The 230,686-nt window shown below is 58.8% G+C and carries 155 protein-coding genes (2 of these 155 cut by a window edge); 73 read left to right on the top strand and 82 right to left on the bottom strand.

What is annotated here, in order from left to right; all coding sequences use genetic code 11:
• From QQL64_RS05115 to QQL64_RS05100, 4 genes are all read left to right on the top strand, one after another.
• Nucleotides 1-278, top strand: partial view of a glutathione S-transferase family protein gene (locus QQL64_RS05115; RefSeq protein WP_284396546.1) — the end only. It extends 394 nt beyond the left edge of the window; 278 of the gene's 672 nt are visible here — the last part of the coding sequence; the start codon falls outside the window, past its left edge; it ends in the stop codon at nt 276-278.
• Between the two features lie 577 nt (nt 279-855).
• A complete protein-coding gene (locus QQL64_RS05110; protein ID WP_284396545.1) occupies nt 856-2,379 on the top strand; it encodes a DUF4331 domain-containing protein in 1,524 nt (507 codons plus the stop codon).
• Between the two features lie 9 nt (nt 2,380-2,388).
• On the top strand, nt 2,389-3,690 hold the full coding sequence (locus QQL64_RS05105) for a tetratricopeptide repeat protein (RefSeq protein ID WP_284396544.1): 1,302 nt from the start codon (nt 2,389-2,391) through the stop codon (nt 3,688-3,690).
• A complete protein-coding gene (locus QQL64_RS05100; RefSeq protein ID WP_284396543.1) occupies nt 3,687-4,946 on the top strand; it encodes a HupE/UreJ family protein in 1,260 nt (419 codons plus the stop codon). The genes QQL64_RS05105 and QQL64_RS05100 overlap by 4 nt, the downstream gene beginning before the upstream one ends.
• Before the next feature lie 496 nt (nt 4,947-5,442).
• On the opposite strand, the gene QQL64_RS05095 is transcribed toward QQL64_RS05100, so the two are convergent.
• The 4 genes from QQL64_RS05095 to QQL64_RS05080 form a co-directional block, all read right to left on the bottom strand.
• Entirely contained in the window at nt 5,443-6,246 is an 804-nt protein-coding gene (locus QQL64_RS05095; protein ID WP_284396541.1) for an anti-sigma factor, read from the bottom strand.
• Nucleotides 6,243-6,803, bottom strand: coding sequence for a sigma-70 family RNA polymerase sigma factor (locus QQL64_RS05090; protein WP_284396540.1), 561 nt, complete (start codon nt 6,801-6,803; stop codon nt 6,243-6,245). Before QQL64_RS05090 ends, QQL64_RS05095 begins: the two co-directional genes overlap by 4 nt.
• A 256-nt stretch (nt 6,804-7,059) precedes the next feature.
• Entirely contained in the window at nt 7,060-7,626 is a 567-nt protein-coding gene (locus QQL64_RS05085) for a fasciclin domain-containing protein (RefSeq protein ID WP_404601097.1), read from the bottom strand.
• A 579-nt stretch (nt 7,627-8,205) separates the two neighbouring features.
• Nucleotides 8,206-8,529: a helix-turn-helix domain-containing protein gene (locus QQL64_RS05080; RefSeq protein ID WP_345782628.1), complete on the bottom strand. Its 324-nt coding sequence runs from the start codon at nt 8,527-8,529 to the stop codon at nt 8,206-8,208.
• Between the two features lie 149 nt (nt 8,530-8,678).
• Here QQL64_RS05080 and QQL64_RS05075 point away from each other — a divergent pair, with 149 nt between their 5' ends.
• Both QQL64_RS05075 and QQL64_RS05070 read left to right on the top strand, forming a co-directional pair.
• Nucleotides 8,679-9,473: a hypothetical protein gene (locus QQL64_RS05075; RefSeq protein ID WP_284396539.1), complete on the top strand. Its 795-nt coding sequence runs from the start codon at nt 8,679-8,681 to the stop codon at nt 9,471-9,473.
• Between the two features lie 31 nt (nt 9,474-9,504).
• Nucleotides 9,505-10,275 (top strand): SseB family protein, encoded by a 771-nt coding sequence (locus QQL64_RS05070; protein WP_284396537.1) that lies wholly within the window; start codon nt 9,505-9,507, stop codon nt 10,273-10,275.
• An 80-nt stretch (nt 10,276-10,355) separates the two neighbouring features.
• On the opposite strand, the gene QQL64_RS05065 is transcribed toward QQL64_RS05070, so the two are convergent.
• From QQL64_RS05065 to QQL64_RS05040, 6 genes are all read right to left on the bottom strand, one after another.
• Entirely contained in the window at nt 10,356-13,289 is a 2,934-nt protein-coding gene (locus QQL64_RS05065) for a Tn3 family transposase (protein ID WP_284396535.1), read from the bottom strand.
• A 157-nt stretch (nt 13,290-13,446) separates the two neighbouring features.
• Nucleotides 13,447-14,952, bottom strand: a complete 1,506-nt coding sequence (locus QQL64_RS05060) for a penicillin acylase family protein (RefSeq protein WP_404601081.1) — start codon at nt 14,950-14,952, stop codon at nt 13,447-13,449.
• Between the two features lie 235 nt (nt 14,953-15,187).
• Nucleotides 15,188-16,789: an MFS transporter gene (locus tag QQL64_RS05055; RefSeq protein WP_284396533.1), complete on the bottom strand. Its 1,602-nt coding sequence runs from the start codon at nt 16,787-16,789 to the stop codon at nt 15,188-15,190.
• A 154-nt stretch (nt 16,790-16,943) separates the two neighbouring features.
• Nucleotides 16,944-17,471 (bottom strand): SLOG cluster 4 domain-containing protein, encoded by a 528-nt coding sequence (locus tag QQL64_RS05050; protein WP_284396531.1) that lies wholly within the window; start codon nt 17,469-17,471, stop codon nt 16,944-16,946.
• Between the two features lie 124 nt (nt 17,472-17,595).
• Nucleotides 17,596-18,054, bottom strand: coding sequence for a GNAT family N-acetyltransferase (locus QQL64_RS05045; protein ID WP_284396529.1), 459 nt, complete (start codon nt 18,052-18,054; stop codon nt 17,596-17,598).
• An 81-nt stretch (nt 18,055-18,135) separates the two neighbouring features.
• The gene (locus QQL64_RS05040) at nt 18,136-18,588 is read right to left on the bottom strand and encodes a VOC family protein (RefSeq protein ID WP_345782627.1); all 453 of its coding nucleotides are present in this window, start codon (nt 18,586-18,588) and stop codon (nt 18,136-18,138) included.
• A 260-nt stretch (nt 18,589-18,848) separates the two neighbouring features.
• On the opposite strand from QQL64_RS05040, the gene QQL64_RS05035 reads away from it, so the two are divergent.
• Both QQL64_RS05035 and QQL64_RS05030 read left to right on the top strand, forming a co-directional pair.
• The gene (locus tag QQL64_RS05035) at nt 18,849-19,745 is read left to right on the top strand and encodes a LytR/AlgR family response regulator transcription factor (protein ID WP_284396527.1); all 897 of its coding nucleotides are present in this window, start codon (nt 18,849-18,851) and stop codon (nt 19,743-19,745) included.
• A gap of 148 nt (nt 19,746-19,893) precedes the next feature.
• On the top strand, nt 19,894-22,131 hold the full coding sequence (locus QQL64_RS05030; RefSeq protein WP_284396523.1) for a CocE/NonD family hydrolase: 2,238 nt from the start codon (nt 19,894-19,896) through the stop codon (nt 22,129-22,131).
• Nucleotides 22,132-22,225: 94 nt separating this feature from the next.
• On the opposite strand, the gene QQL64_RS05025 is transcribed toward QQL64_RS05030, so the two are convergent.
• From QQL64_RS05025 to QQL64_RS05015, 3 genes are all read right to left on the bottom strand, one after another.
• A complete protein-coding gene (locus tag QQL64_RS05025) occupies nt 22,226-22,897 on the bottom strand; it encodes a hypothetical protein (protein WP_284396521.1) in 672 nt (223 codons plus the stop codon).
• 296 nt (nt 22,898-23,193) lie between these two features.
• The gene (locus QQL64_RS05020) at nt 23,194-23,724 is read right to left on the bottom strand and encodes a hypothetical protein (protein ID WP_284396519.1); all 531 of its coding nucleotides are present in this window, start codon (nt 23,722-23,724) and stop codon (nt 23,194-23,196) included.
• Nucleotides 23,725-23,899: 175 nt separating this feature from the next.
• Nucleotides 23,900-25,120: a GGDEF domain-containing protein gene (locus QQL64_RS05015; RefSeq protein WP_284396518.1), complete on the bottom strand. Its 1,221-nt coding sequence runs from the start codon at nt 25,118-25,120 to the stop codon at nt 23,900-23,902.
• On the opposite strand from QQL64_RS05015, the gene QQL64_RS05010 reads away from it, so the two are divergent.
• Both QQL64_RS05010 and QQL64_RS05005 read left to right on the top strand, forming a co-directional pair.
• Complete coding sequence (locus QQL64_RS05010) at nt 25,114-25,695, top strand: TetR/AcrR family transcriptional regulator (protein WP_284396516.1); 582 nt, start codon at nt 25,114-25,116, stop codon at nt 25,693-25,695. The two genes, QQL64_RS05015 and QQL64_RS05010, sit on opposite strands and share 7 nt — an antisense overlap.
• A 102-nt stretch (nt 25,696-25,797) precedes the next feature.
• A complete protein-coding gene (locus QQL64_RS05005) occupies nt 25,798-26,502 on the top strand; it encodes an SDR family oxidoreductase (RefSeq protein ID WP_284396513.1) in 705 nt (234 codons plus the stop codon).
• A 55-nt stretch (nt 26,503-26,557) separates the two neighbouring features.
• On the opposite strand, the gene QQL64_RS05000 is transcribed toward QQL64_RS05005, so the two are convergent.
• Both QQL64_RS05000 and QQL64_RS04995 read right to left on the bottom strand, forming a co-directional pair.
• Nucleotides 26,558-29,581: a sensor histidine kinase gene (locus tag QQL64_RS05000; protein WP_284396511.1), complete on the bottom strand. Its 3,024-nt coding sequence runs from the start codon at nt 29,579-29,581 to the stop codon at nt 26,558-26,560.
• A gap of 18 nt (nt 29,582-29,599) precedes the next feature.
• The gene (locus tag QQL64_RS04995) at nt 29,600-31,171 is read right to left on the bottom strand and encodes a phospholipase D-like domain-containing protein (protein ID WP_284396509.1); all 1,572 of its coding nucleotides are present in this window, start codon (nt 31,169-31,171) and stop codon (nt 29,600-29,602) included.
• Between the two features lie 411 nt (nt 31,172-31,582).
• Here QQL64_RS04995 and QQL64_RS04990 point away from each other — a divergent pair, with 411 nt between their 5' ends.
• Nucleotides 31,583-31,981 carry a hypothetical protein gene (locus tag QQL64_RS04990; protein ID WP_284396507.1) on the top strand — a complete coding sequence of 133 codons (399 nt, stop codon included), beginning with the start codon at nt 31,583-31,585 and terminating at the stop codon, nt 31,979-31,981.
• Between the two features lie 202 nt (nt 31,982-32,183).
• Here QQL64_RS04990 and QQL64_RS04985 read toward each other — a convergent pair whose 3' ends face one another.
• Both QQL64_RS04985 and QQL64_RS04980 read right to left on the bottom strand, forming a co-directional pair.
• A complete protein-coding gene (locus QQL64_RS04985; protein ID WP_284396505.1) occupies nt 32,184-32,630 on the bottom strand; it encodes an SRPBCC family protein in 447 nt (148 codons plus the stop codon).
• Between the two features lie 236 nt (nt 32,631-32,866).
• A complete protein-coding gene (locus QQL64_RS04980) occupies nt 32,867-41,107 on the bottom strand; it encodes a beta-1,3-glucanase family protein (RefSeq protein ID WP_284396504.1) in 8,241 nt (2,746 codons plus the stop codon).
• 772 nt (nt 41,108-41,879) lie between these two features.
• Between QQL64_RS04980 and QQL64_RS04975 the strand changes: the two genes are divergently transcribed.
• Nucleotides 41,880-43,928, top strand: a complete 2,049-nt coding sequence (locus QQL64_RS04975; RefSeq protein WP_284396503.1) for an eCIS core domain-containing protein — start codon at nt 41,880-41,882, stop codon at nt 43,926-43,928.
• A gap of 86 nt (nt 43,929-44,014) precedes the next feature.
• Here QQL64_RS04975 and QQL64_RS04970 read toward each other — a convergent pair whose 3' ends face one another.
• The 9 genes from QQL64_RS04970 to QQL64_RS04930 form a co-directional block, all read right to left on the bottom strand.
• The gene (locus tag QQL64_RS04970; RefSeq protein WP_284396502.1) at nt 44,015-45,241 is read right to left on the bottom strand and encodes a CaiB/BaiF CoA transferase family protein; all 1,227 of its coding nucleotides are present in this window, start codon (nt 45,239-45,241) and stop codon (nt 44,015-44,017) included.
• 37 nt (nt 45,242-45,278) lie between these two features.
• Nucleotides 45,279-46,112 carry an enoyl-CoA hydratase-related protein gene (locus tag QQL64_RS04965; RefSeq protein WP_284396501.1) on the bottom strand — a complete coding sequence of 278 codons (834 nt, stop codon included), beginning with the start codon at nt 46,110-46,112 and terminating at the stop codon, nt 45,279-45,281.
• Nucleotides 46,109-46,900 carry an enoyl-CoA hydratase-related protein gene (locus tag QQL64_RS04960; RefSeq protein WP_284396499.1) on the bottom strand — a complete coding sequence of 264 codons (792 nt, stop codon included), beginning with the start codon at nt 46,898-46,900 and terminating at the stop codon, nt 46,109-46,111. Before QQL64_RS04960 ends, QQL64_RS04965 begins: the two co-directional genes overlap by 4 nt.
• 42 nt (nt 46,901-46,942) lie before the next feature.
• Nucleotides 46,943-48,163, bottom strand: coding sequence for an acyl-CoA dehydrogenase family protein (locus QQL64_RS04955; protein ID WP_284396498.1), 1,221 nt, complete (start codon nt 48,161-48,163; stop codon nt 46,943-46,945).
• A 77-nt stretch (nt 48,164-48,240) separates the two neighbouring features.
• Nucleotides 48,241-49,218 (bottom strand): 3-hydroxyacyl-CoA dehydrogenase NAD-binding domain-containing protein, encoded by a 978-nt coding sequence (locus QQL64_RS04950; protein WP_284396495.1) that lies wholly within the window; start codon nt 49,216-49,218, stop codon nt 48,241-48,243.
• 1 nt (nt 49,219) lies between these two features.
• Nucleotides 49,220-50,149 carry a DUF5050 domain-containing protein gene (locus tag QQL64_RS04945; protein ID WP_284396493.1) on the bottom strand — a complete coding sequence of 310 codons (930 nt, stop codon included), beginning with the start codon at nt 50,147-50,149 and terminating at the stop codon, nt 49,220-49,222.
• A gap of 160 nt (nt 50,150-50,309) precedes the next feature.
• The gene (locus QQL64_RS04940) at nt 50,310-51,026 is read right to left on the bottom strand and encodes a YoaK family protein (RefSeq protein ID WP_284396491.1); all 717 of its coding nucleotides are present in this window, start codon (nt 51,024-51,026) and stop codon (nt 50,310-50,312) included.
• Nucleotides 51,027-51,098: 72 nt separating this feature from the next.
• The gene (locus QQL64_RS04935) at nt 51,099-51,476 is read right to left on the bottom strand and encodes a tautomerase family protein (protein WP_284396490.1); all 378 of its coding nucleotides are present in this window, start codon (nt 51,474-51,476) and stop codon (nt 51,099-51,101) included.
• 23 nt (nt 51,477-51,499) lie between these two features.
• A complete protein-coding gene (locus tag QQL64_RS04930; RefSeq protein WP_284396488.1) occupies nt 51,500-52,753 on the bottom strand; it encodes an MFS transporter in 1,254 nt (417 codons plus the stop codon).
• A 267-nt stretch (nt 52,754-53,020) separates the two neighbouring features.
• Here QQL64_RS04930 and QQL64_RS04925 point away from each other — a divergent pair, with 267 nt between their 5' ends.
• Nucleotides 53,021-56,080, top strand: a complete 3,060-nt coding sequence (locus QQL64_RS04925) for a sensor histidine kinase (RefSeq protein ID WP_284396486.1) — start codon at nt 53,021-53,023, stop codon at nt 56,078-56,080.
• A 33-nt stretch (nt 56,081-56,113) separates the two neighbouring features.
• On the opposite strand, the gene cyoD is transcribed toward QQL64_RS04925, so the two are convergent.
• The 4 genes from cyoD to cyoA are packed head-to-tail and all read right to left on the bottom strand — an operon-like array spanning nt 56,114 to nt 60,022.
• On the bottom strand, nt 56,114-56,503 hold the full coding sequence (cyoD, locus tag QQL64_RS04920; protein WP_284396484.1) for a cytochrome o ubiquinol oxidase subunit IV: 390 nt from the start codon (nt 56,501-56,503) through the stop codon (nt 56,114-56,116).
• Complete coding sequence (cyoC, locus tag QQL64_RS04915; protein WP_284396482.1) at nt 56,500-57,117, bottom strand: cytochrome o ubiquinol oxidase subunit III; 618 nt, start codon at nt 57,115-57,117, stop codon at nt 56,500-56,502. Before cyoC ends, cyoD begins: the two co-directional genes overlap by 4 nt.
• A 24-nt stretch (nt 57,118-57,141) precedes the next feature.
• The gene (cyoB, locus tag QQL64_RS04910) at nt 57,142-59,103 is read right to left on the bottom strand and encodes a cytochrome o ubiquinol oxidase subunit I (RefSeq protein WP_284396481.1); all 1,962 of its coding nucleotides are present in this window, start codon (nt 59,101-59,103) and stop codon (nt 57,142-57,144) included.
• A gap of 1 nt (nt 59,104) precedes the next feature.
• A complete protein-coding gene (gene cyoA, locus QQL64_RS04905) occupies nt 59,105-60,022 on the bottom strand; it encodes a ubiquinol oxidase subunit II (RefSeq protein WP_284396479.1) in 918 nt (305 codons plus the stop codon).
• A 372-nt stretch (nt 60,023-60,394) separates the two neighbouring features.
• Between cyoA and poxB the strand changes: the two genes are divergently transcribed.
• Entirely contained in the window at nt 60,395-62,113 is a 1,719-nt protein-coding gene (gene poxB / locus QQL64_RS04900) for a ubiquinone-dependent pyruvate dehydrogenase (RefSeq protein WP_284396477.1), read from the top strand.
• Nucleotides 62,114-62,169: 56 nt separating this feature from the next.
• On the opposite strand, the gene QQL64_RS04895 is transcribed toward poxB, so the two are convergent.
• The 4 genes from QQL64_RS04895 to QQL64_RS04880 all read right to left on the bottom strand — a co-directional run bounded on the left by QQL64_RS04895 (nt 62,170) and on the right by QQL64_RS04880 (nt 64,161).
• The gene (locus tag QQL64_RS04895; RefSeq protein ID WP_284396475.1) at nt 62,170-62,604 is read right to left on the bottom strand and encodes a hypothetical protein; all 435 of its coding nucleotides are present in this window, start codon (nt 62,602-62,604) and stop codon (nt 62,170-62,172) included.
• A gap of 11 nt (nt 62,605-62,615) precedes the next feature.
• Nucleotides 62,616-63,419, bottom strand: a complete 804-nt coding sequence (locus QQL64_RS04890) for an acetoacetate decarboxylase family protein (protein ID WP_284396473.1) — start codon at nt 63,417-63,419, stop codon at nt 62,616-62,618.
• A 177-nt stretch (nt 63,420-63,596) separates the two neighbouring features.
• Nucleotides 63,597-63,881 (bottom strand): hypothetical protein, encoded by a 285-nt coding sequence (locus QQL64_RS04885; protein WP_284396471.1) that lies wholly within the window; start codon nt 63,879-63,881, stop codon nt 63,597-63,599.
• A gap of 16 nt (nt 63,882-63,897) precedes the next feature.
• Nucleotides 63,898-64,161 (bottom strand): hypothetical protein, encoded by a 264-nt coding sequence (locus QQL64_RS04880; RefSeq protein ID WP_284396469.1) that lies wholly within the window; start codon nt 64,159-64,161, stop codon nt 63,898-63,900.
• 310 nt (nt 64,162-64,471) lie between these two features.
• On the opposite strand from QQL64_RS04880, the gene QQL64_RS04875 reads away from it, so the two are divergent.
• The 9 genes from QQL64_RS04875 to QQL64_RS04835 all read left to right on the top strand — a co-directional run bounded on the left by QQL64_RS04875 (nt 64,472) and on the right by QQL64_RS04835 (nt 77,965).
• Nucleotides 64,472-65,083 (top strand): response regulator transcription factor, encoded by a 612-nt coding sequence (locus tag QQL64_RS04875; protein ID WP_284399643.1) that lies wholly within the window; start codon nt 64,472-64,474, stop codon nt 65,081-65,083.
• 639 nt (nt 65,084-65,722) lie between these two features.
• Entirely contained in the window at nt 65,723-67,099 is a 1,377-nt protein-coding gene (locus QQL64_RS04870) for a LuxR C-terminal-related transcriptional regulator (protein ID WP_284396467.1), read from the top strand.
• Between the two features lie 26 nt (nt 67,100-67,125).
• Complete coding sequence (locus tag QQL64_RS04865; protein WP_284396465.1) at nt 67,126-70,179, top strand: ATP-binding protein; 3,054 nt, start codon at nt 67,126-67,128, stop codon at nt 70,177-70,179.
• A gap of 499 nt (nt 70,180-70,678) precedes the next feature.
• Nucleotides 70,679-71,497 (top strand): helix-turn-helix domain-containing protein, encoded by an 819-nt coding sequence (locus tag QQL64_RS04860; RefSeq protein ID WP_284396461.1) that lies wholly within the window; start codon nt 70,679-70,681, stop codon nt 71,495-71,497.
• Nucleotides 71,498-71,541: 44 nt separating this feature from the next.
• Nucleotides 71,542-71,829 carry a YtcA family lipoprotein gene (locus QQL64_RS04855; protein ID WP_284396459.1) on the top strand — a complete coding sequence of 96 codons (288 nt, stop codon included), beginning with the start codon at nt 71,542-71,544 and terminating at the stop codon, nt 71,827-71,829.
• Nucleotides 71,830-71,844: 15 nt separating this feature from the next.
• The gene (locus tag QQL64_RS04850; protein WP_284396457.1) at nt 71,845-72,870 is read left to right on the top strand and encodes an HlyD family efflux transporter periplasmic adaptor subunit; all 1,026 of its coding nucleotides are present in this window, start codon (nt 71,845-71,847) and stop codon (nt 72,868-72,870) included.
• Nucleotides 72,854-74,782, top strand: coding sequence for an FUSC family protein (locus QQL64_RS04845; RefSeq protein ID WP_284396456.1), 1,929 nt, complete (start codon nt 72,854-72,856; stop codon nt 74,780-74,782). The genes QQL64_RS04850 and QQL64_RS04845 overlap by 17 nt, the downstream gene beginning before the upstream one ends.
• Complete coding sequence (locus QQL64_RS04840) at nt 74,763-76,202, top strand: TolC family protein (protein ID WP_284396454.1); 1,440 nt, start codon at nt 74,763-74,765, stop codon at nt 76,200-76,202. The genes QQL64_RS04845 and QQL64_RS04840 overlap by 20 nt, the downstream gene beginning before the upstream one ends.
• A 53-nt stretch (nt 76,203-76,255) precedes the next feature.
• Nucleotides 76,256-77,965: a thiamine pyrophosphate-dependent enzyme gene (locus QQL64_RS04835; RefSeq protein WP_284396450.1), complete on the top strand. Its 1,710-nt coding sequence runs from the start codon at nt 76,256-76,258 to the stop codon at nt 77,963-77,965.
• A 122-nt stretch (nt 77,966-78,087) separates the two neighbouring features.
• Here QQL64_RS04835 and QQL64_RS04830 read toward each other — a convergent pair whose 3' ends face one another.
• The 15 genes from QQL64_RS04830 to QQL64_RS04760 all read right to left on the bottom strand — a co-directional run bounded on the left by QQL64_RS04830 (nt 78,088) and on the right by QQL64_RS04760 (nt 105,381).
• Nucleotides 78,088-79,425 (bottom strand): substrate-binding domain-containing protein, encoded by a 1,338-nt coding sequence (locus tag QQL64_RS04830; protein ID WP_284396448.1) that lies wholly within the window; start codon nt 79,423-79,425, stop codon nt 78,088-78,090.
• 410 nt (nt 79,426-79,835) lie between these two features.
• Nucleotides 79,836-80,255, bottom strand: a complete 420-nt coding sequence (locus QQL64_RS04825) for a hypothetical protein (protein WP_284396446.1) — start codon at nt 80,253-80,255, stop codon at nt 79,836-79,838.
• Nucleotides 80,256-80,416: 161 nt separating this feature from the next.
• Nucleotides 80,417-92,869, bottom strand: coding sequence for a filamentous haemagglutinin family protein (locus QQL64_RS04820; protein ID WP_284396444.1), 12,453 nt, complete (start codon nt 92,867-92,869; stop codon nt 80,417-80,419).
• Nucleotides 92,870-93,119: 250 nt separating this feature from the next.
• Nucleotides 93,120-93,503: a hypothetical protein gene (locus QQL64_RS04815; RefSeq protein WP_284396442.1), complete on the bottom strand. Its 384-nt coding sequence runs from the start codon at nt 93,501-93,503 to the stop codon at nt 93,120-93,122.
• A 16-nt stretch (nt 93,504-93,519) separates the two neighbouring features.
• Nucleotides 93,520-94,131 carry an OmpH/Skp family outer membrane protein gene (locus QQL64_RS04810; RefSeq protein ID WP_284396440.1) on the bottom strand — a complete coding sequence of 204 codons (612 nt, stop codon included), beginning with the start codon at nt 94,129-94,131 and terminating at the stop codon, nt 93,520-93,522.
• Between the two features lie 127 nt (nt 94,132-94,258).
• Entirely contained in the window at nt 94,259-94,885 is a 627-nt protein-coding gene (locus QQL64_RS04805) for a hypothetical protein (protein WP_284396436.1), read from the bottom strand.
• 11 nt (nt 94,886-94,896) lie between these two features.
• Nucleotides 94,897-96,615: a putative porin gene (locus QQL64_RS04800; protein ID WP_284396433.1), complete on the bottom strand. Its 1,719-nt coding sequence runs from the start codon at nt 96,613-96,615 to the stop codon at nt 94,897-94,899.
• 106 nt (nt 96,616-96,721) lie between these two features.
• The gene (locus QQL64_RS04795; RefSeq protein WP_284396431.1) at nt 96,722-97,399 is read right to left on the bottom strand and encodes an energy transducer TonB family protein; all 678 of its coding nucleotides are present in this window, start codon (nt 97,397-97,399) and stop codon (nt 96,722-96,724) included.
• A gap of 17 nt (nt 97,400-97,416) precedes the next feature.
• Complete coding sequence (locus tag QQL64_RS04790) at nt 97,417-97,821, bottom strand: ExbD/TolR family protein (RefSeq protein ID WP_284396430.1); 405 nt, start codon at nt 97,819-97,821, stop codon at nt 97,417-97,419.
• Entirely contained in the window at nt 97,808-99,658 is a 1,851-nt protein-coding gene (locus tag QQL64_RS04785; protein ID WP_284396428.1) for a DUF2341 domain-containing protein, read from the bottom strand. The genes QQL64_RS04790 and QQL64_RS04785 overlap by 14 nt, the downstream gene beginning before the upstream one ends.
• Before the next feature lie 41 nt (nt 99,659-99,699).
• Nucleotides 99,700-101,310, bottom strand: a complete 1,611-nt coding sequence (locus QQL64_RS04780) for a ShlB/FhaC/HecB family hemolysin secretion/activation protein (protein WP_284396424.1) — start codon at nt 101,308-101,310, stop codon at nt 99,700-99,702.
• 566 nt (nt 101,311-101,876) lie between these two features.
• On the bottom strand, nt 101,877-102,875 hold the full coding sequence (locus QQL64_RS04775; protein WP_284396421.1) for a FecR family protein: 999 nt from the start codon (nt 102,873-102,875) through the stop codon (nt 101,877-101,879).
• Nucleotides 102,876-102,879: 4 nt separating this feature from the next.
• Complete coding sequence (locus tag QQL64_RS04770; RefSeq protein ID WP_284396418.1) at nt 102,880-103,425, bottom strand: RNA polymerase sigma factor; 546 nt, start codon at nt 103,423-103,425, stop codon at nt 102,880-102,882.
• 12 nt (nt 103,426-103,437) lie between these two features.
• A complete protein-coding gene (locus QQL64_RS04765; RefSeq protein ID WP_284396415.1) occupies nt 103,438-104,091 on the bottom strand; it encodes an STN domain-containing protein in 654 nt (217 codons plus the stop codon).
• Nucleotides 104,092-104,580: 489 nt separating this feature from the next.
• Nucleotides 104,581-105,381: a hypothetical protein gene (locus QQL64_RS04760; protein WP_284396414.1), complete on the bottom strand. Its 801-nt coding sequence runs from the start codon at nt 105,379-105,381 to the stop codon at nt 104,581-104,583.
• Nucleotides 105,382-105,967: 586 nt separating this feature from the next.
• Here QQL64_RS04760 and QQL64_RS04755 point away from each other — a divergent pair.
• From QQL64_RS04755 to QQL64_RS04740, 4 genes are all read left to right on the top strand, one after another.
• The gene (locus QQL64_RS04755) at nt 105,968-107,101 is read left to right on the top strand and encodes an efflux RND transporter periplasmic adaptor subunit (RefSeq protein ID WP_284396412.1); all 1,134 of its coding nucleotides are present in this window, start codon (nt 105,968-105,970) and stop codon (nt 107,099-107,101) included.
• A 12-nt stretch (nt 107,102-107,113) separates the two neighbouring features.
• Nucleotides 107,114-110,212 (top strand): efflux RND transporter permease subunit, encoded by a 3,099-nt coding sequence (locus tag QQL64_RS04750; protein ID WP_284396410.1) that lies wholly within the window; start codon nt 107,114-107,116, stop codon nt 110,210-110,212.
• Between the two features lie 203 nt (nt 110,213-110,415).
• Nucleotides 110,416-111,981, top strand: a complete 1,566-nt coding sequence (locus tag QQL64_RS04745) for a carbohydrate-binding protein (protein WP_284396409.1) — start codon at nt 110,416-110,418, stop codon at nt 111,979-111,981.
• A 112-nt stretch (nt 111,982-112,093) separates the two neighbouring features.
• Nucleotides 112,094-113,920, top strand: coding sequence for an alpha-L-fucosidase (locus QQL64_RS04740; RefSeq protein ID WP_284396406.1), 1,827 nt, complete (start codon nt 112,094-112,096; stop codon nt 113,918-113,920).
• Between the two features lie 14 nt (nt 113,921-113,934).
• On the opposite strand, the gene QQL64_RS04735 is transcribed toward QQL64_RS04740, so the two are convergent.
• Nucleotides 113,935-115,488 carry a GH39 family glycosyl hydrolase gene (locus tag QQL64_RS04735; protein WP_284396403.1) on the bottom strand — a complete coding sequence of 518 codons (1,554 nt, stop codon included), beginning with the start codon at nt 115,486-115,488 and terminating at the stop codon, nt 113,935-113,937.
• Nucleotides 115,489-115,743: 255 nt separating this feature from the next.
• Here QQL64_RS04735 and QQL64_RS04730 point away from each other — a divergent pair, with 255 nt between their 5' ends.
• Nucleotides 115,744-116,538, top strand: a complete 795-nt coding sequence (locus QQL64_RS04730; protein WP_284396402.1) for an SDR family NAD(P)-dependent oxidoreductase — start codon at nt 115,744-115,746, stop codon at nt 116,536-116,538.
• Nucleotides 116,539-116,556: 18 nt separating this feature from the next.
• Here QQL64_RS04730 and QQL64_RS04725 read toward each other — a convergent pair whose 3' ends face one another.
• The 7 genes from QQL64_RS04725 to QQL64_RS04695 form a co-directional block, all read right to left on the bottom strand.
• Nucleotides 116,557-117,900 carry a hypothetical protein gene (locus tag QQL64_RS04725; protein ID WP_284396400.1) on the bottom strand — a complete coding sequence of 448 codons (1,344 nt, stop codon included), beginning with the start codon at nt 117,898-117,900 and terminating at the stop codon, nt 116,557-116,559.
• A gap of 56 nt (nt 117,901-117,956) precedes the next feature.
• Nucleotides 117,957-120,194 carry a glycoside hydrolase family 20 protein gene (locus QQL64_RS04720; protein ID WP_284396398.1) on the bottom strand — a complete coding sequence of 746 codons (2,238 nt, stop codon included), beginning with the start codon at nt 120,192-120,194 and terminating at the stop codon, nt 117,957-117,959.
• Between the two features lie 84 nt (nt 120,195-120,278).
• Entirely contained in the window at nt 120,279-123,296 is a 3,018-nt protein-coding gene (locus QQL64_RS04715) for a TonB-dependent receptor domain-containing protein (protein ID WP_284396396.1), read from the bottom strand.
• A 140-nt stretch (nt 123,297-123,436) separates the two neighbouring features.
• On the bottom strand, nt 123,437-125,104 hold the full coding sequence (locus tag QQL64_RS04710; protein WP_284396392.1) for an alpha-L-fucosidase: 1,668 nt from the start codon (nt 125,102-125,104) through the stop codon (nt 123,437-123,439).
• A complete protein-coding gene (locus QQL64_RS04705; protein ID WP_284396390.1) occupies nt 125,101-126,198 on the bottom strand; it encodes a glucokinase in 1,098 nt (365 codons plus the stop codon). Before QQL64_RS04705 ends, QQL64_RS04710 begins: the two co-directional genes overlap by 4 nt.
• 327 nt (nt 126,199-126,525) lie before the next feature.
• A complete protein-coding gene (locus QQL64_RS04700; RefSeq protein WP_404601098.1) occupies nt 126,526-129,114 on the bottom strand; it encodes a glycoside hydrolase family 3 protein in 2,589 nt (862 codons plus the stop codon).
• A 29-nt stretch (nt 129,115-129,143) separates the two neighbouring features.
• Entirely contained in the window at nt 129,144-130,193 is a 1,050-nt protein-coding gene (locus QQL64_RS04695) for a glycosyl hydrolase family 18 protein (RefSeq protein ID WP_284396388.1), read from the bottom strand.
• Between the two features lie 395 nt (nt 130,194-130,588).
• On the opposite strand from QQL64_RS04695, the gene QQL64_RS04690 reads away from it, so the two are divergent.
• Genes QQL64_RS04690 through QQL64_RS04665 form a run of 6 tightly spaced genes read left to right on the top strand, consistent with a single transcriptional unit; the run spans nt 130,589 to nt 136,617 of the window.
• Nucleotides 130,589-131,617, top strand: a complete 1,029-nt coding sequence (locus QQL64_RS04690) for an aldo/keto reductase (RefSeq protein ID WP_284396386.1) — start codon at nt 130,589-130,591, stop codon at nt 131,615-131,617.
• Nucleotides 131,614-132,477, top strand: coding sequence for an amidohydrolase family protein (locus tag QQL64_RS04685; RefSeq protein ID WP_284396384.1), 864 nt, complete (start codon nt 131,614-131,616; stop codon nt 132,475-132,477). The genes QQL64_RS04690 and QQL64_RS04685 overlap by 4 nt, the downstream gene beginning before the upstream one ends.
• Before the next feature lie 60 nt (nt 132,478-132,537).
• Nucleotides 132,538-133,284 carry an SDR family oxidoreductase gene (locus QQL64_RS04680; RefSeq protein WP_284396381.1) on the top strand — a complete coding sequence of 249 codons (747 nt, stop codon included), beginning with the start codon at nt 132,538-132,540 and terminating at the stop codon, nt 133,282-133,284.
• Nucleotides 133,285-133,301: 17 nt separating this feature from the next.
• Nucleotides 133,302-134,165: a fumarylacetoacetate hydrolase family protein gene (locus QQL64_RS04675; RefSeq protein ID WP_284396379.1), complete on the top strand. Its 864-nt coding sequence runs from the start codon at nt 133,302-133,304 to the stop codon at nt 134,163-134,165.
• On the top strand, nt 134,162-135,481 hold the full coding sequence (locus QQL64_RS04670; RefSeq protein ID WP_284396376.1) for an enolase C-terminal domain-like protein: 1,320 nt from the start codon (nt 134,162-134,164) through the stop codon (nt 135,479-135,481). Before QQL64_RS04675 ends, QQL64_RS04670 begins: the two co-directional genes overlap by 4 nt.
• On the top strand, nt 135,478-136,617 hold the full coding sequence (locus QQL64_RS04665; protein WP_284396374.1) for an alpha-hydroxy acid oxidase: 1,140 nt from the start codon (nt 135,478-135,480) through the stop codon (nt 136,615-136,617). Before QQL64_RS04670 ends, QQL64_RS04665 begins: the two co-directional genes overlap by 4 nt.
• 11 nt (nt 136,618-136,628) lie before the next feature.
• Here the strand turns inward: QQL64_RS04665 and QQL64_RS04660 are convergent, their stop codons facing one another.
• Nucleotides 136,629-136,973 carry an L-rhamnose mutarotase gene (locus QQL64_RS04660; protein ID WP_284396372.1) on the bottom strand — a complete coding sequence of 115 codons (345 nt, stop codon included), beginning with the start codon at nt 136,971-136,973 and terminating at the stop codon, nt 136,629-136,631.
• Nucleotides 136,973-138,253 (bottom strand): L-fucose:H+ symporter permease, encoded by a 1,281-nt coding sequence (gene fucP, locus QQL64_RS04655; protein ID WP_284399642.1) that lies wholly within the window; start codon nt 138,251-138,253, stop codon nt 136,973-136,975. Before fucP ends, QQL64_RS04660 begins: the two co-directional genes overlap by 1 nt.
• Before the next feature lie 236 nt (nt 138,254-138,489).
• Between fucP and QQL64_RS04650 the strand changes: the two genes are divergently transcribed.
• The 3 genes from QQL64_RS04650 to QQL64_RS04640 all read left to right on the top strand — a co-directional run bounded on the left by QQL64_RS04650 (nt 138,490) and on the right by QQL64_RS04640 (nt 141,210).
• On the top strand, nt 138,490-139,269 hold the full coding sequence (locus QQL64_RS04650) for an IclR family transcriptional regulator (RefSeq protein WP_284396369.1): 780 nt from the start codon (nt 138,490-138,492) through the stop codon (nt 139,267-139,269).
• A gap of 62 nt (nt 139,270-139,331) precedes the next feature.
• A complete protein-coding gene (locus tag QQL64_RS04645; RefSeq protein WP_284396367.1) occupies nt 139,332-140,687 on the top strand; it encodes an alpha-L-fucosidase in 1,356 nt (451 codons plus the stop codon).
• Between the two features lie 88 nt (nt 140,688-140,775).
• Nucleotides 140,776-141,210: a DUF2501 domain-containing protein gene (locus QQL64_RS04640; RefSeq protein WP_284396364.1), complete on the top strand. Its 435-nt coding sequence runs from the start codon at nt 140,776-140,778 to the stop codon at nt 141,208-141,210.
• A gap of 182 nt (nt 141,211-141,392) precedes the next feature.
• Here QQL64_RS04640 and fghA read toward each other — a convergent pair whose 3' ends face one another.
• Nucleotides 141,393-142,226, bottom strand: coding sequence for an S-formylglutathione hydrolase (gene fghA / locus QQL64_RS04635; protein WP_284396362.1), 834 nt, complete (start codon nt 142,224-142,226; stop codon nt 141,393-141,395).
• Nucleotides 142,227-142,243: 17 nt separating this feature from the next.
• The gene (locus QQL64_RS04630) at nt 142,244-143,353 is read right to left on the bottom strand and encodes an S-(hydroxymethyl)glutathione dehydrogenase/class III alcohol dehydrogenase (protein ID WP_284396360.1); all 1,110 of its coding nucleotides are present in this window, start codon (nt 143,351-143,353) and stop codon (nt 142,244-142,246) included.
• Between the two features lie 147 nt (nt 143,354-143,500).
• Between QQL64_RS04630 and QQL64_RS04625 the strand changes: the two genes are divergently transcribed.
• The 3 genes from QQL64_RS04625 to QQL64_RS04615 all read left to right on the top strand — a co-directional run bounded on the left by QQL64_RS04625 (nt 143,501) and on the right by QQL64_RS04615 (nt 146,433).
• Entirely contained in the window at nt 143,501-144,088 is a 588-nt protein-coding gene (locus QQL64_RS04625; protein WP_284396358.1) for a hypothetical protein, read from the top strand.
• Between the two features lie 66 nt (nt 144,089-144,154).
• Nucleotides 144,155-145,501: a hypothetical protein gene (locus tag QQL64_RS04620; RefSeq protein WP_284396357.1), complete on the top strand. Its 1,347-nt coding sequence runs from the start codon at nt 144,155-144,157 to the stop codon at nt 145,499-145,501.
• Nucleotides 145,502-145,587: 86 nt separating this feature from the next.
• A complete protein-coding gene (locus tag QQL64_RS04615; protein WP_284396354.1) occupies nt 145,588-146,433 on the top strand; it encodes a CPBP family glutamic-type intramembrane protease in 846 nt (281 codons plus the stop codon).
• Here the strand turns inward: QQL64_RS04615 and QQL64_RS04610 are convergent.
• On the bottom strand, nt 146,430-147,551 hold the full coding sequence (locus QQL64_RS04610; RefSeq protein WP_284396350.1) for a calcium:cation antiporter: 1,122 nt from the start codon (nt 147,549-147,551) through the stop codon (nt 146,430-146,432). The two genes, QQL64_RS04615 and QQL64_RS04610, sit on opposite strands and share 4 nt — an antisense overlap.
• Before the next feature lie 237 nt (nt 147,552-147,788).
• Here QQL64_RS04610 and QQL64_RS04605 point away from each other — a divergent pair, with 237 nt between their 5' ends.
• From QQL64_RS04605 to QQL64_RS04575, 7 genes are all read left to right on the top strand, one after another.
• On the top strand, nt 147,789-148,811 hold the full coding sequence (locus QQL64_RS04605) for a glycoside hydrolase family 16 protein (RefSeq protein WP_284396348.1): 1,023 nt from the start codon (nt 147,789-147,791) through the stop codon (nt 148,809-148,811).
• Between the two features lie 68 nt (nt 148,812-148,879).
• On the top strand, nt 148,880-150,004 hold the full coding sequence (locus QQL64_RS04600) for an aromatic ring-hydroxylating oxygenase subunit alpha (protein WP_284396345.1): 1,125 nt from the start codon (nt 148,880-148,882) through the stop codon (nt 150,002-150,004).
• The gene (locus QQL64_RS04595) at nt 150,001-151,302 is read left to right on the top strand and encodes an amino acid permease (protein WP_284396342.1); all 1,302 of its coding nucleotides are present in this window, start codon (nt 150,001-150,003) and stop codon (nt 151,300-151,302) included. The genes QQL64_RS04600 and QQL64_RS04595 overlap by 4 nt, the downstream gene beginning before the upstream one ends.
• Before the next feature lie 375 nt (nt 151,303-151,677).
• Nucleotides 151,678-154,083 (top strand): TonB-dependent receptor domain-containing protein, encoded by a 2,406-nt coding sequence (locus QQL64_RS04590; RefSeq protein ID WP_284396338.1) that lies wholly within the window; start codon nt 151,678-151,680, stop codon nt 154,081-154,083.
• 248 nt (nt 154,084-154,331) lie between these two features.
• On the top strand, nt 154,332-154,751 hold the full coding sequence (locus QQL64_RS04585; RefSeq protein ID WP_284396335.1) for an RcnB family protein: 420 nt from the start codon (nt 154,332-154,334) through the stop codon (nt 154,749-154,751).
• A 674-nt stretch (nt 154,752-155,425) separates the two neighbouring features.
• On the top strand, nt 155,426-156,007 hold the full coding sequence (locus tag QQL64_RS04580) for an acetate uptake transporter (protein WP_284396333.1): 582 nt from the start codon (nt 155,426-155,428) through the stop codon (nt 156,005-156,007).
• A 45-nt stretch (nt 156,008-156,052) separates the two neighbouring features.
• Nucleotides 156,053-157,474, top strand: a complete 1,422-nt coding sequence (locus QQL64_RS04575) for a porin family protein (RefSeq protein ID WP_284396330.1) — start codon at nt 156,053-156,055, stop codon at nt 157,472-157,474.
• A gap of 39 nt (nt 157,475-157,513) precedes the next feature.
• Here QQL64_RS04575 and QQL64_RS04570 read toward each other — a convergent pair whose 3' ends face one another.
• The 6 genes from QQL64_RS04570 to QQL64_RS04545 form a co-directional block, all read right to left on the bottom strand.
• On the bottom strand, nt 157,514-159,037 hold the full coding sequence (locus QQL64_RS04570) for an efflux transporter outer membrane subunit (RefSeq protein ID WP_345782626.1): 1,524 nt from the start codon (nt 159,035-159,037) through the stop codon (nt 157,514-157,516).
• Entirely contained in the window at nt 159,009-160,031 is a 1,023-nt protein-coding gene (locus tag QQL64_RS04565; RefSeq protein ID WP_284396328.1) for an HlyD family secretion protein, read from the bottom strand. Before QQL64_RS04565 ends, QQL64_RS04570 begins: the two co-directional genes overlap by 29 nt.
• A 25-nt stretch (nt 160,032-160,056) precedes the next feature.
• Nucleotides 160,057-160,254: a DUF1656 domain-containing protein gene (locus QQL64_RS04560; protein WP_284396326.1), complete on the bottom strand. Its 198-nt coding sequence runs from the start codon at nt 160,252-160,254 to the stop codon at nt 160,057-160,059.
• Nucleotides 160,244-162,370: an FUSC family protein gene (locus QQL64_RS04555; protein ID WP_284396324.1), complete on the bottom strand. Its 2,127-nt coding sequence runs from the start codon at nt 162,368-162,370 to the stop codon at nt 160,244-160,246. The genes QQL64_RS04560 and QQL64_RS04555 overlap by 11 nt, the downstream gene beginning before the upstream one ends.
• A 13-nt stretch (nt 162,371-162,383) precedes the next feature.
• Nucleotides 162,384-162,875, bottom strand: coding sequence for a MarR family winged helix-turn-helix transcriptional regulator (locus QQL64_RS04550; RefSeq protein ID WP_284396323.1), 492 nt, complete (start codon nt 162,873-162,875; stop codon nt 162,384-162,386).
• A 135-nt stretch (nt 162,876-163,010) separates the two neighbouring features.
• Nucleotides 163,011-164,009, bottom strand: a complete 999-nt coding sequence (locus QQL64_RS04545) for an LLM class flavin-dependent oxidoreductase (RefSeq protein WP_284396321.1) — start codon at nt 164,007-164,009, stop codon at nt 163,011-163,013.
• 151 nt (nt 164,010-164,160) lie between these two features.
• On the opposite strand from QQL64_RS04545, the gene QQL64_RS04540 reads away from it, so the two are divergent.
• Entirely contained in the window at nt 164,161-164,541 is a 381-nt protein-coding gene (locus tag QQL64_RS04540; protein WP_284396320.1) for a hypothetical protein, read from the top strand.
• A gap of 27 nt (nt 164,542-164,568) precedes the next feature.
• Here the strand turns inward: QQL64_RS04540 and QQL64_RS04535 are convergent, their stop codons facing one another.
• The 4 genes from QQL64_RS04535 to QQL64_RS04520 all read right to left on the bottom strand — a co-directional run bounded on the left by QQL64_RS04535 (nt 164,569) and on the right by QQL64_RS04520 (nt 176,839).
• Nucleotides 164,569-165,591, bottom strand: coding sequence for a cupin-like domain-containing protein (locus QQL64_RS04535; RefSeq protein ID WP_284396319.1), 1,023 nt, complete (start codon nt 165,589-165,591; stop codon nt 164,569-164,571).
• A 178-nt stretch (nt 165,592-165,769) separates the two neighbouring features.
• Entirely contained in the window at nt 165,770-167,416 is a 1,647-nt protein-coding gene (gene pgm, locus QQL64_RS04530) for a phosphoglucomutase (alpha-D-glucose-1,6-bisphosphate-dependent) (protein WP_284396318.1), read from the bottom strand.
• A 106-nt stretch (nt 167,417-167,522) separates the two neighbouring features.
• On the bottom strand, nt 167,523-168,221 hold the full coding sequence (locus QQL64_RS04525) for an HAD family hydrolase (RefSeq protein ID WP_284396316.1): 699 nt from the start codon (nt 168,219-168,221) through the stop codon (nt 167,523-167,525).
• Nucleotides 168,218-176,839, bottom strand: a complete 8,622-nt coding sequence (locus tag QQL64_RS04520; RefSeq protein WP_284396313.1) for a glycoside hydrolase family 94 protein — start codon at nt 176,837-176,839, stop codon at nt 168,218-168,220. The genes QQL64_RS04525 and QQL64_RS04520 overlap by 4 nt, the downstream gene beginning before the upstream one ends.
• Nucleotides 176,840-177,305: 466 nt before the next feature.
• Between QQL64_RS04520 and QQL64_RS04515 the strand changes: the two genes are divergently transcribed.
• From QQL64_RS04515 to QQL64_RS04410, 22 genes are all read left to right on the top strand, one after another.
• Nucleotides 177,306-177,584 (top strand): hypothetical protein, encoded by a 279-nt coding sequence (locus QQL64_RS04515; protein ID WP_284396310.1) that lies wholly within the window; start codon nt 177,306-177,308, stop codon nt 177,582-177,584.
• A gap of 93 nt (nt 177,585-177,677) precedes the next feature.
• Nucleotides 177,678-179,939 (top strand): phage tail sheath C-terminal domain-containing protein, encoded by a 2,262-nt coding sequence (locus QQL64_RS04510; protein ID WP_284396308.1) that lies wholly within the window; start codon nt 177,678-177,680, stop codon nt 179,937-179,939.
• 45 nt (nt 179,940-179,984) lie between these two features.
• The gene (locus QQL64_RS04505; RefSeq protein ID WP_284396307.1) at nt 179,985-180,512 is read left to right on the top strand and encodes a phage tail protein; all 528 of its coding nucleotides are present in this window, start codon (nt 179,985-179,987) and stop codon (nt 180,510-180,512) included.
• A gap of 49 nt (nt 180,513-180,561) precedes the next feature.
• Nucleotides 180,562-181,284, top strand: coding sequence for a T4 family baseplate hub assembly chaperone (locus tag QQL64_RS04500; RefSeq protein ID WP_284396305.1), 723 nt, complete (start codon nt 180,562-180,564; stop codon nt 181,282-181,284).
• Nucleotides 181,281-181,946, top strand: coding sequence for a hypothetical protein (locus QQL64_RS04495; RefSeq protein ID WP_284396304.1), 666 nt, complete (start codon nt 181,281-181,283; stop codon nt 181,944-181,946). Before QQL64_RS04500 ends, QQL64_RS04495 begins: the two co-directional genes overlap by 4 nt.
• Entirely contained in the window at nt 181,943-183,199 is a 1,257-nt protein-coding gene (locus tag QQL64_RS04490) for a Pvc16 family protein (RefSeq protein WP_284396303.1), read from the top strand. Before QQL64_RS04495 ends, QQL64_RS04490 begins: the two co-directional genes overlap by 4 nt.
• Nucleotides 183,196-185,121: an ATP-binding protein gene (locus QQL64_RS04485; protein WP_284396301.1), complete on the top strand. Its 1,926-nt coding sequence runs from the start codon at nt 183,196-183,198 to the stop codon at nt 185,119-185,121. The genes QQL64_RS04490 and QQL64_RS04485 overlap by 4 nt, the downstream gene beginning before the upstream one ends.
• Nucleotides 185,118-185,468, top strand: coding sequence for a hypothetical protein (locus QQL64_RS04480; RefSeq protein ID WP_284396298.1), 351 nt, complete (start codon nt 185,118-185,120; stop codon nt 185,466-185,468). The genes QQL64_RS04485 and QQL64_RS04480 overlap by 4 nt, the downstream gene beginning before the upstream one ends.
• Complete coding sequence (locus tag QQL64_RS04475) at nt 185,461-186,063, top strand: hypothetical protein (RefSeq protein WP_284396296.1); 603 nt, start codon at nt 185,461-185,463, stop codon at nt 186,061-186,063. The genes QQL64_RS04480 and QQL64_RS04475 overlap by 8 nt, the downstream gene beginning before the upstream one ends.
• 10 nt (nt 186,064-186,073) lie before the next feature.
• Nucleotides 186,074-186,439 carry a LysM peptidoglycan-binding domain-containing protein gene (locus tag QQL64_RS04470; RefSeq protein WP_284396295.1) on the top strand — a complete coding sequence of 122 codons (366 nt, stop codon included), beginning with the start codon at nt 186,074-186,076 and terminating at the stop codon, nt 186,437-186,439.
• Entirely contained in the window at nt 186,432-187,568 is a 1,137-nt protein-coding gene (locus QQL64_RS04465; RefSeq protein ID WP_284396293.1) for a hypothetical protein, read from the top strand. Before QQL64_RS04470 ends, QQL64_RS04465 begins: the two co-directional genes overlap by 8 nt.
• A gap of 26 nt (nt 187,569-187,594) precedes the next feature.
• Entirely contained in the window at nt 187,595-188,113 is a 519-nt protein-coding gene (locus QQL64_RS04460; protein WP_284396291.1) for a phage baseplate assembly protein V, read from the top strand.
• Nucleotides 188,113-188,430: a hypothetical protein gene (locus QQL64_RS04455; protein WP_284396289.1), complete on the top strand. Its 318-nt coding sequence runs from the start codon at nt 188,113-188,115 to the stop codon at nt 188,428-188,430. The genes QQL64_RS04460 and QQL64_RS04455 overlap by 1 nt, the downstream gene beginning before the upstream one ends.
• Before the next feature lie 7 nt (nt 188,431-188,437).
• Nucleotides 188,438-188,815: a GPW/gp25 family protein gene (locus QQL64_RS04450; RefSeq protein ID WP_284396286.1), complete on the top strand. Its 378-nt coding sequence runs from the start codon at nt 188,438-188,440 to the stop codon at nt 188,813-188,815.
• A complete protein-coding gene (locus QQL64_RS04445) occupies nt 188,812-191,271 on the top strand; it encodes a baseplate J/gp47 family protein (RefSeq protein ID WP_284396283.1) in 2,460 nt (819 codons plus the stop codon). The genes QQL64_RS04450 and QQL64_RS04445 overlap by 4 nt, the downstream gene beginning before the upstream one ends.
• Nucleotides 191,268-194,057, top strand: coding sequence for a putative baseplate assembly protein (locus tag QQL64_RS04440; RefSeq protein ID WP_284396281.1), 2,790 nt, complete (start codon nt 191,268-191,270; stop codon nt 194,055-194,057). The genes QQL64_RS04445 and QQL64_RS04440 overlap by 4 nt, the downstream gene beginning before the upstream one ends.
• Nucleotides 194,054-196,348, top strand: coding sequence for a hypothetical protein (locus tag QQL64_RS04435; protein ID WP_284396278.1), 2,295 nt, complete (start codon nt 194,054-194,056; stop codon nt 196,346-196,348). Before QQL64_RS04440 ends, QQL64_RS04435 begins: the two co-directional genes overlap by 4 nt.
• A 48-nt stretch (nt 196,349-196,396) precedes the next feature.
• Nucleotides 196,397-198,973, top strand: a complete 2,577-nt coding sequence (locus QQL64_RS04430) for a DUF6519 domain-containing protein (RefSeq protein WP_284396276.1) — start codon at nt 196,397-196,399, stop codon at nt 198,971-198,973.
• Between the two features lie 10 nt (nt 198,974-198,983).
• Nucleotides 198,984-199,892: a DUF6734 family protein gene (locus QQL64_RS04425; RefSeq protein WP_284396274.1), complete on the top strand. Its 909-nt coding sequence runs from the start codon at nt 198,984-198,986 to the stop codon at nt 199,890-199,892.
• Between the two features lie 70 nt (nt 199,893-199,962).
• Nucleotides 199,963-201,393 (top strand): eCIS core domain-containing protein, encoded by a 1,431-nt coding sequence (locus QQL64_RS04420; RefSeq protein WP_284396271.1) that lies wholly within the window; start codon nt 199,963-199,965, stop codon nt 201,391-201,393.
• 26 nt (nt 201,394-201,419) lie between these two features.
• The gene (locus tag QQL64_RS04415) at nt 201,420-205,271 is read left to right on the top strand and encodes a hypothetical protein (protein WP_284396269.1); all 3,852 of its coding nucleotides are present in this window, start codon (nt 201,420-201,422) and stop codon (nt 205,269-205,271) included.
• Nucleotides 205,271-205,774 (top strand): hypothetical protein, encoded by a 504-nt coding sequence (locus QQL64_RS04410; protein WP_284396265.1) that lies wholly within the window; start codon nt 205,271-205,273, stop codon nt 205,772-205,774. The genes QQL64_RS04415 and QQL64_RS04410 overlap by 1 nt, the downstream gene beginning before the upstream one ends.
• A gap of 49 nt (nt 205,775-205,823) precedes the next feature.
• Here QQL64_RS04410 and QQL64_RS04405 read toward each other — a convergent pair whose 3' ends face one another.
• The gene (locus tag QQL64_RS04405; RefSeq protein ID WP_284396263.1) at nt 205,824-207,146 is read right to left on the bottom strand and encodes a sigma-54 dependent transcriptional regulator; all 1,323 of its coding nucleotides are present in this window, start codon (nt 207,144-207,146) and stop codon (nt 205,824-205,826) included.
• Between the two features lie 558 nt (nt 207,147-207,704).
• On the opposite strand from QQL64_RS04405, the gene QQL64_RS04400 reads away from it, so the two are divergent.
• Nucleotides 207,705-208,502 carry an ABC transporter substrate-binding protein gene (locus QQL64_RS04400; RefSeq protein WP_284396260.1) on the top strand — a complete coding sequence of 266 codons (798 nt, stop codon included), beginning with the start codon at nt 207,705-207,707 and terminating at the stop codon, nt 208,500-208,502.
• 57 nt (nt 208,503-208,559) lie between these two features.
• On the opposite strand, the gene QQL64_RS04395 is transcribed toward QQL64_RS04400, so the two are convergent.
• The 6 genes from QQL64_RS04395 to QQL64_RS04370 all read right to left on the bottom strand — a co-directional run bounded on the left by QQL64_RS04395 (nt 208,560) and on the right by QQL64_RS04370 (nt 225,732).
• Nucleotides 208,560-210,032: a ShlB/FhaC/HecB family hemolysin secretion/activation protein gene (locus QQL64_RS04395; protein ID WP_284396257.1), complete on the bottom strand. Its 1,473-nt coding sequence runs from the start codon at nt 210,030-210,032 to the stop codon at nt 208,560-208,562.
• A gap of 295 nt (nt 210,033-210,327) precedes the next feature.
• Nucleotides 210,328-220,389 carry a YDG domain-containing protein gene (locus tag QQL64_RS04390; RefSeq protein ID WP_284396254.1) on the bottom strand — a complete coding sequence of 3,354 codons (10,062 nt, stop codon included), beginning with the start codon at nt 220,387-220,389 and terminating at the stop codon, nt 210,328-210,330.
• Between the two features lie 602 nt (nt 220,390-220,991).
• Nucleotides 220,992-221,984 carry a DedA family protein/thiosulfate sulfurtransferase GlpE gene (locus tag QQL64_RS04385; protein ID WP_284396249.1) on the bottom strand — a complete coding sequence of 331 codons (993 nt, stop codon included), beginning with the start codon at nt 221,982-221,984 and terminating at the stop codon, nt 220,992-220,994.
• A 159-nt stretch (nt 221,985-222,143) separates the two neighbouring features.
• Nucleotides 222,144-222,851 carry an aquaporin Z gene (aqpZ, locus tag QQL64_RS04380; RefSeq protein WP_284396246.1) on the bottom strand — a complete coding sequence of 236 codons (708 nt, stop codon included), beginning with the start codon at nt 222,849-222,851 and terminating at the stop codon, nt 222,144-222,146.
• A gap of 285 nt (nt 222,852-223,136) precedes the next feature.
• Nucleotides 223,137-224,525, bottom strand: a complete 1,389-nt coding sequence (locus QQL64_RS04375) for an HdeD family acid-resistance protein (protein ID WP_284396245.1) — start codon at nt 224,523-224,525, stop codon at nt 223,137-223,139.
• A 34-nt stretch (nt 224,526-224,559) separates the two neighbouring features.
• Nucleotides 224,560-225,732 carry an MFS transporter gene (locus tag QQL64_RS04370; RefSeq protein ID WP_284396243.1) on the bottom strand — a complete coding sequence of 391 codons (1,173 nt, stop codon included), beginning with the start codon at nt 225,730-225,732 and terminating at the stop codon, nt 224,560-224,562.
• Between the two features lie 128 nt (nt 225,733-225,860).
• On the opposite strand from QQL64_RS04370, the gene QQL64_RS04365 reads away from it, so the two are divergent.
• Nucleotides 225,861-226,538 carry a class I SAM-dependent methyltransferase gene (locus QQL64_RS04365; protein WP_284396241.1) on the top strand — a complete coding sequence of 226 codons (678 nt, stop codon included), beginning with the start codon at nt 225,861-225,863 and terminating at the stop codon, nt 226,536-226,538.
• Between the two features lie 115 nt (nt 226,539-226,653).
• On the opposite strand, the gene QQL64_RS04360 is transcribed toward QQL64_RS04365, so the two are convergent.
• Complete coding sequence (locus tag QQL64_RS04360) at nt 226,654-227,025, bottom strand: HU family DNA-binding protein (protein WP_284396238.1); 372 nt, start codon at nt 227,023-227,025, stop codon at nt 226,654-226,656.
• A 377-nt stretch (nt 227,026-227,402) separates the two neighbouring features.
• Here QQL64_RS04360 and QQL64_RS04355 point away from each other — a divergent pair, with 377 nt between their 5' ends.
• Nucleotides 227,403-228,401, top strand: coding sequence for an MBL fold metallo-hydrolase (locus QQL64_RS04355; RefSeq protein WP_284396235.1), 999 nt, complete (start codon nt 227,403-227,405; stop codon nt 228,399-228,401).
• Nucleotides 228,402-228,464: 63 nt separating this feature from the next.
• Here QQL64_RS04355 and QQL64_RS04350 read toward each other — a convergent pair whose 3' ends face one another.
• Together QQL64_RS04350 and QQL64_RS04345 are read right to left on the bottom strand one after the other, a co-directional pair.
• Complete coding sequence (locus QQL64_RS04350; RefSeq protein ID WP_345782625.1) at nt 228,465-229,157, bottom strand: c-type cytochrome; 693 nt, start codon at nt 229,155-229,157, stop codon at nt 228,465-228,467.
• Nucleotides 229,158-229,163: 6 nt separating this feature from the next.
• A protein-coding gene (locus QQL64_RS04345) for a hybrid sensor histidine kinase/response regulator (protein WP_284396232.1) crosses the window boundary here: on the bottom strand, nt 229,164-230,686 show its 3' end. It continues 1,936 nt past the right edge of the window; 1,523 of the gene's 3,459 nt are visible here — the last part of the coding sequence; the start codon falls outside the window, past its right edge — the gene reads right to left on this strand; its stop codon occupies nt 229,164-229,166.

Here is a 230,686-nt window from a genome sequence, read left to right as displayed (position 1 = left end):
GCAAGATCTCCGCAAAACTCCAATCAAGCTTCATCGACCCTCAGCTTCAACTGCATCTGTCTTACATGGATAAAGCGCTTGCCACCACCGGATGGTTTGTCGGCGACGCTTTCAGTGCTGCAGACATTCAGATGAGCTTCCCTCTGGAGGCTGCTTTGGCACGCGGCGGTGTGGGCGAACTATTTCCTCACGTGGCCACTTTCATCACGCGCATCCAACAGCGACCCGCTTATCAGCGTGCGCTGGAACGCGGCGGTCCCTACGATCTCTTACGTTAAAGTGTTATGGCGTGAGAACAACTATTCAACACGCTTCGGCTTGATCGTTGAACGTTTTATAGCCTTGAGTGGCGCCCCATCCGATGGATGATGTTGGCGTTGCACGCGAATTGGCTGAACCCATGTGTCATGAACAAACATCATCCTGCTGTCGGCATGCAAGATGCTAATCGCTAGCGATATTTCGATAAGCGGCTGGGGCTTATCTTCAAGCGTCGCAGGATTTCAACTCACTTAAGAAAGACGTAAGAGCAAGCGTAATTTTTACGTTAAAGGCACGCGACAATCACGTGCTTACATGACATTTGCTGCGTGGTGCATCCGCATCGCCCTGACACTCGTATCTCTTTGTATCTTGCAAGGAAGCGAGGCTGGTCAGGGGCGATGGTGAAGAAGCGTACTCGTCATGCGCGTGAGAGCGTCCCGATAGGTGCGCTTGCGTAGGCAACCACCTTATTTCACGTCGAAAGTCGAACTCGGGAGCGGGATCCGTACGACGGAGCCGTGCGAAGTCACTTTGCGTCAAGCCCGAAGGACTTCAGCGGAAATTGATCACTTACGCGTGACGAGATGACCTATGAAACTCAAACCACTTTTTCTGGCTCTTACCCTAGTGCCGGTGTTAGCGATCGCCTCGAGCCATCGTGAAGCACCCTTCATTAGCACGATGCCCCAAGTCGACGGAAGCGACTTCTACATGTTCATGAGTTACGAGACCGGACGTCAGGGATACGTCACCTTCCTCGCCAACTACAACCCCTTACAAACCCCCGGTGGCGGCCCCAATTTTTACGCACTTGACCCGAATGCGTACTACGACATTCATATCGACAACGCGGGACATGCTCGATCAGATCTAACCTTCCGGTTCCGCTTCACAAATACCTACAAAAATCTTGCGGTTCCGACCGGGGCTAACGGCCAACCAATTGCGGTGCCGTTACTCAACATCGGTGGAATTTCCAGCACTAATCAAAATGCACTCAATCGCATTGAAACGTATACGGTCGAGCTCATTGATGGCAATCCCGAAACCGCGAGAGGCCGGCCACTCGTTAGCAGCATGGGCGGTTCCCCCGTTTTCACCAAACCGGTCGACAACATCGGCTTCAAGTCGATCAACGACTATGCCAACTACGCTAATAACTACGTGTATGACGTGGTCATTCCTGGATGCTCGGGACATGGACGGGTATTCGCCGGACAACGCAAGGATGGTTTTGTCGCCGATTTGGGTGAAATCTTCGACTTGGTCAACCTCAATCCATTGGGATCGCGCGAATCCACTCACAATGCGCTGACGGATAAGAACGTCGATACCCTCGCACTCGAAATACCGGCGGCCTGTCTACGAGATAGCCAAGGGAGTCCCGTCATCGGCGCCTGGACGACAGCCAGCATCCCGCGGCATCGCGAGATTGATCCCGACCACGATGACTCATTGGCCAACGCGTCTAACGAGTGGTCGAAAGACTATGTGCAGGTGTCACGACTGGGGCAACCTTTGGTCAACGAGCTGGTGATCGGCTTGCCCGACAAGGATAAGTTCAACGGTAGTCACCCGCACAACGACGCTCAGTTCCTGAAATATGTTACGAATCCCACGCTACCCGTGCTGGTTAACGCGCTGTTTGGCGCGGCGGTTCCACATACTCCGCGTTACGACCTGATCACGGTATTCCTGACCGGTGTACCCGGCCTCAATCAGCCTGCGCATGTCACGCCTTCAGAAGAACTACGCCTGAATACAAGCACCCCGCCGACCCCGCCGGCCAAGCAAAACGATCTGGGCGTGCTTGGCGGTGATTTGGCCGGATTCCCCAACGGTCGCCGTCCTTACGATGATGTGGTCGATATCGCGCTGCGTGTGGAGGAAGGTGCTTTATGCGGTCCTTCGATCGGGGTGTGTGGTGATGAGACCAAGGACCCCAATAGCGGGGCTCCGTTTACCGACGGCGCGCGCTCACCGGGACCCACCGTCGCCACCGAAAAGCTGATGGGAGACGAATACCCGGCCGACACTTACCTCCCTCAATTTCCTTACCTGATGACGCCGCTTCCGGGTTCGCCTAACGGCGTAAATGGCGTGGCCGCCAACTGAGTTCTGGCCATGAACCGTCTTCGCATCTCCCGCATGAGCCTCGAACACGGAGACGGTTCTGGCGCCGTGCACCACTCGTATACCGGTTATGGTGCACGGCGTTTTTTCTCTTGTGGGATCGCACTTCTATTGAGCTGCGCCGTCTATGCAAATCACACGACGCCCTACCTGCCGGTCAATACGACCGTTGTACTTCAGCTCGTACCACCCACTACCGATCCCCGCGTCCGCCAATTCAATCAGTTGCGTGCGGATCTGCAGCGACACCCGAACGACGTCACGAAGGCCGTCGCGCTTGCGCAGGCCTATATCGATTACGGACGGTCAACAGGCGATGCCCGATTTTTAGGTCGCGCCATGGCGGTTATCACACCGTACATGCAACAACCCACCCCGCCCATTTCGGTGCTGCTGGTACACGCTACGATCCAGCAAAGCCGACATGCCTTTCAGGCATCACGCAACGAGCTAACGCAGATCCTCAAGCGCGATCCCAACAATGCCCAGGCGTGGCTAACGCTGGCCACGGTAGCGATGGTCCAAGGCGAGGATGCGATAGCAAACGACGCCTGTGTTCATCTCGCCAATGCCAGCAGCGATTTCATGGGGATCCTGTGCACCGCTGCGCTGCGCACACTTACCGGACACACCGTTCAAGCCTACGCGCTGCTCTCTTTCGTAGAGGATCCCGGCCCCAAGGCGCCGCCAGTGATTAGGGCCTGGGTGGAAGGGCTCATGGCCGACATGGCTGCACGCATGGGCAAACCAGATATCGCCGACGCGCATTTCAAGCAGGCCTTGCAATGGACACCCGGCGATAACTTCCTGCTGGCCGACTACGGCGAGTTCCTGCTGGACCAGGGGCGTGCGCAGGATGCGATCGCTCTGGTCGGTGACGATACGCAGTCGGACACGTCCTTTCTGATACGGGTAACGGCGGAACATGCATTGGGGACACCGCAGGCTGAAGAGGACATTACGGAAATGAACGCACGTTTCCAATCCATGGACCAACGCGGCGATGAAGTTTTTATGCGCGAGCGATCCAGTTACACCTTGCATGTATTGCACCATCCAAAAGCGGCGCTCGATCTAGCGAAACAAAATTGGCAAGTGCAGCGATCTCCGAAAGACGTACGGGTTTATCTCGAAGCCGCGTTGGCCAACCATGACCGAGCCGCTGCCACACCGGTGCTCGACTTCGTCGCCCGCACGCACCTGGACGATGTCACGATCAATCCGTTGGTTGCACAGCTGCAGTCTTCGCCAACGAATTCGGCACAATCCAACGCTTTGGGTCGTGGCCCATGAGCGCGCGCCGCCTGTTGATCTCTTTGTTTGGCTTGATCATGGGCGTGGTGTCATTGAATGCATTCGCACACAAGGAGAGCGATGCCTACCTAACCTTGCAGATCGATCCACGCAACGACCACATCATGCATGCCCAATGGGACATTGCGTTGCGCGATCTCGATTTTGCAATTGGAATCGATACCAACCATGACGGTGCTATCACGTGGGGTGAGGTGCAGTCGCACCGTGCGGCCATTGAGAGCTATGCCCTGTCCCGACTGACGATCAAGGGCGATGGCCTCACTTGCGCCTTGCAGCCGACGGGACAGATGATCGACGACCATACCGATGGTACCTATGGCGTCATTCTGTTCGATGCGGTTTGCGATAAGAACATCCCAAGCACGTTAACGGTCGTCTATCAGTTGATGTATGACCTGGATCCGTACCACCGCGGCATCGTGACGATTCATGCTGGTGAAAAAATTGCGGGGGCGGTACTGGGACCAAGTAACCCCTCGGCCAGCTTGAATCTGCGTGTGCCGGATCGCTGGGGAGAATTCAAGAGTTTTGTAACCGACGGCATCTGGCACATTTGGACGGGTGTCGACCACATCCTGTTTCTGCTCTCCCTGTTGTTGCCGGCTGTACTGGTCCGGCGTCGCGCGTTCTCAGATCATTCGCCCTGGCGAAAAGGTGCCTTGTTGACCGAGACCACGGGTGCGCTCATGGCCGCGATGACTCCACGCCCCCGTTATCGTTGGGAGGCAGCGACTCGGTTTTGGCCGCCATGTCTCGACGTCATCAAGGTGGTCTCCGCCTTCAGTTTGTCGCACTCGGTGACGTTATCGCTCGCGGTATTGGGCATCGTGCATGTGCCCAGTCGTCTGGTCGAGTCCGGTATCGCGCTCTCGGTGATGGTCGCGGCGCTCAACAACCTCTATCCCCTCGTGAACAAGCGTGTCTGGCTGATCGCCTTTGCCTTCGGTTTCATCCACGGGTTAGGTTTTGCCAGCGCGCTCTCTGGCCTGCAACTGCCCGCCGGCGCCATGGCCGCGTCACTCGGCGGGTTCAGCGTCGGGGTGGAGGTCGGTCAGGAAGCCATCGTGCTCGCTTTCCTGCCTTTGGCCTACCTGCTGCGCACGACATGGCTCTACCAACGGCTGATGTTTCGATGCGGATCGTTGTTGATCGTGGCTTTGGCGATCGGCTGGTTCGTCCAGCGGGCCTTTGACGTGCTCATTCCCGGATTCAGTGCGATCGTTCCCAGTTGATTTCGTTAAGAGAGTGCTCCTCACGAACTCAGATCAGTCACTTTGATAAGTTTGCGAAAACCCATGCCCGGATACAAAGTAGCCTTCCGGCCCATACTGCGCTGTATCAACGGATCAAGCCTTGAGGTAGACCGAAATAACACAAGGGATTGAAATGTTATCGAGTCCGCCGTGCAATGAAAAAGTGAGTCATGCAAACACAACGATGCGCTCACTCTAGTGATCAATACTGTTGCTGACATTCGCTACCCACTCATTGTGATGGATGGGTCGATTCTGGGCGCACGTTTCAGTCCGCTGCTCGCACGCGCAATGCATATACCAAGGAATCGACGGTGACGAGCTTGCACATGTGTTCATACCATTGGACGCATGTGCAGTCGTAGTGTCTATCGACAGCAACTATTGCAGCTATGCATCGGCAGCTTTCAGAGCGGCCATGTCTGGCGAATTGTACGCGCACGGGATTAGTGAAATCGGTGACGTCTGCATCCCTTCAAACTATCCGTCGCCCATGGCTGGGTGTGAACCGCAATGTGACGCTCTTGACGGAACTGCCATTCTCAGGTGCGGCACCGATCGCGCCTTTGGCAATGACGGGTCCTGTGGGTTGACCGGTCGGTGATCCCCCTACCGGCTCCACCGACACCGCCAAGACAGCCGTGGGACCCACATGTGCAAGTTGTGCACGGTCCAACGTAAGGGTTGTTGGGTTATGACTATCGATCATCCCGACGGCAATCGGCTTTTTACCTTCGGGAATTAACCACAGCTCGGGCGCACGCCCCAGAGTGAGGCCTTGCGGTGTGACAGGTACCACGACGATGCGTGCTTGTTGGATATCCATGGTGGCGGTCCAACCAACATGGCCATCGCTCTGAACTATGGTCGAGGCCATGTAGGGAATGGCGGGCCGTATCGGCAATGGTGCGTGACGCGCGGGTGTCAGCAGTAACACCAGACAGCCCGCAGCCAGCACGCCAGCGCCGAGCCCCAACCCCTGCCAGAAGCGAAGGTTGTTCCAGAGGCGCGGACGCGCAACGGGGTCTGTCCTCCGCGTCGACACGTCGAGTTGAAGCGCATGTCGGATGCGCGCCCATACATAGGGCGGCGGATCGCTTGGCGCTACGTCTTCGCTAAGCGGCAACAGGCGGCTTTCCCACAGCGCTACAGCCGTGGCGGCCTGCTCGTTCGTGCGCACGTCACGCGCTACCGCGGCTCGTGCGTCCGCATCCAGCACGCCCAGCACGTACTCGGCGTAACGAAGGTTTGCGTTGTCGTCGTGGAGAGGCGTATTCATGATTCCAAGCACGTGCGAAGTTGCAGCAAACTGCGGCGGATCCAACTTTTCATGGTTCCAAGCGGAACCTTGCAGCGTGCTGCCAGTTCGTTATACGTAGCTCCCGAGAAAAAGGCTTCACGCACCGCGTGTCGCTGTTTAGCCTCCAACATTTCCAAGCATCGCTGTAGGCGCTGATAGTCCTGGCTACGCTGCGCATTCCCGGCAGGCGTAGGTTGTTGTTCGTCGATCACCTGATCTAAATCGACTGGATCCTCTAGTAGGCTCTCGCGATGCTGCCGAAGCCGATCGATAGCCTTGTTGCGCGTCAAGGCAGCGAGCCATGTAAATGCACTGGCCCGCTTAGCGTCAAAGCTTTTCGCGCGAAGCCACACCGTCGTGTAGATCTCTTGAAGTACTTCTTCCGCGTCGCTGCGATCCCGCAGCATGCGCAGGCACATACCGAACAGGGTCGACGAGGTGATTTGATATACCTGTGCAAAGGCTTGCTGATCACCGTTACCGGCCTGAGTCAGCAGTCGCGTCAAGTGTTCACGTTCGTCGTTGCCCTGGATCATGTGTATTCCTTGGAAGGTCCGGCTCGACTCATCATCTGCAGCAACGTCACCACATCGCGTGACATCGGGCGTCGCTCATGCGACCGAGCATGCTGCTTGCGAGAGAGCATGACAAGTCCAATTCTCTGCCCGTTCGGCAGGGCGATCGAGAGATTTTCACGGGTTTATGAGCATAAAAAGCCGCCCCGTTTAACAGGGGCGGTAGAGTGAGGCCTGCACTGCGCCGAGGGGAGGCTCGCGCGCAGGATCGACACACTCAAGGCATCAATACCTTGTCAATCACGTGAATGACACCGTTGGACTGAAACACGTTTCCGATCGTGACGTGTGCTGTATTGCCCTTCGCATCAGTAATAGCCCATTGGTCTCCGTCTTTACTGACCGTAATCGACTCACCTTCCACCGTCTTGAGCTCGGCTTTGCCGCCGGCCGCGGCAACCTTGGCGGCCAGATCTTCTGCGCTCAGACGTCCGGGAACCACGTGATACGTGAGAATTTTGATGAGTGTAGCTTTGTTTTCGGGCTTAAGCAGGGTGTCGACTGTACCTGCGGGTAACGCTGCGAAGGCCTCATTGGTCGGCGCAAAGACCGTAAATGGGCCAGGACCGGACAACGTGTCGACCAAACCGGCCGCTTTGACGGCAGCTACCAGGGTGGTGTGATCTTTCGAGTTTACGGCGTTCTGGATGATGTTGCGGGACGGATACATAGCAGCGCCACCCACCATCACGCTGTCGTGTGAATCCATCGACCCCGCCATGGCGGTAGCTGTGGCAACTGTCGTTCCCATCAGGAAAGCAGTCACAAGGAGCCGGAAAAGCATCCGACGATTCATTTGCATGACAAGTCTCCTTCGTCCATTAGACTTCCGACAGGAAGCATGGATATATACGAGAGCTAAGAGACAACGGATGCACGAATGACAGCCTGTGAGACAGCGCACCATGCGAGACAAAAGCCATCATGCAACCGGCATGATGAGAGACGATAACGACCTTCTTCTCGCCTCAGGCTACTGCAAGTCCGTGGCTGTCCAGCGCAAGTTGTTCGTCCATATCTAAGTCGAAGCGTCTATATGGACGGAAGTGCACATAGATCAGGGGGAACAACACCCGCAGATCAACCGCCCTCATACGGTGTCGTCACCGCTTATCCGCCAAAATATTCTGGATTATGACCGTGTTGATATATGCCAGACACTGTCGCCACAAAGGTCTTTCGCATTTCAATGAACTGCGCAACAAATTTTGAAATCAGCACCACCGTGGGGGCTTCTCGTCTCATTTACTGAGACCTTAGGCACCGGGGAGCCTGTCGTTTACCCCTTCGATAGCCCCTCTGCTTCTTGCAAGCACACCCGCCCGCTGAACCTTGCGGTTAAGGGGTATCAGGGCGGAAGGCTTTAACGGCCGGACTGATTTAGGGCACCCATTATTCGGCGCTTGCGGACCGATGAAAGCCGGTGAAAAGTCGTAATCAGGAAAGCCAGGTCATCATCACTGGCAAAAAAATAAGCAACCGGCACATCGAGTACTTCGCCGAGCTTGGCCAGCGTGCTGGTATCTGGCGTATGTTTGCCCTGTTCGTACTGATTGATTCGTGGAGAAGCCACGGAAGGATCTAAACCTGCGCGCACACCCAGCTCTCGCTGGGACAGCCCGGTGACCGTCCTGGCCTCCCGCAGGCGTATAGCAACCACCGCCTCCTTTTTACCTCCGCGTGCCACCAGTTCCGTCGCCCTCGCTGCGTTGCGAGAAGCTTCGATGGCATGGATTTGCCTGCATACTAAGACTTCCTTAGTATAGGCAGGCTATCGCAGGGGCAAGGTCACACTCCCTTCATGCTTCCTCCAATTCAACGACTTAAAGGGTTGACGTGAATCCAACCGATCTGACCGCCAGCCTCTTCTTCTCGGCGGCCGTACGGGTAGGGGCAGATATCGCCCTGACACGCCTGCTGCCCCTGGATGCTCTCAACAAACCACTGGCTCCGCACGGCAACTATTCACAGCGCGTACTGCTGTCGCTTCACGCGCTAGGGATCATCGAGCCGGAGGTATCTCAGTCTCATGCCGAGGACTGGCTGCTTGCGCGAGACTGGATGCGGCATGGGTTTGACAGCATCGCGTGGCGAATTCGTTGGACGCCACGCGACTGCCGCCGGCAACATGAGGAAGTCAAGGAATTGCTCCGTGATATCGAATTCTCCGAGGACACCTCTCAGGCACTCTTGGCGCTGTGGGAAGACCTCGCATTAGCGGAAGTCACCCAATATGCGCGATGGACCTTGGCCAAGTCGGGCTATAACCCCGAATGGACGGATCAGGCCGTTGATGCATTGCGCCGGGCACTGGAAGACTTCAGCGTCGGCCAGGTGATGTATTTGATCTATCTAGCGATGCGCACACTGGCGATGACACATCAGCAAGGCGGTATGGATGCCACGCGGTTGAGCCTGGTCTTCGCAGATGCGGTCGGCAACTATGCCCGACGCGCCCAGGTTGAAGGTTGGGCCATCCGTGGCATGACCCGGCCCGCCGGTTTACCAATGAGCACCCTTGCCTTGATCTTTGCGCACGAGGTCACACGATTGGATGACGAGTACCTAACGGTCCGCCCGTCAGCCGAAGCGCTCGCCAACGCCATGACACGGCATCGCACGCTGCATTGATGTCACTGCCAACGATGCGTCCTTCGAATAAATGACTGAGCAGCAAAAGCATGACGGTCGCCTGGAAGAAGAGCGGTTAGACACACTCTGGCTTGAGGCCAACCTCGATGCCTATGCTGAGGCGACCTTCTTACACGAGTTGAGCGGCCGGCGCATATTCGTCATCCTGCGACAACCTCCGGGAGCAGGCGACGCCGCACCCGAACGTAACCTTGTGCAGTGGCGGCGCGAGACCGATGGCGTGACGTTTATACCCATCTTTACCCGCGCCAACCGCCTTCCCTTCGCGCTGCCCGCACCGGCCAAGCTGGTGCACGTTCTTATGCGCGTGCTGATGGCAGCGGGTGGCGAGCAAACGTACATCGTCAACCCGCTATCAGAGGCACCCTTCGAGCTGCAGGTGAAACGGCGAGGACTGCTGCGTCGCTATATCGCGCAAGCGCATCACGATGCCGAATGGCCTTCCCTGGAGGCACCCTGGATATTTCGATTACCCGACGATTCACTCTATCCCGTCGCGGTCAAACTGGTGGAATGGTTTAACGCAACGGGGCGGGTCGATCAGGCGTTCCTCTACGAGCTCACAAGAGGCAGGGAGTCACGCACCGAGATCGTTTTGGGATTGGGGGTGCCCGCCGACAAAGTGCTGGCAGATACGCTAAAAACGATAGCGATTGAAGCCGGCATGGAGGCCGCTTCCTTCATTGTCCGCTTCTTGCCAGATGAGCCCTCACATCGTGAAGGCTTGGCACAGGCCGGCATGACACCGTTCTATCAACGCCCCGGCATATCGCAACACTAGTAAAACAGCCATCCAGGGCTGATGGGGGCTTGTGCGTATCAGGATTGGTGGCGGTCAAGGCAGGCGCTAAGCCCTACGATTCATCGAATACTCCGTATGACGGACTTGACTGGTTGCAGTCCTGGGAGCAACCGCGCCATATAGCGTTCAACCGGGAAAACGAAGAGTCCGCGGAAATTAATGAGTCCTTCTTGGATGGGCGCAATGTGGCGAAGGTTCTCAGGTATGGCATGGGCAGCAAGTTCCGCAGGCAATGCGGTGAGCGATTGCTGCATGCGCGCAGTGGTCCATGCCATAACGATATTGCTCAAAAGCGTAATGGATGAGGACACTCCCTGGATCCGCGACGCCGTGTTTAGCTGATGCCTCGGCACCCTGCCCGTTTCCAGCGCATGCTCCAATACATGGACGCGTTCGCCGTGGTTGAGTGTACGAAGAATCTCGCGGCGGAAATCTGGCAAGGTGAACCATCGGCACAAATACAGCGTCAGCAGCAACCGCCCTATTTGGACGCCGGCATCGTAGAGTTGCTCGCCCGCTGCGGCGGATCCAAAACGCGACAAGACATCCACAGCGCTCGCCTTGCCCATGTAGGTGGATGCCGCCAAGCGAACGCATTCATCCCAAATGGGCTCCACCTTTGCTATGTCGATGCGCTGCCTGGCGATGATGCCAGCCAGGTTCTCTGGCACGGTGATCGAGGGCGTCACATAAAGTTTGTGCCCACTCGCATCACGCAGACGTGGGCAAATATCGCGCTGTACGAGTTTGCCTAAGAAAATGCTGAATTCAGTTTGACCGTGCGTATCGACCGCCAGTTGTCTTATGGCGACGGCATGTTGGCGTAACACGCCTTCGAGCGCCACGCCAGCCTGCCGGTCCCCGACCACGACCGGCTGATCGTTAAAGATGCCCCAGCGATCATGGATGTGCGTATAGATGCCGATCGATGGTTTCTTGGTTCGCGGGTCGCGTCGGGCAAGATGTATATGCTTGACGATCTCCCGGCTCATCATGTCTGCCGATGCAAGGTCTGCACGTCCCCAACACTCGGTGATGGGGTGGCTATGCATAAATTCGAAGACCGTTGTATTGGCTTCGCGCAGCCGTTTCTCTTGAGCAATCCAACGCATGCTCTGTCCAACGGCATCGGCTGAAAGTCCCGGCATCATGCGCGCGGTGTCGGCCGCTGATAGAGCAGTGCCATGGGCAAGAAGCCCAGCATAGACAAGGCGCAACTCATCAATCGAGCGAGGCTCACGCCCCAGTAGCGTCCAACTGAATCGCGTATAGCTATCCACCTCCATCATAACGCCCGGCAGCTCCTCGGCCCCTATGCGTTCCATGAGTGCACCGCGAAGAGCGATGACCGCCTTGGGGACGTCTTCAGCCGGGAGCTTGTCCAGATGTACGCCATCCTTGTCAACCGAAACAATGCCATCCCGTCCGGCCTCACTCAACGCATTGAGCTGCAGCACCACCTGCTCCACCAGCGGCTCCGTGAATTCCTTGGCATCTCGCGGCAAATTCAACCGCGCGTAGTGATGAGATTTCTGCGTGGCCCACTCGTCCGTAGGAATCAGCATGCTTTCGCGGTTACGGAAGCTGAAACTGTGAACGATATAAACACTGCCGCTTTTGAGCGCACGGCGCATGGCTAACAGGGTCGCTACTTCAAACGCCCGCAATGCCCGTTGCCGATCGGAATCAGACAACATATCGTCCCAGACTTTGCCGAGGTGAACGGAGATTTCCGCGGGAAGCGTGGGTTTACGCTGCCGATATATCTCTCGCAATGCATCCAACGCCTGCAAAACAGGATGCGGCGTCATGCTTTCAAAATTTAGTTCGCAAAGCATTTTAAGCAGCGAACGCGAATGTTGACTATTTTGAACAAGCAATTGTTCGCGTGTTAGCCTTGCTCGAGTGATCCGCTTTGTTCCCCCGATTTTCTCAACGGCCTGCAACAAAGCCGTCCGAAGATCGTCCTCCGCCAGCGAGCGATTGAGTGCAAGCTCGCGAATTTCTTTTGCGAACGTGACCAACGTTCGTGCTCGCGCCTCCGCCGATTGAACAACCGCGCGCATGCCGTTTCTCCAAAGATCGGCAATGTGCTGGCGTGTCATGGCAAGCAGCCTATCCGTTGAAGTACAAAGCGCAGCCTGAAGAAAGCACGCCACCTCGAGGGTCCGACGCGAGTCTGTTACGCGTTTGCTTATGGAAGGTGGACGGTCCGCCATCGTCTGAGCGTAGTGCCGCTTGATGTGGTCCGATATGGCAGACAAGGGATGTGCCGCGACCCCTAGATCTAGCAGCTCACGGATATGATGAAACTGCTCGCGAATTTGGGGAAGCGACTGCTTACGCGGTGCCTGGGAGAGCCATTCTTGAAACGAGATGCCTGAATGATGGGGTTGGTCACACGCTTGCCTCCACGTATCCAGCACCTCCTCAGAAACATGTTTCTGAATCACCGTACCGAGTTCTTCCTCCGCCAATTTCAACGCCGCGTCTACAGCACTCTTTAGAGGACGCTCGCCTTCAATAAGAAGACCATTTTCATAGAGCCATATCTTGATCTGCGTCATCAGCCGGTGGCGATCGAATTCAGACAACACCTCTACACGGAGATAGCGCACAAGTGCACGGCGCTGGTGTTCGGACATGCGAGCAAATCCCAACGTCTCAATGGCCGTATTTTGGTGTGCATACAGAGTGGGACGACGACGATACAGAGATCGGAGGGAGGCGATGTCTGGCGTGGGGATGTCCAGCGTCTCTCCCAGATGTGCCCAAAGTTCGGCAGGTACGACTTTGATGCCCCCAAGCACGCTACCAGTCATCCGGATAAATCCGATCTGCAAGGCCAAGCCAAGTCGATGCAGCGCCTCGCGCTTCCCGAAGATGACTTTTCGCTCTTTCGCTGAATAGGTGAAGAAGGCATTGAGCTCGAATTGGTTGAGCTCCTTGGGGACGGCTCGCAGCCCTAGATAGGGCTTTTGCCAGTACCGCATGCCGACCTCCTGCATGTCTGGGGAGACGTACGGAGCCTAACAGCAACCCTTGATTTTACGTAAGTTGCAAGTCGGAAAGGTGAACTTACCCATACAAATCAATAAGATAATTACTGCCACTCAGGCGTTACTATTTGCAGCTAAATCAAGCCAGCACCTAGTCGGCCACCAGAATCGGAATCTGATGCGCGAATTCCGGCAGATACGAGTCGAACGCGAGGGTGATCAGCGATGCGAGCGTGAAGTCTCTCTGGCCGGTCAGCAGCATGGTCGCGTGAATGCCGCGCGGATTCTCGCCGACGGTGTCCATGTAGCGCGGATAGTCCGCGCGCTTGGGGCTGTACGGACCTGCCGCCGAGTACGGCCAGTCGTTCGTGTTCATGATCCAGCCGTTTGGCGGGTTGAGCACGCGCGGCAGTTCGTTGAGCACGTGCAGGCCTTTCCAGTCGGTCGCGGGATCGCTGCCATCGACCGGCTTGGTGTAATCGAAGCGATCGTCGCGGCGAGGAATGAACTGCGGATGCAAATAGGCGATCTCGCCCTTGTCATCCGCGAAGATGGTGTTGTTCGACGAGTTGGCCTGCAGCGCCGCGACCTTCATGTAGCTGGCGTAATCACTGGCCTTGGTGCGCAACCAACTTTGTTCCAACGCCTGCGTGGGCTTGTTCATCAACGCCATCGCCATCCACTTCCCATCCTGCTCACGCACGATCGGGCCATGATGGGTCGCGTAGACGGTGAAACGCCGTTCGGCCATCGTGCCATCTGGTTTGCGATACGGCACGCTGATCTGGCGCACGCTTACCGGACGCAACGTATTGCCGTAACGATAGAACAGCTTGCCGCCCTGCTGCACGATGGTTTCGGCGAATTCATCCACCGCATCGGCGGTAGTGGACGTATGCATCCAGCCGATGTGCGGGTTGAAACCCTGGTAGACAAAGAATTGCCCCCAGGTGACGGCTCCGTACGCATCGAGGCCCGCATCGCTCGACATCTGCAGTTCCGAGCGGAAGTAGAAGGACGTGTGCGGATTGATCAGCAGCAATGCATGACCGTTCACGGTGAGCTTGGGTGCGATAGCGATGCCGTTCGAGCCGGACGGCTCGGCCCAGCTCGATGGCATCGCTACGCTCGCCGTCGTTTCCGCGTCATGCCCATAAAACGCCGCCAAGGGATCGAGCGCCGCGCGTTCGATGTCGCCGCCGATGCTGCCTTCACTGAAACTCAAGGCCATCCACGGCTCGAAGTGCTTGATCACGTGTGGATGCACTTCCGGATGTGTGGCGAGGTAGTCGTTCAAGCCGTCGGCCCATGCATTCATCAACGCCTGAAGCCAGCCTGGGCAGCGGGCGTATTGTCGCTGCAGCTCGGCGGGATCGATAAACAACTTCATGCGCAGATCACGCCAGATTGCCGATTCGCCTTCGGCCTCGGCAAGGCGGCCCATGGCGTTGAGGTAGTTGGTCTCGACACGATTGAAGTCGTCTTCCGCCTGCGCGTAGGCCATGCCGAACACGGCGTCGGCATCGGTCTTGCCGTGCACATGGGCAATACCCCAATCATCGCGCGTGATGGTGACCGCCTGCGCCTCACGGTGCCAGCGCGCCGCCTCCGGCGTGTCGGCCTGCGCAGTCGCGACCAGGCTTAACGCAAACAGCATGACGGTTGAAAGTACACGCTTTAGCAAACGACGCTGCTGCGCGAGGCGCCATTTCCCATCCAAAAAGGGCAACTGATCAACCAAGAAATATCGCATCGCTTCGCAGCCTGTCCGATCATTGTCGGTTGATGCTAGCGAATGTCCCCCGCGGCGGTAAGCTGACATTCGGCCTACGGAGTGACTGGTACTGAGCTCGCAAGGTCCGCTTTGGGTGAAAGTGGACGACACAAGCTTCTCAATCGCTCCGACGGGCGGGAGAAGCTACGATCTCTTTTCCTCTAATGAGAAGCCAAGCGCTCACCGCGCTGAGCAGTGCAAGCGCAGCAGATACCAGCATGACCCATCGAAAGCCCGCGACAAACGACATGCCAATCGTATGCCTCAATGCGGCGGTAACCGAAGCTGAGTAGCCGCTGGGGATGACCATGCCAGCCAGCCTCGCACGTTGCGACGTGACGGCGGATACGAGCGCTGCCGGCGCCTGTAGACGGGCAAGTTCGTTGCTCAGCGTGACATTGAACGCCCACGTCAGGACGATGCCGAAGATCGCGATGGCCAGCAATGCCGCGGTGCGAGACACCGCGTTGTTGATGCCGGAGGCCGTACCTGCGAACTCAGAGCCTACGGCGTTCATGACCGTCGTGGTCAATGGCGCCACGGTAACGCTCATACCAAGACCGAGGATGCAAATCGCCGGGAAAAATGTCGTCCAGTAATCGCTGTTGATGGACGGCACCGCGAACATCACAAATCCAACGGCCGCTACAACGGGGCCGATAACGAGCGGCAGCTTCGAACCTAACACGTCGACCAAGGTTCCGGCCCAACGCGACAAGGCGAACATGATGGCAATAAACGGGAGCAACGCCGCTCCGGCAGCCGTGGCGCCGTAACCTTGAACCTGGATCAGGTTGAGCGGGAGAAAGAATAGGCTTCCCCCGAGCGCCGCATAGAGCAGCAAAGTCAGAAGATTGGCTCCGGCGAAATTGCGTTCGCGAAAGAGCGATAGTTGCATCATGGGAGCAGCGCTGCGAGCCTCCACTCGAATGAACAAGGCGAGCGCACCGATACCGACGCCGGCAGCCACCCAAACGGGCATCGCCTTCCAACCTCGGGACGGCGCTTCGATAAGAGCAAACACCACACCCGCCAACCCGATCGTGGCCAGGCATGCACCAAGCACATCGATAGGATTGCGGTCACCCGAGCCCCGACTCTCTGGCACCTTAGTCGCGCAGATCAGCAGAAGCACGACACCCACGGGTACATTCACAAGAAAAGCCCAGGTCCACGAATAGTGCTCGACGAGGAAGCCGCCAATCACCGGCCCAATAGCCGCCGTGATACCACTGAATGCGGACCACGTTCCAATCGCAGCGCCTCGCTCCGACTGTGGGAAGGTGGCGCTGATAAGCGCAAGGCTTCCGGGTACCAGCAGAGCGGCACCCATGCCTTGCACGGCTCGTGCAACGATGAGTTGACCCACGTCAGAGGACAACGAGCACCCCATCGATGAAACCGCAAACAGGGCAGCGCCGATCATGAAGATGCGTCTTCGCCCAAAACGATCGCCAAGCACACCGCCCACGAGCAACAGCGAAGCCAAGAAAAGCGCGTACGACTCCATGACCCATTGCGCTTCGGACGTGGTGGCACTCAGCTCTCTTTGAATGGCCGGCAGCGCCACATTGACGATGGTGCCATCGATGAACGCCATGCTCGAACCGAGAATCGCTGCGACAAGCGTCCAGCGACGCGAAGGTGCGGAGCAAGGCCGTGGCACATCACCGTGCAAGATGACGCCGTCATCGCAGGCTGGCTTTCCGATTTGGCTCATGACATCCGCAACAGATATCGATAGTGCCAAAGCTTACTCCAGGCACACCCGAGGGCGCGCTGGTCTTGGCGGTGGCATGCGCTGAAATGGTGTGATTTTCGTGCTGGTTCTGAGTGCCCGCTATGGGTCGGAAGCGGACATTACATCCGTGAATTTAGCGACCCTCCGGCTTGAGCAAGCCAATCGTGTTGAGTTGGCTTTCGAGAGCCTCCAGGGAACCCCACGGCAAGATAGGTGAATTTTGCCGTTCGTCCGGCGGGTTCTGGAGCAGTCCATCAGACCAACCGCCGCAACCTACGAGAGGTAACAGTGGCCGATGATGCAGCCACGCAAGGCAAACTTCCGAGATAGTGCCAGCACGCCCTCCGATGACAATACATGCGTCACCGGCAAGTGCCATTATCAGATTTCTTGCGTCACCCATTCCGCATGGTATGACAACCGTCGCTGGCCAATCCGGTGCTGGCATATCGGCATTCGTTGTGATGCTAACAACCAGACCGCCAGCAGCTTGCGCGCGTTGCGCTGCTACACGGGTCGCTGGACTTCCGCACCCACTGATCACCGTAATTCCTAAACGAGCGAGCAGTTCCCCGGCCTGCCCAGCCAACTCGTAAGCCTTCGAGCCTGGCTCCGCACTTCCCAGCACACATACTTGAGGTTGGCGAATAGCGTTGGTCATGTCTGTCCTTGCGTTTGAGGTCGCATTCTCAACAGTCGCCATGGGTCGAAAGCGGAGATTACAAAGGTGTTCCGCTCTACCCCGCTGCCGCCTTACATTGTGTTTCTGCCAATCTCTTCTATGACTACATATTTAGCGTTTTCGCCATTTCGGTGGTGCCGTTCCAGCCTAACCCCTGATATAGCGGCTTGCCTTTTTCCGTTGCATGTAGAACGGCATAGCAAGCTCCACGCCTGACAAACTCTGCATCGGCAAGGTTCATCAGTTCACGGGCCAGTCCGCGATTTCTGTAGTCGGGTTCAACAAAGACATTCAGGACATATCCGCGTTTATCCCGCGTTGGATGCATGGGATGCGGTGGCCAATCGATCAGCATCAGGCCGATTCCAGCAACAGGAACGTCATCGTCCAGCATCACATAGCCAAAATACGATCCATCCAGCAAACGTGGTCTGACCCATTCACGGAAATGCTCGGTCATGAGCATCAACACATCATCGCTTGTACCTGCATCCCGAAACATTTCTTCGCGGTGCCTACAAACGAGGTCAAGATCATGTGTGCGGAGTGTTCGAATGTACATAGTGGTTCCGAAGTGGCAACGTCAAACCGTGAGTCCGCCTTGAGTCGAAAGCGGACGTTTGACTGGTCGATGAGGAAGTGCCTAGTGTTTCGGCTCCCAAAGCTCGATCTTGTTGCCTTCGGGATCAAGAATCCACGCGAAGCGGCCGTTGGGGTCGCTGTCGTCGCGTTTCAGAATGGCGACGCCCTTTGCATGCAACCGCGCGACTAAAGCGTCCATGTCGTCGACTGCGTAGTTGATCATGAATGCACTGGTCGATGGTGCGAAGTAGCTCGTCGAGGCCGGGAATGCGTTCCACGCCACCACCGGAGGATGCTTTGGCGTGTCGTAGCGTAGCGCCGCACCGCCCCAGGCTTCTATCGGCAGTCCCAGTACGTCGCGATACCACGCCGCAAGTGCCTTCGGATCTTTCGCCTTGAAAAACACACCGCCTACGCCGGTGACATGTCCGGCGGGCACGGCAGGCGCGGCTTCAGCCGAACTAGCTATCAAGAGAAATCCCATGCACAGCACGAAGATCGACTTCACTGCCATTTACTCACTCCTTTGCGATGGATGCTGCGATGGATGCGGCCGCGTGGTGACACACCGGCTCTATAACAAGGTGGCGTGACGAGCCGGGATATAGCGTAACGCCGTCCACATCGCGACTCCAAATCACCACAGACAGTTGGCTTGAGGCCAAAGTTACGATTGCTCGAGCCGTTTGGAGCCACTTTAGCGAGAGTCTTGAAAGCGGCCCCATAACCCTGCACCCTTCGAGTCCGGACTTGAAGCGGCAGCTAGGAAAATGGATGAAACGACGCAGTTTTGACTTGCTGGCGGTCGTCGGCATCTTTCTGGCCTATTCAATTACGCTCCGGCTGGCTTTGCATTCCGACTATCGCGAGAGCCTGCTAGGTGGGGCTGCGAACACCGTTCCCGTGGTCATCTTCGGAGCGATCGTGCGTCGCATAATCCAGGTAAGGCTGATCGGAAAGGCAGTCCTGATCCAATGGGTCGCGCACATCCTGTTGTGTGCGGCATTTGCTTTCCTTTCCTATGTGTTGTTGATAGTCCTGTTGGGCTTGCTGTACGGCGGCGGCCCGTCGGGCTTCGTCGTGAAGCCTTTATCGTCCGGTGGAACGGTCTGGCAGTCATTGGAAAATGTAACGACTTACGCGCTGATTGCGGCCATTTCGTATTTGCAGGCCCAAAGCGATCACCCGGTGATGCCGCGCCGCGATAACGCCGATGTCGCGGTAGAAAACCAGAAAGCAAGCACAGCTGCCGTGCCCGACGATCTCAACGCGGAAGCTGGCCACGTCGTTCCCACTCCGATGGGGAATGCGCCAACAGAGAGCACCCAGATTCGAGCCGAAGCGGCGCCGTCCCGCTATTTCGTACGGATCGGCGATGAATTTCGACCCATCGATATGGACACTGTGATCAGCATCAGCGGTGCGGACGATTATTCGGAAATAAGGACGCTTTCCGGCAAACATCTTGTCCGCGTGACGCTATCGGAATTTACCAAGTCCCTCGACCCCGCGAAGTACGTTCGTGTTCATCGCTCCTGGATCGTCAACGTTCACCATATCGCCCGGGCAGAAGCCGCCGGCGGTGGGCGCTTGCTCCTGCACATGGAGACAGGCCAGATCATTTCGACCAGCCGTACAGGTGCCAAGTTATTGCGTGGCCGGGTCATTTGACCGTCCACCGATGTCATTCGCCGATTGAAAGTGTTCGTTCACCGATCTTTTGGCCTTTTCTCGCCGAGCTTCCGGATCATCTCTCCGCCGAGCGATACCTAGCTCGATAAACGACGCCCTCACTAACGCGCCGGAGAGAAATGGCCTTATGAACATCTTCGCCACATCCATGCTGCTCGTCGTGAGCGTGTGTGCTTCCATCGCCACAGCCGCTCCCGCCACACCCCTCCAGGATGAACAGCTATCGGTCGTCGCGGCCAAGTTGATTCCCGCCTATGCCTCGGAGCAAAGCGCAAAAAGCCTGGCCATCCTCTATAACCTCCAGCTCGCAGCCGGACGGCTCGCCGATGCGGAGGCGACGCTGGACCGCCTAGAGGCGGTTTACCGTTCGAGCGAACCGAGGCTTGTCCCCAATGTGGTGCCATGGCGGATCTATGCCCGATCCAAAGCCTACGAGGCGGCTGGGAAAACAGCACCCGACGCATTGGCTCACGCATTTTCCGAACTCTACAGCTCGCTGCCCAGCAGCCAGGCGGCCGCCGTGCTGCCTTGGTACAGCGCAGACATCGATAGCCTTCGTGCGGACGAAGCAGCGCAGGCAAAGATATGTGCAGGAATGCCACTGGCACGCTGTGCTTCAGCGGCGAATCTCATTCGCGCGCATGAGGAAAACATCGCCCTGACCTACCTCATGCAAGCGTCGGCGCCCTTGCTCAAAGCCGATATGGAACGTCGATACCTGATCGACGACCAAGTGCTTATTCCGACGCCCGATGGCGCGAAGATCGCCGCGCTAGTGGTACGCCCCCGCTCCGCGGGGAAAACCAAGCTCACCGCGTTGCTGAACTTCACGATTTACGCGAAGGACACTTGGAGCATGAGCGACGCAGTGACGATGGCTGCCCATGGCTACGCAGGTGTCGTGGCTTACACGCGGGGCAAGGGACGAAGCCCTGATGCGGTCGTCCCTTATGTCCATGACGGAGAGGACGCCGCGACCGTCATCGGATGGCTCTCCCATCAGCCTTGGAGTGACGGCCGCGTCGGCATGTTCAGCGGAAGCTATAACGGTTTCACGCAATGGGCTGCCACCAAGCATCATCCTTCCGCGCTGAAGGCCATCGCCACCAACGCTACCAATGCGCCTGGCATCGATACGCCGATGCAAGGCAACGTGTTCCAAAGCTTCATCTATCCGTGGCCCTTCTACACCACGGACATCAAGGCCCTAGACGACAAAACCTATGACGATAGAGCCCGCTGGATCGGGCTCGAAAAGAAATGGTACGTAAGTGGCAGAGCGTATCGCGACCTCGACAAGATCGACGGCAAACTCAATCCCGTCTTCGATACGTGGCTCGAGCACCCTGCCTACGATGCCTATTGGCAACGCTTGATCCCGTATGGCCGCGAGTTTGCCAGTATCGACATTCCGGTATTCGTGGAGACCGGTTACTACGATGGGGGCATGGTAGGTGCGCTCTACTATTTCCAACAACACCTCAAGTATCGTCCCGCCGCCAATGACCGAATGATCGTCGGCCCGTATCACCACGTCGCCATGCAAACCGGCGTATTGGCTAAGGTCGATGGATATCAGGTGGACAAGGCTGCATTGATCGATCTTCAAGAATTGCGGCTGGCTTGGTTCGACCACGTTTTTCACGGAGCGCCGCTGCCAGCACTGCTCAGCGACCAGATCAACTTCGAAGTGATGGGAGCCGATAGCTGGCGACATGTACCAACGCTCGCCGACATGGCCACCAGCCATGCGCGCTTCTATCTCACGGGGCATCATGACGCGAAACCATTGCTGCTCGGCAACGCCCCGGACACCCAATCGGCACCGGAACTCGTGGTCGATTTCACCTATCGCGGTGACGTGGATTTTCAACCGCCACCTGGTATGGCCGATACGCGCAACGCGCTGGTATTCGAAACGGAGCCGCTTAAAGAGCCACTGGAAGTTGACGGCTTGTTTCAAGGGCGATTTGTGGTCACCGCCAATAAGCGTGACTTCGATCTGTCGGTCAACTTTTTCGAGCTGACGCCGGACGGGCGATATCTTGACCTGGCCTCCTATCTTGGCCGGGTGAGCTACATGCAGGACCGCACGCATCGCCAACTGCTGCAACCCGGGCAACCGCGCGTCCTCGAGTTCCAGAGCCAGACATTGACATCTCGCTTGTTGACGCAGGGAAGCCGGATCGTCGCTGTGATAGGCGTCCCTAAAGTTCCGGATATCCAGATCAATTACGGCACTGGCGGCGACGTGAGTAGTGAATCGATAGCAGACGCAGGAGCACCGTTGCGCATTCGCTGGTCCGCGGACAGCTACGTTGAGCTTGGAATCAGAGGCGCCCCAGATTTTGCGCAACGGCACTAGTGGGCGAATCCACATGTGCATGAGAGTGCGGAATGTGCAATGTCCGCTTTGGATCGAAAGCGGACATTACTCGACTTCACGCTCGTCAGGACGATTAACCAGGCTGGTCGATTTCGACGACGGGCCGACTCGCAAGCGCAACCCAAGCGGACAGGCAAGCAAGCTTCTGCTCTTTCCGCCAAGGTTTCCCTATGGGCGCACCCAACGCTTTCAGCCGGCCATCCAACTCCGCCGAAGATACGCCGAGCACCTTGGTGGCGAGTTCGAGCAGCGATTTCTCGTCCTGATCGACCACGTCGACAGCACATTGGCCAGCCGCGAACCGAAGCGCTTCGCGCACGGCCAGGTTTTCGGCAACCGGGACGTGTTCGGCCCAGGCAAGGCTGTATTCGAGGAGATCGGTAATCCAACCGGCGCGGTTGACGAGCAACGCGACGACAGCCAGGTTGCATCCCGCTGCATCCAGTCGATGGATGATGCCTTGCAGGCTGTTCGTCGCCAGCTGACTCTGACGCCTGCGCCCCTCTGCCACGATGGCCGCGGCTTCATGCGCGGAGCTTCCTGAGGACTCGTGCTGCGTTTCGGCGGCCAGTCGGTACGGCTCAAAGGAAAGCCGGTCGCCATCGGTAGACGTTTCGAGAACCGCAGAGAGGACGACGCAGGGCTTTCCCTCCGCAGCGGTGACACCAACCGCGACGGCACCACCTTTGAACGCGCGTAACCCGAGTCCGGCAATGAGTGGTGAGCGAATCTTGGGTTGAGGCATCACTACCTCCTTTGGCCCAGTCGAGAGGGAGACTTGAAAGGCTCGCAAAACTGGGGTTTCCAAGGTCCGCTTTGGGTCGAAAGCGGTCATTGCGACAAACATAACGCGGCTCGGCATCAGCCATCTATCTGGCATCGAGGACGTCGATGGATGATGACTTGCAAGCACCGCGATCTTTCTGGCGGCCGCTATCGGCACATACGTCTTGCCCAGACAACTAGTCTGAGCAAGACGCAAGGCAATCCAAGAACCTTTTGAGCGTGATGCCGTTAGCGCTATAGCTAATCAGCGCGTCCCTAATGGTGCCCGCCACCCGAAGACCCGCCGCCCGATGAGGTATGAGGAGGGTTGAACCCCCCATTATTCGCCGTCATGGGGGGGCCATCGCTGATTCCCTGGAAGGCCGCCGCAACGTCTCGACTGGCCAGCCCCAACCGACCCGTGGAGTCGTGTGACCAATACCATTTGCCGGCTGGTACCGGGTTGGCCGAGACGTAAGTGAATTGAGCGTCGTAGCCGCCCGAGCTACGCGGGGTGGTCTGCAAACTCACATTGATGACGAACTGGGTGGACACCGGCTTGCCATTTTTGTCGGTAGCAGGCGTATGGATCATGTCGTTCAAGTTGGCGCGCAGCAAGCGCATGAGCTCTGGGGTAAGCGAATAAGCCGGCGTGAAATCAGTCACCTGGCCGTGCGCATTTACGTACACAAGCACCGGTTCGATACTGTGGTTATCAGCGTAGCCAAGCGTTGACGGCCCGTCGGCAAAGGCACTCGTACTGCCCAGCAACGCGACGATCAAGGTGGAAAACAGTAATGCTCGCACTTCCCTCTCCTTGTGACAGTTCGGCAATCCGCTTCTTACGCCGCGCGAATTGCCGAGTCAAGCAGCGAATCCATGGCGACCCGTTGCCTTAGCCGCAAGCCAAGGAAATCGTTATAAATCCAGTTATTGCCCTAGCAGGATCTTTACGGATTGGAATGCGATGTCGGAGGCGGCATCACTCAATGATCGGCCATGCGTAACGAGCGATGGTCCTAACGGATGGCGCAGGTAATGCAGCACTGTGCTTCCGCGACCGTTTGACGGCGTTCATCGCGGCGTCGGCTCTGTTTAGAAGTGCTTGTGCACTGGAGCAACGTGGTTCGGCTACCACCACACCCACGCTAGCGCCGTCATAGTCGATAAGTGCCGCGTCCAACTTAAACCGCCCCCGTGTAGCGCTTTCCAGTCGCCGGGATAACGCTGCTGCGGCCTCGTCTGCCCTCTCCCGCTGCTCTACGGCCAGTACCACAAATTCATCGCCGCCCATGCGCGCAGCTATATCGCTGTCGCGTAGCATCCGTCGAAGTCGCTTCGCTACTGCTTGCAGAAACAGGTCACCGACGTCGTGCCCAAATCGATCGTTGATCGGTTTGAAGTTATCCAGGCCGAGAAAGGCCACGATCAGGGCCTGATTTTCTTGCTGGGAAGCAAGTCGCCGCTGCATTTCCTCAAGCAGGGCACGCCGATTGGGTAACTGCGTCAAAGCATCGGTCAGGGCCGTCGTCGCGAGGGAACTGTTGGCTTGTTGTAGCGCGGCAAGCAACTGTTCCCGTTCAACCTGCTGACCGATCAATTGCGCGAAGAGTGCCAGGACGTGCGTGGACGTTTCAGAGCGTGGCTTGCGCTCGTCGCTGGCAGCGCAAAGGGTTCCAAAAAGCTCGCCGCCTTTGCCGCGGATCGGGGCGCTCACATAGGTGACCAGCCCCAACGTTCGGCCCACTTCGCAGTCACCCCACTGACCTGCGACATCGTCGGTATAAAACCGGCCTTCGTCCAACGCGCGCTTGCATAGGGTGCTCTGCCAGGGTGTGGACAGCCCTTCCGGAACAGTCAGGCGATGGGTATTGCGGGCGTACAGGACGTGCAGAACGCCCGCCTGCTCGTCCAGCCTGGTCAGATACGTCGATTCCATCCCCGTAGCTGTCTGCAAAAGTTCGAGGAGCGGCCGGGCCAACGCCTCCAGCGTGTGTGCATGAGTGATGGTGGCGACCAATGCGCCAAGGAGGTTGGATGGAACAGTTGTGCGGGTGAGGTGGTTCATACGGATGAATATCGGCCGCTTACAGGAAGCCTTAAAGCTCACCCTTTCCGAGCATTCCCGCCCACCCATTTGGCTCAGGCGTGATAGCTGCTTGCGTTCAGCGCCAGATATTATATGATAATCATCATATGGCACGAACCCCTGCCCGATCCAAAGAAGCCACACACGAACGCATCGTCGAAACCGCTGCGCGCGCCATCCGTCGCAGTGGTTATGACGGCACCAGCGTTGCCGACATCATGAAGGAGGCTGGCCTCACGCATGGTGGCTTCTATGCGCACTTCGCTTCGCGCGAGGCCATGCTTGCCGAGGCCGCGGATCGCGCCGGTGCAGAGTCCGCTGCCGCATCGGCTCGCATCGCCGCCACCGTGCCGCCCGAGCGCGCGTTGCAATCGTTGCTGCAAGCCTATCTATCGAAGGAACACGTAAAAAACCCGGAAATCGGCTGCGTGGTGGCCGCCCTCGGTTCGGAGATGCCACGTCAGGCGCCCGAAGTGCGGCAAGCCGCCACGCGTCGCATCAAGGAAATGATCGATGTCGTTGCCCGCCAGTCGCCCGATTGGGGACAACCCGGCGCGCATGAGCACGCACTGGTCACGGCAGCCACGATGGTTGGCGCATTGATCATGGCGCGCGCTGTCGACGACCCCAAGCTATCCGACGCGCTGCTGAAGGCGGCGTTGAAACACCTCGTTCCTGCTTGCGACTAAGTGCACCCGCGTCGGTGTTTTTTGCTTGAAATGAAATATGATGAATATCATATTTGAGAGAGCAAACACCATGAAAGCATTCCCCCACCCTTGGAGTTTCTTATGAAAATTGAGAACGCTACTGTTCTTGTCACCGGAGCCAATCGCGGCATCGGCCTGGCTTTCACGCGTGAGTTGCTCGCCCGCGGCGCCCGCAAGGTCTACGCCGGCGCGCGCGACCCTGCAACTATCACGCAATCCGGTGTTGTGCCCCTGCGACTCGACGTCACCAACGCAGACGACGTGGCGGCCGCCGCAGAACTGGCGTCGGACGTGACGCTGGTAATCAACAACGCCGGCATCGCTCAGCTCGGGGGCTTTCTTGCATCGGACAGCGAAGATGTCGCGCGACGCACCTTCGAGACCAACTTTTTCGGCATGTTGCGCATGAGCAAGACCTTTGCGCCGGTTCTCAAGGCTAACGACGGTGGCGCGTTGCTCAATGTGTTGTCGGTCGTCTCGTGGATGAACAGCGGCGCGATGGCCGCCTATTCGGCTAGCAAGTCCGCCGCGTGGTCGCTCACCAATGCCCTACGCATCGAACTGGCGGCGCAGAAGACGCAGGTGCTGGCACTGCACATGGGCTTTGTCGACACCGATCTTGCGCGTGGATTCGATGCCCCGAAGTCCAGTCCTGAGGAGATCGTCAAGCGTGCACTCGATGGGCTCGAATCGAACCTGGATGAGGTGCTGGCTGATGAACGCACCCTGCAAGTGAAGCAGGGCATGACGGCGGCCAGGCCCAGCTACCTACCGCAGGCCTCCTGAGGCCGACATTCAATCGCCAGACCCGCACTCACCCACCCATCGACCGCATGACGCCTCAACCAAAAAAACGGCGAGTCTTCGGATGCGGTGCGTAGGCGGTGCGTGCGGGAATGCAAAGCGTGACGCGGGTTCCGTTGCCTGGTGGCGACTCGATGGAGAGCTTCGCCGACATCTGTTTGGCGCGCTCGCGCATACCTACCAAGCCCCAGTGTCCCGGCTTCTCACCGGCATCAAGGATGGCCGGATCGATGCCGTTGCCATTGTCTTGCACCTTCAGTAACAGTGCGTCCGGACGATAATCCAAATGAACAGTCAGTAGATTTCCACCGGAATGCTTATAGGCATTGAACATGGCTTCCTTCATGATGAATGACGCCTCTTCGAAAATCTCCTTCTTGAGATGTCGCTCTCGTCCCTCAACCGACACATTCAGTGTCATCCCGTGGCCGTTTGTATGTTCTGCAGGAAAGGCCGATAGAACCTCAGCGAGATTGCCGTATTCTTCGGATCGCAACCGGGACACCTGATCCCTGCTATCCACAATGATCCCGCGCGCTTGATCCAGTGTTTGATTTAGGAATTGCCGCTCGGCGGCATCTTCCGGAAGTGGAAGTTTGTCCACACCGGCTTGCATTTTCATCAACAACCCCGGAAAGCTCTGCAACAACGTATCGTGCAAATCGCGTGCAATACGTTCCCTCTCCCCATGCCGTGCTTCGAGGCTAACGCGCAATCGACGATTGACCTGGCGTATACGAAATGCGAAAGCTTGCCAAAGTGCGAGAGCGGCCAGGCATGCGCAGAGCACTGCAAACCATAGCGTCTGATAAAACGCTGGCCTTATGTTGAATTCGATGCTTTTACCTGCGTTATTCCAGACGCCATCTTCATTGGCCCCGATGACATCGAAGTGGTAGCGCCCGGGCCCGAGATGTGAATAACTCACCTCGCGTTGCGAACCTACATCGCGCCAATCGTTGTCCAGGCCACGCATACGAATCTTCGCGCCCACGCGATCGGGCATGGTCAAGCTCAGCACGGAAAAGGTGATCCGAAGATTCTCGGTGTGCGCAGGCAATATCAGCCCGTCATGTGACGCATAGGTCTTGCCATCCGCCTCAACCGAATCGATAGCCACTTGAGGCGGCAAGGGATTGGAGATCAATTGCGCAGGGTCGAGCCACACGACACCGTTACTGGTCGCGAACCAGAGTCTTCCATCGGCACTTCGGATGGCCGACGGTAGCGGAAACTGCAATGCCGGGGAGCCAGGTAGCCCATCCAGCGTATCGAATTTTCGAAAATGCATCGGATACGACGGATTTATTTCGGCTTGATGCACTTCTTTTGCCGGCAGCTGGAAGACGCCGTCCAACGTATGAACCCACACGTCACCCTGCGCCGAGAACACGATCCCCGTGACGTTTTTCAGCGTGCCATCATCAGCCAGGCTCACCATCTTCAAACGCGGCCCATCCATGTAACCCAGTCCCTCGCTGCCCCCTATCCACAAGCGATGACCATCCTGTTGAAAAGCTTTCGCATCGCCGATCGCCACGCCTTGATCGGGGCCCAACGTGGTGACGTTATCCCCGTCGACGATGACCATGCGGTTGTCCCTGTAGCCCAACCAGACTCGTCCGTCGACATCGGTAAAGTCGACGCGCGGCGTGCCGCTGATAGACGATTTCTTCCATTGGCCATTGGCCCATGTATACAGCCCCGACCCTGATGTGCCGCCGATCGATACCCATAACGTATCGTGCAAGTCTTTGGTCATTGCCAAGACAAGCGCGAACGGCGCCGTATCGGCGTTGGGGCGATTTGCCAGATGCTCGGCACCCGCATCGCTCATCTTCCAGATGCCGCTTGCTCCTCCGATATACACCACACCGTCGCGGTCAGCGTATGCCGCAAGCGTGTAAGGCGGTACATCGAACGTCTTGACCTGCGAGTCTTTGAGCTCCATCACCGGTTTCGAGGAACTTCCTGTCCAAACCGATCCATCCGCTCCAGCAGCCAGTGCAAAATCATGAGTGCCTGACGGGAAAGGGGCTGGCGTGAAATTGCTGCGACTGAATCGATCCACGCCGGCGCCGGTACCGACCCAGATGTTTCCTTCTCGATCGATCAGCAGTGGCCACGCGTAGTCACCGCTGAGTCCGTTGGAGCTGTTGAACAACTCGACTTTTGCGTTCAGCGCAGACAGATCCGTCTGTTGATCGATCGCATTGGACGCGATATGGCGTACACCGTCACCCAGTCCATTGATCCAAAGTCCGCCCAGACGATCGAACAGTATGTGCCCTGCGGATGTCGTCGCGATGCTTCCGGCAGTCCTCGTCGGCGTTGCAGTCGTGGTTGTCCAGCGTTCAACGGACCCGCGCAAATGCGCAACCCATATGCTGCCATCGGAGGCCTGTGCGATGTGGCTCACATTCCCCTGCCCCAGGGGCACGAATTGCTTGGCATTCGCAGCACGGTAAAACAACCCTTCACCACTACCCACCCAAAAGGCACCATCTCGCGCGATGAACAAGAACGCTGTGTAGTTGCTTTTGAGTCCCGCGTCGCCACCGCTATTTTTCCAATGTCCCCCGACGAGTGTGTAGAGATAGCCAGCGCCATAAGCCCAAATCGTGCCATGGCTATCTTCAGTAAACCCTTCCATTTGGCCGTGAGCAGGAAGCCCAGCTTCCGGACCGTAATGCGTGATATGCCCGTTCTTGAGAAAACTCACGCCGCCGAATTCGTAACTGATCCATAGACCGCCATCTGAACTGGCATACAAGCCAAAGACCGAGCGTCTCGAGGGTGACTCTTCTTCAAAGTGCTCGAAGCGAGCGCCGTCAAAGCGGTATAGACCGTGGTCCGTACCAATCCACAAGTAGCCATCCGGCGTTTGCGCCAATGAGCTCACGCCTGTAGGTGCACCGCTTTTTCCGGTCCATGCGACATGCTGGTAACGATCGAGCGTCCAAGGACGCGGATCGGCGTGGATCTGACATGACAGCGGAAGAATGATGGTGGCCAGCAGCCATCCACAGAATGCTCGAGCAACATCTCGCTTATGGCACATTAGACAATCAAAGCCTCTCTAGAGCATTCCCTCAATCGGCAGCAGCCTGAAAACGAACACTTCCATCCGGCGCGTCGTGGTGACATCGGGGGCGTGTCCATAGACCAGCGGCTTGCCGGCATCGCTCGCTTGCCACTGCAAGGTTCCCCCTGAAGAACCGGCTGGTATGAGCACGACGTGATAAGCATTTGCAGGCACGGTCGCCGTATCGAAGAACTGGGTTACAGCAGCTGCCAGTGGCGGGCTATCGACGATAATTCCCATTTCGGTGTTCAGCAGTTTCGATCGCTGATCCATGTTCATCGAACCGATGAAGACCCATTGCTTATCCACCACGATGGCCTTGGCATGCAGACTGACGCCAGACGATGTTCCCCTGGCGGTCACCGACTGCTCCGAGCCTGCAGCGGGACGCAGTTCATAGAGCTGCACACCGCTCTCGAGAAGCCTGCGCCGATAACGTGAGTAACCCGCATACACCGCTGCCTCGTCGGTGGAAGCGAGCGAATTCGTGAGCACTTTCACAGCGACACCGCGCGCAGTGAGGCCAGCGAGGTAATGCGTGCCATGGTCTCCCGGAATAAAGTAGGGAGATATGAGCAACACGTCCTGTTGCGCGTGATCGATCATGGCCTTGATTTGCGGCCCGATACGTAGCGACGGATCGTCTCCGGGCACCTCTACTTTCTCAGGCTGATCGGCAACCAGCGTGGCGTTTCCCCAGAACCACACGCCAGGGCGATCTGCCGACGGACCGCTTGGAAACTCTTCCGACGCGGCCTGCGCATAGTCGGATTGAGCGAACGCACGCGCATCCTTGGCGAGGTCGGCACGCAGGTGTGCCAGATCGTAATGACTGACGCGATTGCCACGAAACGCCGTCACCGGATAAGCGTCATCGCAATTCCAGTATTCGTCGAAGGCGTGCGACGCTTCATTCACGACCGGACCGATGGCGATCAGGTCGAGGTCGCGAAAATTCTTCTCATTGGCAGCATCGAAATATTCATCGCCTATGTTGCGACCACCGACGATAGCCACATTGTTATCCACGATGTATGACTTGTTGTGCATGCGGTGATTGAGCCGCCGCTCTTCAAACACAAATTGCGCTAGCTTGGACAGGAACGTCGGGTTACGCGTATAAAACGGGTTGAACAATCGAACCTTGATGTTTTTATGCGCATCGAGTGCATCCAGCATATCGATCTCGTTATGCACACCGATATCATCGATCAGTAGTCGAACGCGCACGCCGCGATCCGCCGCAGCCAGCAAATGTTGCGCCACCAGCCGACCTGTCGCGTCGTTGTTGAAGATGTAGTACTGGAGATCGATAGAAGTTTTTGCATGATCGGCCAGTGCAATGCGACTCATCAGCGCATTGGTACTGTTCGTCATTAAGCGAAAACCGGACTCGTCGGGATGCTGTTCCGTCTTGGCATGCACATATTGCGCGCTGGCTGTGCTCGTTGCCGGCGGCAAGGCCTTGGACGGCTTCTTGACGTAGTCGGTACGCAGGTCCGAACAGGCGCAGAGCATAAGCCCCGTGATCGCCAGCGTCGCGATAGCGCCTTTACGTCGCAGCATTAACCACATCCTTGCATCAGTCACGCCCTACGCCTACGCGAAATAAAGGAGTGTGCCAAGCGTCACGACTTTTAACGCTTATCTATTTTTCAGAAATTGCTTACACAAAAATCAGAAATCACTCTTGTTAAATCTGAAGCCTCGATAGAAGCCAAGCCGCAGCTTAAATAGCCACGCAATCAATATATTGCATTAATACACATAACCTTCACAAATCCGCTATTTCCAAATGATCGCCGAAAGATGTTACAAGTCATTGATTTTAATTAATTATATCTATTTTACAGAAAATCAATGTCATGTCTCCTTTCTGTTAGTTTCAAATAGCCGCCGGTCGCCTGAAGCAGATAACGGAACGCTTTTATGCGAAGCGACTGCGGCGGTCATGACTAACATTTAAAGGAGATAAACGTGAAGTCGATACTCATCAAGACCATCGCGGCATTGGCCATTTTCGGTGCCGCCCAGTCGGCGTTTGCGGCACGCCCTTATGCCGAGGTCGTCACTTTCCTCAACAGCAGCGGCACCGTCATCGGGGGCGATGTCGTTTATTGCAACAACGTGGCTTACCACATGGGCACGACGTCCTCTTCTTACTATGTCGTTGCACTGGAAAGCTGTAGCGGATCGGCATATCAGTCGCCGGTTTATCCCGGTTCGGGCGTCGAGAACTACGTTCTGCCGGGCGACGAAACGATTCAGGAGGGGTGCGTCACCGTAGGCGTCCAATGTCTGATTGACGTTCAGCCCCAGATAAACAACATCAACGGTATGATTTGGCAGCCCGGTTGGGTTAATCCGGTCTTCTAAGCATAGCTACACGCTTTTGCAGATCCAGGGCAATTCGTTGCCCTGGATCTGTCCGGCTTGATTGGAGAATCACGCGGGAAAATCACGTAAAAGAGGATGGGCACGCCCGACAGTCGAACCATGGCATAGGTGGTCCCCTAAGCGGAAGCCGACGTGCCGTATTGCGTAAAGTGTTCGAAGCGCTCGCGCATCACGTTTTCTTTTACTGTCTGATTTCAGCTTCAACCAACTTCGCCAACAACACCAGCGATTCCTGCCAGCCGAGGTAACATGCCTCGACAGGAATCATTTCGGGAATACCTTCCTGCACCACACTCAGCTCCGCGCCGCAGAAAACCGCTCGCAGCGACACTGTCGTCTGCATGGTTCCCGGCAAGTTCGGGTTGTCGAACACACCCGTATACCGAAGCCGCTCATTGGGCACAAGTTCCAGATACTCCCCACCAAACGCATGGCTATCGCCTGTGGTGAAGTTGGTGAACGACATTCTGTAGTGCCCGCCTACTTTGGCATCCAGCTCATAAACTTTGCCCGTAAACCCGTTGGGCGGTAGCCATTTGGCCATGGCTTCGGCATCCAGGAAGGCCCGATAGACGCGCTCGGGCGTGGAACGGATTACGCGGTGGAGACGAACCGTTTGAGTGGTCATGGCTCAATTCCGTTAGCAGAGGATGGCCCTCTGATTGATATGACGAACACGGTTAGGTGGAATCGACATATCTTGCTACCGGCGTTGGGACTCCGCAAACAGTGCGTCGATGTGTCGACGCACTGCCTGGATCAGCTCATCTCCCTCGTCGCCGGCGGATTAATGCTCGACGTCGAGTCGCCTTCTCGACCATCCTGCTGGACCTATATCCAGCAGGATGGGTGCGCTTCAAACAATTACCAGCCAATGCCGAACGCCATGTGCTCTGGCTGTTGCGTCGTGATGGTTGTGCTCTGGTTGTTGTTGTCGTCATACGAGAAGCCGTATGCCATTCCTCCGACCGAGTGCAGGTGCCAGAACTGCGAGTAGAAGTTGGCTGGCGAGGATTGGTAATAGGTCGACGCATTCGCCCAGTTCGCGGGAGTAAGCAGTACGCCACGGTTCGTCGCCGCGCAGATCTGGTTCTCCAGCTGCAACTGTATGGCGTTCTCATCCTGTTGCTGGGGTGAGCTTCCCGGAACGCCGCTGGCCATCGTCCCTGCGCACAACAGCACATCCTGTGTGGATGGTAGCTGGACGACAAAGGTCTCGCCGACGTTGGCCGCCGCAGGATTGACCTCGGTAAAGGTGAAGGTCGATCCGGAGGTGGTGCCGGTGAATTGGCGGCCGTTGATGGTTAGCGTCAGAGGCGTGCTGCTGTACTGCGCCCATGCGCTTGCGATGACACTGTCGAAGTAGTTTCCATTCGCTCCACCTGTACCGAAGGTGGTTTCCGCGGGCGAGAGAATGCGCAGGTTGTTCGGTGCTGGCGTGTTGAAGGCTGCCGGCGTTTGGCTGATGTATTCCTGGTCGATGTTTGCGATCGACTCGTTGATGCCTACCTGCATGTGGAAGGTTTCGTTGGCTCCCCACACATCCAGCAGCAGCGGCAATCCGAACTGATTGACCTGGGTGGTGTTGATGAAGATGCCACCGTTCGCGGCGTAGTCGAACTCATACCAATCGTAGTGAACATTGATATTGGGATCGGTACCGTTGAGCGGATTAGGCCCGGCGTATCCGTTGTTGCCGCCGTTTGCGCCGGCCATGATCGGCATATAAAGCGGGCTGCCTTCCGAAATATAGATACGACCGGAAGTCAGCGGCGGCAGCGTGAGTTGATGGCTCTGCGCAAGCGTGAACGCGTAGTTGGGATACGTCTTCCCGTTCGGCGCGACCAGTGCGTTTGAAGCCGTGTTGTCCGCTACGTTGGCTGGCGTAACCGTGCCGTTGTAGTTGACCCAGGAGAGCGCACCGGTGACAGGATCGTTGCCGAGGATTTCGACGTAGATCTGATTGTCTGCCCATGCACCGTTGGTGTTGTTGTTGAGGTCGGTGACGATGGCACCGGGAACGACCGTGTAGCTGGGCGAAAGATTGACGCTCAGCGTTGCCGACGACGATGGAGCAGACCCGGCGGAGTTGCTGACCGTGACCGTGAAGCTGCTGGCGTTATCGGCGGCCGTGGTTCCCGGCGTGGTGTAGCTCGCGCTGGTTGCTCCTGCAATGGCTGCACCGTTCTTGGACCACTGATAAGTCAGTGAGCCACCGCTGGCAACCACGGTGAACGTGGCCGTGCGTCCGATCGTGACCGTCTGACTGGTTGGCGACGTGGTAATAGCAGGTGCCGTTACCGTCGGCGACGACGCCGATGTCGTGGTGATGGCGGTGTTGGAAGCCGGAGACGTGCCGCCCGCGTCAACTGCCTCGACAGCGTAGGAGTACGTCGTCGAAGCCGTTAGGCCGCTATCGACGTAAGAGGTCCCCGTCACGCCATTCGCGACGGCGACACCGTTGCGAATAACCGTATACGTCACGCCGGACGTCGACGATGCGATCCAGCCCAGGTTGACCACACTGGAGGAAGCCGCGGTTGCCGTCAGGTTCGTCGGCGCGAGCGGAATGGCGATCGTACTAGCGCTGGCTTGCGCCGTCGGAGCCGACGTGCCGGAAGCATTGGAAGCCTCGACCACGTAGTAGTACGTCGTGTTCACCGACAGGCCGGTATCCGAATAACTGGTGCCGGTTGCCGTGGCGATTTGATTGGCGCTGGAAGGCGTAAAGCCAGACGTCGTGCTGCGGAAAACGTCGTAGACCACGCCAGAGGCTGGCGAGGCCGTCCAGTTCAAGTTGATCTGACTGGCGGAAACGGACGTCGCCGTCAGACCACTTGGTGAGCCGATAGGAGCGGCAACCACTTCGATGCCATTGATCACGGCATTGTCGGTGATCGCGTTGAACTGAAGCACGATCTGCCCTTGCGCATTGGCGGTTGTCGTAAAGGGCTCGGCGATCGCTATGTCCTGCCCACCCGCCGTCGCGAAGACGTCGAAGTTGCTCAGCACCTGCGTGCCGTTGATGCTGACGTTGAATACGCGCTGTCCCGGCTTGGTCCAGTAGAACTCGTCGAAGTGCAGGCGCACCGTGTAGCTGGCGCCAGCAGTCAGGCCAGGAAGCGTATAGCTGAAGTTGTTGCCGACACGTTGGTTCTGATAGACCGACTGCGGAGCAGGATTGGTCACGCCGGAGGTATTGATCGTCGCGCCGGTACCGGATGCTGCACCGCCGTTGAAGTCTTCATCGGCAACATAGGAACCCGCTGCAGGACCACCCGCACTGATCGCAAGCACATCCGAGCCACACCCCGACGTACCGCAGTTGACATCGAACGTGGTCGCCGTCGCGGTGTTGGAAGCCATCGACGTACCTGCCGAATCGACGGCCTCGACCGTGTAGGAGTACGTGGTGGTGGATGTCAGGCCAGTGTCGCTATAGGTCGTTCCGGCCTGGGCATTGCTCACCGCCGTTCCGTTGCGGAACACCGTGTACTTCACTCCCGATGTCGCCGAGGCGGTCCAGCTCAGGTTGATCTGGCTGGAGGAAGCCACCGTTGCCGCCAGGTTCGACGGCGCGTTGGGCGGTGTATTCGTCGCAGTCGCCGCTTCGACTTCGATACCGTTGACCTCGGCGTTGTCTTTGACGGTGGCGAACTGAAGAACGACTTGTCCCTGCGCATTGGCCGTCGCGGCAAACTGCTCGACCATCGCAATGTCCTGACCGCCAGCGGCCGCGAGGACATCGAAGTTGGTCAACACTTGCGTGCCGTTGATGCTGACGTTGAACACGCGCTGCCCTGCTTGAGTCCAGTAGAACTCGTCGAAGTGCAGTCGCACGGTGTACGTCGTTCCTGGCGTCAGACCTGGAAGCGTATAGGTGAAGTTGCCGAAGCGTTGGTTCTGATAGACCGACTCGGGCGCGGGGTTGGTCACTCCGTTGATATTGATCGTCGCATTGGTGCCCGATGCCGTGCCGCCCACGAAATCTTCATCAGCGGCGAAGCTGCCAGCACCAGGACCACCTGCGCTGATCGCAATGGCATCCGAACTACTGCAGTTCGTGGTGCAGGTTGCGACGGGCGTCGTCACCGTGGCGGTGTTGGAGGCCGTTGAAGCCCCTGCCCCGTCGGTGGCCACGACGATGTAGTAATACGTGGTAGCAGCAGCCACGCTGGTATCCGAATAGGTCGTTCCAGCGGTGGTGGCTATCTGGTTTGCGCTGGAGGGAACGAACCCGGCAACGGCACCGCGATAGATCGTGTAGCTGACGGTACAGCCGTTTGCCGCCGTGCTCGCACCCCACGTCAGGTTCACCTGGCTGGAAGCATTGCTTCCCGCAATCAGTGTTCCCGGCGTGCTCGGAACGGCGCTGCAACTATTCTGTTGCACGGCGAGCGTGGCGATGTTGCTGGGCGTCGTACCGAATACGTCGCCTACGGTCACAGTGAACGCCGAGCTATTGTCGGCCGCCGTGGTAGCCGGTGTCGTGTAGCTGGATGACGTTGCGCCGGCGATGGGGCTTCCGTTCTTCGACCACTGGTAGGTCAAGCTGCCGAGGCCGGTGGCCGCTACGTTAAAGGTTGCCGTCTGTCCAATGGCGACTGTCTGATTGCTCGGCTGCGTTGTGATGGTGGGCACCGTTCCGGCGTCGGTGCCGGAGACACACAGCGTGGCGCCCGGGTAGTTGTTGGTGACCTGGTAGCCGAACGTGCCGTCGAAGTTCACCAACGCGGTTTTCGTAGAGTCGTTCGGATCGACCGTTGACGTCCACGTACTCCAGGTTCCTGAGAAGGCGGTGGAGTTGTTGTTGACGCCGCTGATGCTTAGCGCTTCCGATTGCGTGGGCAGACGCATATTGATGCTCGCGCAATAAGCCTGCGCATTCACACCGGTGAACTGCGAACCTGCCGCCGTATCTGTCATCACGGTGCGGGTCCAGGTCAAACCGGTGAGATTATCCGTCACCAAGCTGGGGCTCGACGCGTTGACGGTATATCGATCCGTTACGCCGCAACATTGCGCCACGTTATAGACCTGGAACTCATAGACCGAGTAGCCGTACTGCGTCGCGCGCTGTGTCCCGTTTAGCCGGATATAGCGACCGCTTACTGTCGGGAAGTTGAGCGTTTCCGTTCCGCCCGCACCCGCGTTGTTGGTAGTGGCCGTTTTCCAGGAGGACGGGTCGTTGGGATCGCCGCTGGAATAGAGGATCTGATACTGGGTCGCATAGGCATTTTCCCAGTTGATGATCACCGTATTGAAGGACTGCACCGAACCCAAGTCGATCTGCAACCACGAGGGATCGACGCCGGGAACCGCGGGCGTGGGTGGTGCGCCGGCGGTTGCGGAACCCCACCGTGTGGAAACATTGCCATCGACAGCATTCTCCGGCCCCAGGCATCCCGTGCCTGTAAACGGCGGTGTTGTCGTTCCGTCGTTGCACGCATTCTGCGTGCTGCTGGAGGTTGCGAGCGCGTTCAGGGCCATATTGACGCCTGGAGGCGCCAACGTGATTTTCGCCGCGTTGCTGGTGATAGGCGTGCCCGCGGCATTGTTCACCGTGACCGTGTACGAGCCGACGTTCGCGGCACTCACCGCTGGGATCGTATACGTAAGCGTATTGGACTGTTGCGTTCCGCTGGTGAGAATGGTGGCGGTGCCGCCCGCAGGCGTGAACTGCCACTGATACGTGTACGGCGCAGACCCGGCAACGACAACCGTGAACTGAACCGGTTCATTGACGGGCGCGATGGAGCTGGCTGGCTGCGTAGCAATGGACACCGGTGTTGCCGCATCGACCGTCACCACGGCGTTCGACGATTGAACCGAGCCGAGGTCGTTGGCGACGACAACATAGAAGCTTGTGCTTCCCGCCGCCGTAAAGACCGGCGTGGTGTACGACGCTTGATTGGCACCGGCAATGGCGCCCGAGCCGACCTGATACCACTGATAGGTGAGTGTCGGCGAACCGGTTGCCGCAACGGTGAGTGTGGCCGATTGCCCATCCACCACCGATTGGGAAGCCGGCTGCGTGGTGATGACAACGTTCGCGGGCGCGTCGACGCTGAGGGTGACCGGCGTAGAAGTCACCGTACCCAAACCCAAGCTGCTGGAAATCGTCACCGTGAAGGTGTCGCCGTTGTTTGCAGCAGTCGTCGCAGGCGTGGTGTAGGTGGCGCTGGTTGCGCCGGCGATCGGGCCGCTGGAGTCAGACCACTGATAGCTGAGCGTACCGGAGCCTGAAGCCACAACACTGAAGGTCGCCGGAAAGCCCGACGTGGTTGCCACGCTCACGGGAGGAACGATGATGACCGGCGCCTGCGATTGCGCAACAGAAGGCGGCGCGACCGAGGCCAGCGTAACGCTGCCGCTTGTCAGCCCAGGCGCACTCGCCGTCACGGTGACGGTGCCGGGCGTAAACGTGCTGCGCAGCGCGATCTTCTGCAATCCGCCTTCGAAGTTCAGCTCCGGATCGCCGGGCGAGTGGAAGAAAGCGTAGGGCAATCCTTGAATCACATTGCTGTTCGCCTGCGAGAACGCGTCCTGGTAGTAACTGGTCCACGATGGATCGGCCACCAGCTGCTGCGTGCCGCCCATGTAAGTTGCGGGTCCGGTAACGGAGAACGTGACGTTGTCCTTTGCCGTCGGCACGAGGTTGCCATCGGCGTCCTCCACCTGTGCAACCACAAAGGCCGCATCCGAGCCATTAGCGGTCCACTGAAAACTCGTGCCGTTCGGTTTGATCATTTCAGGAACGACGCTGAGAACAATCTTGTTCTCCGTCCCCGCTGTCGTGCGCGTATCGCTCACGCCCGCCACCGGATTGCCGTTCGCATCAAGGCATTCGGCGGTGACCGTGCCAGGAGCCCAGTTCACCATCCAGTGCACCTGCCCGGGCATGACTGTGGTGTTCTGCGTCAGGTTCGAGCTGGAATTGACGTTCCACGGATTGGGCGTCTGGTCCGCAAGCAGCGTGCCCGTGACCGGATCATTGGGAACGCCGTTGATCAACAGACGCACCGCGGGACAGTTGCTGAATGCGTTCTCTTGAATCGGAGTCCCTGCGGTGTACTCGTAGGCGCGGTTCCAGTGATGCGCCAGGTGAACGACCGGTTGAACCGAATACGGTATCCAGTTGGCTTGATAGATGTAGTAAAGCAATCGAGGGAAACGATTCGCATCGGTCGAGGAGTAACCCAGCGAGCGCACGAAGTTCACCATGTTGGGCTGATTCTGATATTCGGCCCAGAGGCTGACCTCGCCTGGAGACTCGGCGAAATACCATTGCGCCATGCCAAACGCGTTGGCCGCCCTTCCCCGCCGCCAGTCGTCAAGATACGGCGCCGCAAACGCCAACTCATAGTCATAGGCCAGGCCGCGACCGGTGCCCATGTTGTCCCAATACTCGGCACCAAATGCCGGGTTGTTCGGGTTCTGCTGCTTGTTGCCGACTTCGCAACCGGCGCCGTCGCATTCGTCAATCAAACCGTAGGAGGAACTGTAGGTGCGATCGGCACTTCCGCGCGGATGGATGCTGTCCCAGGTCGTCTCGATGGTGCCGAGTTCGGTTGCGAGCGTCGGATTCATGCCACCGTTGTCCCTCTCCCAATCGAGAATGGACGGATGGCTACGGTCGCGAATGATCATGTCGCGATGCAGTTCTTGCTTCAGCTGCAGGTCGTCGGCCGTCGGATTGGAACTGGCATTCCAGTAACCTTCGCCATCGCCGCTGGGCTGATCGATCATGATGCCGTAGGCATCGGCGGCTTCCACCATCTCTTCACTGCTGGTCGAGTGGCCAGGCCGCCATACATTGCCGCCTTGCGCAGCGATCTGCGCCATGTCGCGCCACCATTGTTCATCGGGAACCGACGATCCAAGTCCCGGATAGTCGTAGCGGCTCGAGCCGCCCCACAGATAAACGGCATGACCATTGAAGTAAGGGAAGTTCGAATCCCACGTGATCGTCCGAATGCCAAGCGTGCTCTGCGTCGAGTCAACCACGACTCCGTTCACGCTGACGATGTGGTAGACCTTGTACAGATAAGGCGACCCGCACGATACCGGCGGCGTTCCGCAGTTCGCATTGTTCGGATACCACAACGTCGGGTTGGGAACCGTAATCAATTGGTCGAACATCGGCGTCGCGCCGGACGGAAACGTGCTTGGCGTCATCGCCGGCACGGCCTGCGTGATCGGCGGTGCCGTGGCAACGACGTTGCCCTTGGCATCCACGATCTGCGTCGTCAACGTGACTTGCTGCGTCGCTGTCGTCTCATTCAGTACATTGGTTTGTACCTCGACGACTGCCGAAGCGGCAGTGGCCGTTCCCTGCGCAGCCGGAACCTCGGATACCGTTCCGACGTAAGTACCCCAGGTCTTCTGATTCGAATAAACGTTCGGCGGAATATGAACTGGATTGGTGACGTACAGTTTCACATTGCGGAACAGTCCCGCCATGGCCTGACCGAAGCGGAACGCGCCGGAAAAGTTCGGGTTCTCAAACCACGGAGCACCGCGCGAGACATCGATGGCGATGACATTGTCCGTCTTGCCATCCGCAACGATATACGGCGTCAAGTCGACGACCACCGGGATGAAACCCACTACATGGGTAGCCTGCGCATCGGCCGCCACAGCGCTGGCGCCGGGCAACAACTTACCGTTTATAAAGATCTGAATACCGGTGTGCGATCCTTCGACGTTCAGCAGGAACTTTTGACCGGCGTACTTCGGATCCACCTTGAAATGCAGACGGTACCAGTTGAAGTTTCCCGTCAAAGACCCCTGGCCGCCGCCCGAAGTCTGGTTGATGAAGGTGCGCGAGATATTGGCATCGTAGGGCAAGCCCACTTGTGTCCAGGTGGCGCTGCTATCGGAACTCTCGTTCAAGCCAGGCGCTGAATACGATGTCGAATTATTGGTGTTCTCGAACCACCAGTTACTCTGGGGAGCATTCGACGTCGAGCTTGCGTCCCCAATGTACTGAGGAACGCCCGCGGCGAGATTGATCGTGTAGCGCTGCGAGCTTGGCAGCGTCGGTTCTACCTGTTGGGCGTCAGCGTAACGAGCGGTCACCGATGCCAGCAGTACAAGAAACATCAAGCAGAGCGTCCGTACTCTGTCTGCCGTTATCGCGCCGCCTGGCCTGGCTCTTCGTCTATGGGGTGCACGGCTGTATTTCGAAGCTACGACTTCCAGATAAGCATGCAGTCCCACTGTCGTCCCCTTTTGACTATGTAGCCCCTCACAAAAAACATGCGGCACGGCACATGTATTCGTCAGACGGTCGCAAGCCTGGCCACGACAAACGCGTGTCCAATGGATTAGTCCCGAATGAACTTAGATGGGGTGGCGGGATCATCCGCGCTGCTAACGATCACCGCAATGCACAAATGAGAGTTTTCCTAACACTTTCGGGTAAATATTTAAGTATTGAGATGCACTACTCATTTAGACGTCTAAATTTAGAAAGTAAAAAAATGAAATAAAAAAGAAACAAACAAATCGCTACTAAACATCCTTTGTCTTGTTCAAAATTTCGTCTCGGAAATTTTCTTGAAGTGCGTAAATTTCGCGTAAATGATTTTGCAAAACGTAATCGCGAAAGGCGAACAAAGGAAACGTCCGAGCCCGAACTGTCGATGGCAGGTGGTGGCTCATGCCTGTCGTCGCTTGGAGTACGCCGAACGATGGATCTGCCGGGTGCTGCACCCGACGCGTTCGTTGGTACGTTATATGCTGCGGCCGTGCAGCAACGACGCGCCTCTCGCGCAACGCGCTACGGCAATCGTGGGCGATATGAAGGCAACGGCGCCCGCAGTGTGCTAGCGTTTACGGTCGGACCGATGCTTCTCACGAGAGGTACGCCGCCATGTTTGCTCCGCCAAGCAAGGGAGTAGCGCCCAAGAGCGGTTCTGATCACCTCCCGACCAGCCGTCTCGTGGCGCAGCAACGCACGGTTTCGCGAACCGAACCCGGGGAACAGCGCGCACACCAGACCGATCCGGCAACTCTGGTGACACCCGCCCGGCTTTCTCACATCCCTCTATTTCCGCCTAACAGCCAGCCGCAATCGCAGGCCGTGCGCGTGCAGTGCCGGCACGCAGCCGGTAGTAGCACGGACGGAGATCCACTCGAAGCAGAGGCCGAGCGGATCGCCGACAAGGTGGTTCAAAATACTTCGCCGGGCGCCGTCCATATGGCCGCTCCTCGTATCTCCCAGGCAAGCACATCGGACGGCTACGCAGTCGCTGCTTTGCGCACGGTCGATCCGACGCTCGCGGGAGGTGGCGCGCCGCTCGCACCCACCGTACGCCAGGACATGGAACAGCGGCTGGGTTTCGATCTTTCGGCGGTGCGTATCCACAGCGGCCCGGCAGCCGAGTGCTCTGCCCGCGAATTGCGCGCCGACGCGTACACGCTCGGTCACGATATCGTGTTCGGCGCCGGCAAGTTCGCACCCGATACGCAGCAGGGTCGGCATCTGCTCGCGCACGAACTCGTGCACGTGCAGCAGCAACGCGCGAGTGCACCGTGCGTGCAACGCAAACCGACCGATCCCGACGAACTCGCGGCCATCGACAACGAAGACAAGGCCGTCACGGATCTCGCGACGCGGGCGATCAAGTCGGGTACACCGCAGTTCGCGGTGCATGAAGTGCTGTGGCGACTGATTAACAGTCGCGGGCTCGACATGCATTTCGAGCTGAGCGGCAGCCGCTACGATAAGAATCACAAGGGCATTACGATCGAAAGCAAAGGAAAGGGACCGCGTACCACAGGCTTCGTCGTCGCCGGCGACGAGGTGTTGCAGCGCCTCGCCAAAGGCCAGGTCGCACAGGTCGCGAAGGAACTCGAAACGCAGATTGCCGGTGTCGACACGGCGCGCGGCACGATCGACTACGTGTTCATCATGGGTAAGGATACGAACAAAAAAAACCAGTTCTATACCGAGGCGAAGAAGTATTTCCAGGCGCAATATCCGTCTGCGACGATGGTAGAGGACGTGCGCGATCTCGACGGGATCAATGAGCGGATCAACGCCGGCGCCAAGCCGGTGGCAAACCTGATCATCGTGTCGCACGCTCATCCCGACGGAACCGTCGCGTTCTCGTTGAACAAGACCGACAAAACGCCCGGACAACTGCAGTATTCGGAGCTTAAGGAGGCCAATGAGAAGGGCTCGCTGGTGAAGCCCGACCCCGAGTTGATCGGCTTCTGGACCAATGTACTGATCCGCGGCTGCAACCTGGGTCGCAGTGAGGCGATGCTTGGTGAAGTCCAGACCGCGTTCGGCGGTAGCGCACGGGTGATCGCACCGACCCACAGTCAGGTATACAGCGGCGGGACGACGCAGGCGTTTGCTGGACCGTTCTATGAGGAGCCCGGCAGAAGCAAACTGACCGACGAGCAGGCATTCGCGAAAATCAAGGCGAAGCCCGAATACGGCTTCGTGACGGACTGGGACGCGATGCGCAAGTCGCTTAAACGGACCGACGATGCCACCACCGAGATCGTCTACGAGGGGCCCTTTCCCACCCCAGGCCAGGAGATGGCATTTCTCAGGGCCGCATCGCCGAAAACGCCTACGAAGGAATACAAGTTCGACGCGTCGAGGATCGAAGGCGTGAAAACGGTCTTCATGTACAAGGCTATCCATCCGATGAAGTTCGGCCCCATCGAAGTGGCACAGGAAACGCCGCCTGACGAGGCTACGGCCATCGCCCGCGCGAAAGCGAAAGTCGCGCGTCCCGATGCATACACGTACAAGGTGCGCCCGATCCGGCAGGGTGTGATGCTGCAGGTTGCCGTCGACATCGTGCGAACCGAGTGGAACCTGTATCACTCGGAATTGCACAAGGCCGGCAAGCCCTTCGATCCGTCGCCCGGCGTCAAGCCGTGGTTTGGCGACACCGAATAATAATTCTTACCCAAGATGGACGAGGCTCCGAAGGGCATCCTCTGTATGCCCTTCGTCTTGTTCGGCGTAGCGCCAGTGTCGCTGCGCTAAACGGCGGGTTCCTTTACCTGTGGAACGGCGCCGCTCGCGCGCAAACCTTCGATGTCGGTTGCACTAAATCCTAGCTGGCGGAGGATCTCCTCGTTGTGCTCTCCAATTCTTGGAGCACGCTTGGCGGATACCTTGGTAACGCCATGCACATGAAGCGGACTACTGATCGTGGACGTCAGCTTGCCGCCGGCACCTTCGAGCGGAACGATGATGTTGTTCGCCTGGATCTGCGGATCATTGATGACTTCCCGCGGATCACGCACGGCGCCGAACGTCACATGGATGCCCCTGAACACGTTGTGCCAATGCTCCATCGGCTGCGCACCGAAAACGTCGTCCAGTATCGAGGTGAGCTGCGGCATATTCGCCATCAGCTTCACCGGATCGGAGAATCTCGGATCGGTCAGCAGATCGGGGCGGCCTATCGCTTTCGCCACGGCCTCCAATTTGTCGGACGTGACGACGAGAACGAACCACGTGTCATCCGCAGCGCGATAGACGTTCATCGCCGCATTTGCAGGATTTTTGCGATCGTGCTGCCCAAAGAATTTGGCGTCGCACAGCGCAGCCTGAATCGAAACGCTGGCAGACCAGATACCTTCCGCAAGCAGCGAGGTCGTGACATGCGCGCCCTCCCCCGTTCGCTCGCGACGATACAAGGCAGTAACAATCGCCGAATAGAGTCCGACTGCGGTCGCATTGTCGCCGCTACCAGCCACCGGCCAGGTGGGTGGCGCGCCGGCATCGCGCGTCATCGACAGCAATCCGCTGCGAGCCCAGTACGAGGTGATGTCAAAGCCAGGGAGATCGGCATCGGGCCCGTTTTCGCCGAAACCCGTGACGTCCGCGTAGATCAGGCGCGGATTCCATGGCAGCACATCTTGATATTCAAGCTTAAGTCGCGCGCGCGCCGGGTGCGGCGTATTGACTATGAGCACATCGGCCCATTTGACGAGCTTTTCGAGTACTTGGTGTGCACTCGGAGATTTCAGATCAAGCGCCATACCGCGCTTGTTGCGATTGTTCAGATGCCAGGGGTAAGCATCCTCGGCGACCGGTTGCGGCGGAGCGTTGTGAGCGTGTCGCCACAGTTCGCCGCTCGGCGGTTCCACTTTGATGACGTCAGCGCCGAAGTCGGACAAGATCACCGCGGCGCTGGGGCCTGCGATGAAGCTCGCCATGTCCACCACTTTCAATCCGGAAAAAATATTGTCGCTTGCCATGTCTGTTCTCTCTGAATTGCTGCGTGCGGCCGTTACTTCACCGCCCCAGAAATTGGGGTACGCGTTTCTCGAGGAAAGCGGAGGTGCCTTCCTTCTTGTCTTCTGTAGCGGCGCAAATGCCGAAATAGGAAGCCTCCAGCGCAAGGCCTGCGCTTTGGCTGCTGTCCATCCCCTTATTCACCGCATCCAAGGAGAGCTTCACAGCGATCGGTGCGTTGGCCGCGACCTGCTTCAGGATGGTTTCGGCACGCTCAATTAGGCTGTCTGCAGAAACGACTTCGTTGACGAGACCAATGCGATAGGCTTCCTGTGCGGAAATCGTCTCGCCTGTGAGGATCAGCTGCAACGCATGCCCTTTTCCTACCAGACGCGGCAAACGTTGCGTTCCGCCACCGCCTGGCAGCAGGCCCAACTTCACTTCGGGCTGCCCAAATCGGGCGTGTTCTACAGCGATGCGCATCGTGCAGGCCATGGCCGTCTCGCAGCCGCCGCCCAGCGCAAAGCCATTGATCGCGGCGATGACCGGTTTGCCGAGATTCTCTATGAGATCCAGCACGTGCTGCCCGAACCGGCTGGATTCCTCCGCTTCGTAGGCACCTAAATGCGCAAGTTCACTGATGTCGGCGCCGGCAATGAATGCCTTGTCGCCAGCGCCGGTCAGGATCACTCCACGCACGGAGGCGTCGGCTTTCGCCTCCTCGAAGGCAGCCTTCAAGTCGGTCCATGTCGCCGTATTCAGCGCGTTGAGCACCTTGGGCCGATTCACCGTCACGTGGGCGATCGAACCCTTCTTCTCGTACAGAGCGTTCTCGAGCTTCAGCCCCGTTGCCGAAGAGGATTCGAGTGTCGAGGCAGTTAGGGGTGAGGTCATTGCAAGGATCCTCCAACCGAGGCGTTGGACTTAGTGAAGTCGGGCTGGCGCTTTTCGAGGAAGGCCGCGAGGGCTTCCTTGGCATCACCCGACTGCAAGCGCGACGCGTACTCTTGGAACTCGAGTTCCGCAGCAGCCGCCATGTGAGCGCTCAAGGTGCGCCTCATCAGTCGCTTGCTCGCACGCACCGCCCCGGCCGGCTGTCGTGTCAGCTTGTGTGCCGTGTCCAGCGCTGTCGCCATGAGGTCTGCCGCGGGCACGACGCGCGTGACGAAACCCAGCTGTGCCGCGCGGCTTGCATCGAACGGCAGTGCCAATAGGACCAATTCCGCTGCGGCGAGGTAGCCGATCTGCGCGGGAAGCCAATAGCTCGTTCCCAGCTCCGGCACCAGGGCGAGATTCACGAAGGGCATCTGGAATCTCGTGTGCTCCGCGGCGTACACGAAGTCGAAGTGCGTGAGCATGGTCGTGCCCCCTCCGATGGCGACACCATGCACCGCGGCGATAAGCGGCTTGTCGAACGCGATCAGTGCAGCGAAGAAGCGCGCCTGCGGGCTGTCGTCACTCTTCGGGGGGTTGTGGAGGAAATCCCCGAGGTCATTGCCCGCGCAGAATGCATCGCCGACGCCGTGCAGGAGCACAACCCGCGTTTCGTCGTCCTTGGCAGCGGCATTGAGCAGCCCGGCTACTGTCGAGTACATGTTTAAGGTCATCGCGTTCTTCTTTTCCGGTCGGTTGAACTGGATTCGAAGTACGTTCTCGATGCGCTCGGTCACGATCTCGGGCATTTCCATCTCCTTAAGCTTTTCGGCTGATCGCCGTGGCACGCGTCAAACAAAGGCGCCGTAGCCGGTGATGGCTTTACCGACGATCAGATTTTGCATCTGATACGTGCCTTCGTAAGAATAAAGTGCCTCGGCATCCGCGAAGAAACGTCCGACGTCGTAGTCGGCGAGAATACCGTTGCCGCCCAGGAGCTCGCGCCCCCACGCGACTGTCTCGCGCGACTTGGCCGTGCAAAATGCCTTCGCGAGTGCGGCCTGGTGATCGCTGAGCTTCCCCTCGTCATCGAGTTGCGCGAGCCGAAGCATCAAGCACTGACATGCAGTTACGTTGGCGAGCATCTTTGCGAGCAAGTCCTGCACCAACTGGAACGAAGCGATCGGCTTCCCGAACTGCGATCGCTCCTGCGTGTATTTAAGCGTTGCCTCGAACGCGCCCATCTGGATGCCGGTGGATGCCCAACCCACCATGTACCGCGTCATCCGCAGCACGCGCGCCGTGTCGCGGAACGAGTTGCCGCCCTGCAGGCGATTCGCCTCCGGCACGCGCACGTCTGTCAACGTGATCTGACCGTTCTGGACGACTTTCAGCGCGATCTTGTGCTCCATCTTCTCGACGCTGAATCCCGGCGTGGTCTTGTTCTCGATGATGAAACCCTTGACTTGATTGTCAGCCACATCCCGCGCCCAGATGATCGAAATGTCGCACCATGGCGAGTTGCCGATCCATCGTTTCTGGCCATTGAGAATCCAGCTGTCGCCGTCGCGCGTCGCCGTCGTGGTCAGGCCGCCCGCAGTTCCTGAACCGACCAGTGGTTCGGTCAACCCAAAGCAACCAATTTTTTCGAACCGCGCCATAGGCGGCAGCCACTTCTGTTTCTGCTCCTCAGATCCGTCGAGATAAATCGAGCCCATCGCCAGGCCGCTGTGCACACCGAAGAACGTACACATCGATGCATCGGTACGCGCAATTTCCATCGCGACGTAGCCGAATAGTTTCTGGCTACCGCCCGCGCAACCATAGCCCTCATAACCAAGCCCGCCGATGCCGAGGTTCTTGAACGAAGGCAGCAGTTCGAATGGAAACGCGTCATCGGCCCAGTACTTGTTGATGACCGGCCGGACATGGGTCTCCATGTATGTCCGTACTTTTCCGACCACTGCTCTCTCCTCGGGAGTGAGAAGGTCGACCAACTGATAGAAATCGCCATTGGGCACGGGCACGGGCTTCGGCCCGGCGGACTTGTTAGTCGCGGTTGCTGTGGACACTTAGAACTCCCATTCTTTCGGCGTGAAAGCCGGAAAATTTGCAGACAGATGATCGATCTTGGCGGTGGCGCCCAATGTCAGGCGACCGGCGTTGTCGACTTCGTTTGGCTCGACTTGTCGACTTTGTTGCGCAACTCGAGCAGTCCGAGCAGGACTTCATCGCGCTCTGCGGCAAGGTCATCGATCGAGCGCGAACCGACCTCGGTATGAACGCCGTCGATCAGTTTCTTCTGGACGTCAGGGGTCAGCTGCGGGTTCCCCAGCACCTTCCACCAGGCGGTCATCGGCCCGGTGAATTGCTGAAAGAAATGTTCGATGCCACCTTGGCCGCCACCGAGATGATTGAGCATCAGCTGACCCATGATGCCCCAGCGCAGACCGGGTCCCCAGCACAGTGCCGTGTCGACATCGGCAGCGCTGACGACATCGTCGGCGACGAGATGGTAGACCTCCCGCGCCAATGCAGCCTGCAAACGATTCGCTACATGCCCAGGCACTTCCTTCTTCACGCGGACAGTCCGCTTGCCGAGGCTCGTGTAAAACTTGTCGACGCGCTCGATCGTCTCCTGCGAGGTCTTTGCACCGCCGACGATCTCGACCAACGGGACCAGATGCGGCGGATTGAAGGGATGACCGATGACGCAGCGTTCGGGATGCAGTTCGCACGCCGACTGGATCTCGCTCATCGTCAAGCCCGACGAGCTTGAAGCAATGATGACGCTGGGTTGCAACAGCTCGTCCAGTTGACGATAGAGCGTCTTCTTGAAATCGATTTTCTCTGGCCCGTTTTCCTGCACCAGATCAGCGTCCTTGACGGCATCGGCAAGACTCGCAGTGAACGACAGCCGGTCCTGGGAAGCACCGGATGCGAGGCCGAGCCGTTGCAGTGCCGGCCAGGCCATGGAAACAAAGCGCCTCAATGCAGCTTCCGCGCCTGGCGCAACGTCGGTCGCCACCACGTCCAGACCCTTGGCTAGGAAGAGTGAGGCCCAGCTGGCGCCGATGACCCCTGTGCCGATAATGGCAACTCGGCGAATGGGCTTGTTTTGCGACATATCATTGCTCCTTTGGAACTTCGGCGTATGCGATGCCGGTCAGGTTGCCCTGCGCGTAAAGGAAATTTTTCTCGCCGGATCCATCGAGCCGTGCGGAGTAAATCGATCCCGCAAGATCGGTCACAAACATGCGGTCGCCAGGCACATCCAGAGCGATGCCGATGCCTTCCATCAGATGAGTTATCACGATCTCCGGCTCGGCCGGCTTGTTGTCGATGGAGGCGCGATTGACCGTGTTGCCGCGCGGAGGATCGCCGCGGTCGGTCCAGTACAGGACGCGGTTTTCGACATCGAGCTCGAGATCGATCGGCTCCGGCAGGCCATCGAAGAAGATCTCGATGTCGGTCCTGTTCGCCGCCGTTTGGCCGGCGGGAATCTCAATATTCGCTCGGAGGATGCGACCAAGCCCGGCGTTATCTGGACCTTTTTGCGACCAGTAGATGTGCCCGTATTTCGGGTCGATGGTCAATCCGACACACCACCTTGTCTGATCTCGACGTTCGATATCGCTGTGGCCAGACTCGATAAGTGTTTCCAGCTGCGAGCCGTCAAGATTGCAGCGCATGAGACGCATTCCCTCGCGATCGCACCAATAAAGTTTGCGGTCTCTTTTATCGAGAATGAGCTGCTTCGGCGTGTGGGTCCATCCCTGTGCGAGAACGGTCTTCCGGTTCTTGCCATCAATGTCGGCGCGTTCGATCGACCCGTCGTTCAAGTTCGGGATGCCCATGTTGGTCCAGTAGATATGACCCGCATCGACATCGACCACGATGCCATCCGGCAAGTGGCAATCCGTCACAACGGTTTTTCGATCGGAACCATCCGTATTCATCGAGTGAATGAGCCCGGCGTTCAGCTCGAGCACAAAGAGACGAGAGACGGTAGCGTTGGCGTCTGCGCTGTGATTGCTTTCTTTGACGGTTTTAGACATGCGGTACCTGTATGGCGGTCTGACACGAAATGGTTCAGAGCTTTGCCGTAAAGATGCCGCGAATGCCGATTGCCGTATTGGACGAAACTATTGCCTTGAGAATGTTTGTGCTTCTACTCCATGTAGTCGAACCGTCGTCATGTCGGTGACATCTCGGTCATTATTTGGTTTTTGCTTCGTTGTGAACGTAAGCCAAGGCAGCGGTTATCGGCAGCAGAGCGAAGCACTTGACGCTGACGACGGCAAACATAAGCGCGCCGCATCCGCACCCAAACGCGAACACAGCAACATTTCCGCTAAAGCGGACGATGCGGGAATTGATCGCCAATGCCTGCTCTTCGCTTAAACCGCCGTGCCACTTGTCCGCCAGGTCGAGCATGATTTGCGTAGTGGTACCCGTCATGAGCGTCGAAGGCGGCGCATAGGAAAGATGGACACGATGCACCGCGTTTTGGAGTGCCATGGCGGTAACGAAGATCATGCCTACCGCGACCGTCGCCATGTCATCCGCATCGTGGAAAGGACCAAGCGTCCACGCCAGCCACGCCCCAAGAATCAAAAGCAGCAACTCCACAAAAAAGAGTGTGCGCAAGATAGGTTTGCCGAGGCTCGCCAGTTTGAAGTGGACGATGCGCGCACAGAAGACGACGACGCAAAATACGGGGATCGCCAAAATTTTCGCCAACGTACCGCTCGATCGATACACGAGCGCGGCGCCAAGCGTCACGAAGTTGCCTGTCACATGCGCCGTAAAGAGGCCGTGCAACGCCAGAAATCCGGCCGCATCGATGTAGCCCGCGTTGAAGCTGAGCAGGGTTGGAAGTGTCGGGTGCTTCATGGATTTCGCTTCCCAGGTATCGAGGTCACGATCCTCCATGGCATTTATTTAATGCGCAAGGCCGGAATATCTCAAGGCAACGACCGACCTTAGCAAGCAGGTTTTGCGCGTTTATTTTTCCGCTGCGACGTCGGGCATGATCTGCCCCATTTCCATCGCCTGGCTGGGAGATACTTCTTGTATCCCAATGACGATTTGATCATCGGGCGCACCCGTGGCCGTCTGAAACATATGCCATAGCCGGGTCAGCAATCCCTTCTTATATTCCGTCGATCTTCCGGATCGAATCAGGAGCGTAAGCGCCGCCGCGGGCGCTGGTTCACCGGCGGTGAAGCCGTCGCCGGGCTGAAACTCGTGGAACACGACATGTACCCAGTTGGGCGGCACGCCGGCATATTCGGAATGAAAGGATGTCAATTGTCTCGCCAGGTGAACCTTGGCCTGTGGGTCAAGCGTTCCCTTCTGTGTCACGAGTGTATAAAGAGGCATGCGTTTGTTGACCTCACGATTTCTCAGTTACCGATCGCCTTCCTTCCCGTCTCGCGCAACGCCAGCGAGACCAACAAGGCCAGCGCGATGATCGCCACCCAGAACAATCCAGACTGAAAGAAATGAAACTCGGGATTGACCACAGACGAGCCCAATGTTTTTCCGAAATGACTGGAAAAGATCGGGCCTAGCAGCGCTGTAACGCTGAAGGTGATGAAGTTGATGGCACCGGTTGCGCTTCCCTTGACGTTGTCCGGATTGACCTCTTTGATGATCGTGTAAGGAATCATCGCCGCTCCCGACGAGATGCCGAATACGAGCAGTGTGACCCAGCTTGGCAACGCACCCGGAAGAAACGTCAATTGCAAAGCGCATACAAGCATGGCGCTTACGCCGATAAGCAGCGCCACCTTTCTACGATGCAATGCATCGGCCAGCCACCCGAAGAGCGGACAGCCGAAGACCCAACCAAGCGGCACCATCGAGATGGCGAAGACCGCGTCGTGATAGCTGAATAATCTGTCTTCCTGAAAGAAGCGCACGCCCCAAACCATATCTCCGATGGTCGTCGGAGCAAACAGGAGACCGGAAACGATGCCGCAGATGTATGATTGCGGATTGCTGAGCACGACTTTATAAGGCGTAAGGAAGTTACGCTTTTCACCGGTCGCGGCCACATGCGTTTCGCGTGGTGTCACCAGTAACAAACCCACCGCAACCAGCAACACTACGATGCCCAATCCCGTCCAGAATTGGCCCGTGCTTACAAAGCCATGAATAAGCGGCCCCACGGCGATTTGCCCCATGGTGCCGCCCAGCATGCCGAAGCACTGTGTGAATCCAATCGCCGTCGCGAGCTTCTTTGCAGAAAAACCGTGCGATGCAAGGTACACGGCACCCGTGAAAGCGAATGCCGAGCCTGCACCCTGCAAAAGACGTCCGATACTACCCATTGAAGTGCTAGGCACGGCGAAAAGCAGACAGCCCACGGCCAGCAGCGCCATGCCTGCTGGCACGACGTAACGGGCACCGAAGCGATCGAGGAGGATGCCTGCGACCAAACTGGTGGTGGAATACGTGTAGTAGTAGTAACCCAAGATGGCGCTGACGCCGAGGGCGGTAACGCCAAATGCCTGCGAAAGCTCCGGAATCATCACGGCCGGTGCGGACCGCGAGGCGTACTCCAGAAAATAGAAGGCCGCCGCGAATCCCCACGCGATCGCATAGGCGGTTTCAGCGCTTCGCGGTGCTCGAGCAACTGCGGCTCTGACGCTCATGGGAGGCACCTCGGTTGTCTGCCGACTTATCTTTCACTCTATCGGCCACCCCAGGCTCCTTCGCCCCCCAAATGGGTAGTTATGCGTCTCAAACCATGACTGCTTTATGCAATTTGAAGCATGCTTGTCCAAGCATGTCCGGCTTGCCCGACTGCAAGTTTGTTTTTCTGGGACTTTCTCAGCTTCCGTCTGGTGAAAAGCAGTGTACGACTGCTAATGAGCGTATATTTAATGGCTTGGCGTATCCTTCGTTATGGCTCCACGGGCATGCATGCCAACGGCAAAAAGGCCTCCATGTTGGCCAGGCGATTGGTCAGCGGCCTAGCCCAGCAACTGTGCTCATCCCTTAGCTGCATTCTGCTGGCTGGCCTTTGTTTTCCCCAAACAGCGTTACCCGCCGAGCCGCCGCACGTCGTCGTCCCTCTGTCTTCGCAAACGCCCTATGGGTTGCTGTTGAGTCAGCTCCAGCACCGCGCCTATCTGTCACGGGATGGCGCTCCCGCCAGCAGCACGGCAATCGCCCAGACGCCGGACGGCTTTTTGTGGTTTGCAACCCAAAATGGTTTGTACCGATTTGATGGAGAGCACTTCGATAACAGTGTGACCCGCCTGTTGCCGACCACGAGCATTTTCTCCCTCTACGCGGAGCCGAATGGCGACCTGTGGATTGGCTACACATTCGGCGGCATCAGCTTGCTACATGACGGGAAGGTATCGAACATTCCCTCCACTGCCCTGCCCGGTGGAAGCGTCATAGGTTTTGCGCGGGCCGCAGACCATACGCTCTGGATTGCAACGACACGCGGTGTCGCTCGGCAAAAAGGTGACCGATGGGAAACGGTGGGTCCGTCTCGAGGCTATCCAGGTCATCTTCCGCAATGGTTCGGAAAAGTCGACGGAAAGATCTATCTCTTCGATATCGACACCGCTTACGTACTCGACGAACGCGGCGATCAATTGCAACCTGTCGACTTTTTGCAAGGCAAGCGAGATCTTATCGGGCTTCCTGCCGGCATGGCGTTAGAGAAAAGCTACCCCTACTGGGCAAGCTTGCGCGATCCATCGGGCGCTCTGTGGTTCACGCGTGAAGATCAGGGTGGCATAACTCGCGTGCGTTGGAGCGATGGAAATAGTTCGCCTGCCTCCGAGGAACACTTCGATCGACACGATGGATTGACGGGCCAATTCGTGCTCATCTATTTCATGGACCGCGAATCAAACGTCTGGGTAGCGACAGAAGACGGTGTCGACCGCTTTTCGGTCGGAAAATTTACGCCAGTCCATTTCGCGAGCAACTTCCCGAACGACGTGACCAACATCACCATCGCTGCCGATGCACTTGGCGGCATATGGGTAGGCAGCCCTCGGGAATACGGTTTGTACATCAAGGGCGACCAGGATCCTGTCCGCATTGCCGGCTTTGGACGAGGTGCTGACTGTTCGACGGTGGACAGCCACGGCGTCGTCTGGATGCCCGGAAGAAGTGATCTGGAAACCTACGACGGCTCGCACGTTGACCACGTTCCTCCGCCTCCCGGCACCCTGGTTGACGACCATGGCGGGCAAGCTCTGCAAGCCTGCCAAGGTATCGCGAAAGACGCAGCGGGCGACGTGTGGATATCCATCGTCAAAGTCGGAGTCTTCAAGTTGTCCAAGGGAGCCTGGACTCTCAACGGCGGCCTGACGGCTTTGCCGAAAGGGCCGGCCATTCGCGTCCTTAGCGATGAGTCAGGCCGCATCTGGCTGACCTACCCCGACAACCGCATTGCGGTTGTCGACCGCGATCATGTCAAGCTCTACGACACGACCCATGGCCTGAACGTCGGAAACGTGTTTGCCCTCGACGTGCGCGGCACGCACGCTTGGGTCACCGGTGACAATGGTGTTGCTTACCTGTCCCCTTCAGGCACATTCACGAGCTTGGTAGGCAAAGGTGACAACACTCTTCGAGGCATGTCGGGTGTCGTAGAAACACGAACGGGCGAGCTATGGCTCAACGGACCCGATGGCGTATATCGGATAGACGCCGACGAAATTGCAAAATGGCTCAAGCAGCCAGGCTATACACCAAGCTATGAACTCTTCAAGCAGGCGGATGGCATCAACGGAGTTCCCATTCCCATTCGCCCCGGCCCGACCATGATCGAAAGTACGGACGGGCGCATCTGGGTCGCGACCAAGCAGAATCTTTCCTGGATCGACCCGACTCACATCCGGCGCAATACGATTGCACCAGACGTTTCGATAAACACCCTGGCCTCGGGAAATTCCAGCTGGCCGGCAGCCTCTGTACCCTCGTTACCGCCGAGTACGCAGGGTATCCACATTGCTTATACCGCGCCCTCGCTGTCCATGCCGGAACGTGTGCATTTCCGTTATCGGCTCAAAGAAGTGGATGACGAATGGCAGGACGACGGAGGCCGGCGCGAGGTCTTCTATACCCATATGCAGCCCGGCAACTATCATTTCGAGGTCGTTGCAATCAACGAAGACGGCATCGCCAGCCCGCAGCCTGCCACGTTGAATTTCACGATCATGCCGGCCTTCTACCAGACACCCTGGTTCAGGGTATTGATGGCCTGTGTTCTCGTGCTTGCCCTGTCGCTGATCTACATGCTCCGCCTCAGGCTCGTCGAACGGCGTTACCAGTTACTAATGGAAGAACGTTTGTCCGAACGCGAACGCATTGCGCGCGATCTGCACGACACGCTTCTTCAAGGTATGCAAGGCATGCTCCTGCAAATCGAGGTGCTTTCACGCAGCCGCGATCTATCGGAAAACCAGCAGCTTCGGATAACCGGAATCGAAGAGAAGATGCGCGCCGTCCTGACCGAAGGACGCGATGCCATTAACGAGCTTAGGGTCGCTACGTCCGGTTATACGGACCTGATTGAAAAGTTGGAAACCATCGGAACCGACGCCGCGATCCATTCAGCGACGCACTTCTCCATTCGTGTCGAAGGGAAGTCTCGCACGCTTCGTCCCTGCGCTTGCGAGGAAGTTGTCACGATCGTACGTGAAAGCGTCATCAACGCTTTCAAGCATGCCGAGGCCGAATGGGTGATTGTGTCGGTCAATTACACACCAAAGGCCTTCATCGTGGACGTCACGGATAACGGCATCGGCATGACCGAAGAAAAGATCCAAGAACAGCAAAAGGTGGGGCATTGGGGCGTAGCGGGCATGCGCGAACGCGCATCGCAACTTGGAGGCCGACTGATCATCCGAGGTGCCAACCCGCAAGGCACCACGGTTGAACTGACCATACCCGGGCACGCCGCTTATGCAACCCGCTCATCCGTCATTCGTCGCTGGCTTCAGCGCTGAAGGCTCGGCGACCGCGGGGATCGCCATTGACGTTCAGCGCTGCATGTTCATCAGGTGATCCATCGGCACCATGTTGGCAGTCAGGTGCGACATGATCCACAAGGAACCTACCACGACGATGGCGATGATCAGCATGGTGGCGGCCAACGCAAGGACATTCGTTTTCTGCTCGGGCGCCGTGTTGATGTGCAGAAAGAAAATAAGGTGCACGATCATCTGCGCAATAGCGAGTACCACTAACGCCGCCTCGATGCTGAAAGGCGCCATATTCTTCACCGGCGCAATGGCGAAGGCCGCAATGGTCAAGCCGATGGCCAATACATAGCCGACGACATAACCACGCCACGTGCCGTGACTGCCATGCGTTTCGAGACCTGGCGTCCTTCGATTCAGGCGTTGCGTGTCATGTAACTGGTTCGTCATAGGTAGCCTCCAATCAGGTACACAAAAGTGAAGAGCGCGATCCACACGATATCGAGCACGTGCCAGAACAGGCTGAAGCACAGAAAGCGTCGGGTGATGGCCGGCGTGAAGCCGCGTCCGAGAAACTGGACAAGCAGCACGGTCAGCCATAGCAGCCCGCAGGTGACATGGATGCCGTGTGTACTCACCAGCGTGAAGAATGACGATAGAAAGGCACTACGGTCGGGCCCTGCCCCTCTAGCGATCAGGTCGGAAAATTCCCGCACTTCCAGCGTAAGAAACATCGCCCCCAGCACGCCGGTCAGCAGGAAGCCAACCAGCGTCACGAAACGGTTGCGGCGATCGCATGCCAGCATGGCAATACCGCAGGTGAAGCTGCTGGTCAGCAGGCAAGCCGTTTCAATGAAGGCGTTTCGCGCGCTGAAGAGCGCATGGCTGTCCGGTCCACCGTCGGTAGCGCCATGAAGCACCGCAAAGGCGGCAAACAGCGCGGCGAACAGTATTCCATCGCTAAGCAGGTAGACATAGAAACCGAAACCGGTAACGTGCTGGCGCGTTGGTAGTACGGCGCCCTCTTCCGGATAGGCATCTACCGTGACCGCTTCCACTGACATTGGGTACTCTCCTGATATCTTGATTTAGCTGGTTAGCAAGCTTGCACGCTCGAGGCGGGCGATGTCCGACGGCTTCAGCTCGTATTCGTCGTGCTCATCCCACGACCACCACGCCAGCAGTACGAGGAACGCGAACAGCGCGAGCACGCCCATCCACACGATGTGCCAGATCATCCCGAACCCTCCGACGACGGCAAGAAAGCTCGTGAAGAAACCAAGCCCTGAGTTCTTGGGTATGTCGATGGGCTCGTAATTTTTATGCATCGGCGCATTCACACCCTGCTTGGCCTCCCAGTACGCATCCAGCCCTTCTACCTTCGGGAGCAGCGCGAAGTTGTAGGCCGGTGGCGGCGATGTCGTGGACCACTCCAGCGTGCGCGCATCCCACGGATCACGGGCATCCACGCTAAGTTGGTCGCGTTTGCGGATGCTCCAGACCAACTGCGCGACCTGCAGCAGAATCCCTACCAGAATGCACACCGCGCCACATTCAGCCACCAGCAGGTAAGGCAGCCACGCCGGGTCGTCGTAGTGGTTCATGCGGCGCGTCATACCCATGAAGCCCAGCACGTAAAGCGGCATGAAGGCCAAGTAGAAGCCCACGAACCAGAACCAGAAGGCTGCTTTACCCAGCCCTTCGTGCAACCGGAATCCAAAAGCCTTGGGGAACCAGTAAGTCAGCCCTGCAAAGCAACCGAAAACCACGCCACCGATGATGACGTTGTGGAAGTGCGCGATGAGAAACAGACTGTTGTGCAACACGAAGTCGGCCGGTGGCACCGCCATCAGCACGCCGGTCATGCCGCCGATGGTGAAAGTCACCATGAAGCCGATGGTCCATAGGACCGGCGAAGTGAAACGGACGCGGCCGCCATACATGGTGAACAACCAATTGAAGATCTTCACGCCCGTAGGTATCGCGATCACCATCGTGGTAACGCCGAAGAAACCGTTGACGTCGGCTCCGGAGCCCATGGTGAAGAAATGATGCAGCCATGTCGTAAACGCCAGCAGCGTAATCGCCATCGTCGCGACCACCATGGACCGGTAACCGAACAATGGCTTGCGCGAGAACGTAGCGATGACTTCGGAAAAGATGCCGAACGCAGGCAGGATCAGGATGTAAACCTCAGGATGTCCCCATGACCAGATGAGGTTGATGTACATCATGGGATTGCCGCCACCGTCGTTGGTGAAGAAGTGCATCCCCAGGTACCGGTCCAGCAGCAGCATGGCGAATGTCGCCGTCAGCACGGGAAAAGCCGCGACGATCAGCATGTTTGCTGCAAGCGCCGTCCACGAAAAAACCGGCATCTTGGACAACGTCATGCCGGGTGCCCGCAGTTTCAATATGGTGGTGACAAGATTCACGCCGGACAGCAAGGTACCGACACCGGAAATCTGCAGCGACCACAAGTAGTAATCGACACCGACGCCTGGACTGAAGGGCAGCTCCGACAGTGGCGGATAAGCCAGCCATCCGGTACGGGCAAACTCGCCTACTCCCAACGAGATATTGATGAGCAGCGCACCCGCGGCGGTCAGCCAGAAACTGACCGAGTTGAGCACCGGAAAAGCGACGTCCCGCGCGCCGATTTGCAAGGGCACGACGAAGTTCATCAGGCCGACCACGAATGGCATGGCCATGAAGAAGATCATGATCGTGCCGTGCGCGGAGAAAATCTGGTCGTAATGCTCGGGCGGAAGAAAGCCATGTGCGTTGCCGCTCGCCAAAGCCTGCTGAGAGCGCATCATGATCGCGTCACTGAAGCCGCGAAGCAGCATCACCATCGCCAGCAAGGTGTACATGATGCCGATGCGCTTGTGGTCGACGGTGGTCAACCACTCGGTCCACAGCCATGTCCATTTGCGTTTGTATGTGATCAGGCCAAGGATCGCCAGGATGCCGATGATGATCACCATGCAGGTGCCCATGATGATCGGCTGATCGAACGGAATGGCCTGCAGCGTCAGTTTCCCAAACATGTCAGTGCTCCTTGGCTGCTGCAGTAAGCGTTACGCTGGAAGAAGCAGGCGATGGGACTTCTGCAGTAACCGATCGCCTGGTTGCGCTCTCCATCGCATGGGCAAACAGTTCTTGCGTGACCGGGGAGTAGTAAACGACGCCTCCGGTGGCTTGCTTGGCGACGAGTTGGTTGTAGGCGACATCATCCAAGCGCACACCCTCGGCCTTGGCATGATCGACCCACGCGTTGAAGGCCTTGTCGTCAGTTGCCAGCACCTGAAAGTGCATATCGGAGAATCCGTCTCCGCTGAACTGCGCAGACAGCCCGCGGTAGCTGCCCGGCTCGTCGGCCAACAGTGACAACGTCGTCTGCATGCCGGGCATTGCGTAAATCTGTCCACCAAGCGATGGGACGAAGAACGAGTTCATGACCGTTGCGGAGGTGAGATGGAGGGAAATCGGCGTACCGACCGGAATCGCCAATTCGTTGACGCTGGCGACGCCCTGGTCGGGATAGATGAACAACCAGCGCCAATCCATCGCGACAACCTCGACCGTCACGGGTTTCCGCTTCGACACGAGCGGCCGGTAAGGATCGAGCTGGTGCGCGCCCACCCAGGCGAGGCTGCCAAGGAACAGGATGACCAGCAGCGGAATCATCCATATGGAGAATTCCAGATGGCCCGAGTACTCCCACTGCGGCCGGTATTTCGCGCGTGCATTGGAAGCGCGAAACCACCATGCGAACCACAACGTAAGAAGGATGATGGGCGTGATGACCATCAGCATCGGTATCAGTGCTTCCAGGAGCAGCTGCTTTTCTTGCGCGCCGACCGGCCCCTTGGGATCCAATACACCTTCGCTGCAGGCGGATAGCCATGCACATGCGATAGCGACGCTCGCTCCGAGTGCTGGTTTTCGCCAATGTTGAAACGGCATGCTCGATCTCCGAAACGCGGCTACATACATTCCGCGCATCTATTTCACGTGGTTGTTATGCGTGAATGAACGATACGTAGACGCGCCGACGTGTTATTGGACGAAAATGTTCGACAAGGAACGGATACGACACCGCACGCTTTTGTTTGCGAACTGACACGTGATTTTCCGCGAAGAAATAGCGATCGACGGCGAGATATGGATTTCGTCCATAGCCCGTCAGACATGTACAAGCCGAAGGCGCCCCATAGCGCTAACGTCATGACTACCCGCCGACGTTCCCACGCTTAGTTAGTCGTCGATTTGCCATGCGTCGCCCATTTGTCATGCGTCCGGCAAATCGCGCCCCAACCCATCTCCAGGGAGATCATCATGGCCATGTCCTCTGCCGAATACGTCGCCAAAGTTCTTGAACTGGCAGGCGTCAAACACGTTTACGGCGTCGTCGGCGATTCGCTGAATGGTCTGACCGATGCTTTTCGCCGTAGCTCGATCGAGTGGCTCCACATGCGCCACGAAGAAGCTGCAGCATTTGCCGCTGGTGCCGAAGCACACCTGACCGGCGAGCTTGCGGTCTGCGCCGGCAGCTGCGGACCAGGCAATCTTCATCTCATCAACGGCTTGTTCGACTGCCATCGCAGTGGCGTGCCGGTGCTGGCGATCGCCTCACATATTCCCAGCAGCGAAATCGGCATCGACTACTTCCAGGCCACGCACCCGGAGATTCTTTTCAAGGAGTGCAGCCACTATGTGGAGCTCGTATCCAACCCGAATCAGCTTCCGCAGGTACTGGGTCGCGCCATGCGCGCAGCCGTCGCACGGCGCGGCGTGGCTGTCGTGGTCATCCCGGGGGACGTTTCGCTGAGAGAAGCCGTCGCAGAAGTACCACGCTGGGTCATACCGTCGAAGCCCGTCGTCCACCCTTCCTTGAAGGATCTGAAGCGGCTCACCAATCTGCTCAAGGATGGCACGCGAATCACGATGTTCTGCGGTGCGGGCTGCGCCGGTGCCCATGATGAGGTCGTGGAACTGGCACGCCGGCTAAAAGCGCCTATCGTGCACACGCTGCGCGGCAAGGAATACATGGAGTACGACAATCCTTACGACGTTGGCATGACCGGGCTTGTTGGCTTCTCTTCCGGCTACGCCGCCATGAAAGATTGCGACACGCTGCTTTTGCTCGGCACGGATTTTCCGTACCGCCAGTTCTTTCCCCAACACGCAAAAGTGGCCCAGATCGATGCTCGTCCTGAGGCGCTTGGCAATCGCTGCCCGCTGGACCTCGGCTTGATCGGTGACGTGCGCGAAACGCTGCAGATCCTGTTGCCGTCGATTCCCGAAAAGACGGATACCAGCCATCTCGACGCTGCGCTCGCCCATTACAAGAAAGCCCGCGAAGGGCTGGATGAACTGGCCGAGCCGAGGCATGGCAGCGACGTCATTCATCCCCAGTACGTGACCAAGCTGGTCAGTGAGCTGGCGGCCGAAGACGCCGTCTTCACCTGCGACGTGGGCACACCGATCTTGTGGACGGCGCGTTATCTGAAGGTCAACGGCAAGCGCCGCATCGTCGGTTCGTTCAACCATGGATCCATGGCGAACGCGATGTTGCACGCTATCGGCGCGCAGGTCGCTTGCCCCGATCGCCAAGTGATTTCCATGTCCGGCGACGGCGGTTTTGCCATGATGATGGGTGATTTTCTATCGCTGACGCAGCTCGATCTGCCCGTAAAGATCATCCTGCTTAACAACGGTACGCTGGGCTTCGTCGAGATGGAGATGAAAGCCAACGGATTCCTGGATTCGGGCTGCGACCTGATCAATCCCAACTTTGCGCAAATGGCCAGCGCCGTGGGCGTCAAAGGCATTCGCGTGGAACGCGCCGAAGACCTTCGCGCTGCGCTGATCGAAGCGTTTTCGCATGATGGCCCCGCCCTGGTCGACGTGGTCAGTGCAAGGCAGGAACTGGCCATGCCGCCCAAGACGACGTTCGACGAGGCCTACAAGTTCGGCCTCTTCATGATCAAGGCGGTGCTCGATGGACGCGGTGGCCAGCTAGTGGACCTGGCTAAGGTGAATCTGTTGCGTTGATCGCTAGGGTACGGACGTAAGCGGCACCAAGCGCCATTGAGATCGCGCTTGGTGCGTCAATGATGCAAGCGACGCATCCACAATCCACCGCACAGGCACGTGCCAAGCCATACCCCCATACCGGCCGCAACGGGTATTTCCCAACTGCAATGACGGGGAATGCTCAGCATGTCTACGGAAGCGCATCCCAGGCCGCTCAACATAAGCGCCTCGCCGATCAGCAGACACCATTGCAACGGCTGCTGCGGTGCCAAAGGATTTTCGAACCAGCTTGGCGGTCGCCAGCGCGCCACCGGCCCGGGAATCATGCGCTGGTATTGCAGTGCAAAGCAGGTCACGGCCATGGCCGATCCGGCAATGCTCGGCATCAGCCAGGCGCTGGCAAGCGCGTAGTCTCCGTGGATACTCACGACGATGCGTGCCAGGGACAACGCTGCAGCGAACAGCAATACAGCGCGCAGAGCTACCCAGTAGACAGATCGCGTTGCCATGATGCCGGATGCTACTTTGCCGAATGATCGACAAGCGTCTTCAGATCGGTCACGGAATACGAGACCGACATGCGATAACCATTACCGCACCGCACCGGCGCGAGTTCCGACAACTCCTCGTTCTCGCATTCGGGCAAAGTCAGCTCGCCCTTCCCCATCCATGCATCGGCCACGCTGAAGTTGTCCATGACGGACTCCACCAGCTCATGTACGGCAGGACGCTCCCACTGCCCTGCAGCCAGTCTCGGAAAGTGGCGCAGATTGATGGTGGGGCGCGAACCAAGGGCAGCAGGATCCGTCACGGCCTTGTCGAGAGTGACGGTGCCACGCGCAATTCGCTTCCCCGCTGCGGAGGCACTCGCACCGAATCGACCTCCAGGCGCGAGCTGGGGAGAAGCGGGACCTTTCGCGGCAAACAGGCGGGTCTGGAAAACCGTGCCGTAGCGCTTGGGGAAACCTTGCGCCCAACCGCGCGCAATCGCTGCATCGTTGTCGACGAAGATATAAGGGCAGAATGCAACGGGCTTGCCATTGAACAAGGCATCGACGAGTACGAAGAATTCCCGGTACTGGTATCGCGCTGGATCCAGCAATTCGTCGTGCCCGCCGGTGAACTGCCAATCGATGAAGTAGGCCTGCGCATGGCCTTCGGCTTTGACGTCGGGCTGTAGTTCCGCAGGCAAAATGGACGAAACAGCCTCCGGGCGCGCCCAGAAATCGATGACGAGAAAATCGCCCGCATAGTGCCAAGGAGGCGGCGGCGAGATGTTGGAGAGGCCGCGCGGCGTAAGCGGAACGAAGAAATTGCTTTTCATATGATCATTCCTCGACGAATGTCAGACAAGAAGGTAGTCAGTCTCATGACTATCGGAAGCATTCAACGACTTGGGTGGCGGACCATGGTCGACGCGACTATGGGCTTCGTCGTTCGATCGATCTTGGACGAATGTGACGGCAAAAGCCGGAAACGTACGCCGCGCTACGAACACCGATCAGAATTCCGGCACTCCGCACAAATTTTCCACCAGTTCCCACAGACGGTCTTCCTCACCATCAGCAATGACCTGATAGGCGTTTCTTCCGTCCAGGCTGCGGTGCCGCATGCACATCCACCATACGGCGCGTGTCCTGTCGCCCAGGCCGATAATCAGCATCTTGGAGAAATTGTTCAGGCGCTCTTCCAGCATGGAAAATGCCGCAAAGGCGATTTGCTCGCGCGCAGCGTGAATCTCGTCCAGCTTCGCGCCCATGTCCTTGAACGAATTTACGTTACGCATACGCGAGAACCTTTTCTCAATCGCGCTCACCGCGCCGGATGGAACGCAGGAAGCCGATCACCAGGTCTGCGCTGCCTTGTACGACAAGCTCCTGTGCGGTCATTCCTCCAAGCTCCAGGATGTGCACCGATCGGTACCACTCTTCGACGCGAGAGAGATCGCTCTCTACGGCTAACGCCAACTGCGATATGTAGTCGAAGGCAATATCGACCGGATGATTCAGGGACGACGCGCCGGTCTTTCGCGATGACCATGACACCACGCTGCCTCTCATCGTCATGGTTGTGCCCCTAAAACGTAGGTGAACGTAAGACTGCGCCGGGCGGCAAGTGCTTGTCTTGCATCTTTTTGCACATGTATGTGCATTTCGGCACTACATCGTCGGCGTCCATTTCGCGGATAAATCCGGCCGTTGTCTACACCGCACAGCCGGCGAAATCCCCGAATTACCCTTTCGAGCATTGAAGTCCCTGGCTGCCAAGCGCATAGTCTCCTTCGATCTGGAAGGCGACCCGACTTCGTCCACTCTCTTGTTTTAGGCGGAATTTCCTCAGGTGAGCCGTTTGAACGAGAAGAAAGAAAGATATGGAATTCTTATCGTAGATGACCATCCGGTGATGCGGGATGGCCTTCGCGCCGTCATCGAGCAAGAGCCCGATATGGAAGTGGTCGGCGAGGCCGCCGATGGCAGAGAGGCGATCGAGCAATTCCAAAAACTTTTGCCTGACATCATGTTGATCGATCTTCAAATGCCGGACGTCGACGGCCTGCAAGCCATCACGACCATTCGCAGTGAATTTCCCGATGCCATCATCATCGTGCTCACCACCTTCCCCGGTGATGCGCGCGTGGTGCGTGCTTTCACGCTTGGCGCAACATCCTATCTCCTTAAGACCGCACGCCGCGATGAAATCATCAAGGCAGTTCGCAGCGCGCTTTCCGGCCGGCACACGGTAGCGCCTGAAGTCGCCCAGGAGATCGCCAGCCATACCGGGCACGAAGGCCTTACGGAACGGGAAATCGGTGTATTGAAGTTGGTTTCCGAAGGACACAGCAACCGCGATATCGCCCATGCGCTGTGCATTTCGGAAGATACCGTCAAAGCCCGCATGAAAAGCATCATGGGCAAGTTGGACGCCGAGGATCGCACGCATGCCGTGATGATCGCGATCCGCCGTGGCTTCATGGACGCACGCCCTTAGAGCCGCCCAAAAAACGTAGCGAGCAGCCGCGAAGTGAATGCGGCAACACGCAGAAACCAGGGTGATAGGGAATCCGAGCACCGACTGCGGCTGCCTCGCGGCCGCATAGTGATGTCGTCAGTGGCTCTTGGCCAACGCCCCTCTATGGGCACGGATTATCGGAGTAGTAACGATGACCATTAATCTTGCGTTTTTTCCTTTCAGAGTTCTCGGATCATTCACCAAAAAACCGAAAGAAGACCGAATCAAAACCGGGATTTCACGACAGGGCGCGCCATCTCGCCTAATGTCGTTACCAAAAGAACGAATCACACGTTGAGCAGATCGACGGTCTGCTGGGTGAATTAGGTTGAATTAGGTGATGAGTACTTTTGGCACGCGGCGTGTACAGGGAGCCATCCCGACAGCGTACGTGACTGAAGCAACCTTGACCCGCTTCAGTGCTCTTCACGACGGCCGGAGGATGGATATATGAATCTCTTGTCCATTGCGCACAACACGACCGCTCCTGTCGATCTTGGATGGGTGCAGGACTGGCACGATCTCGATGAACCTGACGAGACGCTTAGGGAACTACTGGATTCGGCTTGGCGTGCAGTGAGCACGATGAATGGTACCGAAGTGGTCGCCGTCACGGTGATGCTGCGCCACGCCTATCTGCAAAGGAATCATTTCCGCCAAGATTTCCCTTGCGATGAAGTGGAGACATTGCTGGCGATGGGAAGCCTCTGGGAGGACGACATCGATGAAGCGATGTTTCGCGCGCGATCGGTATTGGCGCGGGGAACGGGAGCGCGGTATCGATCGGCCCTGGGGGCGGTCATGAAGTTTTGCTTTTGGCGTACGCGCGACTTTATGCCGTTCTATGAATTGTCGCGAGGGAAAACGCCGCGCAGCCATGCCTCATCCTTGCTGATGACGACCGTCAACCTCTCCATCGAAGCGGCGGCAGAAGCCGAACAACTGCGCTTCAAACTGGCCGAGCGCCTCGCCACGGACGCGTTGTCTCTGTGCAATACGTCGATCGAGTCGCAAGCGTATGCTTCGCTGCTTCCCACCGCCGTGCTGGCTCAATTGCACTACGAGGCCGGAGCGGTGGACGAAGCGGATACCCTGTTGCGAGGTCGCCTCACGGCCATCGAAGAGAGTGGCGCGATCGAGAGCGCACTCATCGCCTATATCCTGTCCGCCAAAATTGCAGCGGCAAGAGGAAATCAAAACATTGCGCTGCTGCTCTTGCATCGTGGCGAAGAAATAGGCGTGCAACGACGCTGGTCACGCCTGGTGCTTCACTGCAAGGCGGAGGAAATCGCCTTGCGCATCCATGAGGAGCGCGCCGATCTTGCCGAACTGGCATTGAAACAGGTAAGGAGCTTTCTTGGTGAACTCGACACGAAGGGCCGCCCGAAGCATGTCGACGCATGGCCGCTGCAAATAGCCAGCCTTCGCCTGCAGATGGCGAATGGACCCAGCGTCTGCACAGCACGGTCACTTGACGATCTTCGCAACGCCGCCCTGCATCGCAATCACCCTGCCCTGGTCGTCAAGCTGACGATTCTGCTGTCGAGTGCGCTTTGCTCGCTGGGCCAAGTAACGCGAGCGCATGAGGAGTTGCTGGCCGCGTTGCGCCAAGGCGCCAATGTCGGATTGTTTCGCAGCTTCCTCGACGAGATGCCACTGATCGAAACACCACTCAAGCAGCTTTGGCGATCTCCTGAAGCCAAGAGCCTGGGCCATCTGGGACCCTACGTCGGGCGGTTGCTCACGGCGCCTTCGGTGCATCCATCAGCGCGGAAGAAATTCAGGACGAATCATCGGCTGGTAGAATCGCTAAGCACGCGGGAGACGATTATCCTACGCTTGATGAGCCTGGGTATGTCGAACAAATCCATCGCTCGCGAGCTTCAGATCACGCCGGAAACGGTTAAATCGCATGCTAAGCACATCTTCATCAAGCTGGCTTCCAAGAACCGCGCCGAGGCTGTATCCAGGGCGACCGAATTGGGGCTCATCTAAACTCATATTTACGCAGCGGTGATCGAATGAAGGAGTTCAAACCCTTTCGGCTCGATCCAGTCAATCATCGCCTATGGCGTGTTTCCGATGAGGGCGAGCCTGCCCCCGTCACCATGACCGCGAAGGCGTTTGACGTGCTGCGGTATCTGGTCGAGCACCCCGGGCGCCTCGTCTCGCATGAAGAGCTTCTTGAAGCGCTTTGGTCTGGCGTGGCCGTTCAACCCGAAGTACTCAAAGGGCATGTGCTGGCCATCCGTAACGCCCTGAACGACGACGCCCAGCATCCGCGTTATTTGGAAACGCATCGAGGCCGTGGGTACCGCTTCATTGCGGACGTCATGACCGCCCAAAAAACCGACAACCGTCTTTCGCACACTTCCGCACCGCTGTTGATTGGCAGAGCTTCGCCGTTGAAAGCTCTACGCGACGCACTCGCTCAAGCGCGCAACGGCCAGCCAAAGATCGTCTTCGTCCGCGGAGACGCCGGCATTGGCAAGACGGCATTGGTCGAGACGTTTTGCAGGGAGGTATCCAGCCAGCATACGACACAGTCGTTCGGTCGTTGTATCGAAGGTTTCGGCGGCGCCGAACCCTTCTACCCCATCATCGAGGTTCTATCTCGGTTGATTAAGGGGGCAAACGGTAACAAGGTACAGGATGCCTTGGTCACCGTGGCGCCTTCGTGGGGCAATCAATTAGCCGGCCTTCTGTCCCGTGAACATCAGGCCCGGTTGCAGCGAGTGGCGCACATCTCTGCCCGCAGTCGCATGCTCGGCGAGTTCTGCGAGCTCATAGAAGTGCTCGCGGAAGATGAAGTGTTCGTGCTGCTACTGGAAGACCTCCACTGGGCCGATTTTTCCACGCTCGACCTCATTTCTGCGTTTGCCAGGCGGAAGTCGTCCGTCAAGCTGCTTCTGCTGGCCACCTACCGCTCGGATGAATGTGCAGTGCGCGGGACGGCACTCAGGCAGCTCGTCAATGAATTGCTGTTGCACAAGCTATGCGAGTCGGTCGATTTGATTGGATTGAGCCAACAGGACATTGCGGAGTATGTCCAATCGGATGATTCGGAAGAAAGTCGGTCGTTCGTGCAACTCCTTTTGCATTGTTCCGGCGGTAATCCGCTTTTTCTCGGCACCATCCTGGATCATTTGCAAAACATCCACATGGCATCCGTCGATCAGGGACGATGGAAAAACGACGTGCCGCTCTCCCAGATCAGTCTCGAGATACCGGAAAGGATCAACCATGTCGTCGAGACCAAAATTAGTACTCTCGATGATGAAACCCAGCGCGCCCTGGAAGCAGCCAGTGCCGTAGGGCAAATCTTCAACCCGGTAGTACCTGCTACAGCCGCAGGCCTCAGCGCGCGCAGGTTCGAGGAGATATGCGAGGCGCTAAGCCGAACCCGAACGTTCATTCATCGCTGCGGCACGGATACGCTGGCTGGCGGCCAGGTCGTTCGACTTTATCGATTCAGCCACGCCCTGCTTAGGGAAGTGCTGCTAAACCGTCAGGGTCCGCTTCGTTTGGCGCAAAGTCACGCATTGATAGGCAAGGAATTGGAGAAGTCGTATCCCAGCGAGTTGAGGGCGCATGCAGCGTTTGAACTTGTCGAGCAGTTTTCCAATGCCCGCGAATGGTCCAAGGGACTCACCTACCTGAAGATCGCCCTGCAGACCGCCAAGCGCCGCTATGCGCATCAGGATGCGCTGGCCATTCTCGACAAGGCCGATGCAATCGCCGTCCACCTTTCCAATGGGGAGCGCGAGCTTACCCAAACCGTGCTGCTGGAGGATCGCGCATCCATCTACGCGACCAACCATGATCCGCGGGCGCTGCAAGCCTTTACCCATTTGGTTCAGATGTCCGAACAGCTGCGTTATTCGGAGATCCAGGCGCGCGCGGAACTTGGCCTGGCCTTTACCCTCAGTTGGCGGGACGCGACTGCATGCATCCCGCATTTGGAAAACGCCGCCCGCTTGAGCAATGCGCAGACCGAGCCGCAGCTAAAGGCGCGGATCAGGCTGAGCAGCGCGATATGGCGGATCTGGATAGCTGGATGGGATCCCAACCAGGCCAAGATTTGCGAAGAAAACCTGATTCCCTTGCGGAACGGTTCGGATCGTCAGATCACGGCCTGGGGATTGATCGAATACAGCATGGTTTGCCTGATATCCAGTCGATACCGCGAGTGCCTGGAAACCGTGGACACAAATCTGGAAATGCTCGTAGGGCATGCGGTAGACCGACCCGAGTTCAATATCTTTCGCGCTATCTGGATGGCCCACCTCGGAAGGCCATGGGCATACACTCTGCTCGGCGAGTGGGGGCGCGCCCTGAAGGAGTTCGACGCAAGCGAAGCGCTCTTTGTCGGCAATGCCAATCGCTACAGCATTTGCACCCTTGAGATGCTCCGCGGATTTCTTTACCTGATCGCAGGGGACTACCAGGCCGTCAAGGACATTTGCAGCAAGCTGGGTTTCTATAAAGACAAAACGGGCCATCAACCGGCTGCGCTCTATACCTTGGTGCTTGCCAACGAAATCCGGCATTGCACGTTGCTCGCGGGAGCGGCTGAGATAGGACTCGGAAATCTCGACGGCGGCATCGACACCCTGAAGCAGCTCGAACGCGACATGCTCGAGCAGCCGGCCCTCACGGACTGGTATTGGCTGTTCTTGTTGGAATGGTCGCTTGCCAATGCGCTGTTGCAATCGGGCGACATCGAGCTAGCGCGCTTGCACGCCGACCGCATGATCGACCGGTCCGATCGGACTATCGAAGTTACGTGGCGCACGCTGGCGCGCGAGTTGAGATGCCGCATCGCGATCGAAGAAGGCGATCTCGAACACGCATTACGTTTGATCAACGACGCACTTCATATGGCCGATGTGATGGGTGCCCCGATAGTCGATTGGCGCGTTCACCGCACGGCCGCTCAACTGTATCGCCTGCAAGGCGACAGCGCAGGCGCATCCCTCCACCAGCAACTGTTCAACGAGAAGTCGCAACGCTTGCTCGATAGCCTTCCCTCCGATCATCGCCTCCGAGCAAGCTTTGCGCGCCTCATGGCGTAAGCGACGTCTCCGAGTATCGCTTCGCGCTTTTACCCCCAATACCCGAGAGCCACAGTCCCCCACGCGGGGGATGGGCGCTTTAGTCTGCACGATCCAAAATTGGATAAGAGCTCATGTTAGTCAGGCGTTGCCCAAAGCGGACCAACGTTACAGAAATAAAATGAGCGCGCATGCTCAGTGTGCGGTTGCCTGTCAATCAAGACAGGCGTCGTGAAACAGGGATGTCACAAAGGGTGTATCTACACTTTCGGGTGATTCGATGTATCCCTTTGCGTCAGCAACTGTACCCTGACGAAGGCTTTCGCCGAGGACACATGCGCGTAACTTTCCATCGAGGACGACATTCAACCAAGGATGCTCGACGCTCCCAAGGCTCGGAGAAGCGCTCATGTATCAAGGTGCATTTGGGGATCGGCTTGGCCACTCGTTTCATCTGAGTAGTCCCCCGGTTCTCCACAGCCAGACGAGGCGCGGTGTACGCCTTGCGGTGACGGAACTTATGATCGACCAGCCCGGCTGCGGCATGACCTCCCCGATGGGAAGCGACGATGCCTATCTGGTCTGCCTCAACCTGCGTAATCAGAGTACCCATGAGCTTTGGTGCGACGGCCGCTCTGTGTGCTCTACCTCTTATGAAGGTGGCACCACCTATGTACTGGACCTGCGACGCGACCCCATCGCATACATAAGCGATCCATTGCATTCGCTGTACTTCTACATGCCGCGTCAGGCCATTGGCGAAGCCTGCGAGGATCTCGGAAAGACGAATATTGTCGATCTTGCGCTCCAGCCCGGCCAATGTTTCCGGGATGCCATCGTCAACAGCATCGGCCAGACGCTGCTGCCGATTTTCAACAGGGCTTCCGCGACGAACCAGGCACTCATCGATCATCTTCTGCAAGGCCTGTGTACGTACATGGCATCCACGTATGGTGGATCTTCAAAACGTCCCGAAGTCGTGCGTGGCGCGCTGGCGCCATGGCAGCAACGACTTGTGGCGCAGATGATGCGCGAGCGGACTTTCGAAGGCATTTCCATCAACGAATTGGCGGAAGCGTGCGGTCTGTCGGCTGGCGCGTTGGCGCGCGGCTTCAAGAAAAGCACGGGCATGTCACCGCATCAGTGGCTGCTATCCCACCGCGTCGACCAGGCCCTCGAGCTCATGGCGGATCCCGATGTCTCGCTGGCGGACATCGCGTTCAACACCGGCTTTTCCGATCAAAGCCATTTCAGCCGTGTCTTTACGCAAAAGATGGGCGTTGCGCCGGGCGCATGGCGAAAGTCTCTAGCGAACAACAAACGCGTGGAAGCGGCTTGATGATCGCCTCCGCGTATTGCCCTGACCTAAAGAAGGTTGCGCAGATGCACTCACATCGACTGATACATGGACATGGTTATCTTCGCGCGGCATTGACGTCGACCCTTTCGATGTCGATGGCTGCATGCAGTGCCTCGCCCTCGCGAAACATTCTCGGCTCCTACTTTCCAACATGGATGGTGTGTGCGCTTCTTGGCATCGTCTTCGTTATCGTGATCCGCGGCGTGCTGGTGAAAACCGGCGTGGATGCGTCGCTGCCCGTGCCGGTGATCGTATATCTGTGCATGTGGACGGCAGCCACGCTCGCGATCTGGCTTGTGTGGCTGGCCTGAATGGAGACCTCATCCATGCATGCCAAAACCGCGCTGGGCCGTATCGTTGCCATTGTCTCCATCGCTTCGGCGTTGGCGCTCATCGTCGTCTCGATGATCGTCGTGGACAAACGCCCAAGAACACATGATGCCTACATCTTTGCCTACAGCGCAGGCATCACGCCGGAAGTCAGCGGACGAATCGTGGCGATCGATATTCGCAACGATCAGTTCGTTCACAAGGGAGACATACTGCTGCAGATCGATCCCGAACCGTTCGAACTGAAACTGCAGCAAGCCAATGCTCAAGTGGCAGCTTTGCAGGCGGACATCGACCTCACCGGCCGGCAGGTGAACGCGCAGGGATCGGGCGCGGAAGCGGCCGCTCGCGAAGTCGACCGTGCGCGTCAGCAGTTGGCGCTAGCGCATGACACGCTCGCACGCATGGAGCCGCTGCTGCCCAAGGGCTTCGTCACCGCACAGCAAATCGATGAGGCACGCACGAACGAACACACCGCGGCATCGCAGTTGGCTGCAGCCACTCAGCAGGCAGCGCAGGCCAAGGAAGCTATTGGCGACGTAGAGAGCCTGAAGGCACAGTTGCTGGGCGCACTGGCGGCCCGAGCCTTGGCGGCTCGCGATCTTCGCGAGACCGTCATTCGCGCGTCCGTGGACGGCAAGGTGGTGGGTTTCAACCTCGCCTTGGGATCGTTTGCCGTTGCCGGGCATCCCGTCTTCACGCTGATCGACGACAACAGTTGGTACGCCGTCGCCAATTTTCGCGAAACGGATCTACGCGGGCTGCGTGCCGGCGATACCGCATCGATCTGGGTGATGGGACATGAGAATCAGCCGCTACACGGTGTGGTGGAAAGCATGGGTGCCGGTGTCCAGCCGGAAGGGCTTGCCGGTCCAGGGCTTCCGGAGGTGAATCGAAATTTGAACTGGGTGGTGGTCGCACAGCGCTTTCCCGTGTGGGTGCGTTTGAATGAACCATCGCAACCCTTCTTGCGCATCGGTGCAACCGCTTCCGTACGGGTGAGCCATGCAAGCACCGATTGAACTCCAGGACAGGGGCGGATTGACCGGCTTGCTGCAACGCGAACTTGCTCTGACCGATACCCGCATTCGTACGATCGCACGCATTACCGGGTGTACGGCCCTCGTCGTCGCCATAGCGATGGTGTTTCAGATTCCATTGCCCGCGTACGCCGCCTATCTCGTCTTCCTGGTCAGCCATGAAGATGCCGCCTCCACCCTGGTTTCCTCGGTGGGCGGACTGGCCGCGGTGACCTTGGCCGTCGCTGTGTCCTTGTTGTTTTATGTGTTCGACGCTTCCGAACCTGCGCTGAGAATTCCGCTGTTGGCAGTGAGCACACTGGCCGGAACGTATCTCGCACGCACCAGTCCCTTGGGCCCGATCGCCTTTTTGGCCGGGTTCGTCTTGGTGTTGTCGCAGACATTGCTGGACGATGTGCCGACGACGGAATTCGTAACGCATATGGTGCTGTGGCTATGGGTGATCGTCGCCGTGCCGGTGGGCGTCACCGTCCTCGTCAATCTGTTGGCCGGCGAAAGCCCTGTTGCACTCTCGCGAAAGCGGGCCGCACAGCTTATGGACGGCGTTGCCACCTATGTCGAAAACCCCTACTCCGCCGACCCTGCGCGATTGCGCGCTGAGCTGCTGTCGCTGAGCGAGCTCAAAAACAAGGCATTTTTGTGGAACAAGCGACTCAAGGCGTTTGCGCAGGAAGACAACCGCCTGCTCGCCATTCTTTTAGAGGTGCTGCAGATCGCCCGATACCTTCCATCGAGCGTTCCGGTTGCTTCAAGGCGTTCTTTGGCCAACTCGCTCCGAGAAAGTCGACGCCTTTTTTTACAACGCCGCGATGTCGTGGCCGATGCAGTAAGCAGTGAGGTCGAACCTGTGCCGATAGAATCCGATCCCTCCCAGGTCGCCCTGCGCAGCGCGGTCGATGAACTGCTTGACGAAGCATCCGGTAAAGCGTCGGCGACCGTACCTGACAACGCCTCGTCCCAACCACAAAAATCACCTGCGACGGGCGCACCAAAGAACCGCGCGCACGCGCGTTTCGCATTCAAAGTGATGTGTGCGGTAGTGGCATCCTATGCGACCTACACGCTGCTCGACTGGCCCGGCATTCGCACCGCGGTCACGACGTGTTTCTTCGTCTCGCTGACCACCGTTGGAGAAAGCGTCCATAAGCTGACTCTGCGACTCTCCGGCGCGATCATTGGTGGACTGATCGCCGGGCTTTGCATCGTCTTTGTGCTGCCCGCTCTCACCGATGTCGGTCAACTTTGTCTGCTCATCGCTGCGGTATCGGCTTTCTGCGCCTGGATTTCGACCAGCAGCGAAACGATTGCCTACGCAGGCATGCAGATAGCCTTTGCCTTCTTCCTGGGTGTGCTGCAGGGCTACGGCCCCGCCGATGACCTGACCGTGCTACGGGACCGCGTGGTCGGGATCATCATCGGCAACGTCTGGATCACGATTTTCTTCACGACGCTCTGGCCGGTCAGCGCATTGGACCAGGCGCGTGACAAGTGGGCGTCGGTCATCGGACAACTCGGTGAACTGCTCGTCACCAAGGACGAAGCCGCTATTAATTCGATGAAAGCAGAGATTTGCAAGAAGACCGCCGAAGCATCCGATTTAAAAACACGGGCCTTGTTCGAGTGGCGCCAGGCCGATCGCCTGTCCCCCGAAGCACGCCACGTTGAACAACTCGCGTCGGCTGTCTTTGTCGTGCGTCGGCTCAAGAAGAGCGCCGCTTCGCTTCCACCCGATGAGGCGGCGGACGAACTCGCGTCGCAGCGCCTGATAGCGCTTTCGAAAGGCACACACACCGATACATCCGATGCGGGCATTGACCCCATGTCGTCCACGCTTCTGAACCAGGCTCGTAAGCACCTCAGCGAGGAGATCGATCATGCATCGCGCGCGATCTGAATCGCCTCTCGCTACATGTTTTGCGTTCTTGCTCGCGGCGGCGCTATTCGCACGCGTTGGCGTAGCGAACGCTCAATCGACGTCGTGGGCCGGCACGCCGTCTTCACCTCACGATGCAGCCACCATCGCCGACCACACCGACGCACCGGTGCTCGAGGACCGCGTATACGCGCTACCGGAACTTCTGACTATCGCGCTGGATATCAATCCCAAGACGCGGGAAGTCGAACAGGAGGCGGTGCAAGCCAACCTGGCTGTCCAGCTCGCGAAGAGCCAATACTCGCCACAGCTCGATGCCAAAGCACTGGGAGGCATCCAGCGCACGCCGCTGGCAATCCCGCCCACCGTCTCGTCCAAGGGCTATTTTATTTCCTCCACCCGGGAAGTTTTTCCCAGCCTGGAATTGAAATGGTTGCTGTTCGACTTCGGCCGCCGCAAGGGACAGGTCCAGGAGGCCAGGCACAACGCTGCTGCCGCCCAATCGGGCTTGCTTGGCGCGCAAGAAACACTGGTGTTCGAGGTGTCGGAAGCATATTTCGAAGCGACATCTTCCCGGGGCCAAGTGCGTGCCGCCATAAAGGCGCTGGAGGCGGCGCGATTGACCGAACAGGCCGTCGCCGACCAGAAAAAACACGGCCGTGCCACCGTTGTGCAGCTTGCCGAAGCGCAACGTCAGACGGCGGCGATGCAGCTAGCGCTGACAAAAGCCACTGGCACAGCGGACACCGCATTTGCGTCGCTGATTGCGACGATCGGGTTACCGCCTGAAACGCATTTTCAAATCGCTCCTCCCGCAGATGCACCGGCGACGGAAACGCTCGCACCGCTCCGGGAATTGATCGACGAGGCCCTGCAATCCCGTCCGGACGTACTGGCCGCCACGGACAAAGTGGCTGCGTCCGACGCCAAGATCGACACGGCGCGCGCAGCTTATCGACCTACGATTAGTCTTTCGGCACAGGTGTTCCAGAACATCGGCAAGATCAGCAGCGACGGAAGCCCCTATTCCTCCATTGATCGCACCGGCAATGCGCTATTCGTGTCGTTCGACTTGCCGCTGTTCGATGGCGGCGCACGCGCTACCAACGTCTCGCTGGCGATTTCCCAAAAGACGGCCGCCGAAGATAGCTTGGCCGAGACCAAGAACACAGCTTCCCAGCAAGTGGTGCAGGCCTATAACAACCTGAGGACGAGTCTGGACAATCGCAACCAGGCGCTCGCCTATACGCATGCCTCCGAACTCGCCTATCAAGCCGCACTCGATTCGTATCGGCGAGGCCTCGCCAGCATCACCGATCTGACGAGCAACGAAGCCGTGCTTGCCCAAGCCGAAGCCGGTCAAGAAGACGCCGACGCAAGCGTAGGCATTGCGCATGCTGCGCTGGAACTTGCCATCGGGCGACGCCCCTCCTCCCACTAGCACCGGCCGATCATTCAACGGGGTCCCCACCCATTCACCATGCGGAGCAAATCATGAGTAAGAAAGTTGCAGAAATCCTCGTTGAGGTTCTCGAACAGGCTGGCGTAAAGCGTTGCTACGGCATCGTGGGCGACACGCTCAATTTGTTCGCGGAGCATCTGGAGCGCAGTTCGATCGACTGGGTGCATGTCCGGCATGAGGAAGCCGGTGCCTTTGCTGCGGGTGCCGAGGCGCTGCTCACCAACAATCTGACGGCCTGTGCTGGCAGTTGCGGTCCCGGCAGCCTGCACTTCATCAACGGGCTGTATGAGGCCAACCGCAATCGCTCGCCCGTCGTCCTCATCGCCAGCCAGGTGATGATGAACGACATGGGATTCGAGTTTATTCAGGAGGTCGATTTCAAAACGGTCTTCAAGGAATGCTCGGTGTTTTGCGACATGATCATCACACCCGACCAGGCCAGGAAGAAAGCCGTGATGGCCTGCCAGGCCGCCTTGGCCAAACAAGGCGTCGCCGTGCTGATCGTGCCGGTCGATATCTCCCACGGCGAAGTGCATGAGGATTTCCCCTACCGCGTTCACCACAGCAAGCCCACGATCACCCCGAACAGCGAAGAGATCGACGAGATCGCCAAGATTCTCAACGCCGGCAAGAAGATCACCATCTACGCAGGTTCCGGCTGCGAGCATGCATTGGACGAAATCAAGGCGGTGGCAGAAGTGCTCAAGGCGCCGGTCGCACACACTTCGCGCGCCAAGAGTTTTCTAGAACACGACAACCCTTTCAACGTCGGCATGACCGGCATTCTCGGCAGCGAGGCCGGCTACAACGCCATCCTCGATTGCGACACGCTGCTATTGCTTGGCGCAGACTTCGCGTGGCGCCAGTTCTATCCCGACAAAGCCAAGATCGTGCAGATCGACATCGACCCTACTCACTTGGGTCGCCGACACCACATTGCATTCGGCGCGGTCGGCGATATCAAACCTACGCTGCGCGCACTTCTTCCCAGCCTGGAGCAAAACGACGACGCATCGTTCCAGGAGGAATACGTTCGGCGCTACACCGACGCCATGGCCTCATGGAAAAGTCATCTGGTCCCAGGCCATGACGACACTATTCCCGGCTCATACCTGACTTCCGTGATCAACCGATACGCTGATGACGATGCACTGATCGCCGGCGATGACGGCACGCCGATCGTATGGGCGATCCGCCACATCACCGCGAACGGCAGGCGTCGGATCTTCGGAAGCCTTCTGCACGGAACGATGGCCACCGCACTTTCCAGCGCGTTGGGTTTGAAGAAGGCAACGCCAGAACGTCAGGTGATCGCCATGTGTGGCGACGGTGGTTTGTCGATGCTGTTCGGTGAGCTGCTCACCGTTATCCAGGAAGACATTCCGATCAAGATCGTCGTCTTCGACAACAGCAAGCTCGGGTTCGTCGAAATCGAACAGAAAGCGGAAGGCATGCTCGATACCTTCACGCGTTTGAAAAACCCAGATTTTGGCAAGGTCGCCGAAGCTATCGGCCTGTGGGGCAAGACGGTTCGCAAGGCATCCGAGATCGAAGCAGCCGTACAAGAATGGCTAGCCCAACCAGGACCGGCGCTTCTCAATGTCCACGTGAACCCGCTGGAATTGGTCAAGCCGCCCTTTACTGAGCTCAAGCCCGTTGTCGGCATGGCACTCTATTCGGCCCGTGCCATTCTGCATGGACGCGGCGGGGATGTGTTGGAACTGGTGCGCGAGAACTTCTGATTCACGGACCAAAGCGGTCATTGCGCATCGCCAGGATCCGGCAGCGAATTGGCACCGGCTAAAAAAGAAAGGAGGGGACTGAGCCCCTCCTTTTTCTGCTTCCTGCAGATCAAACGTAGAACTTAGTTGACCAGGCAACCGCTGATCGTGGTGGTGGTGATGGTCGTTCCAGTGTTCAGCAGTTCCAGGCCGGTGCCGGTGCCGAACTGAGTCAGGCTCGAGCTGCCGGTGATCGTTGCGTTGTACGGCGCGCCCAGCAAAGCCTTGGTATTGGCGAGGTCCGTGCCGTTACCTTGTGCGTTGCCCAACAGGTACGAGACGGCCATGATCGGGTAGCCGCTGCTCGGGTTGGCGTAGGAGGACGGTTCGACCAGCGCGATACACTGGGTGGTCGGCGCGGGCGAGATGGCGGCGAGTACCGGTACACCTGTGTTCGCGTCGGCGCCATTGATCACTTCGTTGTAAACCAGGTTGCTGCTGCTCACCACAAACTTGGTGCCGCCGAAATTCGCTTCCGGATCCTGGCCGTTGACCTTGGCGAAATCGATACCCAGGGCCTTCGAATTGGCCATTTCGGCATAGCCGATGCTGCCGGCGGTCGCCTTGATGGCCTGAGTTACCGCGGGGTTGCCGCTAGAGCCGGTCCAGTTGCTGGGAAGGGTCGGCAAGTAAAGCGCCACGGCACTGGTGAAAGCCTGATTGGTCACAAAATGTTTGGCCGGCGTACCCGAGCAAACCGTCGACTCATGGTTCATGAAGCTAAAGGTGGTGCCGCTACCATCGGAACGATACTGCACAGCGATGGGACCGGAAATCGTATCGCCGGATTGCAGCGTGTACGCCGACACCAGGCGGGAATCACCCCAATCGGTGGCTTGTCCGGAGAAGATCAGGCACAGCTGCGAGTCGCTGAAGTTGGTGTTCGTGTCGTTCAACACGAAACCTTTGGTGGTTGTCTTGTTCATCGCGATCGAAATCGCGCCGGCCACGGCCGGAAACTCTGTGGGCAGAAAGCCGGAAGTGTGATTGCTCGTGTAGTTGGTGAAATCGGTCTGGGTCAGCGGCGAGTCCGCGCCAGCGAAGTTCGGTTGCGTCAGATCGGAGCGACCCACGCCGGTGGCATTGGCGCCGAAGCCGACAAAGACACCCGAAGCATTCTTGACGCAAGCCGTTTGTACGCTGGTACCCGCCACCTTGGCGAGGATGTTCTTGCCGGCGCCACTACCTGTTTGGCAGTACGACACCGTCGGATTGCCGCGCTGGGCACTGTAAACAGCGAACAAGGAACCGGCACCTGCCGGGAAGACCTGAGTACTCGTCTCAGCGCCCGTACCGACGTAACCGATCGCCGGCAGCGTCGCGCCACCGCCAACCAGCGTGGTGCTGGCGTGGGACAGGGTTGCCATGGCCAAAGCGAGGGCTCCAATAGCCAGCTTAGCCTTGTTGAGTCCGTGATTCATGATGTATCCCCATTGCGCTTTACCTCCGGGATTGGAGGCGTATCTTTTCTACGCTCGTGCAATGACGACCCGATTAAGTAAAAATGTCCTTGAATATGCCATATCAATTACATAATTGAGATTTCAACTTAATCAAATAAGTCATGATTAGTGTAATAAAATAATAATGTGATCAACCGCGCACTACATGCAGCCGCGAGCCGTATTTCTCGGCAATTTCACATCTTGTATTCATTCGAATGTCTACAATTCTCAGGAGATTTTTGCGCCATGATTCAATCGTGCTGCCGCGTCCCATGAATATAAAAAAACGGGGATCATCCCCGTTTTTTAATGCCGATGGCAAAGCAATCCCTATTGCGCCTATTTCGACGGCAATTACGCAAATAAATAGGTCAAGGCGATTTTTCTCAATATGAACAGCCGCACGATGTAGTTGACTCTTCAGGCAGGCTGAATTCGCGCATCATGGAATAGACCTCCCGGTCCAGTTCCGGCAACCGCATAAGCGCCGCCAGACATTCCCTTTTCAATTCGCCCGATACGCAACGAATAGCCGGTCGATGTCCTTCGTTGCACCACCTGTTGAAAATACCCACCAGCACAGCGAGCAATGAACCTCTCGGTTTGTAGGTCGCTTCCCTGCTGCGCTTTAACTGCCGTTCCAGCGAATAAACCAGGCGCTGGTTGAATGCACGGTCTGAAATAAGCAGCAACTGCTCCAGTTGTGCGCGTTCGCAAGCGGCTAACAATGATTCGGCCATACCGTATTGGCGGAAGTCGGAAAGTTGGATAAGCGTTTCAACGAGGGCGCCTTGATTCACAGTCATTTGTCCCAGTCCATGATTCCCATCTAGCTAAAGGGAAAGCTCCGCCTTTCCTTGGGGACGATCCCGCAAGGATGATGCTCGGTCGATGTTTTTGGGTTACGCGCCGATGCATGCCGCATCGACGCTTCCTTATCCAGCGCTCGACTGGTTATGGGCTATCGCTACTCGACAAGCTGCCGGCGCTCCGCCTCGGTCAAAGATTTTTTGCGCGCGTCGCTGAGCCGCCCCGCTCCGAGTATTTGAACGGGACTGTTCGGGTCATAACCGCTACCGTTTTCCTGGATGCTGGTACTGCCGTCGCCGAACCCAAGCACCTGCACCGAGATGATGGACGGCTGTTTGCCAAGTGCATCGTTCTGCTGCTGCTTCAACATGTCTTGCGCCACTTTGCTTACCGCGCCGGCAGCAGCGCCTGCGGCGTTAAGCGCGCCGACATTTACCGACTGCGTGACCGGCACGCCGATCTTTTGGCCTTGCACCTGGATGTTGTCGGCATTGGCGATCTGCGCGGCGGCCACCACAAGATTGCCGGAAACACGGATACCGGCATCGCCCGCATCGACCGTGCCGCGTGGTGCAACCAGGTAGACGTTGCCCGATGTCGCGCCAGGAATTGTCTGCAAGGTAGCGATGCCGGCGCCGCTGACTTCACCGCGTGCATCGATAAGACAGAACGCATCCAGGCTGCACAAATACGTGGGCGGCGGCACGACCTCGGTGGTCTTCGCACCCTGGCCAGCGTTGATATCGCCGTTGGAGCTCCAGATCACCATATTGCCGCCCTGCTCGGTAAAGATGCGGCTTTGCGCCAACAGCACGCTGCGATCGGTAAACATATCGACGCTACCTTGCTCCAACGTCAAGATGCCCATGCTGTTGGGACCGGCGATAACGTTGCCGCGGTTGTCGGTGATAACAGGCGGCGCTTCGACACTGCCGATCAACGCCTGCCCACCCGGTCCGAGGATGCTGATATTGCCGCCCTGCTGCGTCTGAATGGTTGAGCTGGGAATATCCAGGTCGCCCGTATCGATCGTTGACGCCTCGCCGTTGATACCGCCTTTTCCGCTGCCGTTGTTCGTGTAGCCCAGCGATGCGGGGAACAGGCTTTGGATGGCTGCGTAGCCGCGCGCGTATTGCTGATAGTAAGGGCTGCTAGGATTGTTGTAGTCAGCACCAACCTGAGTGAGCAGCTTGAAGAACTCCTGCTGCGCGAACAGCTCTTGCACATAAGGCGGCAGCTGCTGGAATGCGGCCTCCGCTTGCTGCGCAGTCAGCACGACGTTGATCTGGTCTTGCGCGAAACCCGTGTCGACTATCGCGCCCTCCTGTCGCTGCTCCATAAAACTGATCAGATCCGGCAGTAGGCTGCCGAAACCATCGATGCCGTTGGGATTGCTCAAGTATTGCGTAAGGAAATTACTGGTCTCGATGCCTGGCCCGACGCCGAACAATACGTTGATATTGGCGCCGTCATGCGGCAGGTAGGGATTGACCTGATTACCTATGGTGTCTATCCCGGTAAGGTAGGTGCTGCTGTTATTTGGCGACTGGATATCTGTCTGGCTGGTCAACGGGCCGATATTTCGGCCGGCTTCGACTAGCAGGCTGCCGACACCGCCCAACAAGATGGACGGCACGAGTTCGTAGTCTTCATTTAGAGGGCGGTAGATACTAAGCGTGCCGGTATAAAACGGTGTGTCGTAAATATCTCGGCCAGCAGCGATGCGCGTAATATCCGATTGATGGGTTTGCTGACCCATCAGTGATAAATCGACGATGTCGCGACCCGCATAGATCAACGCGGGCTTGTCCGGCTCAAGAATGATCTGATCCATCATCACCCCGTTAGGAGCCGGCGTTCCGTCCACGATGTCGCCGTTGAGCGCGTAGATGCGAACGGGCACTGCGTCGGACCCATGCAAGGGGATCGCTTGGTGCAAATCGCGCGAGTAGGCGTTGTAGAGTCCGTTGTCCAGATAGCCGGCAATGAGCAAATTGGCTATGCCCGTTTGATTGCCAGCTTCTACTCCAGAGGGCTGTAGAGGCGACGGTAGATCGGATGCGGAAGCATCGATCAATCCAAAACTTTGATTCACGTTGTAGCTAGCGGTGTTAAGTGTGTAGACCAGTTCCGCGAAGTTCACCGAATCCGAAGCAAGCAAGCTCAGATTGCCGGTCTCCGATGGATACAGTCCACCGCCGCCGAGGATGTTGACGCTTCCATTGAGCGCCGTAAGGCTTAGTGTCGCCGGGAGTACCGCACCGGGGTTGTACGCATATGCCTCGGATTCCGACGCACCGTACGAGAACAACGTCGCTGGCGCACTCAAACTATCCAGCGTTGTATCGCCATTCGTCGTCAAGATACTTACGGACGATGTGCTGCTGTAGCTTTGGGCGTCTGTTTCACCCACCGGTATCAGTTTTAGATTCGTACTGTCGATAACCGCGTAGGACGGATCGTAAATACCGCCGATGTTCACGCCATCGTGCGCCTGCACGGAGAATTGAGCATCTTGCAAGCCAAGTAGCGTTGCTACCGGTGTAGTAATGCCGCCGATTTCGTTGACATTCGCCGGCACGGTGTAGTCGATATCGGAGCCGATCGTTCCACCAGCCACCAATGTCCCCTGCCCTTTGGCGACGAAATACGTGCCGCTGAGAATATCGCCACCCGCATTGACGGTAAGATTGCCGCCGCCGACCGTGGTGACCGCCGTTCCGCCAGCATTGGCATACCAGGTGGTGGGCAATGACACCGAAAGATCGCGGATATCGCCGCCCGCGGTGACGCTGACATTGCCGCCGGCACTCATCACGCCCTGATCGAAGTTGGCGAAATTGATCGAGGAACGGGTTGCAGTATTACCAGTCTGCATCCACGGCCACCAAAGCTGGCTGATATCGTTGCCCGCCGCGCCGGTGACGCTGCCACTGGTATCGATCACCTGCTCTATGGCGTTGATATTGCCTTGCGCGCTGAGCACGATGTTGCCCGCGTTGTCCGGATTGACAAGACCACTGGCCAGAATATCGGGCATCGAGGAAATGCTGGTTGTCGTGCTGAGCACGGACACACCGCTTCCCGCCGTCGTGCCATTGGCCGGCTCACCCGCGGTGTACACCACGGCAGGTGCCACCTGATCCTGCCAATTGATATCTCCGGCAGAGACGATGTCGATCGATCCAGTTCCCGTACGTACTGCGGTTGGGAAATCCAGCGTCTTGCCATCGCCACCGTTCGCCGTGTATTGCACAGCGAAATGGCCGTCTAAATTAACGTTACCGCCGCCGGTGTTTGCCACAACGGACAACGGATCCACACCGGTGAAATTCGCACCCGCGACCAATCGATAGGAACTGCTCGACCCGCCAAGCAAGGTCGCGGAAATCAGCGATGCCGGATTGCCGAGGCTTGGCATGTTGGAGGGAGAGTTGTCCGCCGTACCGCCAGCGGTCTGCACCGAAGCCTGATTCGCAGCGGGCGTGAAAGGCGCGTAGAACAATTGCGAGCCCGAACCAACGGCGTTGACATTCCCCACCTGGGTGGACACGTAGTTGAAGTAACTGTCGAACCCGTTGATGTAGGTGCCGTAATCCGATGAGTAAAGGGAGTAGTTGCTGCTCGCTTCCGTCGGCAACGGCAATAACAGAGGAGATGGCGTTTGTTGTGATGCGTTGTTGTTGAAATTGCTTGTCAACCAGTTCTGGTATGCCGTCACATAACTCGAGTATTGCGCGTAACTTGCAGGCTGCGGCGCAACCAGCGAGGTCGGTGCATAAGGTAGGTAACCGGCATAATCGCCCTGGGTATAGGCGTACGCCCACTTGGTGATACCTGGCCCGTAAGTAGCGGAGCCTGCGCCCACTTCGCCGATATACAACATGTAGTTCTGATAGTAAGCCGTCGATTGATTGACCAGCGGCGCTTCAATGGGCTCGTAGTACGGATCCAACGTCAAACTTACGTTGCCGTTTCCGTTGACAAAATAAGATCCGCCTTGCCATAGCTGATCCGCTCCGGGGAAATAGGGATCACCGAAGTCCAAGTAGGTGTTGGCAGTGTTGTACGCAGCCAGCGCGTTGTTATAGAGCTGTGTTGTACCGCCGGTAAGGATGACTGGTGCGGAGAGTTGCGGACCATTGTTCTGCTGATAGAAACCATCCGTAATGCTGGCATCGATGTCGAGGTTATGCAGAGCCAACACGGTGAGAATGGGTGCCTGTCCCGACGCCGACGCCGACGTCGGCTGATAGCGATAGGCCAGTTGGATAACACCGTTGGCGTTCGTGGTTCCTGCACCAAGATTCCAATTGGTAAGCACGGAAATATCGCCACCATTGATGCCAGCATCCGGATTGATCAGCTCGATGCCCGGCCGTAGCTGCACATTGGCGATGCCCGCGAAGCGATTGCCGAACGTATACCCCGGCTGCTCCACGTAGCTCATCAGTGTGCCCGCACCCTGCGTCGGATCGCCGTTGACGTAGCCATAGAACGTCTGATGCGCGGCGTCGGCAGCTGTCGGCGTGAAGTAGTCCGTGCTCAGGTACGCCTGCAGCGTCGCCGCGTCCGTCGGTGCGGGAAGCACAGCGCCGGTCGCGTCGGTCCAGGTACCGGCTACCAATTGCGGCGTGCCGTCGGGGCCGTATTGATACCAACCAGCGGGATCGATCAGGCCGTCGAAATATTTGGTGGGGTCCGTGTACTTATCGGCAGTGCTCCACACCGCATAGGGCTCGATGGTGACGCTGTTCGCACCTGTAACGGCCAGCGTTCCGCCGCTGAAGGTGATCGGCACGTCGCCGTTGGCCAGCAACGGGGCGCGTAGGTTGACGGTTCCTCCCGCATCCGGCGAACCGCCGGACACATTGATGGATGCATTCGGGCCGAACTGGATCGTGCCCGCACTGCCTGCTTGCACGTTTTCGTAACCGTAAGTGGTGTTGAGCGTTCCATCGCTGCTGCCCGTGATGGCGATCAGCACATTGCCGCCGCGCTGCTCGGGTATGCTGCTTGTCGCCAGCAGACTGCCGTTTACGTCGACGCCGTTGCGGCCGTACAACTGAATATCGCCGGCTGCCGCACCCGATGCATTGATGGTGCCGTCGATTTGCACCACGCCAGCTGCCGAATTCACGCTACCGGCACCACCGTTGGCGGCCAGGTAAACGTCTTGCGACACCAGACTCTGACCTAACGACAACACAAGGTCGCCGGCGCCGCTGCTGATGGATATGCCGCCCGTCGCGCCGGCCTTGCCAGTCAAAGACGCAAGCTGGTCGAGATCGAGCGCGCCGCCGCTGCTAAGCGTGAAATAGCCGCCGCGATAGCCGCTTACGGCTTGACCTTCGAAGTTACCGTTTAGCACGGCCAGATTCGCGGCCTGGATGGTGATGCCACCTGCGTCACCGCCCAGCGGCGCGCCTGCGAAATCGATGGTTGCTCCTGGCTGCACGATCACCGAACCCTGCGCGGAAGTCAGCTTGAGATTGCCGCCCGGCGCATAAGTAGTGATGTCGAAGAAAGTCTTGTTGATACCTGCCGTGTTCAAGCTGGCAGTATCGGTGACAGTCAGATCACCGCTGGTCGCTGCGAGGCTCAGATCACCCGCTGCTGCCGCAATTTGCGTACCGACCGTCAGTGAGCCGCCGCTAAGAGTCAATGCGCCGCCCATCGCACTGTTCTGCAATGGCGTGCCTGTCGTCGCGTTGATCGCCAGCGTACCGGTGGTCGTCAAATGGGTATTGGCGCCGGTGTCAGCCAGCAGCACGGGCGTGTTCAAACTCACGGTGGCCGCGCCGAAATCGAAACCGCCGCTCCCCTGCCCCGTCATACCCTGGCTGGCAAAGGCCGTTACGCTGCCAAATCCCTGCAAAGTGCTAGTGCCCGCGGTGAAATCCAACTCATCCGCGTTCAAGTTCAACTGGCCATGACCCACGACCGGAGTCGCTGTGCTCGAGCCGATCGCATTACCCAGACCGAGCGTGGCGGCCTTGATACTTACCTGGCCGCCGTCGCTGACAAATGCATTGGCGTTGAGGTCGAGTGTCTGCGGTAGATCAATGGTGATGTTGCCGAGGAAATCGATCGCACCACGACTGCTCAACGTGACCTGCTGTGCCCCACTGAGCAGACTTAGCGTGCCTGGTCCGATCACCAGGCCGCCTGCATTGGTGTTGGTGCCGTTGCTGCCGACAAAGGTGATCAGATTGCTATTGGCGTCGATATTCTGCGCGCTGAACGTCGCCGACGGGCTCACACTGATCGAACCGGTCGCGTCCATGACCAGCGAACTGCCGCCCTGTACGGTGGCACCCGCATCGATAGTGAGATCACCCGACGTGGTGCCGGAAACATCGTTGCGTGTGACGCTAGCAACACCATCCTGCGAAACGCGCAGCAGCGCACCATTGCCGCTGACAGCGGGCACACTGGCACCATTGGCGGAAGTGCTCGCATTGCTGCCGAAGATCAGCGGCGTGGCGTTGGGCGTGCCAGCCCCGCTGGCAAGCAAGACGCTGCCCGATTGCAGCACGATGCCTTGCGCACCCGTGTCGTTGTTGCCGTTCGCCACCAGCAGGATTTCCTGCCCCTGCAACGGATGCGCCGCATCGTTGGAAAGCACGACGCTGTCGGCAATGCTGTTGACCTGATAGCCATTGCTACCTAATTGGCGACTGCCTCCAAGCATCAAGCTGCCTGCATCCAGCGCCGACAGGCCATCTACCGACAATTGCAGGTAGCCGGGAAGCGCTGTCGAGCCGGAGTCGACCACCTGGATCGCCTGCGCCGCGATATCCACCAGCGAACCTCGGCCGCCGCTGGCAGGTGCCGCATCCAGTACGACGCCCAGTTGCAGTTGTTGCGTGGCGCTCAACAGCAGGTGACCGCCGTCGGCGGGCAAGGCTGGCGCTATCGTGCCGGCATGGCTGGCTTGCGCCGTAAAGTAGCTGTCGGCGTTGGTGAACTGGTATTGCGAGTATTGCTGCCATACCGGCGCCGACTGCACCAGGAAGGTGGTGTTGCGCGCATCGCGCGCGCCATCCAGCGCGTCGGCGAAATAACCGGTGACGCTCAACGTGCCATCGGGCAACACAGCATTCTGACCCAGCACACTGTCTTGCGAACTGGTGTCCTGCACGACGCGATAAGCACCAGGGAGCGTGGCGTACTTGGCTGGCAGCAGCACGTAATACCCTGCCGGCAGGCCCGGCATACCGGACAGATAGATCGACTGTCCGGTCGCCGGACCTGCGCCCGCTCCCTTTTCCAACGCCGCATCCTGCGCTCCCACCGGGGCGGAGTAGCCGGGGAGAATCGCGTATACGGCGCGTCCATCACTGTATTGCGGAACTTGCACGCCGGTCGTGCTGTTCGCATAACTAGTTTCGTATTGAGTCAGCACATTGCGCGTGCCGCCGACGCCGGGCACCCATTCCGATGCTTGCAGTTTGCCGCCGCCGCTCATGTCGATAGTGGCGCCGCTGTCCAGCGAGACATCGGTGCCCGCAATGCTTATCGTCTTGCTAGGTGGTGCAGACAGCACAGGCGAGCTTGCCTGCGGATTGCCGTCGTAAGTCCATCGCTCACCATCGACGGTCGAACCGTAAGGTACGGTCAAGCCATCCAAAGAAACCGACGTGATGCTGCCCGCGGCCAAGTGCACGCTTTGCGTCGCGACCAACGGATAGTCAGCAGCATTACTCCCCAGGCCAAATGCGTTTGCAGCGGACGCGGTGTCCTGCACGCCAATCATCAAGTTGCCCGAAGGCGCGCGCAGCGTGCCGTCCTGCTCGATATGGTCGGCATCCAGCAGCAGACCGCCGCCTGCCGATAAGGGCGTCGCACCAGGACCATTGCCGAGGATGGTCAGCGTGGTCGATATCGCTTGACCTTGCGCGTTGCTCAGTCCGGAGGGGTTGGCATCGATGACAAACGAATAGTCGCTGACTGGGTAGAGCTGTGCCGCTTTAAAGCTCAGGTTGCCGGTGCTGAACAGCATGCCTGGAACCATCGAGCCGCTATTGCCGGCGTATTGCAGATTGGGTGGCACATAGAACCGGATGTCGCCACTGGATGTGAAATTCGCTGCCGACCACCCTTGCAGATCGAGCACACCGCCTAGATCCATGAAAGCAGCATTGACGTCCAGCACATCGTTACCCGCTACCGCTTGCGGTGTGCCATTGGCGTTACTGCCCGTGATTTCCACATACGGTGCTGTGATCTGGACGATATCGTTGCCTTGCACGTAACCGGTGTTCGTGCCGCTGGGCCATTGCGTACTACCTGCGGGCAGCGCGGTCAGTGTGGGCGCATAGAGACTGAAGCTACGCGCAAGTGTCAGATCTATGTTGCCGGTAAAAGCCACCGGTACGACCACCTGAGACGTGGCCGTTACTTCGGGACCAATGATGAGGCTGGTAATGCCCGAACCCGACAGATGATCCAGCGCGAAATGCAAGATTCCGGACGGCGCACCTGCTTCGACACTGTCGCCTGGTTTCCATCCGGTGGGGATCAAGTTGCCGGACTGCTGCAGCAGTATGCCCGTGGCAGAAGGTTGCGCGAACGCAGTAGTACTAGGGTTCAAGCCCACTATCTGCAAGCTGCCGCCTTCGCCCTGAAGGGCACCTGCGTCCGCCCTCAGATTGCCGTCTGCATACAAGCCGGCGCCGGCGGAAAATACGATGCTTCCACCGTCGCTCCATACCAATGTGGGCGTGTAGGCAGCCTGCACGCCCGTCGCCGTATTGACGGTGCTCGGCAAATCGTAGGTATCGGACGCGCCGGAAACATCGATCAGGCTGCCTTGCGCGGTCAGCGCATAACCATCGTTGGCGGTCAAGGTAACGTTGCCGCCGTTCAATACCATTCCGGTACGAGGTGTGAAGTGAGATGCCAGTCCAAGACCTACACTGCCCCCGGGAACTGCAGCAGCGAGGGGATTGATCAGTGACGTACCTGCGGCATCCAACACTGCTTGCGGTCCGAGCCAAAGCTGTGGGACGGATGGCGCAGCATTGAAAACGAGAGGGTTGATAAGCACATTGATCGTGCCGCCTGGAGCGTCGACCGTTCCATTCACGAGGGTGGACTGAGTTCCCGCGAGTTGGATGGTGGCGCCAGCGTCTGCCAAAATCGCAGCACCCGCAGACAATGACACGGAGCCGGTCACCCCCGCATAGGTGGGCGCACCTGCATTTAGCGTTCCGGGCACAACCTGCCAATCCAGATAGGCACCCGCACTCAGTGCAAAACCCGGTCCTGCGTCGGGGTTGCGTGATATGTAGCGCAGATAAGGATCGAGTTGCCCAATGCTGACATAAGGCGTGTTGGTGAGAGCACTATTGCCATAAATGTCAGTGCCAGTGGGAGCTGCGAGCAGCGCAGGATAATTTGGCAACAAATTATCCCGACTGATCTGCACCGTCGTTCCGGGCGCAACGACGGCATCCGTTACGGAGCTCAAGGCGTAGCTGTCGAAACCTTGTCCGGCAAAGAAGCCCGGATTCAGATAGAGGCCGCTGCTGAGTGCCAGATTATTTGAGCTACCTCCAATTTGCAGATCCGAGGTTTGCAGCGTCAGTGTGCCACCGCCGCTGAACCCAAACGCGCGCAACGTACCGTCCAGCTGGAGGCGTGCCGTAAGCGCGGCAGGCGGAGGCCCTCCTCCTTGCGCAGCGAATATGTTGCCGCCCTTTGGCTCGAAATAAGTAAGCAGGCTGATATTGCCGCCGCTGCCATCGGGTATGCCGTTGGTCAACTGCAATTGATCATTGCCGTTGACATAGCCACCACTCGAAACATTGAGCAGGCTTCCCGGTTGCAACAAGATGGAACCGGTTCCGTCCGCCAGGGTGGTCGGGGTGATTGCTTGGCTATTGGTAACTACCGATTGCTCGGTTTGCAGCGTGATATTTCCGCCATTGATATAGCGATCACCGGTGTAGTTATCGACAGGTAGACCCGAGTCGTTGACCCACAGCCCGCTCGCATTCAGCACCGCACCCTTGCCAACCGTGATATCCGTAGGCAACGGCGTGCTATTCGCATTGGGGGAAATCGCCTGGTCGCCGGAAAACCCCGTCGAGATCAAAGTAATCGCACCGGCTGGTGCACTTAACTCACCCAACACCGTAATGCTATTGCCGGTAAGTTGTATCGATCCTCCTGGAAGCACGCTAAGCGTGGTTCCAGGTTGTTCCTGAATCGCATTTCCTGCGGAATTCACTCCAAGCGAACTGAACCCGCCTTGCTGGATAAGATTTGCCGAAAGCGGCAACCAGCGGGACAAATCGTCAGGGTTATTACCGGAAGGATCCTCGGCAGTCAGCACCGTTTGCCATGGCGTGTTCGCCTGGAACTGAGGATCAAGTTGGTCGACTGACAAGGAAGACTGCTGCAACACGATGCTGGGCACATTGTTGTTCCTGCGCCCCACCAAAATACTGTTTCCCGACGTTGAAATATCGAACGTGCCCCCAGCGGGCTGCGTTCCCTGCGTCACCTGGTTGCGGCCGGCGAATGCCTGTGCACTGATCTGGCCGTCCAACGCGACTGCATTGAGCGTCTCGATGCTGAGCGTGCCGGCGTTGCCGCCAACAGCGAAACCGTTGTCCCAACGCGGTGCACCGGCCAGCAATGGGTTGCTGTAGTTGGTGGTAACGCCCCAACGGTTATCGATGACCGTGTATTCGCCCGCAAAGCCTACATAGGCCATGTTGGGATCGGCATCGGCGATGTTGTACACGCGGCCATTCGCCCCCAGCAGATTGGGCGTAGTGATCCAGCCGGGTTGATAGGCGAGATAGCCGCCATCCAGGTTGAGTTGCGCACCGCTGCGCACAATAACTTCGTAGCCGTTGAGATCGATGCTGCCGCCAGCTGTCATCAGCTGCGTGATGTCGCGAGGCACATCCTGCACATAGCCGGAAACATTGAGGATCGGACTGCCGACCCAGCTCAAGCCATCCGGGGTAGTGCCGCTTTGCGTACTGTCAACGACGACATCTTTTTGCGTGTACAGAAAGCTGTTGCGCAGCAGCGGCGAATCCGCCAGCTCGTTCTGGCCGATGCGCGGAATCGTGACGAGCAGCGCCGACATAGGCAGGTCGACGTCCGCGAGACCGGAAACGTCGATCACTGCTCCGTTGTCGACATAGATACGGCCCGCGACGGGGTTGGGGTCGGTGCTGCTTTCGATTTCCGCAAGCACACTGAGCTTGGCGTTCGGGGCTTCCAGCAGCGAGCCTGACTGGAAGGTCACGGTATCGCCGCTCAAACTCAAACTGCCCGGCGTGAAGGCTGCATTAGCTGCGCTGCTTGACGTGGTAGTCGCGCCATCTTTCTCAGGCAAAATCGCTGTCACCGAATCCGGGCCAAGTACCAAGGCACCGCTGCGTGCATAGCCGCCGCCACCTTGATTCCCCTGGTCGCGCGCATTCAGTTCGATACTGCCCGGATAGCTGATGCTGGTGGAAGCAAGCGCGATTCCATCTTGATCCACGTTGTAGCCGAGCATGTGCACCTGCCCGCGCCGCGCTTGAACCAGGCCGGTGTTCGTAGCGGTGCCGCCGGGATAGTTGTTCACCAAGGAAGACACGGCGTTAAAGACATTCAGCTGCGCTGTCTGTACGCCGGCGGAAAGATCATCGAATTGAACCCCCGCCGCCAAAATGGCTTGTCCGTCGTCGGCAACGATACTGCCCGCATTGGATACATTAGGCGCGGCAAGCAACACGAATCCCTGCGGACCCGAGGCGATGGATGCGCCTTGCTGCACGACAACATCATGATTACCACCATCGGTGAAGATGCCGTTGACCAGGAACGGAACGCTAGCGTGGCCAGCCGCAATACCTCCACCAAGGAACGCACTATTGCTGGCGTTGACATCCCCACTGAAAAGATCCAGCGAACTCGCCAGCAACGATTGCGTATTCACCTGACTGCCAGCACCGAACAACACGCCGTTGTGATTGAGTAGATAGACGGTGCCTTCGGCCTTTATCTGCCCGAAGATCTGACTGGGCACACCGCTGGGATCATTGACGCGATTGAGCACAATCCAGTTATTGGCGCCGCCATTGGTCTGGTTGCCGCCGCTTTGATTGAAGTAAAGCGTGGTGTTGCGGCCGACATTGAAACTGTTCCAGGTGAGGACCGCCTTTTGCGCGGTTTGCTTCACCTGAACGGTGGTTTGTCCATTCGAAGTGGATTGGGTGGGCGCGTTGGCGTTCTGCCAGAGCGACGGGTTGCTGGCCGTGCCGGAGGCTACGACCAAGCCACCGGGCGTCAGGCCATTCGGTATCGGTGAGGCTTGCTGCTGCGCGGCCTGCTGTGCCGATTGCTGGGCAGCGATCTGTGCGGCGACGGCTTGCGCGGCACGACCGAGATCGGCCAGCGATTGCTGTACCGCTCTTTGTTGTAGCAATTGCGTGGGCGTCTGCGCACTGATGGCCGACGAACCGGATGGGCTGCTAGCCGCCTGGGCGGCTGTTTGGTGCTGCGATTGCGCCAGCCATGCCTGGCTCAGCGGCGGTGGCCCGCCGGCGTAGGCCGGCATGGCGGCCATCGCCAGCACCGAGGCGATGGCGTAAGCCAAGGGGTGTCTCGCGCCAACGACGCGCATTGCAGAACGGGAATGCTTGTCTGAACCGATCGGTGTGATCACGAAACTCTTCCCCTGGCGTCTCTACAACACGTCGCTAAGCAAGGCCTTCGGCTGGATAGACCGTTGGGTGTAAGACCGACTGAACCATGTCATCAAAATTTAATTTGCACTGTCGCGTACGCTTCACATCTTTGTTGCAAATGACGGGCGATGACTTTTTGGAAAAACGAAAATTCAACGTTCAATGCGTACCGATCGGCACGCCAAGCAAGGGTGGCGGCGGTGCCGGTGGCGGTCGTTGCGGTGTTACCGATCTCCCGAGACTGTCGCCCATGCGGTGACTGAACGCGGAAAAGTTGAATTGCCCGAGCTGGCGATTGCCGGGTTCGCGTGTCACCGCATCAAGTTGCAATGGCGGTCCCGCTGGCGCATCGGCGGATGCCGCCAGACGCTGATTGAGACAGGCGTAGGAGAGCGCCGGATGATCGTTAACTGTGACATCCACGCATGAAGATGCCGGAACCGACGAAACCGCATGCCCATCTGCCATCGTCTGCGACGATACCGGCGTGGCTGCCAGCCAGAGCGTGCTGATCAGTACAACGGCTGGCGGCGCGGTATGCATGCCTCCTACCCCATGACTATGGCGTAGCGCCTGAGGCGCCGTCGGCGGGAAGCGTCGCCAGGTTAAACGAGATGGTGGTGACCTTGGCATCCAGGCCCTGCACCACGGCAGCCGTCAAATCATTGGCCATGTTGCCGCCTAGCACGGAATTGCGATCCAACAGCAGGCCACAGTTCTTGCTGTGATAGGCGTTGTTGATCACAGGCTGCGCGTATTGCGCAATTTGCTGCATCGCTTGGGTGCGAGTCGCTTCGAGTTCTCTGCTGCGCAAGGCCTGATCCGCCTGCACGGTCTGCATGCGCTGCGTCAGTGCTTGCTCGCGCGACTGACGCTGATCGGCCGACAACGAAGCGGCTTGTGCGCGGTAGGTTTGCAGGTCGGCCTCGATCGGCTTGCGCTCCGTGTCGATTCCCGCTTGTGCCTGCTGGGCCAGCTGCTTCAAGCGGTCGGAGGCAGCCTGGCCGACTTTGGCATTCGCGAAGATGGCTTCGCGCGACAACACGCAGACGCCCGCAACAACAGGACCATCCAGCGGCAGGTTGTTATTGGATTGCGCACGTACGGCAACACTCGACGTGCTTGCCAGGGCGACGGCAGCGAGAGTCATCAGGGTTCGATCGATACGCATGGCGAGTCCTTCATGTTGTTGTAGAGAGCAACGAGCGCGGCGATTCCCAACACCGATGGGGATGGGTGTCGGGTTCGTCCTGCTCGCCGCCAACCTACTCCCGATCCGCTGCGATTGCGCGACAGCTTCACGGTTTCTTGACACTTACCGCGCGCGCGTCATAACGCTGTTCGTACAACCGGTCGCCGTAAGCCTGTGCGGCGTTTTCCAGCTTTACGCGCTCGGAGGCGGCAAACGGTTCGCGACTCGCTATCACGCTACCGAGTGTCATATGACTGTAGGCATCGAGGATCTCGTTGCCGATCTTGTACAGCTGCTGGTTCTTAGCGGTGCAGGTCGTCACTTGCATCTGTGCAGTGTTCAGTTGCGTGGTGAGATCGGTGCTATGCCCTTCCTGCGCATGCTCCTTGGCATTGGCGTCGGCCACCACTTTCTGCAGGCTCTGCACTTGTGCCTCGGCCTGTTCGCGCGCGGTGCGTTCGGATGAAAGCACTGCGGTGTCTTGCGAGGAAAGCGACCGGTTCTTGCCTAGCTCGGCCTTGGCGGCTTCCAGCTCTTTACGCGCTGCATCGCGCTCCTGCTCCAGCTGGGTTTTCTGCGCTTGCCATTGCGCTTGTTGACTTTGCAGATCCTGCAGCTGGCTGCGCGCATCGGCGAGTTGCGAGCGCAACTGCTCTTCCAGTGACTGTGCTTGAACGCTGATGGAGGTCAGCGCTAGGCAGAGGATGCTGGCGATTATCGCGAGACGTTTCATCGGTCAGTCCTCTAGAACTTCGTGCTTACTTCGAGCTGCACGACGTCGATGGTGAACGGCGGTCCGTAAACCTGCTTGGCGCCGAAGTAGCGTGCAGAAACCCATGTGCGCTCTGCGATACCGTAATCCGCCGTCAGAATGAATCCCTTGGCGTTGGTACCGCCGAGATGGAAGTTCTGGTCCGTCATACCATCCAGCACGGCATCGGGCTGGAGGTATTTGTAGCCGAGCGCGATGTTCCATTCATTCGCCGCCATCGGATTGGGATTGCCGATGATGCCGCGTACGAGCCAGCCGACCGGACCGCTCTTGTATGGACCGCTCGTGGTCGCAGTGCTACCGGCCTGAAAGTTGTTGACTGGCTGGCCGAGACCGTTGGGATAGCGATCGAACGCATCGCGCGCGTGATAGGCCATGTTGCGCTCGTACTCGGCCTGGATTTCCATCGGCGTCTCACCGATCTTGAAGTCGACCTTATTGGTCAGGTCGGCAACGTGATAGTTGTAGGAAAGGCCCACGAACTGCGGCTGCGCGTAGTTATCCGGCGACGACGGATTGGGAACGATGTCGCGCAGCAGGAAGACGGTATTGCCTTTCTGCATATATTGCGGCGCCGTGTCGTCCGTACTGCAGTAGTTGATGCCGGTGTAAAGCAGGCACGGTGCAGAAAGCCGGCCTTGCATGTGGTCGAAGTAGTAGTAGGCCAGCGCGACTTTCCATTGCGCATCGTCGGCGAACTTCCACTTCAACCCGAACTGCAGGGCTGTCAGCCAATTGTCGCCACCGCTATTTTTGTCGGTGCCGAAGGCCTGTTCGGGCGCGTCGTTGCCTACGTACTGGATCGGGAACGCGCCAAGCGTGGCGAACGAGCTGAGACTGTCGGTGAACGGCAGGTCGCCGTGTCCCGCGACGCCGTCGAAATTGAGTTCGGTGGAATAGATCAGATCCGTAACCATGAACGGGTCCGGCATACGACCGGCGGTGAGCGAGAAATCTTTGTACGGCTGCCAGCGCACCCACGCCTGATCCAGCCAGATATCTTTCTTGATCAAACCGCCGCCCAAGGTCTGCGTAGTGGACACCGGATTGTTGTCGCCACCCGAACCGATGCGCACACCGGCGGTGATCGTGTCGCCAAGTTTGACATTCATGCCGATGTGCGCCTGCAGGCGCAGCATGTTCGGGCGATTCTGCTGCGAGTTGAAAATCGGCGGGGTCGAGCCTTGAGTAATGCTGTTGACGTCGAACGGACCGGTTCGATTGAGCGTGCCGTAATCGATAAAGTACGGTGAGTTGCTGCGGCTGTAGTACCAGGATTCGTCGCGCACATGCACATCACCGGACCAGCTGATGCGATCGAGCCAGTCAGGTAGTGCATTGGGTTCGGCCCAATGCTCGCTCTTGGCCTGTGCGATCACTTCCTGTTTCACCTGATCGCGGATTTCATTGCGTACGCTCTGCGGTACGTAAGTGACGCGCACATCGCCCGGTTGTGCACCGTCGGTGGTAGTGGCTACCGCAGCCGGCGCCGCGGCAGCCGCGCTGCGCGCCTGGGCGGCTTCGTCGTTGGCTTGCTTGAGCAGGCCATCCGCTTCGGACTGGCTGATCAAACCCTTTTTCACCATCAGGCGGATCAAGTTGACGGTGGCATTGGGCGACGGCGCGGCATCCTGCCCGAACGCTGACGCGGCATTCCCGCTCAGCAGCAAGCCGACTGCGATACATAACATCCTCACGCGCGGGCGTCGGGCATTTTGTGAGGCAATTTGAGACTTCATCACATTCTCCAAGACGGTTTTGCTGCTTGCTAGCTCTATGAAAGTTCGGAATGAGTGCTCAGCCCGGCCGGTATCCACGCATGGCGACGCGTACCGGCATACCAAGATTCGGAGGCGGCGGCGTATCGATGCGTACGCCTCGCAGCACATCGAGCAAGGCGCGATCGGTGGTCGATGCGCCGCTGGAATTGATCAGCTCCGCACGCGTGACGCCACCTTCCGGTGAAAGCCACAGATTCACGCGCACATCGAAAACCAGACGGCGCGTGCGATCGTCGTGCTGGATGGCTTCCTGCAACGCATAGCTCAGGTATTGCTCGTAAGACGATCCACCGACCCCGTTACCGCCACCGCTACCCACCATGCCGCCGCCCTCGCCCGCGCCGATGTTGAACGCGTCGTTGCCTGCCTGCGCTGGTCCGCTGATGGTGATTTGCTTGGCGAGATCCGGTGCCTGTTTCGGCGCCTGTACCGGTTTCAGCGGTTCGGCCGGCTTTGGAATGTCCTGTTTGGTTTCCTCGACCTTCTTCGGCTCCGGCGGCTTTTCCTTCGGTGGCGGCGGCGGTGGTGGCAAGGGCGTGATGGTCGCGATGCGTGGCGCCGAACGACGCACGCCGACCTGATGCCCTGCCAGCATCCAGATGAGCCACGCAGCGGCAAGCAACACCGCTACGGCGATGATCCGCCCGCGCCATCGGCGCCATCTCGTCTGCTCTGTGTAACCGGGCTCGAACATCGCGGCGCTCCGGCCCGTCAGCTTGCTTGCTTGCCGGTCACCAGACCGACTTGCGTGAGATCGAGGCGACGTAGCAGATCGAGAATGTCGACCACTTTTTGGTATTGCACATTGGCGTCGCCCTTTACGATCACCGGAAAGTCGGGCGTCAACGCTTTTTGCTCACGCAGCCGTTGTTCCAGCTCGCCGATCGTCACCGGAAAGGCATCCAGAAAGATCTGCCCGGTGTCGGACACCGTAATGGCCTTGGTTTGCGGTTTAGCCATGCTGATCGACGCACTGGCTTTGGGGAGATTGACCTTGATGCCCTGCACCGCCGCCGTGGTCATGATGATGAAGATCACCAGCAACACGTACGCCAGATCCAACATCGGCGTGATGTTGATGTCGTCGTAAGGTTTGTCTTCGTCATGTACCTGCATGGCGACTCTCCCTTACGTCGAGCGCGGGTTGATCGACGGAACGGTGAAGCTCGGCCAGTCGGGTGACGAATTCGTCGACGAACACCTGCATGTTCGCGGTCACCGATTTGTTGCGGGTCAACAAGTAGTTGTAGCCAAACAACGCCGGAATCGCGACGAATAGACCGGCCACGGTCGCCAGCAGCGCCGCGGAAATACCCGGCGCAATCGCGTTGATGTTCACGTCGCCGGCGGCAGCAATGGCTGCGAAGGTGATCATCACGCCGACGACCGTACCGAGCAGGCCGAGGAACGGACCGCCCGAGATCGCAATGGTCAGCATCACCATGGAACGCGATAGCGCCTGGTTCTCACGCACCAGCGTGGAGTCCATCACGGCGCGGATCGCTTCGATGGATTCAGAGGCGATCACCAAGCGACCGTGTGCGTCATGGCGACGCCACACTTCTTTCGCACCGGTCTCGTACAGGCGATACAGCGACGAATCCGCGAGTTCCTTTTTGACGGCCGGCGGCACCTCGTTGCCGGACAGACCAAGCAAATTACCGCCGAGTTCGCGGTAACGACGCAGAAAGCGTTCGTTGGCGCCACTCACGGTCGAGACGTAAGTGCCACGCTGCCACATCACCAGCCAGGAAATAAGCGCCATGATCATCAGCAGTCCGATGATGACCCACGCGTCCACCGTCACCGACTTGACGATGATGCCGAAGTAACCGAAGCCGAAGCCGGATTTCTTCTCGTCTTCGCCATAGGCAATCAACTTCGACTCTGCGCCCTGCGAAAGGGCGTCGGCAGCAATCACCGTCGCTGAACGAGCAATGCGCGAAAGACGCAGTTCATCCATCTGGCCGACGAACGAGGCAAAGGGCACCGAAGTGCTACCTGTCGAAGGCGTCGGCGCGGCGGTGTCGCCGCCCACGGTGGCGCTACCGCTTAGTGCAGGCAACGTGGCAGCAAGTGTGGCGTAGGGATGCCCATCCACATACAGCACGATCTGTCCGCCCGCAGCCGTTACCGCCAGATGCGTCCAACGCCCCGGCTTCAGCGGTTCGCCCGCGCTACTGCGCAGCGGTTTGTCGCCGCCATCGACTTCGACGAACGGCGCCCCACCATCGATGCCGATCAGCAAGGCTTTGCCTTCCTGCCGATGACCGTAGACCAAGGTTGCCGTGGTCGGCAGTGCATCAAGCTTGATCCATGCACTGAACGTAAAGCCGCCGCCGTCTTTGATGTCGAGCGATGAACTCGTCGGCAGCGTAAGGACGGTCGAGCCATCGAAACGCGCGGCATTGCCGGCAATACCGCCATCCACGGTGCGTATCGCGCCGCTAAGCGCGTTGTTACCGTAGGCGGTGGCGTCCGTTGGCGGCATGCCGGTCTGTTCGTCGAAGTGATAGATCAGTGTGTAATCGGCATCGAAGGTGGCGGGGCCACTACTCAGGGCCGGCGCCTTGGTGTTGCCGTAGTACATCCAGATCGTTTGCTGGCCATTGGCCGGAAGTTCCGGCACATCGAGCCAGATCTGCGCCACGCCCATCACCGGATCGAAGCTTTCGATCTGATAGTTGAGTGGTGTCTTGCCATCGCTACCGATGAAACGCAGGTCCGTGCCGGTCTTGGTGATGCCGTCGAACTGAAAGTTGCCCGGATGCAAGCGGATCAGCAGCGGCACGCGTCCCGCGGGCTGCATGATGTTTGCCCCCTTGCCGCCGGTATCCAGCGTGATGGGCTTGCGGTACGACCAATCGTCGTTCCACCAGGATGTCTCGCTGGCAGCGCTCCATCGCGGCAACAGCAGCAGGCACATTGCGCATACATAGATGAAATACCGCATGGTCGTTGAACCCCTATCCGATAGTGCGAAGTGGAGCCGCATCAGAGACCGGCTTTGACGCTAAAAAGAAGATGTCCGTCGTGCGCCCTTGTTTGCACACCGTTTTTCAACGGGTAGGCGTATTCGAGGTCACCATTCAAGTAATGGAACACGGTGAATTGCGTGCCGACGCCCGTGCTGAGCAAGGTGAAGCGGCCGCGCTGGTCGGCCAGTGGATCGATCAGCATCAAACGCGCGCCGTCGACGAAAACGTGAAAGCGCCAGTCATCGGCGAACGATCCCAGCCATGCATGAATCGACGGACTGCGCACTTCCACCGACGTGATGACGCCGTTGTCGGCTGTGTCTTCCGCGGACAGATAACCGCGCACGCTACTCATGCCGCCGGCGGCAAACTGCTCGCTCGACACCAGCGGCGAATCGGTGGCCTGCGCACTGGCACGCGTCGCCAGCGCGAAGTTACCGGCGAGGTTACGCACATAGTTGAGATCCAGACGCAGGTCGGCAAAGTTGTCGCGCGCGTTGTAGCGCTGGTTGTCAAATGCGCTGTTGCTGCTGCCTAGGCCGCGCCAACCGAAGTTACCGGTCAAGGTGAAGCTGGACGTGGATTTTTCGCTCGCACGCTGACCGCTGTACGACGCGCTCAGCGGGTAGTACGTCAAGGGCGCTTCGGTGGTCTGTCCACCCAACGTAATGTTCTGATCGAAATGCTTTCGGCTAATGCCGATAGAGACCAGCTGGGTGTAGTCGCCCAACGCCGGCAACTGCTTCGTCGCCTGCAGGCTGACCGCATTACCTTTGCCAAGTACGGTAGTGCCGCCGAGCGTGTTGGCATTGCTGTTGGATTTGTACGCCGAACCGAGCAGGCTCCAGTCCGTATTCAACGGTGCCAGGTAGGACAGCGCATAGACCGAGGTGGCGTGCGGATCCTGCGGCGCGACGATGTACGAGGCCGAGATGGTGTGGCCGAGCTGCCACAGGTTGTCGTAGCGAACGTTGGCGATGGTACGCAGGTCCGGCGTATCCGCACTGTGATCGTTGTTGACCTCGACGCTGCCGTGCCAGGGATTGGTGTCGTCCACTTTCAGCGTGACGTCCATGGTCTGCGGCATGCTGCCGGGACTCAGCAGCGGAATCACTTGCCTGCCCGGCTGGCGATTGAGATTCGTCAGCTCCTGCTGCACCTGAGTGAAATTGGGCACCGTGCCTTCGGCCAGCGACGGCACGGCGTCGCGAATCGCCTGCGGCGAGTGATACTTGGCGCCTTCGACACGCATGCGGCCGATGCTGTTCTCGACGACCTGCAGCAAAATCACACCGTTCTTGACCTGCTGTTGCGGCACTTCGACGACGACCGATTGATAACCCTTGGACTGATACAGTTTTTGCAAGGCGTCGCGCGCGGCGTGCACGTCGTTCATGCTGCGTCCGGGGCCGAGGAACGGCTCGACGATGCTTTCGATGTCGACGGAGCCCAGCAAGGTGTTGCCGCGCACCAGGTATTCGTTGATCTGAAAATTCGCGGGCGCGGACGCCGCCGCAGCTTGATTCTGTGTCTGCGCGAACAACGGGCACGCAAGTAGCAGGCTTATAAGTGCCGCCAGAGAGCGCTTTCGGCGCGCCAGGGCGCCGACTCCATTTCGCGTGCTCATTCGCCGCCCCATGCTTGAGCCGGCCTATCCACGGCCTGCTTTGTTCGATAGGTCATCGATCGACTTAGCGAAACTAGTGCGCCGTACATAACCGAATCACGACAGCGACGTGTCAGCTTCACAACGCGTAGCAAATGACCGGTCGCTAGCGTCGACATTGGCCCAATGCTGCATTTACTTCGTCCGCGTCCACACGTCCGTTTTCGCATTCGCTTGATCACGCAACACGTATCCTTATCGCAACGGCCTTTGGCCGTCCGTCTGCACAAGTCGAAACGTCCCCGCACGCGAACGGCCAGCGCTACGCGTGATGCAAACACCTGATCTGGGAGCGTCCCTGCCCGTTCACGGCTTCCTTGCTGGGATAGACAGATGACTCTCTTCGCGACTGAACCATGTCACGAAAATTTAATTTGGCGTCTGGGAAAACCGTGCTTCGGCGCGATGACGACATCAAAGTGTCATGTGTCTGGACACAAGACGGCGCGTGCGTCGCGTCGAGAAGGAGGAACGTGGAACACGCCACGCTATTGACGACGTCGATTTCACAACGCTGAACAACACGATCAGCTGAGTATGACGATCCCACCGGGCAACGAAGTCACCTTCGCGCCGTAAGCGTCATGAATCAGCGCGGCGACATCGGCCAGTTGATTGAGCGAGAACCGTGCCTGCACTTTGCGTGCGGCCAGGCTGTCGTTGGCGATGATGACTTTGCCGGGACGATAACGATTGATTTCCTCGACTACCTGGGACAGCGATTGGCCGTCGAATATCAGTACACGCCGCCGCCAGGCCATCGTGCTTTCGATATCCGCGGGAACTATCTGTCCGATGCGGCCCTTACCGTAGTCCGCTTGTTGTGCTGTCGTCAGCACCGCACTGTGTCCTTGGTACTGCAGCGTTGTCGCGCCATCCAGTCCGGTGACCTGGACGTCCGATCCGTAACAACGGATGTTGCATTTGCCCTGTACGCCTACCTCGATCTGTCCACCACCGGCCGAAACGGTGATGGGTGCGCTGGCTGCCGCTGTGGCTTTCACTTGTATCTCGCCACCGAGCAGATCGACGCCGACCAGACGCCCCTGCGACTTGCGCAAGTTGATCGCAGTCTGGGTGTTCATCTGAATCACGATGCCCTGGCCCAGATCGATTTCGCGCTGTTCGCCGGTTGCGGTCCGATAATCGGCGACCATATCGGACAGCGACGGCCACAGTTGCAGCGGCGGATGCACAACCGCGAGTGCTGCCGAAGCCGCAATGGCCGCACCGAGAAAAGCGCGGCGGCTCATCCGAGGTTGCATGCGCGGCAATGCAGTCACCGTACCGGATACCGCGCGCGCCTGCTCACGTGCGCGCAACGAGGCGGCGGCGGGCCCGAGGTTCTCCCACAGGCGCCGCGTTTCCGCGAACGCTTCTAGATGTGTGCCGCTCTGTCCACACCAATGTTCGAAGGCGCGCGCGTCAGACGCCGTTGCCGTCCCCGACGTCAGGCGCAGCAGCCAATGCTGCGCCTCTTTGTGCAGTGCGGTACGGCTATCGGCGATGTGATCGGTACTTCGCATATTTCTAAGACTCTTTTCCCGCACCGGGACCGAACCGCTGGGTGACTTTCCTATCGAGCCGCTTGCCGCAGTGCTCGAGCGCCTTTTTGAGTTCTTTGCCCACCATCCGCACCGAAATGCCGAAACGCCGGGCGATATCTTCTTGTGACACGTCATCGAGCCGGGCCGCGGTGAGAATGGCGCGCTGCCGCTCGGTCAGCTCCTGCAGCGCTTGCTCCAGGGCTTCCACTTCGAGCCTGGCGTGCACGATCCTGGCCGGGTCCAACGTATCGGCACCGATGTTCAACAGGTCTTCCACTTCGCTGCCGGTCAGGTAGCGCGCATCGACCTGACGCTGGTCTGCCGCGACATTGACAGCCATTCGGAACAGATAGCCGGCCGGGTTGCTCGATACGCTGGTGGCGTCGCCCATGCGCCTGATGCGCAGATAGGTTTCCTGCAGGGCATCGTTCGCCAGCTCGTCGGAGCCCAGGCGGTTTTTCAATCGGCGCCGCAGCTCTTGGCGCCGCTCCATAAATAAGCGAAGCAACGGCAATGATGTGGTTTCCATTGCCGGGAGCCCTTAGTGCTGGGACTTAGCGGCGACAGCGCACGCCGATGCTTTGGCCGGATGCTCTGGCAGCAACAGCAAGGTGATCGGCTGGGGCATGCCGGGAGGCGGCGGATCGAGCAGGAGTTTGTTCAACGCTCGGCGCACGTCGTCGTCGTGACGTAAACCGTCGGCGGGGCTGAGCAAGTTCGTTTTTTCGATCTGGCCCGAGGGCGCGATCCATATCTGCAAGGCCAGTCGGTAGCTGCCCGGTCGCGTGCTATTGGATTGGCACAATGCAGCCTCAATGGGCCGTTGAATCTTTCCCGCATAGCGTTCGGTCACAGCGTCGATTCCTCCACCCGCAAAACTTTCAGATCTTTCCCGCACCACTGTGTCGGAGGATTCGCCAGGCTCCGCGAGCTTCAACGTGAAGGCTTGGTCGTTCGTGTAACTGGCGATGAGCCCGGTCCCTGCAAGCAATATCTGTAATGCCGTGGCTTTGTCGAAATCCCCATGTACACCGGGAGATTGCCGCCCGGTGGTCAGGGAGTTGTCGACCAAGACTGCCTGCCCAGTGACCTCGCTGTAGCTTCGTAGGGCCATCAGCAGCGACTGCGGAGGTATGTCGAACGCAATGATTTCGCCCGTTCCGGTTCGGTCAGCCTGCTCGTCTGCGGGTGACATCGCCTGGTATGGAGCGACCGCCGGTGCCGCCAGCGACACAAGGGGTAGCGTCGACCCGAGTACCAGACATATCAGCCACTGAGATGCAAAGCACTTAAGACCCTTTATAGCGAAAGCACCGCACGTCACATAACCTCTACAGGCAAGCCTAGAGACTATGCCCGCAATATGACAATCAATGACATCTGTTACAGGGGATTCTCTTGCAAGCATGGACGCGCAATTTATATGCCGGCTTAGTAGCTAGGCGAGCATGGTTGCAGGCGGTGCAGTGCACAAGTGCGAGTACGCACCCACCAGCCTGAGGGTCAGCACGCATGCAATTTCTTGCGCGAGAAGGTCGCGGACCGTGGATGTCGCCTCGAATGCGACACGGTCTCGATTCGAATTTGCCAGACGGCTAAGCGCTTGTCCAAGACAAAGAAGCCGCCCCAAGGCAGCTTCTTTGTTGGTTCGACCCCCGGTGTCGTTCGCTACCCGCTGATCGCGTCAGTTCGCATTCTGCGTGACTACAAAATTGGTCGTGACCTGGTTCGAGGGGATACCGTTCAAGGTGGTTTCACCGAAGTCTTCGTCGATCGAATAGACGTTCCCGGCACTGTCGGTGACCGTGCCGTTGACATTGACTTCGGTGAACTGGGTACCCGATATCTGCCCATTGCTCCAGATCGACGTCAGCTTGCCGAAGGTGATCTTGCCGTTGAACATATCGGTCTCGGTCGTCGAGCCAACGATCACGGAAACCGGCACATTGGTGAGTTTGATGGGGGCGCTTGCGGCGTTGTACGTACCGACAGGGATGTTGACGCCGTTTACTTGGATGTTAAGGCTGAGATTGTCGTTGAAGACATAGGGACCCTGACCGTTCGCGGAGGCCTGCACGCTCACCTGGTCGACTACGTTGTTCATCGTAACCAGTCCATTGAGGACGTAATTGTTGTCCATGGACGACTGGATCTGCACCGGTTCGCCGCAGCCATTGGTGCAAGTGGTTAGGGTCGAGTCGGTGTTGACGATCACCGCTGCGTCAGCCAAGCCAAAGGCTCCGGACGATGCCAGCTGGACGAGCTCGTTGTTGGTATTCGAACCCTGAGATTCCAGCTTCGCACCCTGCATGTAGGACAGGGTCTGCTTTACGCCCGCTGCACTGGTTTGCGTGACGCTCAAATCGTTAGGAACATACACGCTATCCAAATTTATCGATGTCGATGCGTACGACGCCGATGCAACGAAAACAAGCCCGGTGGAGATGCCTAAAGCAAGCAGTTTCAAGCGTGAGGCAATGTTCATAACCGTTACTCCTTTTGACGCACATGATGGAATGCGCCGCACACCATGCACGACGCGACGTTTGCCAGACGCAAATCTGGCTATGGAAAATTGCGTAGACGGCATGGCCGCCTACAATGCGAAACGCAGAAAATCCCTGAAAAATGGCACTTAGCGTTGTTTCACCGCACCACACCATCGACGACATGCATGGCGGTGAAGCTCGCTTTCTGCCATTGATTAACGCTGGGTAGCTTGTACGTTTTTCTTTTCAAGAGTATTGCCAAATCGGAGCTTCTATTTATTCACTGCTAAAAATCAAGTCGATAGGTCTATCGAAGAATAAAATAATCAATTTGAAATAATATGTTTCATAATCGCCGTATCCAATTTGCCATAATGCCTTTCATATAACGTATGACAGTTATTAAGTCAGTTTTCTCGGATGGGTGTGTGTTAACGGCCTAAGCATCGATCCGGCGCACCGACGAGGGGTGATCGATGTGTTGCCGACCATAAAACAAGGCTGCGCAGACCTAATCTGGCGATAAGTTTCCCCATGTACCCTTGGAGCTTGTAGGGCTGCACCACTCGGGGATGGCGCACTGTGAGAAAGCTGTATGTACTGATTGCGGTGGGCACGCTGCTGCTGGTCGCCTGGTTTACCTACCGCTCTGGATCACTCGCTTCATCCGCGTCCGCGACGGCAACGACACCTCAGTCGGTCCCTGTGGTCGTAGCGCGCGTCGAGCGGCACGATGCTCCCAGGATGCTTCCCACTATCGGGACGGTGCAGGCGTTCAATACCGTTCTTGTCAGGGCGCGCGTAGACGGCACGCTGGACAACGTCGCGTTCACCGAGGGGCAGCGCGTGCAGCGCGGCGATCTATTGGCACAGATCGACCCGAGACCCTTCGAGACGCAGCTTCATGCTGCCACGGCGCAGAAAGCACATGATGCCGCGCAGCTGGCCAATGTCGAGCGTGACATAGCGCGCTTCACGTATCTGGCCAATCAAAAAATCCTTCCGCAACAGCAGCTCGACAGCACGCGCGCCCAGGCCGACGAGCTGAGAGCTACCGTGGCCATGGACCAGGCGCAGATCGACAACGCGCGCGTACAACTGAGCTACGCCACGATCCGCGCACCCTTGGACGGACTGACTGGGGCCCGTCTCGTCGATGCCGGCAATATGGTGCATGCCTCGGACACCACCGGCTTGGTGGTGATTACCCAGATCCACCCGATATCGGTAAGTTTCACTTTGCCGCAAGACGCCCTGCCCGCGCTTCTTTCCGCGCGGCAGCAGTCGCCGATCGGAGTGATCGCGCAAAACCGCGATGCGAGCCAGACGCTCGGCAAGGGCGTACTGAGCCTGATCGACAATCAGATCGATGCGGCCACCGGCACGATTCATTGCAAAGCAACCTTCGATAACGCCAATGAGACCTTGTGGCCCGGTCAATTCGTGGCCCTGCGCGTCGTGCTTGCCGTAGACCGCGGTGCACTTGCCGTGCCTTCCACGGCCGTGCAGCAGGGCTCGACGGGCACCTACGTTTTCGTGCTCATGCCGGACGACACGGTTGCGCTGCGATATGTAAAGGTCGCCTCCACTGAAGACAGTCGAAGCGTTGTTGCGCAGGGACTGGCCGAAGGTGATCGCGTCGTCGTGGAGGGTCAGTTCAAACTCGAAGACGGAGCGCACGTGCGCGTCGTCGATGACTCCGCTCATGGCCATTGACGGGGTCGTGCGATGAGATCGTTCAATGTCTCGGCGATCTTTATCCGTCGCCCCATCGCAACATCTCTCTTGATGCTCGGCATCCTGTTTTTGGGGGCCATCAGCTACACGCAGCTGCCGATTGCCGGCGTGCCTCAGGTGGACATCCCTACCATCGGTATCGATGCCTCGTTGCCGGGAGCGAGCGCGGAGACGATGGCCACGTCCGTTACGGCGCCGCTCGAACGTGCGCTGTCGGTGATGCCTGGCGTCACGGAGATGACGTCGACAAGCTCGTTGGGATCCAGCTCGATCGACGTGCAGTTCGATCTTTCGCGGAGCGTCGATGGCGCTGCGCTGGACGTGCAGTCGGCCATCAACGCAGCTGCCGGCGATCTTCCCAAGGATCTGCCGCATCCACCCACCTTCGAGAAAGCCAATCCTGCCGATGCGTTGCTGATGAGCATCGCGGTGTATTCGGACCTTATTCCCATCGACAAGGTGGACGACTATGTGGAGAACTATCTCGCGCCTGAGATCGCCCGGATTCACGGCGTCGGTGTGGTGGACTATCACGGTCAACAGAAGCCTGCGGTGCGCGTACGAATCAATCCGGCAGCCATCGCTTCGCTTGGCCTGAGCCTCGAAGACATTCGCGCAGCGATCAGCACTGCCACATCGAACGCACCGAAGGGCACGCTCAACGGTGCTCATCAGGCAATAACGCTCGATGCGAGCGATCAAATCGTCGACGCAGCCAGCTACGCCAACCTCATCGTCGCCTATCGAAACGGTGCTCCCGTTCGGCTGCGCGATATCGCCAGCGTTGTGCCGAGCGTCGAAGACATTCGGCAAGGCGCCTGGTTCAAAGGGCATCAGGCGGTGATGGTCGATGTGCACAAGCAGATCGGCTTCAACATCAACCAGACGGTGGATGCGATCAAGACGCAGCTGCCGCGACTGACACGCGATCTACCGGCGTCTGTGCATCTGGAAGTACTGGGCGACCGCACTCAGACGATCCGGGCATCCGTCACGGATCTTCAGTTCACCCTGTTCCTCAGCGTCATCCTGGTGGTTGCGGTCGTATACGCGTTCTTGCGCGATCTGCGGGCCACGCTTATTCCCGCCATCACCATACCGTTGTCCCTGCTAGGCACCATCGCCGCGATGAATGTGCTTGGCTACAGCCTGGACAACGTTTCGCTGATGGCGCTGACGGTGGTGATCGGCTTCGTCGTCGACGATGCCATCGTGATGCTGGAAAACATTCTCAGGCATATCGAAAACGACGAAACGCCCACGGATGCGGCGCTAAAAGGGGCAAAGGAGATCGCCTTTACGATCATGTCCATGACGCTTTCGCTGGTCGCCGTCTTTATCCCGCTGCTGTTCATGGGCGGTCTGGTCGGGCGACTTTTTCGTGAATTTTCGGTCACTGCGGGCGTCGCGATACTTATTTCCGGCGCGATATCGCTCACCCTCACACCCATGTTGTGCGCGCGCTTTCTCAATCGCCAGACGGCACATGGTCGCGGTCGGTTTCATCATGCGGCGGAAGCCTTCTTCGACCGCTTGCAGCGTGTCTACGCCAAGGGCCTGCAGCGCGCCCTCGCGCATCCGAAGCTGATGCTGTTACTTGCTGTCGCCACGATGGCCGGCAGCGTGTTTATGTACGTCATCATTCCCAAGGGTTTTTTTCCACAGCAGGACAACGGATTGATCGCGGGTGTTACCGAAGCATCGCAGGATATTTCCTATCCGGCGATGGTCGAGCGCATGCATGCGCTGGCCGCGGTGGTCGAACGCGATCCAGCCATCGAGCATGTTTATTACTGGGTGGAGGGTGATCCTTCCATCAACATCGGTCGCCTGCTGATCGACTTGAAGCCGTTCGGTGAGCGCTCCGTCTCGGTGTACGACGTCATCAGCCGGCTTCGTCCGCAGGTCGCGCAGGTACCGGGCATTTCTCTTTCGTTGCAGGCGCGCCAGGATCTGCAAATCGGTGCGCGAGTAAGCAAGTCGCAATTTCAATACACCTTGCGCGACGTCGATCTGGATGAGCTGCGGCAGTGGGCGCCGATCATGCTCAAGGCTTTGCGAGAGGTGCCTGTTATCCAAGATGTCGAAGCCGATCTGGAACCGGTCGCTCCACAGCTGAAGGCGGTATTTGACCGCGACACGATGAGTCGGCTTGGCATTACGCCCCAGATGGTCGACGACACCTTGAACGATGCCTTCGGCCAGCGCCAGGTCGCCAGCTACTACACGCAACTGAACGCTTACCGCGTCGTGCTGGAAGTGGATCCGCAGTATCAGCTAGACGAAAACGCACTGCGGCAGCTTTACCTCACCGGCAACGATGCGAAACAGGTGCCGTTGTCGTCATTCATCCATCTGGAACATGCGTCCGCGCCGCTCACCGTCAATCATGACGGCCAGTTTCCTGCCGTGACGCTTTCATTCAATCTTGCGCCGGGGCATTCGTTGAGCGAAGCGGTGGAAGCCATCGACGCCAAAGGTACGGCGCTTGGAAAACCTCCCGGTCTCACGGCGACATTCCAGGGGTCAGCACAGGCGTTTAAAGCTTCTCTGGCCGACCAGCCCTTGCTCATCGCGGCAGCCATTCTGGCGATCTACATCATTTTGGGCATGCTTTATGAGAGCTACGTGCATCCAGTGACGATTTTATCCACGCTGCCGTCCGCGGGCATCGGCGCACTTGGCGCATTGATGCTGTTGCACTACGAATTCTCGTTGATCGCCCTGATCGGTGTGATTCTTCTCATCGGTATCGTCAAGAAGAACGGCATCATGATGGTCGACTTTGCGATTGCCGCGGAGACGGAACGCGGACTTGCACCCGAACAAGCCATCTACGAAGCATCGCTCTTGCGTTTCCGGCCGATCATGATGACGACCATGGCGGCCCTGCTAGGCGCACTGCCACTTGCTTTCGGATCGGGCGCCGGAGCGGAACTGCGGCGTCCACTAGGCATTGCGATTGTGGGCGGCTTGCTTGTCTCTCAGATACTCACGCTTTACACCACTCCCGTGATCTACCTCTTTCTCGATCGGATTCGCGTGAGATGGATGCTTCATAAAGAACGGCTGAGCAACGCGAACGCCTAAATCTGCGAAGCAGAGCAGCAAGGAATGTCCGCTCAGCGCAGCGGCTTCTCTCTGATTTGAAAAGCACGAACGAAATCGGCGATGTACATCACATTCTGCCTTGGGTATGGCCGCCAAACCGGCTAGACAACGTTGTCATTCTGGGCCGATAGTAGCCAACGCTACTCGTTTGCTGCGGTTTAACTCACCCCTGGAGACAGCCCATGCATGTGAAGAAGTCGCCGATGTGGTCCGCCCTGACGCTGAGTTCCTTGAGCACCACTGTAGGAGCCGCGTTATCAACAACCTTTCTTACCGTTGCCCCTGTGCAAGTGGTGCATGCAGGGACCTCGTGTGCGGCTGCGTGGAGTTCCACCGCGATTTACACAGCGGGCAATGTCGCTAGCGAGAACGACATCAACTACAAGGCCAATTGGTGGACGCAGGGCAATGATCCTGCCACCAATAACGGCGGCCCGGGCAGCGGGCAGCCCTGGACTTCGCAAGGTGCATGCGGTGGTTCGCCGACTCCGACACCGACACCTACTCCAACGCCCACCCCTACTCCAACACCGACACCTACTCCAACGCCCACCCCTACTCCAACACCGACACCTACGCCGACCCCAACGCCATCCCCGGGTAGCTCGTCAGGCGACGTCAATTTCCATTTGCTGCTAGGTGCAGGTACTGCTCAAGACCAGATCGTCTTGACTGGGGACAACTACACCGACCTGATCATGTCCAACATGATTGCCGGTGTGATGTACGGTCACCTGGTGCAGGAGTACTACCCGGGCATGCAGTTCGACAAAGACTACTTGTACGGTTCGATCTTGGGACAGCTGCTGCAGGAAAATATCGCCACCGAATACTACGTCGATACGAGTACCTTGATCGACCCTTCGCCCGATCAAGCGGCCGTTATGGGAGTCGGCCAGGGTGGCCCGTATCAGATCAACAATTACGCCACCGACATGGTGGCCGGATCGTATGCGCCGGCGGGCCATTCGCTGATCAACTACGTCGCGATCCAGAAGAACATCGGCTACACCATGGCTACGGCAGCCACCCAATACAGCCAACCGACGCCGGCATCGTTCAACAACAAATATTACGGCCCGATGTTGACGGCGTACTTCCACTACAACGATTTCGTATCCCTGATCGTCACCGGAACGGGGCCGAACGGATGGGTAACGCCTTGGCAGCCGGCGTACGACAACGCGTTGGCAAACTTCAAGACGCTGCCGAACAACTTCCTCGATGTGTTGTTGAACGTTGCCTATAACCAGGGCTACTACGGTGGCTTGGTGAACAGTTACAGCACTTTGGGCGCGACGGCCACCGCAGCGACGGTAGCGTCGGTCGATTCGTATAGTTCGGTATGGGGTGTGCAGGACACCTATCAGCAATATCCGTATCAAGTTCACTATTACCTGGATCAGCTGTACGACAATCCGATCCCGACAACCAGTGCGACAACGTTTGCTACGCCCACCAATCATGTCAACTTGAACATGGCTGCATTGGAAAACGTTTTCTCCAACGTGTTCCAGACCATGGCTTACGTCAACAGCTCGGGCTCATCGGTCTATATTTCGGCGGCCCAGGCGCAGACGGCGTTCAATACGGCACTGACACAGGCAGGCGTTTCCAGCACGGCGACGCTGGATCTGAGCAATGCAGCGGACCGTGCGCAGATATTCGGCGTGCTGGAACATGCGATTGGCGACCTGGAGACCAACCTGGGTACGCAATTCAACGCGACGACCAATTCGCAGCTGTAAGAGCTGAGTGCGTACAGGGGCGCCGACTGCAAGGTCGGCGCCTTTTCTATGTGCTCTGCAAGCTACATCTGCCTATATGATGTCTAGAGACAGATACTCCATGGGAGAGTGCGTGGGAAACCGTTCTGTTAGCAAGCAAGCCGCACTGTGGCTACTGACCGGTGCGATGTGGTGGACGCAAAGCATCGCCGCCGAATCGTTGCCTTCCTCTGCCGTCGAAACGCCAATGGCAGCGCAGCGTCCTCTGGATCAACCTCAGCCGTTGCCTGGCCTTGGACCGAGCGCAGAAACCATAAAGGCTTGGCAGGACCGCAAATTCGGCATGTTCATTCACTTCGGCCTGTATTCGTTGGCGGGCGGCATGTGGAACGGCCGGCGCGTGGACAACGGGTATAGCGAGCAGATTCTCGCCAATGCGCCGCTACCGCCCATGCAGTACGAGGCGTTGGCCAAGCGCTTCGACCCCGTGAATTTCGACGCCGATGCGATCGTTGCCCTGGCCAAGGCCGCCGGCATGAAGTTCATCGTGATCACCGCCAAGCACCATGACGGGTTCAATCTGTTTCAAACCGCGCTAACACCCTACAACACCGTAGATGGCACGCCCTATCACAAGGACATCGTCAAACAGCTCGCTGACGCGTGCGCGCGCGGTGGCCTGAAGTTCGGGGTCTATTACTCCACCATCGATTGGCATCACCCGGGTGGAAACACTTATATCGATGGCAACAGCAATCCGATCACGCCAGCGCAAGAAGCGTTCAACGTGGCCCAGCTCAAAGAACTATTAGGCCACTACGGCCCTATCGCCGAAATCTGGTTTGACATGGGCAAGCCCACGCCAGCACAAAGTGCCCACTTTGCAGAAACCGTGCACACGCTGCAGCCGCAAACCATGATTTCCGGGCGCGTCTGGAACTACTACGGCGACTTCGCCGTGATGGGCGACAACAGCGAACCGGATGTCTCCGTGGAACTGCCCTGGCAGGCGCCCGCATCGATGTTTCCGCAAACCTGGGGTTATCGCTCATGGCAACCCAGAACCGATTTACCAGGAAAAATTCGCGAGAACATCACCCGCTTGGTTCGGGTAGTTAGCCAGGGCGGCAACTACATTCTCAATATCGGTCCGGAAGGTGATGGTTCCGTCGTGCCGTATGAAGCACAGGTGCTGGGTGGTATCGGCCAGTGGCTACAGCGCAACGGCGAAGCCATTTATGGCACGCGCAAGCAGCCGTTCGCGTCGCTGGACTTTGGCTATGCCACGGTAGGGCCGCACGCGATCTATCTATTTGTAGCCAAACTGCCACCGGATCATCGGCTTCACCTGCCCGGTGTGACGAACACCGAACTGGGACGCGCGTACCGATTGGGATTTCCGCAGGCCACGATTGACGTTCAACACGATGCGGACGGCGTAAGCATCCGTTTGGACTCGTTGGCGGGCTGGCCGAAAGCAGATGCCCACGGCCTCAACGTCGATGCATTTATGCCCGTGCTGGTGCTGCCGCTCAAAAGTCCGTTGCACGTTCGCCCCACGAGTATCGCCGCCGCGCCCGATGGTCGCTTTCAGCTGCAGCCAGCGCAGGCCGAGCACTATCTCAACTATAACGGCGAAGGCTACGAGGCCCCTGCCACGCTTTACAAACTGGTATGGCAGGCGGATGCGCAAGCGATGGATTACACAGTGACCGTCGACTACAGCCCGTTGCCACGCACTGCTCGACTCGATCTTTGGATCGACGGACAGCGCTATCCGCTGGAACTGCCGGGCGAGGTGGGCACGTCAGCGATGGCTCATCAAACGGTCCATGTACGTCGAGATCACGCGGCTCATCCTTACACCATGCAAGTAGAGCTGACACCGCCCTCGCCTTTTGAACAAGGCACACCCCTTCCGGTCACGATACGTTCGGTCGAATTATCGTTGATGCCGTGATACGCAAAGCTCGGTCAATGCAACTCAATGACTGCCAAACCTTGCGGAGGCACGTCGATGATGACGTGGCCGTCGTGGATCGCCACCGACTCAGGCGCTGCGAGTTCTCCTGCACGCCGTAGCTGCATGATCTGCTCGCGGCTGGGAAAATCCGGCCGACCCATGCGATCGAAAGCGGCGACAGCATTGCCATGGGTTTCGTCGACGCGCCACACCGTTGCCTTTGCACTCTTTGCAAGATGGGAAACATCGAGGTCGAAATGCTTGTCCTCGCCGGTTGGCTCACCCTTGGTGTAGCTGGCCGTGTCACCCACCGGTGGCGCGTAATTCCACAGCGCCAGCACCACGGCGCCGTCGGCACGACGCGTCGCGAGTGCAGAGTCCGACGACAACGGCAGGCGTGTGCTGCCCAGCTGGTGCAGCATGGCGAAGGCGTTGAACGCAGGCTTGTTGATACGATCCGCGGCAATCAGCCCAAAACCACCATAGAATGGAGTTCGCACCACACCCTGCTCTTCGAACACGTCGGAGAATGCCCAGTAGCTCATGATGGCTGCCTTGCCAGCGCATTCGCGAATCGTGTTCGCCATCCAAGGTCCCATAAACACGGTGTCGGTAACATTCGGCAGGTTCGCGTATGAGGCGTTGTATTCACTGAAGATGAGCGGCAGCTTCGGATACGGTGATGCTGCAATCTCGTCGTGCACCTTCCCTACGGCACGGCAGACCATGTCGGCACGCGAAATGTTTTCACCGGTATGAAATACGTTTTGCGCAGTATCGTCGCCATAAACATGGGCGCTGACGAAATCCACCGGCACGTTTGCCTCGTGCACATGATTAAGAAACGCCGGTACCCAAGCTGCCTGTGCCGTACTCGGCCCACCCACGCGCAAACGGGAGTTCACCGCCTTGAGTGCCCGTACCGTGTGATCGTATAGCGTGAAGTACGTCGACTGTTCGGGCGTGCCGCCCCAAAAGCTTAGATTGGGTTCGTTCCACACTTCGAAGTACCAGCTGGTCACCTCGTCCGTGCCATAGCGCGCGATCAAGTGCTGCGCAAAAGCGCGAATCATGGCGTCCCATGCGGCGTAATCTTTCGGTGGCATCACGTTGGGGTGATACCAGAATTCATGATGCTTCGACGGGTCGGAGCTCAGTGCCTCGGGCATAAAGCTGAGCTCGACGAAGGGTTTCACACCCTGCGCAAGCAAACCGTCGTAGATCTGATCGACGTAGGAGAAGTTATAGCTGATGTTGCCATCTGCACTGCGTTGCACCAACCCTACATCGTCGTCAAAGATGCCGTGAAAGCGTACGTAGCTGAACTTGGTGGCCTGCCGCACCGCATCGATGTCTTTGCGGTAGTCGTCGCGTAGCGCGAGCACCGCGCGTCCGGAGCCGAACATCTGCTCCCAGAAGTGTGGAAAATCGGTACCTTGAGCTGTGGCATCGATCTGAAGCCGCACCGTGTCGGGCGCAGGTTTGGCTGCGTGCACGGTACCCAGTGCCAGGAAAAAGACAGCGGCATATAACGCCATGCGGCGAAGTGTTGGCTGAGAGATCATGATGAATCCTCAGAATAGGCTGGCTTACCGATACGGTAGCAAAGATAGCGTAGCGACAGCGAACGCCATCAGTCCCGCATTCCACATTAGGCGCTATTTTGAAAATATTTCAACGCTTATTTTAACTTGTGGGCGAGACAAGAACCGTAAATACCAGCGTTCCAATGCCTGCCACGCTTGAATCATCCCAGACAGCCACTACTTCGAGCGTAGCCTTCGAACCACCTCAATTCCCAAATGCGGCAGGAGTACGTCATGCAAATCAATCTGAAGAATCGTCGCGCCATCGTTACCGGCTCCACCGCCGGCATCGGCCTGGCCATCGCGACAGGTCTAGCCGCGGCGGGCGCTCATGTGGTCGTTACTGGACGCACTCAGCAGCGCGTGGACGAGGCACTGGTCAGCATCGCCAAGAACATAGCGGGCGCCAACCTTGTCGGTGTGGCCGGCGACCTGGGCACGCGCAAAGGTGCCGAGCATCTGATCGCGCAAGTGCCCGATACCGACATCTTGGTGAACAATCTCGGCATCTTCGAGCCTAAAGCTTTCTTCGACATCCCCGATGAAGACTGGCAACGATTTTTCGAAGTGAACGTGATGAGTGGCGTCCGGCTATCGCGACACTATGCACAAGGCATGGCCAAGCGCGGCTGGGGACGCATCCAGTTTCTTTCGAGCGAATCGGGCGTACAGATTCCAGCGGAGATGGTTCATTACGGCATGAGCAAGACGGCCCAGCTTGCCGTGTCGCGTGGCCTTGCCGAAACGCTGGCAGGAACCGGCGTGACAGTGAATGCCGTATTGCCGGGGCCGACGCGTTCGGAAGGCGTAGGCGCCTTCTTTGCCAAGATCGCTGCCGAACAAGGTGTCTCGCAGGATCAGCTGGAACGTGACTTTATCGCCACGCATCGCCCATCGTCCTTGATCAAGCGTCTCGCCACGGTCGAGGAAGTCGCCAATCTCTGCGTCTATCTGGCGTCGGAACAGGCGTCGGCCACCACCGGTGCGGCAGTGCGCGTCGATGGCGGCGTAGTGCGGTCGATCGTCTGAATGCTGCAAACGGGTGGGTCAGTGTCTGACCCACCCGCTTCGCGCAAACGCCCATAGTCGCCGCAGCAGCAACGCAAAAAACGCGACGTCGAACGCCAGATACGCAAATTGGGCGCGCGAGACGCCGGTACCGAAAGGAAACCAGATACCGGGAACATGCAAGGCGGAGAGTTCTTGCGCGAATAAGCCGATGGCAATGAACAACACGGCGGGTAGCGCATACCACCCGTTACGTCCCTGCTTTCGTATACCCAGCGTAACGATTGCCCCCAACAACAACAGAAATAGCAGCCGTACGACACTGATCAACCCACCGAGCATGAGCGCAATCGATGGAGGCCATGTGTCGTGGGACCATGCGCTGCTGAAAAGCTGGGCGACCATATACAGCAGTGTAAGTATCAGCGCGAATTTGGGTACCCACGCCGGATGGTCGAGTTGAAACCATGACCGCCATGCCAGTGTCCAGGCACCTAAACAGAGCGGCGTCAGCAACACATAACTGACAAGTTCGAATACAGGCACGGTTTCAAACTGCCCCCAGTAGAGCGCGGCCTGATTGGCGCGATACATGCCAACAAGCAACAACGCGGCGGCCATCCATAGATAGCTGCGATTCCACCGATCGAAGGGTATGAGACTGCAGCTCATGATCGCCAAAAGCACAAACAACAGGGCTTCCACCACTTCAACCACATAGCCCTTTATCGTCTCCAACCATTGAAGTTGGTAACGCGCTTCGACATCGCTACGTTCGCCGATAGCCGGTGCAATATGCAGGCCGCCGCCATCCGGCGCGGTATCCCACGACCCCATCCACACTCTTATGGCGATTACTGAAGGGTGGCCGCCTATCAGCGTTTGCGGCAGAGAGATCAGGCGTGGCTGGATGCTGTAGACCTTCGGTGTTCGGCCGGAAAAATCGCCGATACCGTCGAGCAAACGGCCATTGAGGAAGAGTTGATAGGCGCTGTCCACATCCGGCGGCCCGCTCAATGCCAGCGCATCCCCAGCCGGTGCGTTGACATCCACCGTCAGGCGATACCACGCGTACCCGATATAACCAGGGTGTCCCCTCGCCTGCCACCCAGGCACATAACCTGTAAGGCCGACGTCGGAATCATGCGCACCCGGCAATGGCGTCAAATCCACCGTTTCCCAAGATGTGTCGTCGAAGTCTGGATTGGCCCAGTTTGGATTGTCGCCGGCATGGAATTTCCATGGACCGTTAAGTGCAATCACCGAGTGGTTCAGCGTTATTGAAACAGGACCGGTCGTGGCAGCTGAGGCGTTCCCGTGACACGCAAGCATCAACAAGATCATGATTGCCAGACAGCGGAACACAGCGGCAGCACGATACATGGAGTACCTCTCGCAATTTGACGCAACCGTTTGAAGGGATGCCGATCTTTGCGAGTTTATTGGATTAGAACTTCATCGGCGAACAACCAGATATCCGTGGCGCCTCGGGGAAAGGTTGCCGGTACTGAATCGCTCTTGTCGGCGGTGATGCGGACATAGCGGGCGACAACAGGTTTCGTCGGGCTGAAACGAATCCGTTCCACGCGTTGCACTGAGGACGATAGGTCAGCTGTCAACGCATCCTTGTAGATTTGCGTCCAATGCTTACCGTCCGAGGATACGGAGAGCACCACCTGCTTAGGTAGCAGGACTCTCGATTCCGGCGCCAACAGAAAGCCGATGCTGATCGCGTGCACGGGTATGTCTTGCTGCAGATCGATCGTTGCATCGAGGTTGCTATCGTGCCATGCCGCCCAGCGGTTATCGTGAAAATCGACACTGCCGGTTACACCATCCACTAGCACGTCGCCTGGCGCGTAACTGGATGACGGCGGCTGTGCGAACGTGATAGGGTGCCCCAGCGCCAGGTTATCGACCAACGTCATGCTGGTGGCGTTGTCGTAACGCAGCCCCTTGCGGAACGGCACGACCTTCACAGTGCCAGCCTGTTTCAGGCCCACCGCATCATCAAATGACGGCGATTCGGCGGTCGGCTCGGTGCCATCGGTGGTGTAATGATTGTGCAAATCGGCAAAGCCGCGCTTCGCTTGCAGCTGCCAGCCGTCGTGATGCGCATTCACGATAACCGAATAGTCGACTACCGGCTGTTCTTCAGGACCGTAGGCGACCTGTTGCGCGTCAAGCCAAGGATATTGGGCTTGCAAGCGCTGCTTGAAATCCGCATAGGCCGCATCGTCGTGCATGCCACCGCGCCAAAGGTTTTCCGCGAAGGCTTGCATGCGCGGATATATTTTCGACTCCGCGTTGAACGGATTCGCCCGTTCGCTCCATAGCGGCGCTTCCGCACCCAGAATCTGTGCGCGGTGAGCAACGAACGCGGCATCATCCGCCGGCGTGCTGGAATGAGTGATATCGGTGCGATAGATATTCTGGACGGTCAGCTTGTCCAGCGGCGCATCCAGGTAGAACGGCCCTGCAATGATGACGCGGTTGCCATTCTCGAGTGCTTTGCGCGCCTCATCGTCCCCGCGCCAGATTTCGATGATGGCATTTTTGTCGGCGCCGCCTTCGAGAATTTCATCCCAGCCGATAAGCGTCTTACCCTTGCCGGCAAGATAACTTTGGATGTGACGGATGAAATAGCTTTGCAGTCCTTCTTCGTCTTTAAGCCCCTGCTCGTGCATCAGCGCTTGGCAGGAGGCGCAATCCTTCCAGCGGTCTTTTGGCGTTTCGTCGCCGCCGATATGTACGTAAGGCGACGGAAACAGCGTTATCACTTCGTCCAGCACATTTTGCAGGAAGGTGAAGGTGCTCTTGTCGCCGACACAGTCGATGTCCTTGAATACGCCCCAGGTTGTCGGCACGGTTAGCGATTGCTTGGTGCACGAGAGCTCGGGATAGGACACCAACGCTGCCACGCTATGACCGGGCATTTCGATTTCCGGAATCACCGTGATGTTGCGTTGCCGTGCATAGTTCACGACGTCGCGGATGTCTGCCTGCGTGTAGAAACCGCCGTAACGGCTGCCGTCATCCTCAGTGCGCCATGCGCCGACGTCGGTGAGCTTGGGATAGTGGTTGATCTGCAAACGCCAACCCTGGTCTTCCGTGAGGTGCCAGTGGAAGGTATTGATCTTGTAGTAGCTCAATAGGTCGAGCTGCTTTTTGATAAATGAGACGGGATAGAAGTGCCGTCCGACGTCGAGCATGAAACCGCGGTAAGTGAAGGCCGGGGCATCCTCGATTTGCACAGCGGGAATGGTCCCAGGTGCGCCATGTTGAAGCGGCAGCAGCTGGCGCAGCGTTTGCACGCCCCAGAACAGACCCTTATCGGTCGACGCCTGGATAATGACACCACGCGACGTAACGGAAAGCAGATAGGCCTCATCGCCTTTTACGGTGGGATCAATCGCCAACACAATGCCATGCGCATGCTTGCTTTCGGATAACCGGATGCCCGTCTGAACACGGACCGCATCGCGCAAAAAGGAGACGATTTCGTGCGCCCGTGCATCGCTCGGAGCGTCGATACCCGTGTTGGCATCCAGTCGATAACTCCCCTGCCCAGCTTCTATATGTTGCGGTTCCGGAATGATCGAGATCTCGGCGGACGCACAAAAGCTCGTCATCAGGACCGAGGCACCCAGGCAGCAAGCACGCAACGACTTCAACATCCTCAACACTCCATCTGTTCAAACATACGGTCCAAAGCAAGCGAGCCCGGCTTTGGGCCGGGCTCGCTTGGATTGTTGCTTACATCAATCGAGCTTGTAGTCGAACGTCAGGAACATTTCGCGACCGTTGTATTCGCTGCCGGTCTGTCCCGTCGTAACGAACTCGAAGCCACCGGCGTAGTACGGGATCGAAGAGACCCTGTCGAAGATGTTGGACACCGTGAACTTCAACTTGGTATCCGGGTTGATCTGCCAGCCGACCGAGGTGTTCCAGGTGATCCACACCGGCGTATGGCCTGTGTACTCGGTGTCGTTCACGGTGACATTGGTGCCATTGACCGTCACCTGGCAAACACCGGTAGCGACCGTCTCGGTGCCACTTTGCACAGTAATCATGCTCGGCTGGACGCCGTTGGGCAGCGTATTGCAACTACCGTAGTTCGGGGCGCGCATACCGCCGTCGCGCACACCGGAGATCGATACGTCCCAATCGCCCTTGTGCCAGTCGCCGATCCACGTGATCCTGCTCGCCACATTGTTATAGCGGGTGTTTTGCAGTTCGTCGGAAGCCAGCACGCGCTGTTTGTACTCGAGGTTGTCCGTGTAGTTGATATTGGCAGTGAAATTGCCCCAATTCTCGGTCTGCACCTTGTAGTCCAGCGAAGCATCTACACCACTCACGTATAGCGAAGCTTCGTTGATCGGGCCGGACTCTTCCGAGATGATCTGGCCGTTTCCATTAACGCGCTGAACCATCTGGGTCACCATCTTGCAATACGCCGAACCCGGCACGTGCGCCGTATACGGTGACAAGGCCGATGAACCGTTTACCTGCAAGCCGGTAAGGCAACCGGCCTCGTCGACCAGCACGGTGCCTGGGTCGAGATACTGGATGGCGTTGTCCACGCCCATGTGCCAGTAGTCGGCAGAGAACGACAAGCCTTGCACGCCCGGAACCTGCCACACGAAACCATAGGTCCAGGAGTGGCCGGTCTGCGGCTGCAACAAGCGGCTGCCTTCCGTCGTCAGGTTGTAGTACTGCGACGTTGCGCGCTGCACCTGGCTGCACCATGTGCTGTTGCTCTGGCCAGCCTTGATGGCGTTAATGCACTGCAGAGGATCGACGTAATCACCGATCGGCGAGGTGGAGCCGGTCAGGTAGATAGCCTGCATGTCCGGCGCCTTGAAGTTGGTGCCGTAGCTGCCGCGAATCAGCAGACCGTCATACGGCCGCCATTCGAGGCCCGTGCCCCAGGTGCGGGCCACGTCGGCGCGGCTGGCATCGTGGTACTTGTCCAGACGGCCGGAGATGGTCCATGTCACCGAATCCAGCACCGGCACACGGAACTCGTTACCGAACGAATAGCGCTGGCGAGTGCCGCCGCCGGTGAGATACGCCCCGAACGGATTTTGGAAGTTGTTGTTATCGCCGCGCGCGTCGGGCGAGAGCAGGAAGCCGTTGTGTGCAGCTTCCAGTACCGCCGCCCAACCGATGGGCTCGTCTACCCACGGAAGCTTGTACAGGTCGCCGTTGATGCGGGCCTGCACCTGGTCCAGCCACGACGAGGAGGTGTTCTCGCCACTGACCGCGAACTGGCCGTATTGCTGCGGCGTGATGGGGTTCCACCACTGCTGCCAGTTCATGGCGTAAACGGGCAAGCCGCCGGCGGAGGTGCCCAACTGCTTGCCGAGGAAGAAGTTGTTCATGGCATTGACGTCGATGCCCGTGTAGTCCTCGCGCACAGTGTATTTCTGGGTGTTGAGGTTCACGTCCCAGTTGAATCGGCTGTCGTCGAAGCTGCCACGCAGGCCGGTCTGGATGTTCCAGTTCTGCTCGCGGTCATGGGTATTGGCAGTCGATCCCATTTCCTGCGCGGTCAACTGTCGGATGGCCTGGTTGATGACCTGCCCCGTGCTCTGGTCGTAGAACTGACCGGTCACTTCAACGGGCAACTGGGTGTTGGAGATGCCCGTCGTGTCATACAGGGCCGCCGAGCCGTAAAGCTGCAGGCTGCTGTCCTTGAAGTCGTACTCGCCGGCCACGTATGCGTTGTTGTTGATACTGCCGGGCGTCAGCACCCAATTCTGGAACAGAGCGGGCTGCGAGCAGTAGTAACCATTGTCGGTCACGCCGGTGACCTGGGTGCCAGTGGTGGTGGTGCTGTACGAGTGACTCAACTGCGAGTTCGTGAACTTCCCGCAAGTACCCGCCGGCGGGGTGATGTATTGACCCGAAGCGTTCGTCGCGGAGAGGGCAATGGCACCTTGCGCGTCGTACTGGTAGCCAAACATGCGCGACGCCGGGCTCCAGGAGCCGGGGCCCGCATCGGCCACCGAGTCCTGATATGGACGATCGCTACCCCACAACGCCGTACGGTTGGACTTCTCCAGGTTGTAGAGGACGTGCCAGTTTTCGCCGGACTTGCCACCGAAGAAATTGATGTCGCCGTAGGCGCGGCCACCGCGCGTGGCGCCACCGCCGGTCACCTGCAGCTCGTCACCCTGGTAGTTCTTCTTCAGGATCACGTTGATCACACCCGCCACTGCGTCCGAACCGTAGATCGACGAGGCGCCGGAGGCCAGGATTTCGACATGGTCGATCATGCCGGTCGGGATGTTGTTGTAGTTCTGGAAGTTGCTCTGCTTGTTCAACGGCTGCGGGTAATCCACCACGCGATGGCCGTCGATCAACAGCAGACTGAAGCCAGGGCCCACATTGCGCAGATTGACTGAGCGCGCATTGACCGAGCTGGAACCCCAAGCGGCCGGGTCCGATGACTGCTGGCCCACTTGCGGCAACGAATCCAGGAATTCCCACAGCGTGGTGAAGCCCTGTGCCTTGATCTGCTCGCCGGTGAGGGAGACTACGGGAGCCGGCCCCTCGACCTCCACGCGCGGGATCATCGAACCGGTGACCGTGACTGTCTGCAGTTTCGTCGCGTTTTTCTTGTCTGTCGGCTGCCCGTTGGACGGGGCGCTTTGCTGGTTCGTCTGCGAATTGTCGGAGGTTGTGCTCGATGTTTGTGCGAACACGCTCGGTGCGAACAACGCCAGCGCCAGCGAACTGGCCAGCACACCACGACGTAGATAGATGTTGCTCATGTTTCTCCCCTCCCGGTGGATCGAATGTGTGTATCGCTTACTGGCCCCAAAACCAGCAGCGACGCTTTTATTTGCTTACCTGCATCCGACGACAACGACGATTTGTCGGAATCAAACTCTTGTTGCTAAATGACGGCGATCTATGAGGTAGGCGCGGCGTCCTCCTTCGTGCTGCTTGCGATCGGCTTTTCGAATTCGATGCGATAAGCATACGCATGCACGCCTGGCGGCTGCGTCGGCAGATCGAGATGCAAACCGTCGGGCTGTTGCTTGAATGTCACCGGCTTGCCGGTCGCCAGCAGCGTGACCGCTTTCACCTTCATCGTCGGTGCGACCGAATGGATCAGCGCACGATGCGTCGCCGGCCATTCCATCTCGATCGCGTATAGACGTCCGTCCTTGGTGGTAAAACGGAAGTCTTCGGCGGTATAGGGCTTGGTCTTGGTGTCCTGCATGGTGCCGGCAACGACCTGGGTCGGGCCTTCACCGAAACGCTGCCATGGCCGCGTGCCATAGATCGCTTCGCCATTGGCGCCTAGCCATTGGCCGATCGCCAGCAGGATGTGCTGTGCTTCGGGCGGGATCGTGCCATCGGCCTTGGGACCGATGTTCAACAGCAAGTTGCCGTTCTTGCTGACCACATCGGCAAGCAGTTGCACCAGCTCGTCGGGCGATTTGTAGGTGTCGCCTTCGGCGTATCCCCACGAGTCGGGGCTTACCGAGGTTTCGGTTTGCCACGGTTGTGCGCGAATATCCGGCGCCTGCCCGCGTTCAATGTTCAACGTGCCCGTGCCGGGACGCATGTTGTTGAACTTGTAGTACAGCACGGGGCTCTGCCCGCGCGCCGCCGCCTGGTTGTAGTAGAACGCGGCGAATTCGGCCAATGCGCCGCGAAAGCGCGGCTGACCGACCCACCAGTCGAAGTACATCAGGTCCGGGTGGTAGTCCTGCACGATTTCGGACGAGCGCGCCAACCAGTCGTCGAGATAGGCGTCGGAAACGAAGGTCCAATCGACGTCCTGGCCGTCTTCGCCTTTGGCGGATTCGGATGGGTGCGCAGGCCCATAGAGCGCTGCATAGCGCGGATCGTTGACGTCGGAATCGAACGTGCGGCCGTATTCGTAGAACCAGTCATGCTCGGCGCGGTGCGAAGACAGGCCAAGTTTCATGCCCTGTGCACGAATCGCCTTGGCCAGTTCACCGATGACATCTCGGTGCGGACCCATTTTCACCGCAGTCCAGTCCGACAGTTTCGAGTCATACATCGCGAAGCCATCGTGATGTTCGGCGACCGGCACCACATAACGTGCACCGGCTTCGCGAAACAACGTCGCCCAGGCGTTCGGATCGAAGTGTTCCGCCTTGAACAGCGGAATCAGATCCTTGTAGCCGACCTTCGGCATCGGGCCGTAGGTGGCGATCTGATGCTGGTAGCGGTCGGAGTTCTCGCCCGTGCGTTCATACATGTGGCGCGGATACCACTCGCCCTTGTATGCAGGGACCGAATACACGCCCCAATGGATGAAGATGCCGAACTTGGCATCTCGATACCACTCAGGCGTGCGGTAACCGGTCAGGCTTTGCCAGTCCGGATCCATAGGACCCTGCCAGGCGATCTTTTGCGTCTGCGCCAGGATGGCTTTGCGCGCACCGTCGTACGGCCGATTGGCGGCGACCCATTGCCGCTCGATCGTCGCTGCATCCGGAGGCGTTGTTGCGTGGGCGCCGACGACGGCTATACCGCACAACGCTGCAACACAGCCTAGCCGCAGACCTGCATGACGCAACATGGACAAATGCGTTCTCATGCCGCCTTGTCCTGTGCATGACCATTCATCAACCAGCTCGCTGCACCGATGACAGCAAGCTGCGCGTGATCCACGACATAAACGGGGACGGTCTGCTGGAACGGACGCATCACACCTTTGTCGAGAAAGCGGCTGACGAACGTACTCTTTTCCACGAACTCGATCATCTGCGAGAGGAAGCCGCCTGCGAGGTAGATACCGCCGGTCGCGCCGTACAACATCGCCAGATCGCCCAAGAAAGAACCCAACCATCCGCAGAACAACTGCAAGGTTTCCACCGCACACGCATTCGTGCCCGCGCATGCTGCAGCCGTGATCGCGGCAGGGTCGTGGAATACGGTCGGCTGCCTTTCGAGTCGGCAGAGCGCGCCATACAGGCGCAACAACCCCGGGCCGGATAACACGTAATCGTAAGGAACATGCGTGTCGGCTTGCGTCAATTCGGCCAGCACTTGCTGTTCGCGTCCCACGCGAGCCGCCAGCTGGATATGTCCGGCCTCGGTCGCGAGCACGTTCGGCTTCGCACCAGGCAGACGCACTGCCACGCCGAGCCCGGTACCCGGGCCGACGATCACGACGGGCCCCGTGATCATCTTTTCGTTCTGTAGCGGTCTATGTAGCGGCCTAACATCGCCGACATCCAGATACGCCGTGCCATAGGCCAGCGCTTCAAAATCGTTGAGAACCTCGACGTCGCTTAGCCCCAGTTGCTTTTCGAGCGCGGCTGGCACGACGGGCCACTGCAGGTTGTTGTTGACGACCTTCCCTTCATGCAGAAAACCCGCGCAAGCGAGCGCCAGACGCTGCGGCCTGACCGCGTGCTCATGGCAAAAGCTGCGGACGATGGCATCCAGGCTCGTGTACTCGGCGCACTTGTAAACGCGGTACGCCAGCACCACGGGCGCGGCTTGGTTCGGTCGGAACGACAACAAGCCAATGCGCGCGTGGGTGCCACCTACATCGGCAGCAAGGAAAGGTTCGCTGGAAAGCGTAACCACCGTTCCGGACGGCTCGACGTCTTTTTTCTGCGCAGCATCGGACGATGAAGCATGGGCATGCTCTGCGCCGCTATATTCCCGATAGCCGTCTTTCATGCGCAGTGCAGTTCCGAGCTCAGCAACGGCGGAGCCGTCGCATCGCTGCTCAGTTGGATTGGGCTCTGCATCTACCCTCCTAATGGTCCCCAACGACTGCCTTGAATTCATCCCCGGTGCGCCCGCCTATTTCATATGTGAATATCTAATTCATATTTATTTTCAAAGAGCTTATAGGCCCGATTTAGATCGAGGCAAGTCGCAATGCAACACAATTTTGCGAATGCCGGCCCATCAGATCGCGATTACTTGTAAACCATTGTTTTGCATACACACGCCAGGACCCGTTTGCGTCCGTTTTTTGGTGTCCGGCGGCACTCTTTGCGTTCAATGCGGAAGTGCCTCATGGCCGGTGATGACGAACGTCGCCGCGACACCCTCGCTATCACCCGGCTGGCCGCCGCCGACGAACAAGCGGTAGTGCCCCGCGTCCACGTTCCTATGGCCGCTTACATCGACCGTGCTGAGTTGGCGCGGCGCAAGTTCAAAGCTCACACGACGTGTCTCCGCTGCGGCGAGGTGCACGCGGCGAAAACCCACCAGGGTGTGGCGCGGTGCCAGCGCCGAATCCGGAGCGTCCAGATAGACCTGCACGACCTCATCGCCGCTGCGGTCGCCGTCATTGCGAACGGTAGCGCTCACTGTCAGCGATGCGCCGGCTTGCAGCTCCACGGATGACAGCTGAGGCTGGCTATATGCGAAGTGGGTGTAACTCAAGCCGTAACCGAATGGATAAAGCGGCGTGCCGGAAAAATAGCGATAGGTTCGCCCCTGCATGGCGTAGCTGACGAACGGTGGCAGCTCATCGGTCGCGCGATAAAAGGTCACCGGCAAGCGACCGCCCGGGTTGTAGTCACCGGCCAAGGTCTGGGCCACGGCGAGACCACCCATTTCGCCCGGATACCAGGCGGCGAGAATCGCGTCGGCGTGGGCTTGTGCCCAATTCAGCGCCACCGCACTCCCCGACATCAAAACCACGACCAGAGGCTTGCCGCTGGCAGCGATCTGCTCAAGCACTTTCTGCTGCGCCACTGGCAAGGCGATATCGGTGCGGTCGCCGCCATGGAAACCCGGCGCATCGATCTTCAATTCTTCGCCTTCGACGTCCGGCGACAGTCCGACGAATGCGACCACGGCATCAGCGCGTTGCGCTACGGCTTTTGCTTCCGCCAACTGCGCTTGAGCGGGTGCGAGCCATTGCAGGCGCACACCTTGATCCTGTCCGCTGTGTATGAGCTCGAGGCGGATGGCGCGAGGATGCATGTCGGCGATATGCAGGGTTGCCTGCATGGGCTTATCGTCGCCGTCATTGTCGATCACCTTGCGGCCGTCGATGTACAGGCGTACCGGATCGTGCCCAGCGCAATCGAAACATCGGTCGACGTGTATCGCCAGGGTGTAATCGCCGGGCCCGGGGGGAATCAGCTCGCCGCTCCAGCGCACGGCGTAACGATCGGCACGCATGTTGTCCGCCGGTGCAACATGGTCCCAATCGAAATCGATGACGCGATCGGTACGCGTCAGTCGTGGCGTACCGTTGAAGTCGAGGTTGTCGAAGTACTGACCGAGCAGTCCGGCATGTGCCGTTGTACGTAACGCGGTCTCTGGAATGGGCACCGGTACGCCATCGGCAATCGGTGATCCTTGTGCGTAGCTGATACGCTGTGCGCCGAAGCGTTGACGCAAACCTTGCAACGGCGTGATCGGCGCGCGTGCGGTGCCGTGATAATTGGCTTCGAGGGTTTCCAAGGTATCGGCATTGGGCCCGATCACAGCCAGGTGCATGCCATCGCGGAACGGCAAGGTGCCATGCGCATTTTTCAGCAGCACCATCGATTCCAGCGCTGCCTGCAGTGCAAGCTGACGATGCGCCGGGCTATCCACCCGATCGAGACCGATGCGCGCATAAGAGTCACTTCCGTTCGTCCCCCACTCGCCGAGTTTGTAGCGCGCGGCAAACAATCGCGTGAGTGCCGCGTCGATGATCGACTCCTTGACGTAACCCTTGTGTACAGCCTCCAGCAGATCCGCATAAGCGTTGCCGCAATCGAGATCCGTACCGGCTTGGATCGCAGCGGCGGACGATTGCGCGTTATCGGGTTTGAAATGATGGAACTTGGTCATGTCGTCGACAGCATCGCAGTCGGAAACGATATAACCCTTGAATCCCCAGTCATGGCGCAGCAGCGTCGTTAGCAAGGCGGCGTCGGCACACACCGGCGTACCGTGCAGCGCGTTATAAGCGCACATGACAGAGTCCGCGTGCCCTTCAGTGATCGCCGCACGAAAGGCCGGCGTATATGTCGCCTCGAAGTCGTAGGGTGAAACGGCGACGTCGAAGCCATGGCGGCCCGATTCCGGCCCGCTGTGCACAACCAGGTGCTTGGGCGTGGCGATCGCGCGTGGATGGTCCGGATCATCGCCCTGTATGCCATGAATAAAGCTCACGGCGAGCTGGCCAGTCAGGTACGGATCTTCACCGTACGTTTCCTGTCCCCTACCCCAACGTGGATCGCGAAAAATATTGATGTTGGGCGACCAGATGGTCAGGCCGTCATAACGCACATGATCGTGACCCGCGCCCGCCGCATTGAATTTGGCTCGCGCCTCGGTCGACACCGTGGTGCCCACCCGATCCAGCAAATTCGGATTCCAACTCGCGGCAAGGCCGATCGCTTGCGGAAACACGGTGGCGTAGCCGTTGCGTGCGATGCCATGCAAACCTTCGCTCCACCAATCGTATGCCGCAACGCCAAGTCGCGGAATGGCAGGTGCACTGCTCTGCGTCTGCGAAATTTTCTCTGCCAGCGTCATCTTCGCTACCAGCGCCACGGCTTGCGTACGGTCATCTGGTGTCGAAGGAAACGCATGTGCTTTGAATACCGCCACGCCGCCCATCACTAGCAGTACGCTCATGATCACGGTGGGGCGAAAGATGTTCATGATCAGCGCTTCGCCACCGGCAGTTCATCCCAGACTTTCGGATCCTCTGCGCCCAACACCCAGGCGCAAAAACCTTCCAGACCGTACTGTGTTATCAGCGCGTAGCGATCGCGGAAACTGTGCGCATCGGGCATGAAAACCCACTCGCGCATGTCGTCGCGGTAGAAGTAATACCAGGACTCGTGTTCCACCGAATCCCACTGCACGTTCGCCTGCTGCTGTTCCGCCAAAGGGAAGGACTCATCTGCATCGATGTAGTCGGCCTTGATATTGGAAGCCTCCGTGCCGTCTTCGCGCACAGGGTCGCCCGTGTACCAGTGGTAGCCATACAGGGCGATACCTAATGACAGCTTGTCCTTCGGCACGATCGTCAGTGCGTACGTCAGCTGTGCTTGCATCCAAGGCATGCCGTCGACGGGGCCCGGCGTGGTCCAGCGTGTGTGCTGGTCGTAGGTCATCAGGCAGATCAGATCCGCGTATTTGCCCAACACAGCCACATCGTACGCGCCGCGCCAGTACTGCCACATCCATTTGGAAAACGGCCCTACCCCTGCATGGCCCGGTGCGTTCGGAACCACCGCGATCGACAGCTTGAAGCCTCGCTTGTGCAAGGCCTCGGCAGTCTGCTTGACCAGCAAGGTGTAGGCGTCGCGATCGGTCCAGGAAATGCTTTCGAAGTCGAATTGAAAGCCCGTATAGCCATGTTCCGCGGCCTGCTGCAGCATCGCCTCGATCATGTGCTGCTTGGCGATTTCATCGTGGAGCAGATCGTGAAACCCTTTGCGGCCGGCCGACATGGAAATGATCGGCATCACCGGCAAGCGATGATCTTTGGCGATGTTCAGCACATAGAGATTGGGGCCGCCACTGACCAACCCTTGGTTATCGACGCCATACCAGGTCGGCACCAGCAGGCCGATCTTGTCGACATGAGCGACAAACGAGTTGACCGATTTCTGCGAACCCATCAGGTAGAACAACGCATCCGGCTGCTTCGCGCACACGGTGCTGCACACGAGCATGGCGATCAGGAGCCAGGCGGATCGTTTCATGAGCTGAGTACCTGTTACCGACGTGGTTGGCATCGCAAAAAATGCCGATCGCGGCCAAGGAGGGGAGCAGCTTGGCCGCGATCGACGAGGGAAACCAAAAGCCCAACAACCATGCGGGTCCGTTCACGCCTTACGTGTGAAACGTCAGACCGCCCTTAACCGGCGGGCCCATGTTCTGTTCATTGGCAAAATCTAAGTTCATATATGTTTTAGATCGTGACAAATAGAAATGCAACAACTTTTTGATGCCGGTTGCACCTGCCCTCTTCACACACCTGTAAATTAGATGTTTATATATACACAGAGAGATGAATGCGCGATCATGCGCGAAGACGCCCGTCGAGAGGTGAAAAACCCTCTGAACGGGCAGTTTCCCGAGTCACCTTGGGGGTGCGATGACACAAGCGACGACCAAGCCGAACCCGGACACCGCCAAAAATCGGCGGCCTGGTGGGTTGCGGTCGCCCTTGTCATTCGGAGGCGCCCCCCTCGGCAATCTGTACGAGTCGGTGGGCGACGACGCGGCCGCAGCGACGATTGCGCGTGCCTGGCAGCAAGGCATCCGGCACTTCGACACCGCGCCCTACTACGGCTACGGCCTGAGTGAGAGCCGGCTAGGTGATGCGCTAAGCCATCTGCCGCGCGAAAGCTATACGTTGTCGACCAAGGTCGGCCGGATCATCGACACCGACCATCGCCAAACGAGTCACGCCGATGGCTTCATCGTCAACGGTCGCAGCGCTCATTTCGATTACAGCCGCGAAGGCATTCTGCGCTCGCTCGAAGCCAGCCTCGTCCGCCTGCGCACGGATCATGTCGACGTGTTGCTGCTGCACGACATCGGCAGCCTGACGCATGGTGCAAATCATCTTGCCGTGCTTAGGCAGGCGTTGGATGAAGCCCTGCCCGCGATGGCGGAATTGCGCGCACAAGGCGTTTGCCAAGCCATCGGCATCGGCGTCAACGAAGAGGCCGTGTGTCTCGACGTCATGCCGCGATTCCCGCTGGACGTCATCATGTTGGCGGGGCGCTACACGTTGTTCGAGCAACAGCACAGCGAAGGCGTGATGGCGCAAGCGCAAGCGCGCGGCGTCGCCATTCTCGCTGCCGGCCCTTACAACTCGGGTCTGCTTGGCGGCGCGGATGGACCGGGGCGTGTCTACAACTACGAACCTGCCGATGACGCCACTATCGCGAGGGCTCGGCGCTTCTACGACGTTCTTGCCCCAATCCACGTCGAGGTAGGCGCTGCCGCGTTGCAATTTCCGTTGGCGCATCCCGCCGTGGCAAGCGTGGTTTGCGGCTTGCGTTCGGTCGCAGAGGTCGACAGCGCCACAGCGCGCATGCAGGCCACCGTCCCTGCTGAAGCTTGGCACGCATTGCGCGAAGCCGGTTTGCTGCTACACGGAATTCCCACGCCATGATGATTGTCGATGCGCACCAGCATTATTGGTTACCGTCGCGCGGCGATTATGGATGGCTGGCGCAAGCGCCTATGGCGCTGCGTCGGGCTTTTCTGCCTGCGGATCTTTGCGCGCAGCGAGAAGCCGCAGGCGTCAACTTCAGTGTGCTGGTGCAAGCCGCGCCCAGTGAAGAAGAAACGCGTTACTTGTTTGAGCTGGCGCATCTCGACCCTGCTGTCGTCGGTGTGGTCGGTTGGGTCGATCTGGAGGCCGATGATGTCGGCGCCCGCATCGACGCGTTGATTCGCGATGGCGGCGGCCTACTGCGCGGCTTGCGCCCCATGGCTCAAGACATCGCCGATCCGGATTGGCTGGCAAGACCATCGCTCGATCGTGCCTTCGATTGCATCCAGGATTGCGGTCTGACCTTCGATGCGCTGGTCGGCATGCCGCAGTTACCCGCGCTCTGTCGCCGATTACGCAGACATCCGCAGTTGAGCGTAGTGCTCGATCACGCCGGCAAACCGGCCATTGCCGATGGCCGGTTCGATCAATGGACCAGCTGGATCGACGAATTGGCCCAGCATCCGCAGTTGCACTGCAAGCTGTCGGGCCTGCTCACCCTGCTTGATGAACCTGTCCATGAAGACGCGATAGAGCCGTACGTCGCCGATCTTTTTACCCATTTCGGTGCAGAGCGCCTGCTTTGGGGTAGCGACTGGCCTGTGCTGACGACCCACGCCGACTTCGGGCATTGGCTGCACGTCGCTCAGACGTTGACCGAGCGCTACGCACCCGGCTCGCAAGCGGATGTTTTCGCTGCCAATGCCGTGCGTTTTTATGCGTTGGACATCGAGTCACCTGTTACGAATCCCGTTTAGGAGTACCGCCGTGTTCTTACTCTCTACACCGTTTCGCAGTCGATACAAAGGCGTTGTCGCATGAGTGGCCGTCTGTCTGGCAAGCATGTACTCCTCACGGCGGCAGGCGCAGGCATCGGTCGTGCGACGGCCCTCGCGTTTGCGCGTGAAGGCGCCAAGGTTCTAGCCACCGACATCGATAGCAGCGCACTCAATAGTCTGGCAAAAGAGCATTCGTCGATCGCCACACAGGTGCTCGATGTGACCCACCCAGACAATATCGAAGCACTGGTGCGCGCGTCCGATCCGTTCGATGTGTTGTTCAATTGTGCCGGCTATGTACACGCTGGCAGCATCCTGGACACCGACGACGCAGGCTGGCGACGTTCGTTCACGATCAATGTCGACAGTATGTTTCACCTCTGCAAGGCCGTGCTTCCCGGCATGCTCGAGCGCGGCAAAGGCAGCATCATCAACATGGCTTCGGTCGCTTCCAGCATCAAAGGTGTGCCGAATCGCTTTGCCTATAGCGCCACCAAGGCTGCCGTGATCGGTCTCACCCGTTCGATTGCTGCGGACTTCGTTGCGCGCGGCGTGCGCTGCAATGCGATCTGTCCGGGTACGGTAAAAACGCCATCGCTGGGAGAGCGCGTGCGCGCACTCGGCGGCGACGAGGCCGCGCACTGGCGAAGCTTTGCCGAGCGCCAGCCGATGGGACGCCTGGGCGAACCCGAGGAAATCGCCGCACTGGCGTTGTATCTCGCCTCCGATGAATCCGCATTTACGACCGGCGCCATCCACATCGTGGACGGCGGCTGGTCCAACTGAGCGCAAGGAGCGCATCTATGAAACTGGTACGTTACGGTGCCCCCGGCAAGGAAAAGCCCGGTCTGATCGACACAGCCGGCGCGCTTCGCGATCTCTCGTCCATCATCAAGGATATCGACGCGTCGGTGCTTGGCCACGATGGCCTTGCACGCATCGCCGCTATCGATCCACATACGCTGCCGGTCGTTGCCAACCAACCCCGCTACGGCACGCCCATTGCGCATGTCAGCAAGATGATCTGCGTCGGCATGAACTATGCGGAACACGCCGCGGAAACCAATTCGCCGGTGCCCGAACTGCCGGTGATTTTCATGAAGGCGACCAGCGCCATCATGGGCCCGAATGATGACGTGATCATCCCGCAGGGGTCGGTGAAGACCGATTGGGAAGTGGAGCTTGGCGTGGTCATCGGCAAGACCGCGCGCAGTGTTACGGTCGAGAACGCGCTCGCTCATGTCGCCGGCTATCTCGTGGTGAACGACCTATCCGAGCGCGCGTTTCAGTTCGACCACGGCGGCCAGTGGGTCAAAGGCAAAAGCTGCGACACCTTCGGACCGCTCGGCCCGTGGCTGGTTACCGCCGATGAAATCTCCGACCCGCAGAATCTCCGACTTTGGTTGGAGGTCAACGGCCACCGTTATCAGAACGGGCATACGCGCACGATGATCTTCAACGTGGCGAAACTGGTGAGTCACATCAGCCGCTATATGACGCTATTGCCCGGCGATGTGATCAGCACCGGCACACCCTCAGGCGTGGGACTTGGACAAAAACCACCGATCTATCTGCGCCCTGGCGACGTGATCGAACTCGGCATCGATGGGCTGGGTCGACAGCGTCAGCACGTTCGCGCACATGCTGTCGACGAGCACACAGCATGACAAAGATCACGGCACTGGACACTTACGATGTCCGCTTTCCTACCTCTCGTGAACTCGATGGTTCCGATGCCATGAATCCGGACCCGGATTACTCGGCAGCGTATGTCGTGATGCGCACCGATCAACCCGGATTGAACGGTTACGGTTTCGCGTTCACCATCGGTCGCGGCAACGATGTGCAGACTGTTGCCATCGACGCGCTGGCTCATCATGTGCAAGGCCTGGACCTCGACGACATAGTCGGCGATCTGGGCGGGTTCGCCCAACGCCTGATCGGCGATTCCCAGCTGCGTTGGCTGGGCCCTGAAAAGGGTGTGATGCATATGGCCATCGGGGCAGTGATCAACGCGGCCTGGGATCTCGCGGCACGTATGGCGGGCAAACCGTTATGGCGTTTTATCGCCGATATGACGCCCGAACAGTTGGTGTCGACCATCGATTTTCGCTATCTGACCGACGCGCTTACGCCGGATGAAGCGTTGACGATGCTGCACGCCGTCGCAGCCAGCAAATCGCAACGCATCACGCGATTGCTTGCCGAAGGCTATCCGGCCTACACCACCTCGCCGGGTTGGTTGGGTTATACCGACGAGAAAATGCAGCGCCTCGCGCGCGAAGCGGTCACCGCAGGCTTTCGCACCATCAAGCTCAAGGTTGGCATGAATGTCGAAGACGACGTGCGCCGTTGCCGACTCGCACGCGAAACGGTAGGACCCGACATCGACATCGCCGTCGATGCCAACCAGCGCTGGGGTGTAGACGACGCGATCGCGTGGCTGCAGCGCCTGTCGGATGTACGCATCGCATGGGCGGAGGAGCCGACCAGCCCGGACGATATCCTCGGCCACGCCGCGATTCGTCGCGATGTCCCATCGGTACCCATTTCCACCGGCGAACACACGCATAACCGCGTTATGTTCAAGCAGCTGTTCCAGGCCGGTGCGGTTGACTTGGTGCAGATCGACGCAGCCCGTGTCGGTGGCGTCAACGAGAATCTGGCGATTCTGTTGCTGGCCGCTAAATTCGGCGTGCGCGTGTTTCCGCATGCTGGCGGCGTCGGCCTGTGCGAGCTGGTGCAGCATCTGGCCATGGCCGACTTTGTGGCGATCAGCGGCAAAAAGGACGATCGCGCCATCGAATTCGTCGATCACCTGCACGAGCATTTCATCGACCCTGTGATCGTGCACAATGGCTGTTATCTCGCGCCACAGTCGCCAGGTTTTTCCGCACAAATGCACGCCAGCACGTTGGCGCACTATCGTTACCCGGACGGTCCTGCATGGTGCGAACCGGCCAGTGTCGCGAGGGCGCAATGACCACTCCCATCACCAGCGTTGCCGATTTGCGCGAGCTGGCCAGGCGCCGCGTGCCGCGCGCTTTCTTTGAATACGCCGACCGTGGCTCGTACGAAGAAAACACCTTGCGCGCGAACCGTGCGGCGCTGGCACGGATCAATCTGCGGCAGCGGGTGATGCGCAACGTCGACAATCGCTCGCTGGCCACCGACATCGTCGGCCAGCCGGTGTCGATGCCGCTGGCGATCGCGCCGACCGGCCTTACCGGCTTGCAGCGCGGCGGCGGCGAGATTCTTGGCGCGCGCGCCGCTGCGAAAGCCGGCATTCCCTTTTGCCTTAGCACCGTGTCGATCTGCTCGATCGAACAAGTGCGCGACGCGGTGCAGACTCCGTTTTGGTTCCAGGTCTATGTGATGCGCGATCGCGGTTTTACGCGTGAGCTGATCGAACGCGCCAAGACAGCCCATTGCTCAGCGCTGATGTTGACCGCGGACCTTACCGTACAAGGCCAGCGCCATCGCGAAATCAAAAACGGTTTGTCGGTGCCGCCCAGGATCACCTTGCACAACCTGTTCGATATGCTCAGCAAACCGCGCTGGGCTTGGAGCATGTTGCATGCACCGAGCCGCTCGTTCGGCAATCTGAAAGGACGCATCGAGAATACCGATAGCCTCACGACGCTGGCGCAATGGATCGGCAATCAGTTCGACCCGACGCTGACGTGGAAAGATCTCGAATGGATCCGCGCGCTGTGGCCCGGCAAGCTGATCATCAAAGGCATTCTCGATCCGGACGATGCCCGCATCGCGGCGGATCACGCCGTAGACGCCATCGTGGTATCCAATCACGGCGGCCGCCAGCTGGATGGCGCACCGGCCAGCATCGACGTGCTGCCTTCCATCGTGCAGGCCGTCGGCGATCGCCTGCAGGTGCTGTTCGATGGCGGCATTCTCAGCGGCCAGGATTTGCTCAAAGCCTTGGCCTACGGCGCGCATGCCGGGTTGATTGGTAAAGCCTTTCTGTATGGCTTGGGTGCCAAGGGCGAGGCTGGCGTGACGCAAGCGATCGAACTGATCCGCCGCGAGTTGAGCGTCAGCATGGCATTGACCGGGCAGACCGACGTGCGCGCGATCTCGGCCGATGTGATCTGGCCGTAGACCGATGTTCGCTACGCGTGTTGGGCTAACGAAAAAATGCGCGTCATAGGCACCCACTTCTGCCCTGCCCAGGCCCACGGCAAACGCTGCTGGTAGCGATCCATCAACGCCTCCCACGCATCATGCATCTTGGGATCGTCTGCACCGCGCGTGGCCGACGCGTCGTAACCGTCCGGCACCTGCACAACCATCACCAAGCGATTGCCGGTGCGAAAGATCTCCATCGCCTCGATCCCCGAGGCGCGGATCGAAGCGACGATCTCCGGCCAAACGTTTCCAGGCTGATGCATGCGCTCGTATTCGGCGATGGCAGCGGCATCATCGCGCAGGTCCAACGCATAGTAATGACGCGGCATCAGGCATTTCCCTCTATAGGATGTCGGCGCCGCTGCCAGGCGAACAGCAGCACCACGGCGAAGCAGCATGCCGGCACCGTCATCGCCCGCGCGATGCTGCTCATGTCGGATACCGCCCCCATCATCGCGGTAAGCACCGCACCACCGATAATCGTCATAACCAGCAAGGCCGAACCGAGTTTACGCTCGTCGTCGCCCCGCCCTTCCACACCCAGAGCAAACACCGTCGGGTACATCACCGACATAAAGAAGCTGCACGCCACCAGCGCATAAGCGCCGGGGCTCCCGGGCTGAAACACGGCAAACAGAGTCAGTGCGATATTGACCGCAGCAAATGCCATCAAGAGCCGCACGGGAGCCAGATATTTCATCAGCGCCGTGCCCACGAAACGGCCGGCCATGAAGCACACTAGTCCGGCGGTAAGAAAATTGGCGGCTTCCCGGGACGATGTGCCCGGCATCGTGGCCTGCACATAACGGATGGTGTAACTCCACACACCCACCTGCGCGCCGACGTAAAAGAACTGCGCAAACAACGCACCGACAAAACGACGATCACCGAGCAAGTGGCGCAGCACACCGCCTCCACCCGCCGATGCGGAAGCCACATGTGATGCCGTAGCCTTTGGAAAGCGCGTCAGCAGGATCAGCACCGCCCAGCACAGGACGGCGACGCCGATCACCAGATACGGCCACTGCACAGCCCGCGTTTCGCTGGCGTAATAAGCAGTACGCTCCACCGCACTCATCGCCGCCAGCTGTGCCGACGAATGATCGATGCCGGAAAAGATGAAATGCTGGCCGATCAGAATGCCTGCGATCGAACCAAGCGGATTGAAAGCTTGGGCCAGATTGAGCCGCCGCGTTGCCGTTTCACGCGGGCCGAGCAAGGTGACGAACGGATTGGCTGACGTTTCCAAAAAGGCCAACCCGCTAGCGATCACGAACAGCGCGAACAGGAACAGGCCGTAGGCAGCCGATTCGGCGGCCGGCCAGAACAACAGCGCGCCAACGCCGTAAAGCATCAGTCCAAACACCACCGCGCTCTTGTAGCCGAAGCGGCGCATGTACATGCCTGCCGGCATGGCGACCAGGAAGTACCCCAGGTAGAACGCGCTTTGCACCAGCCCGGCGCGGAAGTCGCTGAGCACGAAAGCTTTCTTGAACTGCGCAATCAGCACATCGTTGAGATTGTTGGCACCGCCCCAGAGAAAGAACAGGCTGACGATCAGCACCAGCGGCAGCCACGAAGGCCGGTCGGTGGGCGCGGTGCCGGCCATTGGCACGGCGGGGTCTTCGGTCACCGTCTGCACATCCACCCTCTTCTCCACCAACGGCGCGCCTTGGCGCGAATCGCAGAACCGGCGTGACGGCCTGCCTTCTATGTGCAAATATGAAACAATAATTCACCTGCAGCACAAGTTGCACTGCAGCATACTCGGCTAATGACCACGGCAAAGTAAGTAGCGACGCTGTACGACAGGCGGCAAGGTGGCCGCCACCAAGGAGGACAACCATGCCCACTCAGACCCCCAAATACCGCGCACCCGCGCTCGACAAAGGGTTGGACATTCTGGAGCTGTTGGCCGGCGCGCAGCAGCCGCTGAGCATCGCTGAGATTTCCGAAGGCGTCGGCCGTTCACGCGGCGAGATCTTCCGCATGCTGCAGGTACTGGAAGAGCGCGACTACATTACGCGCGGTGAAGGCGACACCGGCTATTCGATCACCACGCGGTTGTTCCGGCTGGGCATGGAGCAGCCACCGGTAAAAAGCACCATCGAGGCAGCATTGCCGGTGATGCATCAATTGGCGGACATCAGCGGTCAGGCGTGTCATCTGGTGGTTCCCTCGCACGAACAGATCGTGGTGGTCGCCCGCGTGGACCCGCCGGGTGAAGTCGCCCTGGTCGTGCGCGTCGGACATCGTCGCCCCATGTCTCAATCCACCTCGGGTCACGTACTGCTCGCTTTCCAAGACGAGCCCGTGCGCGAGCGTTGGCTGGACATGATCGCCAAATACGAACCGACGCTGGACCGCAAAAAGCTGACCAAGCTTTTGCTGCAACTACGCGAACGCGGCTATGCCAGTGAGCCGAGTCAGGTGGTCGACGCGGTGACCGACCTCTCCGCGCCGGTGCTGCAACACGGGCATGCCGTTTGCGCGCTCACCATTCCATTCATCGAGCAGCGGACGGACGCGCAAACCACCGTGGCCGATGTGATCGCCGAGCTGCGACGCGCGACCAAGGAAATCTCCGATACGTTGCAGTTCGGGTCTCCCGCTCATCCCGATTGACGTTCGCGCCGTGCCAATCGTGTCTTTTTACCTTCAGAAATATTGACGCAGGATTTGAAACCATGCGGATGGGTTTACGCGTTCTCTTCGCCCTTGCGGTCGGCACGTTGTTCGTCACGAGCACTTCTTCCGCGCAAAATTTCATCGACGTCAAACCGTCGCCGCAGCAGGTGCACTGGCAGGATCTCCAATTCGGCGTGATCGTGCATTTCGGCACCAATACCTTCCTCGACCGCGAATGGGGCGACGGCACGGCCAGCCCCAAGGTGTTCGATCCCGACCATGTCGATCCGGCGCAATGGGCGCGCGCGGCCAAATCTGCCGGCGCAACGTATCTCGTGCTTGTCGCCAAACATCACGACGGTTTCGCGCTGTGGCCGACGGAGCAAAGCAATTACTCCGTGAAAAGCAGCCCCTGGATGGATGGCAAGGGCAACCTGGTGCAAATGACGGAACAGGCCGTCCGCAAGGAAGGCATGGAGTTCGGTATCTATTTGTCGCCGTGGGACCGCCACGAACCAAGCTATACCGATGCTCCGGCCTACGACAAACACTATCTCGCGCAGATGGACGAGTTGGTTCAAAGCTATGGCCCGCTAGCCGAATGGTGGCTCGATGGCGCCGGCAGCGGGGGCCACGTCTACGATTTCAAGAAATATCTCGAAGAACTTAGAACCTATCAGCCGAACACCATGGTCTTCGCCGACGTGGCTTTGTTCGGTTATGGCGATATTCGCTGGGTGGGCAACGAAGCAGGCCGTATCTACGGTGATAACTGGAACGTGATCGATCGCCACGGTGAACTGCGCTGGCGTCCCGTGGAAGTGGATACACCGCTGCACACACTGCAATGGTTCTGGCATCCCAACAGCGACCAGACGCTAAAGAGCGTCGACGAGCTGGTCGACATATGGGAGAACAGCGTCGGTCGTGGCGGCCAGCTGATGCTGGGCATCGCACCCAATCGTCATGGTGTTCTATCCGATGCCGACGTCGTACGCCTCAAGGAGTTCGGTGACGCATTGCAGGCGCGGTATGGCATCGACAAGGATCTGGCGCGAAATCATATCGCCAGCGACGCAAATGTCGCTGCTGCCATGGACGGTGATCGCGACACGTTCTGGTCCGCCGCAGAAGGTTCGCATCACGCCATGCTTGAGGTCGATTTCGCAAAACCGATCACCTTCGATCATGCACTCACCATGGAGTGGCTGAACGACGGTCAATGCGTGCAGAAATATGCCATCGAGATATGGACGCATGGCGCCTGGAAGCCCATAGCCAAGGCCGAAGCCATTGGCCATATGAAGATCGATCGCTTCGCAGCGGCTACGACGACCAAGGTACGGCTGAATATCCTGTCGAGCGCATGCACGGCTCGTATTCGGGAATTTCAGTTGTTCAACGTCGCGAGGTAGCTCGGCCTTTGCATCTGCGGCAAAGGCGCTGACGTATTCCTAACAAGCTTAGGTGTTGAATGCGTGAACCACCACGGGAGGATCCCTCATGAAAACGCGTATCGGCGGTATGACAACAACCTGTCTGGCTATCGCCTTAAGCCTTGCCTGCAGTGCAAGCGGTGCACAGGACTTGGGCAGCCTGGGCGGCAAACTCGGCGGCATGCTTCCCGGCGGCGGCGGTTCCATGGCATCCGGCAGCATGGGCAATGTCGCGGGCTTGCTGCAGTACTGCGTCAAGAACAATTACTTGGGCGGTAGCTCAGGGGCCTCGGGTATCGCGAGCAAGTTGCTCGGCAAGACCCAAGGCGGCTCAGGCAACTCTGACTATCTAAGCGGAGCGAGCGGCATTCTCAAGGGCAACAATGGCCAGTCCACCAACCTCGCCAACGTTGGCGGCGGCAACAGCGACTTGAAGTCGAAAATCACTACCAAGGCTTGTAACGTCGTTCTGAAGCAGGGCACGTCGTTCCTGGGCCATTGACCGGACGTTAAGCAGTCTGAACTTCTTGCACATAATCGCATCGGCCGCGCACCCGACCGATGCGGCAAGCAGATGGGCCATCCGTATCATGAACACTCGCATCGAGATTCACGAGGCTCTAACGATCAACCAGGAGGCATCTCGTCGCTTCCTGACCCTGATGCAAGCACCAGCCGGTGGTCTCAGCGCCCGCGAAGCGCAGCGGCGTGACACTTTATATGCTCACCGATAAAGCTGGCCACGAAGTAGTAGCTATGGTCGTAACTGGGTTGCATGCGCAAGATCATGGGATGCCCTGCTGCATCGGCTTCAGTTTTGAGCAGATCAGGCCGAAGCTGGGTATGCAGAAATTCGTCGGCATCGCCCTGGTCGATCAATAGGGGCAGTTTTTCGCCGGCGGTCTTCACCAGCTCGGTGGCGTCGTAGGCCTTCCACGCACCACGATCATCGCCCAGATAAGCCGAGAAGGCTTTCTCGCCCCATGGCACACGGGAAGGCGCCACGATCGGCGAAAACGCCGACACGCTGCGGTAGCGCCCTGGATTTTTCAACGCGATGATCAAGGCGCCATGGCCGCCCATGGAATGACCGCTGATAGCACGCGCATCCGTCACGGGACAGTGCGCTTCGATCAATGCGGGTAGTTCATCCACCACATAGTCATACATACGATAGTGCTGCGACCAAGGTGCAACGGTGGCGTTGAGATAGAAGCCAGCTCCTTTGCCAAGATCGTATGCTTCGGCATCGGCTACGTCCTCACCGCGTGGACTGGTATCGGGAGCGACCAGCGCCAATCCATGTTCGGCGGCATAACGTTGCGCACCGGCTTTGGTGATGAAGTTCTGCTCCGTACACGTCAAGCCGGATAGCCAATACAGCACCGGCACTGCCTCGAGTGCAGCTTGCGGCGGAAGGTAGACCGCAACATGCATGTCGCAACCGAGCACCGTTGAGCGATGGCGATAAACATCCTGCCAACCACCGAAACAGGCGCGGTGCTCGATCCGTTCCATGTGCATTCCCTATCTGATCAGAAGTGGATAACGGTGCGAATCGACTTGCCCTGGTGCATCAGGTCGAACGCCTCGTTGATCCGTTCCAGCGGCAGTTTGTGCGTAATAAACGAATCGAGACGAATCTCCCCGCGCATCGCCTGTTTCACCATGCCCGGCAGCTGGCTACGACCTTTCACGCCGCCAAACGCGGTGCCGCGCCAGACGCGTCCGGTCACCAGCTGAAACGGACGCGTGCGAATTTCCTTGCCGGCACCGGCCACGCCGATGATGATGCTTTCACCCCAGCCTTTATGACAGCACTCCAGCGCCGCGCGCATCACGTCCACATTGCCAATGCACTCGAAACTGTAATCGACCCCGCCATCGGTGATCTCGACGATCACCTCTTGAATAGGCTTGTCGTAATCGTTGGGATTGACACAATCGGTCGCGCCCATGTCGCGCGCAAGAGCAAACTTGGCGGTGTTGGTGTCGATAGCGAGGATTCGCCCGGCCTTGGCCTGCGCAGCACCTTGAATCACCGCCAGACCGATGCCACCCAGACCGAACACGGCCACCGAGGCGCCCGCTTCAACCTTCGCTGTGTTGTGCACCGCGCCGATACCGGTCGTTACGCCACAGCCGAGCAGGCACACCTTTTCCAGTGGTGCATCAGGATCGATCTTGGCCAGCGAGATTTCCGGCACAACGGTGTACTCGCTGAACGTACTGGTGCCCATGTAGTGATAGATGGGTTTGCCTTCGTAGGAAAACCGCGTGCTGCCATCCGGCATCAATCCCTTACCCTGTGTGGCGCGCACGGCCTGACACAAGTTGGTTTTTCCCGAGAGGCAGAACTTGCACTTGCCGCATTCGGCTGTGTAGAGAGGAATGACATGGTCGCCGGGTTTAAGCGTAGTCACACCCTCCCCCACGTCCACCACGATACCGCCGCCTTCATGGCCCAGCACGGCCGGGAAGATACCTTCGGGGTCGTCACCCGACAGCGTAAAGGCGTCCGTATGGCAAACGCCGGTGTGCGTAATCCGGATGAGCGCCTCGCCGGCGCGTGGCGGCGCGACGTCGATCTCGACAATTTCCAGGGGTTTGCCAGGCGCGAAAGCCACAGCGGCGCGGGATTTCATGGGACGCTCCTAAACGATCGATCCGAAGTCGGAGATTATCAACCCTGCGGTCACGGAATTGGCTATGTCGCGTAGGGTGAAAGTGGCTATTGGGACAGGTACGCGCCGGGCGTAGCGTGGGCCGAGCTTTCATCGAAGGGGTGAGCCATGACGATATGCAGAAGGATCGGCCTTGTTGGCGCTCTTTGCGCAACAAGTCTGGTTTTTTATTCCGGCCTCGCCTGCGGACAAGCAAACAGCACACAAGCCGCTACCGGGTATCGGGATGGGCAACATGATTTCGATTTCGAGATTGGCACCTGGAAAACGCATGTCACGCGACTGATTCATCCCCTGAGCGGCTCCCATACATGGGCCACGTACGACGGTACGACGGTCGTCAGCAAGATCTGGAACGGCCGCGCCAATCTGGTCGAACTGGAAGTGGATGGGCCTTCGGGGCACCTCGAACTTCTATCGCTGCGCCTATACAACCCAGAGGCTCACCAATGGAGCCTCAACGTCGCCAGCAGTAGAGGCGGCACCCTGGGCGTACCCACGATCGGCGAGTTCGAACACGGCCGCGGCGAGTTTCTGGACCAGGAGACTTTTAACGGCCGGACCATTCTGGTGCGGTTTGTTATCTCCGACATCAAGCCCGATTCCTGCCACTTCGAACAGTCGTTTTCCGATGATGGCGGCAAAACCTGGGAGTCGAACTGGATTGCGACCGACACCCGCGTTAAAACAGGCTGAGGAAATCCCACGGGAACCCGGTCGCTGACACGGGCCACGACAAGGCTGTACCGACGAGGAAAGCCGATGTCTGCATGCCGCATGGCCATCATGAGCGGATGTGTGTGGTGGCTCACCTGCCTGACCACGACAGGCCATGCCCAATCGGCAGCCGAATGGCAGGCACAGCAAGCGGCGGCAGCGGCCAAGTCCGACAAGATCATGGCCGAGGCCAGCGCCCGCAAGGGGCTGCTGGCCCAGTACATGGCGATGCGCCAGGCCTACGCCAGCGACAACTCGCCGGCGTTTCGGCTGATCTTCGGACAATACGTCAGCTGGTATCAGAGTTTTCTTGGCGACTACTCCGATGCCATGAAAAGCTTTTCGATTGCGCAAGCGCCACAACAGGATGACAGCCCATCGCCGTTGACCGAAGGTGGCTACTCGGCACGCCCCGCCTCCATCGCCATCCCGGAACTGGCGAAGAACTATCGCGTCGTGCTCTTCAACGAAGCACACAATATTGCGCTGACTCGCAGCTTGACTGTGCAACTGTTGAGTCGATTGCATCAGGAAGGCTTCAACTACTTCGCCGCCGAAACACTAGTGCAAAGCGATACTGGATTGTCTACGCGCGGTTATCCCACCGACAACAGCGGTCTTTACACGGAAGAACCCGTCTATGCCGAGATGGTACGCACGGCATTGAAGCTCGGTTTCAAAGTCATCGCCTATGAGGCGAACTCCGATGCGGCAAGTGGCGACGCACGCGAAGCCGAACAGGCGCGCCACCTTTACGAACAGGTATTCCAGCGTGATCCCAATGCGCGATTGGTTATCAATGCCGGTTACGAACACATCGTGAAGTCGGGCGTCTATCTCGGCGGCGCGTCGATGGCCGAACATCTGTACAAGCTCAGCCATGCGCCCATGCTGTCGGTCGAGCAGACCATGATGTATCCGCATCCTTCAGAGCATGGCGATCACCCCTACTACACCGCGGCGATGAAGCAGTTGCGGCCGGATACTCCCATCGTCTTCGTCAACGCGGCCGGCAAGCCGTGGTCGTTGCGATCGGGCTATGACGTAAACGTCTTCTTCCCGCCGGAGCAGATGCCGCACGGGCGTCCTACCTGGCTGAGCCTTGGCGGTCTGCGCCGGGCGTATTCGGTAAGCGCCGATCATTGCCACATGCACTATCCCTGCCTGATCGAAGCGCGCTATAGCGACGAAGGGCCCGATGCCATTCCGGCAGATCGCATGATGCTCGACCAGGCGCCGCTGATGGTCTCCGACTCGCATGTCGCCGTGTATAGCAGCACGCAAGGTATGCCATCGAGTGATCTCTATCTGCGCCCCGGCAAATACCAGTTGAGTTTTATCGACGACAACAATCGCGTTCTGCACAAGGAGGAGATCGTCGTGCCACCATAAAAATGTAGAAAGCTGAAGTGAGCATGCCGGTGACCTGTATTCGCCGGCTATTTCTTGGTATTGGAACCCAGCAGGGGAATTGTGCCTTGAATACTAACGCGCCATCTGTCTTTCGCACGCCGGCCTGGTTTTATTTCGCCGTGGCATTCGCCATTAGCTGGATTATTTGGCTGTTCCCGGTTCTGGCTACCCGCGGTGTGCTCACGCTTTCGCGTACCACGCAATTGCTATGTCTGTTCGCCGGCTCGTTCGGGCCGTTCATCGGCGCCTTTATTGCGGTATATCGCGATGGCAGTTGGGGTGCGGTGAAAGAGTTCTTCGGCCGCAGCTTGCGCTATCGCATCGGGCCGGTCTATCTGCTTGCTGCCTTGCTCTTGATGCCGGTATTGGCCGGCATTGCCAGCTGGTGGCTGGCCCAACGCGGCGGCCCGCCGTATGCGATGCTGGTGCCGCTGGCACACTTTCCATTGCTGTATCTGGAACTGCTCTTTATCGGCGGCTCGGTCAACGAAGAATTCGGCTGGTCCTACGCCATCGACCGACTGCAGCAGGGGCGACGGCTGCTTCCCGCAGCGGTGATTCTCGGCGTGATTTGGGGTTGCTGGCACATCCCGCTCTTTTTCATCGCCGGCCTGACGCAATCGTTCATGCCGTTCTGGGCGTTCCTGACGTTCACCGTGGCATTCCGCGTGTTGATCGTATGGGGCTACGAAAACAATCGTAAAAGCATTCTGCTGGCCCTGCTCTTTCACACCGCCAGCAATTTCAGCTTCAACATGTACAACCTGATCGATCGCACACCGCAACGCGACGAACGTGGCTTTATAGCGTATTGCCTGCTCACGCTTTTCGTAGCAATAGCAGTAGCGCTTACGGCGCGCTGCTATCGACGGCAAGCAACACTGCTCGCTCGCAATGAAGGAAGCCGCTAACCCTGGAAGATCAAAAACAGATAGGCAGCAAACAGGATCAGGTGCACACCGCCCTGAAGTATGTTCGTGCGTCCACTGGAAAACGTAACCGTGCACAACACCAGTGTCAGTACGAAAAGCAGAAGATCCGTGTGTTCCAAGCCCAGCCTGACCGGATGGCGCGTCACCTCGCTTATCACGATGATGGCGGGGATGGTCAACCCGATGGTCGATAACACCGAACCGAGAAAGATATTCATGGATCGCTGCAGATTGTTGTTGCCGGCGGCACGCACCGCGCCGATGATTTCCGGCGTGGCGACGAGCACCGCCATCGCGAGACCGGCAAGGGCGGCAGGCTTGCCCATGGTTTCAACCACGTAATCGACGGGTGGCGCCAGCTTTTCCGCCAGGTACACAACCAGCGCCATATAAATGGCCAGCAACACCACATGTCGAAAAATTCGCGTGTCGCCAGAATGACCGACTGCGACGTCCGACTCGGCGACCTCATGCTGCACCGTGAAGTACGCGCGATGCCTGCTCGTCTGCAGCAGTAGAAAGGCCATGTAGAGTCCGAGCGATACCGTGGCGACAAACGTCTTTTGCGGGAGAGAAAGCCTTGGCGGCCCAGATGCCGTGACGATGAAGTCCGGCAGCACCAGACATAGCACGCCAAGCGGAATAATGACGCCAAGGTAGGTGTTAGCGCCTTGAAGGTTGTAGTACTGCTCGCGATAACGCCAGCCGCCGAACAATAGCGAAAGCCCTACCATGCCGTTCAGAACGATCATGGTCACTGCAAACAAGGTATCGCGCGCCAGTGTCGGGTTGTTCTCCCCGTGCAACATGATCGCCGTAATGCTGACGACCTCGATCGACGTAATGCAGAGCGTGAGAATCAGCGTGCCATAAGGTTCGCCCAGCCGTTCGGCGAGGTGCTCGGCATGGCGCACGACGGCCAATGCAGAACCCAGCACGACAAAGAACAACCAGAAAAAAATCAGGGCAAGCCGATAGAGATTGGACAATCCGCTCAATAGCGTATCGCCGAACACGAAGAACGCGACGGTAGTAAGTACGCTGAGTATGAGAAACCGTTCGCTGCGGATCAGCGTCAGCACGCCAGTGATGTGCATGGCATTTCCCCCGTCGCGTGAAGCGAATCGTTACAGGAAACCAGTGGCCAGAAGCGTGTGTCGTTGCGCCACGAAGGGTAAATACGCCGCCGCCCTGTGTCAAAGCCGATGTCCCGAAACAGGCATTCTTGGGCTACAGATTTGCTTCTGGAAGCCGAACACATTAAACATGCCCGTAGGGACATTCCTCCGATTCATGCATTTGGCCTTCGATCGGGCCCGTGATAGCTGAAGTTTATGCAGACAAAGAAGAGCACCACTCGCGCCCGCACCCTCGCTGTCACGGCAGGTGTCTCCGTACTGGCAGGCTTGATCGGCTCCCCCAGCCTCGCATTGGCCGTCGACATTCCCGCCCCACCAGGCTGGGAGCTGCAATGGGGCGACAACTTTTCCGGGCCCGCTGGATCACTGCCTTCAGCCAGCAACTGGCGGATCGACACCGGGCACTCCTACCCGAACGGGCCCGTGAACTGGGGCACCTCCGAGGTCGAAAGCGATACGAACGATCCCGCCAATATTCATCTGGACGGAAAAGGTCATTTGTTAATCACCCCGCTGCGGGATGCCAACGGTCAGTGGACGTCGGGGCGAATTGAAACCCTGCGCGACAATTTCACCGCTCCCGACGGCGGCATGTTGCGCATGGAAGCGCGTGTTCAAATGCCCGACGTGACCGGTCCTCACGCACTGGGTTACTGGCCCGCGTTCTGGGCACTGGGCAGCAATTACCGCACGACCATGGCGTGGCCGCAGGCTGGCGAGTTCGACATCATGGAGAGTGTCAACGGGCTCGATGCGGCGTGGGGCATCCTGCACTGCGGCACCAATCCAGGTGGTCCTTGCGGTGAACCTGTTGGCATCGGTAGTCGCCTGCCCTGCCCGCACGAAGCATGCACCGCGGGACCCCACACCTTCACTTTTGAGTGGAATCGCAGCGTCACGCCGGAACAGTTGCGCTGGTTCGTCGATGGACAGCTGGTCAATCAGGTCGCCGAGAATCAGCTTCCGGCAGAGACCTGGCGCGAACTCACGCAACAGCGCGGCTACTTCTTGCTGTTGGATGTCGCGGTGGGCGGCGGTTTTTCGTTTGTGATGGCGGGCTGGAAGCCAACGCCGACGCCGGAGACCGAGCCTGGACACGCCATGGTCGTGGACTATGTCGCGGTGTGGACCCGTCAAGGTTCGGGCAATAAAGTCCTGGCGCCGTCGGAAATGGCTGCAGACGCTTCCAAAGAACCGCCTGTCGTATCCAAGCGTTAGTGCTTTGACGGCCTGCTTCATAAACACACAGGATTCGCGCCAAACCCCTATCCATCGAATGCCGTTCGATGAATACTCGGTCATCGCCGCTGCAAAACCTGGCCATGACCGAACTACTTTCCGCCGCCGCCCTTACTCCGCAACAGCTCGATCACGCGTTGACCTTGCCGGCCCGGTTCTATACCGACTCGCGCATGCCCGCACTGGATGCTGCCGCCATCTTTGCGCGCAGCTGGCAGCTGGTGTGTCATCAATCGCAGTTGGTTGGCGTGGGCGATCATGTAGTCACCGAGATTGCCGGATTGCCGTTGCTGATCGTGCGCAGCGACGAATCGAGCATTCGCGCGTTCCATAACGTGTGCAGGCATCGTGCAGGACCGATCGCCAGTTGCGACGGGCGCGGCGCGCAGTCCTTGCGCTGCCGCTATCACGGCTGGACGTATGGGCTGGATGGCGTGCTTCGCGGCGCACCGGAAATGGGGCGTACGCCGGATTTCAATCCCGCCGACATCCGTCTTCCCGAGGTTCGCGTGCATGTCTGGCAAGGGCTGGTTTTCGTTGCGATCGGCGAAGCCCCGCCGTTCGAGGATTTTGTCGCCGGCATCGATACACGCCTCGGCCCGCATCGCGCGTTGCATGGCTATGAATTCCATCACCGCGCGAGCTACGACGTGGCCTGCAACTGGAAGGTTTACGTGGACAACTACCTGGAGGGCTACCACGTACCGCATATCCATCCCGGCCTGAACAGCCTGCTCGACTATCGCAGCTATATCACCGAGACGGCCGAGTGGTATTCGTTTCAGTTCAGTCCACTGGAAAGCGGGGACGATCTCTACGGCAGCGGCGAAGCGTTGTATTACTTCCTGTATCCGAACGCGATGCTCAACATCTTGCCCGGCCGGCTGCAAACCAACCGCGTGCTGCCGTTGGGCGTCGATCGCTGCCGGGTGGAATTCGATTTCTATTACACGCCTGACGGTAGCCAAGAAGCATTGGCCCGACGCACAAAAGATGTCGAGTTCAGCGACGAAGTGCAGGATGAAGATGTAACCATCTGCGAGGACGTGCAGCGCGGACTTGCCTCCGGTTCGTACGAAGCCGGACGCTTGAATCCATTGCGCGAGAATGCAGTGCATCACTTCCACGAAATCGTGCGCCGTGCTTACCGCGATTCGCTCGCCCACACATGAGTAACAGCCCACGACCGCTTGGACAGTGGATGCTGATCGCGCTGGTCATCGGCAACATCATCGGATCGGGCGTGTTCGTATTGCCGGCGGCGCTGGCTCCCTACGGCGCCGCGAGCCTGCTCGGTTGGGCACTGAGCCTGGGTGGCGCGCTGATGCTGGCCTTGGTGTACGCATGGTTGTCACAGATCATCCGCAACCATGGTGGAGCTTACGCCTATGCACGACGCGCATTCGGCGATCGCGTCGGTTTTGTCGTGGCGTGGAGTTACTGGGTCTGCGTATGGTCGGCGAATGCTGCGATTGCGGTGGCATTCGCCGGCAGCCTCGGCTCAATATGGCCGATGGCAACTGCCACGCCGCTGCGTGGCGCGCTGTGTGCGCTGGGCGCGCTGTGGATCTGCACGGCAATCAGTCTGGCCGGTGTGCGCGAGGCGGGCCGCACCGCTATCGTGACCACGTTGCTCAAGCTCGTACCTCTGGTCGTATTCGGTCTGCTCGGATTGGGCTTCGTGCATGCGAGCGCCTTTACACCATTCAATCCCAGCGGTCTGCCTTTGATCGGCACCACGACGTCAGTCGCCGCACTGACGCTATGGGCCTTTCTTGGCCTGGAAACAGCCACTGTGCCGACCGACGTCGTCAGCGATCCACAACGCACGGTTCCGCGCGCCACGATCATCGGCATGACCATCGCGGGACTCGCCACCATGCTGGCGTGCACGGTGGTCGTCGGCATGCTTCCGGCCGATGTGCTGCACTCGTCGGCGGCGCCGATGGCTGAAGCAGCACGGCGCGTGTGGGGTGATGCGGCGGGCGTGGCGATCGGGGTGGTCGCCACTGTTTCGTGTTTTGGCGCGCTCAATGGATGGGTATTGCTGCAAGCGCAAACCACGTTAGCCGCTGCGCAGGATGGTTTGTTTCCCAAGCCCTTTGCACGCCTGGATAAACGCGGCACGCCGTGGATCGGGCTGCTGATCAGCAGTGTTCTTGCCAGTGCGCTGATCGCCTCCAATTACAGTCGCACGCTGGTGGCGCTTTTCACCTTCACCATTCTGCTATCCACCGCAGCCACCCTGCTCCCTTACCTGGTGACGGTTCTGGCGTGGTGGCGGATCGATCCCGCAGCCCACTGGCGGCGGCGACTGGTTGCCATCGGCGCACTTGCTTTCAGTCTGTGGGCCTTGATCGGCACCGGCGCGGAGTCGTTGTTATGGGGTGCGGTGCTGCTTCTCGCCGGATGGCCCATCTATCTGTGGCAGCGTTACGCTGCAACGCAAGCCGAAAGTTTAAATACATAAGAAACGATCTCTGGCCCCATCGTTCCGGCTAACGCCGCACCATTGCGAGTGCCCTCGTTCGCCGTCCTAAGCATTTCGTAAGCCTCAAGATGCATATTTGCCCATCGGGGCTTTCACTAATTCGTCTCACGATCGCGCTTTCGCGATCGCTACGTCACGGTCTGTCTCATCGATGACCGCGCTTTGTGCTGCGTGTATTTCACCGCCAGCACCCAAGGATATGCATGCGCACTCGCCGGTAGTACGTATCGGCGACACGCCGCTGCGCATCATCGTGCTGACATAAAACCCCTATAGCGTTCCATCTCTGGCATGCCGATTCGTGCTTGCACGAACAGATACACACATCGCTTCCATCGATTGGACACCTACCCTATGACGAAGATCTCGATCAGCAACGAACGCAATCGCTGCTTTCCACTTCAGCGTATGCTGACCGTCGCCATTTGCTTGGGCATGTTTAGCGGGGCCGTCACATCGTCGGCCTATGCGGCGGGTCAAGACAATACGCAAGACGGATCAAGCGCCTCCACCAATGCCGGCGCACCTTCTCAGACCAAGCCATCTTCTAAAGACAAGGCGATTGAGCTCAGCGGCGTATCGGTAACGGCCGCCGTGCAAAACACTGTGCCTCCGATTGCAACATTCACGCAAAGCGTGATCGACGAAGACACCCTGCGCAATCTGTCTCCGGCGCCTACCGTGACCGTGCAGACGCTGCTCAATCAGCAACCGTCGATCTTCGCCTATGCCAACGGGCCGAACGGGGTGGAAACCAACATCTACCTCCGCGCCTTCAACTCCAGCCAGTTCTCGGAAACATTCGACGGCGTCGCCCTCAACGATCTGTTCAATGGCGGCGTGACTAATCAGGCGGAGAATCGAAACAACGTCTTGTTGATACCGGGCAATCTCCAAACGATCGATATCTATCGAGGCATCAACAACCCCGCCGTCAATTCGTATAACTCGCTGGGCGGCACGGTCAACTTCGTCCCCCGCCAGCCCGACGACACGATGAACGGCACCGTGGGTACCAGTTACGGCAGCTTCCACAGCTACGACTTCCACGCCACGTTTAACACCGGCGACTGGAACGGCATCAAGCAGGTGTTCTCCATCGATCACAACAGCAGCCGTGGCTGGATCGACAACACGGGCGATCACAACAACAATTTTTACTGGGGCCTGACGTACGCCTTCGACGAGAACAACACGCTCTCCAACTACTTTCTTTACAACGTCAACAAGGGCTTCTCGCCTTTCAACATACCTGTTCCGCTGATGCAACAGTTCGGCCGCAACTATCAATGGCCGCTCGACTGGACGAATTCGCCGATCAAAGACACCAACTGGATGGACATCATCGATTGGAAATCCAAGTTCACCGACGACATCCAGTTCCAGAACAAGCTGTTCTTCGGCCGCAACGAATATCTGCGCACGTCATTCTCGAATCCGCTTTACCAGCAGAGCGCCACCCAGCCGTACAACCTCGAAGACGATCCGAGTTCGTACGCTTTCTGGCTAAACAACCCGAACGGCCCGACGTACGACCCTGCCGCTGAATTCGGCTCCGTCGAAAATGGTACGGCTTATCACTTTTACGGCTATACGACGACAGGTATCGGCGACTCTCCGTCATTGACTTTCAATCTTCCGCAAAACGAAATCATCGTTGGCGGCAATGTCACCTACGGTGAATTGCATTCGCGTGAATACTGGTACGGCACGTCGCCCATGCCGCTGGTCGATGGCTATAACGATACCTGGGACGAGCACGATCGCCGCACCCTCTACTCGGTGTTTGCGCAAGACACCATCTCGCTCTTCGACGGCACGTTGCATCTGACACCGGGCGTGAAATACATCTACGCCAATACCGCGGATCGCGACACCGTTGGCATTTACTATCCCATTGCAGGTGAAGTCAGCGACACCGAGCATTTCCTCTCGCCCACCTTTGGCGTGAACTATGAGGTGCTGTCCGGCCTGAATGTCTATGCATCGTATGGCAAGAATTTCAAACTGCCGGACATATCGGCGTACTACGGAGCCTTCCAGACCGACGCCAATGGCAACAACACCATCGTTCCACCCAAGGTCAAGCCCGAGTATGTAAAGGACTTCGAGGTAGGTGCGCGCTATCGCATCGGCGGCTTCAGCATCATGCTGAACGGCTATCGGGAAAACTTCACCAATACGTTCCTCTCCGTCACCGATCCGACCAGCTTGCTGTCTACGGTTGAAAATGGCGGAAGCTCCCGCTACCAGGGCGCGGAACTGCAGCTGCAGAACGACTTCGGTCAAACCGCGGTAGGCGACCTCAGCACGTATTTCAACTACGCGCATAACCAGGCCAAGTTCACCTCGACGTTCAACTCCGATTTCGCGGGCCAGGTCACGTCCGGCCAGCCGCTCGCCGGTGTACCGCAGAATCTGATCAGCGCGGGGCTGGTGTGGAAACTTCAGGGTTGGCGTTTCAATGTCGAGGGGCGTTTTGTCGACAAGCAATACATCGATCAGCTGTTTGCCGGCACGCCTACGGCATCGACCATCAAACCTTATGCGGTCTTCAATATTGGAGTAAGCGATACGGTGCACTTTGCGGAATCGGGCTTTGGTCAGCAGGTGCGATTTGGCCTGAACGTAGACAACCTGTTCGATCGCCAGTATCTGAATACCGCATATACCGACACCGACTACTTTGGCAATAACTTCATCCGCGGCATCATCGCGCCGCCGCGCATGATCACAGGAAGTGTCGATGTGAGTTTCTGATTGCCAGGATGCTCGTAGACGAGAGCATCCCTCAGCTCATCGTCCCGGCTTGGGCCGGAACGATGAGCGTTTGTCTCCCAAAACACGTGACTGAAATCGCAATTTCATGAACGGATGAATAGCACGGCTGCAGACTCGCTTTGCCAGGCTGCCGCCGTTCAGGTGCGTGCTTTAGTCTAAATCCTAAGGCTTGCTGGTGGTCCGCCGAGCGCGGCACAGCGAGTCAAATCAAACCAGGGAGGCTCTTCATGAAACGTCTTTTTGTTGCGCTGGCGTCATTGTTCGTTCTCGCCATTTCGGTCAACGCCATGGCAGCTCCGGTACAAGATCAGGATCACGACCATGACCATGGTTGGAGCGATGATCATGGCCACGACCACGATCACGGCCACGACGACCGTGACCACGGCCGCGGCGACGATCATGATCGCGGACATGACGATCATTACGACCACGGCCGACACGGTGGCTGGGATAGGCACTATGGACGCGGCGACCGTCTGCCGGAACGCTACCGCGGCCCCGACTATTACGTCGACGACTATGCCCGCTACCACTTGTACGCACCGCGCCCGGGTTATCGTTGGGTTCGCGGCGACGACGGTCAGTTCGTGCTGGTCGGCATTGCCACAGGCATCATCATTTCGGAAGTACTGTACGGCCATTGATTCGGCATAGCTTTGGCGTGAGCCATAGCGATTGACTAGACATGGGCGGAGATGTTCGCGGATACGACATCGGCGAAATCATCTCCGCCCTTTCTATGTGGGACAGGCCTGTCGGCAGGACCGCTACGCAAATGCCAGTTATTCAGCCATTTGCAGCGAAGAGTGCAGGCAGCACGGGAAGCGGCGAATACCGCCGCAAAAGATTTCTCTTTTTCACGTGCCATAGCCGTCATATTTCGGTAAAGTCCGCCTGGTCGCGCGGACTTTGCTGATCGGCTGATCGCCACACTGCATTGCAGCAAAAACGGTTTTACGGCTAGCTGCGCGTTTGCAAAAAAGCTTCGCTTTTTTGAAGAGGGAGGAGCCCATGCTGAAACTGGCGCGCACCCTTATGACGACAGCACTCCTGCCGGCACCAAGAGCCGGCCTTCGTTCGTGCCCGTCATTCCGTTCTGCGTCGAGAGCGATCTAGCGCTCAAACCCGAGGGACTTCAGGACTTCAACGAAACCGCGACGACCGCGCCGATCGATTCGGCGAATCGTCGTTGCGTAGCACGAAACCGGTGCGGGGTGGGGAAACGGCTAAGCACCGGAGCCACGAACTCAGGGAGCCACAACGCTGCGAATAACGCGGAGTACTCACGCCATACCAACTTTTTGGGGAGGTTCCTGCAATGAGCAACGAACAGGCAGTCACGCGATTCTCGAATCCGGCGCCACTGGGTTTGGCAGGTTTCGCACTGACGACGTGGTTATTGAGCATGATCAATGCTGGCTGGTTCAGCGGCGACGCGATGAATATGGTGCTCGCGGTTGCATTGGCTTATGGAGGAACGGCGCAGATCATTGCCGGTGTGATGGAATTGCCTCGCGGCAACACATTCGGTGTCACAGCATTCGTGAGTTACGGCGCGTTCTGGTGGTCCTTTGCTCTATTTGTACTGTTTCTGCACGACAAAGTACCTGGCGCATTCGTCGGTTGGTATCTGTTTATGTGGGGCGTGTTTACGTTCTATATGTGGATCGGCTCGTTGCGTGCTGCACGTGCCCTGCAGTTAGTTTTTCTCGCCTTGTGGATCACCTTCTTCCTGCTGGCCGCGGGCGAGTGGACGGGTATGAGCGGATTACATGTTGCCGGAGGCTACATGGGTCTCATCACGGCCTTGCTAGCGTTCTACCTGTCTGCAGCCGAAGTGATCAACGAAACGCACCAGCGCGTGGTCCTGCCCACCGGTGCGCCAGGTGCTTCCCGGTAATCCGGCGGCGATGTCACGACATCTGCATCCACAAGGGAGAATTCCATGAAACGACATGCTCTGTTTCTGGCCCTCGCTACCCTGGGCCTTACCGTGACCGTCCCAGTGTTCGCGCAATCCAACAGCAGGGATGCCGAAATCAAAGCGCTTAAAGCTCTGGTCGAAAAACAACAGAAGCAACTCAATCAGCAACAGCAGGATCTGGCCGACCTGCATGCCAGCCTTTCAAAGCTGGAAAACCAGCAAACCCAGCAGCAGGCGCAGATCCAGCAAACGCAGGCACAGGCGCAGGCTGCTGTAGCGGCTGCGCCAAGTGCAACGAAGCCGGCCTTCACGAGCGCGCCGGGTGTATCGGTGGCCTTCAACGGTTTTATCGACGCCACCGCCTTCAGTCAGACTAAGAGTTATACCTACGGCAATGGCCAGAATGCCGAATATCCCATCCCGGGAACGAAGGGCAATCTCAGTGGCGTCGACATACGTAACACCCGCTTTTGGTTCGATCTGACCGGCGCCAAAGTAGCCGGCGACTGGGTCGGAGGGGCGCGTCTGGAGATGGATTTCTTTGGCGGCAACAACGGCACCGGCGCTTATTCCCAACAACAACCGATACCGCGACTTCGTCAAGCCTATATGGTGCTGAGTAATCCAGTGACCGGCAGCACGATCAAGGTGGGTCAAATGTGGGATCTGATGTTCCCACTGGACGATCTACCGGAATCGCTCAGCCATATCGCATTTCCACTGGGCTATGGCTCGGGCATCATCGGTTGGCGCTTCCCTGGCGCCATATGGTCGCAAGACCTCAACCATGGTTCGCAAGGTCCACAGTGGCGACTGGACCTCGGTGGCTTTGAGGGCAACTGGAACGGTCCCGGCAGCAACATCAACTATCTGACGGCGGGTAATGCCGGTTTCCGTCCGCAGGTCGAAGCCAAGTTGCATGTAGAAGTAGAAAAAGAATGGATGCTGTTCCTGGCCGCGCACTACAGCCAGATCAACTTGAGCGGTGTGGGCGGCACCGAGCCGACGCCGGTGAAGCGCCAGTTCTCCAGCGAAGCTGTCGAAGTTGGCGGTGCGTGGACGCCTGGGCCGTGGGTATTCAGGAGCGTGCTCTACACAGGCAAGGGGATCGGCGAGATCTTCGGTGACCTCTCGCAGTTCGGCGACATCAAGGACACGGGCGGTTACGTGTCAGGCGGTTACAAGTTCACGCCCAACTGGAGCGTCAATCTGTTCTACGCCATCAGCAAACCCAACGCGCACGACGTGATCCGATGGATGGGCAACGGTTCGACGGGCTTGCTGAAAGCCCACTCGTACGCGACGAATCTTGAGTATACGGTCGGTGACTATTCGTTCGCGTTGGAATGGATTCACGCCATCCTCAACGACACGACCAACGGCACCAATCGCGTTGCGACCAGCGGCAATCAGGTCAACTTGAGTGCGTTTTATAAATTCTGACGTTATATGCGCCGCGGGCCAGGGAGGGCCCGTCGCCGGTCAGCGCATGGTGTTCTGGTTCATGGCTCCGCTGGATGCGTCGGCGCCGTAACCACCACCCAAAGCATCGATAAGACGGATAGAAAGATCCGCCTGCTGGCTTTCCAGCGCTGCAAGCTGTTGCTCGGCAAGCAGCAGTTGCTGGCGACTGATCAACGGTGTCAACGGGCCGTTCACGCCGCCTTTGTAGCCCGCCATCGCATCTTGCCAACTCTTGCGGGCATCGACTTCGGCGCGCTTCTCGAGCGCGATCTGCGTGCGCACCGACGCCAACGCGGAGACCAGATCGGACACCTGATTGAGCGCACCGATCAATAAGGTGTTGTAACGCGCGACAGCCTCGTCATAGCCTGCGTTTGCCGCAGCCAAATTGGCGCGCAAACGGCCTCCATCGAAAATCGGCAAACTCAAAGCAGGAGCGACCGCGTAGGTGCGCGCGGGCAACTGGAACACATTGGTACTGCCGCCGACGGCAACGAATCCCGCCATCGCGCTTAGGCTGATATTGGGAAGGAACTGAGTTCGCGCTGCCTTGATGTCCCTCGCGGCAGCTTCGACGCGCCAGCGAGCGGCAACCAGATCAGTACGGCGACCGATCAGATCCACCGGCAACGCGTCGGGTAACGCAAGCTGACCCAAATCAAGCGAGCCCGGGCGGCCAATGCTCAAACCGCGATCGGGCCCCTGCCCCAGCAACACCGAGAGACTGGTTTGCGCAGCGATGATGGCGCGATCGGCCTGTGCTTTTTGCTGTTCGGCGCTGGCGGCTTCCGAGTCGGCCAAGGCTTCCTGCTGTGGCGTACCCAGACCGCCGGCAACCAGGCGACGTGTCAACGCCAGGTATTGCGACGTCCGTTGCTGCTCGCGTTCGGCCACATCTTGCTGTGTGAATGCGTAGCCCAGGCTCACATAAGCGCGCGCGACATTGACTGACAATTCGATGCGCGCGGCATAGGCATCGAGTTCCGCGGCGTGACTGCGGCCGAGCGCCGCTTCCCATGCTGCGCGCTTGCCACCCCAAAGATCGAGATCCCACGAAAAACCCGCAGTGACGGATTTGCTCCAGGCGAAGGTACCGATGGCATACGAGGGATAAATGGGATCCTTGCCGGACAGCCGCGCGCCCGTGACACTCGCATCGAGTTCCGCCTGCGGTGCGCGCGCTGCGTTCAGACTGTCTGCGGCCGCTTCCGCCTGCCTTGCGCGGGCCTGAGCCTCATCAAGACTGGGGTTGGTTTTCAACGCTTCGTCGATCAGTGAAGACAGCTGCGGATCGCCGAAACCGATCCACCAGTCTTTTTTCGGCCACGCGGTCGGACTCAACGTCACATTGGCAAGGCTTCGCTCGCTCCTGAGGCTGTTCGGATCGATCCTGGCACCGGTAGGATGCAAACCACCTGGCGTGACGCAGCCCGCTAACGCAAGGCAAAGCGTTGTGGCGAGCGCGGTGTTCTTCAAACTAGTCATGGTGATCATCGCGATACGCATCGGTCGTTCACCGTGAAGCAGCGGCAGCGTTGCCATGTTCGTCCGGATGCACAATCAGGGTCGCCGTCATGCCTGCTACCAGTACCGTTCCAGCCGGCATGTGCTCGGCATCGACACGCACCCGCACCGGCACCCTTTGCGCTAGACGCACCCAGTTGAACGTGGGATTGATATTGGCGAGCAGATCGTTCCCGGTGGGATTGGCGGCGTCGGTGATGCCGCGCGCAATGCTCTCAATCGTGCCATGCAGCTGCACGCCGCCGCTCATCAGACGGATATCCACCGGATCACCTACATGTAGGTGCGGCAGTTTCGTCTCTTCGAAATATCCGTCTATCCAGTAGGAGTCGCTGTCGATCAGCGCGAGGCGCGGCGCACCGACGCTGGCGTAATCGCCGACGCGTACAAGCAGGTTGGTAACGTAGCCGTCAACCGGCGCACGCACTTCGGTACGCTCCAGATTGAGTTGCGCCGTAGCCAACTCGACCTGCGCCTGTTTCACCGCTGCCATGGCCTGCTGCTGAGCGGCCTGCGCCTGTTCTTGCCCCGCTTGCGCGCGACTCACACCTGCACGCGCGGCGTTCGCGGTGGCAACGGCATTGGCGCGGTCTTCTGTGGAAACCACGTCCGCCAAATCCTGGCGACGTTTAGATTGCGCCGCATACATATCGAAGTTGGACTTGCTCTGTGCTGCGCCGGCCGCGGCCGCATCGATATTGGCGCCAGCCGCGCGCACTGCGGCCTGCGCTGCAGCGAGATTCGCCTTGGCCTGATCGACGGCATCCTGATAACGCGCATGATCGACGACGAACAACACATCGCCCTTCTTCACCGTCTGGTTATCGCCGACGTTCACCTGGGTCACCAGACCGGAAACATCCGGTGCGATGCGCACCACATAGGCGCGTATTCTCCCATCGCGCGTCCAGGGCGAATACATGTAGTGCTTCCACAGTGCGTGCGCGATAAGCACGGCGAGCAGCAACACGATGGCAGTGAGAGCAACGCGGATATAAAGGGCAATTTTCATAAGGTTTGGTGTGAAATCTTCGCCATCAATAGAGCAGCAGCGCAATGCTGCCGAAAATGCAGACCATGAGCGCCAGCCGGAACAATGCCGGATGCCAGACAAAGCGATACAGACCGAAACGGCCGATCACCGTATCGATGAGCAACAACAGCCCCACCGATATCACGAACCACACCAGTAGCCCCGGCGCGAATGCACCACCCAAAGCAATTTCACGTGGCATGGCTCACTCCTGCGGCATGGGCTCCTGGTGGCATGTATTCGGCCAGCACGGATTGTTCATCGAGCAACGCCATGCGAAGCAGATTCAAATGGTCGAGCAGCGGACGAGCCATGCCGAGTTTTCCGGCTTGGTCGATCGCCGCCCTGATGGCATCGCGCGCTTGCAGATAACGGGCGGCGCTGGGTTGTTCGTAAAGCTGCGCAAGTGCGTGAATCGTCGCATCGATGGTGCTGTGGATATCGTCGGACCATTGGCTTTCCGACATATCGCTGCGCAACTGGATCACTGCGCGGCCGGTTTCGTTTACCGCAAGCGCCCAGGCAAACAAGGACCTGGAATCCTTGCTGCCACGTTCGGTCTGCGCCACGATTTGACCGAAAAGATCGTGATTCACACTCTCGAAGCGATGACGAAGACCTGGCAGCGGTGCTTCCGCCGCCATGCTCACCTGTCGGCGCAGCAGTTCGAACTGATGACGGCGGAACCAGGGCGTTCCGAACGTTGATGGCACAAAGACAAATGCAACCATCGCGGCGCCAAGACCTATCAAGTCCGCGATCGCATCGTTCGTGAAGTGCACGATATCGAACACCATCTCGTTCTTCGCAACGAGGGTGATGGCGAAACCCAGCGTATATCCCGTACCGACAACTGCCAGTGGCGGCCAAGCCATCATCGCCACACCCACCATCAGACAAGGTATGCAACCGGCGACGAACAGACCATAGCCATCCATGTTCGGAAGCACGACGAACTGGCAAATGAAACTGGCCGTTATGCCCATGAAAACACCCACGAACGTCGCTTTAAGAGCCCTGGTCGGATTCGGTATTGCCGCGAACAAACCTGCGAATACGGTAGCCAGAAGCATCGCCGAAGGGCCGAAGGGCCACGCGGATGTAATCCAGAATATCGACAGCAATGCCATGGTCATGGTCGTGCGCAACGTGGCAAGTCCGGCGCTGTAGAAATCGTTGCCGCGCGTAAAACGCACTCGTTCGGCCGAACCGGGTATGCCGCCCGGTGTCTGCAACAGCGCCGCGGTATCGACGTATGCATGGAGCTCTTCGGCAAAGCGGTGAATCAGATTGGCGCCGGTATCGAAGTCGCGCACGTCGCTTTCGGCTGCCAGGCTGCCGCGTACAACCTGTGCCTGTGCGTCCATGGTCCGTTGTGCCGCTTCCAGTTGCGGCAACAATGCAATGGCGGGCATGGCCGGATCGACCGGGGTATCCAGCGCGACGGCAATCGGGTTGTAGAGGGCAATCAGTGCCTGGGCCGGTACCTCGTGTCCGTTTCGCTTCAGGCGATTGATGAGGTGATGCAGCGATTGCAGGCTGGTCGAAGCGGCCATGAAGCGCTGATTGAGGAGCAACATATGGCCACTGCGAGCGCGTGCCTCCGGATTTTCGAAGATCACCGAGCTGCGCAAATCTTCCAGAGTCACCGCATCGCGCACAAAGCGCAGGTGAGCATTTTCGATATCGCTCCGCGCGATGCGACCGCACATGGTCCGCTGAACGAACTGTATGAAATGCGCAAACTGGTCGCGTGCCGTCCGGCGCAACACCTCGCGAATGTGAACCGGAAATACAACGTCGCTGACGACACCGGAAACCGTGATCCCCAGAAGCACTTCGCTGATGCGTGCAACCGCTGAATCGAATACATCGGGCGGATGGTCGATCACCGGTAGTGCAACGATGGCCGCCGTATAGCCACTAAGCACGAATGCATAGGATTTGAAGTTGCGGTACAGCGCTGCGCCGCCGGAGCAAATACCTACCCACAGCGACAGCGCAGCAAGAAACAGCACGCGCTGTTGCGGAAAGAGCGCGACAATCAAGAGTGCGGCCGAGGCACCGCAAAGCGTGCCGATCGCCCGATAGAAACTCTTGGCCAGCACCATGCCCGACTGGCGGTTGGCAACGATGATGGTCGTTATCATTGCCGTGGACGGCTGCGGCAGCGCCACACGCATGGCGATCCAACCGGTAATGAAGAATGCCAGCAGAGTCTTGGCCACGAACAGCCACGTGTCGGATTCGGCGCGCAAGCTCGCCACGACAATTTCACGCGTCGTAGGCGTCACTGCATTGACGTCGGTTACGGACATGACGGTGACGGCCTCAGTCTGCCAATCCGCTCAGGAACTTCTTCAACAACTTTTCGAGCTGAACCTGCTCAGAGATCGTCAGGTGACGTCCCTGCCTCGCCAGCAACCCGCAGATGTCAGGAAGTAAACTTTCGATAGCCGCCAACCCTTGCGGTGTCAAGCTGAGTTCAACCTTGCGCCGGTCGTCGGCGCTTGCGCTGCGGGAGATCAGTCCTTTTTCGCTTAGTTCGTTGGTAAGCCTGGTGATGTTGGCGGACTTTTCTCCCGCAACATCCGCCAGCTCCGATGGCGACATCGTACCGCTCGTCGTACCGTACAGCATCATCAGCAAGTTGTACTCGGGATGATTGAGGCCGTAAGGCTTGAGCAAGGCATTCGCCTCGTCGTGCAACGCCTTATAGATGTGCGTGATCAGGCGCACCAAGATGCCGGGACGGCGGGGAAAATCGGGATAGCGGCGACAGGTCACCGACAATCGCTGCTCGGTGGAGGCGAAATCGGTCATGGGAGGGCCCATGTCGTTTAGTTACATTTATTATATAAATGTACTATTTATTTGTAAATGAATTTGTAGCGCCGGGCTCGCGATCACGCCGCCAACTTACGAGGCCTGGCATGCAGCCGAGGCCTGGACGGGCGTCTAGGCGTCCGCCGCCAACTGTAGACGCGCTTGTGCGGCCAATTCGAACGAACGCTTTCGCGCCGCATGGTCGAAGACGTTAGTCGTCAGCATCAACTCATCCGGACGATGCCGCGCGATGAATGCGGCCAACCCCTCCCGCACTGTGTCGGCGTCACCGACGATGGCGCAGGCCAGTGCCCGCTCGACACCGTACCGCTCAGTGGGCGTCCAATAGGTTTCGATATCGTCGATCGGCGGCGGGATCAATCCCGGTCGGCCGCGCCGCAGATTGATAAAGCTTTGCTGCTGCGTAGTGAACAAGCGTTTTGCCTCGCGGTCGGTTTCGCTGGCAACGACGTTTACACCGAGCATCGCGTAGGGCTGGCTCAAACGCGCGGAGGGTTTGAAATCGCGACGGTAAAGCATCAAGGCTTCGTCCATCGCGTCCGGCGCGAAATGCGACGCAAAGGCAAATGGCAGACCGAGCGCCGCCGAAAGCTGCGCGCTGAAGAGACTGGAACCGAGCAACCACACCGGCACATCCACACCGGCGCCGGGAACTGCGCGCACTGCCTGGCCAGGCGACGCCGGCTCGAAGAACGCGAGCAGTTCTTGCACATCGTTTGGAAATGTTTCCGCACCGTCGTAGTAACGCCGCAAAGCGCGTGCCGTCGCCTGATCCGTGCCCGGCGCGCGGCCCAAGCCAAGATCGATGCGTCCCGGATACAGCGACGCCAGCGTGCCGAACTGTTCCGCCACCTGCAGCGGCGCATGATTGGGCAGCATGATGCCGCCCGCCCCTACTCTGATCCGCGACGTTCCGCCGGCCACATGCCCGATCAGCACAGCCGTCGCCGCGCTGGCGATACCTGGCATGTTGTGGTGTTCGGCGAGCCAGTAGCGCTGGTAACCGAGGTTCTCGGTCCATTGCGCAAGGTCCAGCGTATTGGCGAAGGCTTGCGTGGGCGTGTTCCCTTCAGTGACTGGTGCGAGATCGAGTACAGAAAAGGGAATCATGTGGCGTCCTCGTTAACGTAGCCTCTATGTGGGGGCCTGCGTCGTAATTTCCAGAGAGATGGCGTTGGCCGCTTTTTGAAAAAAAGCTGCCGCTTGCCTCCCGCGTTGCGATGGCGGACGCTAGACAACACGGGAAAGGGGAACGGAGGATATGAACTACAAAGGGCTGCGCACGCTGCTCATCGCGCACGGGCTGGTCACCCTGGCCGCTGCCGTCGTGTTGGTGATCGCTCCCAGCCTGATCCCAAGCATCATCGGGATCCATCTCGAACAAAACGCTCATGTGATCGCGTATCTACTCGCAGGCGCAGAATTCGGCATAGCCGTCCTGTCGTTTGGCGGTAGTCGCTTGACGGACCCGCAAGCGCTCCGGCTTGTCGCCTGGAGCTGCATGGCCTTCCACGGATCGTCCGGTGTGCTCGAAGCCTATGCCTATGCTCGCGGTGCGAGTGCTGTCATTCTGGGCAATGCTGCCGCTCGAGTAGTTATCGTAGCCTTATTTGCGTACTTCTCGAAAGAGAAGAACGCTTAGTTGGCGTTGGTACGACAACGCCACCGTTCAGAACGCCTGCTGCTGCGGATACTCGGCGGTGAAATCGTTGTCCCAAAGAAAATTGGTAAACGACACCGTCACCGAAGTATCCAGACCTTCGACGAAGTGCCAGCAGCCGACCGGAAGAAACAGCACCTCGCCAGGATTCAGCGTACAGGAAAGAACCTGCACATCGTGCATGCGCGGATAACGTTCAAGATCGATCTGCCGTCCATCCACATGCGTAAAGCAATGCTCGTGGTTGTACACATGACCCACCTCGCAAGCAGGCATCAGCAATACGCGCTTGCGCCCTAACACCTGCGCCATAAAGTTGTTGGTGAGGTCGTGATGGAACGGCGTGATCGTGCCGGGCGGCCCGAACCACAGGAATCCCTGCGTAGAGCCTTCACTGGTCAAATACTCGGGAATCTGCACGATGTCCTGCCATAACTCGGCTAGCGCCGTGCGATTCAGTCCTTCGTTGTACGCCGTCATATAGAAATCGTTGCTGCGCCCGGCGTTGCGCACCAGTTCGACATAGTCGCCGAACAACATGGTCTTGCGATGCGCTGTCTTGCGCAGTTCGTACTGGTCATCGGCATCGCGGCCGAACTGGATTTCCACCTCACGGTCGCCGCAACGATCCTTGAAGTAGTCGAGTCCCCACTTCGTCATCGCCGGCCAATCTTCCATCATGCCGGTGATGATGACCGGACGGCCCGCGGAGTAATACGCGTCGAGGAATTCTGCGCGCGACAACTTGTGGCGCCGCGGTACCTCCGCGTCGCGCAGACGATTCATCCGGCGCTGGTTGTCGAGCACCCAGTCATGCTTGGCGAGGCGGTTCTTCAGCCGTTGCGCGCCCAGTAGATAGGGGCTCGCCAGCGCCTGCTGAAGTTCGTGCACGGCTTCCTCGTGCGGAATACCGGCGCGGAGCATCTGCTCGTAAATGCCCTGCGGCGGACCACCCAGCAGCAGGTTTTCGGCAATCCAACGGCGCCACTCGTTATCGACGTGGACAACCGGCCTCAATTCGACATGAGCCATGACACCCCTCGTTGATCTTGCTAGGCAAACACGTTGACGAGCTTAGCGCAGGCCCTGAAACGATGATGTGGATACTGTCGACGGATTTGCGACCTGGCGGAGCCCTGCCCGGCGCCGTTGCCAGCGGGCAATGAATAACTTTAATTATGTATTATAACTATATGTTATATATAACTTTTTAAATGAGAGCTGCATCCACGATCTTCTGCGCTTCCTGCAAGATCGCCTGCAAATGCGCCTCGCTCGTGAAGCTCTCGCCGTAGATCTTGTAGATCTCCTCGGTACCCGACGGGCGCGCGGCAAACCAGCCGTTGGCCGCTATCACCTTGATACCGCCGATGGCGGCATGGTTGCCGGGCGCGCGATCGAGCACGAGCTCGATCTTTTCACCAGCCAGCTGCTGACTTTGCAGCTGCTGCGGCGACAGCTTCGAAAGCTTCGCTTTCTGCTGCGCATTGGCGGGCGCATCGATACGACTGGAATACGGCTTGCCGAGCGCATCGGTCAATTCCGCGAAGAGTTGGCCCGGATCCTTGCCAGTTCGCGCAGTCATCTCTGCGGAGAGCAGCGCCGGCACGATACCGTCCTTGTCCGTAGTCCAGACGCAGCCATTGTGACGCAACATCGATGCACCGGCGCTTTCCTCGCAGCCGAAACCCAGCGAGCCTTCGAACAACCCATCGGCGAACCACTTGAAGCCCACCGGCACTTCATAGAGGGTACGGCCAAGTCGCTGGGCCACTCTGTCGATCAACGAGCTGCTGACGACGGTTTTACCGACGCCCGCTTTGTCACTCCATTGCGGGCGGTGGCGATAGAGGTAGTCGACCATCACGGACAGATAGTTGTTCGGCAGCATCAATCCACAGCTGCGCGCCACCACGCCGTGACGGTCGTGATCGGTATCGCAGGCGAAGGCAACGTCATACTGATCTCTCAGCCCGATCAGGCGCTGCATGGCATAAGGCGACGAAGGATCCATGCGGATCTTTCCATCCCAATCCACCGTCATGAAGCGGAAGGTGGGATCGACAGTCTGGCTGACGACAGTAAGGTCGATGCCATAGCGCTGTGCGATCGGCTGCCAGTAGTGCACGCCGGCGCCACCGAGCGGATCGACCGCCATATGCACGCCGGCATGGCGGATCACATCGAAGTCGATGATGTTCTTCAGATCTTCGACATAGTGGGTGAGGTAGTCGTGTTCGTGCACCCGGCTCGAGTGTCGGGCTTGCGCAAAACTCATGCGCTTGACGCCGCTTAGTTGGTTCGACAACAGCTCGTTGGCGCGTTGCTGGATCCAGCCGGTAACGTCGGTTTCGGCGGGTCCGCCATTGGGCGGGTTGTATTTGAAACCGCCGTTGTCGGGTGGATTGTGCGATGGCGTAATCACGATACCGTCGGCCAACCCATCCTTGCGGCCACGGTTGTAAACGATGATGGCGTGCGAAATAGCGGGCGTCGGCGTGAATTCGTCGCCGGCGGAAACCATCACCTGCACATCGTTGGCGACCAACACTTCCAGCGCACTCTCGAATGCCGGCCGCGAAAGCGCATGCGTATCGATGCCGATAAACAAGGGACCGTCGATACCTTTGTGCCGGCGGTAGTCGCAGATGCCCTGGGTGATGGCCAGCACATGCCATTCGTTGAAGCTGCGGTCGAACGAGGAGCCGCGATGACCGGAGGTGCCGAAGGCCACGCGCTGAGAGACTTCGGCGGGGTCCGGGCGCAGATCGGTGTAGGCATCCAGCAGTTTCTGCACGTCTACCAGCATGCTTTCCAGTGCAATCTTTCCGGCCTGTTTGTCGACTTTGGCGTTCACGTGCGTACAGCCCTCAAGGATCGATGTGAGTCGCCCATTATCCGCGACGATGCATCCCACGTTTACGAATAAGACGATCCGGTCGAAGGCACCGGTCGCCCTACATTCAGGCCACAGGGACCGCTCGTATGCGCACCAGTTCGGCGGCAAGCTTCGGCAAATCGCCAATGGTGGCGATGCTGTAATCCGGCCTCGGCTGCAACGCCGTGAGATCGGCCTGTGCGGCGTAGTGACCCTGTTGCACGAATACGGTACTGAGCCGTTCGCCCAGATAGCGCTTCATCGCCGCAAGCAGCTGCGGCTTGTCGTCGACCATCACGTAGTGAGACGCGGGATAGCGCGCCTGCATCGCATCGAGCGCATGTTCCTTATGCACGAAAATCAGCACATGGCCATCGACCGCGCCATACAAACCGGCCGAGTCGATCTTGTGCGGCTGAAACACGATGTCGCCGTCGGAAAGAATCGCCGTGCGTCCCAACGCATTCAATTGTCCGATGGTTTCCAGAGCACTCGGGAACAGCAGATTTTCAAACGGGTAGTTGAGCAACCATGCAGACATGGCGAGTAGACCAGGACGGTCGTCGTTCTCGCGCCGGAAGTGTTGCAGCGCGCCGAGGTAATCGGCATAGCCCACCGTGTCTCGAAGCTGCTCATAAAGAGACCAGTAGCGATCGCATTCAGCCTGACCGAATTGGTACGTCAGACGTGCACGGAGTTCTGCCGCGAAGCGGTCGTTGTCGAGCAGTGTGTTGTCGACGTCGAGCAGAAAGACGGTAGTAGGTGTCGTTGTAACGGTGTTCACAGATAAATATCCACATGATGCTCGCTGCCATCGTCGACCAGCGGCAGCCGATCAGCATCGATCGGTTGGCCGTTGACCAGGATGCGGCGCGGTCCCGCCGACCCTTCCGCTGCATGCACCACGATCTCGTAGTCGGTCTCGCGATGCCGGTAGCTCAGGCTGTACTGCGTCCAGTCTGGAGGAAGTACCGGTTCTATGTACAGGCTTTCGCCCTCCACGCGCAGACCCAGCAGCGATTCCAGGATCAGGCGATACATCCACCCCGCGGAACCCGTATACCAGGTCCAGCCACCGCGGCCCTGATGCGGCGCGCCGTAATACACGTCGGCGGCGATCACATAAGGCTCCACCTTGTAGACGTCGATGCGACCTTCGCCAGTGCCATGGCTGATGGGGCTGATCATGCGCAGCAGCTCCCAAGCGCGCCGCGCGTCACCCATCGCCGCGAACGCCATCGTGGCCCACACCGCGGCGTGCGTGTATTGGCCGCCGTTTTCGCGCACGCCAGGCACATAACCCTTGATGTAGCCGGGGTCCAAGGATGAGCGGTCGAACGGTGGATCGAGCAGCTGGATGATGCCTGCCTCGCGCTTCACCAGATATTTGTCCAACGACTCCATCGCCTGATGGCGCCGTTCCTGCGACGCTACACCGGAAAGCACCGACCAGCTCTGCGCAATGGAATCGATGCGGCATTCTTCGTTCTGCTTGGAACCCAGCGGCGTACCGTCGTCGAAATACGCCCGTCGATACCATTCGCCATCCCAACCGTTCTGTTCGAGACTGGCGGCTAGCTTCTTCGCCTCGTCCTCGCAACGTTTGGCGAACGCTTCATCATTGTGCCGTCGTGCGGTACCGGCAAACTCGGTGAGCACTTGATGGAGGAAAAAGCCGAGCCAGATGCTTTCGCCGGTACCTTTTTCACCGACGCGGTTCATGCCGTCGTTCCAGTCGCCGGTACCGATCAAAGGCAAGCCATGCGGGCCGCGTGCCATACCCCTTTCAATCGCGCGTACACAGTGCTCGTACAGCGTGGCGCTCTGGTCGGAACGTGTCGGCAGGTCGTAATAGGACTCTTCGTCGGGCCTTACCGGGCGACCTTCGACAAAACCGATGTGTTCGTCCATCACACCCGTATCGGCCGTGACATGCACATAGCGACTGGTCGCCAGCGGCAACCACAGATAGTCGTCGGAACAATGCGTGCGTACACCGCGATCCAAAGGCGGATGCCACCAATGCTGTACATCTCCCTCTACGAACTGATGCGCTGCGCTCAGCAACAGATGCTGGCGTGAGCTGTACGGACTGGCGTGCACCATCGCCATCGAATCCTGCAGCTGATCGCGGAAACCGAACGCGCCGCCGGATTGGTAATAGCCGCTACGTCCCCAAAAGCGCGACGCAATCACCTGGTACATCAACCAGCCGTTGGCCAGCGCATTCACCGCTACATCGGGTGTAACGACTTGCACCTTGCCCAGCGTCCAGTACCAATGCATGCGTACTTCGTCCAATATGTTGGTGGCCGTGGTCGAGCCGCGGTAGCGCTGCACCAGTTCGGTGGCACCTTTGGTATCGTGCGCAGCACCGAGGCGGAAAATCACTTCCCGCATTTCGTCCTTGCCAAGCTCGAACGGCACCTGGATCGCAGCACAGGGATCGAGCCCGGCACCCAAGCGACCGGACAAACCGCTGCGCCCCATCGCGGCGGGTGTGCGTGGATTGCCGTTGCGGCCAAGGAATTCGCCACGATCGCCCGTCACGCTGCGTGTGGTGGCATCGGTGTCGAAGAACGTCACCCTGCCCTGAAACTCGGTGTTGTACGCATTGCGCGCCAGCAGTGCGCCGGTCACCGGATCGGATTCGGTCGCGATATGCATCGCATATTTGTCGCGCATATCGCCCAGCACCCATTCCACGTAGCCCGTCGCCGACAATCGGCGCGGCCGTCCCGAGCGGTTATGCACGCGCAGCACCGAAAATTTGATCGGCGCGTGCAAAGCGACGTACACCCACAGTTCGGAATGAATGCCGTCTTCGACGTGCTCGAACACCGTATAGCCAAAGCCATGCCGCGTGACGTACGCACCCTTGCCACGATGCGGCAAGGGCGTCGGTGACCAGTAATGGCCACTTTCCTCATCGCGCAGATAAACGGCCTCGCCGCAACTGTCGCTGATGGGATCGTTATGCCATGGCGTCAAGCGGAACTCATGCGAGTTCTCGGCCCAGGTGTACACGCTGCCTGCTTCGGAAATCACACAGCCGAAATCAGGGTTGGCCAGCACATTCGCCCACGGCGCCGGCGTGTGGCGTCCCGGACGCAGAATGATGACGTATTCGGTCAGATCGGGCGCGAAGCCACCGTAGCGGTTGGTCAGTTGCAAGGTATCGAACAAAGCCTGGGTGTCATCGTCCACCGCAACCTGCTCGGCGAGATAGGGTTTGGTCCCTGTCAATCGCGGCAACTGCGACTCGACACGGCGGCGTTCGATCTGCTCAGCCAGGGTGCCACGATTGTCGTACAGCACGATGCGCGCCACCGATTGCACCAGCACACGGTCTTCCAGCGACAACTGCTGCGACGGACGCACGAAGATGCCGCCAGGGTGATCGATCAGACTGGCCTCGGTACCGGAAGCGATCAGTCCGAGAATCAAATCTTGCAGCTGCTGCCGATAGCTCGCCTCGTCTTCGTTCCAGATCACCAGATCGACCGACAGACCCTTCAAGCGCCAATAGGCATGCGCCTGCACCAGCTGCCGCACCAAATCGATATTGGCGGTATCGGCGATACGCAGCAGCACAATCGGCAGGTCGCCGGAAATGGCTTGTCCCCACAGTCCGGATTGGCCGCGTTGGTTGGCCTGCAGCACTCCGGATTCGGCGCGCAGCAGCGTGTTGGCGTAAATAATGGAGGCTGCCATGCGCTCGTAAAGCCGGGCATCGGCATGCGAGGCGTTGAGTTGTTGCAGCAATACCTGGCTGTGTGTCCAGGCCAGGTCGAACACGCGATCGGCCAGATGACGGTCGCGATATTTCTCCGCCAGGTGCTGACAGACTTCACGCGTCTCCGCCATGCCGGTCACGATATCGATAGTGGCGGAATGCTCCGGAGGCAAGGTAATGCGCACGCGAATAGCGACGATCGGATCGAGCACCGAGCCGACCGTGTTGGACAGCTGCGCATGCGATTCCAGTTTGCTCAGCGCCAGTGGCCTGACGATGCTGCGTCCGCGGCCGATGAATTTCGCCCGATCCGTTTCATAGGAAATCGCGTCGATCTGTGCGTCATGCACGGCCATCACATGACACATCCACGGTACCCGCTCGTCGTTGGCACGCGGCCGGCGAGTACCGATCAAGGCCTGCAAGGGGGCGACCCACTCGGTTTGTACGAACAGATTGCTAAAGGCCGGATGCGATGCGTCCGCCATCGCCGGCGCAATCACCAGCTCGGCATACGTGGTTATTTCGATAGTGCGCGCCCGACGGCCACGGTTGGTCAGACGCACGCGTCTCAGCTCGATGTCGTCCTCGGGCGATACGACGATCTCCGTATGCGCATCGTAGTTCTGTTCGCGCACACGGAATTCGGCACGTGCGTCCGAGAAAATCGCTTCGAAATGATCCGGCTTTACCAGCGTCGGCTGATGCGTGGCCGACCAGAACTGACCCGTCTCCACATCACGCAGATAGCAGAACTGGCCCCAGTTGTCGCTGGTGATGTCCTCGTGCCAGCGGTTGATCGCCAGATCGCGGCAGCGGCTGTAGCCTGCACCGGAGCTGCTTACCATCACGTGGTAGCGTCCATTGGACAACAGCTGCACTGCCGGACGCGGCATGTCCGGATCCTGGAACACGCGCATGGTCGTTTCGGCGGACGTATGGCCGGGCTGCAGCATCTGCAAACCGGATGCGTGCACGTACTCGATCACGGATTTCGGCACGCGTTCCTGCAACAACAGCGCATTGGCGCGAAACTGCGGATCGGTATCGAAACGCCGCTGCATGGGCTGATCGAGCAGCATGTAGACCAGCGAAAGCAGGCTCATGCCCTGGTGATGCGCCATAAAGGAACTGACCACCACCGACGTCTGCCCATGCGGCACGCGCGCCGGGGTGTAATCGATCGCTTCGTAGAAACCGAAGCGCCCTTGCCTGCCCTCTGCCGTCAATCGTTCCAGATTGGCGCAGGCCTCTGCCGGCGCAACCATCAAAGCCATGACGCTGGCGTAAGGCGCAATCACCACATCCTCGCCCAGGCCGCGCTTGAGGCCGAGACCCGGCACGCCGAATGCGCGGTACTGATAATTGAGGTGCACATCGACCGTGTTGTAACCCGATTCGGAAACACCCCACGGCACGCCTGTCTGCTGCCCGTATTCGATCTGCCGTTTCACTGCCGCGCGGCAGGTCTGGTCCAGCAGCGTGCCCTCGTAGCTGGGCATGATCAGCATCGGCATCAGGTATTCGAACATCGAGCCTGACCATGACAGCAGCACCGGCTCGCCACCCGTCGTGGTAAGCAGTCGGCTCAGTGCAAACCAACCCTCCTGCGGCAGTTGACCTTGCGCGATGGCGACATAGCTCGCGGCGCGTGCTTCCGATGCAAGCAAGTCGTAGCAGCCGGCGTCCAGGCGACGCTCGTCGACGTTGTAGCCGATCGAAAGGAGTTTCTTGCGCGCGTCGAACAAGAAGCTGAAATCCATCACCGCCATATCGGAGACGAGCGTGGCAAGGCGGATGATTTCGTCGCGGCGGCCCACGGGGCTCGCCAAGTTGCTATCGACGGGCGCGCTGACACCGGCAAGCAGCACCTGCCGCAACGAAGGAATGCCCGTCAGATCGGGTATGCCAGCGGTCCAGGTCAACGCCAGTTCCATCTCGCGCCGAAGATCTACGATCTGCTCGAGCAAGCGCGCATACCAGAACGAGGCTTCCGATGACTCGTCTTGGGGAATCGCCGCATGCAAGTCGTCGATCTTCTGCTGCATATCGAGCACATACAGCACAACGTGACGCAACGATTCCGGTGGCGCTTGCAGTGTTTGCTGCAAGTAACGGCGCAGGCCGGCGATCGTCGCGTCGGGGCGACCGGAAGGCATGACGTCACCCAGCACCGTCAGCGTGTCGCGAAGACCTTCCAGCGCACGCAGATGAAACAGCGGCTCATCCAGCAATGCCAGAAGCCCCGGCCGAAGGGTCAGCAAATGTGCCGCCAGATTGCCGCTGTCCACCGAGGAGATGTAATGCGGCGCAAGCGGCTGCAAGGTGGTGGTGTCGTACCAGTTATAGAGATGGCCGCGATATCGCTCCATACCCTGGATGGTCTGCAAGGTCTTGGCAATACGGTCGAGCAGACGACCCGTCGTGATGTAACCGAAATCGTGCGCGGCCAGGCAGGACAACAGCGACAATCCGATATTGGTTGGCGACGTGCGATGCGCTACCACCGTGGTAGGCACCTCCTGCATGTTGTCAGGTGGCAGCCAGTTATCTTCCTCGCTCACATAGGTTTCAAAAAACGCCCAGATACGTCGTGACAAACTGCGCAGGAACCGCAGCTGCCGACCCGAAGGCGCAAAAGCGATTTCCCTGTGCCGCTGGCCGGACCAGTGGACCACCACCGGCCCAATCACCCACAACAGCAAGATGGGCAGCGCCGGCAGCAACACCTGCGACTGATGCCACCAGATCGCCGCGCCGACAAGCAAAGCAAGCACCGGATTTATCCACATCACACGGTAGATACGCGCCGTGGTGTGCCTGCCTTCCTGCTCGACATCGCGCGAAGTGCGCCACTGCAGCAGGTTGCGCCGGCTGACAAACATGCGCCAAAGCGTTCGTACGATGGCGTCGAGGCTGTAGTACGCCTCGTGCGGCAAAACCATCAAACCGTACAAGGTGCGCAGCAAATGCTGGCCGGCCTGCGTCAACGCGGCCCACAAATGCGACCGTAGCAACACATCGGATGGTTTTTGCGCGAGCCCAAGCAGCGACGAAAGCAATGGCAAAGTGAACAGCAAGGCCAGCACGGCTACCGTCCAAAAGGTCGGCTGCGTAAAGCACAACCAGGCCATCAGAAACAGCGCCACGAAGGAAGGTGCGACCAAGCTGCGGCGGAGATTGTCGAAGATCTTCCAGCGCGACAGGCTGTCGAGCGAATTTTTCGTCAGATTTTTTCTGAGCGCCGGAACACGCGGAAACAGCCATGGCAACAGCTGCCAATCGCCACGAATCCAGCGATGACGGCGCTGATAATCGCTGATATAACTGGACGGATACTCCTCGTACAACAGCAGATCGCTCAGCAATCCCGACCGCGCATAGCACCCCTCGATCAGATCGTGGCTAAGGATGGTGTTGTCGGGAAAGCGATCATCCAGCGATTGCTGGATCGCGTCGACGTCGTAGATGCCCTTGCCGATAAACGACCCTTCTCCGAACAGATCCTGATACACATCCGATACCATGCGGGTATACGGATCGATACCCACCTCGCTAGCGAACAACGTTGCGTAGCGTGAGCGCGCGGTGCTTGGCAGGCTTATCCCCAACCGCGGCTGCAGAATGCCGTGACCGCGCAGCATGCACCCCTTCGCGACGTCATAGACCGGGCGATTGAGCGGATGCGCCATGGTGCCGGCAAATTCCTGCGCGGTGTCGCGCGGCAACTGTGTATCCGCATCCAGCGTGACGACGTACTTGATGTGGCGCAGCACGCCCACCGAGCCCACGATCGCCGTAAACGGGCCGGTGTCTCCCCTGCGCAGCAGCGCATTGAGCTCTGCGAGTTTGCCGCGCTTGCGTTCGTAACCCATCCAGATCTTGTCTGCAGCGTCGAAACGCCGTGGACGATGCAGCAAATAAAAGCGATCGCCTGAACCGGGGGCATACTTCGCGTTCAACGATTCGATGCGCTGGCGCACAAGCTCAAGAATGGCCTCGTCGTTCTCGAGGTGTTCTTCCGCTGCATCCTTGTAGTCACTCAACAGGGCGAAATGGATGTTCTCGTCGCGATTGGCCAGAAAGTGCACTTCCATCACTTCGACCATATCTTCGACATCCTGCGTATTGCCGAATAGCGCAGGCACTACTACCAGCGTACGCACTGCGTCAGGCACGCCGTGCGAATAGTCCATGCGCGGCAACATGGCCGGCGAGGCGGTCACGGTGACGATCCAGTTCACCAGGCCAAGCACGAACTGGCTAGTCGCGAGCAAGGCCGGCACAGCCAACAACGCCAGTACCCAGCCGTGATAACCGCTGACTCTCGCCACCTGCGTGAACGGTGCGGAAAACGCCAGCGTGAGCAGCACGATCGTGCCGAGGTATAGCACCAGCGACATGCCGCGGAGCGCGCGCCGTGCATTCATGGCCTTGTGATAGCGATACCCGGCTTGCTGCTCCAATACGGGCAACCCGTCGTCGATAAGGTAGTAACCCACATGAGCGCCGATGCCAGAGACTGCATTATTCGACGCGTGCGCCCGTGCCAGTTCAATAGCCATCGCGGCCACTTCAGCTTCCGAATGGCTGCTTGAGCGCGCAAGCCGCTCCACGACATGGCGATACTGGTCGCGCGTGGCGAAATCCATATCCGCATAAACAGCTGACGGATCCTTGCGCAGGGTCTGCTCGACGATGCTGAGCCGCTCGACAAAGGCGTGCCAGTCGATCGCCGACAGATGGCGCAGACTGCCGATGCTGTTGCCGATCGACACCTGATTGGCCGCTTGTTCCTGCGCTTCCAGTTGCAGCTGGTGCTCGATGCTCGATCCCGTTTCGGCCAGACGCTGCTCCACCCACGTCAACGGCATCGCCAGCACGGCGCTCTGCCCATGCAACCGACGCGCCAGTTCCGCCACGAAAGCGCTAGTCATCGGCGGATTCGAGCGCGCCATGTCCGCCACGCCAATCACTACGCTTTTCGGATCACGCTCGGCAATCTCAGTAACGATATCCGCCCACTCGCCCGCTTGATCGCGGTAATCCCAATCCACCAGCACGCGTGCCGCCGCGCGGCGCAAGTTCTCGATAAGGGCCAGGCGCAGCATGATCGGGATCGCCCACAACTCACCCAGAGTCAGCGGCTGCACCGTCTGATAAGCGGTAATAAAGCGGCTAAGGCTTTCGTCATCGACGCGACCGTCGCCGTGCGAGATGGTTTCCAGCGCGAGGATATAGACGCGAGGAAAGCCGTCGACGTCGTCCTGCACCAGCCGGGGTAGCTCGCGGTTGTAGCCTTTGGGCAGATGCCGTTGGGCGATGCGGATCTGCTCTTCGATCAGATAGTAGTTATCCAATAACCACTCGCCCGCCGGTGACATTCGCCGCTTGCTCTTGGCTGCCGAAGCCAGCGCTTCGCAAGCCTGCAGCAACAGAACCGCATTCTCATCGAGGCGCTTCAGCAAGCGATCCGAAGAAGAGCGCGGACTCAGCTTGTGCTGCTTCGCCAAGGCCACACCGTACTGCTCCATTTGCTCGGCGCTGAACAGCTCGGCGCGCAGCGTCGGCTCAATCACTTCCTCGCCGGTGGCCGAATCGGCCTGGCGCGGAACCTGATGGGCATGCAGAGCAGCTTCCAGCAGGGATGGTTTATCGATCCTCAAGCGGAACTCCCGTCAGTACCTTGGCACCCAGAAAGCCGAGGTGCCCGGCACAGATGCATCACCTGCGTCAGCGTGGAGAGTGTTACAAAATAGAGGTGGGAACGTGAAATCTAAGTACGCAAATTGTTTAGCACTGTATGGGCTTGGCTTTTCATCCCTGCGCAGGCGGGAACAACGAGCGAAAAGCAACGCGGCGGCCTATTCATCCACTGCACACTAACACCTAGGACAAATTGCTGATCAACCAGGACAACTCTGTCCTCGTTGATCGCACGAGCCCTCGTCCACGGGTCGCTCTCGCTTGACGCATCCCCGATAGGACAAAAAAATCCTCCGCGCGCCGATTCAAAGCGCAATCCCCGACGCAAAAACAATCACCTACACGCGATATCGGGCTGGCATCGTCCTTGCCCCTCTTCCACCCATGAACGGCGCGGAGCAGCCCTCAGGCGACCCGGAGGAATCGGTGTCCGATGTGGTGCGACGCCTTGCCCGTTATGTGCGCGCCAATCCGCTCGCGGGCGATACCACGGAGGGCATTACGCAATGGTGGCTGGGTCTTACTCCCGCATCGGTGGAACGGGTGGAACGTGCGCTTGCTTCACTGCAAGCGACCGGACTTATCGAAGCAGTGCGCGCGCTCGACGGTCGGGTGCATTACCGCCGTGTGTCGCCTGATGCCGACACCGATGCGCGACTGGACCGGCTTATCGCCACGTCCACCGACCCGAAACAGAAGCGCTAAGCACATGACCACGTCATTCCATGCCTCTGCCACCTGCTTTGCCGCTACGCGGCATTCCGATGTTCCGTCCTCAACGTCAGCAAGGTAACCACTATGGCGACGTCCTATACCTACCCCGGCGTGTATGTGCAGGAACTGCAGAGTTCCTCCCATCCCATCACCGGCGTTCCGACATCCGTTGCGGCCTTCGTCGGCTACACGCAAAGCGGCATCGACAATCGCGCGCAGGAGATCTTCAGCTTCGGCGACTTCGAGCGTCTGTACGGCGGGCTGGCGTCGAACAGCGAGCTTAGCTACGCCGTGCAACAGTTCTTTCAGAACGGCGGTGCGCAAGCCTATGTCGTGCGCACGCCGGCGACTTCACTAGGCGCTGCGGCGGCCAATGTAGTGTTTCAATCTTTCACATTTCAGGCCCTTAGCAGCGGCACGGCAGCCAATGGCGACCTGATGATCGACATTGACTACATCGGGCTTAGTCCAAGCGGCGCATCTGCCGATCCTAAAACGTTCAACCTCACGGTAACGGATCTGGCGGGCGGTACGACGGAGTACTTCCCATCGGTGACCTACGACAACACCAAGAGCAACTGGGTACAGACTGTCGTCAACGATCCGGACAACGGGTCGCAACTGATCCAGATGGCGACACCCACCGCCGCGCAGCTCACCGCCATCACAGGACTCGGCAGTATTGCGCAGACAGGCTTGGTCGGCACGGCAGTGTCGCCCTACTCCATCGCCAGCACGATCTGCGGTACTACCACCGCGACCGGCAAAGTCGCCATCAACGCGAGTAACGCGGAAGTCATCGGAACCGGAACCAAGTTCACCACCGAGTTGCAGTTTGGTCAGTGGATCACGTTTGGTTCGGATGCCACCAACACGCCATATCGCATTCTTGCCATTACCTCCGATACCAGCCTGACGCTGACTCAAAACTACTCGGGCACCAGCGCGGCCGCTTCGACCGTGGTTGCTGCCAAATCCGCGGTGACCAAAGACTACGGACTGGTGCTGACTACGGCGCAGCCGGCGACCGTGCCCGCGGGGCTGCCGATCACGGTCAAGGTCATACCGAACAACAGCCAATTGCCGATGACGTTGAGCGGTCTTGCCACGCAGATCCAGCAAGCCATCAACGCAACGCTTGCGGTGCAGATGCCCGGTGCAACCGTGCAGATAAGCGTGACACAGCTGCCAAGCGGCGCCACCGCCACGCAAGCACTGCGCATCAATGCATGGCTACCGGGTTACCCCGATGCAGTGATTAGCATCAGCGATCCGTCGGGAGCCTCGGGACTGAATGCCTGTGCCGCCACGCTTGGCATCGGCGGTGCAGCCAATGCTGCGCACTACGCGCTGGGCACCGGCAACAGCGGCTGGGGACAGGAAACATCATCCACCAAAGGTTCGGACGGTACCGGCCTGCCCGCCACGGGCGATGTCATCGGCGACCCGGCTGCATTCAGCGGCATCTATGCATTGGCGAAGGTGGATCTGTTCAATCTGCTGTGCATTCCGGACGCCACTCGCGCCAACGCCAGCGATCCAACGGCACCCGATCCCAATATCAATACGAATGCGATTTATAGCGCCGCTATTGCGCTGTGCGATCAGCGTCGCGCGTTTCTGTTGGTCGACGCACCACCGAACGTCGCCACCGTCGCCAGCGCGGTGGATTGGAAGAGCAGCCAGCTCGCGGTAGTCGATCCGAACGGCGCGGCATTCTTCCCACGCCTGCGCCTGCCCGACCCCTTGAACAATTACCAGCTGCGTACCTTCGCGCCATGCGGTGTCGTGGCCGGCGTATATGCGACCACCGATGGCAGCCGCGGCGTATGGAAGGCGCCGGCCGGCACGGCGGCCACGCTCAACGGCGTGCAAAGTATGGTCTACAAGCTTAGCGATCCGGAAAACGGCGTACTCAATCCGCTGGGCTTGAATTGCTTCCGCAACTTCCCCGTGTATGGCTCGGTGCTGTGGGGCGCACGCACCCTGGTCGGCGCGGATGCGATGGCTAATCAATGGAAATACGTACCGGTGCGGCGCACTGCGCTGTTCATCGAGGAAAGCCTCTACCGCGGCACACAGTGGGTGGTATTCGAGCCCAACGACAAACCGCTATGGGCGTCTATTCGTCTGAACGTCGGTGCTTTCATGCAAACCCTGTTTCTCAAGGGCGCCTTCCAGGGCAGCACACCGACGCAGGCTTACTTCGTCAAGTGCGACAGCGAGACCACGACACAGGCGGATATCGATAACGGCATCGTCAACATTCTCGTGGGTTTTGCGCCGTTGAAACCTGCGGAGTTTGTGGTGATTCAGATCGAGCAGATTGCCGCGACGCAGTCCTGAGCATTGCCCTTACCGACACCATGCCCTTTGTGGCGGAGATGAGCCATGACCGAGTTCACCGTCAATCCCCAGCGTTTCGATCCGTACAAAAACTTCAAATTCCGTTTGAAATGGGATGGCCGCTATGTGGCCGGCATCAGCAAAGTGTCGGCGTTGAAGCGCACCACCGAGGTGGTCAAACACCGTGAAGGCGGTGATCCGAGTACCAGTCGAAAATCGCCGGGACGCAGCGAGTTCGAAGCCATCACGCTGGACCGTGGCGTCACCCACGATACCGACTTCGAAGCCTGGGCCGCCAAGGTTTGGCAAGTGGGCGCGACGCTGGGCAGCGAAGTGTCGCTGGCCGATTTCCGCAAGGACGTGATTCTCGACTTCTATAACGAAGCCGGGCAATTGGCGATCAGCTACAAGATTTACCGCGCATGGGTTTCCGAGTACCAGGCCTTGCCCGACCTGGACGCGAATGCCAACGCGGTCGCCATCCAGCACATCAAGCTGGAAAACGAGGGCTGGGAACGCGACACCTCGGTCACCGAACCGACCGAGCCTACGTATAACTCCACCGCCGCTTGATCGGACCGCCGTTCGATTACGCATCTCCACTACGACGAGGCATCCGCGTATGCAGGCTCTTTCCGGCGAACGATTGCTAGCGGCCTGCGAACAGGCCCAGGGCGAGCATGCCCTGCTGCAAGCGATCACCCTGCTGGCTGCAGTGCTGCCGGAATGCGATCGCGCGGAATTGCTGCGACTGCCGATCACCGAGCGCAATCGCCTGCTGCTGCAATTGCGCCAACTCAGTTTCGGGCCGGTGCTGGAAGGCTATGCCGATTGCACGCGCTGCGGCGCGGCGATGGAGTTCAGTCTTTCGGTGGCAGATGCTTTAGCAGGCATGGACGAAATACAGGCACCGACGTCGGTGGATTGGACCGATCAAGACATACCCTTGCATCTTCGCCAAGCCACGACCGTGGATCTGCTTGCATCGATCGACGCGCCGACGACCGAGCAGGCCGAAGCACGACTGCTAACGCGCTGCCTGGGCTTGGACGAGCTCGTCGACGATGTCGCTCAACGTATCACCATGCCCTCGGCACGCGCGCAGTTCGAACAGATTCATGCCGCCGGTGAGCTGCACTGCACCCTGCGATGCCCTCACTGTATGGAAGAGGAAACCTGGGAGCTGGATGTCTCGCATTACGTCTGGCAGGAGGCCCGCCACGCGGCGCATCGCCTCCTGACCGATATCCATACCTTGGCGCTGCACTACGGCTGGAGCGAATCCGATATCGCCAGGATGAGCCAACCACGTCGTAATGCATACCTGGAGTTGCTAAGCGCATGAGCGACTTGCTGCAACGACTGGTCGAGCGTGCACGCGGTGTTCCCGAGTCCGCGAGCTTGCGCATCGCACCGCTGCTGACCCCGCACTATGCACCTACACGTACTCCGATCGATACGAATCGTCCGCAGGAAATTCATGCTGAAACGATAGCGACTACGAACGAAGCGAGCCGATCGACACCACATCGCACCGTCGAAAATACATTGCATGAAAAAGAACACGGCAAGGTAACAACACCCATTCACGAGCAAAACACCCAGCGACCGCCACCTCATGCCGAGGCAACCGCGACGACTTCGAAGCCACGCGCTGAACCGGCACGCGCGGCGGATAGGGGAAACGATTCATTGCGCGTGCCTTCCGAACGCGCTGACGACAATCGTGTAGAAAACACTATCAAGCCAGCGCCACAGATCGCCGTCAGGCCAAGCCAGCGTTCTACCGCGACCCGGCCATCCACCGATGTGCCGCGCACCACGCCAGCCACCGTCTACGACGCACCCGTCATCGAAGAAAGTACGCAGACCATTACGATTTCTATCGGTCACGTCGAGGTGCGCAATACATCGGCACCGGCACCTGCTCCATCGCGCCGGCCGGTGTTTCGGCCCGCAATAAGCCTCGATGCGTTCCTCAAACGTGGCGGGGGCGACGAGCGATGAGCAACTATCTTGCCGTCGGCGGCGTGAGCGCCGTGTTGCGCTGGCTGCTCTCCAATGCGCTCACCAATGGCGGCCCTAGCGTGATCCTCGGTGGCAGCACGGCGGGCATTACCGTCACCTCGCCCGACCTGGTGCCGGTCGGCGCGGACGAGCAGCCGGGTGTGAACATTTTTATGTATTACGCCAGCTACAACCCCGCTCTGCGCAATGTCGGCCTACCGTCGCGCAACGCATACGGTAATGAAATCAGCAATCCGCCGCTGGCGCTTAACCTGCACTATCTGGTCAGCGCCTACGGCAGCAAGCAGTTCGATCCGGAAATTCTGCTGGGATGGGCGATGAAAGTACTGCACGACACGCCCGTCGTGCCGCGCCAAACCATCCAGAACGCGCTCGATGCGCTGTTGCCCGGCGGAACGCACGAAGGCTCGCTGATCGACGGCAGCATGCTGGCCAATCAGATCGAGCACATCCGGATTACGCCGGAGACGCTCACTACCGAGGAGATCTACCGCCTCTGGACCGCCTTTCAAACCAACTACCGGCCAACCACGTCATATCAGGTGTCGGTGGTGGTGATCCAAGACACCAATACCTACGCCTCGAATCTGCCGGTGCAAAAGCGCTCGGTGCTGGTGTTGCCGTTGCAGTCGCCGGTGATCGACAACGTGACGCCGAATCCCATCGCCGCCGGCGGCACTCTGACCGTGCAAGGCAGCAACTTCGTCGGCGACCCGTCGACCCAGACGCTGGTGTCGTTCGACGGTGCGCAGGGCATCGCCCCGGCAACCCTGCAAAGCAACGTGTTGCGCGTGGTGTTGCCGTCGACGCTGCAAGCCGGCACGCGTCTGCTACGCGTCCAGCGCACGGTGGTCTATCCGACGTCACCCAAACCGCACGCGGGTTTTAGCTCCAGCCCCATGCCGTTCCAGCTGATACCCACCATCACCCTTACGACACCGAATCCGGTAGCGCAAGGCAGCTCCGTCACCGTCACGGTATCGCCCTCGGTAGGCAGCATGCAGCAGGCCACGCTATATATCGGTGATTACGCCATACCCATCGATCAGCGGCCGACCACCGCGCCACCCACATCGACCACCTTGGTATTTCCGATCACGACCAGCGTGCCGGCAGGCACCTATCCGGTTCGCCTCGAAATCGATGGCGCGCAAAGCAAGCTCACATTGGATACGACTACTGGCAGTCTCACCTACGGGCAGTACCTGCCACAGCTGCAGGTGACGCCATGAACGCCGTAGCAGCGGAGACCTTGCAGCAGGCGCTGGAACGTGTCTACGGCAAGCTGCAATCGGCAGCAGGCGCAGAAGCACCGACGCCGGTTGCCGACGAAGTTGCCGCAACGGAAAACACGCTGCAACAGCTGCAATCGATGTTTGGCTTGAGCGAGTTCGAACGCGACCTGCTGGTGTTGTGTGTGGGCACTAGTATCGAAGCGCGCTTCCTCACCGCGTGCGCCACCATCCACGGCAATCCGCAGTGCACCTGGCCGACGTTTGGGTTGGCGCTGGCCACGCTGGACCAGGCGCATTGGAGTTCGATCAGCCGCGTACGGCCGTTGCGCTATTGGAGCCTGATCGACGTCGTACGTGCGCCCGGCAGCCATGCACCCCTGTTGCATGCGCCGTTGCAAGTCGACGAACGCATTCTGCTCTATCTACTCAACGTATCGGCGACCGACGAACGGATCGAGGCGCTGATGCGCCCCTTGCCTATGTCAATCGACACGCCGCGTAGCGAGAACACGCGCCTCAATGCGATCCTGGACGAGGGTTTACGCCACTGGTTGAACGGCGGTGAGCGCGGCCGTCCGCTGCTGTTTTGCGGCGAGCGCGGCGCATCGCGCGAAGCGGCGTTCACCGAACTGTGCCGGCGCGCGGACCTGAACCCGTACTACCTGCACGCCTTCGACCTGCCTGCTGACATCGACGAGCGCAGAACCGTCGCTCGCCTGTGGACGCGCGAATCGGCGTTGCAGCATGCGGCGTTGTTTGTTCGCTGCAACGACAGCGATAACCTGCAGGCGCTTTCCGGTTGGCTGGATCTGGTCCACGCACCCGTTGCCATCGACACACCGATGGGTTCGCAAGCGGAATATCTGTCCGGCTTGCGCCTAGATATTCCCAACCTTTCGGCCGCCGAGCGCAAGCAGACATGGATCGGACAGCTCGGCGATGCGTCGCATCGTCTCAATGGGACGCTCGATCGCATCGTCGACTACTTTCATTTCGATGAAACGGCGATCCAGTCCGCCGCCGCCATCGCTCGCGAAACGCCGCTGGATGACGAGGACGACATCGGCCAGATCGCCTGGCGCATCTGCCGTCAGCAAGGGCGGCGCTCGCTGGACAACCTGGCGCGACGGATCGAACCGCGTGCGACGTGGTCCGAACTGGTATTGCCGCCTGCGCAGACCGAAACCCTGCAACAAATCGCCATTCATATGCGTCAACGCGCGGTGGTCAACCAGCAATGGGGGTTTTCCGAACGCTACAGCCGCGGCCACGGCCTAAACGCGTTGTTTGCTGGCGGCAGCGGTACCGGCAAAACGATGGCGGCGGAAATCCTGGCGCGCGAACTCGATCTGGATCTTTACCAGATCGATCTGGCGTCGATGGTCAGCAAGTACATCGGCGAAACCGAAAAGAACCTGCGTCGCGTGTTCGATGCCGCCGAGGAAAGCGGCGCGGTGTTGTTGTTCGACGAATGCGACGCTTTATTCGGAAAACGCAGTGAAGTGCGCGATAGCCACGATCGCTACGCCAATATGGAAGTCTCCTACCTATTGCAACGCATGGACAGTTACCGTGGTGTAGCCATCCTGACGACCAATATGCGCCATGCGATGGATTCAGCGTTTATGCGGCGCATTCGCTTCATCGTGCAGTTCCCCTTTCCGGATGCACCGTCACGCGCACGGATCTGGCAGGGCATCTTCCCGGAGCTGGCGCCGTGCGACGACCTGGATTTCGAACAGTTGTCTCAACTGAACGTATCCGGCGGCGTCATCCGCAATATCGCCACGCATGCGGCTTTTCTGGCGGCTGAAGACAGCACGTCGATCGGCACACAACACATTCTCGCCGCCTCGCGCGCCGAATACGCCAAGATGGAAAAGCCGCTGACGACGGCGGAAACGCGAGGGTGGTCATGAGTACCTTGCGAACTCCCGACACGAATACGTCAACCAGGCCGGCGCGTACCGCATCACCGCCATCCGTGCGCAAGAACCAGGCTGCCGTGCACATAGATATCGATCGCTTGAGCCTGCACGGCTATACGCAGCCGCAACAGCAACGCTTTATGCAGGCGTTTGAGACAGCGTTGTCGCAGCTGGCCGTGGATAGAAAGGAATGGTCGTTGCTGACCCCTAGGCATATCGCAGACGTTACGCCCGTGCGTCCACGCCCTGGCACGACGCCGGAAGCGGCAGCTCGGCAGCTTGCGCGGCAACTTTTCGGCCTGCTCGATCAACAGGAACTGGGGCGCAGTCATGGCTAACGTGTCGCCGCTACTGCGCAAGGGCGCGATCCTCACGCTCGATCCCACGCTGGGCGTTCCGCTCGGCACGATCATGCTGCAGTACAACCCCGACAGCCTCACCCGCTCGCTCAAACCGCAAACCGTGGGTGACGAACCGGACCGCACCGAGATCCTTCGCCTCAAAGGGCCGCCGATCGAAACCATCAAGTGCGAAATCGAGATCGATGCCACCGACCAGCTGGCCGACAGCGATGCCACCGCGATGTCGCTGGGTATCCAGCCGCAACTGTCGCTACTGGAACTGCTGCTCTATCCCTCCAGCAGCACGTTGATCACCAACGAAGTGCTGTCGCTGATCGGCACGATCGAGATTCTCCCGATGGAATCGGCGCTCACGGTGTTTGCATGGAGCAACCAGCGCGTGACGCCCGTGCGCATCACCGAGATGGAAATCACCGAGCAAGCCTTCGATCCACAGCTCAATCCGATCCGCGCCAAGGTCTCGCTCGGCCTGCGCGTGCTGAGCGTCAACGATGTCGGCTTCCTGACGCCCGCCGGTGCGCTGTATTTGGTCTATCAGACCAGCAAAGAAGCTATGGCGCAGATGGCGTAGGAGCAATCATATGGATCAGGCACTCGCTTCTCTCATCACCTCCGCCGCCGGCACCGGCGCGCCGACACTCACCTCCAGCCGCTACTACGGCGCAGCGACCTTGCCCTACACGCTGCCGAACGGCACACAAGTGATGTATCTCGCCCGGCGTATCCTGCCGCAAGCAAGCATCTATCAATCGGTGCGAAGTTACGTGGTGGTCGATGGCGACCGACTAGACAATCTCGCCGCGACGTACCTCGGCGACCCGTTGTTGTATTGGATGATTTGCGATGCCAACAACGGTACCGATCCCGACGAGCTCACCGCGCAAGTCGGCCGCAGCATTCTGATTCCGCTGTCTTCCGGCATTCCGCCCGGAGCACGCAATGGCTAGCCCGCTCTACCTCACCTTGATGGCGGGGCCCGGCGTCGCATTGCCGGTACCCAAGCCGTTGATCGACGCGCTGGTGTCGGCCGAAGTCACCGAGTCGGCGACCGGTCGCAGCGGTTTCCAGCTGACGTTTACGCTGGCCGACAATTCGATTCTGGAAACCTTCTTCCTCCTCGCTGCGTCGTCGCCGATCCCGTTGTTGCGCGTGGTGCTGATGGCGAACTTCGGCGGGCTGCCACAGATCGTGGCCGACGGCATCGTGCTGCACCATCAAGTGGTGCCCGATGCCATGTCGGGTTCGTCCAAATTGGTCGTCACCGGACAGGATCTGTCCGCGCTGATGGATCTCATCGATTTCTCCGGACTGCCCTACCCCGGCATGAGTCCGGATCTGCGCGTACTCACCATCCTCGCCAAATATGCCGCGTTTGGCGTGGTGCCCGAAGTGATACCGGTGCTGATTCCGGATATCGAAGTGCCGCTGATCCAGACGCCGTCGCAGAAGAACACCGATCTCTTCTATATCCAGGAGATGGCCAAGGACTGCGGTTATGTCTTCTATATGGTGCCGGGCCCGCTGCCCGGCATGAGCCAGGCGTATTGGGGACCGATGATCCGTATCGGTATGCCGCAGCAATGCCTCAATGTGAATCTGGATTCGTGGACCAATGTCGAGACGCTGAGCTTTCGCTACGAACCGCAAACCTCGGTGCTGCCGATCGTATTTTCGCAAGATCCGTACACCAAGCTGGTGTTTCCGATTCCGATTCCACCGATCACGCCGTTCAACCCGCCGCTGGGTATTGCGGTGCCGATTCCACAGAAAGTGGAACAACTCAGCGACACGGCCAAGCTGCCGATCGGCCAAGCCATCATGCAGGGCATGGCGCGCGCGGTGGAGAGCGCCGACGTGATTACCGGCGAAGGCACGCTGGACGTGCTGCGCTACGGAGAGATCCTGCGCGCGCGCAGCCTGGTCGGCATGCGCGGCGCGGGCATTGCATTCGACGGTATGTATTACGTGGACAGCACCACACATCACCTCAAGCCCGGTGAGTACAAACAGAACTTCGTTCTCAAGCGCAATGCGCTGATTGCCAATACACCGGTCGTTCCTTCCTTTCCGTTCTGACCCTGGAGCCGCGACGGAACACCATCATGACCAAGAAATCCGGCAAACACTTCGGCAAATACCGCGGCACCGTGATCGACAACGTCGATCCGATGCAGATGGGGCGGTTGATGGTGCAGATTGCGGACGTCTCCAACATCATTCCCTCAACCTGGGCGATGCCTTGCCTGCCGTTTGGCGGCATCCAGTCGGGGATGTTCGTGCAACCGGCGATCGGCTCGGGCGTGTGGATCGAATTCGAGCAAGGCAATCCGGATTACCCGGTATGGGTCGGATGCTATTGGGGTTCGGCGGCGGAAGTACCCGCGCTAGCGCTGGCCGCGCCGCCGGGACTGCAAAACATCGTGATGCAAACGATGCTGCAAAACACGCTGATGATCAGCGATGCGCCTGGCCCGACCGGCGGCATTCTGCTCAAGACCACCGCCGGCGCGCTGATTTCGATTTCCGAAATAGGCATCACCATCAGCAACGGCCAGGGCGCCACCATCGTCATGGCCGGCCCCAGCGTCACCATCAACGAAGGCGCGCTGGAGGTGATCTGATGCCTGGCCCACTCATCCAGCAAGGCGCCATCGTGCTGTGTATGCATGGCGCACCGGCGATGCCGACGGTACCCAATCCAGCGGTGACGCTGGAAGGCATGCCCACCTGTCTATTGCCGATCCCGTGGATGGTTACCGGTTGTCCTGCAGCGGCCGCATTGATGCCACCTTGCATCACTGCCACGTGGACGGTCGGCACGACGCGCGTCACGTCGTTTGGTCAACCGTTGCTGGTGCAAAGCGGCCTATCGACCTGCGCACCCAGCGGCCTGCCTTTGCTGGCAACGATGACTCAATTGCGCGTCACTGCGATGTGAGCCGGCCATGAATATCGCCTTCCCCTACAACTTCGACACTACTGGTCATACGGCACAGACCGATCCGCTGAGCCATATCGGCGACATGATCGAGCAAATCCTATTCACCTCGCCCGGCGAGCGCGTGAATCGGCCAACCTTCGGCAGTGGTACCGCGCAATTGGTGTTCGCGCCGAACAGCGATGTGCTCGCCACGGCACAGCAAAACGTGATCCAGGCCAGTCTCCAGATGTGGTTGTCGGATCTGATCCGCGTGCAGTCGGTGACGGTCGTGGCCAACGATGCCACTTTGCAGATCACGGTGGTCTATGTCGTGCTGCAAACCCAGCAGCAACAGACGCAGCAGTTCGTTTACGGCGCAACGGGTATGGGAGCGGGCTCATGATTTACTTCTGCTCCCAGAAAAACCGGCGCGATCTGGTACTGCGCAGCGGTCTGCTCAACGGCATCGATTATCTGGAAGTGCTGACCGACCATCCCGGCTGCGGCAAGCAACTGGCCGTGACGTTCCTTAAGGATGCGCGCGCGCTGAATCTCACCGCCGGCAATATCGTACTGACGGGCGATACCCCGCTGCAGGTGGTAAACATCGACGCGGCGACGCAAGACGATCCGCTCGTCGTCGTCGTGACGCTCGACAACACCGGCGACTTTTCGCCGTACACCTTCACGCTGGTCGATCAGGCCGGCGGCATCGATCCGCCTGCGGGTCTCGATCCGCAATTATCGACAGTAACGTTTTCGTTCAAGGCGGGCTGCCCCTCGCCCGTGGATTGCCACCCGCAGCAATGCTGCCCGTCGCCGGCTGTCGCGCCGCCGGATATCAATTATCTCGCCAAGGATTACAGCGGCTTCGTGCAGGTGATGCGCGACCGTCTCGCGGTGCTGGTACCCGACTGGACCGAAACGCATGCCGCTGACCTTGGCGTCGCTATCATCGAGTCGTTGGCTTATGCCGCCGATCATCTCAGCTACCAGCAGGATTCGGTGAGCACCGAAGCCTATATCGGCACGGCACGCAGCCGCATTTCTCTACGTCGTCATGCACGTTTGGTCGACTACATGATCGGCGAAGGTTGCAATGCACGCGCCTGGGTCTATCTGGATACCTTGGTTGATGGGCTGTTGGTTCCCCAAGGTACGGCGTTCTACGTGCGTACGCCGGGCGAAGCAGCGGTAGTCGATCCGCTGGACCTGATTCACGCCGATCTGCTGTTAAACAGCAAGCAACCAATTTTCAGCAGTCTGTGCGCCGTCACCTTGCGTCAGGAACAAAACGAAATCCATTTCTATACCTGGAGCGACAGCAACTGTTGTCTTCCCGCCGGCGCAACGCAAGCGACTTTCGTCAATACGCTCGCCACGCTAACGGTCGGCACCGTGCTCATATTCGAGGAAGTAGTGGGTCCGCTCACTGGCAGCCCGGACGACGCCGATCCAACGCACCGTTGGGCGGTGCGTCTCACCAGCGTGCGCACGACCAACGATGCCGGCAACTTGTTGTTCGATCCGCTCAATGGTCAGTTCATTACGCAGGTCACATGGTCGGCCGATGACGCGTTGCCGTTTCCACTTTGCCTTTCGTCGACCTATCAGGGCGACAGCGGCCCGGTGGAAGTGCCCGATGTGAGCGTTGTACGCGGCAATATCGTGCCCGCGGATCACGGCATTACAGTCAATGACGACATTCCCGGCGTAGTTCCTGCGCTGCCACCGACGCCACAAGTGGAAGCAAGCTGCGATTGCGACACCGCCACCGTGGCGGCAGCAGCGTTGCTGCCACCGCATGCACGTTTCTATCCGGAACTGCCGAAATCGCCGTTGACCTTCGCCCACGTCTACGACCCCACCGCCGCCGCATCGGCTTTTACTGCCGCCGGCCCGGATACCGCTTTGCCGCAGATTGCGCTGAGCAGCGATGACGGCCGCAACTGGACCGTGACCGAAGACATCCTCGGCAGCCACCCGAACAGCAACAGCTTCGTACCGGAGATCGAATACGACGGTTCCGTGTTCCTGCGCTTCGGCGACGGCCAATACGGCGAAGCACCCGATCCGGGGCTGCAATTCACCGCCAACTATCGCATCGGCAACGGCAGTGTCGGCAACGTCGGTCACGACTGCATCGCGCACATGATCGGCAATCCCAAACAGATCCGTAGCGTGCGTAATCCCCTTGCCGCAGCGGGCGGTACCGATCCGGAAGATATGGAACATATCCGTCAATACGCACCGTTTGCGTTTCAGACGCAGGAACGTTGCGTGACCGAGGACGACTACAGCGTGAGGACAGCGACGTTTCCGGGCATTCGCCAGGCGCGCGGCACGCTGCGTTGGACCGGAAGCTGGTACAGCGTCTTTGTGTCAGTGGAGCCCCAGGGCGCGCTGACGAAGCACCTGGTACACGACACCAAGCGTCGCCTCAACCTGCTACGTATGCTGGGCATTGACCTGGCCGTTGAGCCGGCTCACATAGTCGGATTGAACATCGTATTGCAGATTTGCGTAGCGCCGGATCATTTCCGCGGCGATGTGTATGCCGCCCTGTTGAAGCTGTTTATTACCGGCGATCAATGCAGTGGACAACCCGGCCTGCTCAACGCCGACAATTTCATTTTCGGCGAAACGGTGTATGCCAGTCCGTTGGTCGCGGCGGCACAGTCGGTCGATGGCGTGGTCTCCGCCACGCTCACCACATTCGGCCGCCTTGACCAGCCCTGGGTGAACGGCATTGCGCAGGGTTACATCAGCCTGGGTCCGCTGGAGATCGCCAGCTGCGACAACGACCCCAACCATCTCGACCGCGGCGTGTTCACGCTGCAACTGGACGGCGGTAAATGAGCGCGTGTCCGACCACCATCGAGCAACTATGCGGTTGCTGCACCGGCGTCACGCTGGAGACGCCGGAATTTATCGGCAATCGCCCCGCCCTGCCGGCGATCAGCTATCGCGTGGGCCGTTACGCCACGTTCAATGCCAGCATGCTGGCCTGCCTGTCGCAGTCGGCGTATACGCCGATGAGTTTGCTGCGTACGCGCGATCCTGCCGATTTCACGATTGGGCTGCTCGACAGCTGGGCTGTGGTGCTGGATATCCTGACTTTCTATCAGGAGCGCTTTGCCAACGAAGCGTATTTGCGCACGGCCATCGATCAGCGCTCGGTGTTCGAACTGTCGCGACTGATCGGGTATGTGCCGTCGCCTGGCGTTGCGGCCACCGATGTATTGGCATTTACGCTTTCCGATGCGCCGGGGTCGCCGGACAACGTGCTGATTGCCGCCGGCACACGCGTGCAAAGCGTGCCCGGACCGGGCCAGACGCCGCAGGTGTTCGAGACCTCGTCGGACATCACCGCACAGATCGGCTACAACGCGCTGCCCGCGCAAACAAGCCTACCGTGGCAACTGGCTGGCGGCGATACCAGCACATGGATCCAGGGCACAGCCAACAGCATCAACGTCGGCGACTTGCTGCTATTCGTTACCGCCACGGCTGGCGTCGCCGACACCAACGGTTCAAGCGACGTGCACTTTGTCACGGCGGTCACTCTGGACTCCGTCAATGGCATGACGCAGATCAGCTGGGACAGTGCGTTGTTGCCTGTCTTTACCGGCGGCATGACCACCGACGATGTCTGTCTGTATATCTTCCGGAAAAAAGCCGCACTGTACGGCGTGCAGGCACCCAACCCGGCCACTTTGCCTAGCGGTGCAGTGGGTAGCGAGATCGGTGGCGCACCTAGCACGCTAGGCGACGACTGGAGCTACACGAGCTATTCCGACGGAAGCGATCAACTCAATCTCGATGCTTCATACGCGGGACTTGTGCCCGCCACCAACACCACGGAATGGGTGGCCTTTTTTGGCTCAAACAATACCGCGGTGTTTACGGTCGCCGCGGCGAACGAGTCCAATCCCAACCGCTACACACTCACGGCCAAGACTACCCGGCTCACCTTTGGCGTGGTGCAGACGCTGACAGGAACGGCGTTTTCATCGATGGACAACGCGCTGTCGAGCTTCGAAAGCGATACGCGCAACGTCACCGTGTATGTGCAGAGCGTGCAACTGCAGCTCGCCAATTTGCCGTTGACGCAGTGGAGCGCCAACCCCGGCTACACCGTGCAGTCGGGCATGCTTGCACCAGTGGGCGGCAACAGCATTTCGGTGATGGGCGGTCAACAAATCGCCGCCGGTCAGCCACTGGGCATTTCCGGCAAACGCGTACGCCTGCAGGTGTTTCCAGGAGCGGGGGCGACGTTTTCGCCAGCCAATTCCTCTACGTCGCTGCAGGTAGCGGACAACCAGATTTTCCTGATCGATGCCTATCCGCCCGTAACGAATACGAGCGGCACGCCAGTGTGGAGCGTGATCACGCTCAGCGGCGTCTCCGGCGAGCTGCAGATCGACGATATCTATGTGCAACTGCTGCCATCGGACAAGAAGGATGCCGTGACCGGTGAAGCCTCCGATGTCTCCACACCATCAGTAGCCGGCGATATCACGACGCTTGGTCTGGGTGGCAACCTCAGCCGTTTGTACGATGCAGGCACTACGACGGTAAACGCCAACGCCGTGAACGCCAGCAACGGCGAAACGGTACAGGAGTTGCTCGGTTCCGGCGACGCCACCAATGCCGCCTTGACTTTCACACTCAAACAATCGCCACTGACCTACGTAACGTCAACTGGCAACAACGGCACGCAATCGACACTGCAAGTCTGGGTCAACAACCTGCAATGGCACGAGGTACCGAACCTGCTGGCCGCCGGACCGGCCGATCGCGTGTTTGTCACGCGCGTCAACCAGAGCGGCTTTACGGTGGTGCAGTTCGGCGATGGCATCAACGGCGCACGGACGTCCACCGGGCAGATGAATGTTCGCGCGGTGTACCGCAAGGGCATCGGCAGCGCCGGCATGGTGGCCGCAGGCCAGTTGTCGCAGCCGCTGGATCGGCCGCAAGGGCTGCGCGCCGTAATCAACCCCAGTGCCGCGGCAGGCGGTGCCGATCCCGCTACGGCCGACGATGCGCGCGCACGCGCGCCGTTGCCGACGCTTACCATCGGCCGCGTCGTGTCGCTGGAGGATTATCAAAACTATGCATTGAACTTCGCAGGTGTCGCCAAGGCCACCGCGTCGTGGACCTACTTCAACGGTACGCGCGGCGTTTTCCTCACGGTCGCCGGCCCTGAGGGTGCCACCTTCCAGCCGACCGATACCGTGATCGTTCACCTGATCGAATCACTGCACATGTACGGCAACAAGTATGTGCCGTTGCAAGTGGTGTCCTACGATCCGGTGTTGTTCCAGATCGCCGCCAACGTGCTGGTCGACGACGAGAATTACGACCCCACACTCGTTCTGCCGCAAGTTTGGCAAAACCTGGTCGCCGCGTTTGCCTTCGACAATCGCCTGCTCGGCCAGAACGTCGCCGCCAGCGATGTCATCGAGATCGTGCAGCAGACACCCGGCGTGATCGCCATGCAGCTCACCGCGCTATTCCCCACCGGCAGCCCGACGGGAACAGTGCCCGCGCAATTGTGCGCAGCGGGCGCGTTGCCGCCGCAAGGCGCGCAGATGCTGTTGCTCGATCCGGCTTGCCAGAACGCCATCGGAGTATGGTCATGAGCCTCGACGCCGCCGGTCTGTTCGCACTCCTGCCTGCGGTGTATCGCACGCGTGACGCCACCAACGGCGGGCCGTTGCAAGCGCTGTTCGAAGTGCTCGCCACGCAGTCGGGCATCGTCGAAGAAAACATCGAGCAGCTCTATGATGATCAGTTCATCGAAACGTGCATGCCTTGGGTCATTCCGTATATCGGCGATCTGATCGGCTACAACTCGATCTATCAAACGGCAGCAGGACTGGACAGCCGCGCCGAGGTCGCCAATACCATCGGCTATCGCCGCCGCAAGGGCACGCCGATTGCCTTGCAACAAGTAGCGATGGATGTCTCCGGTCGCGCGGCCGTGGTGGTGGAGGAATTCCGCCGCCTGATCACCACGCAAAGCATGCGCTTGCCGCGCCCGCACCTTGCCGAATGCCTTAACCTGCGCCGCAGCGCGGTGATGGACAGTCTGAGCGACCTCGCGTTCGACCAAAGCAACCGCACGGTGGATGTGCGCCGCATCGCGCCGCGCATCCGCGACGTACAGGACCCCGATCCGGCGCCGCTGGATATCGCGCTGCACGGTCCAGGACGTTTCAACATTCCAGACATCGCCGTGCATCTGTGGCGTTGGCAGCCGTGGACGATCAACCAGGCACCGGCGTTTGTGGTGGATGCGCGGCGCTTCAAGTTCAACCCGATCGGCCTGGACATTCCGCTGTTTTCGTTGCCGCCGACCAGCTACCTACCCTTCACGCACATCAACACGCGACTGGATGTGCCGCAGCCGATTCGTCGCGGCGAATTCCGTCGGGAGCTCAGCGACTTTTACGGCCAAAGCATGATGCTGTACGCCGATAACGCAGCGATTCCAGCTACACAAATCTGCTGCGCCAATCTCGCTGACCGCCCAGGTGGAAGCTGGTGCAAGGTGCAGGCCGGCAAGATCGCCATCGATCCCGAGCTCGGACGCATTCAGTACGCGGATGATCTCACCCCACCGCAATCTTTGAGCGTCACGTACAACTACGGCTTCCCAGCGGCCATCGGCGGCGGTCCCTACGACCGGACCGCCAGCCTCGGCCAAGAAGTGCCGACGCAAAATCCAGCGCTAGCGAACTTCTTCGCGCAAGTCGGCACGCCAACCTTCCCCGACCTGGCGACGGCCATCGCGCAATGGAATCTGCAACCAGCGGGCTCGACAGGCATCATCGTGCTGACGGGCTTCGAACGTTATGCGATCGATTTGACCGGCGCGAACGCCATCACCCTGGCCTCGGACAGCACGCTCGCCATTGCCGCAGCCGTGCCGGTGCCGCTAGGCGGCCCGCGCGACATGACATGGAACAACGCTTGCGTCACCCTGCTCGGAAACATCGATGTCATTGGCCTTCCACCTCCACCGATGTCCGAGGGCGAGATACCGCCGATCGGCCAACTCATCATCAACGGTCTGCTGATCGAAGGACAGTTGACGATCACCGGCAGCGCAGTCGCCGTGCAGCTTTCCGACTGCACGCTGGTACCAGGGTTAGGCGCGGCCAATCCGGGCCTGTCGCCATGCGAGCCCAGCGTGATCGTGGAAAACGATGCCACGCTTTGCATCGCGCGCTGTATTGCCGGACCGATCGCCGCCAGCGCTGCGGGTAGCGTGCGCGTATGCAATAGCATCGTGGATGCCAATTCGCCCTGTTGCGTGGCGTATAGCGGTGCGGACGGCTATTCGGCGGGCGCGGATCTGCATGTGGAAGACAGCACCATCGTTGGCAAGGTGCGCACTCGCACGATGCGGCTGGCCTCCAACACCATCTTCTTCGCGAGGCTGGGCAAACACGACCCTTGGCCAGCCGCACTATGGTGCAGCCGCCGACAAGTGGGTTGCGTGCGCTTCTGTTCGTTGCCGAGCCCGGCGATTACGCCACGCTGCTACGAGTGCCTTCCGCCGGATGCCGATAGCGCGGCCAAGTTCGCCCCCCATTTCATCACGCTGCGCTATGGCCACCCTTCCTACGCACTATTGAGCGGCGATGTGCCGATGGCCGTGTGGCGTGGCGCGGATAACGGCTCGCAGATGGGCGTTTATTACCAAATCGAGGAAACCGAGGCGGTATCCAACGTGCAGATACGCACACCGGAATATCTGCCGGTGATGTTGGAAGCGGGCATCTTTCTGCATCCGTCGCAGCCTCTACCGAGCCCGGTTCTTCCGCCCTTCGGCTACTACTACGGCGTACGACCAAGAACATGTTGCGGCGACGAAGACGACTCTGCACAGACGGTGTTCCACGGCATTGGCGTGGAGCTCTTGTAGGCAGCCCCGGACCCATAACAGCGAAACCATGCGAAACAGGTGCAGGCTATGAAAGGTGATTTCAGTCGAATCCGCTTCGAGCCCGGCAAGCACTACACCGATGTGCTCAAGCAGCAGGGTCGCACCGAACTGGATGCGGACGGCAACGAGCAGCGTTTCATCGACGATTATCGACTGCGCACCGAAACGGTCGATGTCATCGGCGAATACGGCGGACCGGTGCGCGACCCGGGCTTCGCGATCAGTGTTGTGGGCTATCAGATCCACATCGGCGCGGGCCGTTACTACGTCGATGGCCTGCTGTGCGAAAACACGTATCTGACGCACTACGACGATCAGGTCTTTCTGATCGATCCCACCAGTACGCAAACCGCACAACAGCTGCTGCAAGAACTCGCCCGTGGCGACAGCACCGCTTGCCTACATGTCTTTCTTGAAGTCTGGCAGCGCATGGTGACGGCGCTGGACGACACGTGCCTTGGCGAGCCGGCGTTAGGACAAGCCGATACGACGGTTCGCCTGCAAACGGTGTGGCGTGTGGTGGCGAGCCTCGACACACCCAAGGGCAATCCGATCTACAAAGCGGCGATAGATATAGCCGCTGGCGCCGCCGCCACGGCACCCGACTTGATGCCGGGCCAGGCGGAGCTCTATCAGGCGACACCCACCGCCATCGACACGGCCGCCAACGCCGCCGCCTCGCTTTCGATCGACGAAATCACCCGCGAGATGAGTCCATGCTGCCGGATTTTGTATAAGGAGATCGCACCGAAACACACCGGCAGCTTGTATGCGCAAACCGCCGAAAACAGCGGTGACTGCGGCTGCCAGCCGGTGCCGGCCGCCGGCTACACGGGTCTGGAAAACCAGTTGTACCGCGTCGAGATTCACGAATCGGGCGATCTCTCTTCCGCGACCTTCAAATGGTCGCGCGAAAACGCCTCGGTGGTCGTTGCGGTACTCAATGTTTCGGGCACCAAGGTGACAGTCAACAGTCTCGGCATGGATGCCAATCTGGGTTTCCAGACCGGCCAATGGGTGGAGATCAGCGACGACACCAACCTGTTCGGCGAAACGCCGAACCAGCCTGGCACGCTGTACCAGATTCAAAGCATCGATCCGCCCTCAATGACACTGACGATGACCGCCACCGTGCAAAACGTGGATACCGGCCGCAATGCGCGCATGCGACGGTGGGACCAAACCGATACCACGGCCACCACGAACGGCATACCTGTCTCCAGCGGCTGGATTACTTTGGAGAACGGTATCGAGGTGTGCTTTGGCAAGGGCAACTACGTTGCCGGCGATTACTGGACCATCCCTGCCCGCAGCGCAACGGGAACGATCGACTGGCCGCCGTGCGGCAGCGACGGCAACTGGTATCAGCCGCCATTCTATACCGTTGTGCATCGCGCACCGTTGGCGTGCATCTGCCTGCGCGACTCTTTCGGTACGAAAGGACGCGACATATTTGCCAACACCAGCGCCTTCGCCTACCAAGACATTTTCAAGGTGGACGATTGCCGCCTTCGTTTTCCGACGCTGACCGATCTTGGTGGGCTGATCCAGGCCGAAGCCTTGCATATCACCAAGATCAATTGGAAAAACGATGACGTGATGACGTTGGACAGGCTCATCCACGGCGGCCTGGCGATGCTGTTCGACCAGCCGCCCACGTCGCCGCTGACGCCAGCTAACGTGATCGTCACGCTGGAAACGCCAATTTTGATATCCCGCGACACCAACAACAACTACCGCGCGGTCTATGCGTTCTCCGAGCAAGGGAGCGGTGCGACGTCGCCCTTGGTCGCCAACAAGTCGGCACTGCTGACCAACGATGCGTATCTTGAATATTTCAATTTCATCCAGACGGTGCCGCGCAACGAGACCATTTTGGATTCCACTGTCACACTGACCAAAAACACGCTGCGTTGGACCCTTCCTTACGAAAATGCCAGCGCTTATCAAAAGCTCACGCTGTTCTATCTCGACCTCGCCTTGCTCGCTGGGATGACACAAAACCTGCCGACGCGCGTTCGCGTCAAGCTGCCGGGGCGCACGCACTACGCGTCACCGGCCGGTGGCGCGCAGATTTACCTCGACGGCCAGGCATTCGGGCAGAGCGCAGCTGCCAGCATCGGCAAGCGCGAGCGCATCGACCTGCAATTCCCCACCGGCAATAGCGAAAGAGCAAGCGACTTCGAAAGCTGGTTCTATTTGTATCCGGTGCTCACCGTGAGCGAAGTTACGTTGACGTATTCGGCACTGACCGTTCAACAGTCAGGAAACAGCGTGACTATCGTCGGCTCCACACCGTCCACCAACAGCAGCCCGATCGTGCAACAAGCGCAAATCGCGTTGAACTACCGCGCGGTGGAAGCGGCGACGATCAGCCTGAGTTTGTTGGGTGACGGGAGCGTGGCCAGCGTGCCCTCCAGCGTGGCGGTGAACCCCGGCGACGAAAGCGTTTCCGTCACGATTGCCATCAATGGTGCACCGGCCGACGGGCAAACCGAATCGTTCACGCTGACGGCCTCCATCACCAGCGCCATAGGTTCCGCATCGGCGCAAAACGCCAGCTTCACCGTCACCGGACAAGCCGCGCCGGTGCAGACGCAATAGGAGAGTTCCCATGCGCGCGGTCTGGTCGTTCTGGAGCAAGCCGTACTACGCCCGCCAAGGGAGAAGCTGGCGCGAGCCGCAACATCATCTGCTCGCATGGGGGTTGTCGCTGCGGCAAGCGCGTAAACATTACCCGGACACCATGTTGGTCACGGACAAAGCGGGAAAAACTCTATTGATCGATCGCCTTGGACTGGAGTTCGGCGACGTCAGCACCGATCTTGAAGCCCTGCGCGATGAAGAAGCCGGCTGGTGGGCGCTGGGCAAACTCTACGCCTACAGTCTGCAGGATCGCCCTTTCATTCATATCGATACCGATGTCTTCCTCTGGAAACCGTTGCCGCAGAGCATCGCCAATGCACCCGTGTTTGCGCAGTCACCTGAGTTTCATCCGCCGCTGGATCTTTTGAGCGGGCCGTCGAGTGTCGAAGCGGTATTTGCCAAACACGGACTGTCGTTGCCCGTGGAATGGGAATGGTCGCGTTCGTTGGGCGAACCAGCTTACCGCGAAGAAAACTGCGGCATTGTCGGGGGCCAGCGCGCGGATTTCTTGCGCTACTACGCAACCCAAGGCCTGAAACTGGTGCGCGATCCCGCCCACGCGCCTGCATGGCGCGAACTACCCGATAAAGACGGTTACAACATGATGGTCGAGCAGCTTTTGCTGTCGACGTGCCTGGACTACCACCGCTTTCACCCCGAATCACCCTATCGCGGCGTGCACATCAAATACCTCTTTCCCACCTGGGCCGACGCGTTCGACCCGGCCAAGACAGCGCGGGCCGGTTACACCCATCTGCTCGGTTTCAGCAAAAGCGACGCCCAGGTAACGCAACGCCTGGAACAACGCATGCAAAACGAAGATCGCGATTTCTACCGGCATTGCGTGCGGCTCGGGCAACGCATGGCAAGTGCATGACATGGGAAACGGGCCCACCAAGCCGACCGGTGAAATCATCCGCCCTGCCCCGTCGCGGACGACGCGAAGTATGTCGAGCCCAAGCAACACGCCGGCATCGACGCAGAAGATCCTGCCTCCGCAGGCGGCAATGACGATAACGCCACCCTCGTCTACAAGCATTCCGGCCTTGGCGCCGGGCGAAACGCCAGCCCACTCGCTTGCTCAAAGCCCGGTGCAGAGCCCGGGCAAACCCCTGGACAACGCGTTGCAATCGCGCTTCGGTACGCAACTGCAGTCCGATTTCAGCGATGTGCGGATTCATACCGGCGAGCAAGCGGCGCGTTCGGCCGATGCCATGCAGGCGCAAGCGTTTACCGTCGGCAAGGACATCGTCTTCGGTGCCAATCAATATCAGCCGGATTCCGCAAGCGGCCAGCATCTGCTTGCGCATGAGTTGGCCCACGTAGCGCAGCCCGAAGGCTCCAAGTCGCGTGACGTAAGCCGCAGCACGGATGCCAGCGAGCGCGAGGCCGATCATGCGGCCGACGCGGTGATGCAGGGGCGTTCCGTTGCCCCACGTACTGCAGCTTCCGCCACGGTACAACGCGAACCACTGCAAGGCGCGGACCAAGCCAAGCATGAACCGGTGCTCGACCGGATGCTGGACAATGCCTCGCCGTTTCTCGCTGCGGCGGTGGGATCGACCACTTTAAACGGCTTCGATACCGGCAAGTCCGATCTCAAGCCGGCGCACATCACCGAGCTGCAGAAAACCGCGCGCAACATCACCGTGCTGCTGCGCCAGTATCCGCAATCCACCGTTACCGTGATCGGTCATACCGATACGGTAGGTACCGAAGCGCATAACCTCGAGCTAGGTCAGGCGCGCGCCACGGTAACCGCCGACGCGCTGGAAAAATTCGGGGTGCCCTCGGCCATCGTCACCGCGAAAAGCGTGGGCGAAGGTCCGCCACTGGCCGTAAAGACCAAGGACGAAGTGTCCAATGCGCAAAACCGGCGTGTCGAAGTGCGCTTCGATCCGAAGGCTATGCCCACGATCAACACCCAACCAAAATTGGAACCGAAGGCGCGGGAAAACCCGAGCATCTTCATTCAACCACCGCCACCGCCAATCATTGATCTCAAGATTCACCCACGCCTCGATCAAGGTGGCTACCCGGGCGGACCGTTTCGTCACGATGATGCGCCACCCGGCATGTGGAACCCTGTACCGCCCGCGCCGAAAGGTACGGGTCCCAAATCAGCGCTCGACATCATCGGTGAAAAGCTCATCGATCCAGTAGTGGATCGTGTTGCACGCGCATTGCCCAAGGACATCCGCGACAAGATCAAGCAAGCCGCGCGCGACGGCGTAAAAGCAGGTGCGGCGAAGATCGCACGCATGGCGGCCGAAGACGCGGGCTTGAAAGACCCGCAAGGACTCGACGCCATCGAAAAAGCCGCCGAAGCGGCGATCCAGGAAAAAGGAAGAAACGATGGTGGAAGCACTTCTCCATGAACGCTCACTCATGTGGAGCATGACCGATGGGATCGCACTCCGCGTCGGAGAATCCTCAAAAGACCACGGCGGTCAAGCAACCCGGTAAGGCCTCCGCGTCTGCTGCGAGGCGTGCGCATCCACAAGAATTGCTGGAAGACATCGACTCGGCTTTTAGCTCCACGACACCTTCATTCTTCTCGAACGTGCCGACTCTGGCACCCAACGAAAATAACTCTCCATCCCAGCCTTTACCCAGTACACCACCGTTTGCGACACCGCCCCCCTCGCCGAATTTGGGAGCGAACCGCCTCGTAGCAACCTTCGGTCCGCGCGCACTCCATGTCGATGTAATGCTCGGGTCGGCTCATACCGCAAAAGCGGTTGGCGTAACACGAAACGGTCGTGTGCATATACGAGCCAACGCGCTGAGCGCCACAAATTTTCAAGACCTTTTTTTGCTAGGTCATGAGATCGCGCACGCTATTCAGCACCAACGCGGTGTAACACTGCCATGGCGAACGCTTGACTCTGATGACCGAGCCGCCCTCGAGGCCGAGGCCGACGATGCCGGCATGGCGTTCGCTCGAGGCAAACCCTTTGAAGTGAAAGAGCAGGCACCGCTTGGCGCCGCACTATTTCGTAATCCGCAGAAGATCCTGAGAATGACGTTGCTGCGCGAGCGCGGAGTGATGATCCTGGATCTTCAGGATGGAACGAAAGAAAGCCTCAAGCTTTACTACAACGGCAAACCGGACGTTGGCGACTATCAATTCGATGTAGCCAAAAGCAATTTTGTAGGCACCGATGCCAACGCGACTCCTAATGCCGCTGGTTTGCTATTGGAGTTCTGGAGACCGCTGGATGCCGACTTCGATGCGTCGGGCATCATTCCAATCAAGGTCGTATCTAGTTCCAGCGTCAATACACATCGCATCCAAGCCAGACCAGAGCTGTCCGAAGCGCTGCCCGGCACGAAGATCACCTATGCAGTGGAAAAAGGTGCCGAGCTAGGCGCCAAATATCAATACAAATGGTGGTGTGAGAACGACCCATCCGAAGCACAGCGCCTAGGTAAACCACTCTTTGTCTACGGTCCGAATGATCCAACGTGGGATACGGTGTGGGGATTCCCTGGACGCCACACGGTCGTGTGCGAACTCACCGACCTAAACACTCAAACCACTGAGAAACTGGAGTTCTATCAAAAAGTAAGAAGCGAGACGGAGATCGTAGATGAGGCATTCGATAAAACCAAAGCACCTAATTACGATCGTTTTCGCGCTGGCCTAGAGCTGAAGAACCTCGAATTGATGCAAGGCGCAGCGCAAGATCAAAGCGGCGATGGAAAAATACCTTTTGTCACATGCACTGGTCAGAATCCCGCCGTACCGGGCAGACCGCCCGATTACGCCAATAACACCTACACCATAACGCCAAGCCCGAGTGCGAAGAAATTCCGTTGGTATGTCGTGCCGGAATACTGGGATCTATTGCCCACGCAGTCCTACCTTGGCTTCAACAAAGTAAACGTTAGGGGGGTCGCGGCGTACGACCTTGCGAAGGATGGGAAGAGCGCGGATTTCGTTATTGCCGATGCTCGGGTTTGGACCGTCTATTGCGATGAACTGGATGGCAGCGGGCAGTTACTTGGAACCACCGCAAGCTATCGCCAAGTCATTCTTAGCCAAGCCAAAGCGGGCGAACTCGCCAAATGGCGAGACTACATGAAGAAAACCGACGCCGCGATGGCAAAGATTGCGGACGGCAAAGAAGTCGGTATACGAGCCGCGTATGTAAACCGCGAGACAGGGCAAACCATGCCACTGCAGCTCTACGTTGGGCCCAGCGCGGAGGATCCAAAAAAAGTCGTGCTGCTCGATCTTCTTCCTGGCGTAGATAAGGTCGAATACGGCGGCGACAGCATCGACGCGGCGCTTGCCGACTTTGACACGAACAATGCATATCCCAAGGGAACCATAAAACTTCAGGTTTTGGCCAACCCGTCAGGCATTCCAACGCGCTCGAAGTCTATCGAGACAAAGGGCGAATCCGATTGGGCGCTATGGTCGAGTCGTGTTGGCTGGGCATCCCTTGGTCTTACGGTAGCAGGAGTCGTAGCCGCCGCCGTACCCGGCGGTCAACCGGTTGCCGCAGTACTGTTTATTGCCGCAGGTGCAACAGGAGTAACAGCTGGAGGGCTAAGCCTCTACGATCGCTTACAAAAAGCTCAGAAGAGTCCGGTGGGTATCGCGCTCGACATAGCGGGTATTGCCGGCAGCATGATCGGCGCAAGCAGCGCCATTCGCATGCTGCGTGCTGGTTCACAAGCCGTAGCACTCACTAGCGCGACAGGAAGGTTCCTACTCTATTCGGGCTTTGTGACCAACGCGGTTTCAGGCTTGCTAATCAGCGTCGAAGGCGTCGACCAAATAATCAAGATTCTCGATTCGCCGATGTCACGAGGCGAAAAACTCAGCGCCTTGGTCCGCGTATTAGGCACGTTGGTCCTACAAGGGATTTTGTTCGCCTTGTCTGTGCGTGAAGTGTCGCAAATGCGAACACGCGTCGGCAGCCTTATAAACAACGCGGAGCTGAGCAAGCAACTTCCGGCTGAAGTGTTGCAAAGCCTCAATCTTTTGGATGACAACGCGCTCAGGGCATTAGCCGGAGCAACAACCGTTGAACAAATTACACAGGTGGCGAAGATTGCACGCCTTGATCCTCGACTCGCCAACCGCCTCGCCTTACTCCAGGGACGTTCCCTTGCCGAACACGAAATAACACTCGCAGGTGGAGTGATCTCGCTTGACGGCCAGATCAAGATCGACGCTCGCAAACTCGCCTCCATGACAGACGAAGAAGTTAAAAAGCTTATGCAGGCAACGAAAGCGCTGAAGACTGCAGCTGGCGACCTCAAGAGCCTCAATACCGCCGACAAACAATTAGTCGACGAACTATCCAAATCAGCAGGGCAACGATTGCGATTTGAAGCACAGCTCAAAAAGGTCGATCAATTCCTCAACGACATCGGCGCAAAGACCGACGCTCGCGGGGCAAAGTTGCTAGGCGATATCAGCGACGCCGAACGCAGGCGTCTTTATGACCTTGTCAACGCCAACCGTCCGGGAACGGGCAACCTGGAAAAGCAAGCCAGCGACTATGCGCTAGCTCATGCAACTTCGGCTAACGAATACGTAGAGCTCTTTGAGGCTTACGCAGCCAAGTTCAAGGACGTATTGGAAAGCCGCAGCGCCGCATATGAAACCTCGGTTTCTACCGAGGTTCAAAAGCGCATTGCGGCCAACCCTGCTATGACAAGCGCCGAAAAGGCGAAACTGCCAGGGATCGTACAAAAGCAAATGTCCAAGGCTGCTCTTGGTGAGGAAATCGATGGCTTTGGCCCACGTTTCAAAAAAGCCATGGCTGCCAAGGTCGAAAACGAACTTGGGCAACCTGGAGACCCAACCCGGGCTGGATCAGGCGCAACGCAAACTCAAGCGACGCTGGATGCCAACAAGCTCGCATTACGCGGACGCATTGGCGCAGCAACGATAGATAGTGGCCTAAGCGATGTAGACGCCATGGCAAAGGTCAAGGCGTTACCTGAAGTGAAATTCGGCAGTGAAACCGCAGCTAGCTATCATGTCGAAAAACACGTTGGCGAGCTGCCTCCCAGTGAGCTATCCGGCAACAGGGTTTCTGACTTCCTGAAGAGCGCCAATAAGACTATTCAATCGGGAACTGCTAGCGTTAAGGTAAACCAGGATGGCTCGCGCAACATCATCTACACTCGACAAATGACGGATGCCGGAAAGAGCTACACGATGACTGCCATGGTGAACGTTTCGTGGGACGGCAAAGTCTCGCTCGCAACTTATATGACAGTTTCCAAATAATGAATACGCCAATTCACCCATCAGCACTGAGTCAAGCGCGCATCCGCTTGCTAAATATTGATGCGCGCCCAGCTGGTACAACAAGCTTTCGATCGGTCGCCGACTTTATGAGTTCCCTGTATGAAATGGGTTTGGTCTATGCGGACGACCATGGATTTCGGGCCACTCCAGAGTTATCGAGCTTCGTCGATGAAACGTCGCCCACTCTGATCAAGGACTGCGTAGCCCTATTCAGCTACCCCGGTTATTTGCTTCAGGCCTATCAGAAGTCTTGGGAATATGACGAATGGGAACAACTTTGCAGACAGCGTTCCGGACTCCAATACTTTTTTGACCTTTATCGGGCCAGCGACTTCGGACCATTCGTCCAAGAAATCGACACACGTGAACTCGATGAGCAAATGCATGAGTGGGGCTCACGTGAAGGCTTTTTGCCCGAAGAAAAGATCGATCCCCGACTTCCTCAATCGCATTGGTGGTGGAGATTACCTGATCAAGGTTAGTCTCACGCGATAAAGTCGCGTCGTGCTTTTGCTACACATAATCACGAGACTACTTTCGATCGTCACGAAACTGCTCCGCGACGATGGCATGCTTGCGCATTAACGCGAAGAATGCGCGACGGTTCTTTTGTGCGTCCGATGCTGCACGCGTAATATTACCGGCGTTCAAGGAAAGCACGCGCTCGATGTAACTGCGCTCGAAAGCTTCGACCGTCCGCGCCTTGGCAGCGCGAAAGGATTCTGCACCCGTTTCAATTGCCTCTTCGACGGGCAACTGCACGTCCTCGGCACCAATAAACGAGCTCTGACAGAAAAGCACCGCCCGCTCGATGACGTTGTGCAGTTCACGCACGTTGCCGGGCCAATCGTATCCCACGAGCTTGCGCAGCGCTTGCGCCGTGAGGCTGATGGCGGAACGGTGGCGTTGTTGGCAGCACTGCTCCGTAAAATGTCTCGCCAGCTCGGGAATATCGTCGCGGCGCGCGCGGAGAGAAGGCAGAGTCACATTCAGCACATTGAGCCGAAAGTACAGGTCGCGCCGAAACGAATTGTGTTCCACCAGTCCTGCCAGATCGTGATTGCTGGCAGCGATCATGCGCACATCGGCATGGCAGACATTGCCGCCAACGGGCCGATATTCCTTTTCCTGCAAGAACCGCAACAACTTGGTCTGAGCACTCAAAGGCAGCGAATCGATTTCATCGAGAAACAGCGTGCCACCTTCTGCTTCACGGACCAGGCCGCTGCGTGCCGCGTGCGCCGACGTATAGGCGCCGCGCACGCAGCCGAACAATTCGCTTTCCATCAACTCCGTGGGAATCGCCCCACAATTAATCCCCACCAGCGGGCGCGAAGCGCGTGGCGACAGGTAATGGATCGTGCGAGCGAACACTTCCTTGCCGGTACCGGTTTCACCGAGGATCAGTACGCTTGCATCGCAACCGGCGATGATCGGTAGCGCCGACAGCTGCTTGACGAAACAGGCGCTCGACCCGATCAGGTTATGAGCACGGGCTATCTTTATCGCCGACGAATCGTCCAGCCGTGGGTGCGATATCAAGCCGGCCGCGCGCTGCATGCGCATGCACAGTTCATGATTGGAGTAAGGCCACGATACGAAATCGAAGGCTCCGGCATCTAGCAAAGAAGCTATCTGTTCGGGCTCAAGGTTGGCGCAGATGACAATAATGCTGCACGCCGGCGACACCGCGCGCAGGCGGACGATTTCCTCTGTGGCTAACTCCAGTGTTTCGACCTCGACCGGAATCACCAATAGGTTGCAACCAACCTGCTCGGCCGCCTTTGGCTGCCAAAGCACGTTCAGCCCCAATGATGCTTGTGCTTGTAACGCATCGTAAGCGCCGCGCGCCAACGACTCCGAACTACCTACGGTACTAACGCCGCAACTCAGCATGTCCATGGATAAGACCCTCACGGCCACCCGACGAGCGCCGCTTCGACTGATCCCGCTGCACGGATCGACTCCGTGATATCGGCACTACCACACTACGTTTGTTGAATTCGGAATACCCTGTCGAAAACAACGTGCAGAGCGCCACCTCAACATCCCGTTGTTGTCTGGTATTTACTTCGAAAACACGACGGCTTCATCAGCTGTCGGACGCGAACCGCACCCCCGATGCGCGCCAAGCCGTCGAACTATACGCCACGATCGATACTTGCGTGTATGCCTTTTTTCTACAAACCAAAAGCTTGTCTAGGCCATCATTTCGCGAAAATTCACATGACTTATACGCGACCTTTCTGCCACGGCGGCAGTGATATGAGCTTGCAGGTGAAGCTCGATAAGTTGAAGATCGCTTCGTAAGTTGACAACTCGTCGCCAACAAAGGGGATGGATATGCGCTTGCTTCGGATAGTGGCCTGTCTGGCAACTTTTGTTCTGGTTGGTGCATGGATTCACGCACCCATGATTTCTTCTACTTCGGCGGCCTCGGCCCGCGCTGCCCACGTTGCCCACAGCAGTCCTCGGCCATCGAGCAATACCCTTGCGAACATCCAGAAAAATGGCGTCTTGCGGGTCGGCGTCGCCACCAATGCACCCTGGGTACTGCACGATAAAAGCGGTCAATGGCTCGGCCTGGATGTCGATCTGGTGCAACAGTTCGCGCAAGACATGCGCTGGAAGATCGAGCTAGTGCCCACAACCTGGACTACGGGCATAGAGGACCTGCACGCGGGTCGCTTCGACTTGCTGGCTGCGGGCCTTAGCGTGACACCGCAACGCGCCCTGCTGGTGAAATACAGCCAGCCTTACGGCAGCTTTGCGCTGGGCTTGGTGGTGAATCGCAAGTCGCTGGGCAAAGATGATCTGCTGGCATTGGAAACCGGCAGCGGCAAGCACCGTGTCGGTGTGCTTTCGGGCACGGTGACCGCTGCATCGGCCAAGGAATACCTAGGCAATAGCGATCTGGTGGAAATCAATGATGAAAGCAAGGCGATCCAGGATTTGCGTAGCGGCACGTTGGACGGGCTGATCGCCGAGCAGCCGTTGCCGGATGCCCTCGCCCACTCCTACCAGGATCAGCTGCGCACGCTCGATGTTAGCAATTACGGCAAAACAGCGCATGCCTTTGCCGTGCGTCGCAACGACCAGGATCTGCTCGACGTGCTCAACGCCTGGCTGGTCTATGAAGATGCGGCCGGCTGGATCCAGTCGCGCGAGCAGTTCTGGATTCACAGCGCTGCGTGGGTCGAACTGATGTAACCAACGTGTCGTCCCTGCATTCGCCGGGACGACCGCTGCTCGCATGAGGCGCTTCGATCAGTAAAAGCCCTTCTGCACCTGAAACCAGAAATGCGTCGACGTGCTGCCGTTATTGCCGAGCAGCAGCGGCCGATTACCGATGGGTTTGGCCACGCTTGCGCTAAGAACCCAGTTATCCGAGGCCACCCAATGCAAGCCGAGGCCGATGCTATTTAACCGCGCATAGTTGGGCCCGAGCAAAAACGGCGTTTTATAAGCCACCACGTGGCCACTATCGAGAAATATCGAAGCCTGCCACGGGCCTGGCATGGGCGCGACAGTGAAGTCGTGACGGTATTCGATATTGACCAAGTCGCCTCGTGCACCGGATATCGCACCGACGTCATAGCCTCTCACGGTACTGGGTCCGCCCAGATAAAACTGTTCGGATGTATCCAGATTTTTGTTCGACCATTGTCCTGAGAAACCGACGTATAAGGCGTCGGTCCGGCCGAATTGTTGCAGGCGCGAGAGGGACAGATTGAACTTGGTGTAGCTGCCTGCGGTACGCGCCCCCAGAAAATCGGCGAATTCGGCGAACAGGTTGTTGAAATAGAGACGGCCGTACGTGCCGCTGACATTGAAGTTGGTGACACCCGTGATGTCACGCTGGTCACCGGCCAGCGTCGCCGTCCAGGAATTCGTATGCCGGTTGGTCTCGACATTGGCGATGTCGATATCGTCGTGCAGGCGCTTGTGATCAAACTCAACCTGGCCGTACAAGTTGCCGGCAGTGTTTCGGATGAACGGCTGCGAGAGATTGATGCTCGCCACTTGCGCCGTGCCGTGTGCATGCAGGCTCTGGAGACCGTTGCCGAGGTGGTAGTCCAGGTCGGTCACCGCCGCACCCAGTACCGTACCCTCGCCGTTCAACAAATATTTGTAACCAATGCGTCCGTAGTTCATACCGGAACCGGACGTCACACCGCTGAAATCCAGCACATCGCCTTGGTGGAACAAACCATTGACAGCGAAGGTGCCGCTGAGCCGCACGCGATCGGTATAGCGGTTACCAAAATCGTCCAGCCCGAGTGTGCCGGTGTAGCGCGGTGCGGGAGTAACGTCGACCAGTAGATCGGAACTGCCAATCTCGGTACCAGGCCGCATCACCGAATTCACCGTTGCTCCGGGAACGTCAGACAGCAGCAACAGACTCCGCTCCAAGCGGAAATCGGTTACGGGCTGGCCCGATTGCAGGGGCGAGAGTGTCGCGTTCAGCACGTGGTCGGCCACCGCGCTTTGATTCTGCAAGGTGACGTGGCCGTAATGGGCCTCCACCACGGCAATCCGCACCACGCCGTTTTGCAGGGTCTGGGCCGGTACGTAAGCGGTCGCCAGCGGATAGCCATGCGCGTGATAGGTATCGGTGATGCGATCGGCAAGCTCGTCGAGATCGTTCAACGTGAGATTCTTGCCTTCTTCCGGTGCGACCAGCGTATGCAGTGTCGACGTCGGCAGTGCGGTATTACCGGTGACTTGAATCTCGCGCACCGGAAACGACTCGTTGCTTATGGCGCGGTTGTGGCTGGGTCGCCCGATCCTCAGTCCGCGGTCATGTTGGGGAGTGATCGTATTCGGCGGTTGCGTTTCCTGCAGAATTTGACCGCTATTTGGAACCTGCACATTTTGCGTTTGAGCACAAACCGACGTGGAGCCCAACACAAGGGACAGCGCAAGACAAAGCAAACTGAGTTGTGGAACCGCGTGGTTTTTTGAAATCATGAGTGGCTGCCGGAACGATTAGTTGACGGTAGGCGCTCAGATGCGCGCCACGTAGTTGTTTTACTCACGGAGAAGCATCCGTGGGCAGTCGCACACCTCCGCTGATAACGCTGATGGGAAGTCCGGAATGGAAGTCGGCACGGATCACGTTGCGCTCGATCGGGCGATGCCGCTTCTTCTGGTTGCCGGTAAAGACGCCGACTGCGCCCATATCGGCGATGCCGTAGGGCGTTGCGATGACCTGCGGAAACAGCGCGCCCTGGATGCCAGCGATCCAACTGTTCTGCACACCCGTGCCAAGTGAACCGATATCCGTGATATCGGCGTAGGCGATGGTGGTCGGGTCGGCGACAACATAGTCACCCGCGTCCGGGCCGGTGGTACTGATACCGGACACCGTGACGGGCTTGTCGTTGCCACCATAGGGGTTGTTAAACAAGGCCGAGCTATCCGTGAAGCTCACGGGGAAGCCAGGTAGCGCACCCGTGCTGCTTAACGTGACAGCATCCGTATCGGTATCGTTGAACTTGCGATTGCTCCCATCGGCAATGACCGAGATGGGTAGCGGAGTGATATTGGCTGTCGTCGTCGTCGACGTGTTGAAGATGTAATTGCCAATATCCGCGCCGCTACCGGTAATGCCCGATATCGTCACTGGCTTGCCGTTGCCAGCACTCGGATCGTTGAACAGCGCCGACGCATCGGCGAAGCTCAGCTGATCGCCTGGAACAATACCGATCCCGTACAGCGACACGGTATCAAGGGTATTGCCGTCGAATACCTTGTTCGTGCCGTTAGCGTCGATGACGATCGACAGCGGCGTGATATTGGCAGTAGTGGTCGCGGTGTTATTGAGCAGCATGTAGTTGCCCGCATCCGCACCGCTACCAGTAATACCATCCACGGTGACAGTCTTGCCATTGCCGACATTCTTGTCAGAGAAATTGGCGGAGGCGCTGTTGAAACTCACCTGATCGCCGGCGAGTACGCCCGTGCTGCTCAAGCCCACCGTGTCCAGCGTATTGCCGTTGTAAATCTTGTTGATGCCGGTAGCGTCGATGGTGATACCCAGCGGGGTGATGTTGGCCGTCGTGGTCGTTGAGGTATTAAAGGTGTAGTTGCCAATATCCGCGCCACTGCCTGTGATGCCCGAGATAGTGACCGGCTTGCCGTTGCCCGCGTTCTTGTTGTCGAACAGGGCCGAGGCATCCGCAAAGTTCAGCTGGTCGCCCGCAATGGCACCGGTCGCAAACAACGAAACAGTATCGATGGCGTTGCCGTCGTAGACCTTGTTGATGCCGTTGGCCCCGATGGTGATCGCCAGCGGCGTGATGTCGGCGGTGGTCATCGCGGTGTTGTTGAGCAGCATGTAGTTGCCCGCATCCGTACCGCTCGAGCTGATGCCATCCACGGTGACGGCCTTGCCGTTGCCGACGTTTTTGTCGGAGAAATTGGCCGAGGTATTGCTGAAACTCACCTGGTCACCCGCAAGCACACCCGTGCTGCTCAAGCCGACCGTATCTAGCGTATTGCCGTCGTAAACCTTGTTGGTGCCGGTGGCGTCGACGACGATGCCCAGTGGCGTGACATTGGCGGTCAAGCCGGTGGGTTGCACCAAAATGTAGTTACCCGAATCGGTGCCGTCGATAGTCATCGCCGTAGTGATGGCTTTGTTATTGCCCACATTCTTGTCGGCGAACAGACCCGTGGTGTCATTGCCCAGCGCCACGCTATCGCCAGCGAACAGGCCGGAAAGCTGGGAGCCCGTAAGCGTATCGACTGTGGTGCCGTTGTAGACGCGATCACTAGTGGTGGTGCCGATCACCGTGAGGGTTGCGGGCGTGATAGTGACCCAGTCGTCGCCGCCGACGAAGGTGTAATTGCTGGCCAATGCCGAACCATTTCCAGTCAAACTGAAACCGCTCAATCCGCCGGCAGCGAACGATTGCTGTACGCCCACATTCTTGGTGGACAGCGTACCGGTGCCGGACAAGGTCAACGTCTGTCCGTTGATGCCAGTCAACACGCCGTTATTGCCGAAGAGACTGGCGTCGGCTGCAGTGGTGCCGTTGTAGACGCGTGTGCTGGTGAGATTGAGCACGGCCGGGTCGATCGTGGCAACGGTCGATGTGGTGGTGTTGAAGGTGTAGTTGCCAGCATCCGCACCCACTGCGCTGATGCCGTTGACGGTGATGGGAACGTTGTGGCCTGCGTTGGGCGAACTGAAGTTCGCCGACGTATCGGTGAAGCTCACAATATCGCCGCCGATCAGACCCGAACCGATCAGATTGACCGTCGCGGTCGTCGTGCCGTCATAAGTCTTGTCCTGCCCGACGGCACCAACGGTAATGGCTAGTGGCGTGATGGTCAGCGTGTCGGTGCCACCCACCAGCGTGTAGTTGCTGGCCAGCGCCGAGCCGTTGCCGGTCAGGCTGAGATCGTTGAGGCCGAACGGCGTGTACGTGCCGACATTCCTGCTCGGGCTAATACCCGTGCCACTCAAGGTCAGGGTATCGCCATTGATACCGGTTACGACCCCGTTGGTGCCGAACAGGCTGGCATTCGCATCGGTGCTGCCGTTGTAAACGCGCGTGCCAGTGAGGTTGAGAATCACCGGTGTGATGTTCGCGCTGGTGCTGGCGCTGGTGTTGAACGTGTAGTTGGCCAGATCGGTGCCGCTGCCTGTAATACCGGTGACTGAAATGGGTATGTTGTTACCGGCATTCGGCGTCCCGAAATTAATCGACGAGCCGGTGAAGGTCAGATTGTCGCCAGGAATCTCGCCACTGCTGCTCAAGGTGAGGCCCGGGTCGGCCGTGGTGCCGTTGTAAGTCTTGTTTTGGCCGGTGGCCGTGACCGTAATCGCAAGCGGTGTGATGGTCACCGTATCGGCACCTCCGACCAGCGTGTAATTGCTGGCGAGCGAACCGCCGTTGCCGTTCAAGGCGAGGCTATTCACGTTGAACGCCTCGTTCGTTGCCACGTTCTTGGACGGCGCAATGCCCGTACCGCTCAGTAACAGCGTCTGGCCGGCGACACCCGCAATCACTCCATTGGCACCAAACGCGCTGGGATTGATTGTCGTCGTGCCGTTGTAAGCCTGCGTGCCGGACAGGTTGATGATGGCTGGCGTGATATTCGCGCTCGCGTTGGCCGTGGTGTTGAACGTGTAGTTGCCCGCATCCGTACCGCTACCGGTAATGCCATCGACCGCGATCGTTATGCCGTTGCCGGCGTTTGCTGTGCTGAAGTTCGCCGACGTGTCACTGAAGTTCACGCTGTCGCCCGCCAGTACGCCGGTACTGCTCAAGCCGACCGTGGCGGTCGTGGTGCCATCGTAGGTCTTGTTGCTGCCCGTGGCTGCGATCGTGATTGCCAGCGGCGTGATATTGGCCGTCACCATCGTCGGCTGCACGATGATGTAGTTACTCGCATCCGTGCCGCTGATGGTCATGGCCGTGCTGACAGGTTTGGCATCGCCCACGTTCTTGTTGTTGAACGTGCCTGCGGTGGCGTTACCCAGCGTGATTGCGTCGGTGCCCAGCACACCGACCAAGGTGGATCCGCTCAACGCCGCGATGGTATTGCCGTCGTAAACCTTGTTCGCCGCGACCGTGCCGGCAACCGTCAAGGTGGCTGGCGTAATGGTGACCCAGTCGGTTCCACCGATCAGGGTGTAGTTGCTGGCGAGGGCGCTACCGTTGCCGGTCAAGGTAAAGTTATTGATGGCTCCGGCAGCGAACGGTTGCTGCGTGCCGACATTCTTGGTCGACAAGGCACTAGTACCGGTTCCACCCAGCGTCAGGGTTTGGCCAGCGATACCGGTCAACACGCCGTTGGTGCCGAACAGAGTAAGGGCCGCATTAGTGGTAGCGTCATACACGCGCGTGCCGGTGAGGTTGAGGATCACCGGTGTGATGTTTGCGCTGGTGCTGGCCGTGGTGTTGAAGGTGTAGTTGCCCGCACCCGTGCCGGTCGCGCTGATACCCGATACGGTAATGGGAATGCCGTTGGCGACATTGGGACTATTGAACGTGGCCGACGTGTCGGTAAACGTAAGGCTGTCGCCGGCAAGCACACCGGTACTGCTCAGACCGACAGTTGCGTTAGTCGTCGTGTCGTAGACCTTGTTCTGGCCGGTGGCCGCGACGGTGATCGCCAACGGTGTGATGTTCGCGTTCAAACCCGTGGGCTGGGTGATGGAATAGTTCGCAGCATCCGCACCGGTCAGGGTCATGCTGGTCGTTACGCCGATGGCATTCCCAACGTTCTTCGTCGCGAAGGTGCCGGTGCCGCTATTGCTTAGCGTGACCGTATCTCCGGCGAACGGCGTGGAGAGCGTAGCGCCGGTAACCTGCGCTACGGTGGTGCCGTCGTAAACTTTGTTTTGCGCAGTCGCACCGCTGATGGTCAATTGGAACGGAGTGATCGTTACCCAATCCGTGCCACCCACGAAGGTGTAGTTGCTGGCGAGTGCCGTGCCGTTGCCGGTGAGCGTAAAACCAGCCAGGCCGCCGGCAGCAAACGGCCGCTGCGAGCCCACATTCTTGGTCGACAAGGTGCCGGTACCAGTAAGCGTCAATGTTTGTCCGGCGATGCCGGTCAGCACGCCATTGGCGCCGAACAGGGTTGCGGCGGCATTGGTGGTGGAATCGTAGACGCGTGTGCTGGTGAGGTTGAGGATTCTCGGTGTGATATTCGCGGCGGTGGTGGCCGTCGTGTTAATCAAGGTGTAGTTGCCGCCATCCGTGCCGCCGGCGGTGATACCTGCCACATTGATCGTAATACCGTTGCCGACATTGCTCTGCGTGAAGTTGGCCGAGGTATTGGCGAATGACACTTTGTCGCCAGCCAGCACTCCGGTGCTGCTCAAGTTGACATTCGCCGTGGTTGTGGCGTCGTACTGCTTGTTCTGGCCAGCAGCTGTGACGGAAATCGCCAGCGGCGTGATATTCGCCGTAACCGTCGTCGGTTGCAGGATGATGTAGTTGCTCGCGTCCGTGCCGCTGATGGTCATGGCGGTTTTGACCGGCTTGGCGTTGCCTACATTCTTGTTGTTGAACGTGCCGGTTGTATTGTTACCTAACGTGATGACGTCAGTGCCAAGCACGCCCACCAACGTTGAGCCGCTCAAGCTCGCGACGGTTGTGCTGTCGTAGACCTTGTTCGCCGCAACTGTGCCCGCCACGGTCAAAGTAGCCGGCGTGATGGTAACCCAGTCCGTACCGCCTACGAGCGAGTAGTTGCCGGCCAGCGCTGCACCGTTACCAGTGAGAGTGAAGCCACTCAAGCCACCTGCAGCGAACGGTTGTTGCACGCCGACGTTTTTGGTCGACAAGGTACCTGTACCGCTCAACGTAAGCGTCTGGCCGTTGATGCCAGTCAACACGCCGTTACTGCCGAACAACGACGCGGCGGCATTGGTCGTAGCGTCGTAGACACGCGTTCCCGTCAGGTTGAGAATTACCGGTGTGATAACGCCGCCGCTACCGAACGCACTGGTCGGCAAGAGGTAGTTCGATAGGTTCGTTCCCGCATTTGCCTGGAAATCGGACGTTACCAACGTCGAGCTCACCGCGAGACCCGTGCCTGCATTGGGACTTCCATAACTGGAGCTCGCAGCCTGCGTAATGGTACCGCCCTGCCCGGCTACGAAGCCGGTGAGTGTGTAGTCCGAGGGGACAATCAAGGCCGACGTGGTACCGTCGTAAACCTTGGTCGGCGTACCGATGATCGCGGCAGTCAATGGCGCCGGTGTGATATTGGCCGTCAATCCGCTCGGTTGTGCCAATGTGTAGTTGGACGCCGATGCGCCGCCGATGGTGAAACCGCTCGCGGCTACCGCCAGGTTATTGCCCACATTCGATTGACCGAATTTTGCGGTTGCCCCCGTAGATGACAAGGTCACGCTGTCACTGCCCAATACACCATTCAACACACCGCCCGCGGTGTTGAGGCTATCCGTGGTAGTGGCGTCATACACCTTGTTGTTGGCGAGCACGCCAGAAATCGTCAGCGTCGCCGGCGTGATGTTGGCCGTCAGACCGGTAGGTTGCACCAAGGCATAGTTGGCCGCCTCGGAACCACTGATGCTAAAGGTGCCTGGTGTCACGCTCAGACCATTGCCGACGTTCGCCTGCGAGAACGTGCCGGTAGTCGCTGGCGTCAAGGTAACGTTGCCGACATCGGCGGAGACCAATCCAGACAATGCCGCGGTACTGACATTGAGCGTGTCGGCAGTCGTCGTGTTGTAGACCTTGTTGTTCGCGTAGACGTTGGTGATAAACAGCGGCGCCTGTGTGATCGTTCCCGTTCCCGATGCCGTCGTGGGTAGTATGTAATTGGTCAGAAGCGTACCGGCGTTGGCGGTGAAATCGCTCGATATCAACGCGGACGTGATGCCCTCGGTACCGGCATTCTTATTGCTGTAGTTGTTCGACCCCGATGGCGTGTAAATGGCGCCTTCTCCATTGACGAAACCGCTGAACTGGAAATTCGCCGAGGTGAGCGTGGCGCTGGTGGTACCGTTGTAGACCTTGGTCGGATTGCCGATGATCGATGCCGTCAGCGGCGCGGGCGTGATGGTGCCCGTACCGAAGGCGGTAATCGGGAACTGGTAGTTGTTGAGATTGGTGCCCGGCCCCGCGGTGAAATCGGATTGGATCATGCTTGCCGATACGGGTTGTACACCGACATTGACGGTGGCGTACTTACCGATGATCGTCTGATTGACCGTGGCGCTATCGCTGCCCCGGAAGCCCGACAGCGTGAAATCACTTGCCAGAATTGTGGCGACATTGTTGCCGTCATAGACCTTGGTAGGATTGCCGGTAATCGCGGCGTTGAAACTCACCGAGACCGGCGCCGGTGTAATGGTGCCGTAGCCGCTCATGAAAGCCGGTAACACGTAGTTGCTCAACAAGGTGCCGGAGCCCGCCGCGTAATTGGACAACGTCAGGTTGGCGCTGACTGGCTCCACACCGGCATTGGGCGATCCATACGTGCCGCTGGTTTGCGTCACCGTAATGCTTTGACCCGGCAACAAACCGCTCAGCGAATAATTGGAACTGCTCAATGTCGCTGCCGTGGTAGCGTCGTAAACCTTGGTGGGATTGTTGACGATGCCACCCACCAACACGATCGGATTGATAGCTCCCGTTCCCCTGACGCTGGCCGGGAAACTGTAGTTGGACAACAAGGTACCGGATGCCGCCGTAAAGTCGGACGCTTCTAAATTCGCCGTTATGGCGATACCGGTGCCAGCGTTAGGCGTCGCATAGGTCGATGAACTGGTCTGCGAGATGGAAGCGCTCTGGCCCGCGACAAAGCCGCTTACTATGAAGTTTGCATTGGGGATCGTGGCCGCGTTGGTACCGTCATAGGTCTTGGTTGGATTCCCCGAAAGCGTGATCGTGAGCGGCTTAGGCGTAATGTTGGCAATCAGGCCGGAAGGCTGGCTGATGGTGTAGTTGCCGGCCGCGGTGCCGCTGAGGCCGAACCCTGTCGCCGTCACAGCCAAATTATTGCCGACATTCGACTGGCCGAAGCTGGCGCTAGCGCCGGTGCTGGAAAGCGTCACGTTGTCGCCGGCGATCGCGCCGCTCAACGAAGCACCGCTGAGATTCAGCGTATCCGCGATGGTGCCGTCATAGACTTTGTTGTTGGCAATGACACCCGAGATAGTCAGCGCCAGCGGCGTGATGTTTGCACTAAGACCCGTAGGTTGCGTCAGCGCGTAATTGTTTGCATTCGTACCGGTCAGCGTGAAACCGGATGCGGTGACCGCCAGACCGTTACCGACATTCGATTGGCTGAAGGTGCCGGTCGCGGCAGTACTAACCAGCGAGACTGTCCCAGCGTCGCCAGCGATGACTCCATAGAGACTGGCCGCGCTGGTATTGAGCGTATCCGCAGTCGTTCTGTTGTAAACCTTGTTGTTGGCTATCACGCCGCTGATTAGCAACGGTGCGGGAGTGATCGTACCCAGACCGCTACCCGTTGTCGGCAGAAGGTAGTTGCTGAGATTGGTACCGGCATTGGCAGTGAAGTTGGTCGGTGAGAACGTCGCCGTGATGGTTTGCGATCCTGCATTCGCCGTAGCGTAGGCCGTGGGTGTGTGCTGGCTTACTGTTGCACCCTGCCCGGCGACGAATCCGCTCAGGCTGTAATCGGCCGAGGGCACAGCAGCACTGGTGGTGCCGTTGTAGACCTTGGTTGGGTTGTTGATGATGGTTGCGGTGAGCGGCGCAGGTGTAATGGTGCCGATGTTTGCACTGACTGTGGCGCCGGACAACGTGTAGCCGTAAACGGGAATTGTGCCGGTGGAATTAGTGAGGGTGATGCCGGAAATCGACGTCGGCCCGGTCACCAATATGCCAGTTGCTGCATTCGAACTTGCGTAAGTTCCCGTCGCCTTGGAAATCACGTTGCCATTCACCAACCCCGTTGTCGTGAGATTGGAAGCTGCAAACGTCGCAGTCGTCGTTCCATCGTAGACCTTGCTCACCGTGCCAGTGAGGCCCGTGATGGTTAACGTCGGTGCCAGTCGGTAGAGGAAACCATTGCCCGTACCGACGGGTGCCGTCTGGAACGGTGCGTTGTACTGAATGAAGTTCGGCGTGAGTCCACCGGCGGTATCCAGCGTCGGATTGCTGGAATAGATCAACCACGATGCTGCGGTGCCGGTGGACACCGCCGTTGCGCCCTGGTTGTTGACGAAGTTGGCCGACGTTGCCAACGTGACGCCGGTACCGCCTCTGATCGTAGCGCCCGCCGCAATAGTCAGGTTGGCGCCGCTCGCATTCATGGTGACGCCACCGGCACCGGTCACCGATGCGTTGACGTTGATGGCGTGATAAGCCAGCAGTGAAAGACTCGCCGCGGCATTGGTCCAGCTGATGGCGGCATTGACGTTGATATCGCCAGCACCGGCCGATTGCACACCCACACCCGAAGCACCGGTGGCCGTAGTCTGATCGACAACATTGGTGCCACCGTTGAGCGTAGTGGCAATCGTGGCTGCCGAGGGCGCGTCGATGGTCAGGTTGATCGGGTCGACCAACCACGTGCCGGCGCTACCGTGCGGTGCGCTCGCCGTGATGTGCGCATTGCTAGCCAAATTGAAATGCGCCGCCGAGGTTTCGATCGAACCACCCTTACCGCCATTCGGCGCACTCGCGTCCAGTGTGCCGCCCACATTGACGGTGCCGTTCTCCATGCCACCTAGCAAGGTGATCACACCGTTGTGGTTCTCTACTGTCTGCGCTTGCACCACGCCGCTGTTGTTCACCACGCTGGCCAGCAAAGCATCCTTCGCACCCGCGGTCATGATCACCTGGCCGCCATCGGCTACGATCAGCTGACGGTTCTCCGCCAGGTTGTTCAAGGTGCTCTGATCCACCTGCAAATGCAGCAGCTGGTTGTTGTTGAAGGTCAGCGTGACGGCGCTCCCGCCACCTAACGCCACCGTACCCAACCGCGCGCTGATCAAGCCCTGATTGGAAACGGTGTTGCCGATCAGTGCGACATAGCCGCCTTTCGTCGCCGTGATGGCGCCACGATTGATCACACTGCCCGTGCCCGATCCGCTGAATCGACGGTTGTTCGACGACAAGGTGTTGTCGTCCAGATCCAAGGTAGACGCTACCAGGCCGCCCACATTCACTTGTGCGCTTTGCCCAAACAACACACCGCTGGGATTGATCAGCCACACCTGACCGTTGGCGTCGAGGTGTCCGTAGATCTCGCTAGGTGTGCTGCTAAAGATGCGGTTGACCGCAATCGCGTTGCTGCTCGGCTGCAGGAAATCCACCGTCTGATTGGGCGCGATGTTGAAGCTCTGCCAGTTCAACGTAAGCGTCGAACTGTTCTGCCGAATCGTGGTGGTATTACCCACTTGCTGGATCTGTCCAGAACCTGACGTAATCTGCCCGCCGCTGGGACCGTTACCGGCATAAGCCATGCCAGCCGCGCATAGCGACGCCGCCAACACCGATAGCATCAAGGCTCGGTGGCCGATCATGCGCTTGCGCGACGCAACGATCGGCGCACTACGATTTGCCAACTCAGACGTGGGAACCCACTGCCCGTTGGCACGGCTCCAGCAAAGACGGTAGATATGATTCATGACTCAAAGCACCGGTGCATGGATGAGTCCGAAGCACGCGTGTTGTCAAACGGCGCGCGTAGCCGCGGTCCGATAAGCAATGTGCAGGTGTCAGAGACGCAGGCGATCCGTGCAGATCGCATATGAGCAACGCGGCACTTGCCGCGAGATGGCTATCGATAGGCATAAAAACGAGAAAGCCGGCAGCTTGCTGCTGCCAGCGCGCATCCTTGCGTGCATACCATGTGGGAACTCCCCCAGTTGCTTCCATTGGGCATCCTCACAGCGAAGGTGCGCAGCACGGACAAAAGTCAGCGCGGCGCGTTCGCTTTCGTGAACCATGCCCCCAACATGGCCTTCACAAAACTGAACAACACACGAAACTCGACGTATTCACAACGAATAACGCGCCGAGATTGTAGATCGAAGCGTTTGAAAATCACAAGGAACTTAGACGTCCAAACGTCTCCGCCCTAGCTGTAAAAATGAAATGAAATTGAAGTGACAAAACCTGTGAAACGGCTGATAAACATGACAGCCGCACATGTAACACCTTCATCGTTGCCGGAAGGTGTCACTCTAAGGTGTCTATGAAATGCTGACCGATTGAGCGAGGTGGACTCTCAGCGCGCGTGTCCAGAAGCGATCGGTGCATCGCTCAGATCGACAAGCTCCGATGCAGGGAGCTGATCGATGCCGTAGCCCGCATCAGCCCACGCGTCGAGACCGCCAAGCAGGGGGCGAACGCGGCGATAACCCTGCATCATCAGGCCCTTTGCGGCCTTGGCGGCCGATACTTCGTTCGGGCAGCTGCAATAAATCACCACCTCGCGGTCGATCGGCACCTGGTGGAGGTCCTGGTCGATACCGCGAAGATCGGCCATCAAGGCACCAGGAATGATACGTGCGTCGATCACGCGCGAGGCCTGCGAACGCACATCGACCACGACCGGCATCTCACCCGCCTCGATCAGCCGATGCAGCTCATCGACGGTGATACGGGCGAGGCGCACCGAAAGCAGCAAGCGACGACGCTGCCACCACCTCACCAGCACGTAGGCAGCCAACAAAGCAACGAGGAATTCGATGGCAACGGTGCCGGCGCCGGCCAGCACTAGCAACACATGATCGATCTGATGCGCGAAGGCGTAGCCCAGCCCCACCACTACGCCAATCCAGATGAGAGAGCCAATGCCGTCAAACAGTACGAACACGAGCGGTCTCAGCTTCATCGCCCCGACCAGCGGTGGCGCGACGGTGGAAAGACCCGGCACAAACTTCGCGATCAGCAAGACCTGCCCGCGCCAGCGCTGAAAGCGCAGCTCGGACTGTTTCACACACGAATCGGGCGACAGCGAGATCCGGCAGATCGTACGCATGACCGCTGCCCCGTAATGGCGGCCGGCCCAGTACCACACCAGATCGCTGATCAGGCACGCGACCAGCGCCACCAGGATGACCGCACCCAACGGTAGTTTGCCGATGGAAGAAAGCGCGCCAGCGACGACCAGGGTGGGTACCGCCGGGATAGGCACACCGGCTTGCTCCACCAACACGTTGATGAAGACCAGCAGCAAGCCATATTCCGCAATCAATGCAAAAATCGCATGCGTCACCGGGGTGACCCTCGATCAGAATTTCGTCATATCCAACGTACGCATCGTTGGGGCAAAAGGCGTCGATTGCAAGCAGAAAACGGGGGCAGCGCGGCCAAACCGCCTGCCCCATGATGACTATCCGGCCCCGAGTTTTACCCCGGCCCGGCTTTGGCGCCGTTAGGCCCGACTTTGCGAATCTTCGGCCAGCAGATAGCGGAAGATCAGGCCGCCTACCGCACCGCCGATCAGCGGCACCAGCCAGAACATCCATAGCTGTTGGATCGCCCAGCCACCCTGAAACAACGCCACGCCCGTGCTGCGCGCGGGATTCACCGAGGTATTGGTGACGGGGATGCTGATGAGATGGATCACCGTAAGCGTGAGACCGATCGCCAGCGGACCGAAACCCGCCGGCGCGCGGCGATCGGTGGAACCGTGAATGACGATCAGGAACATCGCGGTTAGCACGAACTCGCACACCATACAGGCGTGCAGCGAGTAACCGCCCGGCGAATGCTCACCGTAACCGTTGGACGCGAAGCCGCTGGCCGCCGCATCGAAACCGGGCTTGCCAGTGGCGATGACGTAGAGCACGGCGGCAGCGACAACGCCGCCGATTACCTGCGCAAAGATATAGGGGATCACATCCTTACCGCTGAAGCGTCCACCGGCAAAAAGGCCGATGGTGACCGCCGGATTGAAATGCGCTCCGGAAATGCCGGCACACGCATAAGCCATCGTGACTACGGTCAGCCCGAACGCCAGCGCCACCCCCAGAAAGCCGATACCGAGCCCTGGATAGGCCGCTGCAAGCACGGCGCTGCCGCAACCTCCAAGTACCAGCCAGAAGGTACCGAAGAACTCGGCACTAATTCGTTTGAACATGGTCGTCTCCAATCAGTAGAGTGGTTAGCGGAACACGCGCTACGTCTTCCCTTGTTGCAACGCCTTACGGTCCTCTGCCACGCACGATCAACCGTAGTCACTGGCTGCTCGCGTCGTAGCTCGAGGCTTGCCGATACGGAGTGGTGCTGTCCGCATCAAGCAAACGACGTGCGCGAAGCAGGCGATCATGCTCGATCCTCGGCAGAAAAAGATTCAGACGAGGATGAATTACCTCCACGCGCAACAACGAACGATATTCCTTCCCATGAAATAGGCAAAAGCGGATCAATGCTGCTTGGCACTCTTGGTCTTACGCCGGTTCACATCATCGCGAATGGCTTCGATGTTACGCATCGGCTCGCGGCGCTGGACCATGCGTGCGTAATGCCAGAAACGGCTGCTCTGGGCCAATAGCGTGGACCAACCCAGCGGCGTCGGCTGGATCGCCGCACGCAAGGTGCGCGCGTAGTCGAGTACCAGGCCCGGTGTCCAAGCCATCGCCTCGGCACGACGCTGCAATTGCGCCGCGACCCACAATTCTGGATTGAACATTGCGCTCAACAGCGCACGAAGACCAAGCCCGGTTTCGGCTAGCGATCCTTCCAGGGCGGCCTCCAAGGCATGTGCGACCGAGCTGGAACAATTGCGATTGGTGAGGTTATAGGTTTCGTTGTTGCTATAGCGGCGCCAAAATGCGACCAGACGTTCCCGGTTGTAGTGTTCGAAATGCACTTGTGCCGTGGAATCGCACCAGCCGGCCGATTCGATGGCATAGCTGGGCTGGAAACGCCCTGCCACGTCGTTGTCTGCAGTAGCGCGCAATACGCGCGTGAAGTCGGTCTGCGAACGATCGATTTCCACTTTGGGATAGTGGCTGATGTAGACGTCCGGCGGTGCTTCCATCGCCGCGTGACCGGTCGAGATCACACCCTTGCTATCGACCGCAGCGATGTAGCGGTCGATTATCGGCTGCGGCACGACATCCTCGGCGGACCCTGTTGGTGTCCACACGTGCACGATCAGATCGCCATCCTGCTCGGAGACGCCCTCTTCTCCCAGCGGAAGTACCGCACTGTCGCCTGCAAGATCACGCGACAACCAAAGCGATGCTGCAGCATGCCGTGGCAGGCGTTTAAGCCGGAAGGCCTGCCGCAACAAGCCGCAGCCGGAGAGAAAGATGCCCATGCCAATGCAGTACGGCACCGTGCCTGCGTAGAACGTCGGGTATGGCTCGAACATGAAGACGGCAAAGCCCAGCTCGAGCAATCCGGTAAAAAACGACAAGCGCCAACCCCCGAAGCGCACGACGGCAGCGGCCGCCATGCGAAAGATACCGTCAGCCAGAAAAGCGAGCCCGAACAGCATGGCCAGGATCACGCTGGCCGCATGGTGCGCATCGACCACCAGCAAACCGAGCAAGAGAAACACCACGCCGCGCGCCTTGCGCAGCACGACCCGCGTATCGGCGCCAGCGGGCGTCACGACCAGCGTGACGACGGCTTCGATCAACAATAAATAGCCGAAGACATGGATGGGGAAATACATGACGCCGTCCAGTGCGTCGATAAAGATGGCCGCACCGAGTACCGCCCACACCAAGCCGACCACAGCCAGCATCGGCCAGCGGCGCCGGATAAAGTCGTGACCGAGCAACAACAGGATCAACCGAACCATGGTGCCGCCTCGCCCGATATTCGTAGCGTCGCGCTCATGTACGACTCCGCGAACGCATCATGAAAAGCGCGAACAAGGCGCACGCCACTGCGATCATGCCGGGCAGGCCAAACCTTGCGCTGCCCAGCATGGCCAAGCCCGCTGCACTCGGCCCTACCAGTGCTCCAACGCCCCATGCCAGGCCCATCACCGCGTACACGCCTACCAGGTCGTTGCCCTGAAAACGACTGCCCACCATGGCGAGCATGACGGTGTAGATACCGACGAACAAACCGCCCCAGATAAAGACCATGGCGAATGCCAGCTGCGTCTCCTGCAAAGCGAAGGGCCATAGCAAGGCAGTTACGGCGGAAATCCACGCCAATATCAGCGCCAGACGCCGCTTGTCCATCTTGTCGGCAAGCCAGCCGATGGGAAGTTGGAGCACGATCGCGCCGAACATCAAGGTGGAAATCAGCTGCATCGCGCGTTGTTCGCTCCATCCCATACCGGTGGCGTACAAGGCGATAAACGACAATCCAGCGGTTTCCACGCCTGCGTTGAGGATGGTTGTGGCGATCGCCACGGGAGCGAGTTTCAAGTAACGCAGCGGTTGCGCCGGTTCGGGTGCACTGCGTGCCGGCGCAAGCACCCACGGCGGCAAGACGAACAACACGGCACAGATGCTGATGATCGCGCCGATGGCGAAAGCGCGATCGTTCACACCGATCTGGGACAACAAAGCGGGTCCGAGCACCATGCCCAGCGACAGTGCCGCCGTATAGATCGCCATGGTTCGCCCGCGCGAGCCTTCGTCGCTCAGTACATTGGTCCAAGTCTCGGACATCACGAACAACGCCTCGGCCGCCGCACCCAGCGCAATGCGCAAGGGAAACCACACCCAGACGATCGGCCACAGCCGAAACAGATAAAGCAGCACGCCGGCCAGAATCAGAGCCAACACCGTCAATCGCCGCGCGCCGAGCTTTGCGGCCAGGCCCGGTAGCAAGGGGGCAGCCAGCAGCACGCCCAAGGCATGCATGGCGGCGTTGACACCGATGAACAGACTGGAATGACCGCGTGCCATCAGGCTCATTGCGATCAACGGCGCGGAGAGACTGTAAGTAAGTCCAAACGTGGTTGCGGCGGCCACGACGGCGGCCACGGACAATGGGCGCTTCCAGCGCGGCAGGACCATGGTTCCCGTGGATTGCGTGGATGCCTGCATGCGACTGCCGTACCCTCGCCAGCTCGCTACATGTGCATCCTTTATAACCCAAACCCGCGAATGTCGCGCCAGGACAACAGGGCTTAGGATGGCGGCTGCCACCCTCCACTAGACCAATCGATCCGCCGATGCACAACGATCCGAGCAATGAAAACGGCATCCTGCACAGCTGGCAGCAGAATGCGGAAGCTTGGACGAACACCGTGCGCGACGGCCTCATCGAAAGCCGGCGCCTGGTGACCGACCGTGCGATCGTCGATGCCGTGCTTGACGGGCAGCCTCGCTCCGTACTCGACCTGGGCTGCGGCGAAGGCTGGCTGGTGCGGGCGCTGGCCACACGCGGCATTCAGGCGGTGGGCGTGGATGCCGTGCCTGCATTGATCGCCCGGGCGAGCGAACGTGGCGGCGAATTTCAGGTGGCATCGTACGAAGACATTGCGGCTGGACGATTGCCGTTGCGGGTCGACGCACTGGTTTGCAATTTCGCCCTGCTCGGCAAGGAATCGGCCGAGCGCCTGGTGGCGTCGTTGCCATCGCTGCTGTCCGAAGACGGGCGCTTCGTCGTGCAGACCGTGCATCCGCTGGTCGCCTGCGGCGAACAAGCTTATGTCGACGGCTGGAGACAGGAGGGCTGGACGGGATTCGGTACGGCGTTCCCCTCGCCCGCGCCGTGGTACTTCAGAACGCTGGCCAGCTGGGTCGGCTTGTTCGCGGAGACCGGGTGGCATTTGTGCGAGATGCGCGAACCGCTGCATCCGGAAACCGGGCGACCGGCATCCGTCATTTTTATCTTGCAACGGCACTAGGTGCTGCGTGGAACATCGCCGCTTGCGCTGGCGCGCAGAACCGGGATGCGCTGCCTCGCGGTAACGCATCCCGTGGTTTCCAGGCCGGCGCTATAAGGCCGGCCCGGAGCGAAGATCAGACCGCCGCGTCCTTGAGCTTCTTCAGCGGACGGATCTTGACCTTCACGGTGGCCGGCTTGGCAGCGAACCACTGCTCTTCCTTAGTGAAGGGATTGATACCCTTGCGCTTCGGCTTGGCCGGCACGTTGACGGCGGTGATCTTCAGCAGACCAGGCAGCGTGAACATGCCAGCGCCTTTCTTGTGGATCGAAGCGTGGGCAGCACCTTCGAGCGCGGAGAGCACCGCGCGCACATCCTTGGATGCAATACCCGTGGCCTCAGCCAAGTGGGCCACCAGACCGGACTTGCTCAATGCTTCCTTGATCGGCTTCGGAGCTGCGGCGGCTTTGGAAGCCGTCTTGCCTTTTGCTGCCTTCGTCTTTGCCATGGACTACCCCATCGTTATTGGTTGTTGAAATGCCTCTCGGCGAGCTGAAATGTAGGGGAAATTTGCGTTCGCGCCAACAGGCAAATGCAAAAAAACGCATAAAAGATGCATTCGGAGGCATCTGGCATGCTGTAGAAGCTGGCGAAGCAAGCCTTTTGCCAACAAAAAATGGGCAATCGCGACGATGACCGTCGCGAACAGGGCGGTAAGCACATGCCATGCTCTGATCATTTTTTGAGCACCCATCGCGCCGAATCAGCCGCCCGCGATGCCACCAAGCGGTGCAAGTAATGACTGTCGAAGCCGACCATTAAACCCTTGTGCAGAGGCCTGCATCTCACTCTGCACCCGCCTACCCCCTGTTTCGGAGCATTCGCATGAAATCGCTGTGCAGCTTGTTGCTGGCGTTCGGCGTCACGTTCGCTTGCCTGCCTGTTTGCGCCGACCCCATGCCCGGTTCGATGGACGTGCATTGGAACGAGGGGGCCGCCGATTGCAGCAAAACGCCACAGCCGCCGCTGCAGGTGCATCGCTATGACGCGCAGACCTTCATTCTGCGCGAGAGCCCCTGCGCCACATTCGAAGCGCCTTTCATGTATCTGCTGATCGGATCGAGCCGTGCCTTGTTGATCGACACCGGCGATGTGGCCGATCCAAGGCAGGTACCGCTGGCGCAAACCGTGATGGGACTGCTGCCGGGCGACGGCGCGGCCAAGATGCCGTTGCTTGTGGTGCATACGCACGGCCATCTGGATCATCGCGCCGGCGATCCGCAATTCCAGCCGCTGCCTCATGTGCAAGTGGTGCCCACCGATCTGCAGCACGTCAAGCAGCATTTCGGGTTCGGCGATTGGCCAAACGGCGTTGCGCAGATCGAGCTGGGCAATCGCACCGTCGATGTGTTGCCGACGCCCGGTCACTACCCGTCGCATGTTTCCTATTACGACCGCAACACAGCCCTGTTCTTTTCGGGCGACTTTTTCATGCCGGCCCGTCTGATCATCGATGACACGGCAGAAGACGTCGGCAGTGCGCAGCGCGTGGCGGACTTCATCAAAGATCGCCCGGTCAGCTATGTGCTTGGTGGCCACATCGAAGTGGACGCCAACGGAAACACCTTTGATTTTGGATCCAACTATCACCCCAACGAACACGTGCTGCAGTTGACCAAGCAGGACTTACTGGGCCTGCCGGCGATCGTCGCGCAATTCAACGGCTTCTACACCCAGGATGGGATGTACGTGATGCTCAACCAGTTTCGCGTATTGGGTGCGGAGTTGGCTGCCGTGCTACTGGTGCTGGCCGCGATAGTGACCTTGATCTGGCGATATGTGCGGCGGCGCAAGCGAGTAAGGGTTCGCCTGGCGCAGGCGTGAACGGCGGAACGCGTCCGCCATTCACTCTCACAAATTGCAGCGTCGCGCCGATCAGAATCGGCTTCAATGCCCCATGTTGTCGTGCATGTCGCTTTTGTCCGAGCCCATATCCATATCTTCATCGGGCGGTGCTTTTGCAACGATATCTTTGTACTGCTCCGGCGTCATCGCCGGTAATTTCTGCAGAAAGGCAACCATGCTCCAGATCGTCATGTCGTCGTGAGTCGTGCCCCACGCGGGCATGGCGCTCATCTTGATGCCGTGTTTGATGGTCCAGAACGCTTCACGCGGATCGAGATGTTGCTGCGACAGATTCGGCGGCTGCGGATAAAGGCCGGCGCGAATTTCGGAATCGTGCATACCGGGCGCCAGGTGGCAACCGGTGCACATCGCCGCGTATTGCCCCGCCCCTTTCAGGATCAGCGATGGATCTTCGAGGTTGGGAACGTTTATGTCTTTGGCGTGCCGCTCGACGGAGCGCTCCCGCGCCATGGTCAAGAACCGATAGGTAAGCGGCGAGTGCGGCACGTCGGCACCGATGTTGTAAAAACCTGACCATGCGTAGGCATAGCTCAGGGCTGCCAGGATCACGATGCCCGCTGCTAGGCTGGTGCGGTAGTCAATATGGTTTTTCATGTCACCACAGTCGCTTGGGTATAGGTCATAGAAAGGCCGATTTTGTCGCTCGCTTTCAGGGTAGCCATCGTGGCTGGAGGGAAATGCACCCGCAAGGCCATACCGCTGGTCGATGCTCAAAAACCCTCAACGCACTTCAGCATAACGCTGCAGCAGCTCGCGCATTACCGATTCGAGCTGCTCAAGCTTGGCACAGGCCGCGTCGATGCCCCTGGCATCGATCAGCGTTTCCAATACCGCGCATTGTTCCGCGACGTCCCGCTCGCCAAGCATCAGCAAAGCGCCTTTCAGGGAGTGAAGACGCTCCAACAAGGCGTCCTGATTGCGCGTGTGCGTAGCATCCCGAATGGCGTCGAGATCACGGGTGCCTGATTCGACGAAAACACGACACACCTTTTCCGGAAACTTGCTTGCCCATGTCGCCTTAATGGGTGAAACGGAGGGTTGGCTGACCCTGTCGAAATAGCGCGACATGGCCTCACCAAGGCGCTCCAGCGACAGTGGTTTGAGCAGAAGGTCATTGATGCCGGCCTGCTTGCAGCGTGCCTTTTCGCTCGCCAGGGCCGTTGCGGTGACGGCGAGGATGGGCTGCGTTACGCCCTTTGCGCGCAATTGCTGGGTCAATTCGTAGCCGTTCATGTTCGGCATGTTGATATCGGTCAGAACGATCCCGTAGCGGCCATCGCGCCAAAGGCCCAGCGCAGTCACGCCGTCTTCGGCGGTGTCCACCGTATAGCCCAGCGTTTCGAGCTGTTGCTGGATCAACTCTCGATTGACGGGATTGTCGTCGACCAGCAGCACGGTGCCGTGACACGCTACTGCCGGTGCTTCTTGTCCTTTCCTTGCAGCGTCATCGACCCGAATAGGTTCATCCGTTTCAACGTCGAGAATCGCAGCTTGCAAGGCAGCGCTGGAATAGCAGGAGACAAACCAAGCGCCATCACGCGACTCCGGCAGTAAGGAGCCGTCGGTGGTTGCCCGCACAACACGCCTGGCGCGGTCGATCAGGATTTTCTCGTCATCGTCGGTCCATGCCCGTGTTCCGCCAAAAAACACCAGGGCATCGGCTTGCTTCACCCAATCGGGATCCAGGTCCGCGGGCTGTGCGGCAGTCATCACATCGGCCCCCCACCCCACTAACAAGGCGCTGATCTCGGTACGCCACTCCGTCGCCGCCGACAGCAGTGCAATCCGGCGCTTCGCTAGCGGCGCCGGGTTGGCGACCTGCGCGCGTTCAACCATGGCAACCGGCACTTCAAACGAGAACACGCTGCCGACCATCGGCGTGCTCTGCACCTCGATCTTCCCGCCCATCAGTTCGCTGATCTGCTGGCACAAAGTCAGGCCCAATCCGCTTCCGCCAAAGCGCCGCGAAATGCTGGCATCGGCTTGCGAAAACGGTTGGAAAATCTGTAGCCGCTGTTCCTCGGTCATGCCGATGCCTGAATCGATCACTTCGAAGCGAAGCCGCGCCGCTTCACCGGGTTGCTCCGGTACCCGCTTCACGCGCAACGCGACGCGACCGGACTCGGTGAATTTCACCGCATTGCTGACCAGATTGTTGAGCACTTGCCGGATGCGGTGCACATCGGCGACATAACCTGGAGCCAGTCCCGACTCCACGCTGTAATAGAGTTTCAGTCCCTTGC

Origin of the sequence: Dyella lipolytica, from assembly GCF_030160075.1 — a bacterium.
Lineage (GTDB): Bacteria > Pseudomonadota > Gammaproteobacteria > Xanthomonadales > Rhodanobacteraceae > Dyella_B > Dyella_B lipolytica.
The sequence above is the reverse complement of the archived record's forward strand: the minus strand, read 5'-3'. Positions and strand labels throughout refer to the sequence as shown.

Coding starts and splice junctions, on each gene's coding strand:
- QQL64_RS05110 (WP_284396545.1), top strand. CDS start 856: ATGAAACTCAAACCACTTTTTCTGGCTCTTACCCTAGTGCCGGTGTTA.
- QQL64_RS05105 (WP_284396544.1), top strand. CDS start 2,389: ATGAACCGTCTTCGCATCTCCCGCATGAGCCTCGAACACGGAGACGGT.
- QQL64_RS05100 (WP_284396543.1), top strand. CDS start 3,687: ATGAGCGCGCGCCGCCTGTTGATCTCTTTGTTTGGCTTGATCATGGGC.
- QQL64_RS05095 (WP_284396541.1), bottom strand. CDS start 6,246: ATGAATACGCCTCTCCACGACGACAACGCAAACCTTCGTTACGCCGAG.
- QQL64_RS05090 (WP_284396540.1), bottom strand. CDS start 6,803: ATGATCCAGGGCAACGACGAACGTGAACACTTGACGCGACTGCTGACT.
- QQL64_RS05085 (WP_404601097.1), bottom strand. CDS start 7,626: ATGCTTTTCCGGCTCCTTGTGACTGCTTTCCTGATGGGAACGACAGTT.
- QQL64_RS05070 (WP_284396537.1), top strand. CDS start 9,505: ATGACTGAGCAGCAAAAGCATGACGGTCGCCTGGAAGAAGAGCGGTTA.
- QQL64_RS05065 (WP_284396535.1), bottom strand. CDS start 13,289: ATGCGGTACTGGCAAAAGCCCTATCTAGGGCTGCGAGCCGTCCCCAAG.
- QQL64_RS05060 (WP_404601081.1), bottom strand. CDS start 14,952: ATGCTGTTTGCGTTAAGCCTGGTCGCGACTGCGCAGGCCGACACGCCG.
- QQL64_RS05055 (WP_284396533.1), bottom strand. CDS start 16,789: ATGAGCCAAATCGGAAAGCCAGCCTGCGATGACGGCGTCATCTTGCAC.
- QQL64_RS05050 (WP_284396531.1), bottom strand. CDS start 17,471: ATGACCAACGCTATTCGCCAACCTCAAGTATGTGTGCTGGGAAGTGCG.
- QQL64_RS05045 (WP_284396529.1), bottom strand. CDS start 18,054: ATGTACATTCGAACACTCCGCACACATGATCTTGACCTCGTTTGTAGG.
- QQL64_RS05040 (WP_345782627.1), bottom strand. CDS start 18,588: ATGGCAGTGAAGTCGATCTTCGTGCTGTGCATGGGATTTCTCTTGATA.
- QQL64_RS05035 (WP_284396527.1), top strand. CDS start 18,849: ATGAAACGACGCAGTTTTGACTTGCTGGCGGTCGTCGGCATCTTTCTG.
- QQL64_RS05030 (WP_284396523.1), top strand. CDS start 19,894: ATGAACATCTTCGCCACATCCATGCTGCTCGTCGTGAGCGTGTGTGCT.
- QQL64_RS05025 (WP_284396521.1), bottom strand. CDS start 22,897: ATGCCTCAACCCAAGATTCGCTCACCACTCATTGCCGGACTCGGGTTA.
- QQL64_RS05010 (WP_284396516.1), top strand. CDS start 25,114: ATGGCACGAACCCCTGCCCGATCCAAAGAAGCCACACACGAACGCATC.
- QQL64_RS05005 (WP_284396513.1), top strand. CDS start 25,798: ATGAAAATTGAGAACGCTACTGTTCTTGTCACCGGAGCCAATCGCGGC.
- QQL64_RS05000 (WP_284396511.1), bottom strand. CDS start 29,581: ATGTGCCATAAGCGAGATGTTGCTCGAGCATTCTGTGGATGGCTGCTG.
- QQL64_RS04995 (WP_284396509.1), bottom strand. CDS start 31,171: ATGCTGCGACGTAAAGGCGCTATCGCGACGCTGGCGATCACGGGGCTT.
- QQL64_RS04985 (WP_284396505.1), bottom strand. CDS start 32,630: ATGACCACTCAAACGGTTCGTCTCCACCGCGTAATCCGTTCCACGCCC.
- QQL64_RS04980 (WP_284396504.1), bottom strand. CDS start 41,107: ATGTTTCTTGTACTGCTGGCATCGGTGACCGCTCGTTACGCTGACGCC.
- QQL64_RS04975 (WP_284396503.1), top strand. CDS start 41,880: ATGTTTGCTCCGCCAAGCAAGGGAGTAGCGCCCAAGAGCGGTTCTGAT.
- QQL64_RS04970 (WP_284396502.1), bottom strand. CDS start 45,241: ATGGCAAGCGACAATATTTTTTCCGGATTGAAAGTGGTGGACATGGCG.
- QQL64_RS04965 (WP_284396501.1), bottom strand. CDS start 46,112: ATGACCTCACCCCTAACTGCCTCGACACTCGAATCCTCTTCGGCAACG.
- QQL64_RS04960 (WP_284396499.1), bottom strand. CDS start 46,900: ATGCCCGAGATCGTGACCGAGCGCATCGAGAACGTACTTCGAATCCAG.
- QQL64_RS04950 (WP_284396495.1), bottom strand. CDS start 49,218: ATGTCGCAAAACAAGCCCATTCGCCGAGTTGCCATTATCGGCACAGGG.
- QQL64_RS04945 (WP_284396493.1), bottom strand. CDS start 50,149: ATGTCTAAAACCGTCAAAGAAAGCAATCACAGCGCAGACGCCAACGCT.
- QQL64_RS04940 (WP_284396491.1), bottom strand. CDS start 51,026: ATGGAGGATCGTGACCTCGATACCTGGGAAGCGAAATCCATGAAGCAC.
- QQL64_RS04935 (WP_284396490.1), bottom strand. CDS start 51,476: ATGCCTCTTTATACACTCGTGACACAGAAGGGAACGCTTGACCCACAG.
- QQL64_RS04930 (WP_284396488.1), bottom strand. CDS start 52,753: ATGAGCGTCAGAGCCGCAGTTGCTCGAGCACCGCGAAGCGCTGAAACC.
- QQL64_RS04925 (WP_284396486.1), top strand. CDS start 53,021: ATGCATGCCAACGGCAAAAAGGCCTCCATGTTGGCCAGGCGATTGGTC.
- cyoD (WP_284396484.1), bottom strand. CDS start 56,503: ATGACGAACCAGTTACATGACACGCAACGCCTGAATCGAAGGACGCCA.
- cyoC (WP_284396482.1), bottom strand. CDS start 57,117: ATGTCAGTGGAAGCGGTCACGGTAGATGCCTATCCGGAAGAGGGCGCC.
- cyoB (WP_284396481.1), bottom strand. CDS start 59,103: ATGTTTGGGAAACTGACGCTGCAGGCCATTCCGTTCGATCAGCCGATC.
- cyoA (WP_284396479.1), bottom strand. CDS start 60,022: ATGCCGTTTCAACATTGGCGAAAACCAGCACTCGGAGCGAGCGTCGCT.
- poxB (WP_284396477.1), top strand. CDS start 60,395: ATGGCCATGTCCTCTGCCGAATACGTCGCCAAAGTTCTTGAACTGGCA.
- QQL64_RS04895 (WP_284396475.1), bottom strand. CDS start 62,604: ATGGCAACGCGATCTGTCTACTGGGTAGCTCTGCGCGCTGTATTGCTG.
- QQL64_RS04890 (WP_284396473.1), bottom strand. CDS start 63,419: ATGAAAAGCAATTTCTTCGTTCCGCTTACGCCGCGCGGCCTCTCCAAC.
- QQL64_RS04885 (WP_284396471.1), bottom strand. CDS start 63,881: ATGCGTAACGTAAATTCGTTCAAGGACATGGGCGCGAAGCTGGACGAG.
- QQL64_RS04880 (WP_284396469.1), bottom strand. CDS start 64,161: ATGACGATGAGAGGCAGCGTGGTGTCATGGTCATCGCGAAAGACCGGC.
- QQL64_RS04870 (WP_284396467.1), top strand. CDS start 65,723: ATGCTGCGCCACGCCTATCTGCAAAGGAATCATTTCCGCCAAGATTTC.
- QQL64_RS04865 (WP_284396465.1), top strand. CDS start 67,126: ATGAAGGAGTTCAAACCCTTTCGGCTCGATCCAGTCAATCATCGCCTA.
- QQL64_RS04860 (WP_284396461.1), top strand. CDS start 70,679: ATGATCGACCAGCCCGGCTGCGGCATGACCTCCCCGATGGGAAGCGAC.
- QQL64_RS04855 (WP_284396459.1), top strand. CDS start 71,542: ATGCACTCACATCGACTGATACATGGACATGGTTATCTTCGCGCGGCA.
- QQL64_RS04850 (WP_284396457.1), top strand. CDS start 71,845: ATGCATGCCAAAACCGCGCTGGGCCGTATCGTTGCCATTGTCTCCATC.
- QQL64_RS04845 (WP_284396456.1), top strand. CDS start 72,854: ATGCAAGCACCGATTGAACTCCAGGACAGGGGCGGATTGACCGGCTTG.
- QQL64_RS04840 (WP_284396454.1), top strand. CDS start 74,763: ATGCATCGCGCGCGATCTGAATCGCCTCTCGCTACATGTTTTGCGTTC.
- QQL64_RS04835 (WP_284396450.1), top strand. CDS start 76,256: ATGAGTAAGAAAGTTGCAGAAATCCTCGTTGAGGTTCTCGAACAGGCT.
- QQL64_RS04830 (WP_284396448.1), bottom strand. CDS start 79,425: ATGAATCACGGACTCAACAAGGCTAAGCTGGCTATTGGAGCCCTCGCT.
- QQL64_RS04825 (WP_284396446.1), bottom strand. CDS start 80,255: ATGACTGTGAATCAAGGCGCCCTCGTTGAAACGCTTATCCAACTTTCC.
- QQL64_RS04815 (WP_284396442.1), bottom strand. CDS start 93,503: ATGCATACCGCGCCGCCAGCCGTTGTACTGATCAGCACGCTCTGGCTG.
- QQL64_RS04810 (WP_284396440.1), bottom strand. CDS start 94,131: ATGCGTATCGATCGAACCCTGATGACTCTCGCTGCCGTCGCCCTGGCA.
- QQL64_RS04805 (WP_284396436.1), bottom strand. CDS start 94,885: ATGAAACGTCTCGCGATAATCGCCAGCATCCTCTGCCTAGCGCTGACC.
- QQL64_RS04800 (WP_284396433.1), bottom strand. CDS start 96,615: ATGTTATGTATCGCAGTCGGCTTGCTGCTGAGCGGGAATGCCGCGTCA.
- QQL64_RS04795 (WP_284396431.1), bottom strand. CDS start 97,399: ATGTTCGAGCCCGGTTACACAGAGCAGACGAGATGGCGCCGATGGCGC.
- QQL64_RS04790 (WP_284396430.1), bottom strand. CDS start 97,821: ATGCAGGTACATGACGAAGACAAACCTTACGACGACATCAACATCACG.
- QQL64_RS04785 (WP_284396428.1), bottom strand. CDS start 99,658: ATGCGGTATTTCATCTATGTATGCGCAATGTGCCTGCTGCTGTTGCCG.
- QQL64_RS04780 (WP_284396424.1), bottom strand. CDS start 101,310: ATGAGCACGCGAAATGGAGTCGGCGCCCTGGCGCGCCGAAAGCGCTCT.
- QQL64_RS04775 (WP_284396421.1), bottom strand. CDS start 102,875: ATGCGAAGTACCGATCACATCGCCGATAGCCGTACCGCACTGCACAAA.
- QQL64_RS04770 (WP_284396418.1), bottom strand. CDS start 103,425: ATGGAAACCACATCATTGCCGTTGCTTCGCTTATTTATGGAGCGGCGC.
- QQL64_RS04765 (WP_284396415.1), bottom strand. CDS start 104,091: ATGTCACCCGCAGACGAGCAGGCTGACCGAACCGGAACGGGCGAAATC.
- QQL64_RS04760 (WP_284396414.1), bottom strand. CDS start 105,381: ATGAACATTGCCTCACGCTTGAAACTGCTTGCTTTAGGCATCTCCACC.
- QQL64_RS04750 (WP_284396410.1), top strand. CDS start 107,114: ATGAGATCGTTCAATGTCTCGGCGATCTTTATCCGTCGCCCCATCGCA.
- QQL64_RS04745 (WP_284396409.1), top strand. CDS start 110,416: ATGCATGTGAAGAAGTCGCCGATGTGGTCCGCCCTGACGCTGAGTTCC.
- QQL64_RS04735 (WP_284396403.1), bottom strand. CDS start 115,488: ATGATCTCTCAGCCAACACTTCGCCGCATGGCGTTATATGCCGCTGTC.
- QQL64_RS04730 (WP_284396402.1), top strand. CDS start 115,744: ATGCAAATCAATCTGAAGAATCGTCGCGCCATCGTTACCGGCTCCACC.
- QQL64_RS04725 (WP_284396400.1), bottom strand. CDS start 117,900: ATGTATCGTGCTGCCGCTGTGTTCCGCTGTCTGGCAATCATGATCTTG.
- QQL64_RS04720 (WP_284396398.1), bottom strand. CDS start 120,194: ATGTTGAAGTCGTTGCGTGCTTGCTGCCTGGGTGCCTCGGTCCTGATG.
- QQL64_RS04715 (WP_284396396.1), bottom strand. CDS start 123,296: ATGAGCAACATCTATCTACGTCGTGGTGTGCTGGCCAGTTCGCTGGCG.
- QQL64_RS04710 (WP_284396392.1), bottom strand. CDS start 125,104: ATGAGAACGCATTTGTCCATGTTGCGTCATGCAGGTCTGCGGCTAGGC.
- QQL64_RS04705 (WP_284396390.1), bottom strand. CDS start 126,198: ATGAAAGACGGCTATCGGGAATATAGCGGCGCAGAGCATGCCCATGCT.
- QQL64_RS04700 (WP_404601098.1), bottom strand. CDS start 129,114: ATGAGCGTACTGCTAGTGATGGGCGGCGTGGCGGTATTCAAAGCACAT.
- QQL64_RS04695 (WP_284396388.1), bottom strand. CDS start 130,193: ATGAAACGATCCGCCTGGCTCCTGATCGCCATGCTCGTGTGCAGCACC.
- QQL64_RS04690 (WP_284396386.1), top strand. CDS start 130,589: ATGACACAAGCGACGACCAAGCCGAACCCGGACACCGCCAAAAATCGG.
- QQL64_RS04685 (WP_284396384.1), top strand. CDS start 131,614: ATGATGATTGTCGATGCGCACCAGCATTATTGGTTACCGTCGCGCGGC.
- QQL64_RS04680 (WP_284396381.1), top strand. CDS start 132,538: ATGAGTGGCCGTCTGTCTGGCAAGCATGTACTCCTCACGGCGGCAGGC.
- QQL64_RS04675 (WP_284396379.1), top strand. CDS start 133,302: ATGAAACTGGTACGTTACGGTGCCCCCGGCAAGGAAAAGCCCGGTCTG.
- QQL64_RS04670 (WP_284396376.1), top strand. CDS start 134,162: ATGACAAAGATCACGGCACTGGACACTTACGATGTCCGCTTTCCTACC.
- QQL64_RS04665 (WP_284396374.1), top strand. CDS start 135,478: ATGACCACTCCCATCACCAGCGTTGCCGATTTGCGCGAGCTGGCCAGG.
- QQL64_RS04660 (WP_284396372.1), bottom strand. CDS start 136,973: ATGCCGCGTCATTACTATGCGTTGGACCTGCGCGATGATGCCGCTGCC.
- fucP (WP_284399642.1), bottom strand. CDS start 138,253: ATGGCCGGCACCGCGCCCACCGACCGGCCTTCGTGGCTGCCGCTGGTG.
- QQL64_RS04650 (WP_284396369.1), top strand. CDS start 138,490: ATGCCCACTCAGACCCCCAAATACCGCGCACCCGCGCTCGACAAAGGG.
- QQL64_RS04645 (WP_284396367.1), top strand. CDS start 139,332: ATGCGGATGGGTTTACGCGTTCTCTTCGCCCTTGCGGTCGGCACGTTG.
- QQL64_RS04640 (WP_284396364.1), top strand. CDS start 140,776: ATGAAAACGCGTATCGGCGGTATGACAACAACCTGTCTGGCTATCGCC.
- fghA (WP_284396362.1), bottom strand. CDS start 142,226: ATGGAACGGATCGAGCACCGCGCCTGTTTCGGTGGTTGGCAGGATGTT.
- QQL64_RS04630 (WP_284396360.1), bottom strand. CDS start 143,353: ATGAAATCCCGCGCCGCTGTGGCTTTCGCGCCTGGCAAACCCCTGGAA.
- QQL64_RS04625 (WP_284396358.1), top strand. CDS start 143,501: ATGACGATATGCAGAAGGATCGGCCTTGTTGGCGCTCTTTGCGCAACA.
- QQL64_RS04620 (WP_284396357.1), top strand. CDS start 144,155: ATGTCTGCATGCCGCATGGCCATCATGAGCGGATGTGTGTGGTGGCTC.
- QQL64_RS04610 (WP_284396350.1), bottom strand. CDS start 147,551: ATGCACATCACTGGCGTGCTGACGCTGATCCGCAGCGAACGGTTTCTC.
- QQL64_RS04605 (WP_284396348.1), top strand. CDS start 147,789: ATGCAGACAAAGAAGAGCACCACTCGCGCCCGCACCCTCGCTGTCACG.
- QQL64_RS04600 (WP_284396345.1), top strand. CDS start 148,880: ATGAATACTCGGTCATCGCCGCTGCAAAACCTGGCCATGACCGAACTA.
- QQL64_RS04595 (WP_284396342.1), top strand. CDS start 150,001: ATGAGTAACAGCCCACGACCGCTTGGACAGTGGATGCTGATCGCGCTG.
- QQL64_RS04590 (WP_284396338.1), top strand. CDS start 151,678: ATGACGAAGATCTCGATCAGCAACGAACGCAATCGCTGCTTTCCACTT.
- QQL64_RS04585 (WP_284396335.1), top strand. CDS start 154,332: ATGAAACGTCTTTTTGTTGCGCTGGCGTCATTGTTCGTTCTCGCCATT.
- QQL64_RS04580 (WP_284396333.1), top strand. CDS start 155,426: ATGAGCAACGAACAGGCAGTCACGCGATTCTCGAATCCGGCGCCACTG.
- QQL64_RS04575 (WP_284396330.1), top strand. CDS start 156,053: ATGAAACGACATGCTCTGTTTCTGGCCCTCGCTACCCTGGGCCTTACC.
- QQL64_RS04570 (WP_345782626.1), bottom strand. CDS start 159,037: ATGGCAACGCTGCCGCTGCTTCACGGTGAACGACCGATGCGTATCGCG.
- QQL64_RS04565 (WP_284396328.1), bottom strand. CDS start 160,031: ATGAAAATTGCCCTTTATATCCGCGTTGCTCTCACTGCCATCGTGTTG.
- QQL64_RS04560 (WP_284396326.1), bottom strand. CDS start 160,254: ATGCCACGTGAAATTGCTTTGGGTGGTGCATTCGCGCCGGGGCTACTG.
- QQL64_RS04555 (WP_284396324.1), bottom strand. CDS start 162,370: ATGTCCGTAACCGACGTCAATGCAGTGACGCCTACGACGCGTGAAATT.
- QQL64_RS04550 (WP_284396323.1), bottom strand. CDS start 162,875: ATGACCGATTTCGCCTCCACCGAGCAGCGATTGTCGGTGACCTGTCGC.
- QQL64_RS04545 (WP_284396321.1), bottom strand. CDS start 164,009: ATGATTCCCTTTTCTGTACTCGATCTCGCACCAGTCACTGAAGGGAAC.
- QQL64_RS04540 (WP_284396320.1), top strand. CDS start 164,161: ATGAACTACAAAGGGCTGCGCACGCTGCTCATCGCGCACGGGCTGGTC.
- QQL64_RS04535 (WP_284396319.1), bottom strand. CDS start 165,591: ATGGCTCATGTCGAATTGAGGCCGGTTGTCCACGTCGATAACGAGTGG.
- QQL64_RS04510 (WP_284396308.1), top strand. CDS start 177,678: ATGGCGACGTCCTATACCTACCCCGGCGTGTATGTGCAGGAACTGCAG.
- QQL64_RS04505 (WP_284396307.1), top strand. CDS start 179,985: ATGACCGAGTTCACCGTCAATCCCCAGCGTTTCGATCCGTACAAAAAC.
- QQL64_RS04500 (WP_284396305.1), top strand. CDS start 180,562: ATGCAGGCTCTTTCCGGCGAACGATTGCTAGCGGCCTGCGAACAGGCC.
- QQL64_RS04495 (WP_284396304.1), top strand. CDS start 181,281: ATGAGCGACTTGCTGCAACGACTGGTCGAGCGTGCACGCGGTGTTCCC.
- QQL64_RS04490 (WP_284396303.1), top strand. CDS start 181,943: ATGAGCAACTATCTTGCCGTCGGCGGCGTGAGCGCCGTGTTGCGCTGG.
- QQL64_RS04485 (WP_284396301.1), top strand. CDS start 183,196: ATGAACGCCGTAGCAGCGGAGACCTTGCAGCAGGCGCTGGAACGTGTC.
- QQL64_RS04480 (WP_284396298.1), top strand. CDS start 185,118: ATGAGTACCTTGCGAACTCCCGACACGAATACGTCAACCAGGCCGGCG.
- QQL64_RS04475 (WP_284396296.1), top strand. CDS start 185,461: ATGGCTAACGTGTCGCCGCTACTGCGCAAGGGCGCGATCCTCACGCTC.
- QQL64_RS04470 (WP_284396295.1), top strand. CDS start 186,074: ATGGATCAGGCACTCGCTTCTCTCATCACCTCCGCCGCCGGCACCGGC.
- QQL64_RS04465 (WP_284396293.1), top strand. CDS start 186,432: ATGGCTAGCCCGCTCTACCTCACCTTGATGGCGGGGCCCGGCGTCGCA.
- QQL64_RS04460 (WP_284396291.1), top strand. CDS start 187,595: ATGACCAAGAAATCCGGCAAACACTTCGGCAAATACCGCGGCACCGTG.
- QQL64_RS04455 (WP_284396289.1), top strand. CDS start 188,113: ATGCCTGGCCCACTCATCCAGCAAGGCGCCATCGTGCTGTGTATGCAT.
- QQL64_RS04450 (WP_284396286.1), top strand. CDS start 188,438: ATGAATATCGCCTTCCCCTACAACTTCGACACTACTGGTCATACGGCA.
- QQL64_RS04445 (WP_284396283.1), top strand. CDS start 188,812: ATGATTTACTTCTGCTCCCAGAAAAACCGGCGCGATCTGGTACTGCGC.
- QQL64_RS04440 (WP_284396281.1), top strand. CDS start 191,268: ATGAGCGCGTGTCCGACCACCATCGAGCAACTATGCGGTTGCTGCACC.
- QQL64_RS04435 (WP_284396278.1), top strand. CDS start 194,054: ATGAGCCTCGACGCCGCCGGTCTGTTCGCACTCCTGCCTGCGGTGTAT.
- QQL64_RS04430 (WP_284396276.1), top strand. CDS start 196,397: ATGAAAGGTGATTTCAGTCGAATCCGCTTCGAGCCCGGCAAGCACTAC.
- QQL64_RS04425 (WP_284396274.1), top strand. CDS start 198,984: ATGCGCGCGGTCTGGTCGTTCTGGAGCAAGCCGTACTACGCCCGCCAA.
- QQL64_RS04420 (WP_284396271.1), top strand. CDS start 199,963: ATGTCGAGCCCAAGCAACACGCCGGCATCGACGCAGAAGATCCTGCCT.
- QQL64_RS04415 (WP_284396269.1), top strand. CDS start 201,420: ATGGGATCGCACTCCGCGTCGGAGAATCCTCAAAAGACCACGGCGGTC.
- QQL64_RS04410 (WP_284396265.1), top strand. CDS start 205,271: ATGAATACGCCAATTCACCCATCAGCACTGAGTCAAGCGCGCATCCGC.
- QQL64_RS04400 (WP_284396260.1), top strand. CDS start 207,705: ATGATTTCTTCTACTTCGGCGGCCTCGGCCCGCGCTGCCCACGTTGCC.
- QQL64_RS04390 (WP_284396254.1), bottom strand. CDS start 220,389: ATGAATCATATCTACCGTCTTTGCTGGAGCCGTGCCAACGGGCAGTGG.
- aqpZ (WP_284396246.1), bottom strand. CDS start 222,851: ATGTTCAAACGAATTAGTGCCGAGTTCTTCGGTACCTTCTGGCTGGTA.
- QQL64_RS04375 (WP_284396245.1), bottom strand. CDS start 224,525: ATGGTTCGGTTGATCCTGTTGTTGCTCGGTCACGACTTTATCCGGCGC.
- QQL64_RS04370 (WP_284396243.1), bottom strand. CDS start 225,732: ATGCAGGCATCCACGCAATCCACGGGAACCATGGTCCTGCCGCGCTGG.
- QQL64_RS04365 (WP_284396241.1), top strand. CDS start 225,861: ATGCACAACGATCCGAGCAATGAAAACGGCATCCTGCACAGCTGGCAG.
- QQL64_RS04360 (WP_284396238.1), bottom strand. CDS start 227,025: ATGGCAAAGACGAAGGCAGCAAAAGGCAAGACGGCTTCCAAAGCCGCC.
- QQL64_RS04355 (WP_284396235.1), top strand. CDS start 227,403: ATGAAATCGCTGTGCAGCTTGTTGCTGGCGTTCGGCGTCACGTTCGCT.